The organism is Streptococcus sanguinis SK49, from assembly GCF_000212815.1.
Lineage (GTDB): Bacteria > Bacillota > Bacilli > Lactobacillales > Streptococcaceae > Streptococcus > Streptococcus sanguinis_C.
In genome coordinates, this window is sequence record NZ_GL890986.1 from 113,766 (window position 1) to 344,451 (window position 230,686).

Sequence of the window (230,686 nt, forward strand, 5' to 3'; positions counted from 1 at the left end):
TAAGTTTTCAGGTAAAGAATGGTATTGCTTAGTTCTCTTGCAAGGTATTTTCTCCATTCTCCTAAAATAGCTGATTTTCTATCTTCCAAATTATCAGTTAGAAAAGCAACTTTCCAATATTCTGGAATAGGAGCATTCAAAATAGTTGATTCATCGGTTACAAACTCCACTTTCTTTTCAGACGATAGCGTATATTTGTTTAAAAATGCAATCTTTTCATTTACCATTTTATCCATCTTCACCTCCGAATTTTTTTAAAATCAACTTATTTGTATCTCTAGTATACCACAAAGCAAATCTCCGAGCTTCTTCAGATAAAAAACCACCTCAGGAGGTGGTTTTTATACATACAAACTATTTTTCATTATATTCTTGCTAGAAAGTTTCATTAGTCTTGAACTATCTTAGTTCTTTTTCCTTTCTGCGCTTAGCCAAGGCGCTGTTAATCTTCTTGGTCTTAAGATTTGTATCCAAGTAAAGAAAGAGCCATACAAATAGATAAATCAGAATAAAATCCAGCCAGAAACGCCAGTTGGCAATTAAAAATCCCCAGTTATTGTAGACCATGAAGCAGCATACCAAGACTGCGACCGCAGCAAAATGCAGCAAAACTGAGACTGAAAAAGAGAATCGGTCTTCAAGAGTTTTTAACATTGAACTGATGAGTCCGATCAAGCCGCTCATCACCATGACACTGATGATATTACTTGTTGTGGGCGGATGTTTTTGAATAGAGAAAGCAAGGACAATCAGATAGACTGCACTCCCTGTCTGGATGCCCATCAATATAGCGTGTAGACATTTTTTTATACTCATCACTTACCTCCTAGATTCCCAGATATTCCATTAAGAGTTTGACATAGCGACGGCTGACTTCGGTTTTGATTTGATTGGTCAGCTTGGCCGTCATATTGCCAGAAAAGCTGTCAGACAATGACTCCAAATGGTCAATATTGATGACAGCATGACGGGAAACTTGGATAAAGTTCGAGCTGCTAATCCGCTGCTGAAAGCGAGTCAAGGTCTCTGTCGTCTGGTAAATACCTTCTCTACTGTAAATCATCAGAGTTGTCTGGTTGATGTCTGCTAGGATAATATCTTCAGTCCTCAACATGACCAGCTTATCATCCGACTTGATAGGCAAGACGCCACTTGGTCCTGCCTTGTACTGCTCTAAATAATCTAAGATGGCCTTGGCTTCTGCCCCTAGCTGGTCTGCCTTGACCACAACCAGCGGATCCTTGGATGAAATGGTTGGATCTGTTTCAAATTTTGCTTGCAAGAGGAAGCTCCCTATTCACATTCTATTGTAGTTTCAGCCGGCGGATGACAATCATATTTTGCACCATCCAAATAAGCGCTATTGCAACTAAAACTACTCCAACTATATAGAAAGTTTCTGTCCTTGTCAAGAGCTCCTGCCATTCAATGCGAATTCCCATTGTTTTTTCAAAAGCTGCTTGTGACTGGCTGCTATTAGTAAAAGTATCTGTTAGACTTTCTTTCATGAGAACCTGTCTGAAAAGAGATGCCATGTAGTTAGAAGGCGTAAGCTTCATCAGGTTTTGCGCCATATTCGGCAAGGTTCCAATGGGGATATAGGTACCCACTAGAAAACCAGAAGTTGCTCCGACTACTGTTGCCAATTTCCCCAGACTATCCACTGATTTGAAGCATTGAACAATCAGAGCATTTATCAGTGTGGCCAAGAGGCTGTTTAAGAGCATCAGAAGAACCAGGTAAGGAAGGATTCCCCACTCAAAGGAAATATTATCCGCTAGCGTAAAATAGCTGAGCATAAAGGCAAACATAATGACCTGCATCAAAAAGCCGATAATAACAGAACTGACAAGATAACTAAGCTGCAAGCCCCATGGTCCCAAGTCTGTGATAAAGAGGTCGTCTGTCACCTTCCGCTCACGGTCTTCGACCTGCCGGGAGAAAGCTGCCAATGTGGTCGTTAATCCTGTAACTGCCAACACGCCGCCAATCAGCCACAAGTCCATCAGCTGGCTGGAATGGTCTTTGTAATTATTTTTCAAAAAAACGATATAAAGCACAAAGGGAATAATGGCTCCGAAGAGGGACAAAATTACCCCACTGCGGTTGCGAAAATAAAGTAAAAAATTACGTTTTATCAAAGCGAGCATATTAGCGTACCTCTCTTCCTGTCAGTGCCATAAAGGCATCGTCCATAGTTCCGGGTTGGAATTCAAATTGTTCAATATAGGGACCAGCCTGAGCCAATAAGGTCAGAGCTTCTTGAGTCGTTTTAGGGTGGAGGATAAATTCCCCTTCCTTGACTTGCTCCCAAGCGCAGCCTCTTGGCAAGCTTTTCTCTAAACCTGCTACATCTTGACTTAAAATCCGTAAGACATTGCGGGCATAGTTTCCCTTAATCTGGTCTGCAGAGCCTTGGGCAATGACCTGACCATGATCTACGATATAGATCTTATCTGCATCATCAGCTTCATTGAGATAGTGGGTTGTCAAGACAATGGTCATCTGCTCTTCTTTCTGAATCTGCTTGAGCAGGCTCCAGATACTCTCCCGAGTCTGAATGTCCAGGCCTGTCGTAGGCTCATCCAGAAAGAGCAGGTCGGGACTATTGAGCAGGGCTCGCGCAATGTCCACCCGACGCTTTTGGCCGCCAGAAAGTGTCCCATAAGGCTGCTTGGCAAAAGCTGACAAGCCCAGCTGAGAGACCAAGCGCTCGATTCGACCTGCCGGCATCTCCTTATACTGCTTGGCTCTGATAGTCAGATTTTCCAAAACTGTCAACCGGGCGTCCAACACACTGTTTTGGAAAACCACACCCAGCCTAAGCTTTTCAGCATAGCAAATCTGCCCTGACGTCGGCCTCAAGAGCCCTATCAGCATCTGGATAGTCGTAGACTTGCCTGCGCCATTAGGGCCTAGAATAGCTGTAAAACTGCCTCTCTCAATCTGAATATTCAGATCATTAACTGCCACCTTATCGCCATAAACCTTGCTAAGATTTTTCGTTTCTACTAACATGATCTTTTCTCCTTTTCTTTACTTCTGAGACTATGATAGCAAGTCTTTTTTGAAAAATCTCGTCTTTTTGGACAAGCGGTAAAATGAGGGAGATGAGAGGTGAAAATCCAGACATCAAAAAATCCCCGACCAGAGGTCAGGGATTTGCTCTTAGCGGGCGACAATCTTGCGGTAGCTGCGTGAAGTCAGCAGAAAGACCAGAATATAGGTCAAGAGGAAGACTCCGCAAGTTGCAAGTGTTGTCTGAATCAAAAGAGGAAGATTGGTCACACCCAATAGAGCAACAATCAAGCGCAACATGTGAAAGACCGCTGCTACATGTAGAAAAGCAAAGATGAGAGGTAGGAAGAAAACAGTCAAAATCTGCTTGCGAATGGTACTTCTAGTCTGCTTTTCATCTAAACCAACCTTTTGCAAGATGATAAAGCCATCGCGATCTTCATATCCTTCAGAGATTTGCTTGTAGTAAATCACGAGAACAGCTCCTAGAAGGAAGATAACGGAGAGGAAGACACCGATGAAGAGCAAGGTTCCAGTAAGTTCTTGATAGCTCTTTTCTGCACTATAACGGTCACTAGCCATTGCGAAGCTACTATCTTGAGCTTGTTCCTGATCCAAAGTGTCCCTCAACCCCAGTTGGACTTGCTCGACAAACTTTTTACTGCCCTTAGTCTCTGAAGCAACTCCAATGTAGTAGTAATGTTCCACATCGAGATTAACATCTTTGCTATCATTGACCACCATATAGAGCCCCTGTTCCATGGTTACATCGTTTGGATTAGGGATTTCCCCATGCGTGAAATTCGACGATAAAAGCTGCTTAATCTTCCAGTCCTTACCATTCACTCGGAGAGGCTTGTCCTTATTTAAGGAAATATTTTTCCCGTAAACTAGGGTTTCATCGTCTGCTAAGTCTATCTTTTCCCCTGTCATTTTTTCATAATCCTGGCGATTGATGATCGTAATCGTGCCTGCAGACTTGGTCAAGATACTTGTATCCGACTCCAGCTCTCTTTGCATTGGAACTGTCACATCATTACCAGCCAGTTTCGTAATGAAGGCTGATTGGTAGAGATAGGTAGTATAGCTTGGCTTCTTCAGACCTGTGTCCTGAGCGACTTGCTGGACCTTGTCCAACAGAGCCTCCTTCTGATCGGTCGATTTCGGCAAGACGACGCTGACATTGTAATCCTTTGGATGCAAGGTAGTAATATAATCCTGACCTCCAACATAGATATTGATTGTACCAACCAGAGTCACTAAGAGCATGGTAGATAGAATGGAGATAGTTGCCAATCCTGCTGCATTTTTACGCATCCGCGAGATGAGATTGGAAACAGAAATGAAATTTTGCGTTTTGTAATAGTAGCCTTTGCGCTTTTTGAGAAATTTCAATAGTGTAATAGAACCTGCATTAAAAAGCAGATAGGTTGCGATGATAACCATAACCACAGCTATAAAGAAATTGCCGATAGCAGCGACAGGTTTGGTAACGGTCAAAGCCATATAATAAGCCACACCCATGAGCAGGAGCCCCAGCAAGGTTTGCAGAAAAAGGAAGCGTCCCTTCTTCTCGCCTGCTTTCTTTTCTTTCATTAGATTAAGAGAGCTATAGCGTAGAAGACGCGTAGAGTTGAGCAACAAAATCACCGCAAAAGCGACACCCAGACTAGCTAGAGTCATCCAGACGTTCCGCCATTGGAAGGTCGAGGCAAGAACTGCCGGCATTCCCATCAATTTCAAAAGAACTGCGTAGAGCATCTTATCTAAAGCTAGGCCAGACAAGATACCCAGACCGACTGTAACCAGATAAAAGACACAGAGTTCAAAGAAGGTCATGACTAGCAGATGCTTTTTCTCCATGCCCAACAGACTATAGACTCCCAACTCTCGGGAGCGGTTTTTCATGACGAAACTATTAGCATAGGTAATGAGGATAAGGACGGCAATCTGAATGACATGGATACCAAACTGCAAGGTCATGCGAGCTGCCGAACCGCCATAAGAGGTCTCCATATTGGGGCTATAAGCTAGTGAGACAAAACTATACAAAATCGCTGTTGCCAGTACCGTCGCCAAAGCAAATGGATAATACAAACTGCGATTTTTAACCAGATTAGACAAAGCCAGTTTACTCGTTAGTTTGAACATAATTGCCCACCTCACTTGCCATAACTGTCAGAGTGTCAGAAATCTCTTGGAACATCTGCCGCTCGGTCTTGTCACCGCGGAAGATTTGATTATAAAGAATCCCATCCTTGATAAAGAGCACCCGCTTGGCGCGGCTAGCCGCCGCCGTTGAGTGGGTCACCATGAGAATAGTTTGACCACGGGCATTGATGTCGTCAAAGACATCCAGCAGGGCTGCCGAAGATTTAGAATCCAAGGCTCCCGTCGGTTCGTCCGCCAGCAGAATCTCAGGGTCTGTGATGATGGCCCGAGCCACTGCAACCCGTTGCTTCTGACCACCGGAAATCTCATAAGGAAACTTCTCTTGGAGTTTATTAATCCCCAGCTCGTTGCAAGTCGTGACCAGCTTTTGCATCATCTCGGTAATGGGACGGCGAGAGAGGACCAGAGGCAGGAGAATATTATCCTTGACCGACAGGATGTCCAACAGATTGAAGTCCTGAAAGACAAAGCCTAATTTCTCCCGGCGGAAGCTGGAAGCCTGGCTGTTTTTGATGGTTGCCGTGTCAGTTCCGTTTAGAAAGACGCGGCCCTCTGTTGGCTTGTCCAACATAGCTAAGATGTTGAGCAGGGTGGATTTACCAGAGCCTGACTCCCCCATGATGGCGACATATTCACCTTTTTCTACTGTAAAGTGAATGTCTTTCAAGGCCTCCACTTGGCTGCCCTGAAATCGAGTTTTATAAATCTTTTTCACGTGTTGTACGTCTAATAATGTCATCTTGCTTCCTTTCTATTCAGCAGGCTCCTATTAAAGCCCTGCTTTTAGCAGTATTTATGAACTGTCTCCTAATTGATAAGTCTATTTTATCTCAATACCAACCACCCTGCCATAACCTAAGCTTACATTTTAAAGTGCAATCTTACACTTTTGTAAGATGAGATGGACTTTATTTTACCCAAAAGGCAATCAAGGCAATTAGCCAAAGGTGGGCTGGATAGAAAATATAGAAGAAATATTTGCTCCACTTGCTGCTGGATCCTCGCTCACCATTATAGAAGTGCAAGAGGGGAAGAACACTGATAAAGAGCCAGTCTGAATTATAGAGCAGCATCGATAGCGTGTCCTGCAGAGTTGGATAAATTTGAATACTCATGGCAAAGAGAACTCCCGCCCAAACTACATAGGACAAGTTTCTGAAAAAGACTTGATTTCTAAAAAGGTAGGTCAAGATCATGAAAGGAAGCAGAGCCATGCCGCCTTCGCTAAAGAGAAGCCCCGCCAGCAAGACTAATACTCCTGCCGCTATCCGCAAACCATGCTTCCTATCCTTAGCAGCTCCGCCATTTTCAGAAAAACCAAAGAAAAGACTCAGCATGAGGACCCCGCAGGCCAAGGTCAGGAAGATATTGTGACTGAGGTAGATGCCCTTTTCCTGAAAGAGAAGCGTCAGGATACAGTTTCCTGTCTGCATCAGGGCTGCCCAAAAGAAGAGCCGCATATTGTAAGCCAGACGATTGCGAGTGTGGAGAAAACCTTCCACTGCCATGAAGGCAAATGCTACTCCGACACAGCGGGTTAGGGCATGCAAGATGCCATCCCAACCATCCGGCACCAGCCCCGGTATCTGGCTGATATGGTCAAAAACCATAAGAAATGCCATGAAGAGCTTCAACTGAAAAGCATTTATACCTTTTGATTTCATTTTTCTATCTCCTTCTTATTTCTTGACTCTATGATAATAAAAAAGAAAGGCTGGTACCATAACCTAACCTTTCATTTGCTAGTTTTATTCTTACAATTTTGTCACTTTAAGAAATCTTGCAGGAGCATTCGTAAAAATAGGACAAAACCTAGTGACTTTTATGAGAACTCTCTTCTGCCTGCAACTGTTCTAAAAATCCTTTGACAGCTTGTCGGTCTGCTTCCGTTCCAGAGCCCTCTATGTTACAAATATGGCGGAGACCGTACTGCTCCACTATCTTATCCGTCGCCCCGCAAAAGGTCCGCGGATAACGCTTCTGATTGCCATTGATGACAAAGCCTTTGATTAGATGTCTGTACTTTCTGATGAAGCGCTTGGTCGTCCACGGAATCTGCCCAGCACCGCTATTTCTGCTGACTAAAATACAGGGCTCCTCCAGCTTTTTCCAGACTGACTGGCTAGGCAACCCCAGACTTTTAGCAAACTTCTTGCCCAAACCAGTCAGACTATCGTAAACCACTACTAGCAACTTTCTTCCTCCTACTCAAAGATCAATTTCTTCTCAGGAAAGGCGATGGAAACCGTCGTTCCCTGACCAACTTGAGAGTCTATAGCAATCTTGTGTCCCAGCTGGTCAGCAATTTTCTTGGACAGATAAAGACCTAAGCCTGAGGACTGCTGGGTCAAACGACCATTGTAACCTGAGAAACCACGCTCAAAAACCCGCAGCAAATCAGCATTTTGAATGCCCAGACCCGTGTCCTTGATGTAGAGTCTGTCCTCATGAAAATAAATCTCTATGCTGCCTTCTTTGGTGTATTTAAGACTATTGGATAGGACCTGCTCCAAAATCACTAGAAACCACTTTTTATCAGTGACAATCGTGTGGTCTAGATCATGAAGATTGAGTCTGAGTCCTTGCTGAATAAAGAAAAGGGCATATTTCTTGACTACTTCTCTGACCAAATCAGCCAGATTTTCCTGCTTCAGAACTAGATCATCATGGAAGCTTTCCAGACGGAGGTACTGAAGCACCAGATGAACGTAGGACTCGATCTTAAAGAGCTCCTGCTCCAGCTGAGACTTAGCTTCCTTATCCTTCAAGTCACCAATCAAAAGTGAACTGGCAGCAATAGGAGTCTTGACTTGATGAACCCACAGAGTATAGTAATCCAGCAAATCATTGTATTTTTCCTGCTCAACCAAGAGCTGATTCTTCTGTTCGTACTCCAGCTCCTCCACTCTTTCCTGCAAAAGCTTTTCTAGAGGAGTCTGAGCCTGAGCAGAGGCCTGCAGCTTCTGGCTGCGATAAGCCTTATAGGACGTCCAAGCATCTGCTCCGATAAACAAAAGAGACAGAAAAGCCAGCAAGAGCGCGACATATTCCAGCAGACTGCGGTAAGCATCAAAGACAAAGGCAAAGAGCAGAATAAAGCCTAGCAGCAGAATCAAAAGAGCTAGAAAAAATCGCCGCGAATAAAGGTAAGACTTAAGAAAGAAAAATTTATCCTGTGTGTCCATTGATGAGACCGTATCCTATTCCTTTTTTGGTTTCGATGAAATTCTTCAGTCCGTGCTCTTCAAGCTTCTTACGCAGGCGAGCCACATTGACCGATAGGGTATTGTCGTCGATGAAAAAGTCACTGTTCCAGAGTTCCTTCATCAGATCATCACGCGCTACGATACCATCTGCGTGCTCAAAGAGGACCCGCAAAATCTGAAATTCGTTCTTGGTCAAGGTCACCACTTTCCCATCAAAGACCAGATCAGTCGACTTGAGATTGAGAATGACACCCTGGTGCTCCAAGAGACTCTGGTCGTTTCCAAACTCATAGGAACGGCGCAGCAAGCCCTGAACCTTAGCCAGAAAGACATTATTGTCAAAAGGTTTGGTCACATAGTCATCTGCCCCCATATTGATAGCCATGACAATGTCCATGGACTGATCGCGAGAAGACAGAAACATGATGGGCACCGTTGAAATCTTGCGGATTTCCTGACACCAGTGATAGCCGTTAAATAAGGGCAGGCCGATATCCATCAGCACCAGATGCGGCTCCTCTCGAACAAAGACAGTCAGCACATCCATAAAGTCCTCGACTGCCACTACCTGAAAGCCCCATTGTTCCAGCATTTTCTTAATCATCTGACGGATGACTGGATCATCTTCTACTAGTAAAATCTTGTGCATCTTTCCCTCCCGATTGCTTGCTAGTAACATTATACCAAAAAATGCGCTTGCTTGTTTATCATCCTCAGTCTAAGGTAGGATTTTTCTGGAAAAGAGAAATTCTATCAGAAAAATATGCTATACTAACTAGTAGAAATTGGAGATATAACATGAGCAATATTTTTACTTACCTTGAAGAAGTGCAGCATGACAGCATTTATGATAAACCTTTTAATGAACTGGATCTGCTAGTTCTGACAGAGATGACCTACTTGCCTTTTGACCAACTAGTGCATGAAGACATGTCCCCCTACTGCGACTGCCGGCTGCTGGATTTGGCCGACCAAGTACCGCGTGACCTCTCCATGATGGTCAGCAAAAACCGACTAAAACTGCTAGATTTGGCCGCAGCCTCTACCCGCTTTAAAAATCTAAAACTGATGGGCTATGTCAATGATGTTGACCAAGATATCCAGAAGCAATTCGCTGCCTTGATTTTCAAAATCAAGCCCGATACCTATGTCCTGGTCTTTCGCGGCACAGACGACTCCATTGTCGGCTGGAAGGAAGACTTCCACATGACCTATATGGCTCAAATCCCTGCTCAGAAAATGGCCGCCCGCTATCTGCAAAACGCCTTAGAAAATCTGCCCGGTAACTTTATCCTAACCGGCCATTCCAAAGGAGGAAACCTGGCTTCTTATGCAGCCAGTCAGATGGAAGCATCGCTTCAAGATCGTATTGAAGCCATCTACAGCTATGACTCTCCCGGTCTCAATCACTCTGTCACCGAAAGCGATGGCTATCAGGCTATGGTTGAAAGGATGAAACGCTACCTGCCTCAGAACTCCATCGTTGGCATGATGCTGGAAACACCTAAGGAAGCTAGGATTGTCAAAAGCAGTGCCATTGGCGGCTTTGCCCAGCACGATACCTTTTCGTGGAAAATCAAGGGAGACTCTTTCCTATTGCTGGATACACTAGATGCAGAGAGCCTGCAGATTGACAAAACGTTTAAAAATTGGGTGAGCTCCGTTTCAGATGAAGAACTTAAAGACTTTTTCGACCTCTTTTTCGGACTGATTTTGGATGCTGGTATCCAGTCTGTCGATGAACTGTCCAATGTTGAAAACTTTAACAAAGTCCTCGATATCCTGAAAAATGCTCAATCTCTAACAGACCAAGAACGTGACATGCTGCTGCGCTTGTCCAAGCTCCTGCTGAATATGCGTGTTCAAAGCTGGAAGGATGACATTAGCATACCTAATCTTTCTGAAATTGGCAAGGATATCCGAGAAAATCTATCACGCTGGAGTAGGCAGTTGCCTTTCGGCCAGTCTGAGACTGACAAAAAGGAAGAGACTGCTACAGAAGTTCACGAGTAAAATCGCAAAAGTCCTCTTTATCTTATCCAACAGAAAACTTGGCCTTTCCATACCAAAAAAGAAACAAGCTCTTATCTTGACAGCTTGTTTTTTCTTTGTTAGAATGTAACAAACCTATTTACAACTAAATAGTGATAAAAATTAGAAAGGAAACCATCATGAAATCTATCAAAGGAATCGCCCTTATTGCTGTCAGCATAATCCTGACCATCTATGCTTGGGCTTCAGCTGGAATGACCAACTTTATCGTACCCGGTCTGGCCTTAACTACCCTTTCGCTGACCTTTTTACTTGCGACTCGGAACGCCCTTTTGGAAAAATGGTTCCATGGCATCGAAAAGATGTACGCCTATCATAAGTTTACAGCTATATTTTCCGTCGTTCTGCTTGCTCTACACAATGTTGCCATGGGCGGCAGTCTCTGGGGATCTCATTTAGCAGCTCAGCTTGGGAATGTCGGCATCTATCTCTTTGTCAGCATTGTCCTAGTGGCCTATCTCGGCAAGCACATCAAGTATGAGGCTTGGCGCTGGATTCACCGCTTTGTCTATCTGGCCTATATCTTTGGTCTCTTTCATGCTTATATGCTGATGGGCGGTCGACTCCTGACACCGACCTTGCTAGGCTTCGTAGTCGGATTCTACGCTATCATCGGTTTAGCTTCTGGCTTTTATATCATCTTCCTCTATCAAAGTTTGGCCTTTCGCCATCTGGGAAAAATCATTCAGGTCAAACGCCTAAACCACGATACCGTGGAGTTGAAGATTCAACTCAGTCAAAAACTAGATTACCAGTATGGGCAGTTTGCCTTCATCAAGATTTTCCAAGAAGGATTTGAAAAAGCGCCGCACCCTTTCTCTATCTCTGGTGGCCATGACAATATCGTCTACTTTACTATCAAGAACTCTGGCGATCACACTAAGAAACTTTATGACAAGATCCAAGAGGGAACCAAGATCACCATTGACCGAGCTTATGGTCACATGATTCTGGACCAAGGGCAGGAAAAACAAATCTGGATTGCTGGTGGGATTGGCATTACGCCCTTCATCTCCTATATCCGAGAAAATCCTAATCTGAATCGTCCAGTCAGCTTCTACTATGCTTACACTGGAGCTGAAAATGCTGTTTACCTAGACCTACTCAAAGACTACGCAGCCAAGAATCCGCAGTTTGATCTTCATTTGGTCGATAGCAAGGTCTCCGGCTATTTGGACTTCAAGAATTATCCTCTGGACGACAAAACTACGGTCTTCATGTGCGGACCTGTCAAAATGATGGAGAAACTAGCCGACGAATTTAAAAAGACCAATCCTAAAGCAGATCTGGTCTATGAAGGCTTTAAATTTAAATAAAGAAGGCAAAAAGAGGAGTTCAATCCTCTTTTTTAGTCTATTTTGATTCAGTAGATTTTGAAAAAGATAAAATTTCTATCACTCAATATCCAAAAATAGACTTTTCAAACTACAAAAATATACGGAAAAGATTAATTCCAATCAGAATAAGAAAGAGAATTGAAAATCCGATAAACAAGTATTTAAAATACTTTTCATTAAGTGGCTCGCCATAGCGACTATAGATAGAACTGTTCTATCCTACTACTTTGCCTGATATTAAAGATGTAGATTTACTTCTAAACATATTGTATCAAAATTTTCATCTATACCAAAGTCTATATAGAGTATGACTCTTACTTCAAGATTTTATCGTTTTTCGATATGTTTTTCTTGAAATACAATAAAAATTGGATTATAATAAAAATAAAAGGAAAAGAAAATCTACTGCCGGCTGATTTTCGATAGAGGTAAGCATCATGAAAAAGATTGAATTAAAAAATAATTCTTTGCTCAAAGATATCGTTACTCTTCTGAATCTTATCATAGTGGGTTATGCTGCTATTCTGGTCTTTCTTACTATCCTAAGTGTGATTTCTTACACCGGTCTTTCCGACAGGTTGGGAATGAAGCTCAATGTTCAATTTCTGCCCTCAGATGATTTTTCAAATTTGTGGAGTATTTTAGCCTTTGTTATAAATCTTCTCACAGCTTCTTTGACTATTTATCTCATCTATCTTGCTCGTAATTTCATCAAAAATTTGATTGGTGGAAAGATTTTTGATTCATCAAACACGCAACTAGCTGATAAGGCATGGAAAGTATTTCTGGCTCTGACCTTTCTTTCCGTTAAGGTTGCTGCATCAGGCAATCCCATCGCCCTCCCCTTCTCTTTTAACGCCAGTATGAGCTTTACACCTCTCTTGGGCGCTCTGATTATTTGGCTGATGATGAAGATTCTGGAAAAGGGGATTGATATAGCTGAAGAAAATGAATTTACCATCTAGGAGGCTGCTATCATGATTATTGTTAATCTTGATGTTCAGCTGGCCAAGAAAAAGATGAAACTGGGTGAATTAGCCGATATCATCGGCATTACCAACGCCAACCTTTCCATTCTCAAAACGGGCAAGGCTAAGGCTATTCGCTTTAGCACCCTCAATGCTATCTGTGAAGCCCTTGATTGCCAGCCCGGAGACATCCTAGAATTTACAGATGATGAAGAATAAAAAAACTCCCGTCCTAGCCGATTCCATTCAGCTGAGGAGGGAGTTTTGCTTTTCTATTCAATCATTTGTGTTTCGGCTAGTTTCTTATACCAGTGAGCGGATTTCTTCGGATAGCGTTCCTGGGTTTCAAAGTCTACGTAGAATAAGCCGTAGCGTTTTTCATAACCGTTAGACCAAGAAAAGACATCCATCAGAGACCAGATAAAGTAGCCCTTGACATTAGCCCCGTCCGCAATCGCATCGGATAAAACTTCCAGATGCTGCTTGACGTAGTCGATCCGAGCATCGTCGTAAACCGTATTGTCCACAAATTCATCTTTATAACCCAGACCATTTTCTGTGATATAAATCTTCTTGTAGTTGGGATAATCTTTCTTAATCCGCATGATTTGGTCATAGAGACCTTGCGGATAGATAATCCAATCCCAATCAGTTTTTGGTATATGGGTTGGAGACTCTCTGCTCCCTACTCCCTTAATCTGGTACTTAGAGCTTCCCTTTTCGCCTTTTCCGTTATGGATAATTTCTGTTTCACCGTCAAAGTCGCGCATCCAGTCACTCATATAGTAGTTGATGCCGAGGAAATCATTGAGGTCTTTAGCTGCTTCTAGAGCCGCAAAGTCTTCATCTCGCAAATCCAGCTGGCCACCATTGACCTTAAGGATGTGATTCACTCCTGCCAGAGTTACATCTGAATAGTGTCCCAGATAAGTCGCATCTAGGATAAATTTGTTATGAATAATATCTTCCAACTCTGCTGCTCTGACATCTGCTGGATTTTCTGGATCGTAAGGATATTTTGTCGGAAGTGCATGAACGACACCGATTTCACCCTTGTAGCCCTTGTCCTTATAGAGCTTAACAGCACGGGCATGGGAGACCATCATGTTGTGATGGGATTGGAAAACCTTGGCCAAGTCATACTGGATTCCTGGCGGGAATTTTCCTACTAAGTACTGACCATCGCCAATGGGACCAATTTCATTGAAAGTTGTCCAATAGCGAACTTCTGGAAATTCTTCAAAACAGAAAGCCGCATAGTCCACAAAGTGCTCAATATTTTCCCGATTGAGGAAATCGCCATTTGAATGAAGAGCCTCTGGTGTATCAAAGTGGTGAAGGGTCACAAAAGGTTCTACATGATGTTTGTGGCATTCTGCGAAAAGATTATGGTAAAATTCCACACCTTTTGGATTGACCTCGCCATAGCCTGTCGGGAAAATCCGTGACCAAGCAATGGAGATCCGAATCCCATTGACACCATACTCTTCAGCCAATTTCAGATCCACAGGGTACTTATGGTAAAAGTCACTGGCAGGTTCTGCCGTGTACCAGTAGTTATCCTCTAGGTATTTATCCCAAGCAACTGGTCCTTTTCCATCTGTGTGGGTTGCTCCCTCAGCTTGATAGGCTGCTGTTGCACCACCGAAAATAAAATCTTTAGGTAAGCTTTTTGTCATCTTATTTTCCTTTCAATAGCCTTTGAGGTGAAACAAGTGAGTAAATAGGTAAGTAACAGGGGAATTGAACTTTGCTTCACCTCAAATGAACTAACAAATTAGTTGTTGAATTGCTCCTGAACAAAGGCCAGTGCTCCTTTACCATCACGGGTTAGTTTGATGTATTGGGCGCCTTCGGTCTTAGCTAGCTTGATCCCCAATTTATCAGTTTCCGCCTTCATGTCTTCAAAGTTTGAAGCAACTTGAGGAGCCAGGATAACCAGGTCAAACTCAGGCAGCATTTCACGGTGAGCACCGTATCCACCCGCTGCTGCTTTGACAGGAACATTGTATTCAGCTGCTGCTTTATTCAAAGCGTTGGCCAGCAATCCGCTAGTACCACCGCCTGCACAGAGCACCAGAACATTGGTTTCTTCGCTAATATTGTTTTGCGCTGGAGCTTCTTCATCCACACCTGCTTTTTCAAGGATAGCGTCCGCTTTAGCAGTATTAAAGTTAGCTGCTACTTTTTCTTTAAGAGCATCATTAGATTTGCCAGAACGTTCTTCTTCTAAGATTTGTTCATCATAAACCTTGACAAATGGATAGTAAATAATCACATCCACTACGACAAGAAGAGCTGCAAGAACAAAGGACAGAAGCTGGAAGTTGGTACCCAGCACAATTCCCAGAGGTCCAGGTGTCACCCAAGGAAGGTTGGCTGAGAAGGAGTTCATGTTCAACGTATCAACAAAGAATTTGAAAATCCATACGTTTGCGATAGGAGCAAAGATAAATGGAATAAAGAAAATCGGATTCAAAACGATTGGTGCTCCAAAGAGAATAGGCTCATTGACACCAAAGAAAGTTGGGACAACAGATGCCCGTCCAATTGCACGGTTACGCTCGGACTTACAGACCCACATGAAGAGGAATGGAACGATCAAGGTCGCACCAGTACCACCCATGGTAACGATGAACATTTGAGTACCAGAAGTGATGACCTTATCCGCATGCTGGCCAGCTTGAACCAAAGCCAAGTTGGCATCAATATTGGCATAAGTAATAGCAGCAATGGCAGGCTCAACGATAGATGGACCGTGAATTCCCACAAACCAGAAGAAAGCATAAGCACCAAAGATAAGCGTGATTCCCAGATAGCCATCTGCCGCTGAGAAAAGCGGAGCAAGAAGCGTTCCAATGGATTCAGCAACAGTTACTCCCAGACTTGCTTTAACAAGCAGTTCCAAACCGTAGAGCAGAACGACTGAAACAGTAAATGGAATCAAGTCTTTAAATACTTGCGAGATATTTGGTGGAACTTCTTCTGGCATACGGATGGTAACATTATTTTTCACACAAACCTTGTAAACATTAACCGTAACAAAGGCTGCGATGAAAGCTGTCAAAAGACCTTTGGTTCCCATGAAGGCAGTTAGGAAGCCGCCTTCCTTGGCAGGCTCAGCAGCCATGAGGAGGAATCCGACCATAGAAGCCAGCATAGTAGACAAGAAGTTAATCTGGTTTGTCGCAGGCAGGTCGCGGTTGACAGAGTCTGTCAAAGCCTTTGCAGTGGTTCCACCCACAAAGAAAGCCAGAATCCCCATCGAATAGCTATAAGGGGTCATTAGGAAAGTTTCAATGTCCTTCGACCAGTGGAAACCCCAAGCATTTGGCACATAGGCAATCAAGATAAAAATAGATGAGAAGAGGATGACTGGCATACCAGCGATAAAACCATCCCGAATAGCACGGAGATAGATATTCCGAGAAATCTTCTCAAAGAAAGGCTTCCCTTTCTCAATAAGTCCGATGAGTTTGTTCATTATTTTACTCCTCTTTTGTATAGTTCAATCAAATGGTGCATCATGTCTTTTAGCAAAATGGTAGTCATTAGGTGGTCTTGGCCGTGCATCATGGTCACACTGTAAGCCAAGTCCTCACCAGCCGCTTCTTTTGTCAAGAGACTGGTCTGAGCATGGTGAGCTTCAGCGATGCAACCATTGGCTTCTTCTACCAAGGCATCTGCCTTAGCAAAATCCCCAGCCTCTGCGGCTTTCAATGCTTCCAGGAGCTTGGAGCGAGCATCACCAGCGTAGGCCACAATTTCAAAACCGAGCAATGTTACTTCTTCTCTATTCATGAGAGTTCCTCCTTGTATTCTTATGTGAAATTTTATTATTTTTTATTATAAAAGACGTTGAATATGCAGCACCAGGTAGACCCGTTCGCTGCGGTAAAGATCAATTCCCGTCTTCTGGGCAATGATGTGGTATATATCGCTTCCGACCTGATAGGCTTGAGGATAGGTCATCTGGATCTGACTTTCCATTTCCAGAAGGGAAACATTGTCATCACGGCTTCTGTCCAGATAGTCTAAAAAGTAGTTCAGGTGAATCATAAAACGGTCATAAAAATTGCTGTTTTCTGCACTTCTTTTAATGCCATTTTTCTTCAGCTCTGCTTCAACTGCAGCAAGAATATCTTTTCGCTTGCCCAAGTGACTTTGCCCCTCGGGATTGGTCTCCCCTTCAGCATTGATAAAGTGATATGCAATGCGATTGACCTCGTCGCTAGGGAAATGATCCAACAACCGCTCGCGGTATGTCGCTACTGCTTCCTGAGCAATCTGATAAGGGACAGGGTATTTGTCCGAAGCATCCGGCAGATCACTCTCCTTGTAGCGCCCCTGCTGCACAGCCTGATAAGAACAGTAGATGTGATCTGTCAGCGTGACATAGATATACTCCTGGACAGGGTAATCATACTTCTTAGAAAGGGTATCAATCACATCATAAGTCACTGTGATAAAGTCCAGTGGAACATCTTTGAGCAAGGCCACAAAGTTTTCTTTAGACTCTTCCGTTCTTAGGCGAAAAATTTTCTCAATCTTACTTTCAAGAACGATATCACCCTTCTTTTTATTAAAGGCTATACCACTGCCAATCAGAACAACCTCTTCACCATTTTCATGTTTGGCTAGAGCAACATTGTTGTTCATAGGATGTATGATTCGATACATATCTCCTCCTCTTCATTTTCTAGGGTTCTGGCAAAACAAAAAGACCACAAACAAACCGAGGCTATATCTTCCCTCAATTTATTTGCGGTCACGCCTAATCCAACTTAGTAACGCTCACCCTATTCAATTTCTGATTTCATTATAGCATATCAGTCGCAGAATGTAAACCCTTACTTTATTTATATTTCAACAAATTTTAAGCTCTTTCTTTCCAAGAGGTAGCTGTTTTTTGAAGAACCTTGTTGAGCTCATCAATATTTTCAAATCCTGTTGTACGAAGCCACTTGCGAGCTGCTTCTTCACCTTGCTCAATGTAGTCTTTGACACTGCCAGCCCAAGTCGCACGTCCGCAAAGAACGCCATTGAAGTTGGCACCTGACTCATGAGCAAACACAAGAGTTTCTTGGAAGAGTTTCGCAGATACACCAGCACTCAAGTAGATGTATGGCAGATTAGTCGCCTCATCTTGTTCCTTGAAGAAGGCAGCAGCTTGTTCTTTAGTATGCACCACTTCACCAGCACCAAAGCCTTCAACATATTTGACGTTGACTGGAACTTCCACTTTCAAGACATCAATGTTGAAACGTGGATCTGAGAAGACCTTCATGGCACCGATAACCTTGCGTGGCTTCTCTTTCGCGTATTCAGCGCTGGAAGCATCCGTAATCTTTTCATCGTAAGCTAAGATTTCAAGGAAGAAAGGAATATCTTCTGCCACACACTCAGAACCTACACGCTCGATATAAGCCTGCTTTTGCTGGTTAAGTTCTTCGGAGCTGTCTACATCATAGTAAAGGAGGAATTTAACCGCATCTGCACCTTGTTCTTTGATGCGTTTTGCTGACCAAACATCCAGACAGTCTGGCAGGCGCTTGGTACTAGAAGTATCGTAACCTGTCTTTTCATAGGCCAATAGCAAGCCAGCATTCTTGTCCAAAGCTTTCGTAGCAGGCAGTCCATACTCAGGATCCAGCAACATAGATGAGGCATAAGGAGTTAGCTCTTCTGCGACCAAAACTTTCAGTTCTTCCATTTGAGCTACTGTTGGTTCTGCTTCCTGGTGTTGAGCCATGAGACGTTTCAAAGCACCACGTTGGTCAAAAGCCAAGGCAGAAATGATGCCATGCTCATCAGAAAGTTTTTCCATGTACTTACGTTTTTGTTCTGTTAATACCATTCTTTATACCTCTTTTACTGTGATTTGATTGTATAGTCCATCGTAGTTTTCAACGTTGACATGACCAGTCATTTTTTCTTGGGCATTGAGCATGCCCAGAACATTTGCTTTTTTGAGCAGAGAGACATCATCTTCTTGATGACTCAAGGCTGAAGAGATCCCTGCAACAGTTGAGTCTCCAGAGCCAACTGGATTGACCACTTGGATTTTAGGAATATCTACTTTATAGAAAGTATTCCAGTGCTTAGCAAAAGCTCCATCTGCACCGAGTGATACGATGATCCACTCGATTCCATCAAAGAGCGGTTCTGAAAGGACAGCTTTTAACTCATCCAAATCTTTGGAAACTTCGCGACCCAACAACTGAGAAAGTTCCTCATTATTAGGTTTGATGGCAGTTGGTTTGACATCTGATTTGAGTACAGCTTCCAGAGCTGCTCCAGAGCAATCCAACACCACCTTATTGCCAGCTTGATTAGCAATTTCAACCAATTGAATATAATATTCAACAGGTAAACCAGTTGGTAGACTTCCCGAAATGCTAACCACCTCAGCTGATTCCATTAATGATTTAAAATGATGTAAAAAACCATTTGCCTCATCTGCTGTAATAGTCGGACCGGCTTCCAGGATTTCTGTTTGCTTACCTTCGTGTAAGATAGCAATACAGTTTCTCGTATCTCCCGAAATGTTATAAAAGCATTGTCTAACATTAGGATGAAGGTTTTGTGATAAGAACTCTCCATTAGTCCCACCAATCAGGCCCGTCGCAGCAACATTATCTCCAATTTCTGCCAAGACCCTGGTTACGTTGAGACCCTTTCCACCTGCAGTTTTAATGACTTCTGCAGCGCGATTAACAGTATCAATTTTCAATTCTTCTAAGGGATAGGAAATATCGATAGAAGGATTCATGGTCACTGTAAGAATCATCTAGCTACCTCTCTAATCGTGGTACTCTCCACGATCCCATTTTTCAAGAAATTCTGTAAAGAAGTTGGCATCTGTTTGATGAGCGTTGTGAGTCTCAACATGCTCAATCTTAGCAATTAATTTTTTATTTTCTTCAGTCGGCTTGTACTCCGCATGGATGAAAGCTTCAATGATATCACACATGAGGAGCTCACCAGTAATTTTTCCACCAAAACCAATAACATTTGCGTTGAGTTCTTCCTTAGCATAGAGAGCTGAAGTCATGTCACGTACCAAAGCTGAACGAACACCAGGAACTTTATTTACAGCGTTGTTGATACCGACTCCTGTACCACAGATACAAACACCAAGATCAGCTTGTCCACTAACGACTGCCTCCCCTACTTTTTTACCAAAGATTGGGTAGTGAGTACGTGTATGGTCATAAGTACCAAAATCAAGAACTTCATAGCCTTTTGATTTTAGAAAATCTGAGACTGCCATTTTTTCATTGGTAACGATATGGTCACATCCAATTGCAATTTTCATTTGATTTCTCCTTTTCTTAGCACATCTTGTTGAGCATATCAACTCGGATTTGGTGGCGACCGCCGTCATATTTTCCATTGACAAAGCCTTTGGCAATGTTCTTAGCTAGTCCTTCACCAACGATTTCAGCTCCCATTGTAATCATGCGAGAGTTGTTATGACCACGAGTCATGTAGGCAGAGCGTTCATCTGAGACTTCTGCCGCAACCATGCCTTTGATTTTGGTCGCTACCATGAATGGACCAGCTCCATAAGCGTCAATGACAATACCAAGATTCTCCTCTTGTTTATTCACCTCAGCCGCAACTGCAAGGGTCACATCAACAAAATCTTGACCTTCTTTCGTCACATCCACCACTTCAAAGTTTTCTCCGACGAGAAAATCCTTGACCACATCTTTCAGCTTGCTTCCAGCAGCATCTGCTCCAATAATAATTGCCATGAGCATTCTCCTTTGTTTGATTTTTTGCACAGAATATTGTTTACAAAAAACACTTTCTGTTTCCTATAAGCATACTATACTCCTTTAAAAGTTATTTGTCAACATATTTTTGTTTATTTTAATCAAAATATTTTTAAAGATGATTAAAATAAACAAAAAAAGCCCTAAAAAGAGCTTTTTGATAATTTTTTCATCCATTTAAAATAAACTAGGAAATAATCTTGGTATAAACTTCCAGTTCTTCCTGAGCATTTTCAGACATCTGGTCCGTGATAACAGCTGTAATATCTGCCAAAGGACAGATAGAAGTGAAATCTTCCTTGCCAATCTTTGAAGAATCAATCAGCAGGTAGGTCTCTGTCGAGCGCTCCAAAGCTAGCTTCTGGGTGTAGGCTTCTTCAAAAGAAGAAGTCATAATCTGACCATTTTTGATACCATTGCCGCTGAAAAACATCTTGGTAAAATACATCTTGTCCATGATGGCATTGGTCATCTCACCAACAAAGGCTTGAGTCGCTTCCCGCATCTCCCCACCAAGTAGAAAGACTTTGAAGGTATCCGACTTCTTCTTCAAAAGATCGTGAAAAATCGGAAGGCAGTTGGTAATCACGCGCAGATGCTGATTGCTGATTTCCTCAGCTAGCACTTCCACAGAAGTCCCAGGTCCAAGAAAAATAGTGTCGCCATCTTCAATCAGCTCCACAGCCTTCTTGGCCACAGTCCGCTTGGCCTCGATATTCTGATAAAGCTTCTCTTCATGAGGGATTTCTCTATACTTGAGGTGCTGATTACTCTTAGCCCCACCGTGAACACGAGTCAGCAGCCCTTTACTTTCCAACTCTATCAAGTCCCGCCGAACCGTCATATCAGATACCTTCATAGTCTCCACAATATCCGCAACCGTCACCGTTCCCGCTCGATCAACCAGCTTAACTATTTCGTCTTGTCTCTGATTTTTACCCATACTTTATCCTCTCTATACATTGGTTTTGTTTATTATAACTCATTTTTCTGTTTTTTTCTATATTTTTTGTTTGTTTTAAACAAAATAGAAGGTTTGTGATATGGTATCGGACATAAAAAAGCACCTCGCAATGATCTGCAAGATGCTTTTATACTACATATATTTTTAATAAAAAAGGATAGCAAAAATTGCCACCCAATTTAAAGGTAAATCTTACCCCCAAAACTTTATTATGAAATCCCATCTGCTTTTATTATCCTACTTCTTCTGATCCAAAATCGCAGTTCCCAGACTAATAACAACCAGAAAAGCTGCTAATAAAGGGTTAAGTGGAAAAAGAATGACAACTAAAAGCAGCAACAACGTAAGTGATGCAATTTTCACTGTTTTCATAATATAACTCCTAAAACTTTTTCAATAGAAATTATACACATATATATATAGTTTGTCAAGCGATTTCACAGTTTTTTTATAGTTTTTTTCTTTAGGAAAAAAATTCTCTAACTACTGCTTATAATAATATTCGTCAGCAGGTGCATTTCCTATGTTTTGACCGAATAATAATCTTGGCTTAGCTTCATCAGATTCATCACCATATGGATTTCTAAAACCGATTTTAAATAAAGCAATCATTGCTCCAGTATTACCTGCACGTATATTGAGTGTTGGAAACTTAGCATTTGAAACAGAATTTGGAGAAATAGTCTCATTTCTGCTTGTTTTTCCACCAGAAGTTATGGTTACTTCTTCACCACGCCCATTTTTCCAAACTCCAGCTAAAGATTCAAAATCACCCTTCATAATAGCTTCCACATCTAAATCATGCTGCAGAATAGAACCATCTGTATTATTCAGAGATCCATCTTCATTTTCCTCAGTAGTTCCGAAAAAATCATTTTGGTTGGCAAAAACCATTTCATGATTTGGGTTACCATCAGACATCGTAATAGTAACCAGAGGATTCTGCTTTTCTTTATACTTGAAAACACGAACTGTTATGGTAAAATCTGTATTCCCATCTGATTTTTGCATCTTGTCTGATGCAACTAAAGTTCCTCCTTCCGTCTTCCATTCAGTGGTAAACCGAGCGGATACTACTCCATCTGGAGTTCTATAGCTAATTTCCCATTTTTTCTCACTTCCAGTAAGTTGAGCCTTTTCACCGGTATTAGCAATATAATCTCCTACAATACTTATTCCACTTTCTGAATTAGTAGAATGTGCAGATGAACTGGATGTAAATGACATCACTTGTTTTTCATCAGTTCTCTTTTCCACCTTAGAACCAAAGAGGAAAAAAATCGTTACACCTATAATTATTATCATTATTGTACCAATTATATATAAAAGTTTAGTCCTGCCCCACTTATTCATTACTTGACATTCCTCCGGTTTCAAACTTTTATTATTAGTATACTCTATTTCATTCTCTTAGTAAAACAGATGAATGAAAATCTCTCACATATAGTAATCTATCCAAGCTATTATTTTGCCTTTTCTCAAAAATTTCTAAAGAAAAAACCGCTTATGCGATTTCTTCTCTCTATATATAAGATAAACTTATTTCGTATTATCAATCAACTAACAAAACCGTTTTAAAATCTCTTTTATCCAATCAAACTGCCATTTGGGACCTTTTCATCCACAGTAAGGAGAGTCAGTTGGTCACCGTGTTCAGCTGAGAGAATCATACCTTGGCTGATACGGCCCATCATTTTGCGCGGTTTGAGGTTGGCTACGATTTGGACTTTCTTGCCGACCAGTTCTTGCTCATTTGGATAGTATTTAGCAATGCCAGAAAGGATTTGGCGGTCCTCACCATCACCTGCATCCAAACGGAACTGAAGAAGCTTATCCGAGCCTTCAACTTTAAACACCTCTTTGACTTCTGCGACACGGATTTCCACCTTATCAAAGTCGTCAAACTTGATTTCCTTGCGGTTAAGTTTGAGCTCGACTTCTTCTGGATTCCATTCTTTTTCAACCGCAGGTTTGTTGCCTTCCATTTGTCCCTTGATATAAGTAATTTCTTCTTCCATATCCAGACGTGGGAAGATTGGTGTCCCTTTCTCTACAACTGTCAGACCTGCTGGGAGTTGGTCAATTGCTAGATTTTCCAGAGAAGCAGCTTGAGGCAAGCCAAGTTGACTGAGGACAGCCTTGCTCGTTTCCATCATGAAAGGCTCAATCATGTGGGCCACAACACGAAGACTGGCAGCCAAGTGGCTCATAACACTTGCAAGTTGATTGCGGAGGGCCTCATCCTTAGCCAAGACCCAAGGAGCAGTTTCATCAATGTATTTATTGGTACGAGAGATAAGCGTCCAGACTGCTTCTAGGGCGCGTGGGTAGTCTACCGCATCCATGTATTTGTAGTAGTCATCGATAGATTGAGCTGCTACCTGAGCCAGAGGTCCGTCAAAGTCTGTCACATTTTCTTCATAAGTTGGTACTTGACCGTCGAAGTACTTGTTAATCATGGAAACAGTACGGTTGAGGAGGTTCCCAAGGTCATTAGCTAACTCATAGTTGATACGACCTACATAGTCCTCAGGAGTAAAGGTTCCGTCTGAACCAACTGGAAGACTGCGCATGAGGTAATAACGCAGGGCATCCAAGCCATAGCGTTCTACCAGCATTTCAGGATAGACCACATTGCCCTTGGATTTGGACATCTTGCCATCCTTCATGACAAACCAGCCGTGAGCAATCAAGCGGTCGGGCAGCTTAATATCCAGCATCATGAGCAGGATTGGCCAGTAGATAGAATGGAAACGCAGAATGTCCTTGCCCACCATGTGGAAGACTGTTCCATTCCAGAATTTATCGTAGTTAGCATGATCATCCTGACCGTAGCCAAGTGCTGTCGCATAGTTGAGTAGTGCATCAATCCAGACATAAATAACGTGTTTAGGGTTAGATGGTACCGGCACGCCCCAAGTAAAGGTCGTCCGAGATACAGCTAGGTCTTCCAGACCTGGCTCAATGAAGTTTTTCAGCATTTCATTGAGACGTCCGTCTGGTGTGATAAAGTCTGGATGAGATTTGAAAAATTCTACCAAGCGGTCTTGGTACTTGCTGAGGCGCAGGAAGTAAGACTCTTCTGATACCCACTCCACTTCATGTCCAGATGGCGCAATTCCACCAGTTACTTTCCCATTTTCATCACGGAAGACTTCTGCCAGCTGGCTTTCTGTGAAGAATTCCTCATCTGATACAGAATACCAGCCTGAATATTCACCCAAGTAGATATCATCTCGGGCTAAGAGTCGTTCAAAGACATCGGCTACAACCTTTTCATGGTAGTCATCGGTCGTCCGGATAAACTTATCATAAGAAATATCCAGCAGTTTCCAGAGTTCCTTGACCCCAACCGCCATACCATCTACATAAGCTTGAGGACTGATACCAACTTCTTCAGCTTTTTGCTGAATCTTCTGTCCATGCTCATCAAGACCAGTCAGATAGAAAACATCGTAGCCCATGAGACGCTTGTAACGAGCTAAAACATCACAAGCAATGGTCGTATAGGCAGACCCGATGTGGAGCTTACCAGATGGGTAATAAATAGGTGTCGTAATATAAAACGATTGTTTCTCAGTCATTTTTTAATCCTTTCAAGGCTAATGAAACCTTTTTTGATAGCACTTCATTATATCATATTTTGTTAAGTTTGCGAAAAGACATTCATTTACAATAAAATCAATTAAAAAACCTAGAAAATATTCTAGGTTTAATAGGTCACAACATTCAAGTTGCCACTTTCATACTCTGCGATGAAGATATTCGAAATATCGGTGTATCCATCTTTAGCCAGTCTCTCCACCAGCCACTCTTCTGTTTTGTCAATAGACTCTAAAATATCAATCTGGACAACACCATCTGTGATAAGGGGATATTTAGGATTCTCTTCACCAGCCTGTACGATGATGAGTTGGCCGTTTTGCTCCAAAACTGCTCGCTTGACCTGCTTGAGCTGGAAAATACCTTGGCTGCGCAACTTCAAAGCTACATCTGCTGCTGAAAGACCAACAGAACGGCAGGCTTCAGGACTCAGTTCTCCATGCTTAATCAACGTTGTCGGCTTACCATCAATCAAATGCTTGACCGCACGGACATTGTTATTGAGCCACTTCAGGCTTAAAACCAAGATGGTCCACATGATGAGAATGACTGCATACTGAAGAATGTTAATGGAGCTATTGTAAATCACCCCACCGATAATACCACCAAGGACATAGTTTTGAATCTGGTCGATCGCTGAATTTGGCGCCAGATTGCCTTTTCCCGTCACATTGATGACAAAAACGAGTGAGAAAAGCCCCAGCGCTAGTTTAATTAGGATTTCAAGAAAATTCAATGTCATTTTTCAACCTCCACTATTTCGATATCTGTCGTCTTATGCAAGTCAATTTTTTCAAGCAGATATTTATCCGGCTCACTGCCGCTCATAGCCCGATAAAAGTTTTTTCCGACCTTCAAAATCGCTCCATCCGTCGCGGCTGAAGTATTGACATAGACCTCCGACTTATCTACACCCAAGTCTTCTGAAATGACCTCAATAAAATGCAGAGAGGTTTGAAACTGGTTGTTAGAGTCTTGGTCAGTCTGAAAATTGCTAATGCCAATCAAGACCATGGCCACCAAAGCCAAAACAGAAATGATGGCTAGTTCCCGGAATTTTGAATCACGCTTATTGCGATAGGCCTTAAAAGCAAAAAATCCTGTCACAAGCAGCAACAAGACAGAAAGTGCAACTGTCACCCAGTTTTGCTGACTAATCTGACTCAAAACATAATCATAAGAATAGAATTTCATGGCTTCCCCCTATTTTTTCTCGCTATATTATAGAAAAATTTTCATCTTTTTTCAAGCTTTCTTACAATCACTTTGCTATAAATCAGTTCTAAATTTTGTTATAATAAACTCAGCAAACTTCTACTAGAAAAGGAAATTTTATGAAACTCATCTCTTGGAATATTGACTCTCTCAACGCTGCATTAACCAGTGATTCTGCCCGTGCTCAGCTTTCTCAGGCTGTCCTTCAAACCTTGCAAGCAGAAAATGCAGATATTATCGCCATTCAGGAAACAAAACTGTCTGCGTCTGGCCCGACTAAAAAACACTTGGAGATTTTGACAAATCTTTTCCCAGATTATGAAAACACTTGGCGCTCCTCCCAAGAGCCGGCCCGCAAAGGCTATGCGGGAACCATGTTCCTCTACAAAAAAGAACTGACACCAACCGTAACCTTCCCAGAAATCGGCGCTCCGTCAACCATGGATGTCGAAGGCCGCATCATTACGCTGGAATTTGACGGTTTCTTTGTCACTCAAGTTTATACGCCTAATGCTGGCGATGGCCTCAAACGCTTGGATGACCGTCAAGTCTGGGATGCCAAATACGCTGAATACTTGGCAACACTAGATGAACAAAAACCAGTCCTCGCTACTGGCGACTACAATGTGGCCCACAAGGAAATTGACTTGGCCAATCCAGCCAGCAACCGCCGTTCACCAGGCTTTACTGACGAAGAGCGCGCTGGCTTCACCAACCTGCTGGCTAAAGGCTTCACCGATACCTTCCGCCACTTACACGGCGATATCCCTAACCAATACACTTGGTGGGCGCAGCGCAGCAAGACTTCTAAAATCAACAATACAGGCTGGAGAATCGACTACTGGCTGACAAGCAACCGTGTAGCTGACAAGGTGACCAAGTCTGATATGATTGACTCCGGTGCGCGCCAAGACCACACACCGATTGTCATGGAGATTGAGCTCTAAGGAGAAAACGAATGGACTATCAAGCTGTCATTCCCGAATTTGTGGTATCCAACATCGAAAAGTCGCGCCACTTCTACTGCGACTTGCTGGGATTCTCTGTCGAATATGAGCGTCCAGAGGAGAAATTTCTCTTCCTCTCACTTGAAGACTGCCAACTTATGCTAGAAGAAGGCAGCGTAGAAGAATTAGCCCAACTAACCTATCCTTTCGGGCGCGGTGTCAATATTTCCTTTGGCATTGAAGATGTCCCTCAGCTCCACCAAAAACTGCTGGAAGCAGACTACCCCATCCATCGTCCGCTGACGAAAAGAGAATTTCAAGTGGGAGATAGCTTTATTTATCCCCATGAATTTGCGATTTTGGATCCAGATGGTTATTTTTTAAGATTTAGTGAATAAGAAAGCGAAGTCATTAGACCTCGCTTTTTAAATGTCTTTAAAGTTATAAAGTTGCGGATAGTGATCGCACTCGGGATTTTTAGGGTGACAGATGGCACGTCCAAAGTAAATCATGGCCTGATGGGCTGGCAGCCAACGTTCAGGTGGAAGGACCTCCATAACTCGCTTTTCTACCTCAAGTGGCGTTGCCGACTTTTTAACGATATCATGGTGCTTGCAGATGCGCTCCACATGGGTATCGACAGCAAAGGCTGGAATACCAAAGCCCACACTCATGACTACATTGGCCGTCTTGCGACCAACACCAGCTAGACTTTCCAATTCCGCCCGCGTTTGTGGTACTTGACCGTCAAAGTCGTCCAAAAGCTGCTGGGCGCATTTCTTCAAAAACTTGGCCTTGTTACGATAAAGACCTAGGCGGGAGATGTGTTTAGCAATGTCTGCTTCACCAGCAGTAGCCATATCCTGCGGAGTTGGATAGGCTTCAAACAGAGCCGGCGTTGCCTTATTGACCGCAGCATCTGTCGTCTGAGCCGACAGCATGACCGCTACCAAAAGCTCAAAGTGATTGCGAAAATCCAGACTGGGCTTGGCATCAGGAAAAAGAGCAATAATCTCTTCGATGACATGACGAGCCCGTTTTTTTGATAAAACCATGATTCTTCTTTCTAAGATTGAGATAGATTTATTATATCATGAAAGGAAGAAGCTTCCAAAAATCATGATTGAGAAAGCAGCTGGTCTTAATACTTTACAACCCCAACTCTCCATATGCCTTTCGGTAGCCAATCTGCAAGATTTGGTTATCTTGAACCAAGAGCGGTCGTTTAATCAGCATGCCGTCTGTCGATAATAAATCAGCAGCTTCCTGAGCAGACAAATGCGGCACCTTTTCTTTGAGACCTAGCTCACGGTATTTGAGGCCGCTGGTATTGAAAAAAGCCTTGATCTCAAAATCAGAATTCTGAATCCAGTCTAGGAGTTGGTCCCGGCTAGGTGTATTTTGGACAATATCCACTGCCTCAAAATCCACTCCTAATTGATTGAGCTCAGCCTTGGCCTTGCGGCAGGTAGAGCATTTTGGGTATTCGATAAATTGTAACATTGTTTTTCCTCCGTCCCTATGATAGCCCAGCTAGCTCCTTCTTGTCAAGCCGAGACTCATTAGAAAAAGCCGACAAGCGAAAGGCTTATCGGCTGATACAGACTTATCCCCTAGGGAACTATAGTCTGTTTTTTATTATTTCTTAATCAAACGCACGCGCACAATATTATCGCTATTTTCAAATTTATCAACCAACTCCTGAATCTTGCTTTCGTCTGACTCATCCAAATCCAGCAAGGTATAAGCATAATCACCTTTAGAGCGGTTGATGATATTGTCAATATTGATATTCAAATCACTGACCGCTGTTGAAATCCGAGCCACAATATTCGGTACATTTTTGTTAATCAGGGTAATCCGATAAGGCGCTGAGAGAGCCTGACGGACATTAGGGAAATTCACAGAGTTGATAATCTCGCCCGTTTCCATGAAGCGTCGGATGGTTTTCCCAGCCATAATGGCACAGTTGAGCTCAGCTTCCTCTGTCGAGCCACCCAAATGCGGAAAGACAGTAATCTGTGGATGACGGAGCAGCTCTTCTACACCAAAGTCTGTGATATAGCGCTTGATAACACCAGCTTCTATAGCTTCAAAGAGGGCAGCATTGTCCACCAGCTCACCACGGGCAAAGTTGATGAGAGTTGTTCCCTTTTGCATAAGACCAAAAGCCTCCTGATTGAAAGTAGCGCGTGTATCCTCAGTTAGAGGCACATGGATAGTGATATAATCACTCTTCTCAAAGATTTCCTTAATGTCTGCTACCCGTTTGACATGGCTAGAGATATTCCAAGCTGTTTCAATGGATACATAAGGGTCATAACCCAGGACATTCATCCCCAGACGATAGGCATCGTTGGCAATGCGGCCGCCGATAGCTCCTAACCCTATGACTCCCAGAGTCTTCTCTGCAATCTCTGTCCCAGCAAACTGCTTCTTACCAGCTTCCACTTGCTTGGGAACATCGTCACCAGAAAGACCGTTAGCCCAACTGTTAGCTGCGATATAGTCACGAGCAGACAGGAGAATGGAAGCCAAGACCGCTTCTTTCACCGCATTGGCATTAGCTCCTGGTGTGTTGAAGACCACAATTCCCTGAGCCGTTGCCTGGTCGACAGGAATATTATTGGTTCCTGCGCCTGCCCGCGCAATGGCTTTGAGCTTGCTTGGAAATTCCTGTCCATGCAGGTTTTGACTGCGCAGGATATAAGCGTCTGGATTGTCAGACTTATCTCCGTCAATCTGAAAAGCATTGCCCAGCTCCTTAAGCCCGATTTGATTGATGTTGTTAAAGGTTTTGACACTAAAGACCATAGTTTCCCTCTCTTAAGAATTTTCTTCTTCAAATTTCTGCATAAAGGCAATCAAGTCCTTGACACCTTGAAGCGGAAAGGCATTATAGAGACTAGCTCTCATGCCGCCTACGCTGCGGTGCCCCTTGATATTCTTGAATCCCGCTGCTGCAGCCTCTTTGTTAAATTTGGCGTCCAGCTCTGAGCTAGGAGACACAAAGGGAATATTGGCTACTGAGCGCTGCTCCTTGTAACGGACTGGACTGCGATAAAAGTCAGACTGCTCAATGAAGTCGTACAAAAGGCCAGATTTTTCACGATTGCGCTTTTCCATTTCTGCTACACCACCTAGCTCCTTGACCCACTCAAAGACCAGCTTGGCCATATAGATGGCAAAAGTCGGTGGTGTATTGTAAAGAGAGCCATTGTCCGCCTGAATGCGGTAATCTAACATGCTAGATAGAACTGGTTCGTCATCCAGCAAGTCTTCTCGGATGATGACAACTGTCACGCCGGCAGGTCCGATATTCTTCTGAGCCCCAGCATAAATCAAACCAAAATCCTCTACTCGGTATTGAGCAGCCAGGATATTAGAAGACATATCCGCCACAATCGGCACGCCATTTGTTGCAGGCAGGTCATAAATAGCCGTTCCTTCGATGGTATTATTGGTTGTCAGATGCACATAAGCCGCCTGCGGATCAATCTCCTTTTCATCAAAAGAAGGAATTTCCGTGTAATTTAAATCCTCTGACGAAGCCAAAAGAATAGGCTCAAATGGAATGAACTTAGACAGCTTGACTGCTTCAGTGTAAGCTTTCTTTCCCCAAGATCCAGCCACTAGGTAGTAGGCCTTGCCGCCTTGGGCTAGATTAAGGGGAATCATACTAAACTGAGTAGAAGCTCCACCCTGCAGAAAGAGCACGCGGTAATTGTCCGGAATATCCATGAGCTCACGCAGCAAGCTCTCAGCTTCTTTGATAATATCGTCAAATTCTTTGGATCGGTGGGACAGCTCCATCACACTCATGCCACTTTGGGCATAGTCTAAAAACTCAGCCTGAGCTTTTTTCAAGACTTCCTTGGGCAATACTGCCGGTCCAGCAGAAAAATTGTAAATCGTCATATCCTACCTCCAAAATTTATTTTGTATATCATATCACAAAGTTTAGAAAATATCTATTTTATTTCAGAAATCTAGCACTTTTTTAGCCAATTCCCGAACATTGTTGAAATATAGATAAGCAAAACCAACTGTCTAATTAAGGTAACAAAAAAATCCTGAGTTTAGGTCAGGATTAAATAGTCTTACTAAAAAGCTGAGTTACGCTTTTTCCAATTTTAAAACAGACAACTGGTTGTATTGAGAAAAGTATCTGAGCTTCTATCAATTCTTATTTTCATGATACACCGCATAGAGCTCGCTCTTGTTCCTGCCGTATTTCTTAGCTATGTTCTTGATGGCATGATTTTTTTTGCTGCCGGCTTCAACTAAAAGATCAATCTCAGCTAGGATCTGCTCTTGAGATATGTCTTGAAGAGCATCTTCTTCCGCCCCAGCTACAATCAAGAGACACTCTCCTTTAGGCAGATGTTCTGCTGTATAGGCCAACAGCTCTGAAATCAGCCCTCGCTGATACTCCTCGTGAATCTTAGTCAACTCGCGCACCAGGACGACTTTGCGATCACCATAAACTGCCAGCATGTTTTCCAACGTAGCCCGAACCCGATGAGGGGATTCGTAGAAAATCTGGGTCTCAGGATAGGATTTTTTGCTAGTGAAAAATTCCTTCTGCTGGCCAGCCTTTCTAGGCAGAAAGCCATAGAAAATATGCGGTTGGGGAGCCAAGCCGCTGGCAATCAAGGCTGTTATTCCAGCGCTAGGGCCAGGAATCGGCACTACAGTAATTCCAGCTTCTAGCACTGCCTGAACCAAATCATGACCTGGATCAGAAATACTGGGCAGACCAGCATCCGAAACCTGAGCTATATCATTTCCGCTTTGAAGCATGTCTAAGAGAACTGGGATTTTCTCCTTGGCATTGTGCTCGTGAAAACTGATTTGCTTGGTCTCAATCCCAAAATGCTTAAGCAGAAGGCCCGTATTTCTCGTATCTTCAGCCGCAATCCTGTCGACCTCTTTCAGGGTATTGACCATACGGATGCTCATATCATCCAGATTGCCGATAGGAGTCGCGACCAGATAGAGTTTGCCGTAGGCAGTTTCGCCCTTAAAACTTTTTTGAACCTGCATCACTACTCCCTAAATAATAACTCATCGCAGAACATGCACTCTGCGTCATTCTCCCGGCGCTGACCATAGAAATCCGTACAGACATGAAAGCCGTCATAGTAAAGCTTACGCAGATTATCTCGGTTTTTCTTGGTCTTGGTCGGAGCTTCCTTCTCCACCTCTCCCAAGCGCTCCCTCAACTTGTCATTTTCCAGATGCAGAGCAATATTTTCCTCTACCACACTCTTGAGATTTTTCTTGACAGCCTCCACCTCAGCAAGGGTCACTAAAAGCGTCTGTGAAAAATCATCCAAGGCGTCAAATAAGTCTTTTTTATCCATTTTATACTCCTGTGCTGCCTCTTTTTACTTTCCTTTCAAAGTCATATATTCTAAAGCGTTTTGAAAAGATACGTTGGCTCGCCACATCTTCCGAGCCAGCAAAAGCTGCTCCAAGGCCTGTCGACCGCTCTCTGTTGCTATCTCTTTATAAAATAATACTTCCAAGAGCTTGAAGACCTGTTCCTGCTTTTCCTTATCATCAGCCAGCTTTGCCAGACGCGAAACCTGCAGAAATGCCTGACTGGTGCGAGTCTGAAAATCCTTGACAAAGCGCTCGCATTCGCTGACTAATTCAAAAAAGGCATTATTATGAGCCAAGCTAGCCGCTTCTGACTGAGTCTGACTATAAGCAGCTAGCAGCTCCGCTCGACTTTTAATCAAGCCATCCTGTTCCAAACTGTGCTGCAGAGCAGCTGTATTTTTCAAAAAATGATAAACCTGAGTCCGACTTCGAATCGTCGGCAGAATCAGCTGTTCATCAGCAGTCAGAAGAAAGATATAAATCTCACTCTGCGGTTCCTCAATGACTTTGAGCAAGGAATTGGCTGCATTGACGTGCATCCGATCCGCCTCGCAGATAATGAAAACCTGCCGACTACCTTCTAAACCACTTTGAGAGAAGTTTCGGACCAGCTCCCGAACCCGGTCTGTTTTGATAATGTTATTAACTGGTCGCACCACAGTTACATCAGAAAAATCTTCTTCTGCAATCAAACGGCAAGAACGACAGGACTGACAAGGCCAGACGCCTTGCTTATTCTCACAAAAGAGACTCTGGGACAGGATTTGGGCCATTTCAAAACTGCCAAAAGCTCCGGTAAACAAGTAGGCGTGACTAAGCCGCCCCTGTTCCAAAATATGCTGAAACTGCTCAAACAAGCTGGGTTGGCTTTGCTGTAACTCTTTTATCTTCATGACGGATTCCCGAATCGTTCCTGAATGATGGCCAAACTATCAGCCACTACCTTATCCAAAGGTTGGCTGGCATCTACCTTGACAAAGCGCTCAGGCTCCTTGTCAAGAATCGCCAAATAGCCCTGCCGAACCCGCTGATGCAGGTCTAAACCCTCCAGATCAAGCCGATTCACCTCTCGGCTCTCGTTTCTAGCAATCCGCGCCAGCCCTTCTTCCACATCAATATCAAAATAGAGGGTCAAATCAGGCTTGAGTCCATCTGTTGCAAACTGATTGAGCCATTCAATATCTGCCACATCCAGACCTCGTCCGTAGCCCTGATAGGCAACTGAACTATCTATAAAACGGTCCATCAAGACAAGCTTTCCTTGCGCCAAAGCTGGCAAAACCCGCTCAGTTAAGTGTTGGCGGCGGCTGGCAATGTACAGCAAGAGCTCAGTCTTAGCATCCATAGCCGTATGACTAGGTTCCAAAATCACTTCGCGGATAGCCTCAGCAATCTGGACGCCACCTGGCTCCCGCGTCGTAATAAGACCAGTTCCATAATTTTTCAAAAAAGGAAGCAAGGCTTCCAACACACTCGACTTTCCAGCCCCTTCTGGGCCTTCCAGCGAAATCAAAATACCATTTTTCATCTTTACCTTGAATCTCTAACTTCTATTTTTTGTTCTTTATAAGAAAATGCAGATAAGACTTGCCCTAAAGCTTGATATAAGCCACTGTTGAAGCATGTCCAAACAGCTGAGCAGCCTAACAAGAACCGAATTCGTCAGCTCATTATTTTCATCCTACTCTTTTTATCTATTGTTTATTTTACCAAAAAAAAAGCTAAAAGCCCATCATAAGAAAAGACTTTAAAAATTTTTTCAAAGTGTTTCATAAAGGCTAAATTTTTGGTAAAATATATTCAGAATAAATTTCTGAAAATCGATTTAGGAGGATGTTATGTTTAAATTAAAAAACGTACTGGCCATCATTTTTGGGGCTGGAATTTTTTCTTTTGGGATTCATTATTTGGTCATTCCCTTTCATTTATATGAAGGTGGCGCGACGGGTTTGACCTTGATTGCCTACTATCTATTTAAAATCCCTGTCTCGACGACCAACCTGATTATTAACATTCCTCTCTTTATTATTGCTTGGAAGCTGTTAGGCTCGCGAACCCTCTATCTCAGCATTCTGGGAACCTTCTCCGTGTCTGCTTGGCTCAAGATTTTTGAAATCCTACCTGCCTCCAAACACCTGCAAGACTATTTCCTCTCAGCTCTGGACGGGGATGTTTTACTGGCCTGTCTTGGAACAGGGATTGTTTTAGGGATTGGACTGGGCATCATCTTCAATGCTGGCGGAACGACGGGCGGTACTGACATTGTAGCCCGCATCTTTAATAAATACACTAGCATTTCCATGGGCAAACTCATGCTGACTGTTGATTTTGTGGTCATCACCTTGGTTCTCCTTGTTTTCAAAGACCTACGCATGGTGTCTTATACCCTAATGTTTGTCTTTATCACCTCGCGCGTCATTGACCTGATTGCAGAAGGAGGCTTTGCCGGCAAGGGATTCCTTATCGTTACCAGCAAACCGGCTGAACTGGCTGAAGCTATCAATAACAAGCTAGATCGTGGAGTGACCTTCCTCAAGGGTCAAGGCTTCTATAGCAAGCAGGACTTGCAGATTGTCTACTGCGTTGTATCCCGTAATGAAATGCAGCAAATGAAGAAACTCATTAACCAAGTCGATCCATTTGCCTTTACAACTATTACCGAAGCCCATGAGATTTTGGGCGAAGGCTTCACTTTAGATGCCAACAAACAACCTATTGTACGTTAAAAACCTCATCCAATGATGAGGCTTTTTTATCGCTTATAAAGCTTTTGCAGCAGTATGTGTAATCTCAGCTAGCTCAATCGCATGCTCGTCAAATTTTTTCTTGAGAAGGGCCGTATCTATATTACCAGCTAATTGTACTTCAATGACAACTTTGCCATCCTTGCGCGGGATATTGACGGTATTGGATATGTTGAGATTTTCTTCCACCAGAAGACGGATAATCTGCTCAAGAACCCCCACCTTATTCTCAGTGACAAAGCGCAGACGGACTCCTTCTTCACCATAGCCAGATACTTCTAAGAAAGCCTTGAAAATATCGCGATCTGTGATAACTCCGTAAATCTGCTCATTGTCCACGACAGGCAGGATACCAATCTTATTTTTCAGCATCAGATAGGTCGCATCTTCCAGACTGGCAAACTGAGAAATCGTGACAACATCACGAATCATAACATCACCAACCTTGGTTTTGTTGAGAAGATAGTTCATCTCATAAATAGACAGACTCGTTGCCTTAGATGGACTAGCTTCTGCAATCGTTCCTTCTGTCACCAGTCCCACTAGTTGGTCATTCTCAATCACCGGCAGACGGTGGAGTTTCTGCTCACGCATCATATCTGCTGCATGAGCAATTGTTGTATTTGGGCTAATATAAACCACCTTACGCGTCATAAAATCTTTAACTGCCATAAAAGTTCCCTCTACTTCCTATCCATAATTCTTATACTTATTATACTTTATTTTGAAGCTGATTTCAAACGCTTCCAAGGCCTTTGCCTAAGTTTTCAAAATTTAGAAAAATCTCGCGATTGGGAAAATTGAAGATAGGAAATGGCTAGCTATACTACCTTAAGCATCTAGGAGAAGAAAAAAGGTCCATTGGACCTTTTCTAAATGTTAAGTTACTACCGTAACTTTCTATCAACAACCTAAAAATGTCTCCCAGACATTTTGAAGAAAATTCGCTCTCGCGAATTCCCATCTGCAACCTGAAACAATCCACCGGGCATCTTGACGAAAACCTTGTTTTCTTTATCTGCAACTTAAAAAGGTCCAATGGACCTTTTCAAAATGTTAAGTTACTATCGTAACTTTCTATCAACAACCTAAAAATGTCTCCCAGACATTTTAAAGAAAACTCGCTGCCGCGAGTTTCCATTTGCAACCTGAAACAATCCCCCGGATTGTTTCAGCCACCTAGATATGCTTTTCGGACTTCGTCAGAAGCGAGGAGCTCTTGTCCAGTTCCGGACAGAACAATTTTGCCTGTTTCAAGGACATAACCTCGGTCAGCGATAGAGAGAGCCTTGTTTGCATTTTGCTCAATCAAAAGAACTGTAGTCCCTTGTCGCTGAATATCTTGGATAATATCGAAGATTTCCTGGATAAAGATTGGCGCCAAGCCCATAGAAGGCTCATCCAAGAGCAACAGCTTAGGCGTAGACATCAAAGCACGTCCCATAGCCAGCATCTGCTGCTCACCTCCTGAAAGGGTTGCAGCATCTTGGTTTTTACGCTCTTCCAAGCGTGGGAAACGAGAGAAGACCTTTTTGAGATTGGCTTGATTTTCTTCTCGATTTGTTTTGAGAAAGGCGCCCATTTCCAAATTCTCCAAAACGGTCAAACCCGGAAATACATGACGACCTTCTGGTACTTGCGAAAGTCCAGCTGCTACGATTTTTTGAGCAGGAACTTTTTGAATTTCATTGCCGACAAATTCAATTTTACCAGCACTTGGACGAACCAAGCCTGAAATAGTCCGGAGAATGGTCGTTTTCCCAGCGCCATTTGCACCAATCAGGGAAACAACTTCTCCTTCATTTACTTCAAAGCTGACATCACGGACAGCCTGAATCATGCCATAATGGACAGAGAGATTCTCAACTTTAAGCATGGACATTAGGCTTCACCTCCTAGATATGCTTCAATAACGCGTTTGTCATTCTTGATTTCATCAGGTGTTCCGTGCGCAATCAAGCGGCCGTATTCCAGCACATAGATGCGCTCAGTGACTTCCATTACCAGACTCATGTCATGCTCAATCAGCATGATGGTAATGTTAAATTCGTTTTTAATCCGTCGAATCAATGCAGTCAGCTCAGCTGTCTCCTGAGGGTTCATTCCCGCAGCCGGTTCATCCAAGAAAAGAATCTTAGGCTCCGTTGCCAAGGCCCGAACAATTTCCAAGCGGCGCTGCTGACCATAAGCTAAGTTCTTAGCCAAGGTTTCTGCTTCCTTGTCCAAGTCAAAAATTTTCAGCAACTCCAAAGCCTTAGCTTTGAGTTCTTCTTCGTTTTTGTAGTAGGCTGGCAAGCGGAGGAAAGAAGCCAACACATGAGCCTTATGATGATTACCAAAGGCAATCAGAACATTATCCAAAACACTAAGGTCCTTAAAGAGCCGGATGTTCTGGAAGGTCCGCCCTAGCCCTAAAGCAGCAATCTTGTAAGGAACCTTACCATTTAGCAAATGACCATCTAGTGTCACTGTTCCTTCACTAGGCTCATAAACACCGGTTAGGAGGTTGAAAAGAGTCGTTTTTCCTGCACCATTAGGGCCAATCAGACCAACCAGCTCGCCCTCGTTGAGTTCCAAGGTCACATCGCTGACAGCAGTCAGACCACCAAAGTTTTTAGTTAGATTTTTCACATCAAGAAGTGCCATTATTCTTTGACCTCCTTATTCTTTTTGAAGAGCTTAGACAAGCTCAGCTCCCAAGTTCCTAAGAGTCCGCCTGGACGGAAAATCATGACCAAGATTAAAGCCAAAGAATAGACAATCATCCGAATGCTGGATACATCCTGTAGCAACATATTGAGAACTCCCAAGACCACTGCAGCTACAATGGTTCCAGTCATAGAGCCTAGGCCACCAAAAACGACAATAATCAAGATATTGATAGTGTTGGTAAAGGAATAGTCCTTAGGAACAACTGAACCAACGAAGCCAGCTTGAAGAGAGCCAGCAATAGAAGCCGTGATAGCTCCTAAAACAAAGGCTGTCACTTTGATTCTAGTAGTGTTAACCCCGACAGACTCGGCAGCAATCTCATCCTCACGGACAGACAGAGTACTGCGGCCAATAGGACTGCGCAGGAAATTCAAGGTCAAAATAGTTGTGATAACAACAAAGACATAGACCATCTGCCAAGAAGTAAAGGGCGGAATGGATAGGATACCAGCTGCGCCATTAGTCAAAGTACCGCCATTAATAATCAGAATACGGATAATCTCTGAGACACCAAGAGTTGCAATCGCGAGATAGTCCCCTTTAAGTCGCAGGGTCGGCAAACCAACTACTAAAGCCACAATACCAGCAATGATAGCTCCAGCCAGCATAGCAATGAAGAAAGCTCCATATGTTGGCGATTTAGAGCCAATAATCGCTACAGCGTAGGCACCGATAGCCATAAAGCCAGCATGGCCAAGAGAGAATTGGCCTGAGAATCCGACGATGAGATTAAGCCCCACAGCCAGAATAATATTAATCCCAATCTGCTCTAAGATTTGAATGTAAAACGCATTGAGAACACCGGCACTAACCAATACTGTCATCAGCAAGTAGCCGATTAAGACAAGGCCAAGCCAGAAAATATTTATCTTTAAATTCTTTTTCATACCTTACACCTTCTCTTTCACATTTTTGCCAAGGATACCAGCTGGACGAATCAGAAGAATAACAATCAAAATCGCATAGACAATGGCATCGCGGAAATCAGATAGTCCAAGCGCTGTCGCAAAAGTTTCCAAAAGACCGATAACAAAGCCACCAAGCGCGGCACCAGGAATGATTCCAATACCACCGAGAACGGCCGCTACAAAGGACTTAATACCTGGAGTCATCCCCATTAAAGGCTCCAATGAATTATAATAAAGGGCAATTAGAACACCAGCAGCTCCTGCAAGAGCTGACCCCAACGCAAAGGTGAAGCTGATTGTCCGATTGACATTGATTCCCATCAGCTGAGCAGCATCACTATCTACAGATACAGCTCGCATAGCCTTACCCATCTTTGTCTTCTGCACGATAAACTGCAGAGCCACCATGAGGAAAATAGAAATTCCCAAAATCAGCAACTGAATATTTGAGATAGAAATCGGTCCTAAGTTAAAGCGTACTGTTTTAATAACCTGTGGGAAGGAACGGGTATTGGCACCGACAAAGAAAATCATGCCATACTCGAGGAGAAAAGAGACCCCAATGGCTGTAATCAAAGCCGCAATCCGAGTCGAATTTCGCAGAGGACGATAGGCTAAAAACTCAATAACCACACCAAGAATCGCTGTCCCAATCATCGCTAAAATGAGAGAAAGGAAAAAATTAAACTTCAGGATATTAATTAAGTAATAACCCATAAAGGCACCAATCATATAGATATCGCCGTGGGCAAAGTTAATCAGCTTAATAATCCCATAAACCATGGTATAACCCAAAGCCAGAAGCGCATAAACACTACCCAGGATTAGACCGTTGACTAATTGTTGGAGCATTAGACACCACTCTTTCTATAATAAAATAAGGAATGGGAGAAAAATCAGCAGACTAGGTCGTGATTTTATCATCCCACTCCCAAAATACGAATAATAGTTGATTGAGAAACGAAGAAGAATAGATTATAAAACAATACTCTTTCAAATCCGTAGATTTATAAAGAAAGAAATCATCTACTAACTTGCTCAAGCAACTAAAAATAGAAAACAAGTCAAAGACTGGGATAGCCCCAGCCTCGTAACTATTATTCCGCTTTAACTGTTTCTACAGTATCTACTTGACCGTCTTTCAAGCCAATCATCAGAGCTGTTTTCACTGGATTATGGTCTTTATCAATAGTGATTGAACCGGTCACTCCATCGAAATCTTTAAGCTTAGCCAAGTTGTCTTTGATATCTACAGAAGTTTTAGCACCTTTAGCTGCTTCTGCTGCCATATAAACAGAGTCATATGCCAGAGCTGCAAACATAGAAGGCTCTTCTTTGTACTTAGCTTTGTATGCTTCAATAAACTTCTTAGCTTTTTCTGACATTTCACCAGAAGTTGTAAAGCCAGATACATAGTAAACATTTGTAGCTGCAGCTGGAGTTGCTTGCTCAACGAACTTAGCATCACCAAAGCCATCAGGACCAACGATTGTTTGGTCAATACCCAAACCACGCGCTTGATTGACAATTTTACCAGCTTCTGTATAGTAACCTGGAACAACCAGAGCGTCAAATTCTTTGCCCTTAATCTTTGTCAAAGCAGCTTGGAAGTCTGTATCCTTAGATTGGAAAGTTTCTGTTGCTACAATCTCACCCTTGAACTCCTTCTTGAAGGCATCCGCCATTCCTTTAGCGTAGTCACTAGATTGGTCGTAGTAAAGAACGACTTTCTTAGCTTTCAAGTTATCAGTAACATACTTAGAAATGATTTTACCTTGGTAGCTATCAATGAAAGTTGCACGGTAAAGATAATCTTGCTTGTTGGTCAGATCATCCTGTGTCGCACTTGGTGTAATGATTGGCACACCTGCTTTAGCAGCATTTGCAGTAGCTGAAGCTGTCGCTCCAGAAGTCGCAGGGCCAATGATTGCATTTACCTTACTTTGGGTAACCAAGCTAGTAGTGATGGTAGATGCTTCAGCAGTTTCTGATTTGTTATCCTTATCAGTAACTTCAATCTTCTTGCCATCTACGCCACCAGCAGCGTTGATTTCATCAACGGCCAACTGAGCACCATGTTGTTCAGCTGTACCGTAGGCTGCTACTTCACCCGATTCTTCAAAGTTAAAACCAAATTTAATCGTATCGCCAATTTCTGTACCAGTTGCTGTTGAGTTGTTGTTAGATACTTCTCCACAAGCTGCGAGAAGGGCTGCACTAGCAAAAGCTACTAGGGATAGTGCAAATTTTTTCTTCATTCGGAAATCTCCTTAAGTGATTTATTTGATGATATAGTAAGAATATATCGAATTATCTGACAATTGTCAACCCTTTATAGAAATTTTATCAGATGATAACGTTTTCTTGCTCTCTATACAGGCTTCCAACAAAGTTTTGATCTAGTTCTTTTATGTGAGATATCCGAACTTGCTTAACATAGCGTTCCTTGGGCAGATTCTCCTGTAAGTTCTGGGCGTCCTCTTGATTGACATAGAGATGCAGATAACGATGCTTCTTAGAATGATAAATGATATCACCGAAGTTAGCCAGCTTTTTGGCATCTCGATTATAGTAAAGATAGACAATCAAGCCCACTCTTTCTTCTCTTTCTATCATAAAACTCCTTTCCGGTCCATGTAGTTCTTAGATGATTATAGCAAAGATAGGGCAAAAAAACTAGCCCTGAAAAGCTTTATGATTAGCTTAAAACACTTAGTGTTGACAGACTAACAAATTTAAAACATCAAAAAAAGAGCCACTTTTGGCTCCTCCTATGTTAGTTCAGATTGCTATTTTCCATGATTTCGTCAATAAAGCCGTATTCCAAGGTTTCTTGAGCGCTCATCCAGTAATCGCGTTCCGCATCCTTATGGATTTGCTCAACGGACTTGCCAGAGTTTTCGGCCAAGATTTTTTCCAAGGTATTACGAGTTCTAAGCAAGTGCTCAGCTACAATGGCCATATCCGTTTGCTGAGTGCCACTTCCAGCTCCTCCCATTGGCTGGTGAATCAGATATTCTGCATTTGGAAGCATGAAGCGTTTGCCCTTAGCACCACTGGAAGCAATGATTGTTCCCATGCTGGCAGCTACACCCATAACAATGGTCTGAACATCAGACTTGATGAAGTTCATAGTATCCACAATAGCCAGACCTGCTGAAACGGATCCCCCCGGCGTATTTACATAGAGATAAATATCTTTAGTATTGTCCTGTGCATCCAAGAAAAGGAGCTGGGCAATGACTGAATTAGCCATATTGTCCTCTACTGGGCCAGTCAGCATGATAATCCGATCTTTTAATAGCCGGGAGTAAATATCATAGGAGCGCTCCCCTCGGCTGGTTTGTTCAATAACTACAGGAATCATAGTTTTCTCTCTTTCTCTTTTTAAAATTTTCTATCAAACTAGGGAATAGAATTTCAAATTACGAGACTATTATATCCTTTTGGTCAAAAAAGGTCAAATAGAAACTTTTACTTAGTTCCGAACAGACGATCTCCTGCATCTCCCAGTCCTGGTACGATATAACCATGGTCATTGAGATGATCATCCAGAGCAGCTGTGAAAATATCAACATCTGGATGAGCTTCCTGCAAGGCTTTTACTCCTTCAGGCGCTGAAACCAAGCAGACAAATGTAATATGGCTAGCACCACGTTTCTTCAGAGAATCCACAGCCAAGATAGCAGAACCACCCGTAGCCAACATTGGATCAACAACGAAAATCTGACGTTGGTCAATATCCTCTGGCAGCTTGACCAGATATTCAACCGGCTTCAAGGTTTCCTCATCACGGTACATTCCGATATGGCCGACCTTAGCTGCTGGAACCAAGCTCAGAAGTCCATCCACCATGCCAATACCAGCCCGCAAGATTGGAACAATAGCTAATTTTTTCCCTGCAATCTGCTTTTGGACTGTTTTTGTAATTGGTGTTTCAATTTCTACATCTTCAAGTGGTAAATCGCGCAAAACCTCATATCCCATGAGCATTGCGATTTCATCAACTAATTCACGAAATGCCTTGGTAGAGGTATCTGTACGACGCAAGATAGACAGTTTATGCTGAATAAGTGGATGAGCGATAACTTCAAGTTTTCCCATGATTGGATTTCCTTCTTTCAATTTATTCTTCTTATTATATCAAAAAAAGAGTGAAAAGGCTTGCCATAAGCAAGCCTTTTCAAAGATTTTCTTTACCTTACAGCCATTCTCTATAGCGCTTGATATAAAGGTGTTTAACAAGGGTTACACTAACCATATAAAGCGCAATAATCAAGAAAAGGAAAAGGAAATAAGTGCCGTTCAGCGGAGCCGTCTTCAGAACTGACGCAAAGAGGCTGTATGGCAAGGAAGTAACAAAGAGAGCTGCTGCCATGGTCGTCACAATAACGGATAAAGCAGGACGGCTCTGCACAAATGGCAGTTTAGGTGAGCGCAGCATGTAGATGACCATGGTCTGGGTCCACATGGACTCAACGAACCAGCCTGTTTGAAAAAGAGTGATAAAGGTCTCTGCCTGTCTACTACCTGCTTGATAGCTACCTCCTGTTATCATAGGTACAATAATAAAGTAGAGCACCAGATAGGTCAAAACATCAAAAACGGATGAGATAGGACCAATCCAAGCCATAAAGCGGGTAATAGAACTGGCTGACCAGATATGAGGTCTCTTGAGAAATTCACTATCCACATTATCAAAGGGCAGAGCGATACAAGACAAGTCATAAACTAGATTGAGGACAATCAGATGAACTGGTGCCATAGGCAGAAAAGGCAGAAAGATACTGGCAAAGAGGAGAGAAAAGATATTCCCAAAATTGGAACTGACTGTCATCTTGATATACTTGGTCATATTGGCATAGACCTTGCGTCCTTCTACCAGCCCTTTCTCCAGAACCATAAGGTCCTTGTCCAGCAGAATGACATCTGCTGTTTCCTTGGCAATATCGACAGCTGTATCAACAGAAATACCCACATCTGCTACCTTCATAGAAGGTGCATCATTGATACCATCACCCATGTAGCCAACCTTGTGGCCATTAGCCTTGAGTTGGAGAATGATCCGAGCTTTTTGGTCAGGTGAGAGCTTGGCAAAAACCGTTGTATGCTCCACTGCCTGACTCAATTCTTCATCAGATAAGGCATCCACCTCTACACCTAGTAAGATATTATCTACATCTAACCCAACCTTTTCACAAACTGCCTGGGTCACCTTATCATTATCACCGGTCAAAATCTTAGTAGCAACGCCGTACTTAGCCAAGGTTTCAATAGCTGGAGCCGCAGATGACTTTGGAGGATCTAGGAAAGCCAGATAGCCCGTCAAAATCATGTTAGATTCATCCTTCACTTCATAGTCGTAATCTTCTTCTAAGTCTGACTTGTAGCTAACACCAAGCACGCGTAGCCCTTGCTCATTGAGTTGAGCCACTTCCGCAAGGATTTCCTGACGAATTTCCTCAGTCAGTTCCGTAATGCGATTCTTGTATTCTACATGGCTAGAGATAGCCAGCATTTCCTCCAAGGCCCCCTTGGTCACCATGCTGATAACATCCTCATCATCCTTGACGATGACACTCATACGACGACGCTCGAAATCAAAGGGAAGTTCATCAATTTTCTTAAAGGTTTGGTCTAGATTACGGACAATCTCATGCTTTTCTGCTTCTTTCTCCGTCCGATTGATAATAGCCCGGTCCATAAGATTTTTGAGACCAGTTTGATAGTAGGAATTGAGAAAAGCACGACGGAGCACTGCTAAGTCCAAATCTCCATGAATATCCAGCGGGTATTCTAACACAATCTCGTCTTGGGTCAATGTGCCCGTCTTATCCGTACAAAGGATATCAATAGCTCCTAGGTCTTGGATGGCATTCAGCTTCTTAATCACGACCTTTTCCTGAGCCATGATAATAGAACCTTTAGCCAAGCTCGCCGTGATAATCATAGGCAGCATTTCTGGAGTCAGGCCGACCCCAACGCTGAGGGCAAAGACACCTGCTTCCAGCCAGTCGCCATCTGTCAAACCGTTGATGAAGAACACGACCGGCACCATGACGAGCATCAGACGAATCAAGAGCCAGGAAATGCTATTCATCTCGCGCTCAAAAGAGGTCGGCTCATCGTAGGTGTTCAGTGTCTGCTCAATGGCTCCCATCATGGTCTCGTCGCCAACCACCAGCACCAGAGCTGTAGCTCTTCCGGAAATAACGTTGGTTCCCATAAAGGCCAGCGACTCTGTTTCTAAAAGGCTATCAAGTTTTTGTTCATCTGACTTGGCCAGACAGACCTTTTCTACCGCATCACTTTCACCTGTCAAACCGGACTGCTGAACAAAGAAATCACGCGAGTCCAGCAGCAAGACATCTGCAGGAATCATGTCTCCGGCACTAAGCTTGATGATGTCTCCTACAACAAGCTCATCAATCGGAAGTTCCTGCTCTGCTCCTTCACGGATAACCGTAGCCGTGTTGACAATCAGCCGAGACAGATTGCTAGCAGCGCGGTCGCTCCGCAATTCCTGAACAAAACGAATGCCTCCAGAAATCAGCACCAGAACAACAATGATGATGGAAGTCGTCGGATCTTCCTCACCAGGCTTAGCCAGCCAAACATTGGTCACTAAGGACACGAGGGCAATCACCAATAAGATGACTGTAAAGGGGTTAATGATAGACTCGTAAATTTTCTTTAGAATAGAGTCTTCCTGACCCTTTGTGATGATATTTTCACCATAGAGGTCACGATTTTCTTCGACCTGCTCTTCTGTCAGGCCGCGAAAGGAACTCTTGTAAAATACCAGAGTTTCTTTTACAGGAAGCTGCAGCGCAGCAACTAATCTTTCTTTTACTGTTTTCATTGGTTTCTCCTTGATGTATGATTGATAAATTTCATACACAGGAACCAATCACTTTATAAGGACAGAACGACACAAATCAGCGATTGGCTGTGTATGTGCGGTTCCGGATAATCGTCAATTTGCATCGCGTGTCTCCTTTCTTAATTTATAAAAACAATTAAAAGTCCCAAGATGCCTGCAAGACATCAAAGGTGGCATTCATCTTCTGTGTCCAATCTTGTAATTCTGGAAAATTTTCTTTTAAAGAAAATCCAATAACTTCTTCACGTAAATTCCACCAATCTACAAGAGCAACTACTTGGATTGTTGCAATATTTAAAGAGAGCCCTTGCTCAGTAGCCAGTTTCTCTAACAAAGACAAACTCCGTATATTTCTCTCTTCAATTTGTTGATGTCTGTCTTTCCACCAATGTTCTTTTCCATGGAAAAATTTTTCCGCAACAATCGGCATTGTATTTTCCAAAATTCCTTCAGCAATGGACAATATATTTAAAATGTGCCATTTATTCATTCCATTAGGGAAAAGTGAGACTTCCTGACCTAGTTCGTCTAAATATTGAGAAATTAAATCACTACCATATAACCATTCTCCACTGGAAGCTTGAAAAGCAGGAATTCTACCTAAAGGATTATCTTGATTGTGCGGTGAATTTCTATCAAAAGCCACCTGAACTTTCTGAATATCCACTTGCTCCTCTAAATGATGATGTAAAATTGTAACATATACTTTACGCGCAAAAGGACTGGTACTAGAATACCAAAATTTCATCACTATTCCTCCTTCTTTTTTCTTGAGAGGCAGGCAATCAACTATTTACTCTCTTGAAATATTTTCAGCAAAAAAGAATACCCTGCCAATTTCTCGGCAGGGTTGTTTGCATGTCAGGTTATTCGCTTCATTGTTTTAAGCACAGATAAAGCAGGCATTCACCGTTCAAGCTTTAACTCCATAAGGCGATGAAATGAGCTTAGTCTTGACCTTGGCGATCAGGACTGTTAACCAACGAGTAGTGTCTCCACTGCTTTGCGGTAGTCATCCGTATCCTTATGGTAGCCTCACCTACCGATTTTCCACTATTACTATACTCCTCTTTCAAAGGATTGTCAATCATTTTTTCTGGCTTGAGACAAATTTCAAAAAATTTTTGATTTATTTTGGCAATACCTCTGCAATACGGGAGCAGATTTCTTCAATCATCGTCTCTGGAGTAGCAACATTTAGGCGAGCATGACCTTTACCTTCTTGACCAAAATCACTTCCTCGATTCAGGACGACCTTTGCCTCTTCTCGCAGCAGCTGGAAGAGCTGGTCATCTGTCAGGCCATAATCTGAAAAGTCCAGCCAAATCAGATAGGTCCCTTGAGGCTTCATGACCCGTACGCGAGGTGCTTCCTTGGCAAAATAATCAACCACAAAATTCACATTCTTCTCAAGAACTTCCTTGAGCTCCATCAACCAAGACCAACCGTATCGATAGGCTGCTTCTGTCGCTAAAAATCCAAGACCAGGAATTTCATGCTGATTGTTGGCCAGCTGGCGTTTTTTAAACTGATGTCGCAAGCTAGGATTCTCAATCACTGCATAGGAATTTTTAGTCCCAGCAATATTAAAAGTCTTAGTCGCACTGGCTAAAATCAGACTAAAGTCCTTAAAGTCATGCGAGACAGTATTGAAAGACTGATGTTCATGGCCAAACAGCGTCAAATCTTGATGAATTTCGTCTGAGACCAGGAGAACGCCGTACTTTTGACAGAGGCGGCCAATTTTCTCTAACACTTCCCGTTCCCAAACTCGACCTCCAGGATTGTGCGGATTGCAAAGAACATAAATCTTGACTTCATTGTCTGCAATGTCCCGCTCTAGCTTCTCAAAGTCAATCTGAAAGAGACCATCCTGTTCTATCAGAGAATTGGTAATAAGCTGACGATTATTGAGCTTGACACTGCGGGCAAAAGGTGGGTAAACAGGAGTGTTGATTAGAACAGCATCACCTTCCTTGGTAAAGGCTTGGATAGCTGTCGAAATAGCAGGAACAACCCCCTCGATAAATACCAAAGCATCTCGATCAAAGGTATAGTCGTGCTCATCCCGCTCCCAATCTAGAACAGCATTGATTAGCTCTTCACTGGCATAGGTATAGCCATAGACCAACTGATTAGCGTAGTCATGAACAGCTTGCTGGATTTCAGGCAGGACTTCAAAATCCATATCTGCAATCCAGGCTGGCAGAACTTCTTTGTCCTTCTCCGCTTCTTTCCATTTATAAGTATGATGCCCTACACGACAGGGGGCTTTTTCAAAATTATATCTTCCCATATTATTCATTCTCCAAGGCTGCACGTAAATCGTCTACCAAATCTCGACTATCCTCAATTCCAATCGACAGGCGCAGCAAATCATCAGTTAAGCCATAAGAATGACGCACTTCCACCGGAATGTCTGCGTGAGTCTGGGTCGTCGGATAGGTAATCAAGCTCTCCACTCCTCCTAAACTTTCCGCAAAGGTAAAGACTTTCAGGCTATTTAAGAGATGAGGAATCTTCCCTTCATCCACAACTTTAAAGGAAATCATACCACCCTTACCTGGATAGAGAACCTCTTTTACCGCAGGAGATTTCTTCAAAAAATCAACCACTTCTTGCGCATTCTGAGTAGAGCGCTCCATACGGAGAGCCAGTGTCTTGAGACCGCGCAAAAGCAGATAGCTGTCAAAAGGAGACAAGACTGGTCCAGTTGTATTGAGGTTATAGAATAGCTTGTCATAAATAGCAGCATCATTAGTCATGATGGCTCCAGCCAAGACATCATTGTGCCCGCCCAGATACTTGGTCGCAGAGTGTAGAACAATATCTGCTCCATCCTCCATCGGTCTTTGGTAAATAGGACTGTAGAAGGTATTGTCCACAATGACAGCTGCTCCTCGCTCGTGAGCCGCTTTGGAAATGCGGGCAATGTCAAACTCTACCATAAGAGGATTGGTCGGTGTCTCGATATAGACAATATCTATATCCTCTGTCAGATTATTGAGTAGTTCTTCTTCTGTATTGGCATAGGTAAAGGCAAAGCGCCCTTCTGCTTCAGCTTGGGCAAACCAGCGGAAAGAGCCGCCATAGAGATCCCGAACAGCCAAAACCTTGCTGCCGACCGGAAAGGCACTAAAGGCCAGCACAATAGCCGACATACCAGAGCTAGTCGCTAGAGCATAATTTGCACTTTCGATAGCAGCCAGAGTCTCTTCCAAGCTAACCCTTGTTGGATTCTTGGTTCGAGTATAGTCATAACCTGTTGACTGACCAAACTCAGGATGCTGGTAGGTCGTTGAAAAATGCAGGGGTGTTGTTAAAGCACCGGTTGTTTCATCTTTTTTAACCCCAGCCTGAGCCAGTAGTGTATTTAATTTTACGTCCTTACTCATATTAACCTTCCAATCCTTCGCTAATATTTCACCCTCTATTGTAACATCTTTTGAAAACATTTATCTTTTTTCTTTCCAAGAGCTAGCTATAGTTTGAAACTATAATGTTGATGTTTTAGACATAATAAAGATAAAAATTAAAAAGCCATATGGCTTTTTAATAGATATGAAAGCGTCTATTTAGGATTTTGACTCTATCTTATAATTTTTCTTATAGGCATGATATTCGTCATAACTCTCTAAAGAGGGAATGTTATTTACTTCAGACTGATACTCATCAACATGCTCATGGTATTCTTCCTTAGCAACAAATGGGTTGTTTATATAAACTTTGATATGGGTATCTGAACTACTACGTAATAGACCAGAGGAAATAACCTGATTGGTTACAATGATATAACTGTCTTGTCCATGTTCAAAGTAAGTTATACGACGGTGTTCTGAGACTAGTAAAAGAGCTATAGTTAAAACTAAACTTGTTATAATCCCAGTTAAAGTTAATATTAAGTTAATAAAAAACATCCAACCTCTATTTTCCTTCCTCAGTAGTAAAAACCAAACTGGAAGAACAAAAATACAAACGAAACAAAGTATATAATCTAAGAAATAGAGTCTAATAAAAGTAAAGCCCCAGAGAATAAAACTACCGTATGCAAAAATACTCCTCTTCCCTCCTTTTGCATAATAAAGAACGAGGCCAGACTCTATCAATAGAGGAATCAGAATATAAGAAAGCATACTTTGGACAAAAACCAGTATGTATAAAAGCATTATTTCCTCCTAGAAATAACTCTTATTTCTATTTTATTGAAAGACAAAATTAAATAAAACAGCCATTTGTGTGATATTTCTTTATAGCAAAACAAGAGTTGCCAGACAACTCTTGTTAAATTTATCTAATTCCAAAGCGTCGGCGCAGACTAGCCGCTTTTGAACCGATAAAGCGATCCATAAGGCGAACTTTGAGCGCCAATCCGCCATAGACAGCGAGACCGATACCGCCAATCAGAGTGATATAGACAAAGCTGGAAATCCGACCGCTTGGATGAAGGAAGAGACCAATAAGAAGCTCTGCCACCAAGACAAAGATGGTCATCAGAACCGTCAGAATCACTGACAGGAGGCTCCGCTTAAAGAGGTTCTTAGGATTCAGACCTGTTACCTTGCGAATTTCCTGATACATGAGCAAGATTGGGATAATCAAGCCGACTGTCGTCGCAAGAAGAGGACCATAAGCTTTAAAAATATAAATCAAGGGTACTTGCAGCACCAACTTGACTCCCACTCCATAGAGGAAATAGATAATTGCCTTTCTATTTTGGAAGAGGGCTTGAATCATCGGAGCTAACACCGTATATAGACTGAGGATAATGGTCTGCAGCATAGCAAAGATGAAAAGTCCTAGTGCTAAACTATCTGGCTTGCCATAGAAAACTGTGTAGAGTGGCTCCGCTACCAAAGCAGCACCAATGGTTGCTGGCAAGATAAAGAAAATCAGCATACTAAGATTATCCTGCACCAAGCGTGCAGCCGATCGGAAATCACCTTTGACATAGTTCTCAGTCAAGAGAGGAATCCCGACACCGCCGATAGAAGTTGCCACTGCAATCAAAATCATGGTAATTTTATTAGGATTTGCTGAGAAATAGGCAAACTGAACCAGCAGCTCGGACTTGCTGTACTTGCTGATCCAGCCCATGACATGGATAAAGGTATTTTGGTCAATAATCTGAAAAAGCTGAATGGCAGATCCTGTGATAATGAAAGGAATGGCTTCTCGGATTGTATCCCAGAGGAGGGCACGGCTATTGATCTCCCCTGCATTGGCAGACTTATGAAGGATAGAAGTCAGCATCCCTGTCTTCCAGAGATAGAAGGCTAAGACAGCCATGCTAGCCAGCATACCGATAAACGCTGCAAATGTTGACTGGGTAACCGCTTCTACATAGTTGCCAGAACCGATTTTCATGATGAAAAAGGCTGTCAGCAGCATCCAGATAACCCGAATGACCTGCTCCGCAATCTGACTGATGGCATAAGGCTTGAGATTGTTAAAACCTTGGAAAAAACCTCGGATAACACTCATCGATGGGAATATCAAAACGGCCAGAGACAGACTCTGCATGACTGGAACCAAGTCTGAACCACCGCCTGACATAGAAGCGAAAACTGGTGAGAGCAGGTACATAATCACTGCAAAGACAGCTCCCAAAAGCAGCATAAACTTGAGAAACTCTCGAATGAGAGTAAAGCTATGCTCTTCCTTGTCAATGGTATTGTACTTAGCTACCTGCTTGGCCACTGCCACTGGCACGCCTGCTGTAGAAATCAGTAAAAACCAGGCATAGATATTATAACCCATAGTAAAAAGACCGTTGGCCTCAGCGCCGTGCTTGCCCATCCAGATATACCAAGGAATGATATAGATGGCCCCCAGAAGACGACTGATAAAATTGCTGGCAGTTAACCATGCAGTTCCCCGCAGCATCTGCTGCTGCTGGCTTGTTGTTTCTTGGCTCATAGAAAACCTCTTCTATTTATTCTTCTTTTATTATAAACTTTTCCTTGCCTCTTGTAAAACCCAGCCATAAGGTTTACAATAGATTTATGATTAAAATTGAAACCGTATTAAATATTTTAAAAGAAGATCATAATTTTCGTGATATTGTCAAAGACGGAGAATACTTTTTCTCCTACAGCGGCTTGACTTTCGATAGTATCAGTTATGACAGCAGGGAAGCGGATGCCTCTACCCTCTTTTTTGTCAAGGGTGAGGCTTTTAAGAAAGAATTTCTAGAAAAAGCCGTCTCAGCTGGCCTGCGCTTTTATATCAGCGAGACAGACTTTCAAGTGGGCATTCCGGTCCTCTTGGTCAACGACGTCAAGCAGGCCATGAGTCTCTTAGCTATGGAATTTTACGGTCATCCTGAGAAAAAGCTCAAACTGCTGGCCTTTACTGGCACCAAGGGCAAGACAACTACAGCTTATTTTGCCTATCAGATCCTTTCCCAAAATCATCGTCCTGCCCTGCTCTCGACTATGAACACTACTTTGGATGGAGAGACTTTCTTCAAGTCAACTCTGACTACACCAGAGAGTCTGGATCTTATCAAAATGATGGCCCAAGCCCTTGCCAACGACCGGACTCATCTCATCATGGAAGTTTCCAGTCAGGCTTATCTCAAGAAGCGGGTCTACGGCCTGACCTTTGATGTCGGTGTCTTTCTCAATATCAGTCCCGACCATATCGGCCCCATTGAGCATCCAACCTTTGAAGATTACTTCTACAATAAGCGGCTCTTGATGGACAATAGCCGAGCAGTTATCGTAAATAGCGGCATGGATCATTTCCAAATCGTGAAAGAGCAAGTCGTTTCTATGGAACATGATTTCTATGGAGCAGGCTCAAGCAATACCATAATAGATTCTCAGGCTTTCAGCTTTGAAGCTGCTGGTAAATTAGCTGGCCACTACGATATCCAGCTCATCGGCCGCTTCAATCAAGAAAATGCAGTAGCGGCTGGTCTTGCTTGTCTGCGTCTGGGTGCTAGCCTCGAAGACATCAAAAAAGGAATTGCCGCAACCCGAGTCCCAGGCCGTATGGAAGTTCTGACTCAGAAAAACGGCGCCAAGATCTTCGTTGATTATGCCCACAATGGCGTCAGCCTAAGCAACCTGCTGTCTGTGGTAGAGGAACACCAAAAGGGCAAGATTATCCTCCTCTTGGGTGCTACTGGCAACAAGGGTGAAAGTCGCCGCAAAGACTTCGGTCTCCTACTTAATCAGCATCCTGAGCTAACTGTCATCTTAACCGCGGATGACCCCAACTATGAAGATCCTCTAGCCATTTCGGAGGAAATCGCATCCTACATCTCCTATCCAGTGGACAAAATAGCCGACCGAGAAGAAGCAATCAAAAAAGCTCTCAGTCTGACAGACCGAGAGGGAGATGCCGTCATTCTGGCCGGTAAAGGAGCAGATGCTTACCAAATCGTAGAAGGAGAAAAAGTAACTTATCCAGGAGACTATGCTCTTGCTGAAAAGTATTTATAAGAAAAAAGGCGTGGATATCGCCTTTTTATTGTCGTTTTGTAAAAATTAACGCCATTTAATCAGAACGTACATCAAGCTGGAGCCAAACATATCCGCCAAGGCGTGCATGAGAAAGAAAGGTAGGAGGTTCTTGACCTTATACTTGTAAAGGAAATAGTAAAAGAGACCGTACACCACTCCGATAACCAAGGCCCACAGCATGCCCTGATAGGTATGGAAAGAAATCCGAATGATAGTAGAGTAGGCCAGCGCCCACCACTTATACTTATCCTTAACAGAGGTCATAAGCCCCAGAAAGAAGAATTCCTCATAGAAACCATTGAGAAGTCCGTATAGGATGGCCATAGGTGTCAGTTCAGCAAATTTCCGGAAGATTTCTAGAACATCTACATAAGACCAGAGAGTTGGATCAAAGTAATTGTACTCGCCGCTCAGTGTCGTTACAATGTCACCAATGAACCCTACTGCTACAAAAATAAGAGGGGTCCAAAGGAGAACCGACCAACTCAGACGGATGGGAAGCTGCTTAAAGTCAAAGCGCCGAAGCAATAGATAAAGAATGGTCAAGACCAGCATCAGTAGCTGAAAATTGAAATTGCTAGAAAAAGCCGCTCCTTCAGTGGCTGTATTGGTCACCGTTTCAGTCTCTCCTGAGCTGGCGGCAGGTGCAAAGCTAGCTAGATAAAGCTCTGTTGAGCGGTAAATAAACTGCCCAAACATGAGCAGGGTAATCACTGCAATATCAAACCACCTCAGCTCTTTCAAAGGCGTAGAGGGGCGTAGGTTTGTCAATAATTTCATCATATTTCCTTTCACCAGCTGTAAATTTATGTCATCATTTCAGGTTCTTTTTTATATTTCTATCTTAGCATGAAAAGCTTAAATTTTTATTATTTACAAATTTATAAAACTTTTTATTTTATTTTTATTAAATTGTCAGAAAACTCTTTTTTTAGAAAAATTTTTATGGTATAATAAAAGATGTAATTCTGATAGAAGAATCAGCCAGAAAGGAAGTCTATGTCCACTATCTCTGCAGCAAGTATCCAGGTCGCCTACGATCAAAAGGTTATTATTGACAGACTGGACTGCCAACTACCCGAGGGAAAGATTACGACTATTATCGGTAGCAATGGCTGCGGTAAGTCCACTCTTCTCAAGGCTTTTACTCGTATTTTGCCGACAAAATCCGGCAGCATAACTCTGGATGGACAGTCCATCGCCCTACTGCCGACCAAGGAGGTGGCGCAAAAGATTGCCTTGCTGCCCCAAACCATGGAGGCGACCGATGGCATCACTGTTTATGATCTGGTCTCTTATGGCCGCTTTCCGCATCAAACTGGCTTGGGACGGCTCAGTACAGAAGACCGGGAAAAAATCTGCTGGGCCATGGAAGCAACTCAGGTCAGCGAATTTTCGGACTGGCAGGTGGATGATTTGTCTGGAGGCCAGCGCCAGCGCGTCTGGATTGCTATGGCTCTAGCCCAAGATACAGAGACCATTTTTCTGGACGAGCCGACCACCTATCTGGATATGAATCATCAGCTGGAAATCTTGGAGTTGCTGAATGACCTCAACCAACTCAGCGGAAAAACCATTATCATGGTTCTGCATGACATCAACTTGGCTGCCCGCTTCTCCCATCAGCTGATCGCTATGAAAAATGGGCATATCCGGTATCAAAGAAGTGTTGAGCAGGTCATGACTTCGGATATTCTGAGAGACATTTTTCAGATTGAAGCCCAGATTATTCGGGATCCTATTCAGGATAAGCCACTCTGCCTCAGCTATCAGCTCGTTAAATAAGTCATGTATTCATAGATAAGTTTTCCATATCTCTTCATGAATACAGCTTCTAAACTTTTTATAGAATTGGAGGAAAAAATGAAAAAGTTTTTATCATTTGCCACCCTTACTGTCACCATCTTCCTTTTAGTTGCCTGCGGCAGCTCATCTAAATCTGAAAACTCTGCCTCTTCAGACAAGGTCGAGCTATCCAGCAAGCCCAAAATTGATGGATTTCACTACTACGGCGATATTCCTAAAAATCCAAAACGAATCGCCAGCCTCTCCTCTACCTACACTGGCTATTTGCTGCAACTTGGTTTCGACCCTGTCACTGTAACATCCTATGATGCTAAAAACCCTGTCCTCAAGGAAAAAGTCAAAAACGCCAAGGTCCTGATGCCGGAAGATTTAGAGTCTATCGCCAAGCAAAAGCCAGACCTTATCGTGGTAGATGCCAGCGACAAAAATATCGATGAACTAAAGAAAATCGCTCCAACTATTGCCATTGATTATGGAAAAAATGACTATTTAGAAATCCTGAATCGCTTTGGCCAAATCTTTGGTAAGGAAAAAGAAGCTGATCAATGGATTGCTGATTGGAAGAGCAAAACAGCTGATATCGGCAAGCAGTTAAAAGAAAAGCTGGGACAAAATGTCACTTTCACGGTTGTCGGACTATATGAAAAGGAAATCTACCTCTTCGGTAACAACTGGGGACGAGGCGGAGAAGTTATCTACAAGTCTCTGGGATTTGACGCCCCACAAAAGGTGAAGGATGAAGTATTCCCAAGTGGCTACTTGCAAGTCAGCCAAGAAACGGTGAGTGAGTATATTGGCGATTATGTCCTGGTTGCAGCTGAAGATGATAAAACGGGCAGTGCTCTTTACGAAAGCGATGTTTGGAAATCTATTCCCGCTGTCCAACAGAACCATATCTTAAAAGTGGATGCCAACGCCTTTTATTTCAACGATCCATTGACACTTGAATACGAACTCAAAACTATTCAAGATGGTCTTGAAAAAATGAACTAGACCATTCCTTGCAGGAACTCAAACTAGTGAAAAAACATTGCTAGTAAGCGATATATCTCACGACAGCTATTTGATTTTCAACTATATAAAGGACACCAGATGACACTTCATTCACTCTTCACTCAAAAAAATAGGCCAAACATCTTTTGGCTTGTTTTTTTCGCCCTCATTCTCCTGCTGATTAGCGGACTCTATCTCTACCTGCGCTTTGGCATTCCCAGCTACTCCCATCGGCAACTGATAGAAACGCTGAGCCATCCTTTCAAGGAAAGTCCAGCCCAGAACATCATCATAGATCTGCGCTTACCTAGAGGAATAGCAGCTCTGCTAGTCGGAGCTAGCTTGGCTGTTTCAGGAGCCATCATGCAGGGAATTACCCGCAATGCCATTGCTGACCCAGGACTTTTGGGGATCAACTCAGGAGCTGGCCTAGCGCTCATCTGCGGTTATGCCTTTTCTAAGAGTATACACTACAGTAGCATCCTCCTGCTCTCACTTGCAGGAGCCTGTCTAGCCAGTATTCTGGTTTTTAGCCTCTCCTACCATCCTAGAAAAGGTTTTGAGCAACTACGTCTCGTCTTATCCGGTGCCATGGTAACAACACTCCTGACTGCCATCGGACAAGGCTTGACCATTTACCTCAACCTAACCAATGCTGTCATCGGTTGGCAGGCTGGAGGGCTTCTAGGAACCAATTGGAAAATGCTGCAAATCATTGCTCCCTTTATCTTGTTAGGCCTCTTACTGGCTCAGCTATTTTCTCACCAACTAACCATTCTCAGCCTCAATGAAACAGTAGCCAAGGGCTTAGGCCAGCGAACGACTCAGGTAACCCTGCTCTTTCTAAGCCTTGTTCTACTGTTATCAGCGACAGCCGTTGCCCTAGTAGGAAGCCTGGCTCTTGTCGGACTGATTACTCCACACTTTGTCAAAACCATCAGCGGCAAGAACTACCAAAAAATCTTGCCACTGACGATGCTAACAGGAGCGCTCTTTCTACTAATTTGTGATTTTGCTGCGAGTCATATGGTCGGTCTGCCTCTTAGCTCTATTATCAGTCTCGTTACGCTGCCAGTCTTCCTGTGGCTGATGAGAAAGGGGGCCTTCTATGAGAGATAAAAAACGGATTCTTTTGGTTCTAGTAAGCCTCAGCCTCCTGACTTTCCTAATTTTCCTACTATCTCTATCATCAGGCGATCAGGAATTTAATATCGGTGAAGCTCTTCGATATCTGCTGGGGCAGGGAGATGATGGCAGCACCTTTATCATGGAGCAGATCCGCCTGCCTCGAATTCTGGTCTGCTTTCTAGCAGGAGCTTCGCTAGGGATGAGCGGTGTACTGCTGCAGACCTTTACTCGAAACCCACTTGCCGATTCAGGAACCTTGGGAATCAATGCAGGAGCTGGTGTTATCATTACTCTTGCTATCAGCAAGCTAGAAGTGACCGATCCTTTCTATATCCGCTATCTTCCCTTCATCGCGACCTTTGGCGGTATGCTGACTGTAGCCCTTATTTACCTGATTTCACATCAAAAAGGCCAAGCTATCAGCCCTGTCAAGCTCATTATCGCTGGCGTGACCTTGTCAACCATTCTGTCTTCCAGTATGATTGCCATCACCGGCCGTGTCAATCAGAACAAACTGACCTATGTAGTTAGCTGGCTAGCTGGTAAGATTACGGGTAATAACTGGGAAAGTCTAGCTATTGCCGGCCCCTTCTTGCTTTTATTCTGGCTGCTGACCTATCTGCGCTCCCACAAGCTCAATATCCTCAGTCTAAATGAAGAAACAGCTCTAGGCCTGGGGCTTCATCTAAAAAGAGAGCGGCAAATAACCCTGTTATTAGCCAGTGCTCTCGTCGCCTTTAGCCTATCTCTAGCTGGAAATATAGTCTTCATCGGTATGTTGGCTAGCCATATCAGCAAACGATTCCTGCCTAGCGATCATCGCTTACTCTTTCCAGCCGCCATGCTGCTAGGCGCCTTTATCATGACAGGGGCAGATACTGTCACAAGAACCTTCCTCATCGGAAGCTCAGTCCCGACAGGCATTTTGATTTCCATTATTGGAGCTCCCTACTTCCTCTACCTTATGTATCAGCAAAAAAAATAATCAGCCGAATAATCGACTGATTGTTTTTTTATTTATCCAAGCTGTTTTTGATACCTTCAACGGCACCTTCTACAGCTTCTTTAGCATCTTCAGCAACTTCTTTGGCTTTAGCAACTGTTTTTTCTACAAAGCCTTCTGCTTCTGTCTTATTATCTCCTGTAACTTTGCCAACGCCTTCTTTAACAGCGCCTTTAGCTTGATCGAATTTATTTTCTAGTGACATAATTTTGCCTCCGTTCTTTTTTACAGTATTTGATACCGTTTACAGTAGTATAAGTTTTTTCTTTTCAAAGGTCAAATATTCTGCTCATTCTATGAGAAAATCAGTGCAGCTGGAAAGTCAATCTCTCCTTATCAAAGCTGGCCTGTAACTCATACTTGCCTGCTTCGTTTTGCCGGATATAGCCCAAGATTACTAGGCTATCGACAAAAATGTCCCGCCGCTTCTGCATGAGCTCATCCTTGCGGACATATTTGAGAAGAAACGTAGTCATATACTTGAGTGCATACTCTGGATTGACATCGCCCAAGACAGCATAGAGGGGCTTTTGTGCTTCAGAAAGAGGATATTGGCGCTGCATCTTGTAAAAATAATTTGCCAAGGTCAGCTTATCCCGCAGAAAATCTGTCTCTTCCAGCAAAACAGCCGCATTGGTCTGATTGGAAAGCCGGGTCTCAAAGCGCAGCTCCAACAATTCCTGATAGAGGGGACTATCATCACGGATAAAGACTTCTTGATCCAAACGCAAGTCCTCCAAACTTTCCAAAAGAGGCAGGGTCAGGAAATATCGCTTGTTCTCTCGCCGGATGTAACCTGCCTTGATATAGTCCTCTATCGAGCGGTCAATATTAGCTACACCCTCAAACTCTCGCTTAATCTCACGTAGAATCACTGCCTCATGCTGATCCAAATAATCAATCAGCTCCTGAAAAAAAGGCTGGCGCGTCAAACGACTGGGATTGATGATTTTAATCATTGAGTTCTCCTTTGTAGATGAGTTTTCTTGACTGAGCCAACTGGCTAGGATTCGTCCCAGGCCGACCTATGGGAACCCCTAAGCCCAAGTCCAGATAATATTCCTGCCAAAAATCAGAAATCAGATTTTTCTCATCCCCAAACTGCATGGGAATCGTATCAAAAATCGGCAAAATGTCCGCAATATACTCCGAACAGTAAAAACCATCGGACTGAGGATAAAAGCTGACATTGTATGGCTTTCCTAGATGTGATTTGGCTCTTTTAAAGACTGCTTCTGCTTCAATAGCTGGATAGCGATACACGTCATAAACATCCTCATCCTGTAAAAAATCAGACAAGTCTTGATTGACAACACCCTTCTCCTGGGTTGCATGATAAATCTCACCATTAAAAAAGATGGCCACGTGGCTATATGAACCAGTTGCTGACCGAATGGCTGCTGCAATTTCTGAAGATCCGACCGTAAAAATCAAATCCCCATTTTGTAAATCTTGAATCTTCATTTCTCTCGCCTATCAAAAAAGGAGCCGAGACCCCTTTTTAAGTATGAGGGGAATAGCCCCATCTAGTAACTTATTTCCTCAAATGAGCTCTTTAAGCATTAAAACTTTCTGTCAGTTGAGGCACCACTTGCTTCTTACGAGAAACAGCGCCTGCTAGGAAAGCATGGTTGTTTTCAAGAACAAAGTTGAAGGCTGCTTCGACCTTATCCATATTGCTTCCGATAGCCAAAATTTCTGAGTTTGAGTTGATAATATCTGTAATCATCAAGACAAAGTCAGAGTAACCATTATCAGCGATTGCTTTTTCAATAGCCGCTTCGATTTCTACTTGACGCTCCAAAACTTCTGCAATATCAACTGTGTTGACCTGTGCCACACGGACATTGTTTCCGTTGAGCTCAAATGTTTTCGCATCGATGTCAATCAATTCTTCTGCAGACTTGCTAGCCAAGTTTGTACCTGCCTTAAGCATTGCCAAACCATACTCTTCCAAGTTGACATCAGCCAGCTCAGCCAATTCTGGTGCAATGACCTTGTCAGTCGGATGAGTTGTTGGTGATTTGAGCAAGAGAGTATCAGAGATCAAACCAGACAGCATCAATCCTGCAATTTCTTTTGGAACTTCTACGCCGTGCTCCTTGAACATACGGTAAACAATAGATGAAGCAGATCCCACTGGCTCCAAGCGCATGTAAAGTGGACTAGCTGTTTCAAAGTTAGCAACACGGTGGTGGTCCACCACGCCATAGACTTCAACTTCAGCAATATCTGCCACAGACTGCTGGAATTCATTGTGGTCTGTCAAGATGACTTGTTCAGCTCCTTCTGCCTTGGCAGATGTAATCACGCGCGGCGCAGCTACACCAAAGTAATCTAAAACAAAGGCTGTTTCTTCATTAGGCTCACCCAGAGCAACAACTTCTGTATCTAAGCCATAAGCTTCACGAGCCAAGTAAGCAAAAGCGTAAGATGAACCAATGGCATCTGAGTCAGGATTTTGGTGACCGAAAACTAAAATTTTAGACATGATAAACCTCTTCTTTTATATAAACTTATTGCATTTATTTTACCACAATTACAGGCATTTCACAAAAGCAGAAGGGCATTTTCTTAAGAAAAATGGACTGGTTAGCCCACCAGCCCATTTATTCATACTCAAAATAGATTAGCTATTATGCACCCGATTCATATACTCTGTATAGGATTCAGTCTGCATGAGTTCCTTAGCATTCTTGACCCGATCAGCTGTCGGAGGCTTAACCCCTTCCAGCTTGTAAGGGATGCCCAGCTCCCGCCATTTGAATTCTCCCATAGTATGGTAAGGTAGAATTTCAAACTTATCAACATTCTTCAGCGTCTTTACAAATTTACCTAGCTCAATCAGGTCATCATCACGGTCGGTCAATCCTGGCACCAAGACATGGCGGATCCAGACTGGCTTTCCAATGTCAGACAGGTACTTGGCACAGGCCAAGATATTCTTGTTGGTCTGGCTGGTCACGATTTTGTGCTGTTCTTCGTTAATCTCCTTGATATCAAGCAGGACTAGGTCGGTGACTGCCATAAGCTTATCAAATTTTTTCAGATAGCGAGGCGTATTTCTGAAGGGTAGGGCACAGGTATCCAATGTACAGTGGATGCCCAGTTCCTTAGCCTTGGTAAAGAGGGCAATCAGAAAATCAATCTGCAGCAAGGCCTCTCCTCCACTGACGGTGATGCCGCCTTTGTTACCCCAGAAGCCCTTATAACGGAGAGCTTCTTGCAAGACATCATCCACTGTCCGCAGCTGAGATTTGTTGGTCTCCATCTCCCATGTGTCCGGATTATGGCAATACTGGCAGCGCATGTGGCAGCCCTGCAAAAAAACAATAAAACGGATACCCGGTCCATCAACTGCACCGAAACTCTCAGTAGAGTGGACCATGCCCGTTACCTTTCCATAATCAACTGCTTCTTCAATTTTCTCTTCAACCATCGCGCAACCTCTTAACTCTGAAAACGTTTTATAACTAACTACATTATAACATGATTAAAGCAAAAATAGACTTAATTTGTCTATTTTTTAGAAAACAAACTGTTTTTCAGTTTCATTTTCAGTGTTTTACAACAGATAAAACTTTAGGCCGAAAGCTGATTAAGACTTGCTCTTAGATGCTGGCAAATAAAAAATCAGGGCAGATTCTCTATTCCACCCTGATTTCACTTTTTAAATTGATTTTAGTTAATTTCTGCTTCTATTTTTGAGAGTAAAAGCAAACATCAGCAAGGTCAATCCCAAAACTGCCCAGCCACTGTTATTTTGACCGGTCTGCGGGAGCCCCTTCTTCTTGCTGCCAGCTGTCTGACCTTGTCCAGTTTGATTGGACGATGGAGAATTGGTCTGAGAAGGAACTCCTTGATCTGCTGCTACAGAAGATTGTCCACTTGATTGAGACGGTTGGGAGCTTTCAGAAGTCGAAGCTGCAACATCCTTAGAAAAGTCCAGCTGAACCACTACTGGATCATGGTCTGAAGCTCTGCCATGTTCCTCCATGAAAGAGGCATTGATATGGACAGGCGCAAAGACTGCCTTGCCTGCCAGGTTCTTCGAAATGAAAATATTGTCCAAGCTTTGGTTGCTGCCGCGGTAGAAGTAGGAATAACGGTCAGCCGCATCATGCTCTTGCATGAGATTAATCAGTTCATTACCCGCCAGTGCTTTAGCCGTTTCGGAAAATTCAAAGTCATTGAAATCTCCAGTCAGCACAAACTTAAGGTTAGGATTTTGTCTCAGCCCTTCTTGAACAAAGCTATTTAAAATTTTAGCCTGCTCTATCCGAGCAGCCTGCGTATGCTGAACTGCTGGCTGAGCGGAGCCATAAACGGCATCATCCCCAATCTTGGACTTCAAATGATTGGCGATAACGACGATATGCTGTCCCTTGAATTCAAACTCAGCTGCCAAGGATTTACGGACCTTGGTAAAGGCAGGATTGGTCGGTTCGATTCGGGCAGGATTCTTAACCAAATGGCCACCGGAAAAGCTAGCTGCTTCGTCACTCGTGCCGGCTTCTTTTTCGACTAACTTCACCCGATTTGGATCGTAGAGAAAGGCCACGCGGATATTAGAGCCAGGCTTGCCGCCATCTTGACCGTCAAGTGGGGCAACTTCGGTGTACTTGTAAGTTTTTCCGCCCAGTTCTTTGATGCGGGCCGCTAGTTTCTCACCGCTTTTGACACCGCTGGTCGTTCCGTCATTAACGCTGCCATTCTCATCTTGAACCTCGATGAGCGTGATGATATCTGGACTGTGGATTTCATTGATAAAGGAATTGGCGATTCTAGTCACTTTTTCCTCAGGTGTTTCACCTTTTTTAGCATTGGCAGAAAAATTCTCGATATTGTAGGAAGCAATAGTCAGCTTGTCTTCACTTGGATAGATAGGAGAGACCTGTCTCTGCAAGCCACCATCCACCAAATCAGGCAGCTGAGTCGGCTCCAACTTGTAAATCTTCCCACGATAGTTCACGACTCCGACCACATCACCATTGAAATAATCCTTGGCCTTGGCAATGAATTTATTGCCAACATAGACTGGAATGGTTGCGGTATTTTGAGCGTTTGGACGAAGATTTAGGCCACCGATATTGTTTAATGGTTGGGCTTGGTAGCCTTCAGGTAAGACATAAATGTCTCCACGGTACTGCGGGCCTAAAACGCGTGGCCTCTTCACCGTCGTCAACATTCCTTCCAAACTTTCCCAGTAGTCCAGTGCTTCACTTTGAGGCTGATAATTATTAATATCGTTATCGACCGTATCCTGAGGCATATTAGCCACGATGTCAACTGGATCAGGTAAGTCAGTTTTCCCTTCCTTGGTCACCTTGGAAGCGACAAGCATGGTGACTGTCAAACTATCACTGGGCTTGTTGAAAGTTTGCCCCTGACGAACGCTGAGCTCTTCCATATAACCTTCTTTGACGCGTCCTTCAAGACTAAGTTTGTCACCGACATCGACTTTTTCTTTAGAAACAACATAAAGAGCATCAGAAGTCCTGCTATTTCCATCAGGAATCACATCTTGAACATAAAAACCATAACGGTCTGTTTTCGTCACAACTATATTGGAAACTTGAACCTCTTTGTCCTCATAGGGAGAGGCTTGTGATTCTCCCTGAATGGTTCCTACATTGGACACAACTTCTGGTCCGCTAGCCGCGGCTTGTGCTGTAGCAGGGGCTTGGTCTGCCTTTTCCACTGTCTCTGTAGAAGCTGGCCTTGACTCTCCGGGGTCTGCAGCTGGACTCTCCGCTTGACTGGCAACAGACGCACCGCTTACGGCCGGATTCTCTGTAAGAGCAGCCGCCTCTGAAGTCGACGAACTTACCGCTTCTTCTGCTCCGGCCAATTGGACAGAAAAAAGCAGGGACAGAAAAGCAGCTAGCAAAACCGCTGTGGGAAAGAGCTGCCTGTAAGAAACTTGTTTTTTCATGAACTTCTCCTTTTCTGTATAAATGTATATTATCCTATTTAATTTTTATTATAAAGAAAAGAATCAAATTTTGCAAAGGCTTTCTTAAAATTCTGTATTAGTTTCTCTTACTTCAGAAAAATACTTGCCTAGACTGGCCCAACACAGAAAAAAGAATCTGGAATTTTTTCCAGATTCTTTCAAGACTTTAGTTTTCAACTATTAAAATTGCCAAGGTTTCATATGGCTGCAGGGTCATCACATGGTCAATCTGAGTCTTGCCGTAATTGGATAGGAGAACCTGACCATTTTGATAGTCCGTCAGGATGTCCACCGTAATCGGGTCAGCATAGAAGTTGTTAAGTACTAAAAGTTTTTGTCCTTGCCACTCCCGCTCAAAGGCATAGACCTGAGGACTGTCCTCATAGGCTGGCTGATAGCTGCCCTCTGCGATGATAGGTAGTTCCTTACGCAGGGCAATCAATTTCTGATAAAAGGTAAAGATCGGTCCCTTGATTTCATTTTCCACATTTATAAAAGGGTAGGATTTGCCCGCCTTCAGCCATGGAGTTCCTGTTGTAAAACCTGCATTGACTGAATCATCCCACTGCATAGGCGTCCGAGAATTATCACGAGATTTAGCCTTGATAATCCTGAAGGCTGCTTCCGGCGATTGCCCTTCAGCAAGCAGACTCTGGTAAGCATTGAGAGACTCGACATCCACATAATCTTCCATGGAGTCATAGTCAGGATCCACCATGCCAATCTCCTCACCCATGTAGATATAAGGTGTCCCTCGCGACAGATGAATACTGGCTGCCAACATGGTTGCCCCTTCATTGCGGAAATTCTCTACATCGACAAAGCGGTTGAGAGCTCGCGGCTGATCATGGTTGTTCCAAAAGAGGGCCGACCAACCGTCGTGTTCGCTCATTTCCTTGCCCCAAGTATGGAAAAGGCGTTTTAATTCTTCAAAGTCAAAAGGCTTAAGGGTCCACTTCTGTCCAGCTTCATAGTCCACCTTGAGATGATGGAAATTAAAAGCCATAGATAGCTCCTGCCGGTCTGGTGCGGTGTAAAGGATACAGTTTTCAATCGTCGTAGCACTCATTTCGCCAACCGTCATAACGGAAGCATCCTGCCCGAAGGTCGCTTCGTTCATCATACGCAGATAGTCATGCACAATTGGCTTATCAGTATAGGCTGGCTTGCCCTCCTGCTCTGGACAGTCCGTCAGCACCTCATCTTTTCCAATGACATTTATGACATCAAAGCGGAAGCCCTTGACTCCTTTGTCCCGCCAAAAATTCACCACCTTGAAAAGCTCTTGACGAACATTGGGATTGCGCCAGTTAAGATCAGCTTGAGTCACATCATAGAGATGCAGATAATATTTGCCCGTATCGCCAAATGGCGCCCAGGCACTACCGCCAAACTTGGACAGCCAGTCCGTTGGCTCATCTCGCAGGATAAAGAAGTCCTGATAGTAGGAATCCCCAGCCAGTGCCTTTTGGAACCAATCATGCTCAATCGAGCAATGATTGAGAACCATATCCAGCATAAAGTCAATACCATGCTGCTGGCCGACCTTGACCATCTCTTCAAAATCTGCCATATCTCCAAAGATAAGGTCTACCGCAGTATAGTCAGAAATATCATAACCATTGTCCCGTTGCGGACTCGGATAGAAAGGATTGAGCCAGATCATATCCACTCCCAGCTTTTTCAGGTAAGGAAGTTTTTCAATAATCCCGCGAAAATCTCCCAAACCGTTGCCAGTTGTGTCTTTAAAAGACTTTGGATAAATTTGGTAGACAACCTTTGTTTTATCAAGTGTCATATTTTCTCCTTTTTTGAGAAAAGGGACAGATTTTAAAGCACCGTCCCTTTCTATAGGTCATTTCATTTTTCTTTAAAGTGGATTAGCTGCCATCAACTGACTTCCTCGCTCAACTGCATGAGGAAGCTGTTCAAGCTCCTCCACCTGATACTTGTCTGAGTTCGTAATGATGACTGGTGTTTCCGTTACATAGCCCGCTTTCTTGATCATGTCTATATCAAAGGAAATGAGCTTGTCGCCAACCTTGACCTTATCTCCCTGAGACACATAACCTTCAAATCCTTTGCCCTCCAGATTAACAGTGTCCATTCCGATATGCATCAGGATTTCAACACCTTCATCTGACAAGATGCCGATGGCATGCTTGGTTGGGAAGAAGACTGTTACTCTACCATTGACTGGTGAAACCAACTCACCTTGGCTAGGAACAATGACAACTCCACGCCCCATCAAACCTTGTGCAAAGACAGGATCTGTTGCCTGACTCAATTCTTTGACTTCTCCTGCCAGCGGACTAGTAATCGTTACAGGAGCTGATGAATCAGCTGCTTGCACCTCTGGAGACGACTCGGATTTGGATGGTCCGGCAAATTCTGCCTCTTCCTGGGCTGCAAATTCTGCTTGCAATTCCGGATCTTCCTCTGTCTTCGTTAAGAAGCCTGTCTTGTGGAAGAAGAAAGTCAGGAACATTGGTACAAGGATTGCTACAAGCATAACTCCTGCAAATGGAATCATATATTTTGCCTGGATAGAAAGGATACCTGGTAAACCACCAATACCAATGGCATTTGCTGTTATATTAAAGGTTACAGAAAGCAGACCCGCAATAGACGAACCAATCATTCCCGCAACAAATGGATAAACGTACTTGACATTGACCCCGAAGAGAGCAGGCTCAGTAACACCAAGGTAAGCTGAAATGGTTGCAGGCAGGGAAATTTGCGCTTCCCGCTCATCATGGCGTTTCATAAGGTAATAAGCAAATACAGCTGAACCTTGAGCAATATTAGATAGAGCAATCATTGGCCAAAGACCAGTACCACCGGCATCAGCTACCAACTGAGTATCAATGGCATTGGTCATATGGTGAAGACCTGTGATAACAAATGGAGCATAAAGGGCACCAAATACTGCGCCAAAGAGCCATTTAACTGGACCAGTTAAACCTGCAAGTACAACTGTTGAAAGCCCCTGACCGATTGTCCAACCGATAGGACCCAAGACAGTATGAGCCAGAATCAGAGCAGGAATCAATGATAAGAATGGCACAAAAATCATAGACACTACTTCTGGAATATGTTTACGCCAAAAGATTTCCAGATAAGATAGAGATAAACCTGCTAAAAGGGCCGGAATAACCTGAGCTTGGTAACCAACACGATTGACAGTGAAGAAACCGAAATCCCAAACCCAGTCCTTAGCGATTTCAGCTGCTGGTGTCGATGCTACTGAATAAGCATTGAGCAATTGTGGTGACACCAAACAGATTCCCAAGACAATCCCAAGAATTTGGCTAGTTCCCATTTTACGAGAAACAGACCAAGTGATTCCTACCGGCAGGAATTGGAAAATTGCTTCTCCCGGAAGCCACAAGAAATGGTTAATTCCAGACCAGAATTTGGATACCTCTGTGATTGTTTTCCCATCCAACATAGACCAATGCACGCCCTCAAGAACATTGCGGAAGCCAAGGATTAACCCTCCGACAATCAAAGCTGGAATGATCGGGGTGAAAATTTCCGCCAGAGTGGCCATAACCCGCTGAAGGGGGTTTTGCTTGCTCTTGGCAGCAGACTTGGCTGCTTCTTTTGATACTCCCTCAACACCTGATACAGCAGTGAAGTCATTGTAAAAGATTGGCACATCATTTCCAATGATGACTTGGAATTGCCCAGCATTTGTAAAAGTTCCCTTGACCACTGGGATTGTCTCAATGGCCTTGACATTGGCCTTTTTATCGTCGCCAAGTACAAAGCGCATCCGCGTTGCGCAATGACTAACTGCTGTGACATTCTCTTTGCCGCCGATTGCATCTAGCAGATCTTTGGCTTCCTTCTCAAATTTTCCCATTTGACTACTGGCTGAATGAGAATCCAGCACTCTCCTTATATTTTTTACGAGTTAGTTTTTCAACACATCTCTACAAATAATTGTAATCGATTTCAAAGATGTAGGCAAGTTGTTCGTTGAAAATAGCCCTCATTTTTGATAAAATTTTCTAGGTTGTATGTAAAAAAGAAAACAAGTGGAGTTTATGATGAAGAAATACAAACAATTGTTCAAACAGATTGAGAAAGATATTTTGGAGGAACGTTATGCTGTCGGAGACTTCTTGCCCAGCGAGCATCAGCTGACAGAAGACTACAAGGTCAGCCGCGACACGGTGCGCAAGGCTCTGGCTCTGTTGCAGGAAGAGGGATTGATTGAAAAAGTCCGCGGACAAGGTTCCAAAGTCATCAAGCAAGAACAGTTTGACTTTCCTGTGTCTAAGTTAACCAGCTATCAAGAAGTAGTCAGACAGAATAATATGCAGTCCAAAACCAATGTTGTCAGCTTAGAAAAGATTACCGTGGACCAGAAATTGTCCGACATCACTGGCTTCCCTCCCTACCGACTAGTTTGGCGAATCGTCCGTCAGCGCGTTGTGGACCAAGTCGCCTCTGTATTAGATATTGACTATTTAGACAAGGGCATCGTCCCTGACTTGACAAGGGAAATCGGTGAGCAATCCATTTACGCCTATTTGGAAAATGACTTAAAGCTCAATATCGCTTATGCCAAAAAGGAATTTACCATTGACCACACCAATGACCGAGACAAGATTCTCATGGACCTAGGCAAGGACCAGCAGGTTGTCTCTGTCAAGTCTCAGGTCTATCTGGCAGACGGCCGCCAGTTTCAATATACTGAGAGCCGGCACAAGCTAGACAAATTTCGCTTTGTGGATTTTGCTAAGCGTCAGAAAGAATAACCTTGATTTCCATCCAGACCACAAAACCACCTCTGCCTGCCAGCTGGCAGAGGTGGTTTCTTTTATGAGTAGTCTAAGGCTGCTTTGTTTTGGAGCGACAAAGAGCCTCAAAATTCTTTTTAATTGTTTTAGGAGATTTATATGAAAAAATTAGTTAAGGGCTTCTGCTGCTTTTTAAACGTTACTGATTCTTATTACTTCCTTTCTTACTTTTGCGCCTGTGGGAATGTCAATACTTGCTTATCATATAGGGTAACTTTAGATGTCATTGGACTGTCCTCATTTCTATTTTGATGCTATTAGTATAATCCCAGAAACTTAAGACAGACTTATAAAAAACTTGAAGGAAACTTAAAAGGCTGAGTTTATTTCTCAGCCTTTTCTGCTTCTTCAACAATTTCTGAAATTTCAACCTTTACCTTCGTAACACGACCATTTTTAACCTTGTCATTGGTTAAAATAAGTTGCTTATTCTGACTTTCGACTTCGTAGCTAATGCGTTCTTTCGGGTCTGGAATAGTCCCTACACAAGTCAAGTAATAACCAGCTATCGTATCCACATCGTCGCTTTCAATTTCAACTTCAAAGTATTCATTAAAGTCATTGAGGGTCATGGTTCCTAATACGATGTAGGTATTCTCACCAATTTCATGAACTTCGATCTCAGCCTTGTCAGTCTCATCGTCAATCTCACCGACAATCTCCTCCAAGAGGTCTTCCAGTGTGACCAGACCAGCCATTCCGCCATACTCATCCAAGAGAATTGCCATTTGGTTTTGCGTATTGCGCAGCTCCTTAAGCAAATCATCGACAAACATGGTTTCCGGCACAAAGAGCGGCTCCTGCAGGATCTTGCGCAGAACGATATTGTCAAAACCATTGATGAATCCTTCATTAAGCAGTCGCTTGGTATGAATCAGACCGATGACATTGTCCTTATCCCCATCATAGACAGGAATCCGCGAGAAGCTCTGTTTGAGAATGCTTTCGATAATTTCTTTGGTATCGTCCTGAATGTCCACCATAAAGGCATCCGTCCGCGGCACCATCAGTTCACGCGCCATCAGCTCATCCAGAGAGAAAATCCCCTGCAGCATCTCAATCTCATCTGCATCCAAGGTCTCCTCACTATTGGTCAGCATATATTCAATCTCATCCCGAGTCATCTTTTCGTCTGCATCATCAAACTTCATCGGGGTTATCCGACTCAGTAGATTAGTCGATGCTGACAGCAACCAAACGAAGGGACTGACAATCTTGCCAAGAAAAATAATAACCGGAGCAGCCCGCACAGCTAGATTATCTTTCAGGTTCATGGCAATGCGCTTGGGATAAAGCTCACCCAAAACAATAGAAATATAGGTCAATAGGACCAGAGCCAAGAAAGTTCCGATAGCACGTGCAGTCTCGGAATTTCCCATCCAAGAAGAGAACAATTTTCCCAGATTATCCGCAAAGCTGGCCCCAGACAGGATATTGATAACAGTAATCCCAACCTGGATGGTTGATAAGAAGTTATTGGGGCTTTCTAAGACAGCTAAGAGCCGGATATACTTGAGGTCGCCCTCTTCAGCCTTTTGCTCCACACGCGCCCGATTGAGCGATACCATTGCCATCTCAGCAGCTGAGAAAAAGGCATTTAACAAAGTCAATATAAACAGTAGTAAGGCTTGCCATAACATATTCTGACTGCCAGGGTCTTCCATTGATTCTTTCTCCTCGAAATGTATAAGTAAATCTGATTATATCATATTTTTAAATTTAGTGCACAGGAAATGAAAATAAGACGGGAGGCCCTTCTTCCGTCTTATTTTCTGGTATCGAGACTCTGGGATTAATCGATTACCAAACTCATCCTTATTTATTAATAATCCCAAACTCTTCGTTCTTCTTCTGCTGCTGGGCTTCCTTGTGATTGTCATAGAGATTAGCCAAGAACTTGGCGATTTCCTTGAGGATAGAATAGGTCGGGATTGCCACAATCATCCCCAACACACCATAGATATTGCTGGATAAGAGCAAGAGCACCATGATGGTAATAGGATGGACCTTCATCACACCGCCAACGATACGGGGATAGAGGATATTGCCATCGACCTGCTGGATAATCAGCATGTAAATCAAGGCCGCCACCATCTTCTGAGGATCCGTAAAGGCATAAGTAATGACCATGGGAATCAAGCCGATACTCGGTCCTACATAAGGAATCAGATTAGCCAGACTGGAGAAAATAGCAAAGACCAAAGCGTACTTGAGCCCAATCACGCTATAGCCAATATAGGCCAGAGCACCGATAATCAGGGCATCGATTGAAATTCCGCTGATATAGCGGGCAACAGTAGCATTGAGATTAGTTAGCAAGCTGGAGATATTGAGCTTATCTCGCTTGAGGACTGTCCGCTCCAGCATGGGTAAAAGCTTATGGCCGTCCATGAGGAAGTAAACCAAGAAAATCGGCGTCATAATCAAAATCATCAGCGTATTGACAACTGCTGACAGAACGCTGCCCAGACTGTTGGTTACACTGTTAAGGATATTTTGCAGAATATCCACATAAGACAGATTGAGCTGCTGGATGGTGGACTGGATATTCAGATTTCGAAAGAGCGGATTTTTAGATAATTGATTAACAAAACTTTGAATTTCCCAATAAAGTCCTTGCGTTGAATTAATCAAGCTGCTCAGCTGATTAATCAAAATCGGCAAGAGATAAATAACACCCAAAGCAATCAAACCAAATAAAAGGCTGAGCGTAATCAGAATCCCAATCATTCGGTTGATTTTGAGCTTTTCCTGAAGAAATTTCACCAGAGGATTCGTAATATAGTAAAGAAATCCTCCTACAAGAAAGGGAATCAAGATTGTATTCACAACGCTAACAATCGGGGTTATCATATCCCCCATTTGGCGCCAGATAAAGAAAATAATCGTTAGCAAAAGGACCTCACTGGTCCAAAACATCAGCTTACTTTTATGAAACATTTGACTCCTCCTATCAGTTATTTTACCATAAATTTTGTTATAATAAAGGAGATTTAACGAAAGAAAGAGTAAAAATGGAAAAGATTATCGAACTGGAAAATGTAAGCTTGGCTAAACAAGGCCGGACCATCTTAAAAGATCTCAACTGGCAGGTGAAAAAGGGGGAGCATTGGGCCATCCTCGGTCTCAACGGTTCTGGAAAGTCTACTCTTCTGCGCTTGCTCATGGCTGAGCATTGGAAGACTCAGGGCAAGGTAACGGTTCTGGATACGGAATTTGGTGCCGGCGACATTCCTCAGCTGCGAACTAGGATTGGAGTAGTTGGCTCCTTCATTGCTGAGCGTCTGCCCAGCCATCTCACTGCCGAAGAAATCGTCCTGACAGGCAAGTATAAAAGCAGTATTCTCTACGCTCCTTACGGGCAAACTGAGCTGAACCAAGCTAGGGAAATGCTGGCTTCCATTGGCGGGCAAGATTTGATTGGCCGAAGCTACATCAGTCTGTCTCAAGGGGAAAAGCAGCTCTTGCTGATTGCACGCAGTCTCATGGAAAAGCCGGAATTGCTTATCTTAGATGAAGCGACCAGCGGTCTGGATCTCTTTGCCCGCGAGCGCCTGCTGGAACAGATCGGTAAGATTACACAGATGGACCAGGCTCCAACCATCCTCTATGTCACCCACCATGTAGAGGAAATAACTGCTGCTATGGATCATGTCCTGCTCCTAAAAGAAGGTGAAATCATAGCCCAAGGTCCCAAAGAAGACATTTTTCAAAAAGAGGTCATGGATCGATTTTATCCCCAGCCAGTCGAGCTGATTGAGCTGGGAGAAGACCGCTATTTCGTCAAGGTGGAGGTCAGGTCCTCATGAAGCAATTTTCTAATACCATCTTCAATCTGGGCTATTTTCTGATTCTGACCATGACTGCGATTGCTTTGCTTTTCCTGTCTGGGCAGATTCTGCTGTCCCACACTTACATCCCTTTGAGGATTGCAGAAGGAGTCCAATTCGTCAGTAATCCTTGGTATTTCTACCCTATCCTCCTGCTCTTTCTCCTCAGCCTCTTTTTAATCCGGCCCTTGTTGGAAAAGGTTCAGACCAAGCATCTTTTTTGGATTTTGTCCCTCATCTTTATAGTAGCAGCGATTTTTCTGATAACGGCCTACGATGGCCGCATCCGAGCTGACGCCAAACACGTTTTCAATGCAGCCCTAGCCTTTAACCGAGGAGATTACAGCTCGCTGACAACCATCGGAAGCTACATGTACCGTAATCCCCATCAGTTAGGACTGATGACTCTGGAGCGACTTTATGCTTTTATTTCTCCGACGACTCAATTTGCCTTTAGCATGAATGTCGTCTGGACTTTACTCAGTCATTTCTTGATTTACAAGATTACTGCCCTGCTCAATGCCAGAGAAATGATTCAGAAATACACGATTCTACTGACCTTTCTCTTTTTACCACAGCTCTTTTTCATCCTCTTTGTCTACGGTACCATTCCCGGGCTCTTCTTCTGTCTGCTCAGTCTCTATGCTTTTATCAAGCTGGATCAGAAAGGAAACCTGCTCTATGCCTTGCTGGGAGCGGCCAGTATCAGTCTGGCCTGCCTCCTGCGCAACAACTACATCATCTTTGCCATCATGCTGATTGGAGTCTGCTTCCTGTCCATCTTTTATAAATGGTCTTGGAAGAAACCCTTAGCTATCATCCTGATTTTAGCCGGTATCGTCCTTTCAAACAAGGGTCTGACGGCCTACTATGAGCAGCTGATTGGGGGCAAGATTGGTGTCGGTACCCCAAAAATCGCCTACATCACTATGGGCCTGCGGGATGATCCCAATCGGCAGACCTTGGGAGGCTGGTACGATGCCTACAATACCAAGATTCTCAAGCGCAACAAATATGATGAAAATTTGGCTACAGAAATGGCCACTCGGGATTTGAAGGATATTTTGATTCACTTCAGTAAGCATCCTGCTTATGCGCTCAAATTCTTCTACGAAAAGGTCAAGTCGACTTGGACTGAGCCGACTTTTCAGTCTATTTGGACTGGGCCTCAGATTGAGCGCCAGCAATATATGAAACCAGCTGTCCTGCGCAGCATTTATGAGGAAAGAAGAGGTTATCAGATTATTAATTTCCTGCTCTTAACCCTGCTAGCCAGCATCTATCTGCTCTCCTGCTTCTTTATCCTGCATAAATTTTTCGTCGCCGAGGAAAAGCTGACGCCTTTTGACCTCTATCCCTTCATCTTTCTATTGGGGGGCGGCCTCTTCCACTTCTTCTGGGAAACCAAGAGCCAGTATGTCTATATCTATGTCCTACTTCTCATCCCTTCCGCCGCTCAATCCTTAGTCGACCTGAACGATTGGTGGAAGAACAAAGGAAAAGGGAAATCAACAGACCAGCTTGAGAAAAAACTATAAAACTTGAACACTTGACAAGAATTCCTTATAATTTTATAGGATTGTTAAGTGACACAAAGTTGAATTTGTAATTAAAATTTTTTGTATTTTGCGAAGGGAGGATAGTGATTTATGTTTTCAATATTAGGTGCAGTATTATTTGGAATTATAGCAATTATGACAGTTCTTGTTGCTTGCGGTCTGCCTTTGGGCGAATATACAATGGGTGGACAACATAAAATCTTACCTAAGAAATTTAGACTTGCGGCAGTCATTTCGGTAGCTATTCAAATTTTTGCCATGATCATTATTTTGCAAGCCGGAGGTTTTATTCCCTTGTGGCTGTCTTTTAAGGTTACTAAATATATTTGTTTCTTCTTTGCCGCTTACCTATCCTTGAATACGATTATGAACATGATTTCAAAAAGTAAGAAAGAAAAATATGTTATGACTCCGATTTCACTTATAGCCGGAATATGTTTTTGGATAACAGCATTTCAGATGTAGCATGTGAAATGAAGATCATCTACAGTGCGCCAAATTGGAATTTGTAGAGGTGAGAAAAATGTAATGGCAACATATTCAACTTAAATCGAAATAGTATAAAATTACGAGGAGATTATAAGATGAACAATTATATAAAATTAAATGAAGATAGATGGAATAATGTAAAAAATGACTATACTGAGCCATTGACACATGAAGAATTAGAAGAAGTTAGAAAACATCCAATTTCTGTTGCATTAACTGTCGGGAAAAAAGTTCCAAAAGAATGGTTTGAAAAAGCAAACGGAAAAAAGATATTAGGTTTAGCTTGTGGTGGTGGACAGCAGGGACCAGTTTTTGCTATAAAGGGTTATGATGTAACCATAATGGATTTTTCTAAATCACAATTACAAAGAGATGAGTTGGTTGCTAAAAGAGAAGGCTTGAAATCAATACAGTTCAAGGCGATATGACAAAACCATTTCCATTTGAAAATGAAACTTTTGATATTATTTTTAATCCGGTTTCAAATGCATATATAGAAGATTTAGAAAACATGTATAAAGAAGCCTCTCGAGTATTGAAAAAAGGTGGACTGTTAATGGTCGGATTTATGAACCCTTGGATATACATGTATGATACTGACATTGTATGGGACAAACCTGATGAGGAATTACTTTTAAAGTTTTCAATACCTTTTAATTCAAAAGAGCTTGAAGAGGAAGGCAAGATATCCATAAATCCAGAATATGGATATGAATTTAGCCATACCTTAGAAACTCAGATTAGAGGACAACTCAAAAATGGTCTAGCTATGATAGATTTTTATGAATCGTGTGACAAAAGACATAGATTATCACGTTATGGAAATGACTATATAGCTACACTCTGCATTAAACTATAATATTATAGAACATGCTTCAGGAGAATAGCCCATTTTATTTTCCTTAAGGGTTAAAATCTAAAAATCCCAGTTTGTCTAATTGAATAAAAGAATTTTTTAAAACAGTAAATCACAAAGGTTTACTGTTTTTTTGCTCATTTTGAGAAATCATAACCACCCGTGAAAACGAGTGGCTTGTACACCGGCTATAAGCCGTTTCCCTCTAGCGACGTCTAAAGACGTTCGCTGAACTTCTTTTAGGTTAATGCTATGATTACTTGACTAATGCCCGTAAAAACAGGCTTTTATCTTATTCTAAAACTGCCATCTGAGAACGGTTTGACACTTAACTTATCAAAGACAAGGTCATTTTTTCCAAATCACGTATATTAGAAACTATCTTTTCATTTAGGCCAACGATATTCACATAGTCCCCTCTCCCCCAAAACTTTCGATTGTCATAATATAACCCCTCTTGTTTTTCAATCTGAACAGGAGGGGTTGTTTTGAATGGAAATGAATAAGACTTAGTTTTGTGTTATTATCATTTTCATCACTTCATTTTAATCGTAATCAGCATACCTCCACCAAGCTATTGTTGCGATAAGACCCAGAATACTTACCCCAAATAAACTGACAATGCTCCCAAAATTCAATAGTGCTTTTCCTGCAATACCACTTGCGAGTGCAGGAATCGCCCATGGAATGTATTTCCCAAAGTTAAGAGCAGAACCAAGCTGAGAAAAAATAATAGTAAAAATGATAAATGCCAATGGAGACAAATATCCCCGGCCTAAACAAGCAAAAAAGGCCACTGGAGTAGAGAGTACGATCGTAAGAGTAGTACAAAAAACAAAAGTAAGTATACCTTTGAAAATCACCGTTAAGCTCCCACCCTCAAGTCCAATCAGATTGCCAGCTAATAATCCTAATAAAAGAGCAAAAATTGATAGAATATAGCTCCATAGAGCGATAACGATAAACTTGGATAATACGATTATATCTCTTTTCATCGGGAGCGCTAATAGGTCTATCATCGTTTTATCAGAATATTCTCTACCAAAAACCCAAGATGCTGTAAATCCAAAAATGAGCAATCCCCCAACAGAAATGACTTGTGATATGGTCATTAAGTATGACGACCAATCTGTTATCCTCATCATTTCCATTTTTGCAGAAATCAAACCAAGATTTTTGAAATTCTCTGGATATTTCATCATAGTTGCAAACAAGCCAACAATAAAAGGAACTAAACAGATAGAACAAGCAGTTACGATGGAAAGTTTTGATTTTATTAACTTTCTCCATTCAATTAAAATACAGGAACTAAGCTTTTTCATTCGAAACACCTCCATTATAGTCATTCAGTATTCTTAAAAAATAATGCTCCAAATCTTCTTTTTCAACAGCCAGCGATTTGGGTGGATAACCTGTATGAACCAGCAATGTAGCAATTTTTTCCGGATATTCCACAGATTTTCTATCAGTTAATTCCAAGAAATTGATATTATTTTCTGTGTCTGATTGAATGTTTGCATGATAGCCATGGTTAGATAATACTTCTTTCATGGCCTTATTATTAGATCCACTTACTAGTAACCTCTTTTCTAAGTACTGCTCTAATTCATTGCTTTCAACTTCCCTTATAAGTCTGCCCTCATGTACAATAACTATCCTAGTAGCAATTTTAGATATTTCTTCCAGATTATGACTTGAAATAAGAACAGTTGTGCCTAGATTATTCGCCAATTCCTTTAATAGTTCTCTCACTTCAATAACTCCAAAAGGGTCTAATCCATTTGTTGGCTCATCAAGAATTAGAATTTTGGGTTTATGAATAATCGCTTTTGCAATTCCTAAACGCGCAACATTTCCTAAAGAAAGATACTTCTCCTGTTTATGTTCATATTGCTTTAGTTTTAATTTTTCAATTACCCAGTCAATATTATCTTTATTAACCCCTCTTAATTTACCAACGATTTCTAAATTTTCTCTCACCGTTAAATCCGGATAAGAATAAGGCGTCTCAATAATATAACCTATTTCGTTTCGAAGTTCTAAATTACTCAGATCTAACTTTTTTCCTTGGACATAACATTCTCCTGATGTAGATTTTATCAATCCTAGCATCATTCTCATCGTCGTGGTTTTCCCTGCACCATTCAGTCCTAAAAAACCTACTATTTCACCAGGTTTTATTGAAAGATTCAAGTTGTCGACAACATTTTTTGTTCCATATCTTTTAGAAAGCTTTGCGGTTCTAATTGCTTCTTTCACCATTACCTATCCTCCTTAGTAATTTGTTCCACAACTCCTTGTATAACTAACTTCAATGCGATATCAAATTGTTCTTCACCGATTTCCTCAATGTGTAGAATAGTCATAGCAATCGTTCTAAATAAAGCAGAGACGATTTCTACCGATACATTTTCTCTAATGTTGATTCGAGATACAATTTCTTTAACCATCCTATCGTCTATCAGATGATGATTTGTTATCGCCTCTTTCGGCAATTTTCTTATGAGTAATTCCATTTCATGATTTTTAAATATGGTATACATAAATGAATAGCGAAAATCTTGATAAAAATCATAAAGTAACTCTACCAGACGATTTGTATCTATCTTGGTTTCCATACCTAATTGTTCTGTCAGGCGATTCATAACATCTATTTGATATTCTTCTAAGACCATAAAAAATAACATTTCTTTTGAGGAATAAAAATTATAAAAAGAACCTTTGGAAATATCTACCATTGCTGCCATTTGGTCAACTGTGGTTTTCTTAACCCCATATCTTTGAAGACATTCCTTTGCAACTTTATGTAATTTCTTTCTAATAACTTCTTTTTCTTCGCTAGTAAAAGCAGTAGCCATAACTTCCTCCTAAAAACTCTGTGACGTTTTTTGGTTTTACAGTCATAGCTTATCATATAAACTAAAAAATGTCAAAGTCTTATATCTTCTATGTAAGAAAATATAAGATTTTAAATTTACACACACCTTAATTCTCTTCATTTAGACCTAATTATTCGATTTTAACGATTTAAAAAATAAGGATACAGTACTGAAAGCTCCTATTATCTATCTGGCTTTTCTCTCTGTATCCTTATTATATCTCAAGTTCCTTCTCTCAATTTCTCAATCATGACCAAGAAAGGCGGATTGTTAATCTGATTGATGGTCTTGTAGAGGGCAACGGTGAAGTCCTGCTGAGGCAGCTGACTAACGAAGTCTAATACCGCATCTTTTTCAACTTCGCCACCTTCATGCCCATAGTAAATCATGATCGCTGCACGGCCGCCCTTTTCTAAGCCTTGACAGACTTTTTTCAAAGCTTCCAGCGTCGTATCAGGCCGGGTAATAACAGACTTGTCCGCCGAAGGCAGGTAGCCAAGATTAAAAATTGCGGCCTTGAAATGGTCTGTATATTGGTCCATAGTTTCATGACCAGCCAAGATTAGCTGAGCATTGTCCAAGTCTGCTTCTGCCAAGCGCTGGCGGGTCTTTTCCACAGCCTGCTCCTGAATGTCAAAAGCATAGACCTGCTTGGCCAACTTAGCCAGAAAGAGGGTGTCATGTCCGTTGCCCATAGTAGCATCCACCACGATATCTTCCTTGGTCACCACTTCTGCCAAAAAGGCATGGGCCATCTGTAAGGGTCTTAACATACGAATCTCTGCTCCTTTGCTTTACAGCCTTGCTTGCTGCCACGACGACGCATTTCTGCCTCGATGGCATTGAGAACTTCCCATTTATTGAGGCTCCACATAGGGCCAATCAACATATCTCGCGGAGCATCGCCTGTGATACGATGGATGACGATATGCTCAGGGATAATCTCCAGTTGGTCGCAGATGATGGAGACATACTCATCCTGACTGAGCAGCTGCAACCGCCCCTCATGATAATCCCGCTGCATGCGGGTATTAGTCATCAAGTGAAGCAAGTGAAGTTTAATTCCCTGAATGTCATTGTCTGTCACACAGCGACGGACATTCTCCAGCATCATCTCATGGGTTTCGCCCGGCAGACCATTGATCAAGTGAGAGACAATCTCCGCCTTGGGAGCCAGCTTACGAACTCGCTGGACCGTCTCCACATAGAGCTCATAAGAATGGGCACGATTGATGAGGTCCGAGGTCTCCTCATAGGTAGTCTGAAGGCCCAGCTCTACAGTCACATGCATACGCTCAGACAGGTCAGCCAAGTAGGCAATGGTCTCATCAGGCAAACAGTCCGGTCGAGTCCCGATATTGAGTCCAACGACACCTGGCTCGTTAATGGCTTGTTCATAGCGCTCACGAATCACTTCAAGCTTCTCATGAGTATTAGTGAAGTTCTGAAAATAGACCAGATACTTGCGAACATCTGGCCACTTGCGGTGCATGAAGTCAATTTCCTTGAAAAACTGCTCGCGAATGGGCGCATCCGGCGCCACAATGGCATCGCCCGAGCCTGAAACGGTACAGAAGGTACAGCCTCCATGCGCTACCGTACCATCCCGATTGGGACAGTCAAAGCCCGCATCAATAGGCACCTTAAAAGTTTTTTCACCAAAAAGTTTTCGATAATAATCATTCAAAGCATTGTAAGATTTCATACCTTTCATTCTACCACAAAAAAGAGTTTAGAAACAAAAATTCCCTCTTTCACAAAGAAAGAAGGAAATCACCGATTCCACAAATAGACTTTCAAATCCACACAGCCATTGGCCTTAAAGTCCACTCCCTCTGCCCAAAGCAAGTGTTTCTGGTCTTCCCAGCCTGGTGCGAGGCGTCCTGCCGCATTGACTACCCGATGGCAAGGATGCTTGCCGCCATAAAGCTCAGACTGACTGAGAATCTTTCCCACCAAGCGAGCGTTTTTAGGCCGCCCAATCAAACGGGCAATCTGGCCATAGGTCACCACGCGCCCAGAGGGAATGCTATCTACTAATGCCAAAACAGCATCGATGAGTTCTTGATTTGAATTGGACATGCTAGCCTCCTAATCTAGTTTGCTCCTATCTTAAAGAAAGAGACTTTCTTTGTCAAGACAAAAAGGCTGGCAAAGCCAACCTTCCTCATCTCTATTTATTTCTGTTTTCCCTTGAAACGCCACTGAAAGCGTAGCTTGTCATAAAAGGGAAATTCGATATTAAGAATGGCAAATCCCATCAAAGCTCCTCCGATTACATCTGTCGGATAGTGCACTCCCAGATAGACTCTGGAGGCCATAACAGTGAAAATATAGAGTAGGAGCAAAGCTTGTACCAAACGCTTAATATGCTGGTTCTGAACCCGTTGCTGGACAATGATAATCAAGGTCCCAAGAACAATGGCTGTCGCCATGGAATGCCCGCTCGGGAAAGAATAACCTCCTTCTTCAACCAGATGTGTGATAGAGGGCCTGCTTCTTTGGTAAACAAATTTGATCAACTTGATTAAAATTCCATGTAAGACCAAATTTCCTGCTAGTAAAGCGGCTTCTAATTTCCATTTTTTATACAGGAAAAAAAGGACAAGAGCTGAAACCCAGATGATAATCCCCATCGGATCAATCACACTGGTTACAAGTTTGAAAAAAGTTGTCAAAGCTACAGGTAAATCTCCCCGCAACCAGGTCTGAATGGGGTTATCAAAATGAGTCAGCTGGTCAGGATAAAACTTGACCATATAACCGAGTATAACGAAAAGTAAAAGGGCAAAAGTGCCCTTTGTTAGATAAGATTGTTTATTTTTCATAGCGTTTTAGAACGGGCTGCAAGAGTGTGTAAATTAGCCAAAAGACGACAGCCCAGATCACTCCTTCTAAGATGTTAAAAGGGACAATCATAGTCAGCAGATACTTGGATATCCCATATGTTTTATAAATATCAAAACCAGCAAATCTCGCAAAGAGAGGAATTGCATAAATGACATTTAAAACGATCATAGTGACAGTTAGACCAAGTGTTGCTACCAGAGAAGCCTTCACATAGTCAGACAAGTTTTTCCTTTTTTTCCATAAGAGTGCAAAAGCAGAAACAAAAACAGTTACCGCCAATATATTCATGGGGAGACCAATAAGAGTGCCTATACCATGATTATTCAAAGCTAGCTTTAAGGCCGAGCGAATCAAGAGTACAGCCATTGAGCTTTTGAAATCCAAGACCACCAAAGCCAGTAAAATCGGAATAATTGAAAAATCCAACTTTAAGAACTCGGTTATCAAAGGAATCTCATAAAGCATGAGTAGAAATGAAAGTGCAGATAAAACTGCTACAATCGCCAATTTACGAGTATTTGTCATCACAGGTTCCTCCAATTTATAAAAATTAGAGAAGCTGGAAAGGCTACCGAAAAAAGCTTGTCAGCTAATGATTATTTAGTATAAGGCTCAGCCCTTAAATAAAGATTAAATGGCAAAATAAATTCAATGCCCTTCGTCTTCTCCCATCCAGACTATACTGTCGGTTGTGGAATTTCACCACATCAGCTTGCGCTCGCGGACTTGATTTGGCATTGAAAAAAACATTTCCAGTCCAAAAATTACCGCCGGTCGGGAATCTCACCCTGCCCTGAAGACATCATTATCATAACAAAAAAAGCCTGCCAGAGCAAGCAATTTGATTGATGTAATTAAGATTGTTTCAACAATAGTATTCTATCTATTAGGAAAATTTACTGCTTAGATACATTCATTCCGCTACTTCAGCTTATCCGCTTCATACTCATGTACCAAATCTAAGCCAGCAAAATTCTGCTGGCGCAGGGCTTCATAGACAATCATGCAAACTGTATTTGAAACATTGAGGCTGCGGACATGCTGGTCATTCATGGGAATACGCAGGGCCTTTTCTGGATGACGACGCATAAATTCCTCTGGCAATCCCTTGTCCTCACGACCAAACATAAAATAGTGCGAACCTTTTGCAGCAAAATTTTCCTCAGAATAGACCTTCTCCGCAAACTTAGAAATCAGATAAAGGTGGCCATCCATCTGCTCCATAAAATCGTCTAAACTCTCATAATAGGTGATGTCCAGCTTATCCCAATAGTCCAGCCCCGCCCGCTTCATCTTGCGATCATCAATGGGAAAGCCCATGGGCTTGATGATGTGAAGCGGCGAATTAGTCGCGGCGCAAGTACGGGCAATATTGCCGGTATTCTGCGGAATCTGAGGCTCAAAAAGAACGATATGATTTTTCATAATAAGAATATTTTTCCTAGTATTTTTCTTTAGATAAAAAAATAGCCACACTGCCCGGAGTCAAGCTCAGCAAACAGCGTGGTTAAGGCTTCATTAACTTACATCACAACAGGTTTGAGGTAAACCAATGAAGGTACTCATTTAGTATAACACTTTCAGCCTACAAGTCAATAAAAAATGCTCAAAAAGTTGTACTTTTTTTAAAAAATATCACAGGAAGATACCATTTTGGTAAAAAATATTCGGAATTCTATAAATAAGCAAGCTATTCTGTATTTTATAGATGAAATTTAAATGAAAAAAGAGTATGATAGATACATACTTTGGAGGAATCTAAACTTATGAAAATTATTGTTGTCGGCGGCGGGAAGGTCGGAACGGCCCTCTGTCGCTCCTTAGTGGCTGAAAAACATGATGTTATCTTGATTGAGCAGGATGAGGCTGTTCTCAACCAGATTACCAAGCGCTATGACATTATTGGTATTGCTGGCAATGGAGCTAACTTCAAAATCTTAGAACAAGCGGATGTTAGTCACTGTGACATCTTCATCTCTATGACTGAGCATGATGAAGTCAACATGGTCTCAGCTGTTCTGGCCAAACGTATGGGGGCTAAGGAAACCGTCGTTCGGGTGCGTAATCCTGAATATTCCAACCCTTACTTTAAGGAGAAGAACATCCTAGGCTTCTCGCTGGTGGTCAATCCTGAGCTCCTAACTGCTCGCTACATCGCTAATATCATTGACTTCCCTAACGCCCTGTCAGTAGAGCACTTTGCCAATGGCCGAGTGGCACTGATGGAGTTCAAACTCAAGGAAGACAGCAATCTCTGCCAGATGAGTATTTCCCAATTCCGCAAGAAATTTGGAAATATCATCGTCTGTGCCATTGAGAGAAAAGGGCACTTGGAGATCCCTGACGGTGACTTCACTCTGGATGCCGGCGACAAGATTTATGTCACAGGTAACCGTCTGGACATCGTTCAATTCCACAATATGGTACGTCCTAGAGTGGTTAAGAGCCTGATGATTATCGGGGCTGGCAAGATCGCTTATTACCTGCTCAATATTCTCAAGAATAGTAAAATCGAGCTCAAAGTCATTGAATCTAACCATGAACGGGCAACCTTTTTCAGTCAGGAATTTCCTGATCTCTATGTCGTCCATGGAGATGGTACTGCCAAGGATATCCTACTGGAGGAACGCGCCAATAACTTTGATGCCATCGCTACCCTGACTGGTGTAGATGAAGAAAATATCATTACTTCCATGTTTCTTAATAATCTGGGTGTACAGAAAAACATCACCAAGGTCAACCGGACTAGTTTGTTGGAAATCATTGATAACCAAGACTTTGCCAGCATCGTGACACCTAAAGGTATTGCAGTTGATACAGTTATGCACTTTATCCGAGGTCGCTACAATGCTCAGTTCTCTAACCTAGAAGCTCTGCACCATGTAGCCAACGGCCAAATCGAGACCCTGCAGTTCCAAATCAAGGAAGAAAATAAGATGACTGGTATTCCTCTATCTCAGCTTCATCTGAAGAAAGATGTCCTGATTGCGGCCATTATCCGCCAAGGTAAAGCTATCTTCCCTACAGGCGATGACAATCTGCAAGTTGGAGATAAAATTGTCGTGACCACTCTGCTGCAAAACATCACGCAGATTTACGATCTGTTAGCGAGGTAGACCCATGAATAGATCTATGATTCGCTACCTGCTGGCAAAATTACTGCTGATTGAGGCGGCTCTGCTGATTGTACCCATTATCGTCGCTCTAATCTACGGTGAGCCTTTAAAAGTCTTTCTCTCTATCGGGGCGACCATGGCTATCCTGCTAGTTTTAGGTGGCATAGGCTCTTATTTCAAGCCCAAGGACCTGCATATCTATGCGAAGGAAGGGGTACTGATTGTAGCCCTTTGCTGGATTCTCTGGTCCTTCTTCGGAGCCCTGCCCTTTGTCTTCTCTGGTCAGATACCAGACATCATCGATGCTTTCTTTGAGGTCAGCTCCGGCTTTACAACCACGGGAGCGACTATCCTCAACGATGTCGGCGTTCTCTCTCATTCTCTGCTCTTCTGGCGCAGTTTTACTCACTTAATCGGAGGAATGGGAGTACTGGTCTTTGCCCTAGCTATTATGGACAATGCTAAAAATGGTCACTTGGAGGTCATGAAAGCAGAAGTTCCGGGTCCAGTCTTTGGCAAGGTTGTGTCCAAGCTCAAGAGTACGGCCCAGATCCTCTATATCATCTATCTGGCTCTCTTTGCTATCTTTGCTCTGCTTTATTTCCTAGCGGGTATGCCTCTCTTTGACAGCCTTGTGATTGCCATGGGAACAGCTGGTACAGGAGGATTCACCGTATACAATGACGGTATCGCCCACTACAACAGCTCACTGATTACTTATCTGGTCAGCTTTGGGGTCTTGGCTTTTGGGGTCAACTTCAACCTCTATTATTATCTGCTGATTCGCAAGTTTAAGGCCTGCTTTGGTGATGAAGAGCTTAGGGGCTATCTCTGGATTGTCTTTCTTTCCACTGCCTTGATTGCCTTTAATGTCTTCCATCTCTACCAAGGCTTTGCTAAGAGCGTGGAGATTTCCTTCTTCCAGGTCTCCAATATCATCACAACGACTGGATTCGGCTATGGTGATACGGTCAAGTGGCCCCTCTTTTCTCAGGTCATCCTACTCCTGCTCATGTGTATCGGGGGCTCGGCTGGATCAACCGCTGGGGGATTCAAGGTTATTCGGGGGATTATCATTTCCCGCATTGCAAAAAATCAAATCCTCTCTACCCTATCACCCAATCGGGTCCTAACCATGCATGTTAATGGTGCTGTCTTAGATAAGGATACCCAGCACAAGGTCCTCAAATATTTAGCAACCTATGTTTTGATCGTGCTGGCGCTGGTTTTCATCGTCAGCCTGGATAACAACAATCTCATGACAGTTGTCAGTGGTGTTCTATCCTGCTTCAACAATATCGGTCCTATGATTGGGACGACGGATACTTTTTCTATCTTCAGTCCTTTTTCTAAGCTATTGCTGTCCTTTGCCATGATTGGCGGACGTTTGGAAATTTACCCAATTCTCCTGCTCTTCTTGCCTAAGACTTGGTCTAGAAGGTAGGAAACACTCTGAAATTATAGATAAAAAAAGTCACACTAGCTAAATAGCTAGTGTGACTTTTTGCTTGTAGCGTTTCTTTTCAGACTGAAATGGTCTGGTACAGGATCCTCTCCTGACTGAGACCAAGGATGACAGCGGAGAATTCGCGCCAAACCCATCAAAACTCCCTTAGCACCATGCCTCTGGATAGCCTCTATCATGTAGTTAGAGCAGGTGGGCCGAAAGCGGCAAGATGGAGGAAAAGCGGGCGATATGAAGCGCTGATAAAAGCGGACAGGAGCAATAAGCAGTTTCTTTATCATTTCTTGGTCTTGGTTACAGCCAGTGTATGTAGCTGGCTGACTTCTTTTTTACTGAGCTTACGATACTCACCAGGCTTGATGTCCGTCAGGTCCAAATGACCAAAGCGAGTCCGTGAAAGCTTATCCACTTGCAGTCCGACAGCTTGGAACATCTTCTTAACCTGATGGTTACGGCCTTCATGGATGGTCAGCTGAACGACCGAGCGATTTTTCGCCGGATCAACCTTAATAATCTCATAAACTGCTGGCTTGGTTTTGCGCCCCTCGATTTCAATACCTCGAGTCAGAGGACGAAGAACTTCTTTATTAGCCAATCCTTTGACACGCGCCACATAGACCTTGTCAATCTCATTTCGGGGATGAATCATCTCGTCGGTAAAGTCTCCGTCATTGGTCAGAATGAGAATGCCAGAAGTATCCCAGTCCAAACGACCGACCGGATAAATCCGCTCCTTGACCTGAGGCAAAAGATCCACGACCGTCTTACGTCCCTTCTCATCACTGACAGAGGAAATGACCCCGCGCGGCTTATTGAGGAGATAATAAACCTTCTCCTCATTGTAGATAGGTTGGTCTTCTACTTCCACACGGTCGCCAGACTTGACGTTCGTCGCCAGCTCTCGCACCACTTGGCCGTTTATACTGACCTTCCCCTGCCTAATTAGCTCTTCTGCTTTTCGACGGCTGGCTATCCCAGCATGAGCGATGTATTTATTGATTCTCATCGATATCTGTCCTTTCAATAAAGAGCTGGCTTTCTTCAGCAACTAGCTCCGTTTCTTCGACAATCGGCAGCTCATCTAAGTGATTGATCCCCATATAGTCTAAGAAATAATCCGTTGTCACATAGAGATTTGGCCGGCCAATGACTTCCTTTTTGCCATCCTCTCGAACCAGTTCAAAAGCCAAGAGCTTGGCCAAAGCACCGCTGGAATTAACCCCGCGGATGTCATCTATTTCTACCCTTGTAATCGGCTGCTTATAGGCAATGATAGACAAGGTCTCCAGTGCTGCCCGCGACAAACTTTGATTGATTGGCGCCCGTGAATAGGCCCGCAGAATCTCAGCAAACTCTGGCTTTGTGACCAGCTTATATGTCTTTGAGGTTTCCAGCAGGGTCAGGCTAGAGTCTGGATTGGCTTCATATTGCTCAGCCAACTTCTCCAAACTCTGAATAACCCCGGTCGGCGGCAAAGAAAGGATTTCTGCCAACTGATGAACCTTGAGTCCATCTTCTCCCGCCACAAAAAGCAGGGCTTCAATCTCTGCTAACTTACTCATTTCCTCTTCCTACTAAATAAATATTTCCAAAATTTTCTTCCTGAATGACTTGCACTTCCTGCACCTTGACCAATTCCAATGTCGCCAGAAAGAGAGTGATAACTTCATTCATGTCCTTGGTCTCTGCAAAAATCTCCTGCAGAACCAGACGGCTCTTACCAGCACAACGCTGACGCACCACTTCCATCATGTCCTCAATCTTGTACTCGTCTCGCACAATGGTTGTATGGCTCTTAGAAAACTCCTCTTGCTTCTTGGCGATAACCTTAGAAAAAGCCAAGAAAAGATCAATCGTTGACTTGTCATGCAGGAGCTCAGCATCCTCGTAAACCAGCTCTAGCTTAGGCTTAGAATAATAAAGCGCTCGGTCATCATGCTGGAGCGACATTTTCTCACCTAAGAGCTTGAACCTGCGGTATTCCTCAATCTGGCTCAAGAGGTCTTGCTCCAAATCATCTTCCAGCTCAGCATTATCCGCCACCTTAGGCAGGAGCTTGCGGCTCTTAATCAGCATGAGCTGGCTTGCCATGACCATATACTCGCCCGTCACTTCCAGCTTCATGGCCTGCAAGGTGGCCACATAAGCCAGATACTGCTCGATGACCTCCGTAATGGGCACATCATAAATATCCACCTGGTACTTAGATACGAGGTGGAGCAGCAGGTCAAGCGGGCCTTCAAAATCTTTTAGTTTGATATCCATTTTTATCTGTATTTTTCTAGTGTAATCATGGTTTTCAAGCCCAAATCTTGGGCAATATCATAGAGACCAATCCCCTTCTCACGCTGGCGCAAAATAAACTGCTCACGCAAGCTTTGGGCAGATAGACTGGCTTGTCCCTGCTCAATCAAGAAGGCCTCTAGCTGACGGAAGCCCCATTGACGAGAATAGGATTTGCCGTTTTTCTCAAATAAATACGTCCCCGTCAGATAGTCTTCTAACTCACCCGTCAAGCTCTCAGGAATCTTGATGACCCGCTTCTGACCGGCCTTTTCAATCTTCAAAACCTGAAAGTCAAGATTGACATCTGCCACTCTGACCTGCAGAATCTCACTGGGCAGCAAGCCCATTTCCAAAATAAGAAGAGCCATCAGACGCCCCCTGGGAACGCTTGATTCCTGCCAAAAAGCAGACAGGTCTAATAGTTCATTTTCCTGCTCCTTCGATATGGAGACCTTGGGCAGGACCAAGCGGTGAAACTCCTCAATGAGCTGCTGCTGATAAAGGAAGTAGAGAAATTGATTGACTGCTGAGAGCTTCCGCTTCTGAACAGCTGCCTTAAAATCCTTGATAGAGGCCTGATAAATCCGCAGATTGGTCTCGGTAATCCGACCATGCACTTCCTCGATAAACTGCTCCAAATCATAAGAATAGGCAATTTTAGAATTTTCTGAGATGTCTTTTTGATTTAAAAACGGTCTAATGTATTCTTTCATTTTTTGCGAATTTCGTACTTTTTACTAAAGCCGTGCAACAAAGAATTGACAGCTTTCAAAATGGACTTTCTAGTAATAATTCCGTAAAAATGTTGATCCTCGCCTACAACCGGCAGGAATGACTCGTCGACCAGCTTATGAAGCACATCTGATACAGTATAATCTGGCCCAACTGTCAAGTCGTCCATTTTGGTCATGTGGACGATGTCTGTCATCATGAATTCCTCTTCTGGCAAATCATGACGCATGCGATAGGACATGATGTCTGTCAGGGAAATCGTGCCAACAAACTTTTTATCTGCTGTCACGACTGGTACACGTGAGTAGGTCATCTGGCTCAATAGTAGGATAGCATGATCCACATTATGGGTGTCAACCATAACCGCCAGATTTTCCCCAGGCGTCAAAAAAGTTTCTTCATGTTGCAGCAGATAGTCTTCAAATTCCTTAGCAATCATCGGCTAAACTCCTTGGACAAGCTTGGAAAAAGTTCATGATTTCGCGTATAGTAATCAACTTTAAAGCGGTCATCATCAATCTCTACCTTAGCGTAGAGGCGTTCGTTGATCAGGCCACGTGGCTGGCTGATGGAGCCCGGATTCAGAAAGAGCGTTTTGCCTTCCATTCGAGCATCTGGGATATGCAGGTGACCATAAAGGCAGATGTCTGCATTAATCTCTTGCGCCCACAAATCCAGCTTTTGAAAAGAAAAGTTAATATGGAAGAGATGCCCGTGGGTCTGGGCAATAATGGTCCCCGCCAAATCCGTCACCAAGCGTTCTGGATAGCCGTCGTAAAAGTCCATATTGCCTGCCACAACCTGAATCCCTTGCCATACCTCATCATCAGAAGGAAGCTCAGAGTCTCCGTTATGGAAAATCGCATCTACCTTCCCAATATAATGATTCCTAATTTCTTCTACAATAGCACGGTCGCCATGAGAATCACTCATGACTATAATGGTTTGCTTTGCCATGCTGGAAATACCTCCACTAATTTCTTAACTGCCTGAGCCCGATGGGATTGCGCATTTTTTTCTTCCATCGTCAGCTCAGCAGACGTTTTTCCTGTTTCTCCCACTAAGAACAAGGGATCATAGCCAAAGCCATTTTCCCCTTTTGGCTCATGGGCAATGTAGCCCGGCCAATCCGCTTCAACTACCAGAGACTCCCTATCAGGACTAGCCACCACAAGGGTCGTATGAAAATGGGCCGAGCGGTCCTTGACATCAAAAACCATAGCCAACTCATGCAGGAGCTTGATGTTGTTTTCATCGTCTGTCGCGCCTACTCCAGCGAAGCGAGCCGACCAGACTCCAGGCAAGCCGCCTAAAACATCGACCTGCAGACCTGAGTCGTCAGCTAGCACCATTTTACCGGTCAGCTTACTGATTGTCTCTGCCTTGAGCCGTGCATTTTCCTCAAAGGTGGTTCCGGTCTCTTCTACTTCTGGCAAGTCAGGATAATCATTGAGATTTTCAACCTTGTAGCCCAGCTTATCAAAGAGTTTGCGAAACTCTGCTGTCTTTCCTTCGTTGCGAGTCGCAATCAAGATGGTATCTCCGACAGCCATCTCGGTCTCCTGCCCCTGACCAAAAAAGTCGGTCATCTTAACTCCATCCTTAGACAGGAAGAAGACCTTGCGCAGCAAGTCCTTTTCTGTAATCAGAATAGCCCCCTTATGACTGGTCGCCTTAAAATCCCGCTTCTGGCGGTCGTTAATCATATTGAGGACAAACTGGATATAGGACATGGGCGAGCCATATTTGACCACAACTGAGGTAAAGGCGTTGTATTCCTCATCCAAATCCCGCTCAATCAGCTCGCTCAACTCAGCATCAATATGCTCCAAGAGCCTGTATGGGATATCGTTGAAATGATAGCCGGCCTTGCGAAAGCGGGTCCATTCTCCAATATACCAATTGTTCTCGTCAATGTATTCATAAATTTTATTTGTCATAAGCTTACATGCTCCACATTCACTTTCAGGCCCAGCCAGCTTTCTGCAATCTCCGAAAAGCTCTTGGCATTGGCAGTTGTGTAAAATTGGTGATTGAGCTCCTGTTTTTCCCGACTGCGGTTGATTTCAAAGTAATTGAGCAGTACAGAAATATCCCGTACGCACTCTGCCCCGCTGTCAATCAGCTTCACATTTGGTCCCATCCTATTTTGAATAATAGGCCGGAGCAAGGGATAGTGGGTACAGCCCAAGACAAGGGTATCTACCCGACCAGCTAAAGGCTGCAGGGTTTCATAGACAACTTTTTTAGTAAGACTGGAATGAAGTTCATTGGACTCTACCAAAGGTACAAACTTAGGGCAGGCCAAGCTTTCCACCTGCATCTCCGGCGAGAGCGCTTCAATCTTCTGACGATAGATATCAGAAGAAACTGTCATTGGCGTTCCAATAACACCGATGCGGCCGCTGGCAGTTGACTTAATAGCTGCACTAGCCCCTGGCAGAATCACGCCCAGTACGGGAATATCCAGCTTTTCCTTCACTTCTTCCCAGACAACAGCAGTCGCTGTATTGCAGGCAATGACAATCATCTTAACATCCTTGGTCAGGAGGAAGTTGACCAATTGCCAGGTATAAGCGCGAATCTGCTCAGCAGGCCTTGGACCGTAAGGAGCCCGCGCCGAATCTCCGATATAAATGACCTCTTCGTGGGGGAGCTGCCGCATGAGCTCACGGACTACAGTCAAACCGCCCACTCCTGAGTCTAAAAAACCGATTGGTCGATTATCCATAAGGTCTTCTTTCTAAAACAAGGGACTGGAAGCCGATTCCAAATCCCCATTTTTTTTTGATTTTCTCTACTGGTATTAAAAGCCAGTCACTAGAAAATTATTTTTTCTTTTTGCTCTTAGCAAGCGCAGCTTTCTGCTGGCTGATAATTTGACGATAAACTTGCTGTACTTTCGCTTCATTTGGCCGTTGGCCGCTAGCGCTAAGCAAGGTCCGAACTGCTTCTACATTCAGACGCGGATTTTCTGCAAATTCCTTCTCAACTTGCCGACGAAGCAGATACATACCCAAGATTACGCCTAAGGCAAATGCCACCATAATCAAGAAAATTGCTAAAACTAAATTCATATCGAGAACTCCTCTATTTCCATTTTTACATTGCTCTTCATTATATCAAATTTTCTCTATTTTTCAAAATCAAAGCCATATAGTGTCGCAAAATAATCTTCTGGTTTTTCGGCTCTGCGAATCATGCGAACATTGCCATCTTGCTCCAAGAGAATTTCGCTGGAGCGGAGCTTGGCATTGTATTGATACCCCATAGAGAAACCATGGGCACCCGTATCGTGAATCACCAGTGTATCGCCAATTTGGCTGACGGGCAGCGGGCGATTAATAGCAAATTTGTCGTTATTCTCACAGAGGCTGCCGACAACATCCACAATTTCTGTCTCACTCTCAGGTCGATCCATATTAGTAATGTGGTGGTAAGAACCGTACATTGCAGGACGCAGCAGATTGACCGCTGAGGCGTCCACTCCCAGATAGGTTCGGTAGGTCTGCTTCTTATGGGTAACCTTGGTGACCAGAAGGCCATAAGGCGCCAGCATAAAGCGGCCCAGCTCCGTATAAATCTTGACCTGTCCTAGGCCAGCCGGAGTTAGAATAGCTTCATAGGCCTGACGAACTCCTTGACCGATGACCGCAATGTCATTTTCCTCACCTTCAGGCTGATAATTAATGCCGACACCGCCAGATAGATTGATAAAGTCCAGCTCAACTCCTGTCTCAGCCACTACTTCTACAGCCAACTCAAAAAGCTGACGGGCCAGTTCAGGATAGTAGTCATTGCTGACAGTATTTGAGGCCAAGAAGGCATGAATGCCAAACTTCTCAGCCCCAAACTCCTTGAGCTCTTTGAAAGCTTGAATCAGCTGGTCCTTAGTCATACCAAACTTGGCTTCTTCTGGATTATCCATAATGCTGGTTCCCAGCTCAAAGACACCGCCAGGGTTGTAACGGCAGGAAATAACCTTGGGAATACCAGCGGCTTCCTTTAGAAAAGCCACATCTTCATAGGCATCCAGATTGATAGTCGCTCCCAAGTCACGCGCAAACTGAAATTCCTCAGCTGGTGTGTTATTGGACGAAAACATGATATCCTGTCCAGCAAAGCCCAGCTTTTGGCTCATGAGCAGCTCAACATAGCTGGCACAATCCACCCCACAACCTTCTTCTTTGAGGATTTTTAAAATAGCAGGATTGGGAGTGGCCTTGACGGCAAAATATTCTTTAAAACCTGGATTCCAAGAAAAGGCCTCATGCAGGGCACGCGCTCTTTCCCGAATTCCCTTCTCATCATAAAGATGGAAAGGTGTTGGAAACTGCGCCGTAATCTCAGCTAGCTTTTCACGACTGACAAAAGGAGTTTTCATACTATTCTCGCTTTCTATTTACTGGGTTTATTATACCATAAATCCATAGGAGAAACAAAAAGCACTGGGCAAGCGCCCAATGCTTTAGTCTTATTTAGTCTAATTATTTGTTTCTTCCAAAAATACGCAGCAAGCTGAGGAAGAGATTAATGAAGTCCAGATACAGATGCAGAGCCAGAGAAATAGCCCAGCCATTTCCTGGATTTCCATTGGTCTGCTCATAGACATAGCGAATCTTCTGATTGTCCCAAGCGATGAGTCCTGAGAAAATAAGGACACCAACGATACTGATGATAAAGTCCAAGCCACTGCTTCTCAAGAAGATATTAAGGACGCTAGCAGCGATAATACCAATCAAACCGGCCATACAAGCTCTGCCCATTCCGGAAAGATCCTTCTTGGTCACCTTGCCGATGAACCCCATGGCAAAGAACATAACGGTCGTTGTCAGAAAGGCTAAGAGAACAGTTGACTGAAGATACAGCGCCATGATAATACTTAAGGTAAAACCATTGATGGCTGAATAAGCTAAAAACATAGGCAACGCCGCTGGGCTATTGCTCCGAGCAGTTCCAGAAGCTACCAACACAAAGATAAACTCAACTGCAATAGCCGCATAGAAAATCCAAGTGGAGCCTGTCAGAACAGAGATAATAATGTCCTGAAAGAAGTTCAGCATCAAGAGGGATACGATTGCTGAGATTCCGATACCGACACCAACGATAGAATAAATCTTAGCATAGAAAGAATTAATATCTGATTGATCTTGAATAATAGAATGATTCATAGTTACTCCTTTTATAATAAAACATTTACGGTTTCAGCATCTTTCGATGAAAGAGCTTGTGATTACCGCTCTTGCGTCTCCAAGGTGCAGTCGCTTCCTTGACTGCCCAATATTTATCCACCATCGTCACAATATAAGACTCCTTATAGCGCGGCGGAGCAATGGTCGCCCCCCACATGTGCTTGATGATAATGTCCTCTTCGACCTTATTGAGCTTGGTAATCTTACGAGCATTGCGAACTGCCAACCTCGGATGGACCCAAGCATGACTCTTCTTAAACTTGGTCACACGCCAGTCATAGTAGAATAAGTCATGAAGCAGGGCACCGCGTGCCGTGCTGCGGGCATTCCAACCAAATTTTTTGGCAATTCTGTAACTAGTATAACTTACATTGATGGAATGTTCAAGTCTATTGGAATGAATATGATGGGGAATTTCTTTCAAGCGCTGCACACTGGGCTTTTCAATCAAGTGCCCAACATAGGCCATAAACTCCTCGTCCTGTTTGTAAGGCATAGAATCACCTCCCTTGCCAACTATTATATCTCTTTTTCTGATTTTTAGCTTAAATGAAAGATTAAAATACCAGCAGCGACCGCAACATTGAGACTTTCTGCTTGCCCCTTCATGGAAATATGGACCAGAACATCAGCTGCTGCCGTCATTTCTGGACTAATCCCCTGCCCTTCATTGCCCATGACTAGGACAAAGCTATCTTTACTGTCCACCTCTCTGTAATCAATAGATGTTGACGACAAGGTCGAAGCCAGAATTAGCAGACTGGAAGACTGAGCCAGCCTAATAAAATCAGCCGTATCCATTCGATAAACTGGCAGATGAAAATGGCTCCCCTGCATAGAGCGCAGCGTTTTTAGGTTATAGATGTCTGCTGACGAGCTAGAGATGAAGACTCCATCAAAGCAAGCTGCATCAGCTGTCCGAATGATGGTACCGACATTACCTGGATCCTGAACGTCCTCCAAGAAAAGATAGCGCCCACTTAACTCCGCAGGTATTTCTTTCCTTTCAAAAGCCACTTCCGCGACAATCCCCTGTGGTGTCTTACTATCAGCCAAATCTGCTAAAATCTCTGGACTGACAAAAATCACTTGAGAAAAATCAGCTAATCGCTCTGCGTATTCCGCTAAAGCAAAAATCCGAATCAGCTCTGCCCCGCTGCTGATAGCTTCCTCAAATAAATGCCAGCCCTCGATCAAATAAGAATCCTTGCGGTATTTTTTGTGATGAAGTTTTTTAGCTTTTTTTACCACATTATTGGCTTTTGAGGTTATAATATTCATAAGAACATTATACCACAATTTAGCAGACTTGCACTCATACTGAGGGCTTAAATCCCTTGGTCCGTTCACTAAAGGAGGATGGCATGCAGAAAGTAAAAATGATAGCCCAAGGACGAGTACAAGGAGTCGGATTCCGCTGGGGAGTCTATTCTCTAGCACTGGAAATCGGAGGTATTACCGGCCGGGTCTGGAACAACGACGACGGTACTGTTGGCATTCTGGCTCAGGCTGATGACCCAGCTCTGATGGCCAAATTTATCCAAGAAATCCGCAAGGGACCGACGCCTTTTTCTAAGGTCAGTTATTTGGATGTGACCATGGCTAATTTCGACTCCTATCCTGACTTTAAAATTTCAAATTAGGTCTGCAGAACTATTGTATATTTTGCAAAAAAACAGTAGAATAGATAGGTATTATTTTTTAGAAACAAAGGATATGAACTCGTGAAACATTTCAAACGCTTTTTATTCTCCGGTATGGGACTGGCTGCGCTTATTTTCCTGTCCGGCTGTGTGGGCCGCGACAAGGCCGGTAATCCTTCTGGTCTGATCTGGGACGTGATTGGTCAGCCTATGGCGGATGGTATCCAATTTTTCGCCAAGAATTCAGGTCTGGGTTATGGTCTGGCGATTATCATCGTTACGCTCATCGTGCGGATTATCATTCTGCCGCTAGGAATCTATCAGTCTTGGAAGGCAACGCTTCAGTCTGAAAAGATGAACTACTTCAAGCCGATTTTTGCCCCAATCCAAGAGCGAATCAAAAATGCCGAAACTCAGGAAGAGAAAATGCAGGCTCAGCAAGAACTGATAGCCGCTCAAAAAGAAAATGGACTCAGCATGTTTGGCGGTATAGGCTGTCTGCCTCTGCTCATCCAAATGCCTTTCTTCTCAGCCCTCTTCTTTGCAGCCCAGTATACTCAAGGAGTTGCAGGCAGTTCCTTCCTCTGGATTAAAGACCTGGCCAAAAGCGACTGGGCTTTGACCGCTATTGTAGGTATCCTCTACTATATCCAGTCAGTGCTCTCTCTGCATGGTATTGAAGATGAAACTCAAAGAAACAGCATGAAACAGGCTTCTTATATGAGTCCTATCATGATTGTTGCTTTCTCATTCCTCTCTCCTGCCGCAGTCACTCTCTACTGGGTAGTCGGTGGATTTATCCAAATCATCCAGCAATTTATCATCAACTACATCATTCGACCTCGCCTGAGAAAACAGGTAGCAGAGGAATTTGAAAAAAATCCTCCTAAAGGCTTGAAAAAAGCGAGCCGGGCTAAAGATGTTACTCCAAAAGCTCAGCCGGCTATTGAGCAAAAGAACAAAAAGAAAAAGAACCGCAATGCTGGTAAGCAACGGTCAAGATAAAGAATCAGCGTAACCGATACAAAAAACTCAGCAAACAAAGCAATAAATGATGAACGAGGTGACTCTATCACAGTAAAACAGTAAAGCCAATCAATTCTTTCTTATATGAAACCCAAATCCTGCCCTTGAAAATCCGCACCAGACTTTCTGCCATGGATAAGCCAATCCCGTAGCCAGGCTGCTTCTGATTGTGCGATTCGTCTTCACGATAAAAACGGTCAAAGAAACGACTGTAATCAACATTTTTGCCGTCCGCGTAACTATTGGCTACCGTCAGCCGGGCTCGTTTCCCGCGCTTGGCCTTGGTCAAGGTGACAAAAATTTGCCCATCTTCGTCACAATACTTGCAGGCATTGTCAATCAGTATACTAACCAATTCATAAAGTTCATCTTCAGTTGCCTTGACATGGATATCTTCCTGCAGCTTGATCTCGTACTTCTTACCTGCCTTCTCGATGACAGACTTGAAGTTTCCTGCTACTTTTTTAACAACTTCTGAAAAATTCACATCTACCAAAGTAACATCTGGCTGCTCTTCCAGACGGGCCAGAACGACCATTTGATTGATTAGATTACTGAGACGCTTGACCTGGTCCTTGGTGCTTTCTGTCCATTCATTTTCGCCAGTCATCAGCTCTTGCAGCTCCGTATTGGCTGAAATGATTGCCAATGGTGTCTTCAGTTCATGCCCCGCATTAGTGATAAAACGCTTCTGATTTTCATAGTTTTTGATATAGGGGCGGATGGCAAAGTTGGAAAATCCAGACACGACCAAGACAAAGAAAATAAAGCTATAGAAGCACAACTGGATAGACAGCCAGAAAAAGTCATTACGGCTTTCGAGATAATTGGTCGAATCTAAGACCACCAGTAAATAGCGCTTGGTCTTGGAATCCTGCGTTATCTGGTAAGAATAAAATTGACTGCCTACCTTAAAAACTCCACTGCTACGACTGTCCTTAATCACTTTGTTAGCGTAGCTAAGCGCCTGCTCCTTAGATAGATTGGAAAGATGGTCTAAGTTGGTGGAGTAAAGTGTTTTGTCTTCCTTATAGACCACACTGAAATAGCGGTATTGGTAGATGGTATCAATGGTGATACGGTCGTTTTGCAAGCTCTCTGCTGTTTCTTCTACGCTGGGAAAATCTCCATTATTGGCAGATAGAATATTGAGAACGGCTTGGATTTCTCCGTTGGTCTGCAGAAAGCGAACGGAGTTTAAGACAGCAATCATGGTCAGCAAAATACAGACAATAGCCGCCGAAGCCAGCAGAATGAACCGAATTTTAAGCTTCCGAAACATAGCTATCTCCTTCCAGCGGCACCAGAGTGAAACTACCGCCTTCCTCACCCAAGATAGCAAGATCAGCATGAATAGCCTTCAGCTTCTGACGCAAATAGGAAATATAAATCCAGACGAAGCCTTCATCCAAATCCTCATCCTCGTCTTTGGACCAAACATGACGGAAGATTTCCTGAGTGGAAAGACTCTTCTGGGCATTGAGCATAAGAAATTCCATCATTTTAGATTCCTTACCGGCTAGGCGAATAGAATTGGAGCTAATGAGTTCATGCTCTCCGACATTAAGGCTCGTTTGGCCAATCTGCAGCAAATTGGGGGTAAAAGTCGCTACCCGTCTGGACATGGACCGTAGGCGAGCCAGAAGCTCTTTCAGAGAGAAGGGCTTGGTCAGATAATCATCTGCACCGGCATCCAGCCCTGTGACCTTGTCATCCACCTCTGACATAGCTGTCAGCATTATGACGTGGGTCGTATTGCCGGTTTGGCGGATTTCTTTCAATGCTTCAATGCCTGTCTTGACCGGCATCATGATATCCAGAATCATCAAATCATAGGCATTTTCCTTGGCTAAGTCCACAGCCTCCTGCCCATCAAAGGCTGTATCAACCTGATAGCCTTCACGGGTCATCGCTGTTTCCAAGACGCGGGACAGCTGCTGCTCATCTTCAGCTAATAAAATCTTCATCATCTCACTCACTTTCTCGAATCAAATTGCGGATGGTCTGCATGGTCACATCACAGGAAGCCAGCTCATCTGCACAGCGTTTCAGCTCGCGGACAATCCGCTTGCTGTCTTTAATCTCATGCTTGTACTTCATCTGATGCTCTAAGCTGGCCCAAGAGTCCATAGCAATGGTCCGAAGCTGGATTTCTACAAAATAGCGACCAGGGTTTTGACCATGACAGTCCTCATAAGGAGTCTCCACCTCTAATATCAAGTGGTAGGAGCGATACCCATTAGGCTTGGCAGCTCGGATATAGTCCTTTCCCAGAACAATCTCACAGCCCTCCAGCTGACGAAGCACTTCAATGGTCTGATAGATGTCCTCGATAAAACCGCAAACAATCCGAATCCCAATCGCATCACGAATTTCTTTCAGGGCTGACTCTGGCACCCTAGGCAGATTCTTGCGTTGACATTTCTCTTCCATACTGGCTGCCTGCTTAACTCGTGCATTAAAATGCTCAAAAAGCTTCTGCCCTGTTTCCTGCTTGACTCGATCATTTGCCTCTTGAATATGTTGGCTAAGATCATCTAAAATCTTGGGCAGGTAGACGCCGTATTTCCCATAAATATCTTGCTCTTGCATACAGTTCTCCTACTTTTCTAGCTTATTCTCATTATAGCATAACCATCTGTCTTTTCTCTATTTTTCCCCTGCTCTTCTTATCTAGCCTACACTCTCTGTCTTAAAAGAAACGAAAAAAGAACCAGTCTTCTAGCCAGTTCCTTTTGGTATTTATTAAACGGTTTTTTCAACCTTGAGAATTTTAACATCGTAACTGCCAACCGGTGTTTCGACTGTTGCAGTATCACCTGTTTTCTTGCCAATCAGAGCTTGACCAATCGGGCTTTCATTGGATACCTTACCTGCGAAAGCATCTGCACCAGCAGAACCAACGATAATGTAGACTTCCTCTTCGCTTTCGCCTACTTCTTGAATGGTAACTGTTTTGCCGATAGCTACCTCGTCCTTGGCTACAGCGTCACTGTTTACAATCTCAGCGTAGCGGATCTTGGTTTCCAGACTAGAAATCTGTCCTTCCACAAAAGCCTGTTCGTCCTTTGCAGCTTCGTATTCACTGTTTTCTGACAAATCGCCGTAGGAGCGGGCAATCTTAATACGTTCTACCACTTCTGGACGACGCACCAATTTCAATTCTTCTAATTCTTTTTCTAGTTTTTCCTTTTCCTCTAGGGTCATAGGATAAGTTTTTTCAGCCATTTTTTCTCTTTTCTTTTATTTTCTTTTATTTTAAAACTAAAACAAGAGGCTGAGACAAGTCTGTATCAGTCCCTTTTTTATATAGCAGGACTGAGAAAGCTAGAACTAAATGCACTAGCTTTTTCTCGTCTGCAATGATAGCAGTCTAATTAGAACTGCTGCTGGATTGAGTGAGCTTGCTATTGACATGCTCCTCAACATTTTTGGCGTGTTCCTCATAAGTATTGGCGAAGTAAACAGCGCCTGTTTCAACATTTGCCACAAAGTAGAGGTAGTCCGTCTTACTTGGGTTAATGGTAGCTTCCAAAGCTGACAGGCTCGGACTATCAACTGGCCCAGGCATAAGCCCTTCTTTTTTATAGACATTGAAAGGCGAGTCAATATTGGTATCAATCTCAGCGTCCTCTTTCAGAGTCGTTTTCTTTCCTAGCTTGCCTTGAGCATAAAGGATAGCAATATTACTCTGAAGCGGCATCGCTTGATTGAGACGATTGTAAAAGACGCTAGCAATATCTTTACGGTCCTGGTCTGTTGAACCTTCTTTTTCCACCAGAGAAGCAAGTGTCAGAACTTCATTAACCGTTAGGTTCTTCGCTTCGATAGTAGAGTAGTAAGAAGACAGATTGGTATTCATTGCGCCCAACATCTGGTCAATCAAGCTTTCCAGATCCGCATCCTCACCATAGTTATAAGTGGCAGGGAAGAGGTAACCTTCTAAGCGGTACTTGACTCCACTGTCCTTGCTTGGCAATGTCCCCAGCAGCTGTGGATATTTAGCCGCCATCTTGGAAATGAAAGCTTCATCCTGCACCTTAGCTAGGAAATCGTCCTTACTAAAAGGTGTCTTACTAGTCTTCTTAGAAGTTGCAGCTGCATTAACCGTCACAGCCTCTGCAATCTGCTCCAGTGTATATCCTTCAGGAATAGTAACCTTACCAACAACTGGTGGTTGCGGCGTTTCTGTTCCACCTTCCTGAAGCTGCCGAGCAATGGTATCTAGATCCATACTCTTCTGGAGATTGTAATAGCCGGACTGGTAATTGTTAAAGCTTTTAATCTTAGAATACAGACTAAAAACTTGGGCATTTTTAATCAGCCCCTTTTTCTCAAGGATTTCTCCAATCTGCTTAGAGCTAGAGCCTTCTGGTACTTCAACCGTCACATATTCTGTTGCGTTTGCATCAACAGGTTTAAGAGCTGAAGATACATAAGTATAGCCGACAACTCCTGTAACCACAAGTCCCAGCAGGACAATCAGTAGAACCGTTGTCATAATTCTGCGAGCTAATGTGTTTTGACGTTTTTTCTTGACCGTGTTGTTGGCTCGATTAGCCCGAGATAAAACCTCATTGGGCTTCTTATCTTCCTCATCCACTCGGCCATAGACCTGAGGGTGAGCCTTTTCATTCTCTGACGTTTTATATGTTACATCAACTGAAGCGGGAGTAGTTTCAAAATCCTCATCAAATAATATTTTAGATTGTCTATCTGAATCTTTTACAGATTCAGCTTTGAAATCTTTTTCACTTTCTGGAGTAAGATTATTTTCACCACTTGCTTCCGCTAAATCTCGTAGAATCTGCTCTCTAAAGCTCAGATTCTTCTCTTTGTCTTGTGATTTTTCAGTCAAAAATTTGACCTCCTTCATCATAATCCCTAACATTATATCTTAAAAGTCAGATAAATGCAATAAGAGTAGGATTTTCTAGCTTATTATTGGTTTTTTTACAGTTTGAGACTAGGATTTTCCCAGACCATATCAAACCAAGTAGCACCTGCGTAAGTTGATTTTGACAAACCTTCATTTACAAAGGCATGCTTCTCGTAGTAAGCGATTAGGTAATCATGACAGGTCAAATTGATGCCATGGCGTTCATCTGCTATAGCAATCTCTTTCATAGCTTCCAATAGCATGTGACCGATCCCCATCCCCTGAGCATCCTTCGAGATAGAGAGGCTGGTCAGAGAGATAAAGCCACCGTCCAGATGACCATAATCTTCAATCTCCTCTGTAAAGGAAATATCATTTAAATAACGTTCTGGATGTACAGGTCCCTCCAGATAGCCCAAAATCTTACCGTCCTTTTCCGCCACCAAAAAAGTCGAAGATAGGGTTTGGATATGTGCTTCTATACTTTCGCGGCTAACAGCCTCCTCTGGACCGAAATTTTCCAATTCGATAGCATAAATGGCGTCTAAGTCAGCCATTTGAGCTTGACGGATAATCATCACTTCTCCTTAAAATTGGGATTTTCCCACACCATATCAGACCAGACAGCTCCACCATGAGTTGAATCAGAAATCCCTTCATGGACGAAACCATTCATCTCATAATAAGGTATCAGCTCATCATGACAAGTTAGGCTAATGCCCTGTCGATTTTGCTGAACAGCTATCTCCTTGAGAGCTGCAAGCAACAAGGTTCCGACCCCCTGTCTCTGAAAATCCGGATGGACGGACAGTCTTTGGACAGCAATAAAGCCACCTTCTGGAGGATTAGCACCCACCTTGCTAAAGAGATCATCTGTCAGATATCGCGCCTGAATAGCTGGTCCAACAATATAGCCCGCCAGCTGACCATGCAGCTCTGCTAGCAAAAAAGTATCTGGAATCTTCTCAATCCGCTCTTTGAGAACTTCTGAACTGGCTGCTTCTGCTGCTGGAAAATTCAGATGCTCGATTGCAAGAATTTCCTCCCAGTCGCTCAAGTCAGCCTGTCTGATTCGAATTGGTGCTTCCATCAAGTCTCCTCCTACTGAACGTTGCTGGTCAGATTGGACAGGAGACGTTCAAAGGAATATTCATAGGTCTGGATGTCACCAGCTCCCATAAAGACGTAGACTGCATTATCGTGGTCAAGAAGCGGAGAAACATTATCCACGTCAATGACCTTGGCCCGCTTCACAATCTTTTCAGCCAAATCTTCGACCTTGACATCGCCATTGTCCACCTCACGTGCAGATCCGTAAATCTGAGCTAAATAGACTGAGTCAGCCTGATTGAGGGCTTCCGCAAATTCGTCCAAGAGAGCAATGGTCCGAGTGAAGGTATGCGGCTGGAAGATCGCCACGATTTCCTTGCTTGGATACTTCTGACGAGCTGCATCCAGAGTCGCGATAATTTCCGTTGGATGGTGAGCAAAGTCATCAATAATAACTGTTTCGTTAACAATCTTTTCAGTAAAGCGGCGCTTAACCCCGCCAAAGGTCTTGAGATGTTCCCGTACTAGATTCAGATCAAGACCTGCAGTATACAAGAGGCCGATTACTGCTGTCGCATTCATAATGTTGTGGCGGCCAAAGCTTGGAATCTGGAACTCACCCAGCTCTTGCCCGCGGAAAGAAACTTTAAAGCCTGAACCGCTGGTGGAACGCAAGAGGTCGTGAGCGACAAAGTCATTGCCCTCTTCCTTGAAGCCATAGTAGTAAATCGGAGCCTTGGACGTAATCTGGCGCAGCTGCTCATCTTCTCCATAAATGAAAAGCCCTTTGGTAATCTGCTTGGCATAGTCATTGAAAGCGTTAAAGACATCTTCTAGGCTCGTGAAATAATCCGGATGGTCAAAGTCGATATTGGTAATGATTGAATATTCCGGATGATAGGGCATGAAATGACGCTCGTACTCGTCTGACTCAAAGACAAAATACTTGGCATTGGCAGAACCACGGCCTGTACCGTCCCCAATCAGATAGCTAGTATCCGTGATATTAGACAGAACGTGGGAAAGAATACCCGTTGTAGAAGTCTTCCCATGGGCACCAGCCACTCCCAAGCTAACAAAGTCACGCATGAAGCTGCCTAAAAACTCATGGTAGCGTTTATAGCTGATACCGTTTGCGTCTGCATAGGCAATTTCTACATTGTTATCTGGACGAAAGGCATTGCCGGCAATGATTTCGAAGTCTGGCTGGATATTCTTTTCATCAAAAGGCAGGATGGAAATGCCAGCCTGCTCCAGACCGCGCTGAGTGAAATAATATTTATCAACATCACTGCCCTGAACCTTATGGCCCATCTGGTGCAGCATCAAAGCCAAAGCGCTCATACCAGAGCCCTTAATCCCGATAAAATGATAGGTTTTCGTCATGATTACTCCTTAAGATACAAGGCCATAAAAGCAAGTCCAAAGAGGAAAATCTCCGCAGATCCTCATCAGCCCGCAAGGATTTCCTTTCTTTACAAACTTTTAGGCACCACCAAAACACCAAAGAAGCCGGACCAATCAGTAAGTCCCAGCTTCCATCATCGGTCTTCTTCAACCGATGATGGATGTTATATGCAGATAGATTTTACATTTACATAATCAAACAGCAATTTCCTTTATACACCAGAAAATTGCAGGCAGAAAAGGATCAAGCAAGCCAGCTTTATTCGCTGTCCAAGCCTGTCAAATTCAGCTCTTGAGCCTTGGAATGTTTCAACTGCTCCTCCTTAGCCCTATCCTGATTATAGATCTGACTGGTTTTTAAAAAATCATAATTGTTCTTCTTAGGCTTTTCTTCCGGCTCCTGTGGCTGAGGGCTGCTATACTCAGGCTGAATATCTGCCAAAATATAGTTTTCCTGCCGAAGCCTGTCGCCAAACTTCGTAAATTCGCCCGATGTACTCTTTTGAAAAGGGGCTGTTGGCTTCGGTCTTTCCGTATTAGAAGCTGTCGGAAGCTTTCTATTGCGGACCTTAGTCGGAAGGTCGCTGGTCAGATAAGACGCTGAGCGCTTTTTTTTCAAATCTGCCCGAGCTTCCTCGCGTGCCTGCTCAGCATAACGAATGGCCGGATCTTTCTTATCAATCGGCTTTTTAAAATCTTTGAAAGCAGACTGCTTTTGCAGCGGTCTTCTGATAGCCTGACTGGCAGCGATGGGAGCATGCCTGCTGGAGTCCACGATCGGCATCCATTCCAAATAATTACGGTCTGTATAGTCTCCGGTAATGTTGCTAATGAGATCCAGTTCGTCATAAAGATTCATATGCGGCATTTCTGTCAGCATGATTTCATCATCTGACACCAGAGGAAATTGTTTATCAGTCATATCTTTTTCCTTTCAACCCTTCATTATTATAAACTATTCAGGCTATTTTTCAAGCTATTCTGCCGAAATTCCTAGAATTTCTCGAATTTCCTCCACAGAGAGACTGGATTTGGCTTCTGCTCCGTCAAGAATAGTCGAAACCAGATTGCGCTTGCTCTCCTGCAGCTCCTGTATTTTCTCCTCAATCGTACCCCGTGTAATCATCCGATAGACTTCGACATTGCGCTCCTGACCGATACGGTGGGCACGGCCAATGGCCTGGGCCTCAACCGCTGGATTCCACCAGAGATCGACCAAGATGACTGTGTCTGCACCAGTCAGATTGAGACCGACACCTCCAGCCTTTAGAGAAATCAGAAAGGCTGATCGCTGGCCGTCATTGAAGGCAGTTGTCATGTCCTGACGCTCCTTGGCTGGAGTAGAGCCTGTAATCTTAAAGGACTCCATGCCCATCTTGTCCAGCTCACTCTCGATAATATCCAGCATACCACGAAATTGTGAAAATATGAGGACACGACGATTACCATCTTGTATCTGTTCAAGTAATTCCCGCAAACTTTCCAGCTTACCGCTCTCGCCCTCGTAATCTTCCATAAACAGCTTCGGAGTATCACAGATCTGACGGAGACGCATAAGACCTGACAGAATCTCTATCTTGCTGCGGTTGATTTCATCTTCTGTCGCATGGATAATTCTGTCCTGCATTTGTTTGAGCAGAGCCAGATAAATAGTCTTCTGGCTATCTGCCAATTCATTGCGATAGGCAACTTCAATCAAATCAGGCAGTTCCTGCAGCACATCTTCTTTCTTGCGCCGCATGACAAATGGTTTGATATAGCGAGCGACTTTCTCAGCCGGCAGTTTTAAAAATTCCTTTTTGCTTGGCAAAAGTCCTGGCATGACAATCTGGAAAATAGACCAAAGTTCTCCCAGATTATTCTCAATCGGCGTCCCAGAAAGGGCATAGGTATGCTCCACTTCAAAATCCCGCAAATACTGGGCAATCTTGGTCTGGTCATTCTTCATGACCTGAGCCTCATCCAAAATCAGATACTGGAAGTGGTTATCCTTGTATTCTTCCACATCCTGCCTGAAAGAAGCATAGCTGGTAATGGTAATCTGATGCTTCTGCGCAATCAGCTCATCACGAACATTTTTCAGACCATACACCACCGCCACATCCAAATGCGGAGCAAATTTAGCGAACTCATCGCTCCAGTTGTAAATCAGGCTGGATGGCGCCAAGATTAAGACTTTCTTAGAGTCATCTATACGCGAACTCAGAAAAGAAATCGTCTGCAGGGTCTTTCCCAGCCCCATATCGTCAGCCAAGATGCCACCGAAGCCATACTTATCCAGCATGGATAGCCACTTGACACCCGTCTCTTGATAATCCCGAAGGTCAGCCTTGACTTGCAGCTTGGGAAGAGGAAATTCCTCAGGGTGAGTCAGGTCAAAGGCTAGCTGCTGCACATCTTTTGAAAACTGTACTCTATCCTTGCCCTTGAAAAACTCTGCCAGTTGGTAAGCTGCCAGACTGCTGGTCTGAATGAAGCCATTTTTAGTCCGCTTACTCCGCAGCTGCTGCAAAGTCCGACTCATCTCCTTGGTCTCTTCATCGAAAATCAAGACTTGCCCAGACTTACTGATAAAGAAGTCCTGCTCCTTAAAGAGCGAATCAAGAACTGCGTCAATCTCTGACTGCGCAATGCCAGCAAAATCGAAACCAACATCTAAGAGGCCGCCCTTCATCTTGACAGAGATCCTTGGACTTTCTGTCTGTGCCAGTGCCTCTAACTCTTCTGTCATGCTAACACGGCCCAAAGCCTCAAAATTGGGAATGACTTCTGAGAAGAAATGATAAATTTCTTCCGGCTTCAGAGGCGGCCGCTGGCTGTAAAAGTCTGCCACAAAACCTGCCTGCAGCATTTGCTTAAAGACTTGCTGCTCATGCTCAAAATTACCCGCAAAAGGCAGACGTTCCAAATCTTTGCGAGTCGTCACTTTCCTGTCTCCATAGTCAAAGACAGTGTCCAAAATCAGACGCTTGTCAGGACCGATGTCAAAGTCAAACTTGGCTGTAAAGTCATGAATCATCATACTTTCAGGTGCTTCTACCCGACCAACCTTTTTAAACTCAGACAAACTGGAAGCCAGCTTCGTTCTCTCTGACAAGTCGAATTGCAGGCGCTTCAACCGATCATGCTCTATAGGCAACTCCCGTAAAGCCTTCATCAGTCTAATCTGCTGGGGATTTAGCTGGTAGAAAGTATCTCCATAAAAGATAAACTGGCCATCATAAAGCATCTTATAATTTTTCTCAGCAATGACTAGCTCAAAATGCTCTTCATGCTCTTCCACTTGGAAAGTAAAAACTTCTGCCTCTTCATGTAAATCTTGGAAAAAGACTTCACTGTAGTCATAGAGGCTGTACTCTAAGCGGAAAGAAGACAGATTCATCAGGAAGATAACTCCCTCTTCAAAGATACTAGCCGGGAAGAAAAGATTGCGCCCAGCATTTGGGAAAATCAAAGAAGAATCTTGCCCCTGATAGTCAGACACTAGTCCCTGCAGGAAAACGAGCAAATCTTGACTGGCTTCATCAAAATCCTCCAAATGAATAGCCTCATAGTAACTCTTACCAATCTGATAATGCCCGCCCTTTTCCAAGGTCCGAAGGAAGGAAAGAACGTCTCGGACAACATAAGAGCGCTCGTCCGGCAAGCGACTGATCCGAAGACTCCAAAGAAACTGTCCAGTATAAGAATCCTCCTGTCCCGTAGCCGAAAGCTCATAACACACTTGTTTTTCGGATATTTTCGGCAATATCTCATCCAAAAACAAACTCCCGAAAGAAACTAACTTTTGTGTTTCCTGGCTAGTTATCTCTTCTTCTTCCAAACTCTTTAGTACATCTTTCCCAGATGGAGCATTTTTCAGATAATACTCCAAGGCTGCCAGATGGGCACAATATTTTTTCTTCTGGAAAAAGTCACAATAACAAAAAACGATATCATCATCTAAGCTATAGCGCAGATTATAGTCGGCTACACGAGCAAATAAAATAGAATTGCTGACCTCAAGGACTATCACCTTATTGTTTTCAACCAGGGCAATTCCTTCTGTCCGAATCTTACCAGGAATTAATTTTGCCATCATTACCACCTTACATTTATCTCATCATTATACCATACTTTCGATATAAAAAATAAAAGTAAGCATTTATACTTACTTTTATTCTCAACTATAAATATAATTTAAAATCAATATTTTACAATCCCTACTTCCGCTTCCTTGCAATCAAGTGAATTGGGGTCCCTTCAAAGACAAAAGCCTTGCGGATTTGATTTTCCAGGAAACGCAGGTAAGAGAAGTGCATGAGTTCTTCTTCGTTGACAAAGATGACAAAGGTTGGCGGTTTGGTCGCTACCTGAGTCGCATAAAAAATCTTGAGACGTTTTCCCTTGTCAGTCGGTGTCGGATTAATGGCGATGGCATCCATGATAACGTCATTAAGCACTGCTGACGGAATACGCGTGTTTTGGCTTTGACTAATCTGCTTAATCATATCCGGCAGCTTATGGAGACGCTGCTTGGTTAGGGCAGAGACAAAGATAATCGGCGCATAAGACAGATACTGGAACTGGTCACGAATATCTTCTTCCCAGTCTTTCATGGTATGGTTGTCTTTTTCCAGTGTGTCCCACTTATTGACAACGATGATTATTCCTTTTCCTGCTTCATGGGCAAAGCCAGCGATTCGCTTGTCGTACTCACGAATTCCTTCTTCAGCATTCAGCACCATCAGAACGACATCTGAGCGGTCAATGGCCCGCATAGCCCGCATGACAGAGTATTTCTCCGTATTTTCATAGACCTTGCCTGACTTGCGCATACCAGCCGTGTCGATCATGGTAAATTCCTGACCTTCACTGTCCGTAAAGACCGTATCAATAGCGTCACGCGTAGTACCGGCAACAGGACTGGCAATAACCCTATCCTCACCTAGGATGGCATTGATCAAGCTAGACTTGCCGACATTAGGCCGGCCAATCAGACTAAACTTAATCATATCAGGATTTTCTGCCACTTCTTCATTTGGAAGATTTTCAACGATGGCGTCAAGAACATCTCCAGTACCAATCCCGTGGACTGAAGAAACTGGGAATGGATCGCCCAAGCCCAGCGCATAGAAATCAAAAATCTCATTGCGCATTTCGGGATTATCCACCTTATTGACTGCTAGAATAATCGGCTTATGGGTCTTATAGAGCATGCGAGCCACATACTCGTCCGCATCCGTGATACCTTCCTTGCCAGACACGACAAAAACGATAACATCCGCTTCGTCCATGGCGATCTCAGCCTGGTGTTTGATTTGCTCCATAAAAGGCGCGTCAACATCGTCAATTCCGCCCGTATCAATAATACTAAACTTACGGTTGAGCCAGTTTGCGGTCGCATAAATTCGGTCGCGTGTCACCCCTTCGACATCTTCCACAATGGAAATCCGCTCACCGGCAATCCGATTGAAGAGCGTTGATTTGCCGACATTAGGCCGGCCGACAATGGCAATAGTTGGTAAGGCCATGTTTTTCCTCTTTCATTCTTTAGGACAGAGCCAAACTCCGTCCTATTTTTCTAATTTCTTTTCTTTGAACAATTGGTCAATAGCCTGATTTGGCTCCTGACCAAATTGAGCAGCTAGGCGCTGACTCCAGGTTTCCTTAGCTCGCTCGCCAGCATATTCAGTCTGAACGCGGTCATAGGCTTGGATAGTTGAACGATCCTGTTCACGATATTCTTCCTCAAAGACCACTGCTTCATAAGGCAGGCGCGGTTTGACTGCATGGTTCTGGTTGGGATTTCCCAGAGCAAGCCCAAAGACTGGATAAGTGTAGTCCGGCAACTTGAAAAGCTCTGCTATTTGACTAGCAGCATAACGAACCAGTCCAATGATTACTCCGCCATAACCCAAACTTTCAGCTGCTAACAGGGTATTTTGTCCAGCTAAAGCAGCATCTACTGAGCTAATAAGGAGATTCTCCGGCCCCTTAGGATAAAAGTCTTCCGTATGCATGTGAACGCCCTTTTGGGCACGATTGAGGTCGCCAACAAAAAGCAGGAAGGCCGAAGACTGCCTAATGGCTTCTTGGGGCACCAAGTCAAAGAGGGCTTCTTTTTTCTCTTTGCTTCGCACTACAATGATCGAATAGGACTGAAAATTCTTCCAGCTGGACGCAGCCCGCCCAGCATCAATGATGGCACGTAGTTCCTTCTCCGAAATCTGCTCCTCCGTAAAGCGGCGAACAGACGTATGAGATTTCATTAAGTTAATCGTTTCATTCATCGGCGGTTCTCTCCTTCTAGGCGTACCTCCTGAGCCAGAAACTTAATCCGCTCCATAACCCGCTTAGCCTGCCAAGTCTCATCGCCATTCTTAGAGCTGGCAAAGTGACGCTCTAAATCCGCAAAACTAAAGTTAGAAGTAAAGAAAGTTGGCAGATTTTCCTGCATGCGGTGCTGGAGAATGACCTGCAAAATCTCATCCCTCATCCAGGGGCTAGACTGCTCTGCACCGATATCGTCCAAAATCAGCACTTGAGCTGTCTTGACCTGGTCAATCTTCTCCTTGACCAAGCCGGAACTGATCGCATTCTTAACATCCAAAACAAAGCTTGGATAGTGAAGGAGTGTCGTTGAAACACTGCGTTTTTCTGACAAATCATGCGCCAGAGCAGCCATCATGTAGCTTTTTCCGACTCCAAAATCCCCGTAGAGATAAACAGCCTTCTGATAATTCGGAAACTCAGCAACGAAGTTGGTCAACAGTTCAAAAGCCTTGTAGCGGCCAACATCGTCCAGATCCACCTGAGCCAGACTAGCCTCCTTGAGACTGGCTGGTAAACTGATGAGATTGAGACGGCTTCTAATAGCCTCCTGTCTCTCCTGCTCAATCAACTCAGGCGTCTCTTCATAGGCAACATCCGCATAGCCTTCATTTTTCACCAAGATTGGCTTATAGCCCTTAGCAATATAGGTCTCATCCCCCAGCAAAAAGCGGTTGCGCTCCGTAATATACTGGTTAAACTTGGAGACACTGCGCTGAATCTCAGCTTGGGTCAGCTTTTCCTGCTGGATAAAGGCTGCCACATCTGGATCGGCCATAATCTGCTTAACCAGCTCCTGATAGTCAAACTGCCGCACCCTATTCATATGAGGCATATTCTGTCTTATTTTCTCCATTTATTCGCCTCCTCCTTCAAGTTTGGCTAAGAGCCGACGTTTCTGCTCTTCTAGCTCGGCCTGCTTCTCTGCGCTCGTTTCATTTTTATAATCCGGCTGACTCCAGTCAGGTACGTTGCTCTTGGTAGAGCCTTGTCCAGATTTAGCTGGACGGTTCTGGGGCTGCTGGTTGCGCTCACGGATTTTCAAGACTGCTTCCTCAGCTGTCGTCACCTTTTGATAAGAAAAATCATTAGCTACCTTGAGGGCATACTTTTCATTGAGATTGGCTGAATCCACCTTATTAAAGGTCAAGAGCAAGATTACGTTGATAACCTCGTCCAAAAGGCCTAATTCAGCTAAATCCAGCAAAAGCTTTCTCTCCGTCCGCGTAATAGCAGCCTGACGAGTTTTCTTAATTTCTGCCAGGAATACCATTGGTGATGTTCGCTTCGCTTCTTGGATAATAGATTGCTCCTGCTTAGAAAACTGACCTTCTGCTGGCTTCTGAGCTAGCTTTTGCTTCATCCGCTTGGTAGAAATGACCTGAGAAACAGCAGTTTCTCTAGCCAAAACGTAGGTCTCATACCAAGTCCACTTTTTCTGCTCAGCAATTGCAAACAATTCTAGCACATCTTCCTTTTCATTGGCAAAACGAAGATTGTCCTGAGCCATCCGTTGCTTGAAATACTCCAAGTCAAAATCATTGGCTTTTCGCACTGCCCTTGCTTGCTCATCTTCCATACCAAACACCTGCATAAAAGGCTTGATCAATTTATCTCCGCTAGGATTTTCTGGTCGCAGGGCATCAGCAGCAGCTTCGCCGATTTTCTTTTCCAAGAGCCGACTGTACACATTATGGCTGAAAAATTCCTCCGCAGTTAAGGTTGGGTGGAGTTGAACCAGATAATAGTCATCTGTTTGATAAAGATCCACTAGCTTAATCGTCGCCAAACGCTCAAAACTTTCTTCTAAAATATTAAGTCCAAAATCTAAATGATTGAGAATCTGACTGAAGAGATGCTGCTTTTGCCCATTATCACCAAAAGACAGCAGATAAAGATAAAGCGTTACCGCTTCTCTCCCCAAAATCGGCAAATAGAGCTTGGTCAAGATAGCAATATCTGAACTGACTGCATTATTGCGCAAGAAAGAAAACTGATGGTTTGGTTTCATTTATTTGTCCTTTTTCTTCTTGGACCCCTTAGTAATCTGCTTGAGCAGGCTTTCTAGCTCTCCCACATCCTTGAAACTCCGGTAAACACTGGCGAAACGAACGTAGGTGATTTCATCCAGCTCTGCCAGTTCATCCATGACTAAGGATCCAATATATTCACTATTGATTTCATTATCGCTCTGACTGCGGACCTTTTGCTCAATTCGGTTGACAATCTCCTCTATTTCGTCACTAGATACTGGTCGCTTTTGAGCGGAGCGAATAATACCGTTAAAAATCTTATCCCGAGAAAATTGCTCGCGTGTCCCGTCCTTTTTGACAACCACTAGGGTTCTCTCTTCGACGCGCTCGTATGTCGTGAAACGATGCTGACATTCTTCACATTCACGACGGCGACGGATTGTATTTCCATCTTCTGCCTGTCTGCTATCAACTACACTTGATTTATTCCCACCACATTTCGGACAACGCATACCATTTCCTCCTAGAATCCTAATACTTCATTATAACACGTTTTCAAGAATAACAAAAGACAGCCGTTTGGGGTGTAAAATTTCACCATTTTGCCCTAAAAATGTGTTTATCAAAAATAAAAAGCGAGACAAATCTGTTGCATTCTCAGTCTTGCCTCATCTTTTTACTATTATAATGCCACTTGCACTTCTAAACCAAAGTGGTCACTGACAACAGGGGTTTCTTTCCCGTCAAAGACGACAGCGGAACGCTCAACGTCCATCCCTTGACTAGTGAAAACATAATCAATCTTCAGAGCGTGCTTATTATCATCCCAACCTGCGATAGTCCCTTCTACAGTTGCCTCTCCGCTAGCTTCTTTTGCAGCAGTATGACTATCCTGCAGCTTCAGTGGACTGGCTAAGATGGTCTGGTAACCTTGCTGGCCGACTGGATTGTTGAAATCGCCCATGAGGACCAGAGGAGTTTTAACCTTGAGAAGCTCTGCTTCAAGCTTAGCCCATTCCCCCTGAAAGCCTTTGTCCCACCAAGACAGATGGCAGGAGGCAATTGTCAGCAATTGACCTTCCACCTCAGTCTCTGCTAGCAAGACTTTACGGGTATGGTAATCCCTAGGATCATTAGCCTCTGATACCAGAACTTCTCTAGGAGCAATAGGTTTTCTAGATAGGATTGCCACTCCTTCGTTGTAAATATCAAACCCAATATGATTATAGGCCCAGGACCAATGATAGTCCAATCCTGCCTCAGCCAATTTTTCTACCAAACAAAGGGCAAAGTGGTCTTGATGAATCTCAATTGCGCCCTCAACCGCCTGATAGAAAGGAGCCTGAACAACCTGTTCAGACTCCGTTAATTGATTGACTTCCTGCAGGCAAATGACATCATATTTTTCTTGAAGAATGCGTTCTGCAAGCTGATTAAGCTTAGTTTCTTGCTCTTCTTCCATCCAACTATGAGTATTTAATGTCAGGAATTTTGCCATGATTTCTCTTTTCTATTTTACAATTCAACCTTAGCAACAACTGTCTTAGCAGATGCTTGACCAAGTTTTTCTACTGTTACAGACTTGATAGCTGCTGCATTTGTGAAGACTACGATTGTTGAAGTTTCACGTCCAGCTTCTTTGATTGCTTCCAAGTCAGCTGTGACTAAAAGATCTCCAGCTGCAACTTTTTGACCTTCTGAAACATGAACTTCGAACGGTTTACCTTCAAGGCTAACAGTTTCCAAACCAATATGTACCAAGACTTCCAGGCCGTTATCTGTCACAAGACCGATAGCATGCTTGCTAGGGAAGACGCTAGTTACTTTACCAGCAACTGGTGAATAAATCTTACCATTTTGTGGCTCAACTGCAAATCCATCACCCATCATTTTTTGTGAGAATACTGGATCTTTAACATCTGCCAAGTCAATGACTTGACCGTCTGCAACAGTTTCAACTTCCTCAGTCACACCTTTGTAAGTAACTTCGGTAGCTGCTGATTCTGCTTTTTGGCTAGGAAGTGTTTCAGGAATCACTTCACCAGAATCCAACAAGTCTTGAATATCAGATTTGAGAACGTCAGCTTTTGGTCCGTAGATAGCCTGAACGCCTTGGCCTTTCATAACCAAGCCCATAGCGCCTTCAGCTTTCCACTGTTCTTCTGTTCCAACTTTTTCAGCATCTTTGACAGTCACACGCAGACGAGTCATACATGCATCTACATCTACGATATTAGCACGACCACCCAGAAGGTTGATAACATTTACTGCTTGAGAAGCTTCAGCAACTTTACCACCAGTTGACTCTGATGAAGAAGCTTCATCTGAACCATCTGCTGTTTCATAGTTACCGTTACGTCCCGGAGTTGCATAGTTGAACTTCTTGATCATGAAGTTAGAAATGAAGTACATTACAACACCAAAGAGGATAGTTACCCAAATGAAGTTGATGATATCCCCACCAAGACCAGCACTAACAGACATAGGGGTACGGGTCAAGAACTCAATTGAACCAAAAGAATGAACACGCAAATCAACAATATCAGCCATAGCAAAAGCTGCCCCTTGTACAAATGCGTAAATGATATACAGCGGTGTCGCTACAAACATAAACATGTACTCGATTGGTTCAGTAACCCCTGTCAAGAAGGTTGCCAAAGCAGTCGCAATCATCATACCTTTGTATTTGTGTTTCTTATCTTTGTCCACATTGCGGTAGATGGCAACTACTACACCCATCAGGATACCGAATGAACCAATCATCTGACCTACTTTGAAACGAGCCGGTGTGTAAGCGGCAAGAAGGTCTTGATATTTAGCTGGATTACTTCCTTTCAGACTAATCAAGTCCTGAACCCAAGCCAACCAAAGTGGATCCTGACCAGGAATTACTTTACCAATTTCTTTTCCTGTTTGGATTATGTAGGTACCACCCAGTTCAGTATAGTTCATTGGAATAGTCAACATATGGTGCAAACCAAATGGAAGCAAGAGACGTTCTAGCGTACCATAGATAAACGGTGCTAAAATTGGCGGTGCATTTGTAATCCAAATACCAAAGGCATTAATTCCCGCCTGAATAAACGGCCAAAATACACCAAGAATTAAAGCAATAATAGTTGAGTTTAAGATGACAACAAAAGGAACAAATCTTTTCCCATTAAAGAATGATAAGGCATCTGGAAGTTTCCGGAAATTATAATATTTATTGTAAGCTACCGCTCCGACAAAACCAGCAATAATTCCGACAAAGACTCCCATTTTAAGAGCAGGAGCTCCTAGAATTAACTCAAAGTAATCAGACACTTTCAGAGAAAGATTTAATGATTTAATACCGAAACTCAGCGTGTGCACTGTAGCATTAGGTTTAGATAGCATTTCGCTGGTAACCCCAAATAGAACACCAGTAATTCGGTTAATCAAAATGAAGGACAAACCAGCCGCAAAGGCACCTCCAGCTCGTTCTTTAGCCCAGTTTCCACCGATAGCTAGAGCAAATAAGATATGAAGATTACCGATAACACCCCAACCAATTTGTTCCATTACGCCACCAATAGTGACTAAGATTCCCCAATCTTGGTTAATCATAGGAACTGTCTTACCGATACTAATCATCAGTCCTGCTGCCGGCATAACAGCAACGACCACCATCAAAGCTTTACCGAATTTTTGCCAAAATTCAAAGCTAAAAATGTTCTTGAATGAATCTTTCATCATTCAGACCTCCTTATATTTTTTGCAAACCACTCCTTTTTATGAAATCGTTTGCATATCGTTACATCTATTATAGCACGAATTTTTATTTTGTAAAGGCTTTTATAAAAATTTTTTCTCTTTTTTAAAATACATAAAGCTGATATTCCTTTTGTAAGTGGCATTTTCTATACTACAGCATCAACGAAAACGATTGCATAGTTTTCTAACAAAGAAAAAACCTTCAGTATGAAAGTAAACATTTCATACTGAAGGAGTCAAACTGCATCATCTAAATTAGATAAGTTAGAATTAATCCGTTTGTGTTCCTTGAGAAACTACACTTGTATCTGCTGTTGTAGTTTGAATAGATGTATTTGTAGTTCCAACTGTCGTATCTGTTGTTGGATAAGAATAATTTTGGTAAGCTCCATTATAAGCAGGCTGACTATAAGAAGACTCGTAGCTACTGTAGCTTTCAGTGTTGCTAGGTGTACTACTATTTGTACTTCTCAGACTATTACCACCCATAAAATCCTCATATAGTACTGCGTTTGTCTTAAGGGACTTAACTGTTTCCAACCCTAGAGCTTTCCTTATTAAATTTTGCATTTCCAATAGATGATCAGACGTCACTAATTGATAGCTTCCACCATCAGGTAAAGTCGCATCTTCTCCACGCAACTGCTCAGATTGAATGTTCTTAAATGCATCTTGATAGCCTAGCAGTTGAGGAATGCTTTTTGAATCAAGCGCGATATTTGTCTGCATGTTGCTGCTGATAGCTTTTAAAATAGCCTGATAATGGCTGACACTGTTGAGACTGAGAACTTTTTCAACCACTTTCTTAATTACTTCACGTTGACGCTTCTGGCGGCCATAGTCACCCTCTGGATCCTGATAGCGCATGCGAGCATAGACCAACGCCTGATCACCATTGATGGTTTGCTTGCCTGGCTCAACCTTAGCAGTATACTCAGGCTCATTCTCTTCAATAGAAATTGGAAAGTCAAAGGTATTATTGACCTCAATGCCACCTACAGCATCTACTAATTGAACCAAGCCCTGCATATTGATCATCATATAGCGGTCAATATGGATGTTCATCAAGCCCTCAATGGTTGAAATAGCTAACTCAGATCCACCATTCGCATAGGCCGCATTCAGCTTAGCTTCAACTGTCTGACCATTCTCATCAATCTGAGTCAGAATATCTCTCTCCAAGCTCATCATGACTGTTTTTTTAGTTTTTGGGTTGACACTCATGAGAATCATGGTATCGCTATTCCCGACCCAAGTATCCTCGCGAGAACCGCTTCCTGTATCCACTCCCATCAGCAAGATAGTCATGGGCTTAGTCGCAGAAATGACATCTGTCTCATTTCCCAACCCCTTATAAGTCTTGGATAGTTCATCTGTTGACTGACCATAAATCGTCCATGCATAAGTACCGATACCAGCTGTCGTTACGACAAGGAGGCTGAGAAACATCATTATAATCTTTTTAAACATATTATTTTTAGTCTATCAGTTTACCCATCAGGTAAACATCAAGAAATATCCCTTCTTTTAAATAGGCTCCTCTTCTTTGTAAGCCTTCAATTTCAAATCCTAAATCTTTATAGAGGTGAACTGCTCGTTCATTTCTAACCTGAACGCTCAATTCCAAACGTCTAATAACTTGAGAATCTTCTGCCCAAGTCAATGCCTCTTCCAGCAATATGCGTCCCAGTCCTTGGTTCCAAAAAGCTTTCTTCACTACAACAAAGACTTGACCAATATGGCGAATTCGCTCATGGAAATCAGCTGTGATGCTGACAAGGCCAGCAATCTCACCATTTAAAAGCGCCAACAGATAAAGCTGATTACTAGAAGCAGCCTGATGCTCAATGAATAAAGCCATCTCCTCTTGATTCATCAAGATTCCAGCCTCATCCAGCGTCATATAATCCGACTCAGACCCGACCTGATTGAGGAAGGCAATCAGATCAGCAGCATCTGTTTTTTTCCCTTCTCGCAAGCACAATTCATATTCAGTCATTCTGCAGTCCCTCAAGCAACTCTTGGGCTCGTGTTCCTTTGGCTTCAAAAACCAATTCACGCCCGTCTTCCTTTTTCAAGAGGCTTAATTTGAGATAGTCTTCAGGCAGATTTTCTCCCAGCAGCTCCCCCCACTCAATGACTGTCACACCCTCTCCGAAGAGAAAGTCATCCAAATCTATGGAGTCTGGATCGTCTCCGATGCGGTAGACATCCAGATGATAGAGTGGCAAGCGCCCCTCGTATTCCCGAACAATGGTATAGGTTGGACTTTTAATCATCTGACTGATGCCCAACCCTAGAGCCAGACCCTTAGTAAAGGTTGTCTTCCCTGCTCCTAAATCTCCCGTTAAAACCAGTACGTCCCCTGCCTGAAGCGATTTGCCCAGGCGCTGACCCCACTGGATTAATTCTTCCTCATTATGACTAAACATTCTCTTATTATACCAGAAAAAATTTTTTTCTGCTTAATTTTGCAAAAGAAAAATCAGCCGCAAAAAGCTGATTTTTTATAACAAAAACATAACCTATCCAAACTTCACTAGACATGAGGATTTCCAGCAATGTTTAGACCTAATTTAAAGCCAGATTTACAAAATTTAAAATAAAGAGAAGATCCAAAATCCAAATCATAGAATGCACATCCTTTGCTTGACCTTTGAAGATTTTAACCAAGGTGTAAGTGATAAATCCAGCTGCTATCCCATGAGTGATAGAATAGGCAAATCCCATAAAAATAGAAGTAAAGAAAGCTGGAATGGCTTCTGTCATATCATCCCAATGGATATTTTTCAGACTAGCCAACATCATAATCCCAACAATTATCAGAATCGGTGCAGTTGCAGCGTTGGGAACAATGGCTAAAAGCGGGCTAAAGAAGCTTGAGACCGCAAAGCAAATAGCTACGACCAAGGCGGTCAGACCTGTTCGGCCTCCAGCTCCGATACCAGCTGCAGACTCCACATAAGTCGTCACATTAGAAGTTCCAGCAATGGCGCCAATAGAGGTTCCGATGAGGTCCGAGTAAAGCGCCTTATCCAAACCTTCTGATTCATGGTTTTCCCCAGAAGTCGCCACAATCCCGACCTTTTCACCAGTCCCAATCAAGGTACCAATGGTATCAAAAATATCTGTCAAGGAGAAAGCCAGAATGGCCATACACGTCTGGGGCCAGCGAGCTGAATCTGCTAAAAGGGCACCCAGACCTTTCGGACCTACTGCCACCCCAAAAATCTGTCCCAGTTCATTAACAGCAGTACCAATGTTATTCTGCCCAAAGTCAATAGCTGACAAATCAACCAAGCCAACCAGAATAGCTACAACTGTCGTTACTAGGATGGATAGGATAACCCCACCCTTGATGTTTTTCACAATAAAGAAAATTGTGATGGCCAAACCGACCAAGGCTACGAGGACCGCTGGATTGTTAAAGTCTACCAGACCTGGAGTTGCTGCTGAATTAGCCGTAATAGCCGCTGCAGCCTTATCTGCTCCCTTGCCAGCTACTGTATAATTGCCCGGATCGATTGAAAACTTGAGCAAGCCAGCATTTTTAATACCTACATAGGCCAGAAAGACTCCGATCCCTGCTGAAATAGCTGCTCGCAAGGAGCCTGGAATCGACTCAATAATCATCTTACGCACCTTGGTCAGAGTGATAATGAGCGAAATAATCCCGCAGATAAAGACCATAGCCAAGGCTTCCTGCCAAGTGTAGCCCAAGGCAAAGACGACCGTAAAAGTGAAAAAGGCATTCAACCCCATACCCGGCGCCTGCGCATAAGGCAGGTTGGCAAAGAAGGCCATCATCAAGGTGCCGGCAACAGCCCCGATAATCGTAGCTAGAAAAACACCCTGCTTGGGCATACCTGTCTGAGCCAGCATGGCCGGATTGACAAATAAAATGTAGGACATGGCAAAGAAAGTCGTCAGACCCGCCAAAACTTCTGTCCGGACATCTGTCCCTTTTTCGGTCAGTTTGAAAAATTTATCCATTTTTCAATAAATCTCCTTTTGAGTAAAATTTCTAATATCTAGTTCAAAAACAAAGAAAAACAGATTTAAATCTGTTTATTTGCGAACGATATTTTAAATTATAATAAAAAACATTCACTTTTTCAAGATGAACGTCTCGCTTTTCTTATTTTTTATTATCTCTCATCAGAAATACCAAACTCATAAACTGCAAAAAAGTAAAACCAAGAATGAAAGGCAGTCGATCAGGCTGCAAAGTTTGCAAGAGCTTCTGTAGAACCATCTGAGGATGAAGCAATAAATCCCAGCTATTAAGGCGATCATAACGTCCTATATAGATAGCCAGACTGGATACAGCAGACAGAGCTGCCGTCAGCAATAGTTCTAAATACCAGTTAAGCTTCCAGCCTTCCTTGATAACATACCAGCTCTCCATACCACAGAAAATCCCGAATAAAATACTGGAAACAAAAGCTAAAAAGAGCAGAAAAACACTTGGCTTACTCAGAACATCTGCCACCCAAGTCATATGAATCAAATCGGTAATCATATAGAAAGTGTTGGGGAAGAAAAGCAACCACAGCAGGAAAAGGAGAGGATAGATCCATTTCTGCTTCTTGAATAAAAGTGTCAAGACAGCTGCATCATAGCTGATTAAGGCCAAGGTCATATTCCAGATGAGATAGGTCGGACCGCCATTTAGAGATTGGATATAGATAAAAAAGGCAATCATCAGAAAAAGAGCATGAATCATGATCGGTTTACGCATACGAAAAGCTCCTCCTTGGTGTGTCATAATTGTGACTGATTAGAGCACCATTATAACATAAGTCGTGTTATTTACACTGAATTCTGTTATAATAGTCTGTATTATCACTGAAAAGAGACTCACATGACAAAAAAAGTAATCGCTGTGGACTTGGACGGAACCTTGCTTGATTCTAACAGCAATTTGTCTGACTTCACCAAAGAAACCATCAAAAAAATTTCCCAAAAGGGCCACAAGGTCATTATCACAACAGGCCGGCCCTACCGCATGGCTTTGAAATATTATAAAGAATTAGAGCTCAATACGCCCATGATCAACTTCAATGGCTCTTTGACTCACATTCCAGAAAAGAAATGGGACTTTGAAAAATCGCTGACGCTGGATAAGTCCTTTCTGCTGGATATGGTTAAGCGTAGGGATGAGATTGAAGCGGATTTCATTGCTGGCGAATACCGGAATAAATTCTATATCACCAATCCCAATGAAGAAATTGCTGATCCCAAGCTATTTGGCATCGATGCTTTCAAGCCTGAAAATCAGTTTCAAGCCAACTTAGTAACGGAGAATCCTAACGCCATTCTCCTGCAGACACGTGCAGCTGACAAATATGCTCTGGCAGAGGAAATGAATGCTTTTTATCAGCATGAACTTGCTATCAACTCTTGGGGCGGGCCGCTCAACATTCTCGAGTGTGCTCCCAAAGGGGTCAACAAAGCCTTCGCCCTTCAGTACCTGCTTAATGTTCTCAATGTGGATCGCAAAAATCTGATTGCCTTTGGCGATGAGCAAAACGATACTGAGATGCTGTCCTTTGCTGGCACTGGCTATGCCATGAAAAATGCCAATACTGACCTGCTACCCTACGCCGACCAGCAATTATCTTTGACTAACGACCAAGATGGCGTCGCCCACGAGCTCAACAAACTCTTTTTATAAAAGTAGACAATTAGACAAACTCTGTTCGAGAGTTTGTCTTTTCTTTTTTGTCTTCTCTCAACCTCAATCATGCTCAAAAGCTTTAAAAATAGAAGCTTATCCGCCGTATCATAGTTTTAAAGGTTACTTTCGCTCATATTTGTAAGCGTTTGCTATTTGTTCGAGTTTGTGATATAATTAACATAATCAAAAACTAAATAACAGGAGGAAACTACTTATGAAAGCAGTTGTTGTAAATCCAGAGGGAACCAATGTCCAACTCGTCGAAAATAAGGAACTTCGTCCTCTTGAAACAGGGGAAGCTCTCGTTGATATCGAATACTGCGGTGTTTGCCATACTGATTTGCACGTCGCGCATGGTGACTTTGGTAAGGTACCGGGCCGCGTTCTCGGACACGAAGGTATCGGTATTGTCAAAGAAATTGCTCCAGATGTAAAAAGCCTCAAGGTCGGAGATCGCGTCAGTGTCGCTTGGTTCTTTGAAGGCTGCGGCGCTTGTGAATACTGTACAACTGGTCGCGAAACCCTTTGCCGTACAGTAAAAAATGCTGGTTATTCTGTTGACGGTGGGATGGCAGAGCAATGTATTGTAACAGCTGACTACGCTGTCAAAGTCCCTGAAGGACTGGATCCTGCACAAGCTTCTTCTATCACTTGTGCCGGCGTGACTACCTACAAGGCTATCAAAGAAGCTCAGCTCCAACCAGGCCAATGGACAGTTATCTTTGGAGCAGGTGGATTGGGTAACCTAGCGGTTCAATATGCCAAGAAAGTCTTTAATGCCCATGTTGTCGCTGTTGATATCAACAATGACAAGCTAGCTTTGGCCAAAGAAGTCGGTGCTGATATCGTCATCAACGGCCATGAAGTTGAAGATGTCGCTGCTCTTATCCAAGAAAAAACTGGCGGTGCGCATTCTGCCGTAGTAACAGCCGTTTCTAAAGTCGCCTTCAACCAAGCGGTTGATTCTGTTCGTGCTGGCGGTCGTGTAGTTGCCGTTGGATTGCCATCTGAAATGATGGACCTCAGCATTGTCAAAACCGTTTTAGATGGTATCCAAGTCATCGGTTCCCTCGTTGGTACTCGCAAGGACTTGGAAGAAGCCTTCCAGTTTGGTGCTGAAGGATTAGTGGCTCCCGTCGTTCAAAAACGTCCTGTTTCAGATGCAGTGGATGTCTTTGATGAAATGGAAGCGGGTACCATTCAGGGACGTATGGTACTTGACTTCACACACTAATGTTTTAAAGCATGTCAGTCCCAACATTTACCTAACTCTTGGAAACGTATGATGGGCAGACTTGATATTATTTAGAAACTTTTGCCATTATAGAGGGAGACTAAAGACATAAGATGCGATTTTTTGTCTTTGGTCCTCCTCTTTCTTTTTTGATAAACAAACACTTTCTCAAACACGATTCTTTTCTTTCATTTCAAAAGTCTCTTTCATATTATTTCAACATTTTTTCATATATTAATCTGTTGTTTTTTTGTTTTCCTAATTTATTAAAACATTTCTATAGCTAAGGTTTTCTTATACCTATATTTATCAGGGTTCCAGCAAATACTGACATTTTTGAAAGAAAAAGTCGTTTTTAGGAACAAACGCTTGCATTTTTCATGAAAACGTTTTATAATAAACTTGCCTTAAAGTTTTCTTAAAACTTAAGTCAAACATTTTATAAGGAGGAATGTCAATAATGAGTATCGGAATCATTATTGCTAGCCACGGTGAATTTGCTGCTGGTATTCATCAATCAGGTTCTATGATTTTCGGTGAGCAGGAAAAAGTACAAGTTGTAACTTTCATGCCCAACGAAGGACCAGATGATCTCTATGCAAAGTTCAATGACGCTGTGGCTTCGTTTGATGCGGACGATGAAGTGTTGGTCTTGGCTGACCTTTGGAGTGGCTCTCCATTCAACCAAGCTAGCCGTGTCATGGGTGAAAATCCAGACCGCAAGTTCGCTATCATTACAGGCTTGAACCTGCCTATGCTGATTCAAGCTTATACAGAAAGGATGATGGATGCCAATGCCGGCGTTGAGGCTGTAGTGGCCAATATCATCAAAGAAGCCAAGGAAGGAGTCAAAGCTCTGCCTGAAGAGCTGAACCCTGCTGCTGAAGAAGCAAATGCTCCTGCTGCAGCTGCTCCAGTTGCCCAAGCAGCAATCCCTGAAGGGACTGTAATCGGTGACGGCAAGCTCAAAATCAACCTTGCCCGGATCGACACACGTTTGCTGCACGGTCAGGTAGCAACAGCTTGGACGCCAGATTCAAAAGCAGATCGTATTATCGTTGCTTCTGACTCAGTAGCTCAAGATGAACTTCGTAAAGAATTGATTAAGCAAGCTGCACCAGGTAATGTCAAAGCCAATGTTGTCCCAATCGACAAATTGATTGCTGTTTCAAAAGACCCTCGCTTTGGCAATACTCATGCCTTGATTCTGTTTGAAACTCCTCAAGATGCCCTGCGTGCTATTGAAGGCGGTGTGCCAATCAAGACCCTTAATGTTGGTTCCATGGCTCACTCAACTGGTAAAACGATGGTCAACAACGTACTGTCAATGGACAAGGAAGACGTTGCTACTTATGAAAAGCTGCGTGACCTTGGCGTTGAATTTGACGTACGTAAAGTACCAAATGACTCTAAAAAAGATTTGTTTGATTTGATTAAGAAAGCCAACGTGCAGTAGAATCAAACGTTTTGCTTCTATTAATTTACGAAAGGATTTAGAACATGTCTATTATTTCTATGGTTTTAGTAGTCTTTGTTGCCTTCTTAGCCGGTCTAGAAGGTATCTTGGACCAATTCCAATTCCACCAACCGCTGGTTGCTTGTACCTTGATTGGACTGGTAACTGGTAATTTGGCTGCCGGTGTTATGCTGGGTGGCTCTCTCCAGCTGATTGCTCTTGGCTGGGCTAATATCGGAGCTGCTGTGGCACCTGATGCCGCCCTCGCTTCTGTTGCCGCTGCCATCATCATGGTACTGGGTGGAGACTTCTCAAGCAAAGGAATCGCTGTAGCACAAGGTGTTGCTATTCCGCTTGCTGTTGCTGGTCTCTTCTTGACTATGATTGTCCGCACTTTGTCAGTCGGTTTGGTTCACGGTGCAGATGCTGCTGCGAAAAAAGGAGACATTAAAGGAGTTGAACGCGCTCACTTTATCGCTCTCTTCATGCAAGGAGCACGTATTGCTATCCCTGCAGCACTTCTTTTGATGATTCCTGCTGAGTCTGTTAAATCTGCTCTTGAAGCTATGCCAGCTTGGCTATCAGAAGGTATGCAAATCGGTGGTGGTATGGTCGTAGCCGTTGGTTATGCCATGGTTATCAACATGATGGCAACTCGTGAAGTATGGCCATTCTTCGCTATTGGTTTCGCTTTAGCTGCTGTCAGCGAACTCACTCTGATTGCCCTCGGTGCAATTGGTGTCGCTATTGCCCTCATCTATCTTGCCTTGTCTAAAAAAGGCGGAAATGGTGGCGGTGGAGCAACAGCTTCATCTAATGATCCAATCGGCGACATCCTAGAAGACTACTAAGAAAGGGGACACACTATCATGACAGAATTAAATACTGTAAAACCTGATGAGTCAGGAAAATTGACTCTTTCAAAGGCTGACCGTCAAAAAGTTTGGTGGCGTTCTACTTTCTTGCAAGGCTCTTGGAACTACGAACGTATGCAAAACTTGGGCTGGGCTTATTCACTGATTCCAGCTATTAAGAAGCTTTATACTAAAAAAGAAGATCAAGCTGCTGCTCTTGAGCGTCACTTGGAATTCTTCAACACTCACCCATATGTAGCAGCTCCAATCATCGGAGTTACACTTGCGCTTGAAGAAGAAAAAGCAAATGGTGCAGCAATTGACGATGCGGCTATCCAAGGGGTTAAAATCGGTATGATGGGACCTCTGGCTGGTATCGGAGACCCTGTCTTCTGGTTCACAGTTCGTCCTATCCTTGGAGCACTTGGTGCATCTCTTGCTTTGACTGGAAATATCATTGGGCCACTTATCTTCTTCTTAGCTTGGAATGCTATCCGGATGGCTTTCCTCTGGTACACACAAGAATTAGGCTACAAGGCTGGTTCTGAAATTACTAAAGACATGTCTGGTGGTATCCTTCAGGACATTACCAAAGGTGCTTCAATTCTAGGTATGTTTATCTTGGCTGTTCTGGTTGAGCGCTGGGTATCTATTAAGTTTGTCTTTAATGTTTCATCTGTTAAGCTAGATGATAAAGCATATATCCATTGGGACAAATTGTCTAGTGGCTATAAGGGTATCCAAGAAGCCTTTGCTCAAGTAGGTCAAGGACTATCTCAAACCCCTGAAAAAGTTACAACTTTCCAACAAAACTTGGATTCCTTGATTCCTGGTTTGATGGGACTGCTTCTAACTTTCGCTTGTATGTGGTTGCTTAAGAAAAAAGTATCCCCTATCACTATCATCATCGCCCTCTTCGTAGTTGGTGTACTAGCTCACGTTGCTGGTTTGATGTAATCAAAAAGAAGGTTTCGGCCTTCTTTTTATTGTGGTATAATAGCTATATTATTTAAAAGGGAGTTACTCTATGGCACAGTCACAAAACAAAACAATTGAGTTTAATACCACTGGCGTTTCCTATCTTGGATTAGGCGGAAAGGTTGGGAAATTTTTAATCGGCGAGACAGCTCTGGAGTTTTATGCGGATGCCAATGTAGAAGATTATATTCAGCTGCCTTGGACTAGCATCACTACTATCGGTGCTAATGTTTCTGGCAAAAGAGTCAGCCGCCACTTTGAAATCTGGACTGACAAGGGAAAGTTTCTCTTTGCCTCCAAAGACTCTGGTAAGATTCTCAAAATTGCGCGAGAACATATCGGCAACGACAAAGTTGTGAGATTGCCGACTCTGTTACAGAAAATTACTGGAATCTTTAAGAAGAAAAAATAGGGTTGAAAAAGTTTCAACCTTATTTTTTATATTTTCGACTAAGACAAAAGCTATTTGTATCAGCAAAATGGAGCTAGCACAAAAAATTGGAAAGTGAAACAATCTGAGAATGCACTATTTCAGCCCCTTGAAATGATAGGGGGTAAGCTGACATTATCAATGCAAGACCGCATCATTAGATCTTCAAAAAGGATAAACATCAGCTAAATTTTTCTCGAAAGTCCATGTCTTGACACCTTCAACATCACGGACATCTAGTTGTTTAAATCCGCTCTTTTTGTAAAAACGACAGTTGCTTTCTGTATGAGTAATCAAAGTAAGCCGCTGGCATTTCTCTTCTTTTGCAAGCAACTCAAGTCCTTTTGAGATAAAAAGACCACCAACTCCCTGCCCTTGATAATCAGGCAGCACACCCAGTAGTTCAAGATAAAGAGTTGAAACACTCCTTTTCTTAGCTTCTTTACTGCCCTCCCCAAAGACTTTTTGAAAAGCTAAAAGCTGAGGAATATATTTCCACATCCTCCATGCTCCTGCCCGCAAAAAGGAAAGCATACCGACAGGATGATTACCGAGCTTATGAATGGTAGCGACCGCCATAAGACACCCGTCCACTTCAGCAAGCAGACAAATATGATGACGCATCGCTGCCTTAACCATAACTGCATGCAATCTATTTAGAAAATCAATATAAGACTGGCTGCTGCCAAAGAGAGGACGAAATTTTTCTCTGTAGATCTCATGCTCAGCAAAAGCAGAAGTTAAAACTGAGACTGCAGCAGCAAGATCCCTTTCATCTGCTTTTCTAAAACGAATCATGATAACTACCTCTTCAAATCTTTTCTGCTAATTTTTCTAAAAAAGCTTGACGTTTTTCAGCTGTAGACTGAGAAATATTCCCGAAATTCAACCAACGGCGCTGTCTAGCACCGATAGACTTAAAGGTATGGCCCAACATGGCTTTCTTGACGACATCACCACAGAAATACTTAAGATAGAAGGTCGGTGCTGCAGAGGTAGTAATAGCTAACACCTCTTTAATATTGGTCAAACGACCAACTAACTGGCGAGTTTTGCTCTCCTCGTAAATCTTATTTTTCAAAAAAACCTTATCTTCAAAGCCCTTGACAATAGCTGGCATATCCGCCCACCAGATAGGAAAAATCATGATAAGGCGGTCACAGGACGCAAGAGCTTCCTGATATTTTAAAACTAGTGGGTCTAATGCCTGCCCCTTATTAAAAAGCGCTAGCTCTTCCTTGGTATAGACAGGATTAAAACCATCCTCATAGAGATCGATCAGTTCATAGGTCTGACCTTTCTTCTCCAACAAGTCCTGAACCTGCTCTAAAATAGCATGGCTAAAGCTTTTATCATAGGGATGTGCATAAACAATGAGATTTTTAATCATGTTTGTAACCTCCTAGTAAATCATTGAACATTGAGCGATAGACTTCCTCATCAAAAGGCTCCAAGCCTTTGGCAATAAAATGACCATAGCCTGTGATGAAGGTGTCCAGCTTGAGCAAAAGAATCTTTTTCTCTTTCTGACTCTCAATAGGCAGCTGATCCAGATAAACCACTGTCTTATTCCCGATTTCCAGAAGCTCACCTTTCCGGTAAGCCTCTGTCGCTACAGGGCTGAAAAAGAGAAAATCCATTATCTGACTGTTGGTCTTGTATTCCGATAAAAGAAAGAGTCCTATCTGCCAAATGCAATCCAGAGGATCAGAGACTCCATCTAGATACTGCTCCTCTAAACGCTTAAGCTGCTTCTGGTTTTCCAAAAGACAGACCTGATAGTAAAGTTCCTCCTTATTCTCAAAAGCCTTGTAGAAAGCACCAGTCGTAACCCCCAGCAGAGATGCCAGTTTCCTTAGGGGGATATTCTGATAGCCATACTCTCTGATAAGCTGGCTTGCCTTTTCAATCATACGGTCACGCGTTGTTTGTTTTACCATAAGAACTCCTTTAGATAACTATGTTACCTTTATCTAAAGATAACATAGTTATCTTTTTCTGTCAAGATTTTTCCCATCCTGGGATTTACATTTTCCGGAAAATCCTGTATAATAGTCGAAACGGATAAGTACTATTGGGCACTTTTCAGAAAGTCTGCGGTGGCTGTGAGCAGATAAGGAGAAAATAGGAAATTCTACCGTTAGTTTAAAAATGAATAATTAAGCAAGTGCACTTTTGTGAAGTTGGATGGAACCGCGGCTCTGTCGCTCCAACAGTTTCATAAAGTGCTTTTTATTTTTGGAGGTACCTATGTTAGATTTAAAACGCATCCGTACAGACTTTGATTCTGTCGCTGAAAAATTAGCTACGCGAGGTGTTGACGCTGCTACCCTTAACCAAATGAAAACCATTGACAAAGAACGCCGGGATTTATTGGTAAAGGTCGAAGAACTCAAAGCAGAGCGCAATACTGTTTCTGCTGAGATTGCTCAAGCTAAACGCAACAAAGAAAATGCAGATGACAAGATTGCTGCCATGCAAAAACTCTCTGCTGAAGTCAAGAACTTAGACGCAACCTTGGCTGAACTGGATGCTAAGTTGACTGAATTCACTACTACTCTACCTAACATTCCACACGAAAGTGTTCCTGTCGGAGCAGATGAGGACGAAAACGTCGAAGTACGTCGCTGGGGTACACCGCGCCAATTTGACTTTGAAGCTAAAGCTCACTGGGATTTGGGTGAAGATCTGGATATCTTAGACTGGGAGCGCGGGGCAAAAGTTACTGGTGCTCGCTTCCTCTTCTATAAGGGCTTGGGAGCAAGACTTGAGCGTGCTATCTATAACTTCATGCTGGATGAGCACGGCAAAGAAGGCTACACAGAAGTCATCACTCCCTACATAGTCAACCATGATTCCATGTTTGGGACTGGGCAGTATCCTAAGTTCAAAGAAGATACCTTTGAGCTAAGCGATACCAACTTCGTTCTGATTCCGACTGCTGAAGTTCCACTGACCAACTACTATCGAGACGAAATTTTAGATGGAAAAGAATTGCCAATCTACTTCACTGCTATGAGCCCATCATTCCGCTCTGAAGCTGGCTCTGCTGGTCGTGACACGCGCGGTCTGATTCGTCTGCACCAATTCCACAAGGTTGAAATGGTGAAATTTGCTAAGCCAGAAGAATCTTATCAAGAGCTGGAAAAGATGACTGCCAACGCTGAAAACATCCTGAAAAAGCTGAATTTACCTTACCGAGTTGTAGCACTCTGTACTGGAGATATGGGCTTCTCAGCTGCTAAAACCTACGACTTGGAAGTTTGGATTCCTGCTCAGAACACCTACCGTGAAATCTCTAGTTGCTCTAACACAGAAGATTTCCAAGCCCGTCGAGCTCAAATTCGCTACCGTGACGAAGCAGATGGCAAGGTCAAACTCCTCCATACTCTCAACGGTTCTGGACTGGCTGTCGGACGCACAGTGGCAGCTATCTTAGAAAATTACCAAAACGAAGATGGCTCTGTGACTATTCCAGAAGTCCTGCGTCCATACATGGGTGGATTAGAAGTCATTGCACCAAGATAAAAAGCAGATTATCCTGACACTTTGCATGTATCATTAGGTCTAAGTTCAGACTTATTTTGCTAAAATTAAAAAAATCCGAGTTCAACTCAGAGAAAATCAAAAACAGATTTTCAAAGAGTATCATCTCGGATTTTTTGTTATCTTTCTGGCTCGCAATGAGACTGTATAGTAAAAACAAACATAGAGGACGATTGCGAAAGCTAGCAGAGCTTCTGCATGACTTAGCCAAACAAGCCAGGTCCAACCTAGAAAATCAAGTCCCAGTTTCAGGGCAAAAGCTGTATTGACAAGAGGAAAGGTCAAGGCTGACCAGCTAAGCTGAGGCCCCAGTCGGAAAATACGAGGTAAAAGGCATAGGACCAAGAGATAAAAGGCCTGCGATAAGAGGAGCAGCAAGGCAACAAACCAACCTTCAGCATCAGAACCGGCCAAACGGATATAGCTTCCCAGCAGGAGCGAGAATGGTGCACAGTAAATGGCCCACTGCGGCTTTAAAGCATCAGGCAACCTTTGTGACCACATAGCTCTGTAAAATAAGGGATAGAGAATCAAACTCAGTAGCAGAGCAAAAAACCAAGCTACATAGCCTAAAAGCGGCTGATGAACTACACCCTGAGTCAAGCTTGCCATGGCTAATCCAACATATAGGACCGTCCAGCTTGGGGTCAAAGATAATCCCTCGGTCTTAAGCACATACTTCCAAGTAAAGATAGCTATTAGAAAAATATGCAGCAGCAAGGCTATATACCAAAGAAACTGGCTCAACAAAAATAAGCCAAGCTTGCTTAGGTAAGAAGCTAAGAGCATACTGGCCATAGGATAAGTCGCAAAGCTCGATAAGAAAGGGGCCTTTTGCAAATCCTGCCGATAGTCCGAAAATAACAGCACTAAAGCCAGTGTCAGATAAAGCCAAAGTATCAAAGCCAGACCATTCAAGAAGTGGAAAAAGATAGAATGGTAGTTCAGTAACAGATTAGCTAAGCCAAATAGGCCAAGAATCAACCCAGATAAGAGAATGGGCGGTCGTTTGCTGTTCACGAAGCAACTCCTTTTATAGTAATGCCATGAAGTCCCTTTTCAATGCCAATCAGACGTTTGTTTGCTATCATTTCTATGAAACTTCTAAAATATGCCGCAGCTGGACTGCACTCGGTGAGACAATGGGAAGAAAAGCTCCTTCGTTCCAACGGCGGATAAATCCAGAAGTCGAATTACTCAAGTATCCTCTGCCTCCACTAGCCTGCAACTCCAAGAGCAGACTTTGAGCCACTACATCAACTATATCAATTCGCAGCTGGAAGAGCTCCTTAGGGTGCTCAACAAAATAGCCAGACTGGAGAAGACCTCTATAGAGCTGATCCTGGATTTCAGTCAGAGCAGCCACTTGCTCCTCCCACTCCTCTCTCAAAATAGATCGGACTGACAGATTGGCTTCGACCTCTGCCAAAGACTTCTCTGCTAGGCCAAGAGCCAAACCAAACTGATAACCTAGAAAAGCTGGGCGATTTTCTGCCAAAAAGGCCTGGGCATCTTGTGCAAGAATCCATTCCTCTTGCAAAGGCACATGGTTAAATGTCAGGGCAGCTGTATTTCCCCCTTGCAAAGATACAAACTCTAGATCCGCTGAACGAGAGAAATTCTCCGCGTCAGACGGCACAGCTAGAACCAGCGGCTGGCGGCCCCCATCTTCGAAACCAGCAACAAATATGCTGAGGAAGCGATCCTCGCGAGCATTGGTTACCCAAGGCAGACGTCCCTTGAGATAAAGCTTCCCGTCTTCTTCTACAATAGAGACATTTAACTCTTCTAAGTCCGACAGGAATTTAACAGCATTGGACAGGGCTGTCGCACCTGCATATTCCCCTGACAGGAGCCCTTCCAAATAGTGGTCTCTAAAGTAGGGATTAGGAGATTTTAAAATGTTATCAATAAAGGTCCTTTGCCCCCAAGAGATAAAGGAAGCGGTCAAAGAATGGTGAGCCAGCTCCTTGAGCACTTCAATCACATCCGTATCATTGCCACCTCGGCCTCCCAGCTCTTCTGGAACGCCAACCCGAAAGGCTCCTTCAGCAGCGATACGCTCAATCAGTTGATTGCCAGCTGCACAGGATTCTTTGTCAATTTGGTCAGCGTGATCATCCAACCAATTGATAAACTCTTCTGAAAAAAATGTCATTTGCCACCTCCTCAAAGACTAGGCATAAGGCTGCAATTCCGGATTAATTGGCGTATTGGCCAGATTATTGGCATAATTGCAAAGAGTCGCAAGGCTGACACCTAGAATCACATCCAGAGCATTCTCATGCGTATAGCCCGCTTCTAGGAAATCTGCCAAAGCCTCATCTCCGACCCGTCCCTTGGTATTGATGACTGCAATGGTAAATTTAGCAAGTGTATCTAGCTTCGGATCTGTATCAATCGGAGTACGATTGCGCAGAGCCTCTAAAAGATCATCATTCATTTGAATCTGCTTGATTGAAAAGGCTGTATGACCCGCTACACAGAAAGCACAGCCATTAGTAACTGCAGCCGTTATCTGCACTACTTCACGCTCAGTCGGTGTCAGGCTGTTACGGCGATTGATAGCTCCAACCGTCCGATAAGTTTCCAAAGCAGTTGGTGCATTGGCCAAAAGACCGATAAGATTAGGGATATAGCCACCGTTATCTTTTTGAACAGTTTCCAGGACTTCTTTTACCTCAACTGGTGCGGACTCAATCGTGTGGATAGTAAATTCTGACATATGAAACCTCATTTCTTTTAATTAGAAACTATCTTAACATAGGACCAATGGCTTGTATAATATATATTTTATATAAGTCCTATAAAGAGAATATAATGCGATTTTTCAAACCAAAATATATTACCCTTGTAAGATAGCTCCACATCAATTTCAAACAAGAAGCCGAAACGAGAAAAAGAAGCCTTTTGGCTTCTATTTTTTAATATTTCCTGAATCTCTGATAGCGATTTTCCAGTAATTGCTCCAAAGGAAGCTGAGACAGACTATCCAACTCAGTAGCAATTTCTTCTTTCACTGCAGCCAGTAATTCATGGTTGTTAAAGCCTCTTTCAGGAATGACATTATCTACCACTTCCATCTGCAAGAGCTCATGTGAAGTAATTTTCATCAGCTCTGCCGCTTCCATAGCGCGACTGCCGTCTTTCCAGAGGATGGAAGCAAAGCCTTCCGGACTGAGAACTGCATACATAGAGTTTTCCAGCATCCAGACCTTATCTGCTACAGCCAAAGCCAAGGCTCCGCCTGAGCCACCTTCACCAATGATGATGGCAATAATCGGTACTTTGAGATTGCTCATTTCCATCAAGTTACGGGCAATAGCTTCCCCTTGGCCACGCTCCTCAGCACCGACACCAGGATAAGCACCTGCCGTATTGATAAAGGTTACCACAGGACGGCCAAATTTTTCCGCCTGCTTCATGAGGCGTAGGGCCTTGCGGTAGCCTTCTGGATGCGGCTGTCCAAAATTACGGCGCAGATTGTCTTGCAAATTGCGACCCTTTTGAATACCGACCACCGTCACAGGCTGACCCTTTAGCGTCCCGATACCGCCTATCACTGCACCGTCATCTCGAAAAGAGCGATCTCCATGCAGCTCGACGAAGTTATCAAAAACTCCTTGTGCAAAATCCAGCGCAGTCAAACGAGCCTGATCACGCGCTTCTTTAATAATCCGAGTGATTTTTGTCATGCTTGACCTCCATGGAATGCTAATAAGGTTGCAAGTGTATCTCTCATATCACCACGCTTGACGATGGCATCCACAAAACCATGCTCCATGAGAAATTCGGCCTTTTGAAAATCATCTGGCAGCTTCTCACGAACCGTGGACTCAATAACTCGACGTCCGGCAAATCCAACTAGAGCCTGTGTTTCAGCCAGAATAATATCGCCTTCCATGGCAAAAGAGGCTGTTACACCACCAGTTGTCGGATCTGTCAAGACGGTCAGATAGAAGAGACCTGCTGCAGAGTGCCGCTGTACAGCAGCAGAGACCTTAGCCATCTGCATCAAGCTCATAATGCCCTCTTGCATGCGGGCACCACCAGAAGCCGTAAACAGAACGACTGGCAATTTATGCTCTGTCGCATACTCAAAGAGACGGGTAATCTTTTCACCCACAACTGTCCCCATAGAAGCCATGATAAAGTTCGAATCCATGATTCCAAGAGCAGTTTTATGCCCCTTGATACTAGCCGTCCCAGTCAGAACCGCCTCATCCAACCCTGTCTTCTCACGGGTAAGTGCTAATTTCTCCTGATAGTTAGGAAAGTTCAGAGGATCCTTGGTTTCAATTCCAGTGAACATCTCCTCAAAACTGTTCTCATCCACAGTTAGATTTAAGCGCTCATGAGCAGAAATACGGAAATTATAGCCACAGTTAGGACACACACTGTCATTTCCAAGATCTTTTTGGTAAATGGTATGCTTACAACCTGGGCATTTCGAAAAGAGTTCGTCTGGTACCTCAGGCTTTGCTTGAGGCTTTTCCCGACTCGCTCGATTAGGATTGATACGGATATATTTATCCTTCTTTGAAAACAAAGCCATCGTTTACGTCTTCTCCTTTTCAAGATTTTATACTCAGGCACATCAAACAGCAAGAGCCGCCGTCTTTTTAGTTTACAGAGCAGCTCTTACATGTCTCATCTATTGTTTCTCTTGATAAGCCGGAAGGAACTTCTCCATGAGAAAAGCTGTGTCATAATCACCAGCAATTACATTGGGATCTGAGATTAAGTCCAATTGGAAGCCACTATTGGTCACAACACCGTCAATTTCTAATTCATAGAGTGCACGTTGCATCTTCATCAGAGCATCAAAGCGATTTTCCCCGTGAACAATTATCTTCGCAATCATGCTATCGTAATAAGGCGGGATGGTATAGCCAGGATAAACGGCTGAATCCACGCGCAGACCCACTCCACCGCTTGGCAGATAAACATTTGAAATCTTACCAGGACTCGGTGCAAAGTTAAAGGCTGGATTTTCAGCATTAATCCGACACTCAATCGCATGCCCTCGGATTTCAACATCATCCTGACTGAAGGACAGCTCCTGACCGTTTGCTATCTTAATCTGCTCTTTTACAATATCCACACCGGTAACAAACTCGGTGACTGGATGCTCAACCTGCACCCGAGTGTTCATCTCCATAAAGTAGAATTCGCCCTTGGCTTCATCAAGCAGAAACTCAATCGTTCCAGCATTTTCATAGCCGACAGACTGAGCAGCCCGAACAGCTGCTTCACCAATCTGCTGACGCAAGGTTTTCCCAATCGCCACAGATGGGCTTTCTTCCAGCACTTTTTGATTATTACGCTGCAAAGAGCAATCCCGCTCGCCCAAGTGAACCACATGCCCCTGCTGATCTGCCAAGATCTGCACTTCAATATGGCGCGCTGGATAGATGACTCGCTCCATATACATGGCACCATTCCCAAAGGCTGCTTTGGCTTCGCTAGATGCAGACTCAAAGGCCGCTACTAAATCCTCAGCCTTTTCAACCTTACGAATGCCCTTGCCGCCGCCGCCAGCAGAAGCTTTAAGCATGACTGGATAACCAATCTTTTCGGCGACTTCCAAAGCTTCTTCAGAGGTATGAACTTCTCCATCAGAACCTGGGATAACTGGCACTTTCGCCTTAATCATCTGAGCCCGAGCATTAATCTTGTCCCCCATCATGTCCATAACAGCACCTGAAGGCCCAATAAACTTAATGCCGACTTCTTCGCACATGGTCGCAAATTTAGAGTTTTCGCTCAAAAAACCAAAACCAGGATGAATGGCTTCTGCACCTGTCAGAACAGCAGCAGACAGGACAGCGTTCATATTTAGATAAGAATCAGTTGACTTGGCTGGACCGATACAGACAGCCTCATCAGCCAGTAGGGTATGGAGTGCTTCCTTGTCAGCTGTTGAATAAACAGCTACCGTATCAATTCCCAACTCGCGAGCTGCACGAATGATTCTGACCGCAATTTCCCCACGGTTAGCAATTAAAATTTTACGAAACATGGTGAAAGCTCCTTTTATCTACTGGCCAATCGCAAAGGTCAAGGTACCGCTGGCTGCAAGTTTTCCATCAACTTCTGCTTTCGCCTCTACAACTGCAATGGTTCCGCGGCGCTTGACAAACTTAGCTGTCATAATCAGCTGATCACCTGGTACAACTTGCTTTTTGAACTTGACCTTGTCCATGCCAGCATAGAAGACCAGTTTGCCCTTATTTTCTTCTTTGGACAATTCCAGCACGCCGGCTGTTTGAGCCAGAGCTTCCATGATTAAGACACCTGGCATAACAGGATATTGAGGAAAATGCCCGTTAAAGAAAGGCTCATTGACTGTCACATTTTTCAGAGCAACAATCTCATCTTCGCTAACTTCCAAAACTCGGTCTACCAAAAGCATCGGATAGCGGTGCGGAAGTGCTTCTTTTATTGCATTGATATCAATCATTTGATGCGTACCAGCCCTTTCCCAAATTCAACCATTTCTTCATTCTGAACCAGAATTTCTGTAACCAGGCCATCTTTAGGTGCTGGAACTTCATTCATGACCTTCATTGCTTCAATAATCATCAGGGTTTGACCTTTTTTAACTTGGTCTCCAACAGATACAAACGGCGGCTTGTCTGGACCAGCTGCTAAGTAAGCCACACCAACCAAAGGGCTTTCCACAACATCACCTTCAGCAGCAGGTGCCGGAGCTTCTGAAGCTATTTCTGGCTCTGCAGACGGAGCTGCTTGAGGAGTTGGCTCAATCACAGGCGCACTTGCAGCCTGCAAAGGTGCAGCAATTGGAGCAGCACTGGCTGTTGGAACTGGAGCCTGACCTTCATTCTTACTAAAAGTCAGCTCATCGCTCTGATTTTTGTAAGAAAACTCACGCAGACTAGACTGGTCAAACTGCGCCATTAAATCTTTAATTTCGTTGATATTCATAGGTTTTTAAGCCTCCCAGCGTTTAAAGGCAAGAACTGCATTGTGGCCGCCAAAGCCAAATGTATTGGAAATCGCATAAGGGATTTCCTGTTCCTTACCTTGACCGTAAATAACGTTGGCTTCAATATAGTCTGGCAACTCTGTTGTACCAGCTGTTTTTGGCACATAGCTATGACGCATTGCTTCAATCGTCGCAATAGCCTCAACCGCGCCCGCTGCACCGAGCAAATGTCCTGTAAAGGATTTAGTAGAAGATACCGCTACATCTTTACCAAAGACAGAAACAATGGCTCCGCTTTCGCCTTTTTCATTAGCAGGAGTTGATGTACCATGAGCATTGACATAAGCTACATCTTTCGGCTCAATTTCAGCTTCTTCAACCGCCTGTTTGATAGCCTTGATAGCGCCCAAACCTTCTGGATGCGGAGAAGTCATATGGTAAGCGTCACAAGTATGACCGTATCCTACCACCTCAGCCAAGATAGTCGCTCCGCGTTTCTCAGCATGTTCCAAACTTTCCAGAACCAGCATACCAGAACCTTCACCCATGACAAAGCCATTGCGATCCTTATCAAAAGGAATAGAAGCACGCTTAGGATCTTCTGTGGTAGAAAGAGCTGTCAGAGCTTGGAAACCAGCAATCGCAAATGGTGTAATAGAAGCTTCTGAACCACCGACCAGCATTACATCTTGATAGCCAAATTTAATTGAGCGGAAAGCTTCACCAATCGCATCGTTTGCTGAGGCACAGGCCGTATTGACAGATTTACAGATACCATTGGCTCCAAAGCGCATCGCTACATTTCCTGCCCCCATATTTGGTAGGGCTTTTGGCAAGGTCAAAGGTTTGATACGTTTAGGACCTTTTTCATGCAAGCGAACAACTTGCTCTTCAATTTCCTGAATCCCACCGATACCTGAAGCCACAATGACACCAAAGCGATCCTTATCCAACGCATCTACATCTAAGTGAGCATTGTTGACCGCTTCTTGAGAAGCATAAATCGCATAAAGTGTGTAATTATCATAACGGTTGGTATCCTTTTTGACAAAATATTTATCAAATGGAAAATCCTTAATTTCTGCCGCATTGTGAACACTGTATTCACTATGATCAAATTTAGTAATTGGACCGATTCCAATATTGCCTTCTTTTAAATTATTCCAGAATTCTTCTGGAGTATTCCCGATAGGTGAAGTTAAACCGTATCCTGTTACAACAACTCGATTAAGTTTCATATTGAGCTCCTTTTTTTAGATGAATCAACTGATTTTCTACTCGTTAATATTCAAAAACTGTGACTTACTGCATAGTAAAGCCGCCATCAATCGTGATGACTTGACCCGTCAGATATTCTTGACCTGCCAAGAAGAGAGCAACATCTGCTACTTCTTCTGGAGTACCAAAACGCTTCATCGGAATGAGCGCCAGAGACGCTTCCTTAATTTTTTCTGGGAGCACATCTGTCATATCAGATGCGATAAAGCCAGGGGCAATGCAGTTCACACGGATATTACGCGCTGCCACTTCACGGGCTACTGACTTAGAAAAACCAATCAGACCAGCCTTGGAAGCTGCATAGTTTGCCTGACCGATATTTCCAGCCAAACCAACGACACTCGATAGGTTGATTATAGCACCCTGACGAGCTTTTGTCATCGGTTTCAGGACTGATTGTGTCATATTGAACGTTCCAGTCAAGTTCACTTTCAGCACCTGCTCAAAATCTTCTTCCGTCATTTTCAGCATGAGCTTATCACGGGTAATACCAGCATTATTGACCAATACATCAACAGACCCCAGAGCCGCAACAGCTTCTTCCACTATCCGCTGAGCATCCGCAGATTTAGACACATCCCCAATAACAGCCACGACTTTACCAGAATAGCCGGCAAATTCAGCCAAAATATCATCAGAAATCCCGCTTAGTCCGTTTAAAATAACATTGGCTCCGAAACTGGCAAATTTATGCGCAATTGCCAGCCCAATCCCACGAGCGGACCCTGTAATTAACACATTCTTGTTTTGTAATTCCATGATGATTCCTCATTATTTTTCTAGAAGAGCATTCAAACTTTCTACATCTTCAACTTGGCGTACATCCGCAGACCTATCAATTTTCTTAATAAAACCAGACAGAACTTTGCCAGGACCGATTTCGATAAATTCAGTCACACCAGCTTCCTGCATTTTAGCAATGCTGTCATAAAAGCGTACTGGCTCCATTACCTGACGAGTCAAAAGCTCTTTGACTCTTTCTTTTTCCATCACAGTTGCTTCAGTATTTCCGACTAATGGCCATACAAAATCTGAAAATTCAACTGTTTCCAAGACTTCTGCCAATCGTTCGCTGGCTGGCTTTAAAAGCGCTGTATGGAAAGGTCCGGATACATTGAGAGGAATTAAGCGCTTGACACCGGCATCTTTCAAAAGCTCCACAGCCTTATCCACTGCTGCCACTTCTCCTCCGATAACAATCTGACTTGGCGTATTATAGTTAGCTGGTGAGACTACACCAATAGCGCTTGCTTCCTGACAGACTGCTTCAATGAGAGAAACTTCTGCATTTAAGACTGCGACCATTTTCCCGGAGCCAGCTGGAGCTGCCTCTTCCATGAAGCTACCGCGCTTAGCGACCAAGCCCACTGCCGTCTTAAAATCAAGGGCACCAGCAGCTACCAAAGCAGAATATTCTCCAAGCGAGAGCCCTGCTACCATATCAGGCTCGATTCCCTTATCAGCCAAGAGCCGATAAATAGCTACTGAAGTTGTTAAAATAGCCGGTTGCGTGTAGCGAGTTTGATTGAGCTTTTCTTCATCTTGATCGATCAAAGCTCGGACATCATAGCCTAGAACTTGGCTAGCTTCATCGAAAGTTGACCGCACAAGCTCATACTGATCATAAAGCTCGCGCCCCATTCCAAGGTACTGCGCTCCCTGACCGGCAAAGAGAAAGGCTCTTTTAGTCATTTCTAGTTACTCCTGCCCAACGTTTTGCTTCCTGCTGAATCTTCTCAGCAGCACCATAGTAGATATCTTTGAGGATCTCTTCGACTGTTTCTTCCTTACTGATTAAACCAGCAATTTGACCAGACATGACGGAACCATTTTCCACATCTCCTCGAACAACTGCATTGGCCAAAGCACCAGCTCCAAGATTTTCAAAAACAGTCAAATCTGGATTTTCTTGCTTGAAGGCTTCTTTTTCTGCCTTTTCAAAATCACGCGTCAGCTTATTCTTGATAGCGCGAACCGCATGACCGAAATGCTGGGCAGAGATAGTCGTATCAATATCGCGAGCCTTCAAAATCATGTTCTTGTAGTTCTGATGAGCATTGGATTCCTTAGCAACGACAAAGCGAGTCCCGACCTGAACGGCCTCCGCTCCCAGCATAAAGCCAGCCGCAGCCCCAGAACCATCTGCAATACCACCGGCAGCAATAACCGGAATGCTAACTGCTTCTGCAACCTGACGAACCAAGGACATGGTAGTCAATTTCCCGATGTGGCCGCCGGCTTCCATACCTTCTGCAATGACTGCATCCGCACCGATTTTTTCCATCCGCTTAGCCAAGGCCACGCTTGGAACTACAGGGATAACTGTAATTCCTGCTTCATGGAAACGAGCCATGCGCTTGCTTGGATTACCCGCACCAGTGGTTACTACTTTTACTCCCTCTTCAATGACGAGATCAACAATGTCGTCCGCAAAAGGAGACAGTAGCATGATGTTAACCCCGAAAGGACGGTCTGTTAAAGACTTAATCTTGTCAATATTAGCCTTTACCACTTCCTTAGGTGCATTTCCGCCACCGATGATACCAAGACCACCAGCTTTTGAAACTGCGCCAGCCAAGTCACCGTCAGCAACCCAGGCCATTCCGCCTTGGAAAATAGGATAATCAATGTTCAATAATTCTGTAATACGTGTTTGCATAATACCTTCCTTTTATCATTGCTTAAGTAATAGCTTGATCTCAAACTACCACACGCTAGATGTATTTTCTTTACTTTGACAGTCAAACTATTACCTAAACAAGAGAGAATATCTTTCGATACTCTCAGTTACTTGCTTATTTAGTTTTTTCTTCTACATAAGCAACCAAATCACCAACTGTGTTCAAACCTTCTTCAGTTTCGATTTGGATGTCAAATGCATCTTCAATTTCTGAAATCACTTGGAACAAGTCCAATGAATCTGCTTCAAGATCATCAAAAGTTGACTCAAGAGTAACTTCTGATGGCTCTTTACCAAGTTCTTCAACGATAATTTCTTGTACTTTTTCAAATACTGCCATGGATAGACTCCTTTAAAAATAAAATATTTTTTATCATGTGTTTCCACTTGATTAACTAAATTGTAACAATAAGCGTGCCCCATGTCAAACCTCCACCAAAACCTGACATCAAAATTGTCTGATTTCCGTTCAGTTTGATCAGTCCTTGCTCCACACACTCAGATAATAAAATCGGGATGCTAGCAGCGCTAGTATTGCCGTATTCCATCATATTGGCTGGAAGTTTCTCCCGCGCAACACCAAGCTTCTTAGCCATTTTATCCAAAATACGGATATTGGCCTGATGCAGCAACAGAAAATCCAAATCTTCCGCTGAAAGCTGACTGCTTTCAATGGTTTCCCTGATAGAACGAGCAACATCACGAATAGCAAAGTCGAAAATAGCTCTACCGTCCATTGTCAGATAAGGCTGATTCTCACCCTTTTCAGAAAAAGGTGAAGACAAACCGATTTTTCCGCAGGTCAGACTACCTCCGCGAGATCCGTCTGTAAACTGACTTTCTGCCAAAAAATGCTGTTCTGAAGCGCTTTCCAACAGGACACCGCCAGCACCATCTCCAAAGAGAACCGCTGTTGAACGATCCGACCAATCTACCGTCTTAGAGAGAGTCTCACTTCCTATGACTAGACCTTTTTGATAACGGTCTGAAGAAATAAATTTTTCCCCAGTAGACAGGGCGAAGATAAAGCCACTGCAGGCCGCCGTCAGATCAAAGGCAAATGCATTCTTAGCACCAATATTGGCCTGTACTCTCGCAGCCGTTGAAGGCATTAAAGAATCCGGCGTAATGGTGGCAACAATGATAAAGTCCAGGTCTTGAGCAGAAATTCCTGACTTTTGCAGCAAATTCTCTGCTACTTTTGTAGCTAAATCACTGGTCGTTTCATCTGACGATAAATGGCGGTTTTTAATCCCAGTTCGACTTGAAATCCACTCATCACTGGTATCCATAATCTTGGCCAGATCATCATTGCTGACAACCTGACGGGGAGCATAATGAGCCACTTGGCTAATCTTAGCATAGTTCATTATTTCAAATCCTCTAGGAAACTATATAAATTTTGCAGGCCCTTTTGCATCACTTGTCTCTCTTCTGGACTCATCCCATCCACTACCTGCATGACCATGCGGTTGTGGAATCGCTTATGAAGACGATACAAAAGCCGCCCATTCTTTGTCAAATTCAGATGCACCACACGACGGTCAACTTCCGACCGACGCCGCTCAATATAACCCTTGCGTTCCAGATTATTCAAACTAGTCGTAACAGTTCCCAAAGTAACCATCAATTCTCGTGATATATCACTTGGAGTAGCATTTGGGGTTGTACCGATGACATCTATCGTATGCATTTCCTTAATGGAGACATCGTTGAAGCGACTGCTTCTTAGGCTCGATTCTTCAATAACCAAGACATTATTGAAAATAGACGTTAAGTAATCATTTACTAACTGAAAATTCAAAACCAACCCTCCTTAAGAAAATACTTTGACAATCAAATTTTATCAGATAGAAAAGCAATTTGCAAGCTTTTTTGAAAATTAATTTGATTTTCAAATATTTTTGTAAACAACTCACAAATTAAGCAAACTTGAACCACTACATTATTTACCAGTAAAGTTTGGACGACGTTTCTCAGAGTAAGCCCGAACCCCTTCTTTAAAATCTTCTGTAAAAGCCAGCGATTTCTGTAGTTCCAACTCTAGCTCAGCATACTCAGACCAGCCGCTGAACAGACTCTTCCAGACCATTTCTTTCATAGCTCTGTAAGAATTTAGAGAGCCACGTTTCAGCTTCTTCAGCAACTGTTCCGTTGTTTTTTCCAATTTCTCTGTTTCACAGACTTTATAAAGCAAGCCGTAATCCAGAGCTTTCTCTGCAGTCAGAGCTTCCCCAGTCATAACCAGATGGGTCGCCCGAGTTACCCCGATAGCACGAGTCAGTAAGAAAAGACCACCAGCATCTGGCGCCAGACCAACACCGACAAAGGCCTGAATGAAACGGGATTTTTCAGTGGCAATACAGAAATCTGCTGCAACGACCATATTAGCAGCCGCACCAGCAACAGGGCCATCAACACTCATGATAACCGGCTTAGGCAGACGCTTCATAGCAAAGGAAATATCATTCACCAGTTCTGCGATTTTCACCAAGGATTGGACGTCATCATCACTGACAGCTCTCTGCATCTCAGCCAAATCCCCACCCACTGAAAAAACCTTACCATTAGCATTGATAACTAAAAATTTGACGGAGTCATCCTTAGCAGCAAGTTCAATAGCCTCTAAAATTTCCTCACACATAGGAATATTAAAGCCATTTGAAACTTCAGGGCGATTAAAAGTAATCGTTGCTACCTCATCTGCTACATGATAGAGAATTCCATTAAATGTCATTTCAGCTCCATTCCCGACCCGATTTCAAATCAGCCGTTTTGTTTTATTCTTAAATAATTTGATATTCAAATTATAAACAACTTATATTTTATCATAAAATATAAAAGAAAGGAAATAAAAAATGGGAAAAATTAGATGGTCTTCAAATTTAAAGTGTAAAAGCAATATTATGGATAAAAATAGTATAAAAACAGTGTTTGAATAATTTTCAGAATTTTGTTATAATTTTTAAAATAAGATAGGAGAATCTATGAAAGTTGTAAAATTTGGCGGAAGTTCACTGGCTTCTGCGACTCAATTAGAAAAAGTTTTGAATATTGTCAAATCTGATCCTGAACGTCGATTTGTTGTAGTATCAGCGCCAGGAAAACGCCACGATAACGATATCAAAGTAACCGATGCTCTGATTAAATACTACCGAGAGTACATAGCAGGAAATGATGTCACACCAAATCAACAGTGGATTATCAATCGCTATGCAGATATGGTGGCAGAACTAGGTTTGAAACCAAAAGTTCTGGAGAAAATTTCCAAAAGCATCACAAGCCTTGCAACTTTACCAATTGAAGATAATGCATTTCTTTATGATACTTTTCTTGCAGCAGGAGAAAACAACAACGCCAAATTAATTGCAGCTTATTTCAGTCAAAATGGCGTTCCAGCTAGCTACGTACATCCAAGAGAAGCGGGACTCGTCGTTTCCAGTGAACCTGGCAATGCAAGAATTCTTCCTTTCAGCTATGATAAGATTGAAGAGCTCAACAATTCTGATGAAGTTCTAGTTATTCCTGGTTTCTTTGGTGTAACTCAAGATGGCCAAATCTGTACTTTCTCTCGCGGGGGGTCTGATATTACGGGCTCTATCATTGCTGCGGGTGTCAAAGCAGACATTTATGAAAACTTTACTGATGTTGATGGCATCTTTGCTGCCCATCCCGGCATTGTCCACAAACCACATTCCATTCCTGAGCTAACCTATCGGGAAATGCGTGAATTGGCCTACGCTGGCTTTACAGTTCTCCATGATGAAGCTCTGCTTCCAGCTTACCGCGGCAAAATCCCGCTGGTTATTAAAAATACCAACAATCCAGAACATCCAGGTACTCAAATTGTCCATAAACACAGCAAGGACCATCTACCAGTCGTTGGAATTGCTGGAGATGCAGGCTTTGTCAGCATTAACATGTCTAAGTACCTGATGAACAGAGAAATTGGCTTTGGTAGACGCGTCCTTCAAATTCTCGAAGACCTGAATATTGGTTGGGAGCACATGCCTACAGGAATTGATGACCTTTCCATTATCTTGCGCGAGCGCGAATTAACTCCTATCAAAGAGGAAGAAATCCTTCGCCAGCTTATCCAAAAAGCAGAGGTTGATCATGCAGAAATTGAACACGACCTTTCCATTATCATGATTGTTGGCGAAAAAATGAAAAGTCATATTGGTGTAACAGCCACTGCAACCAAAGCTCTTTCAGAAAATAACATCAACATTCAAATGATATCCCAAGGCTCAAGCGAAGTATCCATCATGTTTGTTGTTGAAAAAAATCAAGAAAAAGCTGCCATTCGTGCACTTTACAGTGCATTTTTCGAAGAAAAATCTCAATGATCCCATTCGAATAATACAAGTATATTTAACCTTAATCAATAAAAAAGAAAAGCCTAAAGAGGCTTTTCTTTCTTATTGTTTTGCTTTCTTATACTTTTCGAGTTCAGCTTTATTAGCCCAGACATAGTGTCCTGGACGAATCTCTGCCATTTCTGGTTTATCAACTGAATAATCGTGCTGTTCAGGATCATAGACCTTCAACACTTTTTTACGCTCCAAGATTGGGTCTGGAATTGGAACAGCTGAGAGCAGGGATTGTGTATAAGGATGGACAGGATGGTTGAACAATTCCTCTGTCTCTGCCACTTCTACAATGACACCTTTGTAAATCACGGCGATACGATCAGAAATAAAACGAACTACCGAAAGGTCATGGGCAATAAACAGGTAGGTCAAGCCAAGCTCTTTTTGAAATTTTTTCAAAAGATTCAAAACCTGAGCCCGAACAGATACGTCCAAGGCAGAAATCGGCTCATCTGCAATTACGAAGTCTGGTTGCATGACCAAAGCACGAGCAATCCCGATCCGTTGACGCTGTCCACCAGAGAATTCGTGAGGATAGCGAGTTAAATGCTCAGCCAACAAGCCAACTTCATTGATGATATCTTTGACTTTTCTTTGACGGTCTTCTTCACTATCAAACAAATGGTAATTATAGAGACCCTCAGATATGATATAGTCAACCGTTGCACGTTCATTCAGACTGGCAGCTGGGTCTTGGAAAATCATCTGAATCTTGCGAATCAAGTCCGCTTCTTCTGCTTTTGACTTTTTACCATTAATCTTTTTGCCTTCATAGAAGATATCTCCTGCACTGGTATCATTAAGACCGATAATAGCTCGACCAATAGTAGTCTTACCAGAGCCTGATTCTCCTACAAGAGAGAAAGTTTCTCCCTTGTTGATGAAGAAATTTGCATTTTTAACTGCTACAAATTTCTTACTTCCTTCACCGAAGGAAATTTCTAAATCTTTAATTTCAACTAATTTTTCAGTCATTTCCTTCCTCCTAAGCTTCTAATTGATTGAAGCCCATTTTTGAACGAATTTTTTCATGTAGGTTTTCGATAATCTCTGGTTTATCAACCTTAGGCGCATCTTCGTGCAGGAGCCAAGTCTTTGCCCAATGAGTATCTGAGACCTTGAAAGCCGGTGCTTCTTCTTCAAAGTCAATAGACATGGCATAGTCAGAACGCAAAGCAAAGGCATCCCCTTTGATTGGTGAATAAAGTGACGGCGGAGTTCCAGGAATCGAGTAAAGCGCACCATTCGCATCTGCCAACTGAGGCAAGCTGGATAGCAAACTCCATGTATAAGGATGTTTTGGCTCGTAGAAGATTTCTTCAACTGTACCGTATTCTACAATTTCACCGGCATACATAACCGCAACCTTATCTGCAATACTAGCCACAACACCAAGGTCGTGCGTAATAAAGATGGTTGTGAAATGATATTCTTGCTGCAAGGATTTGAGCAAATCAATAATCTGCGCTTGAATCGTTACATCAAGGGCTGTTGTCGGCTCATCACAGATAAGAATATCAGGACGGCAAGCCAAGGCAATAGCAATAACAATCCGCTGACGCATACCACCTGAATATTGGAAAGGATATTCTTCGAAACGTTTTTCCGCATCTGGAATTCCGACCTTACTCATATAATCGATGGCCATTTTCTTAGCTTCTTTAGCTGATTTTCCTTGGTGCTTGATAATGACTTCTGTAATCTGGCTTCCAATCGTATTAATGGGATCCAAGCTCGTCATCGGATCTTGGAAGATAGTCGCAATTTTTGCACCGCGAATCGGCTCCCAATCCTTATTACTACGAAGAGTTGTCAAATCTTTGCCACGGTAGTCAATGGTTCCTTGAGCTACACGGCCATTTTCTTCTAGCATTCCAGTAAAGGTCTTGGTCAATACAGACTTACCTGAACCAGATTCACCAACAATAGCCAGTACTTCACCTTCAATCAAGTCCAGAGAGACTCCGCGAATGGCTGTTAAAACTCGGTCGCGAACATCAAATTCCACGACAATATCGCGAGCAGTCAATATTACATTTTCATTCTTTGTCATATTTACTCCTATCTATGTGTACGTGGATCGCTGGCGTCAGCTAAGTTTTGACCAACTACGAAGAAGGTAAGGGATACCAAAATCAGAGTTGTAAGTGGAATCCAAAAGAGGTAGGCATTCGTCGTCACGTTTTGTGAATAATCTGAAATCAAGCGTCCCAAACTTGGCACTGTTACAGGAAGCCCTAATCCAAAGAAGGACAGAAAGGCTTCGTAAGAGATGAAGCTTGGCAACATCTGTGAAGTGGTGGTCACAATAACAGATACCAACTGAGGCATAATGTTCTTCGTAACAATCTTGAGGGTCGGTGTACCAAGAGTACGAGAGGCAAGGTTGTATTCCAAATCTCGATAGCGCATAATCTGCACACGGATAGTGTAAGCAATACCAACCCAACCAGTAATCGTCATGGCAAAAATAAGATTCCAGAAACCAGCACCGATAGAGTAGGTCAAGACAATGACAATCAAGAGGGCTGGGATATTTGAAATGATATTGTAGATTTCCATCATGACACGGTCAACTGTTTTGGAAATTCCCCAGATGCCGCCAATGATAACTCCGATAGCCAGATTAATAACCGTCGCAATAATCGAAATAAGAATAGAGTTACGAGCACCAAACCAAACACCATCAAAGAGAGACTTACCATTACTATCCGTTCCAAACCAGTACTGACCACTCGGCTTGATGTAACGCATGCTAAAGTCGTTTACCTTGCTCACGTCATTAAAGTCGAAGTTTGAAAACATAGGATAAATGAAGCTCATGAGAATAATGGCAATCAGAATCCCCAGCATGGTAATAGTTGATTTCTTTTTCAGAAATTGACGCATGACTGATTTCCAGTAAGAATAGGCTGGAGCATCAATCGTTTCAGAGGCAAAATCGTCACGTTTGACAAATTGGAATTTGCTTTTATCAATTGTAGCCATTATTTACCTCCTTTTGATGTTAACTTAATACGTGGGTCCAGTACGGTCATCAGAATGTCACCCAGCAAGAGAGCAAAGATAGACAGACATGTGAAGATGAATACAAGACCAACAACCATAGAGTTATTGGATGCCTTAACAGAATCAATCAGCATCTTACCCATACCAGGGAAAGCAAAGACAGTTTCTGTCAGAGTCGCACCTGCAATAACACCAACGATAGAAGCTGGGATACTAGATACCAGCGGCACCATAGCGTTTTTAAAGATGTGCTTGTTAGAAATTTCTTTTTCAGAGAGTCCCTTAGCACGCGCAAAGCGGACAAAGTCCTGAGACTGCAAGTCAATCATATACCGGCGAATCCAAACAGCTGTCCAAGGAGCACTCAAAAGCCCTAGAATAACAGCTGGAAGGACATAAGAACGCCAATCTCCCGCTCCCAAGATTGGGAAGGAGTCTGGAAGACCAACAGCAGACCCCGCCAAACGAACGATGTAGACCAAGGCGATGGTTGGCAGTGACATCATAAAGGTCAAACCCGCTGTAGAAATGCTATCAAACCATGTATTCTTGAGTCGAGCCATGTAGGATCCGAGTGGAATAGCAATCAGATAAGACAGAGCCACACCAATTAAACCAATAATGGCTGAGCTGGTAATCATGGACGGATTTTGATAGTTGCTTTGAGTCGCTGTATAGGCATCTCCCTTACCAAACTTAGCAATGTCCTGTGAATCGGCTTTGCTTGGCGTCTTATAGGTACGAGAGTAAATGTTAACAGACGATGTCTTTTTGCCTGTTGGGAATTGAACTTCAGAAGACTTAGTTTGTCCTTGCCCTTGTGTAATAACCTGCAGTACAGGGATATTAGCATAGGTTGGATAAGAATTCCCTAAATTAAAGGTAATAAAGTTCTGATGAACAAATGGGAACTGACCATTAAAGTAAAGCAAATACTTATGCTTGGTACCTGAACCTACAAGAGACCAGCCGACAGAAGGATCATTTTCAAACCGGATATAACGCTCTAGGTTTGGATTTTCCTCATCTTGGATAACATTTGGATGGTCAATTTGAATCAAATTAGCATAGAACTCGAAGACACGTTCATACACAGGTACTTCACGCACAGCGTAGAATTCTCCGCTCAGTGGGAATTTCTTCAATTTCCAACCATTACCAAGTTTATCAACATACTTCTGATAAATCTTCTCGTTTGCTTCAGTAGCTTCTGTGGTAACAGAAGAATCTTCCTTGCTGGCCTTCTCCTGCAGTTCCTTGGTATCATAATAGTCAATGTAACCCATCCGCTCAAAGATGGTGTTTTCGTAGTTAGTCTTTTTATCTTTATTCGTCGCTATTTTATTATAGTTGGGATCCTGCTTGAAAATCAACCTTCTTGGCACCATAGTATAGATAATGGCATAAGTCAGGGTCGTCACCAAGAAAATCGACACAATTGAGCGTAAGATACGCATAAAAATATATTTTTTCATTTATCGTTTCCTTTAAATTCCAAAAGAACTTTCTCCTCTATTAGAGAAAGTTCTCTTAGCAAGCTTATTTCACGTGGTCTGCTAATTCTTCTTGAGCTTTTTTATTAGATTCCGCACGTTCTTTATTCCATTTTTCCTGAGCACTATTATAATCTTTTGTCGTTACAGGCTCATCCTGCAATTTCATATACTTATAACTTGCTGCTTCACGCGCCTTAGCACCAGACCAAGCAAACGGTGCTGAGAAAGGTACTACCTTAGTCAAGGTTGGACGACCTGTTCTAGAAGTTACCGGAATCAACAAAGCACTATCAGTCAGCCAAGCCTGAGCAGCCGCATATTTTTCATAACGCTTGTTCAAATCTTGCTTTTCTGCACCAGCTTCGTCAACCAGCTTGGTATATTCATCCAAACCAACTTGTTTCGCTGCGGCATTATCTGTGCCATCAAATCCTAAGAAGGTCTTGGTATTTTCACCACCAGGTTTGATGATATCAAGATAAGTAGATGGATCTTGATAGTCCGGAGTCCAGCCGACATTGTCTGAAATATCCCAGTCTTCTTCAGCAGCAGAAGGAGCAAACAAGGTAATGTTAGTCACTTCATCCTTAGACAATTGGTGAACATCAATCACAACATTATCTGTTCCCAAAGTCTTTTCAATAGACTGCTTGAGGGATTGAACACGTTGTACTTTAGAAGTAGCTGTTTGATCAACCGGAATGTCCAGATGGATTGGAAATTCTACGCCATCGGCTTTCAAAGCTTCTTTTGCTTTAGCAAATTCAGCCTTTGCTTTGTTCTCGTTATAGAGACCATCTTGACCATCTGAGAAGTCAACATCTTTCCATTCGTCACCATAAGTTACTACTTTTTCCTTAACTAAGTCACCGAAGGACTTGTCACCAGCCTGCACAAATGTAGGTGGGATGTAAAGGTTACGAAGAAGTTTGTCTGCCCCGTCCTTACCATTAATCTGAGATGCATAGGACTCACGATTGAAAGCAAAGGTCAAAGCCTGACGGAAGTCTTTGTTAAGCAAGGCTTTCTTAGTTGAAGTCTTTTGAGCTTCTGATGTCTTAGCCGTATGATTATAAGACTGGCGATCAATGTTAGTACCTACTAAGAAAGTTGAGGCATCTTGAGGTGTATAGACGATATTATCTTTAAAGTCTTTTTCAACCTTTTCATAAGTCGCACTAGTTGGGAAAAGTCTGGCTGTTGTCAATGCGCCTTGGCTGAACTGATCAGCTAGTTTCCCTTGATCTTGTCCATCATAGAAAGAGAGTTTCACTGCATCTACATGAACATTTTCTTTGTCCCAATAATTAGGATTCTTCTCAAATTGGATTTCCGATTTTGAAGTCAATGATTTGAGCAAGAAAGGTCCGTTGTAAAGCAAGCTTGTTGGATCAGTTGCTTGAGCGAACTTATCTCCTTGGTTTTTCAAAAAGTCTTTGTTTACTGGGTAGAGAATTCCCATTGTAGTCTTAGAATTCCAGAAACTTTCTGGCTCATTAAGAGTATACTCAACGGTATGATCATCGACTGCTTTGATCCCTACTTCTGAGAAATCAATCTTCCCAGAAATATAGTCCTTAAGCCCTTTGACAGAATCCTGAACCAAGTAGATTGTTTCAGATTTATTGTCTGCCGCATACTTAAGACCTGTAACAAAGTCTTCTGCTGTAACATCTGCGTACTCTTCACCTTCGGAAGTATACCACTTAGCGTCTTTGCGAAGCTTATAAGTATAGGTTTTCCCATCTGGTGATACAGTCCATTTTTCTGCCATTGAAGGAACTAAGTTTCCATATTGGTCGTTTTCTAAAAGACCGTCAATGACATTGGCAGTCAAGTCTGTTGTAGCAGCCTTGCTTGAAGTGAGATAGTTCAAGTTTTCAGGATCTGTCTCGTAGATATAATTAAAGGTGTTAGAAGAGTCTGAGCTGCCTGACTTTGTGTTTGGCTTAGAGCCTGAGCAAGCTGCAAGAAAGCCAGCCGCAAGAAGAGTAACTCCTGCTAACGCAAGGACTTTGCTTTGTTTCATATGGGTTTCTCCATCTTTTAGATTTTTAGATTTAATTAAGATTATAGCATAGATAGTACTAAAAGTAAAATAAATTTTCAGAATATTAAGTTAGCTCACTAACACCCTCATATGTTTATGTAATCAGGTTTCCCGCATGTCTGTCATCTAGGATTAGACAACCTTAGTCTCGCCTATTCCGCCTCTAAAATCATCAAAAATCCCACTGTTGCTACAATGGGATTTTCTTGCTTTATTTGATATGTTCTGCGAGTTCTGCTTGAGCTTTTTTATTAGATTCTTCCTTTTCTTTAGCCCATTTTTCACGCGCTTTTTCATATTCTTTAGTCGTTATTGCTTTATCTTGGATTTCAACATATTTAAAGCTATATTCACCCTTGTTTCCAGTCCAAGCAAATGGTCCTGAGAATGGAACAACCTTACGGACACTTGGTGTTGCACCAGATGACCAAGCTGGCATCAACAGAGCACTGTCTGTCAGCCAAGCCTGAGCTGCAGCATATTTTTCGTAACGTTTGTTAATATCCTCGTTTTCCGCAGCTGCGTCTTCCAAGAGCTTGTCATACTCTTCAAAGCCGGCCTCTTTAGCTGCTGCATTATCTGTTCCAGGGTCAAAACCAAAGTAGCTGTCAACATTCTCACCAGTCTTAGAGCCAGTGATTTCCAGATAAGAAGATGGATCGTTATAATCTGGACTCCAGCCAAGATTATTATTCAAATCCCAGTCTTCTTGAGATGCCGAGGTCGCAAAGTAGGTGATGTTATTCAACTCATCATCTGTCATCTGCTGAATATCAATCACCACATTGTCAGAGCCAAGATTAGCTTCGATAGACTGCTTCAGTGACTGAACACTCTTAACGCCATTGGTATCTGCTGAGCTGACCGGAATATCCAGATGAATAGGGAATTCCACTCCTTCTGCCTGCAGCGCTTCTTTAGCTTTGGCAAATTCAGCCTTAGCTTTTTCTGGGTTATAAAGACCATCCTGAGCGTCGTCTAATTTAACTCCCTTCCACTCATCACCGTAGCTAGCCAGATTTTCTTCTACAATGCTGCCGAACTCTTTACCATTAGCTTGAACAAAAGTTGGCGGAACAAAGGTATTACGAAGCTGCTTGTCTGCTGCTTCTTCGCCATTGGTTTGGGCAGAATAGGCAGTCCGGTCAAAGGCAAAAAGCAAAGCCTGACGAAAATCTTTATTGAGCAGTGCTTTCTTAGTGGAAGATTTCTGTGCATCCGTTGTCTTAGAAGTATGCTCGTAAGACTGACGATCAATATTAGTTGTAACAAAGAAGGTTCCTGAGCCTTGAGGCGTGTAGACGATATTGTCGCCATACTGTTTCTTCACACTGGCAAAGTTTGAGCTGTTTGGGAAAAGACGAGCAATGGTGTAGTTGCCATCAGAAAAGCCACGCACCAGAGATTCTGTATCTTGACCATCATAGTAAGAGAATTTTACAGTATCAATTTTCACCTTTTCCTTATCCCAATAGTTAGGATTCTTCTCTAAGCTAATTTGAGATTTCGAGGTGATAGATTTCAAGATAAACGGACCGTTATAGAGAACACTGGTTGGATCTGTCCCCTGAGCAAATTTGTCACCCTTTGATTTCAGAAATTCTTCATTGATTGGGAAAAGAATCCCCATGGTTGTCTTAGAATTCCAGAAACTTTCTGGCTGATTCAAAGTATACTGAACAGTAGAATCATCCACCGCCTTAACACCAACTTGGGAGAAGTCAGTTATTTTACCATTGACATAGTCGTCCAAGCCTTTAATGGATTTTTGAACGATATAGAGACCATCAGACTTGCTGTCTGCGGCATGCTTCAGACTGGTCACAAAGTCCTTAGCAGTCACATCTGCATACTCTTCACCATCAGAAGTATACCATTTCACTCCCTCACGAAGCTTATAAGTATAGGTCAGACCATCTTTTGAAACGGTCCAATCTTCTGCTAGAGAAGGCACTAAGTTACCATACTTATCGCTTTCCAGCAAACCATCCACTACATTAGCCATAATCTCATTGGTTGCCCGCTTATTAGACACAGTGTAATCCAGCGTATCTGGATCTGCGGTATAAACATAGCTATAGTTTTTCCCAGATGAATTGGAGCCACCAAACGAACAGGCAACCAAAATTCCTGCAGAGAGAATGACAAGCCCAGCAGCTGCAGCTAACTTAGATGTTTTCATAAACTTCCTCCAGTTTTCATTAAGATTACTTTCATTATAGCACTTCTGCGACAGGATGTAAACGCTTCAATGTAATAGAGGGCGATATAAAAAGAGAGAACAAAAATGTTCTCTCAACTAAATAACTTAATTCAGGACATCCACAAAAAGTCAAACTTTTGCTGTTCAAAATCTTATTTGATATGTTTTTCTAGCTCTTCTTGGGCTTTTTTATTGGATGCTTCTTTTTCTTTTTCCCATTTCTTAAGAGCTGCTTCATAGTCTTTGGCTGTCACAATATCATTTTGGAGTTCCATGTTCTTAAAGACATAGACATCCCCTTTGATTCCGACATAAGAGTAAGACTTGGTAAATGGAACAACCTTCTGAACAACTGGTGAACCACCCGCAGAAACACTAGGAATAACAATGGAGCTATCTGTCAGCCAAGCCTGAGCTGCTGCGTATTTGGTATAACGAGCGTCGGTATCTTGTTTTTCCTTATCTGCCTCATCCAATAACTCTTTGTATTCGTTCAAGCCGACTTTATTAACGATATCTTGATTTTTCCCTTTTTCTAAGCCTATATTATCCAGCATATCACCAGTTTCTGGGTTGAAAATATTCAAATAGGTAGATGGATCTTGGTAGTCTGCTGACCAGCCAGACATGTTGAGATCGTAGTCCTTCTGAGCGGCTGTTTCTGCAAAGTAGGCCGAATTATCATAATCATCTGTGGACATTTGCTGAACATCAATAACGACATTTTCTTGACCAAGCGCTGCTTCAACAGACTGTTTGAAAGAGTTGGTTCGCTGTACTAAGACTTTGTCAGTCTGATCCACAGGAACATCAATATGGATAGGGAATTCAACACCTTCTGCTTGCAAGGCTTCCTTAGCCTTAGCAAACTCTGCCTTGGCCTTGTCAGCATTGTAGATGGTATCTTGGGCATCTGTCAGCTTGACACCGCTCCACTCATCGCCATAAGTAGGAAGTTTGCTCTCTACTTCATCTGAAAAGTCTTTGCCATCAACCTGCACGAAACTAGGAGGAACTAGCAAGCTACGGATGAGTTTAGTCGCTCCATCTTTACCATTCATCTGAGCTCCGAAAGATGTCCGATCAAAGGCAAAGTTGATTGCCTGACGGAAGTCTTTGTTTTGAATAGCCGCTGTAGTCGATGCCTTCTGAGCATCTGTGGTCTTAGACGAATGATTATAAGCCTTACGATTCAGATTGAAGCTAAAGAAATAGCTGGTTGAGTTCTGTGGTGTGTAGATAATATTATCTTTGTACTGCTTTTCAACAGAAGCGTAGTTAGAACTTGTCGGATAAAGCCGTGCTTGAGAATAGGCTCCGTCTGAGAAGTTGCGGATCAAGGATTCCTGATCTGAGCCATCAAAATAAGTCAGTTTTATATTTTCAACCTTGACATTGTCCTTATCCCAGTAGTTCTGGTTTTTAGCATATTCAATGACAGACTTAGAGGTAAAAGACTTCAGAATATAAGGACCATTATAAAGAATAGAGGAAGGTTTTACAGTACCAAAATCTTTTCCTTTTGATTCCAAGAATTCTTTGTTAATCGGAAAGAGAATCCCCATAGTCGTCTTAGAATTCCAATAACTTTCTGGCTGGTTAAGAGTGTACTCGACCGTATAGTCATCGACAGCCTTGACGCCAACCGTTGAAAAGTCATTTGACTCACCCTTGACATAGGCATCCAAGCCTTTGATAGAGCTTTGGACAATTGGAAGGGCTTCTGATTTTTCATCTGCTGCATGCTTCAAACCAGTGACAAAGTCTTGAGCTTTTACCTCTGAGTATTCTTCACCGTCTGATGTATACCATTTAGCATCTTTACGAAGCTTATAGGTATAGGTCAGACCATCCTTTGAAACAGTCCAGTCTTCCGCAATAGATGGAACCAGATTACCATACTTGTCATTTTCCAAAAGACCATCGACCAGATTTGAAGCCACATCAGAAGTCGTTGCCCGATTGGAGTTTACATAATCCAAGGTATCAGGATCAGCAATATAAACATAAGAATATGTATTGCTGGCACTAGAGCTTCCACAAGCAGCTAGAATCAGTGTTGACACGACTGTCAGTCCAGTAATGGCCAACCATTTAGATTTTTTCATGAGCATTCTCCTTCGCAATTTATATTGTATTATTATACAATATTTTTTTATAAAAACAAATGCTTTATGTAGAAAAATAATAATTTTCTATTTTTCAGCTTGTATATCTGTATTATTTCAAATATTTTTCTATTTTGTGAGATTTTTTCGAGAGATATTTTTTATAAAAAATCTCTTTAAGGGGATTACTCTACTTTTCTTTACATTTATTTTGTAATCTTTTATTATCCTTGATTTATAAAAGAAAAGAGAATTTTATGATACAATGGTTATATCTTGTTTTAGGGGAAAGAAATGAAACGATTATTCCTATGTTTACTAGTTTTGGTCGGAATGACCGCCAGCAAGGTTGCAGCAGATGATTTCAACATTGCCGCTAAGAGCGCAATGGCTGTGGACGCTACTTCCGGAAAGATTCTCTACGAAAAAGATGCTAATACTCCAATTGAAGTCGGCTCCATCACCAATCTTTTGACCGTCTATCTGGTCTATGAAGCCATTGACAGAGGAGACCTGACTGCCGATACTTATGTTGATATTTCAGACTACGCCTACAATTTGACAGCTAATCCAAATATCAGTAATGTCCCTTTGGAAGCCAAACGTTACAAAGTCAAAGACTTGATTGCCGCTTCCTTGATGTCCAGCTCCAACAGTGCCACGATTGCCTTGGCTGAGAAGCTTGGAGGCAGCGAAGAAAATTTCGTCCAAATGATGAAAGCCAAGCTCAAAGAATGGGGTATCACAGATGCTACTATTGTAAACTCCACAGGGCTGAATACTCTTCTTCTGGAATACGCAACTGAAGAAACAGAGTATAGTGCCTCAGCTAGCACAACTAAAAAAAGCAAGGACACTGAAAACAAATTCAGCGCCTACGACTTGGCTGTTATCAGCCGGCATCTGATTATGGACTTCCCTCAAGTGACAGACATCACGTCCAAGTCTACAGCCAAAATCGCGGGGACGAGTCTGGAAAATTATAACTTCATGCTGGAAAACCAGTCCAACTTCCGCTCAGGTGTAGACGGACTCAAAGCCGGCAGTTCAGATAAGGGGGGCTCTTCCTTTGTTGCGACGACTACTGAAAATGGTATCCGCATGATTACTGTTGTGCTGGACGTTGAGCAAACTGACGGCGACCCCTACGCACGCTTTGTAGCCACAGCATCTTTGATGAACTATGTTTCGCAAAACTTCACCCAGACGACCATTGTGGCTGAGGGGGAGGCCTACAATAAAAGCAAGTCAACAGTTATTGACGGCAAGCAAAAGACCGTTCCAGCCGTCGCCAGCAAGGATTTCACCATCATTGAGCGCATCGCCAATCAGGCTGAGCACAAGGTGGAATTTTCTACCAACGAAAAAGGCTTCCAAGCTCCACTAAAAAAAAACACTGAGCTTGGCACCCTGACCTATACCGACCCTGAACCGATTGGCCAAGGCTATCTGGAAAACAAAGCACCTTCTGTCACAATGGTGGCAGGCCAAGAGGTGGAAAAAAGTATTTTCTTCAAGGTCTGGTGGAATAACTTCGTCCGCTATGTCAACGAGAAATTATAAAGAACAACCGCGAATCAAATGATTCGCGGCTGTTTTGTATATTTTCTAAATGTTGGACTAGAGCTAGCAAACATCTTTGAATATTAACTCACAATGCGTGTCTTCAAGCAGTGATTCAAAATTTTGCTTAGACGAAGCTTTACCCAACTGATCCTTCCATTTCATAACTGATCAAGCGGTTAAGCTCAACAGCATACTCCATAGGCAGTTCTTTGGTGAAAGGCTCAACAAAGCCCATGACAATCATTTCGGTGGCTTCGGATTCGGACAAGCCACGGCTCATGAGATAGTAGAGTTGTTCTTCTGAAATCTTAGAAACCTTGGCTTCATGCTCCAGAGCCACCTGAGAGTTATGAATTTCATTAAAGGGAATGGTATCTGATGCCGAAATATCATCCATGATAATCGTATCACACTCAATATGGCTAACGGACTTCTGTGAATTCTTTCCAAAGGTCACTTGACCGCGGTAATCCACTTTACCTCCGCCCTTAGCAATAGACTTAGACACGATAGATGAGCTGGTATGCGGAGCATTGTGAATCATCTTAGCACCTGTATCTTGGTGCTGATTGGTATTGGCAAAGGCAATAGAAAGCATGGTTCCACGCGCTCCAGGCCCATCCAGATAGACAGACGGATACTTCATGGTTGTTTTTGCACCTAGGTTCCCGTCAATCCACTCAACCGTCGCATCTTTCATGGCCCTCGCCCGCTTGGTCACGAGGTTGTAGACATTATCGGACCAGTTTTGAATAGTGGTGTAGCGCATATAGGCCCCATCAAGGGCAAAAATTTCAACAATCGCAGCATGCAAGCTATTGCTGGAATAAGTCGGAGCTGTACATCCTTCAACATAATGGACGCTAGCGCCCTCATCAACGATAATCAAAGTCCGCTCAAACTGACCAGAATTTTCATTGTTAATCCGGAAATAAGTCTGCAAAGGAACATCTACCTTGACGCCTTTTGGCACATAGATAAAGGTACCACCTGACCAGACGGCGGAGTTGAGAGCTGCTAGCTTGTTATCTGTCGGAGGAACCAGCTTAGCAAAATACTGCTTGAAGAGCTCTGGATATTCCTTTAGAGCTGAGTCGGTATCCGTGAAGACGATTCCTAGCTTTTGGAACTCTTCCTTCATATTGTGGTAGACCACTTCGGACTCATACTGGGCCGCCGCACCAGCGAGATAAGCTCTCTCCGCTTCTGGGATCCCAATCTTCTCAAAGGTTTCCTTAATCTTCTCAGGCACTTCATCCCAGCTTCTAGCAGGCTTATCAGAGGCCTTTTGGTAATAAATCAAGTCATCAAAATTAATTTCCGACAAATCCGGTCCCCAAGTCTGCATCGGCATCTTCTTGAAAGCCTCGTAGGATTTGAGGCGGAAATCCAGCATCCACTCTGGTTCATCCTTGGCTGCAGAAAGCTCACGAATGACCGCTTCATTCAGCCCTTTCCCTGTCGAGAGAACAGGTTCAACATCGTCATGGAAACCAAACTTGTATTCACCGAGATCAATCGGTTTTGGTTCTACTCTTTCTTCTGACATAATTTCCTTTCACATTCTTACTTTTTATCTTCTTCAATTGCTCGCTTGAGGGCATTCCAACCCAAGGTCGCACACTTAATTCGCTGCGGGAATTTGGCAACGCCTGCTAAAAAGGCTCCATCTCCCAATTCTTTCTGGCGACTATCTTCTTGGCCCTGAACCATCTGCGAGAAAACTTCTGCTAATTCCAGGGCCTGCTCTTTTGTCTTGCCTAGAACCGCATCAGTCATCATGCTGGCCGAAGCCGTTGAGATGGTACAGCCGGAATTAACAAAGGCAATATCTTCAATCTGATTTTCAGCATTAAACTTCACAGACAAGCTGATAACATCACCACATGTCGGATTATTGAGAACTACCTGCTCCACATCTTCCAGTTTCCCATGATGATGGGGGTGAGCAGAGTGGTCGGTCACAACCGCCTTGTAAAGACTGTCTAACTTAGAAAGCGCCATTGAAAAACTCCTTTGTCTTTTCTAAAGCATCTACCAGCTTGTCACAATCTGCATATGTATTATAGATATAAAAGCTAGCTCGCACAGTCGCCGGTACCTGCAGATAGCTAAGCAGAGGCTGAGCACAATGGTGACCCGCCCGAACAGCTACTCCTTCGTAGTCTAGAGCCGTCGCGACATCATGCGGATGGAGACCATCCAGGTTAAAGGCAATCACACCTGATCGCTGGGCCAAATCCTGAGAGCCATAAATGGTCAAGCCTTCCACTGCCTGTAGCTTAGGAAATACATAGGCAATCAGGTCCTGCTCATGCTGAGCAATAGCATCCATACCCAAGTCTTCCAAATAATCAATGGCCGCCGCAAGACCGATTGCTCCTGCCATATTCGGAGTGCCGGCCTCAAACTTCCAGGGTAGTTCCTTCCAGGTCGCTTCCTGCTCATAGACGAAATCAATCATTTCGCCGCCGAACTCGACTGGCGAGATCTGCTCTAGCAATTCTTCCTTGCCATAGAGAACCCCGATACCAGTTGGGCCTGCCATCTTATGCCCCGAAAAGGCGAAGAAGTCCGCATCCAAATCCTGCACATTAACCTTCATGTGCGGAATGGATTGAGCACCATCTACCACCAAAAGCGCCCCTTGCTGATGAACCAGCTGGGCAATTTCCTTGATGGGATTGATGACACCGAGGACGTTAGAAGCATGAGCCAGAGAGACAAACTTGGTCCGCTCGTTGAGCTTGGCACGGAAATCTTCCATATCTAGAGCACCGTCCTTGAGATAGACATAGACTAACTTGGCTCCCGTCTTTCTACAAGCCTCCTGCCAAGGAATGACATTGGAATGATGCTCCATGATAGAAATCATCACTTCATCATCAGGCTGCAGCCTTTCAGCCGCAAACTGAGCCACCCAGTTGAGTCCCGTCGTGGTTCCTCGCGTAAAGAGGACTTCTCTGCTAGAAGCTGCATTGATAAAAGCACGAACTCTTTCTCTGGCTGCTTCATAAGCTGCTGTCGCCCGCTCGGCTAGCGTATGCACACCGCGGTGGACGTTGGCATTGTCTCTAAGATAGTAGTTTTCAATCGCTGCCAGCACCTGCTTGGGTTTCTGGGTTGTCGCCGCATTGTCCAAATAAACCAAAGGCTCATCATTGACAATTTGGTCCAAAATGGGAAAATCTTGCTTGATTGCTTCTGCATTAAATCCAGACATGAAGACTCCTATCTAACTAATACGGGACAAGGCCCAGCTTTTTATCTTTTTGCGAGAATAATATCGATATTTTCAATCATTTCATCACGGACTTCCTTAACAGGGATTTCCACAATCACTGAGCCCAAGAAGCCACGCACGACCAAGCGTTCAGCCGTCATCTTATCAAGACCCCGACTCATGAGGTAATACATATCCTCCGGATCAACCTGACCGATAGAAGCCGCGTGACCAGCTGTCACATCGTTTTCATCAATCAAGAGGATGGGGTTAGCATCTGAGCGCGCTTGATCAGACAGCATGAGAACCCGGCTTTCCTGCTGGGCATCTGCTCCCTTGGCACCTTTGATAATATGACCGATACCATTGAAGGTCAGGGTTCCTTTTTCTAGGATAACCCCGTGCTGCAGGATATTTCCGATAGAGTTGCAGCCATAATTAGTTACGCGGGTATCAATCCCCTGAACCTGCTTACCGCTTGAGAGAGCCACCACCTTCATATCCGCATGGCTACCCTTGCCATAGAGGTCACTATCAAAGTCAGCCACGACATTGCCTTCGTTCATAACGCCGATAGCCCAATCAATCATGGCATCATTATCCAGCTTGCCACGACGACTGATATAAGCCGTTACATTTTCGCCCAAGCGATCAATAGCTGAAAACTTAATCTGAGCTCCAGCCTGAGCAATAACTTCGACAGTGATATTGGCTGTTACTGGAACAGAGCCCTCGCCGTAAGTTTCCAAGCGTTCCAAGTAGTTAACCTTGGAATGCTTGCCCGCGATAATCAAAATATGCTTGTTAAAAGGAACATCGCTTTCGCTGTCCTGATAAAAAATTCCTTCAATTGGCTGATCAATCTCAACATTGTCCGGCACATAAAGAACGGAACCGCTGTTGAAATAGGCAGTGTGGTAAGCTGCCAATTTGTCCTCGTCATACTTAACTGCGGACATAAAATGCTTCTCTACCAGCTCTGGAATCTCTTCTAAGGCAGTGTGGAAATCAGTGAAAACCACACCTTGCGCTGCCAAGTCAGCTGGCAATTGCTCCAGAACAGTATGAGTTCCCAACTGAACAAGTTTGAGATTGTCATCTAGAGCTGTAAAGTCTGGAACACTTGTCAGCGGCTCGCTCTCTGAAATACGGCCGTCACCCAGATTCCAGCGATGAAATTTAACCCGCTCAATACGCGGCAATTCTAACTGGTCAATTTTATCAAAGGCCTGCTGGCGCAGTTGAAAGAGCCAGTCTGGCTCTGCATGTAGCTGTGAAAATTCTTGAATCAATTCTTTAGTCATGTCATTCTCCTATCTTTTATCAAAGTCAAAAGAATGTTTGACTAGGCTTCTTCAGTATAGGTGAAGCCCAACTCTTCAGCCAATTTAGCATAGCCTTCTTTCTCCAAGCGAACCGCCAATTCTGGACCGCCAGAAAGAACGACTTTACCATCCATCATGACATGAACCACATCTGGAGTGATATAGTTGAGCAGGCGTTGGTAGTGGGTGATAATCATAGCACCAAAGCCTTCACCGCGCATAGCATTAACTCCTTTGGACACGACCTTAAGAGCATCGATATCGAGACCTGAGTCAATCTCATCCAAGAGTGCAAAAGTCGGCTCTAGCATGAGCAACTGCAGGATTTCATTGCGCTTCTTTTCACCACCAGAGAAACCTTCATTAAGGTAACGCTCAGCCATTTCTTCTTTCATGTTGAGCAGTTCCATCTTTTCATCCAGCTTCATGATAAAGTCACGGACAGAGATTTTTTCCTCATCTTCTTTGCCAGCATTCATAGCTGCACGTAGAAACTCTGCATTAGTAATACCAGGAATTTCACTAGGGTACTGCATAGCCAGGAAGAGTCCCATGCGAGCACGCTCATCCACTTCTAACTCTAAGATATTGACTCCATCAAAAAGCACCTCTCCTTGAGTCACTTCGTAGTTAGGATTGCCCATGATGGCTGCAGACAAGGTGGACTTCCCTGTTCCATTTGGACCCATGATGGCTGCAACCTCTCCTGTTTTCAGAGTGAGATTCACCCCTTTGAGAATTTTTTTCCCTTCAATTTCAACATGAAGATCTTTAATTTCTAAGACAGACATTTCTTTTTCCTTCCTTTGCTTAGCTGATTTACATACTTTAGTATACCAAAAAAAAGCCCAAAAGGCTTTTATTTTGTTTAGAGCTATTCTTATTTATTCCTCTTTTGACGCCATTTCCGCCGAACTTCCTCTCGGTAGGAGGAATTCCCAATAAAGCGGAGAATATTGAGCAAAGGAGTACGATTAGGCCCCAAAACTCCAACCAGCTCAGCAAAGAGCTCAACACCCAGAAGTAAGCCAATCATCAAGAGAACGCCACCAATTCGACTGGAAACATTCAACAAGAGTGAAATCATGGCAAAGACCAGCGAAATCCCATAGATAACCAGCACTGTTCCTCGGTGAGTCAATCCCAAGGACAAGAGTCTGTGATGGAGATGGTGCTTGTCAGGTGTGTAGAATTTCTGGCCAGACAGAGTACGGCGGATAATCGCTAGAAAAGTATCCGTAATCGGCACCCCTAAGATAATCATAGGAGTCACCACCGCAACAGCTGTCGCATTTTTCAGCCCTTGCAAGGACAAGACGGCAATCATAAAGCCGATGAAGAGAGCCCCCGTATCACCAAGATAGATGATAGCTGGGTGGTAATTGTAAGGGAAAAAACCTGCAATTGACAAGACCAAAACGAAAATAGTCAAGGTCAGAAAGAGATTGTGCTGGGGCAAAAAGAAGTAAGAAACAATCCCCATCGTCACTAGCGAGATGATGGACACCCCACTCACCAGACCATCCAAACCATCAATCAAATTAACTGCATTGGTGATAGAAATAATCCACACCACTGTCAAAATATAGGACAGCCAAGGCTCAAAATGCAGGAAAGGTCCGCCAAAAGGAAGCTTAAAATCATCCAATCGGAAATCTGTCAGCCACCAGATTAGACTGGCTGCTAGAACAATCCCACCCATTTTCAGCATAGGTGACAGCTCTTTGATATCATCGACCAGCCCTGTAAAGGCAATAATCAAACCACCTAGTACAACCGGCCAAACATAATCAAAATAGGTCTGTCCAAAAAAATCTACAGCAACAATTTGCGGCATCAAGAGCAGAGTAGAGATAGAAAAGGCCGCTACAATCGCCAGCCCGCCACTGCTAGGCATGGGCTTTTTATTGATACGACGAGCATTGGGATAATCTACCGCCCCAATCTTAAAGGCTAGGAGCCGAACTAAGGGTGTCAGAATCACCCCGATAAAAAAAGTTCCCAGCAATACCAAGATAAACTTTAACGGAAAAGTAATCATAGGCATTCAACCTTCTGCAGGCCGGAGACGGCATCTGTCACCAAAAGAAGATGTCCGTGCTCCTGCAGCACTGCCCGAGTGATATCTGAGTCATCTGCGAATTCACGCATCTTGGCCAAGAGCCAAGCTGGATAGCGCTCTGGGAAGCCCTCAACATCTACTAAAATCGTCAAATAATAAGCTGAATCATACTTATAAAGCTCTGATAAGTCAATCTTATAGTCCACCGTCTGGGCAAAAGCCGCAGCAGCATTAATATCTTCAAAGCGCAGGATATAGTAAATGTAACGCTCTGCATTTTCTGCTGACTGCTCATCAGCCGCCTCCTGAGAAAGCTGCTCCCTTTCCTCTGCTTCAGCTGTTTCCAAAGATTGGACTGCTTCTATGTCTTCCTTACTTTTTTCAAAAATGCTCTTTTCCAGTGTCTTGAGGAATTCATCTGGAGACATATGAGACAGCTCATCCATGTCTGGCAGATCTGCCAAATCCTCAAAACTCAGATTCTTATCCAACTTAGACTTGGTAACAAAAACATCCACCTTATCTGGCTTAGGCGTCACACGGAAACTCAGCATACCGCTGTCCAAAAAATTATCCGGCATTTCCAACTCATCTAAGATAGTATAGAAAAACTCTTCCGTCTTTTCTTGGGGGACCAAGAAATCGGCCATTTCCATGCCGCGCTCTTCCAAATCTTCCAGCTGAATCGTGATTTTTATGGTCGAATCACTAATCTGTTTCATTTCCATATCTCTACCTCATACACTTCTAGTCCTACTATTATACTAAAAAATCCCCCGTATTTCAAAAAATAGCTAGTATTGGTCTGAAAATGGAAGTTGCAAGAAAAAAACTCTCAGAAAATTCCGAGAGCTTCTTATTTCACTACATGAGAGAGTCAGGGAAACATTAAATTTTCCCCTTTTATCCCATCAAAGCTTTGATGGCTGCATAAACCAGAAGCACGCCGCCTAGGCCAATCCGATATTTCCCAAAAATTGTAAAGTCATGCTTTTTGACGTAGTCTGTCAGGAAACGAATCACGACTAGACTGACACCGAAGGCCACTCCCATGGCAACTAAAAGCAAGAAGATTTGCCCAAATCCCAGACTGTTCCCATTCTTGATGAACTTGAGAATTTTCCAGCCGCTAGCGCCAAACATAATGGGAATCCCCAGGTAGAAAGTGAACTCTGTCACGACAGAACGACTGACACCATTCAGGAGACCGCCGACAATGGTGGCACCAGAACGGCTAGTCCCAGGGAAGAGAGCTAGAATCTGAAAGAGACCAATTTGCAAGGCAGTTTTGTAAGGAAGAGAAGCTAAATCTGTCACAGCAGGCTCCTCATGCTCGCGCCTTTCCAGATAGATAAAGGCCGCCCCATAGACAATCAGCATCACTGATACAGATACTAGATTGTAGAAATGCGCTTCAAACCAATCATCCAAGAATAAGCCGATAACAGCAGCCGGCAAGGCTGCCACGACGACCTTAGCCCAAAGCTGCCAGGTCTTTTGAACCTGACGTGCTGACTTGCCCGGTTTAAAAGGGTTTAACTTGTCAAAATAGATAACGACAACCGCCAAAATAGCTCCCAGCTGGATAACGACATTAAACATTTCCATAAAGGCTGGACTTTGATTCTTAAACTGGATAAAGTCTTGAATCAAAATCAGGTGGCCTGTACTAGAAATCGGCAGCCATTCTGTGATTCCTTCGATGATTCCGTAAATAATAGAGATAAAAATTTCAATGATAAACATAGAATACTCCTGAAACAAGGGTTTACTCAAGGAAAGTCATATATAAATTCCCAAAGAGTATTAGGTCTTATTATATCACAATTTCAAGGCTAGGAAAAGCCAGTACTAAGACTTTTCCGGATAGGCAAGGGCTTGTCTATTAGAAAGCTCCACCGCCTCCGCCGCCTCCGCCACCGGAGAACCCACCACCTGAACTTCCGCCAGAAGAGACAGAGAAATTGCTGGCTGTGGTGGCTACATGGCCGTAGTTTGAGAAACTGTGCATGCTGCTATAGAAGGCATAGTGCAGGTTAGCCTGAACATAGCTGTCCATAGATGGATTTTCCAAGTGAATCTGACGCAGAGCCATGACACGGCTGACACGATCTGCATAGCCAAAGAGGGTCGCATAGACCAAGAGACGGTTCCACAAGATAATGCCTTCGATTTCCGTCTTGTCCAGATGGGCAATATCTCGCAGCATATTTGAAAAACTTCTCCACAGATAGTAATCATGCGTGCCTTCATCATTCAGGACGCCATCTCGCCAATAAAGCTGTGCCTTGCTAGCAAAAATGCAAATCATAACAAGTCCCACCAGTGCTAAGGGAATATATATCCAGATAAGACTTTCAAAAGCGGCCATATAGACAAACAAAACTCCAAGAGAGAACAGCAAAACAGCACTAGCTAGAATGATGGCAGTAATCAGCAATCTCTTTTCCTGAACTTTAAGAGGCCGGTAGTGGCCAAAGAGACCCAAACGCTTGCCCTCAGAACGCACTTCTTTAGATAAGGAGCGCAAACTGTTAGTAAATAAGGACTTGATATTGCTACCTATGTTACGGATATAGGACTCATCCGCAGAAGACTTGTGCTTATAAATATCTTCTGAAATTTGATAGGCTGAAAAGAGATCTTTGACTTTTGCTTGGGATTGCTTGTTAAAAGCCATGCCCAGAAAACGTCTCTCAAAGTCTGCCAACCCATCATAAGTCGCAATTTGCAGAACAGGATTTTCAGCATCTCCCTGCAGTAGGAGATTGCCCCTATCCAGCAAGTCTAACAAAGTCGCCTGGACCATATTTTCAAAGTTCAGCACTGCCTTGCCGCCCCTAGTCGGGTCGACATCCTCCATGTCCACCGCGTAAATATTTTCCGCCAAGACAAGAGGAGACAAGTCCTGAGGAGCCTCATATAGACGGGCATTCTTGGGATAAGACTGCTTAGGCTTGATCTTCTGGGCAAAGACAAAATAAAGGATAGCAGCTACAAGGATGGCACATAGGAGCAGCAAAGGCATATAAATTTCTCCTAGCTGCCGGTAAAAGACCGTCTTGCGGGCAATCTTTTCTTCTTGAGCTTTAAAGGTTGGCAAGTAGTCGCTCTCGTCTTCATTCTGGGACACAAGAGAGACCGCTTGTCGATCCCAATAGCCGTGGAGCTCGACATTATCGCCCGAGCCAATTCCATTGAGTTTGACCAGATAGTCGGTGCCATCCTTATCCACGAAAGGCTGGGTTCCAAAGTAGCCACTATGAGCAAAAAGCTCGCTCTTATCTGGATTGCTCAAGCCAGAAACTGTCAAAACGACTTCCCCTATACCCTGGTCCCAGTCGCTGATAGGAGTCCAGTTGAGCTCAGCAATATCCCTGTGAAGAAAAAGGAGATTTCTCAGCTGCCAAGTTACAGTGACAACAACTCTGTCACCGTCGTTTCCGGAGTTATAGATTTTGACTTCATAGCCATCTCCCAAGTCTTTGACTTGGGGGTTAATATCCATATCTACCTCACCATTCGTCAGAACCGAGACCGTCGGATTCCCATCAATGGCAAAGCCATTAGGCATCTTTCCAGCAGAGCCCAGCGACACAATTTGACCATTATAGTCGTCATTAAACTTGTAGGTCACTTTCTCTGTGTAGGTAGCTGTATTGTCCTCACGCAAGGCCAGATCGCCTTGATAGGATTCAATATCATAGTCAACAGCCGAGACAACCCGACCAAAACAAAGGCAGGAAAATAAAACTAACAGGAGATAAAAATATCGTTTCATACTCAACCTCTCTTTACAGATATTTTGTTCTATTATATCATTTTTATCAAGTAAGGGCTTACTAGGATTGAAAAGAACGGTAATTTTCGATAGAATAGGAAGAACTATTATTAGATAAGCAGGAGAAACCCATGAAGAAATTATTACTCACTTTATTTACAGCCCTCCTGGTCGCCTTCGGAACAGCCCAAGTTATCCAAGCCGATGACTATCTGAGAATCGGTATGGAAGCAGCCTACGCCCCCTTCAACTGGACTCAAGATGACGATTCCAACGGTGCTGTAAAAATCGAAGGCACCAACCAATATGCCAACGGATACGATGTACAGATTGCCAAAAAAATTGCTCAAGAGATGGGCAAGGAACCTCTGGTTGTCAAGACTTCTTGGAATGGCTTGATTCCTGCTCTGACCTCCGGCAAAATTGACATGATTATTGCGGGTATGAGTCCAACTGCCGAGCGGAAAAAGGAAATTGCCTTTTCCAACAGTTACTACACCAGCGAACCAGTTCTCCTAGTTCGTAAAGATGGAAAATATGCATCTGCTAAGACTCTAGAAGACTTCAAAGACGCTAAAGTCACTTCCCAGCAAGGAGTTTATCTCTACAATCTCATTGACCAACTGCCTGGTGCCAAAAAAGAAACAGCTATGGGCGATTTTGCTCAGATGCGTCAAGCCTTAGAATCCGGTGTTATTGATGGCTATATCTCTGAGCGGCCAGAAGCCTTGACTGCCGAGACTGCCAACTCCAACTTCAAAATGATCCAATTTGAGAAAGGCTTTGAAGTCGGCGAAGAAGATGCTTCCATTGCCATTGGGATGCGCAAGGATGACAATCGTATCGAGCAAGCCAATGCAGCAATCGCTAAGATTACTACCAATGACCAAGTCAAGCTGATGGATGAGATGATTCAGAAACAGCCTGTTGATACGGATAGTGAAACAACGAATGAATCATTCTTCAGTCAAGTTGCTAAGATTCTGGCTGAAAACTGGCCTCAATTCCTACGCGGAGCTGGTTTGACCTTGCTCATTTCGATAACAGGAACCATTGCAGGCCTCATCATCGGACTGCTGATTGGCGTTTATCGGACGGCACCAGCTTCTAAGAATAAACTCCTAGCATCACTGCAAAAAATCTTCGGCTGGTTCTTAAATATCTATATTGAGATTTTCCGCGGAACTCCCATGATTGTTCAGTCCATGGTTATCTACTACGGAACAGCCCAGGCTTTCGGAATCTCTATCGACCGAACTATCGCGGCCATTTTCATCGTCTCCATCAACACCGGAGCTTATATGAGTGAGATTGTCCGCGGTGGTATCTTTGCCGTTGATAAGGGGCAATTCGAGGCCGCAACAGCACTGGGTATGACCCACGGCCAGACTATGCGCAAGATTGTTCTGCCTCAGGTCGTCCGCAATATTCTGCCCGCAACCGGTAATGAATTTGTCATCAACATCAAGGATACATCCGTGTTGAACGTTATCTCGGTAGTTGAGCTTTATTTCTCTGGAAATACCATCGCTACCCAGACTTACCAGTACTTCCAAACCTTTACTATCATCGCTGTAATCTACTTTGTCCTGACATTCAGCGTGACACGCATCCTGCGCTATGTTGAAAAACGCTTTGACACAGACAACTACACGACAGGTGCCAATCAAATGCAGACAGGAGAAGTAAAATCATGACAGAAACTATTTTAGAAATTAAAAACCTCAAAAAGTCATACGGTGAAAACCAAGTCCTCAAGGACATCTCCCTCACCGTTCATAAAGGAGAAGTGATTTCCATCATCGGCAGTTCCGGCAGCGGAAAGTCAACCTTCCTGCGCTCCATTAACCTTCTGGAAACACCAACTGGCGGACAGATTTTCTATCGCGGCAAGAATGTCCTGGACGAGAATTACGACTTGACCCATTACCGTGAAAAGCTGGGCATGGTCTTTCAGTCTTTCAATCTCTTCGAGAATCTTAATGTCCTAGAAAATACCATCGTCGCTCAGACAACTGTCCTGAAAAAAGAACGGTCAGAAGCCGAGAAAATTGCCAAAGAAAACCTCAACAAGGTTGGCATGGGCGAGCAATACTGGCAGGCCAAGCCTAAGCAACTCTCAGGAGGTCAGAAGCAGCGGGTCGCTATTGCCCGCGCCCTCTCCATGAATCCTGATGCCATCCTCTTTGACGAGCCGACTTCAGCCCTCGACCCTGAAATGGTTGGTGAAGTTCTGAAAATCATGAAAGAACTGGCTCAGGAAGGACTGACTATGATAGTCGTAACCCACGAAATGGAATTTGCCCGTGATGTCTCCAGCCGAGTTATTTTTATGGATAAGGGCATCATCGCTGAAGCTGGCAGCCCGCAGGATATCTTCACCAATCCCAAAGAAGAAAGAACCAAAGAATTCCTGCAACGCTTCCTCAGCTAAATTATTTATTTTCAAAAGCAAAAAGGAATCTGGATCCAAGTCCAGATTCCTTTTTTTATTTAATGAGCAATATCGGTTGCACAATTTTGAAGTTTAGTCTTCAAATTTTTCATGGTTTTTGTCGTAGAAATCAATCAAGCCAAGAGCTGTTTCAAAAGAGATATTTTTCACTTTTGCACGTCCTTGAGCAAGAGCAATGATAGACATTTCACGTGCATTTGTTTCTTTACTAATACGGTAACCGGTGATCTTCTTATCACGTACCCAACTAACAACAGTTTCTACTTTCTCAAAATTAGATTTAGCCATTTCTTACTCCTCTCTATCTAGTTATAGTATTAACTATAATTGTTTTTTAACAGTTTGTCAACTTAAACAGACTACTTTCAAAAAAAATAAATAATTCAGAATTTTCTTTACTTAGCTTTGAGAGCTGAAAGTATCTGAGTTCGAATACTTTCAACACCTTCTGGATTTGCTGGAAGGAAGATGGTATTACTACCCGAACTATCTGCAAAATTATTCAGCGTATCCAGGTACTGGTTGGTCAAAAGAATAGACATAATCTGCTCTTCTGTCAACTCAATATTGGCACCCTTCAATTCCTTGATCGAGTCTGCCAAACCATCCACAATGGCCTTCCGTTGCTCGGCAATACCAACACCATGCAGGCGGTCTTTCTCAGCTTCCGCAGAAGCAGCGGTCACAATCTTAATCTTATCCGCTTCGGCCAATTCCTGAGCAGCCACGCGCTTACGCTGCGCCGCATTGATTTCGTTCATAGACTGTTTAACTTCTGCATCTGGTTCAACCTTAGTGATTAATGTTTTAACAATAATATAGCCATAAGTCGACATTTCTTCTGCCACCTGCTTTTGGACTTCTAGGGCAATTTCGTCCTTCTTTTCAAAGAGCTCGTCCAAGGTCAGTTTTGGAACTGAGGAACGAAGGGCATCTTCAATATAGGACTTAATCTGAGCTTCTGGCCGCATAAGCTTGTAATAAGCGTCAATCACGTTGTTTTCATTTACACGATATTGAGTCGCAACGTTCATAGTTACGAAAACATTATCCTGTGTCTTAGTCTCAACGATAATTTCGCTCTGCAACAAACGTAGCTGAACACGAGCCGCTATCTTGTCAATTCCTAATGGAAGACGAAAATTGATGCCGCTGCTGCTAGTTTTATGATAACGTCCAAACCGTTCAATGATTGCTACAGATTGTTGACGAACCACATAAACCGCACTAAGTATTAAGAATATAAATATTATAAGCAATATGATAAAGAAGAGTGGAATAAAAAGCATGTTCAAGTCCTCCTTGATTCACTACAATATATTCTACCATATCTAATTTGTAGTTTCAAACAAAAACATAAAAATTAGGCTAAAATATTTTTATAATTAGACCAGCATATTATAGAGTGTTTCATTTCCGTTCAAATTGATAAAGGATGGATCGAACTGCTCAATACGGTTAATCAAAGAAGCATAATCATGCTTATCTGCCAGTGAAATACCAATCAAAACCGGCCCCGTTCCCTTGCTTGCCCGCTTGATATATTCAAAACGAGTAATATCGTCATTAGGCCCCAAAATATCATTCACAAATTCCCTCAGGGCACCCGGACGCTGCGGGAAATTAACCACGAAATAGTGCTTGATACCATCATAAATAAGTGCCCGTTCTTCCATCTCTGGCATACGGTTGATGTCATTATTACCACCTGAGATAATGCAGCAGATAGTCTTCCCCTTGATATACTCGCTCAGCACTTCCAAAGCAGCAACACTTGCCGCACCAGCTGGCTCTGCGACAATCCCTTGCTTAGAATATAGGTCAATGATGGTCTCTGAAATAAGCCCTTCATCTACACCAATAAGATTTTGAACATTCTTTTGTGTAACCTCATAGGTTGACGCACCGACCTTCTGAACTGCGATACCGTCAGCAAATTTGTCGATTTCTTTAAGCTTGACCGGACCTCCAGCTTCAAAAGCTGCTTTCATACTACGGGCACCGTTGGCTTCCACACCAATAACTTCGATAGTTGGCTGACTTTCTTTGATATAGGTTGAGACTCCTGATATCAGGCCGCCGCCGCCAACTGGTACCAAAACTGCATGAAAATCGATAGCTTCTCTCTTGGCCTCGTCTAAGATTTCATAAGCCACTGTTCCTTGACCAGCTTGGACATCTTCATTATCAAAAGGATCGATAAAGGTGCGGTTTTCAGCCTTAGTATAGTCAAGCGCTGCCTTAGCCGAAGCATCAAAGGTATCTCCAACCAGCTTGATATCCACAAATTCACCGCCAAAGAAGCGGACTTGGCCAATCTTCTGCTGAGGAGTCGTGATGGGCATAAAAATAGTTGCTGGAATTTTCATTTCCTTACAAGTATAGGCCACTCCTTGGGCGTGATTCCCCGCAGAAGCACAGACAACTCCACGCTGGCGCTCCTCTTCATTAAGTTGAGAAATGGCATAATAAGCCCCACGAAGTTTAAAAGAGCGCACCCGCTGCATATTTTCCTTCTTCAGGTAAATCTTGGCCTGGTACTTCTCCGACAAATAGTGGTCGTAGTCAAGCGGAGTATTGACAACCACATCTTTTAACACTTTATGAGCATGAGTGATATCTTTTGCTCTGAGCATATTTTTTCCTTCCCTATTCTTCCAGTTTATTCTCTATCAAGCAAAACAAGGGGCTGGGAATTCGCATTCCTACCCCTAATTTCTTATATGCTCTTTATCTTAATTGTAAATCTTGAAAGCATCGTCGTCGTTTTTACCAACGAATGGCATTGCTTTACGCAATTCTGCACCGACCTTTTCAATCTCCAGATTCGCAGCTTGCTCACGGTAAGCAGTGAGTTTTGGACGACCAGCTTTATAGTCATCAACGAAGTCATTAGCAAATTTACCGTTTTGGATATCTGCCAAAACAGCCTTCATATTTTCTTTGACTTGCTCAGTAATGACGCGCGGACCAGATACATAGTCACCGTATTCAGCTGTATTTGAGATAGATTGACGCATTTTCTTGAATCCACCTTCATAGATCAAGTCAACGATCAATTTCATTTCATGAAGAACCTCAAAGTAAGCCAATTCTGGCGCATAGCCTGCTTCTGTCAAGACTTCAAAACCTGCTTCGATAAGGGCAGTCAAACCACCACAAAGGACAGCTTGTTCACCAAAAAGATCTTCTTCAGTTTCTTCTTTGTAAGTTGTTTCAAGCAAACCAACACGAGCCGCACCAACACCTTTACACCAGTCCATGGCTATGTTTTTGGCATTACCAGTTGCATCTTGGTAAACTGCATACAGAGCTGGTACACCAAAACCTTCTTCGAAAGTACGACGAACCAAGTGACCAGGACCTTTCGGTGCACACATGAAGACATCTACATCGGCAGGAACTTTGATAAATTCAAAATGGATGTTGAAACCATGAGCAAATCCAACTGCGTTTCCAGCTTCCAAGTTTGGAGCGATTTCTGCTTCATAAAGGTCTTGTTGGATTTCATCTGGAGCCAAAATCATGATGACATCAGCTAATTTAGCTGCTTCTGCTACTGTATAAGTATCAAAGCCATCTTCTTTAGCCTTGTCAAATGACTTACCAGGACGAACACCGATAATCACATCGTGGCCTGTATCGCGCAAGTTTTGCGCATGAGCATGACCTTGTGATCCATAGCCGATCACGGCAATTTTCTTACCCTCAAGTGCTGCTACTTTTACATCTTTTTCGTATTCCATTGTTACTGCCATAAGTTTTACTCTCTTTTCTATTTTTATTGCCTGTTAGGCGGTTTTAACAAATTAAAGGTTTGATTTAATCTCGGGTAAAGCCTGTTGCTCCAGTCCGAGCAATATTTTTGATACCATATGGGCGAATGACTCGAAGTAGAGCCTCGCTCTTCTCCGCATCACCAGTCATCTGAACGGTAATGGAGCTAGGTGCTACATCCACAACTGTTGCCCGGAATGGCTGGATAATAGACAGAATCTCTGCTCGCTTATCAGCTGGAGCCGAGACCTTAACCAGAATCACTTCACGCTCCAAGTGAGGACGGTCTGTGATATCTCGAACCCGAATCACATCAATCTGACGATTGAGCTGCTTGATAATCTGCTCAACCTCTGCCAACGAAGCCACATCAATGATGATGGTGATACGGGAGACTTCTGGATTTTCTGTCGTTCCGACTGAGATACTCTCAATATTAACCTGACGTCTGGAAAGAACACCCGTGAAGCGGTTCAGAACACCCGAACGGTTTTGGAGTTTAGCTGTCAACATTCTACGCATGGAACTTCACCCCCAACATCTCATGATTGCTCTTGCCAGCCGGCACCATTGGAAGAACGTGCTCCTTGCGAGAGATATCCACCTCGATAAACATCGGTATATCTTCCTTTAAGGCTTCCAAATCCTGGACAATGGTCTCCGGATCGTCAAATTTATAGGATTTAACACCATAAGCCTGAGCCATGAGCTGGAAATCTGGCAACGTTTCAAAGACAGACTCAGAGGTACGACCGTCATAGAAAGCTTCCTGCCACTGGCGCACCATGCCTAACGAATGATTGTTAAGCATGATGACCTTAATCGGAATCTTATAGATATTGAGAATAGCCATCTCTTGGTTTGTCATCTGATAGCCACCATCTCCGACAAAGAGCACCACTTCCTTATCCGGATTAGCAATTTTAGCTCCAATCGCTGCAGGTACACCGAAGCCCATAGTTCCTAGACCACCAGACGTTACCAGTTGACGCTCGTTTTTATACGGATAATATTGGGCAGCCCACATTTGGTGCTGACCGACGTCTGTTACGACGATGGCATCACCCTTGGTCAGCTCACCCACGCGCTCAATGACAGCTTGAGGTTGTACGACACGTTCTTTCTTATCATATGAGCGAACCCGTTCCTTATCTTGCGTTACTTTTTCAATCCACTTGCTGGTATTATTATGCACCTGCTCTTCATTCAGCAGCATCTGTAGTGCTTTCTTAGCATCCCCTACGATAGGAATATCTACGCTAATAATTTTTCCAATTTCTGCTGGATCGATATCAATATGTGCTACTTTAGCGTTCTTGGCAAAGGTTTTCGGATTACCGGTTAGACGGTCATCAAAGCGGCAGCCGATACTAATCATAAAGTCGGCCTCAGTCATGGCAATATTGGCCGCAAAAGAACCGTGCATTCCACCCATACCTAAAAACAAAGGATGATCTATCGCAATAGTCCCCTGACCCAACAAGGTAGTGACTACTGGAATCTGATACCGTTCCGCCAAAGCAACCAGCTCTGCTGCTGCCTCGGCATAACTAATACCGCCTCCTGAAAGAAGAACCGGCTTTTTAGCCTTAGAAATCTGCTTGATAATCTTCTTAATCTGCAATTCATTAGGCTCAATAGTCGGCTGATAACTCGGCAGATGTAACTTGCTATCATAGATAAAGTCTGTTTCCAGAGCGGAGACATCCTTAGGCAAATCAATAACGACTGGCCCAGGACGACCTGTCGTCGCGATGTGAATAGCTTCTGTAATAATACGCGGAATTTCTGCCGTCTCCCGAACCTGATAATTGTACTTGGTAATAGGAGTCGTAATCCCAACAATATCCGCTTCCTGAAAAGCATCTTTACCGATTCCAGCCTTGGCCACCTGACCAGTAAAGACTAAAAGGGGGACGCTATCACTCATGGCATCAGCAATACCGGTAATGGCATTAGTCGCTCCCGGACCGCTAGTCACAACTGCTACTCCGATTTTCCCAGTAGACTTAGCATAGCCTTCTGCCTCGTGAACACAGCCTTGCTCATGACGGCCTAGAATATGACGGATGCCTTCAAAACTATAGATAGCATCATAAAGCGGCAGTACAGCGCCGCCGGGATAGCCAAAAATCGTATCAACGCCAAGATTTTTCAAGGTTTCTAAAACAAGCTCTGAACCTGTCTTAGAAGTTTCCAATTTGATTTTCTCCATTCTTCCCCTTTCATTATTTACAATTTTCTAAAAATTCAAAAAGCTTTCTACTATGATAACATTTTTGAAAAAAATTGCAAGCAGCTAGTTAATTTTTTTCTTGATTTTTTATCTAAATCCGAATGTTTTTTCTAATACAAGATAAAAAGTCAGAACTATATTTATAGTCCCGACACTTCGTTAGAATATTCATCACACAAATATTCACTTTAGCTAAAAACTATCTTATCTCACCTTTTCTCCAAAGCTGAATCTTCTAGCTATAGCCAGCCTTTCTCTTGTCCGATTCGGACTGCTTCTGTTCGATTTTCAGCGTCTAGCTTGGTCAAAATAGCAGACATATAGTTACGAACCGTTCCATTTGACAGGTAGAGTTTTTCAGCAATTTCTTTATTGGACAGGCCAGTCGCCGCAGCTTGCAGGACTAGCCTCTCCTGCTGAGAGAGAGGGTTCCTACTGGTCATTAGCACCTCCATCAATTCCGGCGAATATTCCTTTTGCCCATCTAGAACAGTGTGGATGGTCTTCATCAAATCCGCAATGCTACGCTCTTTAAGCACATAAGCATCCACATCTGCCTTAACAGCTCTCTCAAAATAGCCCGGTCGCTTGAAGGTTGTGACGATGATGACCTTGATGTTGGGTCGATTGGCCTTGACCCATTCGAGAACGTCTAGGCCGGTCTGATGGGGCATTTCCACGTCCAAAATAGCTACATCAACAGTTTCTGAGCTAAGACAGTCAATAGCCTTCTGCCCATCTGCGGCCTGATAGACTTCTTCGACATCTGGCTGCAGCTGCAAGAGCTGAGCTAAGGCATCTCTCAGCATACTTTGATCTTCTGCTAACAAAAGTTTCATGCTTCCTTCCCTCCGTATGGCAATTCAATCCGAATCCATGTTGGATCTTGGCTGCTAAGAATCTCAAGCCTTCCTGATAAGGCAGACAATCGCTCTCGAATACTATGCAACTCCCGACCAGTCAGCTTTTGAAAACCACAACCATCATCCTGAATGTCTAAAATAAGCCTTTCATCTTTCTTTACCAAAGAAAAATTGCTCTTTTTAGCCTTGGCATGTTTAATGATATTGGTCGCTGCCTCCAGTAAGATCATACTAATCGTTGACTGCTGACTCGGTGGGATACTGGCAACATTGAGCTGGTTATCTATCTCGACCTGAATACCGCTCATCTCCAGCATGGCACGAATGGTCACTAGTTCCTCGTCCAACGTCCGATTCTTTAGATCATTAATAATCCGCCGAACATCAGCCATGGACTTCTTACTAATCTCTTGCACTTCCTGCAGTTCTTTTGCTGCCTTGTCGTAAGCTTCCATCTGCAAAAACTGCTGAGCCAGCTCCGCTTTGACACTGAGCATAGCAAAGGTATGTCCTAGACTATCATGTAAGTCACGGCCAATCCGATTGCGCTCATTTTCTGCTAGAAAGAGATTCAGCTGGGCATTTTGTTTGGTCTTTTCTTCCTTGATTCGCTCGGTCGTCTGAATCCGATGGAGACCAAAGGTCAAGCCATCTGAAAAGAGAAAAGTGACAATAAAGAAAAGTAGTTCTGCTGGACCAACATGACCCATCAAATAATTAGTCAGCACAATAGCAGGCTGCAAATCAATAAAGGTCCAAAAACGCCAGGATTTAAACGAGACATCATCCAGCTCATAAATCAGCAGATTAGATAGATAAAAAATATACCAGGTAAATCCTGTATTTAACCAGACAGAACCATAGTATATGTAAACAACCAAGAAGCACCAAGAAAAAAACTGAGTAAGGCGATGGTTACTTAGCAAAACCGCATAGTAAGCCGCAACAAAAATAGCTGTCCCAAGCAAGAGGAAAAGCGGGTATTCCCCGCTGATTACTCCCGCCACTGGAAAGATGATAAAGACCAGCGCAATATGAAACATATAGTGGACTTGTTTAAGCTTTTCCCACATGCTTTTATTTTACCTCAATTCGCTTTTTGAGCTGCAGCACAAGAATGCTGACTAAAACCGTATAAATCAGAACAATCAAAGCTGCCTTGCCATTGAACTGATGGTGTTCTAGATAAGAAGACACGACCTGCATCAGTTGATAACTTGGCGTCAGCTTACCGATTGGTTGGAGCCATTTTGGAAACATAGTCAGAGGGAACCATAGACCGCCCAGAACAGCCAGTGCCATATAGACGATATTTCCCACTACAGACATGAGCTGAGCACTTGGCAAGAGACTGACCAATACACCCATGGCAATAAAGACAACACTTCCTACCAGAAGGATCAAGGCAATAAGAAGCCAGTCCACCATTGGCAGATTAACCCCGCGAACAAAATGCCCAATCGAGAAGACTACGATTATGGAAAGCATAAAAGTCAACAAAGTACTGCAAAGCTTTGATATATAATATTTTACCATAGAAATCGGCGAGTGCTGAATCATTTTTTGCCAGTTATTGTTTTTATCAGACTGCAAAGTGCTTGGAATGCTAAAGAAGGCACTAGACATGATACTAAAAAGGGTCATAGAGAAGAGATATCCTCGAAGCACACGCTCAGGCGTATCACTTCCAGACATCATTCCTGAGAAAATCAGGTAAAAGACGCTGGGCAGACCAATAGACAAGAGATAATAAGCAGCCTGCCGCTTCATTAAAATCAACTCAATCTTCATAAGACTTGCCATATTTTTCATGATTACTCTCCTATTCTTGTGTCGTTTCAAAAATACTATCCAAGAGGGTACGGTTACGTACTTCAATCTCTTCGATTGTACAGCCGTGTTCCTGCAGGACTTGCCAAACTTGACCAGCATCTCTGGTAGCAAAAGATAAAGCCTTTTGCTTGATTTCTAAATCAGTCACATTATCCAGCTTTTCAAGCACAGACTGATAAGTCAGTGGCAAGGTAAAGTGTTTTTCCTGCTCCTCACTGCGCATGGCATAAGGCGTCGTGTCCCGAATCAACTCGCCCTTGTGCAGCACCAAAATCCGATCTGCCGTATGCTCGACTTCTTCGATATAGTGAGAGGAATAAACAATGGTCACTCCCTGCTGCTTGAGCTGATTAACAATTTCCCAGAAATGCTGACGAGTGGAGGTGTCCATAGCTGAAGTCGGTTCGTCCAAGAACAGAATCTTAGGACGGCCAATCAGACTTAGAACAAAAGAGAAGAGACGCTTTTGTCCACCAGATAGCTTACTGGCCATCTGATTCTTTTGCTTGTCTGTAAATTGTAATAAATCATCAATTTCTTGATTGGATAAACTATTTGGATAAATTGCTTGGAAGAACGTCAAGAGTTCCTTGACCTTCAAATCCTCCACCACTGTATTTTCCTGTGGTAAAATCGCTACAGACTGCTTGAGATGATTGTCAGTTGGTTTGAGCCCCTGAATCCTTGCTTCACCTGCTGTCAGAAACTTATCGCCCAGCAAACAATCCATGAGAGTCGTTTTCCCTGCTCCGTTGGGACCAATCAAGGCCACACAGTCACCTTGGGAGATTTCAAACGAAATATCCTTTAAAATTTCCTTACCATGAATGCTTTTTGAAAGATTCTTTACTTCAATCAGTTCCATTTTTCTCCTCCTTTGATTTGATAAGCCTCATATGCATCTTTCCTTTATTTTTCCAAAGCCGGAAGAATAATAAAGACCAAATGCTATTTGAATTCTTACAGCAACCTTTTATCATGTTGTTAACTATATTATAAGGCAAAGAAATTTTTCCTACTAGTTTATTTTGTCACCGACTGACATGACAAATGTCACTTTCTCACATAAAAAAAACGAGTTACCTCGTTTTTATTCTATTCTTCTTTCAGACCATTCATTTTCAGTCCTAAAATAACTCTTTCCGGTGTAAAATCTTTAAAGTCTCCTAAGCCCAACTCTTTTTTACTTGAAATTTTATCTATTTGTTCCTTTGTAAGCTTTTGAAAATCCATCTCAACATTTGTTTGAAACTTTCTCTCCGCTGTTACAGAGTAGACTAATTTAAAACCATCGATTGCTAGTAATTCAGCAATCTGAGGATCTTGTTTTATTCCTTCTTGAATACGAGTTGTCATTTCTTCAGGAGATAACTCAGCGTATGATAATGCTATATCTTGCGGTAAGTCTGTCTGCATTTCCATGTGCAAACTAAGAATCTTTTTCCCTTGATAGGTTACCGTATCACGATGATGAACCCCTTGAACATCTCCTACTAAGGTTTTACTTGTTATCTCAACTTCTCCAGAAGATTTTGATGACGAATCAATTTGCAGGCTAGACTGCTTTACAGACTCACTATCAGAACGATGTTCTGCCATAGAACATCCTGTCAATAGGAATAAAGCCGTTGAAAATATTATTAATAATTTTCTCATTATACACCTTTTTCTATAATTATATACCATAGTATAGCATAATACCATAAATTTGTCTAAATATTTTTTTAAAAAAAACAAAAAAGGCTGCAGGAAAGCTTCCTTTGCCTTTTTTTATTATAAAATTTAAAAGTCAAATCCAAGAATCGTTAGACTATAGTATTATTCAACACTAAAAATATATGGATAAACCGGCTGACTGCCCTGATGAATTTCTACTTCGACATCCTCGAATTGTTCCATCAAATCTTGAGCAAGACTGCTAGCCAACTCTTCGCTGCCATCTTCACCGATATAGATAGAGACAATCTCGCTGTCTTCATTGAGCATCTTGCTGAACGTTTCTTTCAAAGTTGCCAGCATATCTGGATTAGAAACAACAATCTTACCATCCACCATACCGAGGTTGTCATTCTCATGAATTTCCAAGCCATCAATCGTCGTATCGCGAACCGCAGTCGTCACGCTGCCGCTGACTACTTCTGCCAAGGCTGCAGTCATACGCTCTTGGTTTTCCTCGATAGTCTTGCCGCCATCAAAAGCTAGGAGACTGGTCAAACCTTGAGGAATCGTGCGAGTCTCAATAACAGCTGCAGGCTGTTCAATCACTTCTGCTGCTGATTGGGCTGCCATGAAGATGTTTTTATTATTTGGCAAGATAATAATATTACGAGCATTGACTTGCTCCACAGCTTTGATAAAGTCTTCCGTTGATGGGTTCATAGTTTGCCCGCCAGAGATGATATAGTCAACTCCCTGAGCCTTAAAGATTTCAGCCAGACCATCACCAGCCACTACAGCGATAATCGCAAACTCTTTTTCTTGAGCCGGCTTAGCTGAGCGCTCTTCCTTTTCAACCTGCGCTTCGTGCTGGTTGCGCATATTGTCAACCTTGACCTTGACCAGACTACCATACTTGAGACCTTCCTGCATAACCAGTCCTGGATCTTCGGTATGGACATGGACTTTGACAATTTCATCATCGTTGACTACCAGCAGGGAATCTCCCAAATCGTTGAGGTAGTTGCGGAACTCATCATAATCAAAGTCTTTTACATAGGTTGGTCCTTTCTTGAGAGCCACCATGATTTCTGTACAATAGCCGAAAGTAATGTCTTCTGTTGCCACATGGCCAGCTACAGACTTATGATGCTCAGCATTGATCATCTCAGACATGGTCGCAGGTGTCGCCACAAAGTCCTCAGATGCGATATATTCGCCTGTAAGTGCAGACAAGAATCCTTCATAGATAAAGACAAGCCCTTGACCGCCAGAGTCCACAACACCGACTTCTTTCAGAACCGGCAGCATATCAGGTGTCTTAGCCAGAGCAGCTTTTGCTCCTTCAAGAGCCGCTTTCATAACTTCTACAGCGTCATTAGTGACTTCAGCTTTCTTCTTGGCACCAATAGCCGCACCGCGAGAAACAGTCAAAATCGTTCCCTCAACCGGCTTCATAACTGCCTTGTAAGCCACTTCTACACCAGACTGAAAGGCCAGAGCAAGATCTTCACCAGTCAGCTCTTCATGCTCTTTCACACTTTGAGAAAAACCGCGGAAAAGCTGGGAGGTGATAACGCCTGAGTTACCACGCGCACCCATCAAAAGACCTTTCGCAAAGATACCTGCCGCTTCGCCAACTGTTGAAGCAGACTTGTCTGCCACTTCCTTAGCACCATTTTCAATGGTCATGCCCATGTTGGTACCTGTATCTCCGTCTGGAACTGGGAAGACATTCAAAGAATTTACATATTCAGCCTGTTTATTTAAGCGAGTAGATGCTGCCTGCACCATTTCTTGGAATAAACTAGTAGTAATATTTGCCACGATTATTCTCCTACGACTTTAATATTTTGGATATAAACATTCACTGCATGGGCAGTAATTCCGAGCTTGTTTTCCAAACTGAATTTAACACGCTCTTGGATGTTTTTGGAAACTTCGCTGATTTTGACTCCATAGCTTAACACAGTGTAGACATCAACTGCGATATCACCTTCATCAGTCGCTTTCACAACCACGCCCTTAGCATAGTTTTCTTTTCCTAAAAGGGCTTGAAAATTATCCTTGATTGCATTTTTGCTGGCCATGCCAACTACACCAAAAATTTCAGTCGCTGCACCACCGACGATTGTCGCAATCACATCATCAGTCAGCTCAATTTGACCATCTTTTGTATTAATTTTCACAGTCATAATTTGTACCTCAAAAGTATTTTATAGTTTATTCTACCATATTTTATACAGGGTGTAAAAGAGGAAGGGTCTAAATCAACTGTCTAGGCGGAAATTTCAAAGCAAAAAAAGGATGGAAAATTCCATCCTTTTGAAATAAAGATTAAACGCGTTCAACTTTACCTGATTTAAGGGCACGAGCTGAAGCCCAAACTTTTTTAGGTTTACCGTCAATCAAAACAGTAACTTTTTGAAGATTTGGTTTAACAGCGCGTTTTGTTTGGTTCATCGCGTGAGAGCGGTTGTTTCCTGATACAGTCTTACGACCAGTAAAGTAACATACTTTAGCCATTATCGTGTTTCCTCCTATTAGATCTAATATTACGGATGTGCTAGCACCACATACCTTCCTATATTACCAAAAAACTTGACGTTTGACAAGTACATTTGTCCAAACTTTCGAAATTAATCCGTTTTCCTAAACATAGCTAATCTTCAAAGAGCCGAAAGATACATCGCCTCTGACATAGAGAGTTTTTCTCTTTTCATTGACATTGCGAGGATTATAGACAGAGGCAAAGGCATTATCTACATCCAGCTCTACACGCCAGTCACTGGGCACATAAAGCATCACACTGCCAAAAGATAGATCCACTTCAAAAGTTGCTGAGTCCCCTTCGATAGTCGCATTATCAAAATAAACCGATGCACTTCCAAAAGCACAGTCTAACTTTTCATAGGTGAAGTTATCTGAGTTGATATAGCGCGTGCCACTGCCAAAAGCAATATCATCTTTTGAGGAAGAAGAGGCAGCCGAGAAGATACGCCCCTTAAAAATGCGCTGGGGCTTGAAAATCATATTGAGACCAATACAAGCCAGAATACCACCCAAAACCAAGGTTCCTGTTGAAATAGCTAAAAAGTGGTAAACGGCATTGGCAATAATCAGCGCAATAACTGCCATGATAAGCCCAGTACCAAAGTCTCTTTCTAAGAAATTTTCCAAGGCGAAATAGGCGAACATTGCAACTACTAGCATGGGCCAAATATTAAAATTGAAGGCAGGAATCCCAAAATTCCCCTGCAGCAGAACCCAAGCTGCCAAGACTAGAAAGCCGATTCCAAAAATTGTTTTTTTCATGATAATTACCTCACTTCACTTAACTTTTCTTTTACTAACTGATAATAATGCCTAGACACATGCACCTGTTTATGGGTATTGTAAAACTGGACAGTGCTCGTTCCTGAAAAGGACTTATCCAAAGCATAGATTGCCTTGATATTGGCAATGGTGGACTTAGAAATCCGACAGAAATAACGGGGCAGAATCTCTTCTAACTCATAGAGCTTTAGCTTGACCTCATAAGCATCATTGCGGGCATGGGCAAAAATCTTGCTGCCGTCCGTCTCGAAAAAGAGAATGTCCGCTAAATCAAGAAAGTACTCACTGCTTTCCTTATAGAAAAGAATGGATGGAGTCGCCGTTTCTTCCAGAGCTTCCTGGATACGCTGAATCCGCTCATCCAGCCGCGAAACTTTTATCACCATTTCTGTTTCATCCAAACTCTGATCTAATTCAATCCGAATGTTCATAGACTCTCCTTTCCATCTGCTTATCTTTATTATAACAAGAAACTCCCGAGAAACAAGGCCTTTTCAGTAAGTGGTCAATTTTGACCGGTAAGTGGTTTATAAGAGATGATAGAAAGTATATTTACCCCAGACAACAAAAATTTCTAGCATAAGCAAAGAAAAAAGAAGCCTTTAAGCTTCCAAATTAAGATGCCGATTGCAGGGATCGAACCTGTGACCTACGCGTTACGAGTGCGTTGCTCTACCAACTGAGCTAAATCGGCGCCTTTTCCCTTTTATTTTAGCATCTTGAGCTTTTTTGTCAAGGGAAAATTTCACAATTTTTTAACCCAAATCAAACAAGGGTTGCTTTTATCCCAAAGTTCAGGAAAGATTTCTAACTTTTTAAAGCCCTGAGCATGATAGAAAGCATTAGTCCTGTCGTAAGTAGGATAATGACCTGGTGCTACCGTTTTTACTTGCAGATAGGATGCTTTTTGACGAGCAGATTTTTCTAAAACTTCTAGAAGTTGACTGCCAATTCCCGCTCTATGATAGAATTTTTTAACAGCTAGGCAGTCAATCTCAGCACAATCTTCACTAGAGTATGATAAGCTTACAAAGCCAGCCAAATCACTCTCCTGATAGGCAGCCCAAACTTGCAAATCCTTAGCTCCTTCAATGTAAGCTTGTGTACTTTCAGATATTCCAAACCATTCTGGTAAATCCTTTAAAACTTCGCTAACCGCTATCATCTTTTGTTTTTCTTCCTTCACTTCTTCAATTACTATCATCTTCAAATCCTTTCTTGTTTTAAGCTTTAGGACTAAACATATTTTCTATCTTACGATCCTGCACTTTCGTAGGCGTCTAAGCCCCTGTCCCAGAGTTTGAGCGAAATGAAAAAGAAAACAAGGGAAACTAGAATCAAACCTCCGATATTAAAGAGTCCATTCTTTTCCTGCAAGAAATAGCTAGCTGGATAGTAGGCCGTAAAGGCGAAAGGCACAATAAAACTAATCAACCAACGGATAAGCGAATGGTAAATCGAAATCGGGTACTTGGCAAAATCATTGAACATATAGAAAATGTAGATCATAGCGCCTGATTGCTTGGTCCAAAAAGCAATACTAGCTGTCGCTATTTTTAAGGAAGTATAAATCAAGGTCGCAAAAGGAATACAGACTAGGAAAAGCAGGAATTTGGGAAAGGTCCAGCTAATACTGGTGACCGTTGTTGCCAGAAGGATTCCACCAACCAAAAGTTCGCCCAAGGCATCAATCTGAAAGGTTTCAACTAGGATGTGAAAGAGTGGATTGATAGGACGAGTCAGGTATTTGTCAAACTCTCCCTTGCGCACCAAGCGTTGCCCCAGTGCCCAGAGATTGTCAAAAAAGAGATGGTCCAATCCCTTGGGAATTAAGGAAAATCCATAGATAAAGGCAATTTCTTGAAAGGTCCAGCCCTCTAAGGAAGGAATATGTTGAAAGAGTACGTTTAGAAACAAGAGGTTCAAGCCTTGGGTCAGGAAGACACCTAAAACACCAACCACAAAATCAACCTTATATTCCATGATTTGCTTGATGTATTGTCTGATAAAAATCAGATGCATGCGCTGATATTTTTTCATACTAACCTCCTTGAATGGTGATAAATGACTGGACTCTTTTCCAAATCAACTGAGACAAGCCCACCATCACTAAAAGCCAAAACAACTGCAAGAAAAGAGCCTGAAGAATCTGACTAGTATCGTATTTCCCAACAATGATCATGACCGGAGTATAAATCAAGGATGAAAAAGGCAAAAAGGACAGAATATCTGAAACAATCTTAGGAAAGAAAGCCAAGGGAATCAAACTCCCCGACATAAAGGCAATCAGAGAATTCTTGAGCAGATTAGAGCCCCATAGATTTTTAAAAACAAAAGCTGAAAATCCAAAACAGATATTAAAGAAGAAATTGATCAGGTAGGCTAGCGTTAAGCTAAAGAGATAAATGACAGTTAATCCCAGCACTTCTAAAATGCCTTGCCCAGATAAGATTTTCATCAAAACAATGACACTTAAAAATGGGAGGCCGACAGAGACAAAAATCAACCACTTGGAACCAAGCTCGGTGAAGAGATAAGAGGCCGCAAAGTGCACTGGTCTCAGCAAGCGCATGATAATGGAGCCGTCCTTGACCTCCTCTCCAATCATAAAGGAAGAATCCGACTTGGTCAAAAGGTTAGTCACAAAACTCATGATGATGTAGAAGGTGATATCCGCCATACTGAAGCCCTGAATCAAAGACTCTTGCGACGAATCAAAGACTGCCTTCCAGAGATAGAAAGCGACAAAAGCACCCATGACATCGCCAATTCGATAGAGAATAAAGTTGACTCGATAGGTAATCAACTCCTGAATTCCTGCATTGATAAAGGGTTTATAACGTCTCCACAATTTGACCATCTTAGAGCTCCTTTCGGTAGAAGCGACGGATAATATCCTCAATATCCGTATCCACCATCTTCAAATCACGGATCTCAAAATCAGACAGGGTTTGCTTGATAATATCAGCTGACTGGTAGCGTGAACTATCGTATTGAATGTTGAGGCTATTTCCTTGTCTTTCAATAGTGATATCAGGCAAGCCTTCATAGTGAGAGACAAGATGACTTTGCCCTGGCACCAGTTCAAAGGAAAGTGTCTTCATCTTACCAAAGGTTTCCTTGAGCTGGCTAACCGTTCCATCAAAAATCTCATGCCCCTTGTCAATCATAAAAATCCGATCGCAAAGTTGCTCAATATCACTTAAGTCGTGAGTGGTCAAGAGAATAGTTGTTTCTTCCTCCTGATTGATTTGGGTAATGGCCCGACGAATGTTGTCCTTGACCGAAACATCCAAACCAATGGTCGGCTCATCTAAAAAGAGAACCTTGGGATTGTGGAGCAAGGAAGCCGCAATGTCCGCCCGCATCCGTTGACCAAGTGAAAGAGTCCGCACGGGATCCTTGATAAAGTCCTTCAAATCCAAGACTTCATTCAAAAAGTCCATACGTTTGTGAAAGAGCGCGTCTGGCACATCGTAAATCTCTTTCAAGACCGTGTAAGTCTCTTGCAGAGCCAAATCCCACCACAACTGGGTTCTTTGCCCGAAGACCACTCCAATATCCTTGACATAGTCTTGGCGATTATCCTGCGGAATCTTGCCATTGATTCGACACAAACCAGAAGTGGGCTTCAAAATCCCGGTCAGAATTTTGATGGTTGTTGACTTCCCAGCACCATTGGCCCCGATGAAACCTAAAATCTGCCCTTTTGGAACCTCAAAGGTTAAATCCTTGACCGCTTCAAAGGTCTGCTTTTCGGGATGAATAAAGGAGCGCAAAGCTCCTTTCAAACCTGGTTCCTTAACTGTCTTCACAAAATTTTTCTGAAGATGCTCTACTTCTATCATTGCCATACGTTTCTCAATATCCTATCATTCAATTCATGTTACAGACCATTTCCCCACCTAACTCAGGAAAAACAGAATCTTATCTCCTCACTATACTACCACTTTTACTATCAAACTAACATAGGAAATTCAAAAATAATTATCATATTTTATCACACACCAAAAAACCCACCCTTACGGGCAGGTTTCTGTTTTGTATTGTTCAGCTAGATTATGCTTTACCTTCTCATTTCAATTCTTTAGCCAAGATACTCATGTTTTCTTCTAGATTCTCTAGGTAGTTTTTATCATTTTGAGGATCTGCTTCCAAAGGATTGAGAGTTTTTAGCCTGACACCTGTTGACTTGACGAGCGTTTCTGCCACTTTCGACGATGCATTGCTTTCGGTAAAAATCGTTTTAACTTTATAGGTTTTCACAAATTCTTGAATTTCAGTAAGCTGCCTTGCATTTGGCTCTTGTTCAGGAGAAATCCCTGCAATACCTAGCTGCTGCAAACCAAACCGCTTTGCTAAATACGAGAACGCAGTATGTTGAGTGACGAAAGTCTTTTGCTTAGCCTTTTCAAAGATTGGTTGGTATTTTTTGGTCAATTCTTGAGCTTTAGAAATGAATTTCTTAGCATTTTTTTGATATATTTCCTTGTGTTCTTTATCGAGTTCAGATAGCTTATCCGCAATAATCTGCGCTTCTTCACCAGCTTTTTCAGGATCTAGCCATGTATGAGGATCATAAAGAGTTTTTTCATCGATTCCTTCGCTAGCTTCCACGTCTTCCAAACCCGGTACACGTTCCAGGGGCATTCCTTCGGAAGCTTCAAGTACTTTCACCTTAGATTTTTGCAAATTTGGATCCAAGCTCCCCGCCCACGACTCTAAGGTATGTGAATGATAGACAAAAACATCCGCATCATAGATAGCAGCTACATCATTAGCCGATGGTTCAAATGAATGGATCCCTGTACTAGATTGAATCATGCGAACATCATTCAAATCACCAGATACTTCTTTAACCATGGCATAAACCGGATAAAAACTGGTCACAATCTTCAAACCTTTAGCTTGTTGTTCTTCTTTCTGAGTACACGCTCCCAGCATCAAAGCTAGTATACTCAGCACTAGTAATACTGCAGTTCTTTTTTTCATACAATACTCCTTCACCTCAGCTAATCAGTTACTTCTGTACTTGACACAGAAGCTGAAGAAGCAGATTGCAGCAAGGCTAGCAATTTTTCTACTTCTGCCATGATGTTATTATTATCCATAGTCCCTAAATTAAGATTATTTCGCAATCCTGTTAAGGTCTCAGTTGCATTGGATTTCAAACTTGGATCCGTCGTCTTTTCAAGTAAGTCTTCCGCCTCTTGCAACTTAGCTTCTACTTTAGCAGTTTCAACTTGAGGTACTTCTGGCTCAGTTGGTGTTTCCTCTTCAACTTCTTCTTGAGGTTTCTCTGGGCTAACAGCATCCTCCTTGTCATCTTTTTTACCTAAAACATGATCACTTGCATTCCCCCATCCATCGCTAGACTGTGGTCGCTCATCTGGATGTTCAACATAATACTTGATAGTTGCAAATAAATCCTCTAATGTATAGCCATTAGGAGCTCGGTAAGTCTTATCATCGAACCAAGCAAATTTGATGTTGTGGTAGTGATCCTTATGAGGGATAATCAGATTACCATTTTTAACTGCTACAGTATGCTCAACATTGTAAGGTAGACGAACGAGCGGTATCCGTTTCTCTCCTTGAACACGTTCATAAATCGCAGCTGCACTTTCTCCACTTGGATTGGCTTTGGAATCATCTGTTGGTGCAGGTGGAAGAAGACCTTTTTCTTTAGTATACGCCTGAGCAGCTGCTTTTTCTTTAGCTGAAAGACTATCTTTTCCTATCCAGTGACTGTGTCCCATATGAGGGGTTACATAAGCATCTCCTTCGTCGCTGATAATATCCCGGGCATCAAAGATATATCCATCAGATGTCGTATATTTGTCAGCCAGCTGGGCTACTCGAACTTCGGTTTCAGTATACTCAATCTGTGAATTTGCTTTGCCGAGACGTTCTGGATGATTGATAGGCGCAAGAAATGCTAATAAGTCATCAATTAATTGCACCTTATCACTTGTCTCATCATTTAAACGCTTGACTAAATCATCCAAGACTTGAAAATCTGACAAACGTCCCTTATTTTCTAGTAATTGCTGATGGGTCTGACTCAGAAGACCATATACTTTATCGTAAAATTCTTGATTTTTCGGTTCAACTGATTCTTTCTTAGCTTGCAGGACATGAGATATGCTTTTCTGCTTCGCCAATTTATTTTCAATCGCTGTAATAATCTCTTTAGGCAAGTCTTTAGCTAAAAGATAGCGGGACACTCCTTTATCCTCTAGCACATAACCGCCAGCTATTTTCCTAACGACCTGCTGGATTAAATCCTTATCCAATGAATCCGCATGTTCCAAATTTAACTTTGGAGGAAGAATCGGTTTTAAAGCTGGTTGAGATGGAGTTGGTATAGGTCTATAAGGTGTCAATCCTAACATAGGTTTATTAGGCTGACTTATAAGAGGAATTGTCCGAGCAAGCTTTTCTTCCAATGCCGACATTTGTGTATAAGGAATAAAGTGATAATGATTACCATGCGGCACTGCTACTCCATTTTGTGTTCGACTAGTAATTTGTGCTGGATCAAAGATCAAGCCATCTGATTCAACATGACGATGACTAAGTGGAAGATTATAAAGTTGCTGAAGGAGACTCTTAACATCTTCTCCTTGACTCGGTTGATAGTTGTTTGAAATTTGAGTAAAAGTAGGTTGTGTCTGTATCCAGCCACTGCTTCCATTATTATACGAACGGCTGACTACAGTACTAGCTACTTTTCCTCTACCTGATAGGTAAGCTTGAGCTGCAGCTAGCTCACTAGGCGACAAATCACTCTTTGGGATATAGTGAAAATGATCACCATGAGGTACAATATACGCATCTCCCGTATCCTCAATAATGTCTGAAGCATTAAAAACATAGCCATCATCTGTTGTATAACGGCCTTGAGCTCTAGCTGTTGCTACTTCATTGCTTATTTTCGTAACATTATGACCATGTTCCTGTTTTTGACGATTAATCTCTTCCTTACTGCGAATATTATCCGCACGAGCTATATCTTTCAGATAAACATAATATTGTCCATTAACCTTGATAACATATCCACCCTTGACTTCATTGACAATATCCTCAGTCCTAAGTTGATAGTTGGGATCTTTCATCAAAAGATCTTCGCTGAAAATCGCATCATATGGAACTTTCCCATTATAATAATGATAGTGATCACCATGAGAAGTGACATAACCCTGATCAGTAATTTTGATAACAATCTGCTCCGCGTTAATCCCCTCTTTTTTGCTTACTTCGTCAGGCGTTAACTCCTCAGACTTTTGAACACCTTGCTTACCATCAATATAGCTAACTCGATTGGATTTTTTAATCGAACTGTTTGCCTGATAATAACCTAACTGATGAGCAAAAAGACCCACAGTAGCAATGACAACAATTCCTGTTAAGTATTTCTTATTTTTTTCCATTGAATATCACTTTCTTTTTTGATTACATAGAATTCGCTAAAACCTATCACAATTTACAATTAACTCATAATATACCCCCAAAGAAATCATCTAAATATTTTTTCTATAAAATATAGAAGAAACCCAATTTTTAACAACTTACCAAACTAATTAACCAGTTAATTAACTGGTTAATATTTTACTCCTCATCATCTAGTCTGTCAAGATTATTTTATTAGATTGTAAGAAAAATATTATTTATTCTTTACTTGTCCAATTATCATAATACAAAAAAGCTTATCCTTTCGGATAAACTTTTTTAAAAATATATCAAGCTTCTTATGCTTTACCTTCTGAACCGAATACGTCGATACGTTCTTCAACTGATGCTTGGATGGCTTTTACACCGTCAGCCAAGAATTTACGTGGGTCGAAGAGTTTCTTCTTGTCGTATTCTGCTTCGTTTGCTTCGTAGTCGCGAGCAAATTTACGAGTTGCGTTAGCGAATGCGATTTGGCATTCAGTGTTAACGTTAACTTTGGCAACACCAAGTTTGATAGCTGCTTGGATTTGGTCATCAGGAATACCTGAACCACCATGCAATACGATTGGGAAGCCTGGAAGAGCTTCTGTCAATTTCTTCAAGTGGTCAAGGTCAAGACCTTCCCAGTTTGCTGGGTAAGGGCCGTGGATGTTACCGATACCTGCTGCCAAGAAGTCGATTCCAGTTTCAACCATTGCTTTAGCGTCTTCGATTGGAGCCAATTCACCTTTACCGATGATACCGTCTTCTTCACCACCGATAGTACCAACTTCAGCTTCTACTGAGATACCTTTAGCGTGTGCTTTTTCAACAACGTCTTTAGCCAATTTAAGGTTTTCTTCTACTGGAAGGTGTGAACCATCAAACATGATAGAAGTGTAACCAACTTCGATACACTCAAGTGCATCTTCGTAGTGACCATGGTCCAAGTGAATCGCAACTGGTACAGTGATGCCCATTGATTCTACAAGGTTAGCGATCAAGTTACGAGCAACTTTGTAGCCACCCATGTATTTAGCAGCACCCATTGAAGTTTGGATAAGCACTGGTGCTTTCTTTGCTTCTGCCGCACGCAGGATAGCTTGAGTCCACTCAAGGTTGTTTGTGTTGAATCCACCAACTGCGTAACCATTGTCACGAGCTGCTTGGACAAATTTTTCTGCTGAAACGATTGCCATTCTTATCAGGCCTCCTCTTATTTTTTGTGGTTAAACCACTTACATTGTTTATTTTATCACTTTTTCACTAAAATTGCTAGTTTTTCCTGAAATTTTAAAGAATTGCAGGGAGACGCTTAGCCTTTTTAAGCGTACCTATCGCAAAAAGAAAAAGCTGACCGAAGCCAGCTTACTTGATGCGGAGAGAGGGACTTGAACCCTCACGACCTAAAGCGGTCACAGGATCCTTAGTCCTGCGCGTCTGCCAATTCCGCCATCCCCGCGATTGAGTACCTTACTAGTATAACAGGACAGCTAAGGCTTGTCAAGAAAATTTTTGACTTTATTTCAAAAAATCAACTTTCTACTCAATCAACAAAATTGGGAAATCTAAGCGAAAATGAAGCTAAGGACGGAACACAGAAAACTCAGTGCTGCTGAGTCGCAACAAAGACAGCCACCGTTTGGTCGGGATCGTATTTTTCAAAGTCAATAGTGTAGTCTCGATGAAGCTCACCTGTTTCTTCTGCCTGCCAAATCCTCTGCCAAGCATGAAGAATTGCTTGCGGATCCTCCTTATCAGCCTCAAATACTTGATAGGTCTGCTCGGATGTATCAAAATCATATACTTCCCCATCTGTCAAACGACAGATAGAGAGACTGTAGTCTCCTTTGTAATCACTGGCATAGTCATGATAGACGGCATAGACTGGTTCCCCTTGGGCAAAAGCTTCTTTCACCGCTTCCTCTTGTTCCTGCCAGAGAGCCTGGATTTTTTCTATACAGTGCTCATCTTGAAAATTATTAGTACGAATACTAGCTAAAATGTTTAGAAACATCTTCTTCCCTCCTTTTGTTTTCATTATAACATTTCTCTAGAAAAGTCGCTTAGGTCAGACAAAACTAGTCTATCTCTCCTGACTCTTTTCTACCGCTGCGGTGACAAAAGCCGTATAAAGACCTTCAGGTCGATTCGGTCGGCTGGAAAGCTCTGGGTGATACTGACAGGCCACGAAGAATTTATTTTCTGGGATTTCCACTATTTCGACCAAGCGATTGTCTGGTGAAACTCCTGAAAATGTAAATCCGGCCGCCTCAAACTGCTCGCGAAAATCATTGTTAAACTCATAGCGATGACGGTGACGGCGCTGCACGACTTCTTGATAGTCGTAAGCCGCTGCTGCCTTAGAGCCAGGCTTAAGCTTAGAAGGATAGAGCCCCAGCCTCAGCGTTCCACCCAAGTCTTCGACATCAATCTGATCACGCATGAGATCAATAATCGGAAATGCTGTGTCTGGATTGAGCTCTGCTGAGTTGGCATCTGCCAGCCCTAGGACGTGACGGGCGAATTCGACACAGGTTAGCTGCATACCCAAGCAAATGCCCAGCATAGGCACATCCTGCTCACGCGCATAGCGGATTGCCTGAACCTTACCCTCAGTTCCTCTCTGACCAAAGCCACCCGGAACGATAATCCCATCCGCATTTCCAAGAAGCTCTGCGGCGTTTTCAGCCGTTACCTGATTCGCATCAATCCAGTCAATCTTAACTTCCGCATCATTGGCATAGCCGGCATGCTTGAGCGCTTCAACAACTGAAATATAGGCATCTGGCAACTCAACATACTTACCGACTAGAGCAATACGGACCTGCTTTTCCAGACTCATCACTTTCTCTACCATGGCTGACCATTCAGTCATATCCGCTGCCGGCACATCCAGCTTCAGATGATCACAGACGATTTGGTCCATCTTTTGCGCCTGCAAATTGAGAGGAATTTGGTAAAGATGCTCCACATCTAGCGACTCAATGACCGCCTCCGGCGCCACATCACAGAATTGAGCCAGCTTATTTTTGATATTTTGTCCAGCCGGCTTCTCTGTACGGATGACCAGCATATTAGGCTGAATCCCCAGACCGCGCAGCTCTTTGACAGAATGCTGAGTCGGCTTGGTCTTCATTTCGCCAGCCGCCTTGAGATAGGGCAGGAGGGTCGTATGGATATACATGACATTGTCTGCTCCGACGTCCGACTTCATCTGGCGCAAAGCTTCTAAAAAAGGAAGAGACTCGATGTCGCCCACTGTGCCACCGACCTCTGTGATAATCACATCCGAGTCCGTCGTCCGCGCTGCCCGCTTGATCTTGTCCTTGAGAGCATCCGTAATATGCGGAATGACTTGAACCGTCGCCCCCAGATACTCGCCTTTACGCTCCTTGCGTAGGACTTCGCTGTAGATTTTACCAGTGGTGACATTGGAGTATTTATTGAGATTGATGTCAATAAAACGCTCATAATGCCCCAGATCCAGATCCGTCTCGGCTCCATCATCTGTGACAAACACTTCCCCATGCTGGTAAGGGCTCATGGTACCGGGATCAATATTGATATAAGGGTCAAATTTCTGAATTGTAACCTTGAGACCGCGATTCTTCAAAAGCCGACCCAAGCTGGCTGCCACAATCCCTTTCCCGATAGAAGAAACCACACCGCCGGTGACAAAAATATATTTAGTTGACATACGTGCTCCTTTTCATAAAACTATTCATTCCAGCAACCACGTCGTTGCTGGAAACTTATCTAGAGGAGAATTTTCCATAATCTGTCTGAAAAAGAAAAATAGCTCCCTGAACACAGGAAGCTCTGACCTCTAAAAGAGGTGCCCGAACAGTATCATATCGCAAACCTAAAAAATTGTCAAATGATTTCATTTGGTTTTCATCCATTTTCACCAATACTGATGACATGTGTTTCGAATTCTACATCAGGCATGCACTCTGCTAAATCGTGTCGGATTCGTTCCAAGGCTTCCAGACGCATTTCGACAGAGGTATTGGCATTCCCCTGAATGATGAAAATGGCATCCTTGGTCTCTTCATCAAACTTATAATACTCACTGTCACGAACATCCAGCCAAGCCAAAATGCCTTTGGCATCCCGATAGACATAGTCCGTCTTGGCAACATGCTTCTCCTTGGACAAAATAGGCAGAAAAACATCTTCCTTTTGGCTTACAGTGAATTCTATCTGACCATCAATCTTATCAAAATCATGCCCACCAATAGCCAGTAGAGAATGCAGGGCTTCGACATTATAAATATCAATAATGCTATTAATATGAGGGAGCGAGCCTCGGTGCTGGATATTGCGAATCAGAGCAGGAACCGTCGGAGGATTTTTCTTGACACTGCGACCTACGCGCTGGAGTATTTCTATATAACCTTGAACCACTGGCGACTCAAGCACCTCATCCAAGTCGCAAGCCAGAGCCCAGTCTTCCATTCCCTTTTTCTTTTTTAGAAATGAGGGTGACAGTTCTGCATGAGGATTGACATTCTTGGCAATCCCGATAACGACACTCTTAATGCCTAAATCACCCAGACTCTTATCAATGACAAATTTCATAGCAGCATACCTCCATCTTTTCTTTGTTAAATTTTATTAGTATTCTACACCTTCCGAACTTATATTTCAAGGAATATTAAAAGAAACAAAGGATTTCGCCCCTTGTTTCTTTTGGTTGATTTATTCTTCCTCTTCGGTCTCCGTGTCTTCGTCAGAGTAGTCGTCATCTTCTTCGTTGAGTTCGACTTCTTCACCAAGATCATCCGGAGCGATTTCGTTGATTTCAGCATCATAAGCTTCCACTTCATTCTTCTCATCGTCTGGATTTTCCTCATCGTATGAGAGAGCTGGATCTGCTTCGTAGCCGTCCTCATCTTCTGGATCGTCATCGCTGTAGTCAATGGCATCCTCGTCGCCATCCATAAAGGCATTGACGCGTTTCTTCTTACGTTTCTTAGGTGCATCGTCCTCATCAGTCTCTTCCAAGGCGATGATCTCTTCATCCACTTCGTCGATGGCATACCATGAACGCAGACCCCATTTATTATCCCCCAGCGGAATAAAGCTGCCGTCTACATTGAGTTCTGTGTAGAATAAAGGCAGAGCATCACGAATCTCACTGTTTGATTTTCCCAGATAGTTTTGAATTTCATTGACCAGATCATTAAAATACATCTCATGGTCGCGGCCGCGGGCTTCCAAAATGGCACGCGCCACTTCAATCATAGAAAGCTCACTTTTTTCCTGTCCAGCAAATACTTCTAATTCCAAAGTTGATCTCCTTTAAGATTAAGTAAAGGCTTGTCGCCCTCTTGCAATTTTTCGCTACTTTCTATTGTACGATAAATTTCTATTTTCGTCAAAAGAAAATCCAGGAAAAATCACGGAACAAGTACAAAAAGAAACTAGTGCATCTGTACACTAGTTTCAAATAATCTCATTTTGAATGATGAAGCTTATTTCACTTTCGCAGTGCTAGTAATCAATTCAACAGCTTTCTTGATAGCAATGTCGTGTTTTAGCATATCTTCTGACAGCAATTGACGAACACGTTCTACTTCCATGTTGTAGTCTGAAGCCAATGAAGTTACTTCTGCTTCGATTTCTTCTGAGCTAGCTTCAAAACCTTCTGCCTTAGCAACTGCTTCTACGACAAGGTTTGTCTTAGTGCGTGACTCAGCATCTGCTTCGTATTGCTTGTGCAGATCTTCCTGAGTAGTTCCAGTGATTTGGAAGTACATGTCAGGTGAGATTCCTTGGCGTTGCATGTTGCCCAAGAATTCATTAACAGCGCGGTGTACTTCTTCGTGGACCATTTCAGCTGGCAAGTCAACGATTTCAGCGTTTGCTACTGCTTGATCAATAGCTGCTGCTTCTACCGCATCCTTATAAGCTGTTTCCTTAGCTTCTGACAATTCTTTGCGGTACTTTTCTTTCAGCTCGTCAAGAGTTTCAACTTCTTCGTCGATGTCTTTTGCAAGTTCGTCGTCCAATGCTGGAACTTCTTTTTCTTTAACTTCGTGAATAGTTGTCACAAACTTAGCTTCCTTGCCTGCCAAGTCTTCTGCTTGGTAGTCTTCTGGGAAGGTTACGACAACGTCCACTGTTTCACCTGCACTGTGGCCAACCAACTGCTCTTCAAATCCTGGGATGAATTGACCGCTACCCAGTCCAAGTGAGAAGTTATCGCCCTTGCCGCCGTCAAATTCAACTCCGTCAACAGATCCAACAAAGTCAATCACAACTGTATCACCGTCAGCTGCTGGACCTTCTTTAAGAACCAACTCAGCCAAGTTGTTACGCTCACGCTCAATGCGCTCATCTACTTCAGCGTCAGTCACTTCTTTAGTAGCTTCAACAGTTACTTCTAAGTCTTTGTAAGCACCCAGCTTAACTTCTGGCTTAGTGACTACTTCAGCTTTGATGACCCAGTCTTGACCTTTTTCCATAGACTCGACATCAAACTGAGGCTGAGCAACTACTTCGATACCTGCTTCTTTGACAGCCGCTTCGTATGCTTCTGGAAGAAGAGCGTTCAAAGCATCTTGGTAGAGGGCTTCTTCACCAAAACGTTGGTTGAAGATAGCACGTGGAAGGCGACCTTTACGGAAACCTGGTACAGCAATATCTTTTTTTACTGAGTTAAATACACGGTCCAAGGCTGGCTTGATTTTCTCTTGACTGATGCTAAAAGTCAAAAGGCCGCGATTTGTTTCTTTGTTTTCAAATGATACAGACATTCTGTCATTTCTCCTTAAAATTTATTGAATACAACCCATTATAGCATAATTAGAGTTTTTTTCAAAATTATTTTTCCTTTTATCCCTTCCTGATCTTATCCTCTGTATAGGCCGCTCTAGCGCCGCCAATTAGCTTGGGACGACTGGCTAAAGCTGTGACATGGGCAGCTCCCAATTCCTTGAGAATCGGTCGGATAGGAATCTGCACATGCTTGACATGCATGCCGATAGCAGTATCGCCAATATCCAGCCCTGCCTGAGCGACAATGAACTCTACCTCGACAGGATCTTTCATGTATTGGAAAGCCGCTAGCTGACCGCTGCCTCCAGCATGAAGAGTAGGCAGAACATTGACTATCTCCAAATCCTTCTTGTTCGCCAAGGCTCTTTCGACTACGAGGGCGCGATTGAGATGCTCACATCCCTGAACTGCTAGAAAGATACCTTCCTCTTCTAAGATATCCAGTATGGTTTTGACAATGACCTGTCCGACTTCCAGACTGGAATTCTGACCGATATGGCCTCCGACAACCTCACTAGAGGATAAACCCAAAACAAAAATATCCCCCTCGACCAAGGCAGCCTTGTCCAAAACATCTAGAACAATCTGACGAGTGTCTGCTCCAATCTTAGCTAAGTCCATGTCTCACCTCGTTTATTTCACTGCGACTGCCTTTTTCAAACTCTCCGGGAAAGCTTTGTAAAGAGCAAATCCAACTGCTAAACCAAATGCATTCTGCATAAAATTACTTGAGATTTCGGCTAGGGCAGCCCCGACACCATTCATGATACTACCAAAGAGGGCATAGCCACCAACCATAGCCGCTGCGGCCAAGACCAGACCAAGATAGCGACTCTTGCCCTCAAAGCCAGCAAAGAACCCCTGAAGTCCGTGGCAAATCAGACTGAAAATCATCCACTGAGGATAGCCAGCAATCATATCAATCAAAAAGCCTGAAAGACTTCCAACAATAGCTGCTTCCTTGCGACCAAAGTAGAAAGCTGTAAAATAAATCCCTGCATCCAGCAGTGTCAAAAATCCTGTCGGAGTTGGGATTTTTAAAAAATTCCCCAAAACCACAGATAGAGCTGTGATGAAAGCTAAGATAATTAATTTTTTAACTTGATGATTTCTCATACTGAACTACCCCATATTGATCTGAGCTCTGAATCGCTCGGTAAACAAAATCTTTAGACAATTGAACTGCTGCAAGTGGAGACTTGCCGATAAGCAGCTGACTGGCAATGCTGGAAGCAAATGTGCAGCCCGCTCCGGTATTGTTGCTGGCCAGCACTGGCGATTCCATGACCTCAAAATCTTGACCGTCATAGTAAACATCCACCGCCCGCTCCTTGCTCAAGCGATTGCCGCCCTTAATCACCACATGCTTGGCCCCCAAATCATAGAGTTCCTTGGCTGCAGCCTGCATATCCTCCAGACTTTTGATTTCTTTTTGGGTCAATAGCTGAGCTTCTGCCAGATTTGGCGTGATGATGCTGACATAAGGGAAAAACTTAATGATTTCCTCTCTCAGCGCACTGACTTCCAAGTCATGATTTTCCTTGCAGACCAGAACAGGATCCAGGACTACTGGTATATCCGCATGCTGCTTGACAAAAGCCAAAGCCTGCTCTGCTATTTGCAGATTGGGCAAAAGTCCTATCTTAATAGCAGAAAAAGGAACATCCTTGAGACTGGCCAACTGCTGGGCAAAAACCTCTTCCTCAACTGGAATGACCTCAAATCCCTTATCAGTCATAGCTGTCAGGCAAGTCACAGCTACGAAGCCATGCAGGCCATTGACTGTATAGGTAGCCAAATCAGCGTGCAGTCCTCCGCCGCTGAAAATATCATTGCCCGAAAGGGCTAAAATCAACTTATTCTTCATAACGAATCTCCTTTAGATAGAGGCCGTTTGGACCGGCTGTTGGCCCTGCCAGATGGCGATCTTTCTCCGCTAAAATCCTCTGAATTTGCTCCACCGGCATGCGCTTATTGCCAATCTTGAGCAAGGTACCGACCATATTGCGGATCTGCTTGTAGAGAAAGCCATTGCCTGAAAAAGTAAAGACCAGAAATTTACGCTCTGCATCATAACGAACCTTAGCCTCGGTGATGGTCCGAACCTTGTCTTCCACACTGGTCCCCGAAGCAGTAAAGCCTGTAAAATCATGCGTCCCCTCTAACTGAGCAATTGCTTCTTCTATCAGACTCAGCTCCAAAGGATAAGGATAATGCGTAGCATAATGGCGCATCATAGGATTTTTAGGTCGGCCGATGTCCACCAAAAATTCATAGGTCTTGCTGTGCTTATTGTAGCGAGAATGAAAATCATCCGATACCTGCTCCACCCTGATAAAATCAATATCTTCCGGCGTCTGAGTATCTAAGGCAAAACGCAATTTCTCTTCATCCCGCTCTTCTGGTAAATCAAAATGCAGCACCTGGCCCAGAGCATGGACACCGCTGTCGGTCCGGCCCGCTCCATGAATCACCACAGGCTGGCCTTTATTGATACGGGTCAGGGTCTTTTCAATCTCTTCCTGAACGCTTCTGGCATGGGGCTGTCGCTGAAAGCCAGCAAAGCCATAGCCATCATAGGAAATAATCGCTTTATAACGTGTCATGTGTTTATTTTAGCAGGAAAAAAAGCCCCCAGCAAGCCCTAAAAGCAGGAACTGTCCGGGGACAGATTTTTCGAAAAATATTGTATAAGAAATAGGGATAATCTGCACTTTGACTTGCCATTATGCAACAAAACAACCCATCTGAATCAGACTGTCAGTGACGACACAAACAGAACTAATTCAAATGGGTTATTGATCACATATTGCTAAAGGTCATTATTTGCAGCTACTCATGTAGGCAATTAAACACTTTTTCTTAGGAACCCCAAATGGAGTTTTCATCCATAAAGCTGTTGGTATTCTTGAGCAACTGCGTAAAGACAGCATACTTGAAGTCCTTGGTTGCACGTTCATCGACACGAGACTTCTTCAGATCCTTGTCAACAGCTTCTGCAAAGCCAGCTTTCAGCTCTTCATAAGTACTATAGACTTTTCCGTTGACAGTCACTGGCTTAATACCTGAGGTTTGTGCTTTATCCACAACTTTTCTGAAGTAAGCTTTCTTGAAGGCTTCCATAGTTTCAAATTCACCTCCAGAAATTTGCTTGATGATAAAGTTATCGCTCAAACCAGTCACCCCTTGCTCATTGGCTGTCTTACGGTGTTTATTAGAAGCATAGCTTACAAAGCCTTTTTCATAACCATAGTAACCCCAGATTCTGAAGGTATTATGCTTGAACATCAAGGCACCTGGCGCTCCAGTACTGTTTTGACCGCCGCCATAGATACCTGTCATAAAGTCAATAGCAATGTAACTAGAGTCGTAGTCAGCAGGGTTATAAATTCGATTGTCCACCGCACGGTTAGACAGCAAGCCTTGGTCAACCAAGTCCTCTACAGATGAAACTGACATGGCCGCTTTCTCTTCTGCCGTCAACTCTCTCACGACATCATATTGAGTCCGAGCATCTACAACCTTCGGCTCAACCTTCTTGAACCATTTAGCAGCTGCTGCATTTCCTTTATCCACAACTGCTTGACCTTCAAGGTAATCCAGCAGCATGAGAGTATCATTATAGCCCTTCATATAGTGGTCGATGTCTGCTCGGTTCTTGAAGAGACTTGGCGAGCTATTGAAAATGAGACTACCATTATTTGGACGATCAAAGGCCATATTGAGACCCAGAGCACCCCAGCCTGGCTGATCAGGAACAGGCGATTGGAGCAGACCTTGGGCATAGCCTTCTGGTCCAATCCCTTGTCGTCTGCCATGTCCGCCCAGATAAATATCTCTGTCATTGACGTGGGTAAGCTCGTGCGTGAAGACGGACACACCGTATTCTGTCAAGAGATCAAAGGCCTCGAAGTTCACACGGATTGAACCAGCAGCGTGGGCACCATAGCCATTTGACTTGTACCAGCCACCAGCTCTGCCGCCAACTAGATTAAAGAACTCGCGGGATGGTGCATAAGGATTGCCCTTGTTATCATTTCCGTTGACATCAATCCAGCCACGTCCTTCCACATCGAAACCATCCCATACAGCCGTTACATTTTGCTTGACCATTCTGGACTTGATATCATCTGCGAGCAGTTTGTACCAAGTGTCTACGTGATTTCGATGCTGGGTCGCTACTTCCTTGATGCGCGCATTAAATCGTTCATCAGACCATGACCGGCGCTTGTCTCTGTTGACAAAGGCCATCGTGCTATAGTTTGACAGAATGGCTAAGCGCGTATTCTTCAAGGTTAGCAGCGGAAGGATATAATTGCTGAAATATTCAGAGTTGAGATTGTCAAAGACGCGATACTTAGCAGACTTGATCTCCTCTACTTCTGACTGGCGCTCTTCAAACTGAATAAAGCCTCGAGTTGCATCCTTGAACCAAGAATCCATGTCCGCAAAGTCAGTCAGCAGGCGACGGTTGTAATCCAAGTAAGCCACCAAATCACTAGACTTGGACTCAGCCTTCAACTGACGCGCAAACATATTGACATTGTCTGCCCCTTTCAGTTGATTTTCTGTCGAACGTCCAATCTTAATCAAGCGATCCAGCAATGGTACTTTTTCACCATAGAAGTCTGGTTTGAAGAGTACCAGCTCCTTGAGGTTATAGTCGCCAAACTTGAGATCGTAATAACGGTTGAGGTAGGTCAGACCGAGCATGATAGCCGTCTTATTCTCTTCGATTTTAGCTTTCAGAGCTTCATTGGCTGCCGGATTATCAGCATGGAATCTTGTCCACTCATTGGCCAAGAGCTTACCAAGCATATCCCGCAAGTTGGCTTTCACTTCAGCCAGAGATTCATCCAGGAAGAGGCGCTTCACTTTGTTGACCTTGTCATTATCATTAGGCAGACCAACAGAATGATAGACTTCATCACTGTATAGTTCAAAGCTCTTCAAGCTCTCAGTCAGCTGAGTCAGCAAGTCTTCTTTGACAGCCGTTGAGTGATTTGGAGTATAGACTGTACCAAGCTCTGCAATCTGATATTCCGGCAGAGCCGTCTCTTCAAATCGTGCTTGATTTTGAAGATTGTAGATGATCTTGCTTCCGTCTGCAAAATGGACTAAGATCTTATCTGCATCCGTTCCGCCAGCAACAAACTGGTTACCCTTCAGAGCTTGAACTGCCAAGACTTTCTTAGTCAGCAGATCGCCTGCCTTACCAGCATCCACCAGCTTATTGGCTTCATGAATCAAGAACTCTTGATTGTAGAAAGGCATAAAGCGCTCGAGGTTCTGATAAAGCTGTTCATTTTCTACTTTGTAACCTGGCTTGTCTTGATAAGTACTTGTTCTCAGAATAGCAGCATTTAGTTTCTCAGTCGTTACTTCATTTGCGCTGCTTTGCTCAAGAGCCGTAATCTGATAGCTCTTGACTTTTTGCTCCGCTTCAGCTTCTGTCAAGCGGCGGAACTTAGCATCTTTACCTATCTTGGTTCCAGAGCTTTGTCCCTGAACACCAAAGAGGTTTTGGAGTTTTTGCCCCATCCAAGCATCGGTAATCTCATTATCTGAGCTAAAGAGCTCTTTACCGTTCACTACTGTGGCATAGCTGACTGTGTCATTGATAGTTCCATACGGCCAAATGGAAGCAGCGATACCAGCCGCATTTCTTGAGCCTGCATCCTCTAACTTACCTTTGGCAACGGACTGAGTTAGCTTGCCCCAATTACCCCAGCCTGCACCTGAATAGTTGGTGAAGTTTTGAGCGACCAGCATACCTGCATTTTGGCCACTCTTGACCCAAATATCTGCTTCGACATAAGCTCGGCTTACCAAGGACATGGCGTTGGTGCCTGCGATACCGGCTGTGACAGAGTTTCCACCCTTGGACTTAATACGGCCCTTAAAGGAGACATTTTCAACTCGAGATTGGCCTTCTATATTGTTAACCAGACCGGCTATATGGTCTCTTCCTTCCAAGTAGCCTTGGACATTGACGTTTTCGATTACTCCTTTATTCTTCAAGCGAGCAGCAATTGTCGCAATAGTATCGCCCGCTTGCGAATCTGGATAAACCATATTGACTCGCTTAAAGTCAATATCCTTGACCGTTCCGCCAGTAATCGTATCAAATAGAGGATGCGCTAAGTCTAAAATCGCATGGCGCTCACCATTTTGACCACCAATCAGCTGGCCTTTGAACTCACCTGGTAGGTAAGACTTGCTGTTGGCTGGTTTGTCAATCAGCTTGGCACTGATACTACGGCCCAAAATAAAGGTTCCAGAAGGATCTTCCTTGATACCGTCCAAAAGATCTTGGAAGTCATAGTAGACATTTCCTTCACGCTTCTTGGCCTTTTCCAGATAGAAATCAAAGCTGTTTTGAAGACCAGTTGCGCTTCTTTGCAGCAAGTCTGGCAGCTGAGCCTGGATCTTAAAGACAGGCTGGTTATCAACGACCACTTCCTCGATAGAGGTAACTGGCAGGACAGTGTCCTTGAACTGGTCGGATGTAAAGTGCAGATAATATTGGTCCAGATTTGCTGGGTTTTCAGCCAAAGTAGGCATCAATTTTGTCTGGCCATTCTCAACCTTCATCAAGGAGACATTAGTGATGGACTTGAGTTCCACCTTCTTTAGGTCAAGCTGGACTGTCTCTTGAGCTAATTCCTGACTTTCCGAGCCATTTCCTAAATCATAGGACAGGATCGTCTCAATCTTATACGGTGTATAGTAGTCCAAACCACTGAAGCTAGCAGTCAACTGGCCTGCCGTCAAGTTCTGCTCTGCTATCAGCTGGCCACCTTTCTTCAGACGAACATGAGCACTAGTAAAGGCTTGATCCCTATCCGTCAGCTGGTATTGAATCTGAACTGATTTCTGCAATTCATCCTTCTTAACTGCTGAAACAGTCAGATTTGGCGCTGCTTTAAGGGCCAATAAGTCTGCTAAAGCCTGCTTGAGTTGGTTGACACCCGCATCTACTTCATCTTGACCCGACGAAGTTTGATAAACCGTCGTAGCCATATTCTTAATTGCTTGCAGCTGCTGGTAGGATTGATTAGTGTAAACTGCAGGATCTACAGCCGCTGCTAAAGCTAGCTGCTTGCTCAATTCTTCTTTATTGATGCGAGCCTTGCTACCTCGAGTGACCACTGTATCAACTGCTTCATGCAAGATTCTTTCAGTTGTTTGTGGCTCTGATATGCGATTACCGTCCAAGACTTCATAGCTGGTTACAATTTCTTTTTGTCCTGGTGTTCCATCTACAGTTGTCTCTTCATCAAGATACTTGCTATCATCTGTCTTGTTGACAACTTGAGGTTCAATCGTTTCTAGCTTGATATCTGTATGTAGACTAGGCTGTTCTGGCTGAACTGTTGACTCACCATTAACGCCACCTGTGTATTCTGGCAAAGCTGGCTCAACTGGAGCCACGTCACTAACTGTAGCTACTGGAGCATCATAGACTGGATTGTCTGCTTGAACTGTCGATTCACCGTTAACGCCGCCTGTGTATTCTGGGAGGGCTGGCTCAACTGGGGCTGTATCATCAACTGTAGCTACTGGAGCATCATAGACTGGATTGTCTGCTTGAACTAGCGATTCGCCGTTAACGCCGCCTGTATATTCTGGCAATGCTGGCTCAACCGGGGCTGTGTCTCCAACTGTACCAACTGGGGCAGTATAGACTGGAGTTTCCGCTTGAACTAGCGACTCACCATTAACTCCGCCTGTGTATTCTGGGAGGGCTGGCTCGACTGAGGCAGTGTCTCCAACTGTACCAACTGGGGCAGTATAGACTGGAGTTTCCGCTTGAACTAGCGACTCACCGTTCACAGCACCGCTGTACTCTGGCAAGGCGGGCTCTTGTAAACTTTCCCCTTTTGCCGTTTCTATAGTTGGATTTGACGGCTGAGGAGCTGGACTAGGATTTGGAGTTGGAAGATTTCCTATCTGGCCAGAATCACTTTCATCAGGATTCAACTGATACTGCAACCCTGCCTGAGCAGCTCGATCAATAGAATCAGAATCCTCTTTTGCAGCTTCTGACACTTCTGCTTGCGCTTGAGCCTCTTGACCAGCTGGCAAAGAGGTTGTCTTGGTCTCTGTCAAAGTACGCAAATCAGAAGCGGTAAAGTAACCGATATAGTTATAACCTGCAATAGTCACATCCACTTCAGAAACTGCTGACGAAACCGAAACTTGACGGTTATAGGAAAGCAGTTCCCGATTTTCTAGCGCAAACGCTTGAGGAGACTGTAATAGAGTCTGTCCCAAGCTACCTAGCAAAAGCACTCCTAGTAATTTTCCAGATTTCTTTCGTGAGAATACCAAGACAGCCAAAATAGCCGTTCCCGCAAATAAGCCGAGAAGCGGCTGACCATTATTTCCTGTACGCGGCAAGATAGCTTGCCCATCTTGCTTCCGATAAATCAGGTAATAATTTTCCCCTGTTTGCAGATTTTCAGGCAGACCTTTCTTAATCAGACCTTTTTCCTGCTCTGTTAGCTCTTGCTCTTCAACATAAGTATAGTGAGCAGTCGCACCGCCTCCTACTTCATCTGCAGCAACTGTCGAACTGGACAAAGAGCTCCCAAAAATCAGAGCTGCAATGGCAACTGAGCCCACACCAACAGACAATTTGCGAATCGAATATTTCTGAATTCGCTCCTGCACTTTTTCAAAACGTTTCACTTTATAAATCCCCTTTTTCCTAAAATGTATAAAGCTAATCTCCCATTATCTTCCTAACCAACTCCCCTGTAGACTAAAAAGATGCGTTTTATACATATAGTATTATCATATATCTTTTAGGAAATTTTTACAATAGATTTTGCTTAAAAAAACAATTAATTTTTGTAAAAGTAAATAGAGAAAATCTCTTTACGCTTTTTATTGTGAGTTTCTTTTAATTAAATGGCTGATCAGAGCTGCTCTCTTCCTTGACTACATTTGCCCAATAGCTTTCTAGAAAACACAAAAAGAACAGCTTTAGGCTGCTCCTTTTTATATGATTATAAATCTTCCAAGGCATCTTTCATTTTGTCGAAGAAGCCTTTTTTCTTAGGATTGACCGAGATATTGCCAGCTTCCGCAAATTCTTTGAGGGCTGCTTTTTGACGGTCGTTGAGGCCAGTCGGCGTCACAACATTGACAGTTACATACTGGTCACCCATGCTTCCACCACGCAGACTCGGTGCTCCCTTACCACGCAGACGGAAACGCTTGCCAGTCTGTGTTCCTTCTGGGATATTCAGCTCAACATCCCCGTGAACAGTTGGAATATCCACACTGTCACCAAGAGCTGCTTGGACAAAGTTGAGATTGAGCTTGTAGTAAATGGTAGAGCCATCTCGCTCAAACTTATCACTCGGCTCAACTTGGACCACGACGTAAAGATCTCCATAAGGACCGCCATTAAAGCCTGCTTCACCTTGACCAGACAGACGGACCTGCTGACCAGTTTCCACACCAGCTGGGATTTTCACCTTAACGCTGTGAGCCTGTTTTTCATGACCCGTTCCGTGACAGGTTTCACAAGGACTTTTGATTTCTTTTCCTCGGCCATGACAGACATCACAGGTCACTTGCCGACGCATCATGCCAAGCGGTGTCTGGGTATCAACATTGATGACACCTGAGCCATGGCAGCGACCACAGGTAACAGGGCTAGTTCCTGGCTTAGCACCAGACCCGTCACAGGTACGACAAGTCGCTTCGCGGTTATACTTGATTTCCTTCTCAGCTCCGAAAATCGCTTCTTCAAAGCGGAGATTCACACGATACTGAAGATCATCCCCTTGGCGCGGAGCATTAGGATTACGCGAAGCACCGCCACCAAAGAAGCTAGAGAAGATGTCTTCGAAACCGCCAAAGCCGGAGCCATCAAAGCCACCGAAGCCGCCTGCACCACCGCCAAAGCCACCATTAGCTCCCGCTGCACCGTATTGATCATAGGCTGCCCGCTTTTGCTCGTCGCTCAGCGTTTCATAAGCCTCTTGGACTTCTTTATATTTGTCCTCCGCCCCAGCTTCCTTATTAATATCGGGGTGGTACTTTTTAGATAATTTCCGATAGGCTCTCTTGATCTCATCCTGAGAAGCATTCTTAGAGACACCTAGACGGTCATAATATTCTGTATTGTTCATATAAGATACCAAGACCGTAAAATTCGACTGAAAAATAGGAAATCAGGCGACGGAGCGATGCCCCTCGGCTGATTTCTCTTTTTTCCGAAAATTTAGGTCGGGTTCAGTTCCTTTCTTTAAATTTTAGAAAATATTGATCAGAGGGTATTTTCAAATTCATGCTTCATTTCAGCAAACTCTTCTTCTGATAAAGTGAATATCAAGTCCTCTTCCGAATATTGATTCCGTTCTTTAAAATAGTTGTCAGCATTATCTACCAAACCTAGACTAAGAAGCACTTTTCTCGCAAACGCTTGATGTGCAAAGCCAACAGCCGTAATGATGTTCTTATTTTGCAGGACCGCTTTAGCTTTGAAATTCTCCCGTGGAAGAAATTCAAAATAGTCAAAGAAGTTTTGCCAAATCCCACCAGTAAATTTAGTGTCCTTCAATAAACCTGCTTTCGCCAATAAAATGGGCGCTGAGGAAATAGCTGCAATTAAAACTTCTTGCTGCTTCAAACTTCTTAGGAAAGAAATCAATTTTTCATCATGCAGAGTAGGAACAATATCTATCATTCCTGGCAAAATGACACAAGAATAGTCTTCGATAACTACTTCATCCAGTGTTCCAGTAGGTTGACAGGCTAATCCTTCTTCCGATCTTATAACATTTCTATCTGTAGCAACATAATCAACCTCAACACCAAAAGATAGAGCTAAAGTACTGGTCAGACCAACTACTTCATAAAGTGAAAAATTAGGATAAATTAAACAGAGCACTTTCTTCATAAGCGTCACCCTCTAGTTTAGCGAAAAACAGAGGCTGGGTTGCAACCTCTGGATTTCTTCCTATCATTACGACGTGAAATTTTCAAAACAATATTTTTTGAAAAATTTTTGACGCGGTAGCTGATTGGATTTTAGGTTCGTCTTTTAGACTCCCAAAAATCCTAATCATCCTCGCGGGGGTTCGACTACGAACTAAAAACTTTCAATTTTTAGTTCTGTCTCACCGCCTATTTCTCAGTAAACTCTCCGTCTACAACATCGTCGTCTGCTTTAGTTGAGCCTGCGTTTTCAGCTCCTTCCGCTCCTGCTTGGGCTTGTTGAGCCGCAGCAGCTTGTTCATAGAGTTTCACTGCCAACGCTTGAGCTTTTTCGTTGAGAGCTTCCAATTTCGCTTTCATGTCGTCCAAGTTATTATCTTCTTGCGCTTTCTTAAGTTCATCAAGAGCAGCTTGGGCAGCGTCACGCTCTGCGTCGAAGCCTTTACCTTCTGTTTCCTTGATAGTCTTTTCAGTCGCAAAGATAGCTTGGTCAACTTCGTTACGAAGGTCAACTTCTTCTTTACGTTTCTTATCTGCTTCAGCATTCGCTTCTGCATCCTTCATCATGCGGTCGATTTCTTCGTCAGTCAGGCCGCTGTTAGATTGGATGACAATGTGTTGTTCTTTTTGAGTTCCAAGGTCTTTAGCTTTAACAGATACGATACCGTTCTTGTCAATGTCAAATGTTACTTCGATTTGAGGGATTCCACGAGGAGCAGCTGGGATATCTGTCAATTGGAAACGTCCAAGAGTCTTGTTATCTGCTGCCATTGGGCGTTCACCTTGAAGAACATGGATATCAACGGCTGGTTGGTTGTCCGCTGCTGTAGAGAAGACTTGTGATTTAGAAGTTGGAATTGTTGTGTTGCGGTCAATCAGCTTAGTGAAGACGCCACCCATTGTTTCGATACCAAGTGACAATGGTGTTACGTCAAGAAGGACAACGTCTTTGACATCACCAGTGATGACACCACCTTGGATAGCAGCACCCATAGCAACTACTTCATCAGGGTTCACTGATTTGTTTGGCTCTTTACCAGTTTCAGCCTTAACAGCTTCCACAACTGCAGGAATACGAGTTGAACCACCAACCAAGATTACTTCGTCGATTTCTGACAAGCTCAAACCTGCGTCAGAAAGAGCACGGCGAACTGGTTCTTTAGTTCGCTCTACCAGGTCACGAGTCAAATCGTCGAATTTAGCACGAGTCAGAGTCATTTCCAAGTGGAGAGGTCCAGCATCCCCAGCTGTGATAAACGGCAAGCTGATTTGAGTAGAAGTCACACCTGAAAGGTCTTTCTTGGCCTTTTCAGCTGCATCTTTCAAGCGCTGAAGCGCCATCTTGTCATTTGACAAGTCGATGCCGTTCTCTTTCTTGAACTCAGCCACCATGTGGTCGATAATCTTTTGGTCAAAGTCGTCACCACCGAGTTTGTTGTCACCAGCAGTTGCCAATACATCAAAGACACCATCACCCAACTCAAGGATTGAAACGTCAAAGGTACCGCCACCCAAGTCAAAGACCAAGATCTTTTCTTCTTTATCTTGTTTGTCAAGACCATAAGCAAGGGCTGCTGCAGTCGGTTCGTTGACGATACGTTCTACTTCAAGACCTGCGATTTTACCAGCGTCTTTAGTCGCTTGACGTTGTGCATCGTTAAAGTAAGCCGGTACTGTGATAACCGCTTTGCTTACTTTTTCACCAAGGTACTCTTCTGCATAACCTTTCAAGTACTGCAGAATCATAGCTGAGATTTCTTGCGGAGTGTATTCTTTACCGTTAGCAGCTACTTTTTCAGATGTTCCCATTTTTGATTTGATGGAAATGATTGTATCTGGGTTTGTCACTGCTTGACGTTTTGCCGCATCACCAACGATGATTTCACCATTTTTGAATGACACTACAGATGGTGTTGTACGATTTCCTTCTGGGTTTGCAATGATTTTGCTTTCAGTTCCTTCAAGAACTGCAACTGCTGAGTTTGTTGTACCTAAGTCAATACCGATAATTTTAGACATATTTTTACCTCTTTTTACTTTAATTTTATTTTCAATACTCTTTGGTTCGTTCGCTCATTAAAAGCAAAGTTGAACGAATGTTTTCTTCCTTCATAGTTTATTGTCGTTTCGGACAAGATTTTTCAAGTTTTCTAGCCTAGTTATAGACCACTACCATAGCCGGTCTTAGGATACGGTCATGAAGTTTGTAGCCTTTTTGGAAGACCTGCGCTATAGTGTCAGCTGGGTGCTCATCATCAGCTGGAACTGTTTGAATGGCCATATGATAGTTATGGTCAAAAGCTCCGTCAGCTGGAATTTCTTCGATGCCCTCTTCTTTGAGAGCATGAATCAAGCTTTCCTGCACCATTTCCAGCCCCTTTTTGACATCATCTGTCAGACCTTCAACGGCAAGCGCGCGCTCCAGATTATCTATCGAAGGCAAAATAGCTTTTGCCAAGTCCTGGCTGCGGTATCTTTGCAGCTGCTGGCGTTCTTCATTTGCTCGGCGCTGGATGTTCTGCATTTCTGCATGAGCGCGGAGATATTTGTTTTCAAAATCTTCTGCCCGCTCATTAGCTAGTTCTAACTCTGATTTTTCAGGGCTTACTGATTCAGCTTGTTCAGCTGTTTCTACAGCTTCCTCTTTTACTTCCACATCTTCTGGATGTTCTTCTTGTTTATGCTTTGCCACAAGGCACCTCCTTTTTAGGAATATTTATACTATATTTAATGGACTTCGTAGTGATTGCTGCTCAAATAGCGATAGAAGTCTGTCAATTTCATGGTCAGAACGCGATTGACGACATTCATCTGACTGACTAGCCGCTGGTAGTCAAGATTGACCGGACCGACAACTGCCAGCACTCCGAAGCCTCGATAAGGAATCAGGAATTTGCTGGAAATTAGTGTCAAATCAGCCAAACAGCTTTCTCTACTGTCTGCCACTCGCACACTTTGCATCTGATCTTCAGCCAAACTATCGCGAATTTCAAATGCTACTTTCTGCGGGTCATCAAAAAACTGATAAGCTGACAGATCTGAAAATTCCAAGAGCTGAACCTTGCCAGACAGAATCACATTTTCCTTGAAAATATCACCAAAGATATGCTCAAAGAGCTGGATGACATTGTCTGTCGTAGTGAAATAGCGTTGGATAATCTGCGGAATTTCCGTCCGAATCTTGTAATGGATGTCCAGTACTGTCTGTCCCAAGAACCGCTCCCTTACTAGGCCTTTAAGCCTATCCAGGTCTTCTCTTAGGAAGTTTCGCGGAATCATAAACTGACTGGTAATGGTATTGGACTCATCCAAGGTGAAGACCGCCAGAGCCGTGTGCTGACTGAGCACTACGATGTCAAAAGCTGTCAGGCGCTGCCGACTGGGTTCTACATCCAGTGCAACAACCGTACATCCACTGAGCTTGGTCAAAAGGTCTGCTGCCTGTTGAAGAATGTCCTCCAAGTTGAAAAACTCATGGTCAAAGGCCTTGATAACCTCATAAAGTTCATTCTCAGCGAGACGATCAAAGGACAGAGAATGCTTGACGAAGTACTGAAAACCAGCCACGCTAGGCTTACGGCCGCTAGACGTATGCGCCTTTTCCAGAAGCCCCTGCTTTTCCAAAGCCGCCATATCGTTTCGGATAGTAGCACTACTGGAATTGATAGAATCCTGCAGGGCTTTGGATCCGACCGGCTCGTGGGTCTTGGTAAAGATATCAATAATCAAATTCAAAATCTCATTTTGACGCTCCGTGACCACGGCATCACCTCCAATCAAGATTCTGCTGTTGATTAGCACTCAGCCACCTCGAGTGCTAACTCATGATTCTATTATACACTCTTCTACTCCAAAGTCAAGACAAAAACTCAAAAAATTAGCACTCTTTTTACAAGAGTGCTAAAAATCGGTCTAGCGACCTAGATTAGTCGTCCAAGATTTGTAAACGGCGCATCAAATAGAAAGAAATTCCTGCAAAAAGAAGCAACCAAACTAGAAAAGCCAAAAATTCTCCACTCCACAAGTGAAAATGAGACCAATCTCTCATATAGCTAGTAAAGAGACCCATAAAGCTATAACGCAGCACCTTAAATAAATCTTCGCTCATATTTGAAAACATAGGAATAAATGCTGCCAAGAGCATAGCCGGAACGCTAAGAGATTGTGCCATGACCTGATTTTTACAAAGCAAGCCAACCATTAAAAAGAAGAAAATTAAGACCAGCATGGTCAACAAGAGAACCAAACTATAGCTGAATACATGATTAGAAAGCTTAGCTCCCACCAAAAGTGGGGTAATGACGATATAAAAAATTCCAATAATCGCTGGCCAGATTAAGGCGGAGAGAATGTATTTACCCGCTGTCACACCAGCCAAGCGCAAACTTTGCAAATTACGTTTTTCTCTTTCCTCAGCTAGGATGATGATGATAGGTGTCCCAACAGACATGGCTAGAGAGAAAGGCAGAGAGATTGTAAGCAACATAGTAGCTAGTTTATCCGCTCCAATTTCCTTACCCGCTCCATTCAGTGAAAAAATAAATTTATAGAGAAAAATGAGGAAAATTGGCATGAAAACCTGCAATAGAATACTTTTATTAGCTAGCGTCACTTGACCTCTCAGCCAAATCATACCTTTTAATTTATTAGACATTTAAGGTACCTCCTGTCAAAGTGATGAAAACATCTTCCAAAGTTGGTTCGCAGGAATGAATACTGATAACATTGGACAAATCCAAGCCTCCTTGCAGTTCCTCAAAAGGCACTGTCTTAGTCGTCAAATCTAGATATTCTAAACGAACCTTCTTATCTGTATTATACTTTTGGATTATCTCATGCGGACTGCCTACTTCAACTAATTTTCCTTTACTTAGCAAGGCCAAGCGATCACACAAGAGGGTAGCTTCCTGCATATCATGAGTCGTCAGAAAAATAGTTGTCCCCTGCGCTTTTAGTTCCAGCAGCAATTCGTGAATGGTGCGAGAGGTTGACGGATCCAAACCACTGGTTGGCTCATCCAAAAAGAGCAGTTTAGGTCGATTAATCAAGGCACGCACCAGTAACATGCGCTGCTTCATACCCGTAGATAGTTTTTCAGCCACCTTGTTGCGACTATCATAAAGCCCCACTTTTCGGAGAAGTTCATCGACTTCTGTCATATTAACACCAAAGAGCATAGCATAAGCCTTGAGATTTTTATAAAGTGACATCTTTTCATAAAAACCGCTGCCATCGCTGACAATCCCAATCTGCTCCAGGATTTCTACCTTTAAATCCTCAACCGGTGCAGACAGCACATGAGCTGTCCCAGCATCTGCAGACAACTGACCAGTCAAAATATTGATAGTCGTGGTTTTACCAGATCCAGAAGGCCCTAGAAAGCCAAAAATCTCTCCCTCTTGGATGGAAAAATCAATTCCTGCTAAGGCTTCTTGTTCCTTGAACTTCTTTTTCAAGCCTTGCACTTCAATAATGGTCTTTTTCATTGTTTTCCTCGCTTTCACAACAGTATTTAACAAAACTGCAATCAATCTTTCAGTTCCTGCCTCATTTTCCAAAAACGCAAGGCAATATGGACCAATTGACAGAACAGAATGAGCAATATGACACAATCTATTGCTAAGATTGATTTGAATAATAGACTTGCTTTCAAACTCTTCTGGAAAATATCTAGAATGAGATAGGTAGTGACACACAAAACCATGATGGCTGGCAAAAAACGCCATACAAGCAAACGCTTGACCATTTCTAGCTTAGACCATGCGTCATTATAGATTTCAAGATCACTGTCTGCATCAATCTGAGAAACCGGCTTTCGGAAATAAGAAAATTGATTAAAGTTTGTAATATGCTCCCAGCCACAATCCTCAAACAGTTGATAATAGGATTCCTGCTCCGCCTTCTTCATAGGGTGAAAATCTAATTGATAGGCCACGTCCTGAGGCGGACAGGACTCAAATGTATAACGAACCGCAACAAGAAAGGGAGAATAACTTACTTTTTCCAATTTCCAGCCTTGGCTATGCATTTTTTTAAAATAAGCTGCTTCTCTGTCATAGTCTGCAATGGTAAAGATTTTATAGACAATCTTCTTTTCCATCAAACTTCCTCCTTACTATTGCGGTAAAGGCGCTCAATCCGCTGGATTTCCAACTCTAAAATCTGTCTTCCAAGCTCCGTGATAGAATAGAGTTTTCTCTTTTCTTCCTCACGAACAAAGGCAATCAGACCATCTTTCTCCATCTTTGCCAAGGTTCCGTACATGGTTCCCGGACTGATAGATAGTTGTCCTTCTGTCAGCTCCTTAACTTTTTGAGTAATACTGTAGCCATGCCTTTCTTTCTGAAGACAGAAGAGGATATAAAAACCTGTCTCTGTCATTGGTACATAGACTCTCCTAAGCTTTTCTGTCAATCCACTCATCTTTTTATCTCACTTTCACCTCGATATATCGAACCTTGATATAAAAAATTATATCGCAGTTCGATATAGTTGTCAAGGGTTTATAAATATTTTTACAGAAAGTGATTCATTTTTATCTTTCAATACTTGTAGCTGATTTGATCAGAAGTTAAAAGGATTAGAGACCTGCATTCTGATAAATCAGCATAAAAAAGCCAGGAAAACCTGACTTACTTGTTTATTTTCCTGCTGCCTTAAGCAGGGCGATATATTCTTCCAGAACCAGATTATGCTTCTGCATATACTGGGCATTCTCCACACCGACATAGCGGTAATGCCAATTCTCAAAATCAACTCCAGTAATATCACTCTTGCCATCTGGATAGCGAAGGACAAAGCCATACTGCGGAGCTAGTTGGGCAATCTTAGCTGCCAATTCATCCTCCTGGCCTTCTGGAGCACTCATATCAATAGCCAAGCCCGTTTGATGCTCACTGGCTCCTGGAAGCTGCACCTGCTTCAGCACGATGCTGACTGCTTCTTCATTCGACAAGCCTTTGGCGACTTCCCCAGCAACTTTTTCGTTATAGAGTTCCTCCTGCTCTGCTCGGCTGCGATAGCCAGAGATTAAAGTTTCTTCAGGAGCTATCGCCTGGGCTGCTGCTAGAAATTGCCGAGTATTTTCAGCAATGCGGCTGTCGACCTGTACCTCTCCGATCTGAGTCAGATCAGGTGTCTTTTCTTCTTGCTGGTTGTCACGATTGACCAATATCAAATTCCAGTCAGTAGAAGAAACCTTGGGCAAATCAGACTGCGAACTCTCTGAGCTAGAAGAGCCCTTCGTAGCAGAACTGCTAGACGAACCCGAAAACTGAATCTTTGCAAGCAGATCTTGTAACAAGGACGGACGGAAATAAATCGCCGTTCCTCCAGCTGCCAGACACAAGACGATTAACAGCAAAAGTGTCAACCCAATCTTCTTAGACTTCGATTTTCTCTTTTCTTTGCGATGTTTAGCGCGCTTCAACTTCTTCCTCCATTACTTTGGCACCGGCCTCTCGATAAGACATGTCTCCGACGCAAGCTACTGTGAATTTACCGTCTTCATAGTCTACAACCGTCACACTGCCATTGTCCAAACCATGAGGCCGAGTTCGATTGATTAGATAGACAAAGGTTCCGATGGTCATGCCGTGGCTGACTACAAGAGCATTGCCACCACCAGCAGCTTCCAGCTCCTCAGCTATGGCTGAAAAGCCTTCCCAGATTCGGCCGCTGAGCTTTTCCCAGTTTTCTGCCCAGCCTGCTGTATCGACTTCTACAAGGCCTTCTGCCAACTCAGCATAGCTAAGCTGATGAACATGCTCAATATTGAAAACCCGGGGCATCACACCCATAAAGAGCTCTCCATCATAACCACCATCAAAACTGCCAAAGCACCATTCGCGAATCCGTTTGTCAAAGGTATAAGGAATCTGTTCTGTCAAACCCAGCTCCTCTAGAATAATGCCCATGGTCTGAATAGTCCGGCCACTGTCGCTGGAACGGGCCAATTTGAAATCAAGCCCAGCTTCTCTCAAGCCAATGCCCAACTCATGAATGCCACGTTCCCCAACTTCAGTCAATGGGGTATCAGACCAGCCTTGGGCCCGGCCGATAGTATTAAACATGGTTTTGCCATGACGAACCAAGTATAATCTTGTTTTTGCCATTTCATCTCCTCCGTTGTTCTTTTCATATTATACCATTTTATGAAGAAATTGGCTCCATCTGGCTTTCAAAGCAAAAAGCAGGAGTCTCAAAACTCCTGCTCATTCTTGATTTTCTCGATCCAATATGGCTGCACCAACCTGACGATAAGACACATCACCCAAGGCCTGGATGCTAAAGCGACCATCTTCATACTCCAGCACTGTGACACTGCCATTTTCGACATTAGGATTTTTCGTGATATTCTCATCAACCAGATAAGCCAGGGTACCAATGGTCATACTGTGGCTGACGACCAGAGCATTCCCGCCACCAGAGGACTCCACCTCTCTAGCAATGGCTTCAAAGCCTTCTAAAATTCGACCGCTAAGCTTGTCCCAAGGTTCAGCCCAGCCAGCCGAATCCACTTCTACCAAGCCATTCGCCAAATCAGGCCAACTGAGTTCCTTGTAATTATCCGCTTAAGAACTCGTGGGATAACGCCATGAAAGAGCTCACCCCCATAGGCACCATCAAAACTTCCGAAACACCACTCCCGGATGCGCTTGTCATAGCGATAGGGAATCTGGCCAGTCAGGCCCAGCTCCTCTAGGATAATGCCCATGGTCTGAATAGTTCGGCCGCTATCACTGGAAAAAGCCCTGACAAAAGGCAAACCCGACTCTCTCAATCCGATACCCAGCTCACGAATACCGCGCTCACCTTTGGCAGTCAGCGGGGTATCAGACCAGCCCTGAGCCCGGCCGATTGTGTTAAACATGGTTTTCCCATGTCGAATGATAAATAATTTTGTTTCTGCCATCTTTTCTCCTTGTTTAATCGAAAAGGCCTGTCTGCACAGACCTGATTTTCTTATTAGTTTTTAAAGCTGTGAATAGGCGCTGGAATCTGACCGCCCCGCGCGATAAAGTCAGCTGACGAAGCCTGGTTGACCTTCATGACCGGAGCTGTTCCCAAGAGCCCGCCAAATTCAATCATATCGCCTTCCTTGCCTTTCGGAATAATCCGCACAGCTGTTGTCTTCTGATTGATGACACCAATCGCCGCTTCATCCGCAATCATGGCTGCGATGGTTTCAGCCGGTGTCGCCTCTGGAATAGCAATCATATCCAAACCTACCGAGCAGATAGCTGTCATAGCTTCTAGCTTTTCTAGATTGAGCGAGCCATTTTGGACAGCCGCAATCATGCCCTCGTCTTCTGACACAGGGATGAAAGCACCAGACAAACCACCAACCTGATTGCAGGCCATGACACCGCCTTTTTTGACTTGGTCATTAAGCAAAGCAAGCGCCGCTGTCGTGCCATGAGTACCGACTGTTTCCAAGCCCATTTCTTCTAAGACACGAGCCACTGAGTCCCCGACTGCTGGCGTCGGAGCTAGACTCAAGTCAACAATCCCGAACTTGACGCCCAGACGCTCGCTGGCCATCTGACCGACTAACTGACCAATACGGGTGATTTTGAAAGCTGTTTTCTTGACTGTTTCAGCTACCACATCAAAGCTCTCACCACGGACCTTTTCCAAGGCTCGCTTGACAACACCAGGCCCAGAAACACCGACATTGATGACCACATCTGCTTCACCAACACCATGGAAGGCGCCTGCCATAAAAGGATTGTCCTCTACTGCATTAGCAAAGACGACCAGCTTGGCCGCCCCCATGTCAGAAAGCTGGGCTGTTTCCTTGATAATCCGCCCCATATCCGCAACTGCCGTCATATTGATGCCAGTTTTGGTTGAGCCGATATTGACAGAGGAGCAGACCTTGTCCGTCTCAGCCAAAGCACGTGGAATGGAATTAATGAGGATTTCATCGCCTTTTTGATAGCCCTTTTGAACCAAGGCCGAGAAGCCACCGATAAAGTCAACACCAATTTCCTTGGCCGCCTTGTCTAAAGCCTTGGCCAAAGGCACATAGTCACTACTGTCTGTCGCTGCCCCAATCAGAGAAATCGGAGTCACAGATACCCGCTTATTGACGATGGGAATCCCGAGCTCGGCAGCAATTTCATCCCCAACTGCTACCAGGTCTTTCGCTTTGGTCGAGATTTTTTGGTAAATCTTTTCCGCCGCTCGATTAATATCTGTGTCAATGCAATCTAAGAGTGAAATGCCCATGGTGATGGTCCGAATATCAAAATTCTGCTCCTCAATCATGGCAATGGTTTCTGTTACTTGTCTAATATCCATCCTTCACTCCTTAGATATTGTACATGGCATCAAAAATGGCTGCGCTTTGAATGTTGATTTTAACGTTGAGCTCTTGACCGAAAGCTTCAAACTTATTGCGAAGAGCCGTAAAATCTTGCTTTTCATCGCTGGACACCAAGGCCATCATGGTGAAATATTCCTCCAAAACGGTTTGGGAAATATCATCAATATTCAGCCCCAGCTCCGCAATCTTAGTGGAAACTCCGGCTACAATCCCTGTTTTATCTTTTCCGACAACGGTAATAATTGCTTTCATGCTTGGCTCCAATCATTTTTAGTTTGTCTCATTGTAGCATAAATTCGAGGATTTTGTATACTATTTCAGAAAATAAAGGCAGAAGGTTCGGATATTGCAAATAGCACTTGAAACAAGGAAAATTCTCATATGCGCAGTAACTTACTGAATTACCAAGCTTTCTTTTCCTTTAGGGTTCTTGCTTTTAAGACAAAGACTTAAAAATCACACCTCCCAATTGATGCAAGGTGTGATTTCAGTAATAAGTGCTGCTATTTTTCCAAATAGGCATGAAGCGAACAGGTAGGAAAGACCAACTCACCCGCTATCCCCCAAGGGAGCTATAGATACATCTATTATCCTTACAAAGAAAAATCAATCTTTAATAGAAGCATCCAAAAAAATGCGATCTTTTATAATCTTATTATAAAGTATAATCTCACAGCTTTTAAATTGGCTTCATAACAACTCACAAAAAATACTTCAGCAAGGAATTTCTTTCTAAATATCCCCCTTAAACCACAATACTTGCTTAGTTATTTTGCTTTTTAGCTTTTTTCTTATAGAGAGCATCTAATTGCTCCTCATAATCCCAACGAAGTTTTGAGCGTTCTTCACCGATATCATCGATTTGCTCAAGAACATCTTTTCGAAACAACTCTGCATTAGTATCCATTTGAAAAATATCGGAATACGCCTCCACAGGCAGTTCTCCGTTTGCTATTCGGTAAACTTCATCTTTTAATTGCTCTGTCGTATGAAGGACATAAGACAAATTGTCTTCTAAATATTCCTCTTTTTTCTTTAATTCCCTCATCTTTTTATCAAACTGTTCATCCAGTCTATAAATTTCTGCATTCATCTTTATCACCTATAACTAACTTTTGATTGGACTTGTTAATTCTGGTTTTGGCATTTGGGATAGATAGTCTTTAGCTGCATTTGCTGCTTGACCTTCTAGCCCATCCGTGATATTCGTGTTATATGTGTTTTTGGCATAATCTTGCAGTTCTTGTGCTTTGGTATCTAACGTTTGTTGAAGCGCCTCTCTCTTGGCCTTGGCAGCTACTACAGAGACTGTAACGGCCGCTTTTATAGCTAGTCTTTGTTGGCTCTTCAATATTTCTATTATAATATTTTCACTTATTTTTTCTGCCATAATTATCCTTTACTTTTATCGTTTAAACTTGAGTACAATCAAGAGAAGGCTGCAAAAATATCTGCAGCGCCTTGAGCATCTACTTGCTCCAGATTTTGTGCACACTGAATCATACTTTGAGAGAAATTAGTTATCTTAGTTTCAAATTCTTTTAAATGACTGATATTTGACTCGTTAATCCCTGAATCCCACAAGTTTTCAAAGGACAGTTCTGACATTAGTCCCTCTATCTCCGAATCAGACAATAAAAAACCCAAAATCTTAATAGCACTTCTACTATACTCAATAAATCCCTTAAGATTCGATTCGGCATCAGCCAAGGCAGTTTTCACTTCAGATATCTTTTGTTCAATATCTGAACCAGCCAATTCTACAGCAGTATACAACAGCTGGCTCCTCAGCAAAATACGATCTTCGTAACTACCTGCACGCTTGATTCTCTCGTGTAAGTTATTCGGATTATTAAGATCGAGATTCTTTCGATCCCAAGCCAAGGACTCCTTCTTTGCATCCTTGATGATTTTTTCATATTCCTTTTCATAATTTTTATATGTAGCTTTGAGTTTATCTATGTTATTAGCAATATTCCATGCTTCTTCCAAGCTCAACCCCAATTTTTCTTTTATCACAAGTACACTTTTTAAAATCTCTGATAGGTCTCCGCTCTTAATACTATCTTGTAGTTGTCCCGCTAATCTACTAAACTCACCCGGACTCATGGTTACTAATTTTTCAATCGCTTTTTCTGGAACATATTTTTTTATATTTTCAATGCTCTTTTTGTTTAATTCCGCAAGTTTATGACCTGCTTTCCATAATTCAGGATGATAGTCTTCAGAAACCTCCAAGAGATTTCCCTTACTATCTATCTGATAAGCGCCAAAGTCATGGGAGGAGTGTTTATCCATCATACTTGTATATTCGATCGGAACTACCACTCTGACATCACCAAGTTGCTGATCCCAAGGTTTATCACGATTGAGCATACTAACAGGATCAAAGGGATTAACATAATAAATTGTTTTAGCATCTAATTGTGGGATTTTATCGCCATAACCTGCTTTTTCCAGACTTTTAGTAGGATCCGGACCATCAAAAAGAACAATCTGACCAACCTTATTCAACTCTTTCTCATTAAGTCCTGCAACCCCTTGTATCGAAGTCATCGTCCCCAATGAATGAGCTGTTATATCCATCTTGGCATCTGGTGCTGCATATTGATTTAGTTCCGCAATTTTGGCCTTCATGCCTTCAGTAGCATGCTTGGCTTGTGGAACAATCGCGTCTGTCAGTGCAAAAGCTGCATCATTGTAAACCCAGTCTTGGAAGTTGAAATCGCTAGGGTTGTAAGTCTGCAAGTATCCACCCCAGTCCTTTTGTGCCTCATCTATATCAATTCCGAAACCATCACTCCCACGAACAGCAAAATAGGTCTGTTTGGTATTTTGGTTGATCGTATCTGTATCCGTGACATAATAAGCGTGGTATCCAGTTTCTTCATCCTCTAACAACTTTTTATTATCCGGTTGAAGATAAACCTTGCCACCATTTGGCAGATCCGTACCCCCGCCATGAGTTACTTTACCTTCCGAATCTTTTCCATCTGTAGAGAAATTAAATTCAACGGATTTCCCTGAATCAAGTGTTTTTTGAATTTTCGGATCCAATTGTTCATATGGAAACTTATTTGGTCTATCTCTGTAAGCTGATTCTGCTAATGAAGCATATAGATTATCAAAACTTTTTAAATTCCAATTACTCAAATAATCTTCCCCCTATTCTAATGTCGGATCCTATATACATCTCATCTAAATTTAATGTATTGTCCTCATTAATTGGGATATCTACTCCCCAACTCGATTCTTCAATATTATTTATACCTCCATAAACATTCATATAATATTCAGGAGTTGTCAGTCCACCATCACTCCATTGTGTATGATCCCAATCAATCTGAACGGATTCAACTTTCGGACTTTGTGCTTTTACCAAATCTATAATTTCTTGCTCATGCTTTTTTAGATAAGCGAGCTGTTTTTGTTTGATGGCTTCTTTATCATCTTTGATAGCCTTTTTTGAAGAAGTAACTTCCTTATCTTGTTTATTACTTTCTTTTTGAGTCATGGCGCATCCTCCTAAACTTACTAATACCACTATTGATGTAACTGTTACAAGTATGATTTTCGTTCGTTTCTTCATAGTGCCTCCTTGTATTGATTTGTTAATATTATACCGCTAATTTATTCTTCTAACAATACCAAGAAAGTTAAAATTTTTCTTTTTAAAACTTTTGGCTGTTGCCTTCTTGGATGGTCAACAAATATGTATTCATGACATTGATTTGCCTAAATCAAGTATTATCCATCTTTCCAAATCTAATTGTTCATATGGAAACTTATTGGGTCTATCTCTGTAAGCTGATTCTGCTAATGAAGCATATAGATTATCAAAACTTTTTAAATTCCAATTACTCAAATAATCTTCCCCCTATGTTAATGTCGGATCCTATATACATCTCATCCATATTTAATGTATTGTCATCATTAATTGGGATATCTACTCCCCAACCTGATTCTTCAATATTATTGATTCGCCCAAAAACATTAATATAATACTCGGGATTTGTAAGACCGCCATCACTCCATTGCGTCTGATCCCAATCAATCTGAACGGATTCAACTTTCTGACTTTGAGCTTTTACCAAATCTATAATTTCTTGCTCATGCTTTTTTAGATAAGCGAGCTGTTTTTGATTGACAGCTTCCTTGTCATCTGCAATATCTTTTTTTGTAGAAGTGACTTTCTTATCTTGTTTATTACTTTCTTTTTGGGTCATGGCACATCCTCCCAGACTTATGAGCGCTACTATTGATGTAACTGTTGCAATTATGATTTTCGTTTGTTTCTTCATAGTATCTCCTTGGAATGTTTAATTAATTATCAAGATCTAAATTTCAATTAGGAAAAAAGATTACCTCTTATTCTTAATTGATTACTAAGGAACATCTCATCCATATTTAATGTCCCATCATCATTTATTGGAATTAATATTCCCCAACTTGAACTTTCAGTATTATTGAAACTTCCATAAATTTGCAGCATTTTTCCCCCACCTTGAGGAGTACCATTACTCGCTTCACTCCATCTAACACCATCCCAATCAATCTGAACGGATTCGACTTTTGGACTTTGAGCTTTTACCAAATCTATAATTTCTTGCTCATGTTCTTTGAGATAGGTGAGTTCTTTTTGTTTGATGGCTTCTTTATCATCTTTGATAGCCTTTTTTGAAGAAGCAACTTTCTGATCTCCTTTATTACTTCCTTTTTGATTCATAGCGCATCCTCCTATACTTACTAGTGCTACTATTGAAACAACTGTCGCAATTATGATTTTCGTTTGTTTAGTCATAACGTCCCCTTAAATTTTTTGATATCACACTAATTTCTCTAAAACAACTGGTAACATCCATACTAATTTTTCAGTCACTCAAAACTCAATATTACACATCTAGTGTACTATATAAATTTTTAAAAATCTATAAATTACTAAATCTTAGCATGCTATTTTCTTAGACTTATTTTACAAATCATAGCCCCCATCTAGGGAGCACATACGCAAGACAGGTGGTTTATTTTTCTTGTACCTTGGAGAGCGAGAGAGGCTGAAAGCCACATAACTACTTTTCTATCTTCAATATCTTTGTCCCCTCTTCATTACAACTAATATTACTCTGCTAACATTACTTCAATTTCTATCGAAGAACTTGTTCTAAAAGCTTTAAAACAAAGAGATAAACAAAATCATTAAATTGACTCTTTTAATTTCTTATATGATATAATTATTTTAAAAATCATATTAGTGAGAAATATTATGTCAAAGACAAAAGGTAATAAAAAAGAAATTCTTCTAAAGTAAAATATATCCTAGGAAGCGGAGCTTTAATTTTAGCTTCTACAGTGATTCTGCCTAAAGTTTTGAAAAAAACTACAAATTATTTGTATAAAAAGCAAGTAAAAATAACTAATCGTCGAAAAATAAATTTTGATTGTAAAGACAAATTGGTTAAAAAATCTGAATATAAAAAGGTAGAAGAACATGCAAATTAATACTGACAATATTGCGCAACAATGTCTCAATGCTATTAACGATAGAATTCACAATTTAAAAAGATTAAACATCATCGTAATTGGGAAATCAGGCGTCGGTAAAAGCACACTAATCAACAGTTTGTTTAGAGGTAATTTTGCCGATACTGGACTAGGCCGACCAGTAACTCAGGAAATTCGCAAAATTGAAAAAAATGGATATCCTTTGGCTATCTATGATACACCCGGCTTTGAATTGTCATATACCCAACAGGAGAGTGTCAAAGATGAAGTCATTAAACTAATTAACAACGGTTACTCTTCTAATGATATCAATGAGGTCATTCACTGCATTTGGTATTGTATTAATGTCGGTTCCAACCGTACCTTTGATAGCTCGGAAGTGGAATGGCTCAGAGAGTTTTCCGAGAAAAATAAACAGTCTAAGGTCCCAATCATCGTTGTCCTTACTCAATCTGTACCTAAGAAGAAAGCACTAGAAATGAAAGCTCATGTTGAGCAGGAGAACTTAGATGTCTGTAAAGTTGTGCCAATTTTAGCTCAGGATATGGATTTTGATGAGGAATATGTCGCTAAAGCTTTTGGATTAGATACTTTGATTGATGTAATGTCTGAAGTCTTGCCAACTGAACTACAGGATACACTGCAAAATATCCAAAAAGTATCTCTGGAATCTAAAAAAAAACATGCTAGGGCAGTCATTGCAACTGCAGTAGCAGCAAGTTTTGGTGAAGGTTTCGCACCAGTTCCATTTGCAGATGCCTTCATGCTTGTGCCGACTCAGATAAGCATGATTACTGGCATTACTGTAATTTTTGGGCTTGATATCAATAAAACCTTTCTAACCGCCTTTGTATCCTCAACTTTAGGATCTGGGGGAGCAACATTCCTTGGAAAAACAATTGTTTCTAATATCCTCAAATTTATTCCCGGAGTAGGAACGGCAGTTGGCGGAACTATTTCCGGAACTACTGCCGGATTAATTACAACAGCTTTGGGCGAGGCTTACCTATTTTTAATGGAACAAATATTTAAAGGAGAAATAAGCAAAGAAGCACTAGGTACTCCTGCCGGACAAAAACAAATGACAAAACTTTTTAAAGAACAATTATCTAAAAAAAGATAATACCCCAAGATTTTGAATCTTGGGGTATTTTTAGGTTAAATTCCTTTTTACATCAAAAAAGACATCCAAGAGAAAATTCTTGAATGTCTGTAAAGGTTGATAGTATCGGATTGATTAACGTTTTGAGAATTGTGATGCTTTACGAGCTTTCTTAAGACCTGGTTTCTTACGTTCTACCATACGAGCATCACGAGTAAGAAGGCCTGCGCGTTTCAATGAATCGCGGAAGTCTGGGTCTACTTGAAGAAGGGCACGAGCGATACCGTGACGGATAGCTCCTGATTGACCAGCGTAGCCACCACCATCAACGTTTACAAAAACGTCGTATTGACCAACAGTTGAAGTAACTGCGAATGGTTGGTTGATAACCAAGCGAAGGTCAGCGTGTGGGATGTACTCTTCAACATCTTTTTTGTTTACAGTGATTTTACCAGTTCCTGGAACAAGGCGAACGCGTGCAACAGCGTTTTTACGACGTCCAGTACCTGCATATTGTGCTTGTGACATAGCTTATTTGTTCCTTTCCTTAGATAAGTCCTGAAATATCAAGAACTTCTGGTTGTTGTGCAGCGTGAGTGTGCTCAGCGCCTACAAATACTTTCAGCTTCATACCTTGAGCGCGGCCAAGAGTATTGTGCGGAAGCATACCTTTAACTGATTTTTCGATCAAACGAACAGCATTCTTAGAGCGAAGCTCACCTGCTGAGATTTGTTTCAATCCACCTGGGTACATTGAGTGAGTGTAGTAGATCTTATCAGTCGCTTTTTTACCAGTCAATTTTACTTTTTCAGCGTTGATAACGATTACGAAGTCACCAGTATCAGTGTGTGGTGTAAAGGTTGGTTTGTTTTTTCCGCGAAGTACGCTTGCTACAACAGCAGAAAGGCGTCCAAGAGGGACATCAGTAGCGTCCACTACATACCATTTGCGTTCAACTTCACCTGGCTTAGCCATGTATGTTGTTTTGTTCATGATTTCTCCTATGAATATCGTTTTTGTTTACAGGGCGGATGTTCCGGTCCGCGAGTTATTTGAAAGGTTCCGGGGCCTTACAAATGGGGTAAACAATACCGCCTACTATCATATCAAAAATAGTAGGCAAAAGCAATAGATTTGAAGCAATTATTTATGAAATAGCGATTTCATTCTTTCTTAATCTTGAATGTCTTGGGCAATACTAAAGAGTCCCAAAGTTCCAGGACCAGTATGGGTAGAAATGACAGGTCCCAGAGGCATGAGGAGAACTTCCTCCACTTGGTCGCTTTCCAGCAGCTGGGCTTTTAAACTCTCAGCAATCTCTTCGGCACCTGCATAGGCGATGACCACCCGCGGGTCAGCAACTCCCTCCAGAGTCATGCGGACCACTTCGGCCTGAGCCTTCTTCTTTCCGCGAACCTTAGCGACCGAGTCCAGAGTTCCATCTCCCTTGACAGCGATAATCGGCTTGATATTGACCAAGCTCCCCATAAGCGCAGCAGTTTTGGAAATCCGACCGCCCCGCATGAGGTGATTGAGGTCATCAACCAGAAAATAGGTCTTGACCTTAGGCACCAAGCTCTCAATCAAGTCCGCAGTCTGCTCCAAGGTCTGGCCTGCCGCTCTAGTCTCTGCTGCCTTCATGACTAAAAGTCCTTCACCCATGGAAGCCGCCTTGGTATCAATGATGCGAATCAGCGCATCTGGAAAATCTTCCAAGACTATCTCCCGTGCCATGACTGCACTCTGATAAGTACCCGATAGGGCCGAAGCAAAGGCTACATAGAGAACTGGTGTCCCTTCCTTGGCATAGCTGCGAAAGACATCTTCAAACTGGCCGACATTAATCTGGCTGGTAGTCGGCTTGCTGCCGGACTCCATCTTATCCAGAAGTTCTTGGCTGGTCAGCTTACCAGCGCCAACTGTCTCATAAGTTTGACCATCCAGCTGAATGGTCAGGCCTAGGACCTGCACATCATTTTCCTGGGTCCAGTTTTCTGGCAAGTCTGCTGTTGAATCGGTTAAAATTTTAAAGGTCATCTTTTTTCTCCATCATTTTTTGTAAATCTCGCAAAGATTGGCTGTCCATCGGTCGCAAGGGCGGTCTTTGCAGGTTGATTTGTCCGCTCAGCTTATTGAGGTCTGATTTGGTAACAGCTACTCGCTTCTCTAGCTCTCTAGCGGACACTCTCAAAGCTCCTTGGGCAAAGACAGTCCACTGCTCATTGAGATCGCTGGTCGCAACCGACACCTGATTTTTGGGTGTATTGAGCTCAGCTGCCAAGCGCTCGATATAGTCATCTGCCGTTTCCTCCTCCTCGGTGAAAACGACCGTTACATTAAACTCCTCATAGGTCTGCCGAACTCCCGGCATATACTGGGCATCAAAGACGCAGATAACTTCCAGTCCTTCAAAGCTGGCATAATTGCTGAGCTTCTGGAGCAGAATCGTTCGCGCGGCATCTAGTTCTCCGCGGTTAAAGTAAGGACGAGTCTCCCGCCAAAAGGCCGTCATATTGTAGCCGTCCACCAGTAAGATTTTTCTTTTCATAGGCGATTGCGAAAGACTTCATACATGAGAATTGCCGCTGCGACACTGGCATTGAGGCTCTGGACATGCCCATTCATGGGAATGGAAATCATCTCGTCCACCTGCTTTTTGATATTGCTGGAAATTCCCTTACCTTCGTTACCGATGATGAGGGCCAGCTTGCCTGCTGTATTCCACTTATGAGAAGGTGTCCCCTGCATATCCGTCCCGAAAATCCAGAAACCAGCTTCCTTGAGCTTATCCAGAGTCTGGCTGAGATTGGTCACACGGGCAATGGGAATATGCTCAATGGCACCCGTTGAGGTCTTGGCTACGACTGGTGTCACACCGACTGCCCTGTGCTTGGGAATGATGACTCCAGTCACATTGGTCGCGTCAGCCGTCCGCAAGATAGAGCCTAGATTATGCGGATCAGTCAGACCATCCAAAATCAGCAAGAGAGGATTGTCTTCCTGCTCTGCTTTTTTCAACAGAGCCTCGAAGTCAGTATAGGCAAACTCGGCCACTCGCAGAACAAAGCCCTGGTGAACAGCCCCGTCAGTCATTTCCTGCAGGGTCTTCTTAGGCGTCCATGAGATGGAAACCTTCTTTTCCGCTGCTAAATCTTTGATTTTGTCGACCTTTTTACCACGCAGGTCGTCTTGAATGTAGAGTTTATTTCCAGTGTTAGCCGCGAGAGCCTCTGTCACCGCATGCACACCGTAGACAATATCGTTTTTTTCCATAGGACTAGTATAACACAAAGGCGAACAAATGGCGGCAGGATTTACTCAGGCGAGACAGAATTCTGCTCTGATAAAAAGCAATCAGCAGCTTCCAAAATTCCCTACCAGTCATGCTATAATAGAAAGAAGTCTAAAAAAGGAAACCCTTACTCATGTCTCTCCTCCAACGCACCATCAAGCTAGTATTAGCTACCTGTCTCGCTGCTTGGCTGGCTGACTTTTTAGGTCTGGCCTACTCAACTTCAGCCGGAATTATTGCCATCCTCAGCGTGACTGATACCCGCCGCAGCACTGCTAAGCTAGCTGGTAATCGCTTTTTATCTACCCTGCTGGCTCTGGCTATCGGAAGCCTGGCTTTTCACTTTCTAGGTTTTCATCTCGGAACATTGGCCATCTATATCGCAATCTATGTGCCTCTGGCCTTTCGACTTGGCTGGGAAATTGGTATTACCCCCAGCACCGTCCTGGTCACCCATCTGCTCTTAGAAAAATCCACCTCCTGGTCACTCCTTGGAAATGAGC

Annotated in this window: 229 protein-coding genes, 2 tRNA genes, 3 pseudogenes and 2 riboswitches (2 of these 236 only partly in view); of the genes and pseudogenes, 35 read left to right on the plus strand and 199 right to left on the minus strand. The window is 43.0% G+C overall.

What is annotated here, in order from left to right; translation table 11 throughout:
• From HMPREF9380_RS02785 to HMPREF9380_RS02735, 11 genes are all read right to left on the minus strand, one after another.
• Positions 1-236, minus strand: partial view of a hypothetical protein gene (locus HMPREF9380_RS02785; RefSeq protein WP_004192989.1) — the start only. Its footprint begins 475 nt before the window's first position; only the first 236 of its 711 coding nucleotides appear in the window; its start codon is at positions 234-236; the stop codon falls past the left edge of the window.
• A 163-nt stretch (positions 237-399) separates the two neighbouring features.
• Entirely contained in the window at positions 400-816 is a 417-nt protein-coding gene (locus HMPREF9380_RS02780) for a DUF3021 domain-containing protein (protein ID WP_004192991.1), read from the minus strand.
• A 10-nt stretch (positions 817-826) separates the two neighbouring features.
• Complete coding sequence (locus HMPREF9380_RS02775) at positions 827-1,282, minus strand: LytTR family DNA-binding domain-containing protein (protein ID WP_002905056.1); 456 nt, start codon at positions 1,280-1,282, stop codon at positions 827-829.
• A gap of 22 nt (positions 1,283-1,304) precedes the next feature.
• Positions 1,305-2,150 (minus strand): ABC transporter permease, encoded by an 846-nt coding sequence (locus HMPREF9380_RS02770; RefSeq protein WP_004192992.1) that lies wholly within the window; start codon positions 2,148-2,150, stop codon positions 1,305-1,307.
• A gap of 1 nt (position 2,151) precedes the next feature.
• Positions 2,152-3,018, minus strand: coding sequence for an ABC transporter ATP-binding protein (locus HMPREF9380_RS02765; RefSeq protein ID WP_004192995.1), 867 nt, complete (start codon positions 3,016-3,018; stop codon positions 2,152-2,154).
• Positions 3,019-3,168: 150 nt separating this feature from the next.
• Positions 3,169-5,169 carry an ABC transporter permease gene (locus HMPREF9380_RS02760; RefSeq protein ID WP_004192997.1) on the minus strand — a complete coding sequence of 667 codons (2,001 nt, stop codon included), beginning with the start codon at positions 5,167-5,169 and terminating at the stop codon, positions 3,169-3,171.
• Positions 5,150-5,929, minus strand: coding sequence for an ABC transporter ATP-binding protein (locus HMPREF9380_RS02755; protein WP_004192999.1), 780 nt, complete (start codon positions 5,927-5,929; stop codon positions 5,150-5,152). Before HMPREF9380_RS02755 ends, HMPREF9380_RS02760 begins: the two co-directional genes overlap by 20 nt.
• A 169-nt stretch (positions 5,930-6,098) precedes the next feature.
• A complete protein-coding gene (locus tag HMPREF9380_RS02750; protein ID WP_004193002.1) occupies positions 6,099-6,854 on the minus strand; it encodes a TraX family protein in 756 nt (251 codons plus the stop codon).
• Between the two features lie 148 nt (positions 6,855-7,002).
• Positions 7,003-7,383 carry a class Ib ribonucleoside-diphosphate reductase assembly flavoprotein NrdI gene (locus tag HMPREF9380_RS02745; protein ID WP_004193004.1) on the minus strand — a complete coding sequence of 127 codons (381 nt, stop codon included), beginning with the start codon at positions 7,381-7,383 and terminating at the stop codon, positions 7,003-7,005.
• Positions 7,384-7,394: 11 nt separating this feature from the next.
• A complete protein-coding gene (locus HMPREF9380_RS02740; protein WP_004193007.1) occupies positions 7,395-8,375 on the minus strand; it encodes a sensor histidine kinase in 981 nt (326 codons plus the stop codon).
• Positions 8,359-9,045: a response regulator transcription factor gene (locus tag HMPREF9380_RS02735; RefSeq protein ID WP_023916543.1), complete on the minus strand. Its 687-nt coding sequence runs from the start codon at positions 9,043-9,045 to the stop codon at positions 8,359-8,361. The genes HMPREF9380_RS02740 and HMPREF9380_RS02735 overlap by 17 nt, the downstream gene beginning before the upstream one ends.
• Positions 9,046-9,086: 41 nt before the next feature.
• Between HMPREF9380_RS02735 and HMPREF9380_RS02730 the strand changes: the two genes are divergently transcribed.
• The 4 genes from HMPREF9380_RS02730 to HMPREF9380_RS02715 all read left to right on the plus strand — a co-directional run bounded on the left by HMPREF9380_RS02730 (position 9,087) and on the right by HMPREF9380_RS02715 (position 12,972).
• Complete coding sequence (locus tag HMPREF9380_RS02730; RefSeq protein ID WP_004193010.1) at positions 9,087-10,409, plus strand: DUF2974 domain-containing protein; 1,323 nt, start codon at positions 9,087-9,089, stop codon at positions 10,407-10,409.
• A 158-nt stretch (positions 10,410-10,567) separates the two neighbouring features.
• On the plus strand, positions 10,568-11,764 hold the full coding sequence (locus tag HMPREF9380_RS02725) for a ferredoxin reductase family protein (protein ID WP_032907657.1): 1,197 nt from the start codon (positions 10,568-10,570) through the stop codon (positions 11,762-11,764).
• 458 nt (positions 11,765-12,222) lie between these two features.
• Positions 12,223-12,750: a DUF2975 domain-containing protein gene (locus HMPREF9380_RS02720; protein ID WP_004193014.1), complete on the plus strand. Its 528-nt coding sequence runs from the start codon at positions 12,223-12,225 to the stop codon at positions 12,748-12,750.
• A gap of 12 nt (positions 12,751-12,762) precedes the next feature.
• Positions 12,763-12,972 (plus strand): helix-turn-helix domain-containing protein, encoded by a 210-nt coding sequence (locus HMPREF9380_RS02715; RefSeq protein ID WP_004193015.1) that lies wholly within the window; start codon positions 12,763-12,765, stop codon positions 12,970-12,972.
• A 53-nt stretch (positions 12,973-13,025) separates the two neighbouring features.
• Here the strand turns inward: HMPREF9380_RS02715 and lacG are convergent, their stop codons facing one another.
• The 14 genes from lacG to HMPREF9380_RS02650 form a co-directional block, all read right to left on the minus strand.
• The gene (lacG, locus tag HMPREF9380_RS02710) at positions 13,026-14,432 is read right to left on the minus strand and encodes a 6-phospho-beta-galactosidase (protein WP_004193017.1); all 1,407 of its coding nucleotides are present in this window, start codon (positions 14,430-14,432) and stop codon (positions 13,026-13,028) included.
• A 98-nt stretch (positions 14,433-14,530) separates the two neighbouring features.
• On the minus strand, positions 14,531-16,237 hold the full coding sequence (locus HMPREF9380_RS02705) for a lactose-specific PTS transporter subunit EIIC (RefSeq protein ID WP_004193019.1): 1,707 nt from the start codon (positions 16,235-16,237) through the stop codon (positions 14,531-14,533).
• Positions 16,237-16,554 (minus strand): PTS lactose/cellobiose transporter subunit IIA, encoded by a 318-nt coding sequence (locus HMPREF9380_RS02700; protein ID WP_002894735.1) that lies wholly within the window; start codon positions 16,552-16,554, stop codon positions 16,237-16,239. Before HMPREF9380_RS02700 ends, HMPREF9380_RS02705 begins: the two co-directional genes overlap by 1 nt.
• Before the next feature lie 45 nt (positions 16,555-16,599).
• Positions 16,600-17,433: a PRD domain-containing protein gene (locus HMPREF9380_RS02695; protein WP_004193021.1), complete on the minus strand. Its 834-nt coding sequence runs from the start codon at positions 17,431-17,433 to the stop codon at positions 16,600-16,602.
• A gap of 196 nt (positions 17,434-17,629) precedes the next feature.
• On the minus strand, positions 17,630-18,610 hold the full coding sequence (gene lacD / locus HMPREF9380_RS02690; RefSeq protein WP_004193024.1) for a tagatose-bisphosphate aldolase: 981 nt from the start codon (positions 18,608-18,610) through the stop codon (positions 17,630-17,632).
• 3 nt (positions 18,611-18,613) lie between these two features.
• Positions 18,614-19,543: a tagatose-6-phosphate kinase gene (locus HMPREF9380_RS02685; RefSeq protein ID WP_004193026.1), complete on the minus strand. Its 930-nt coding sequence runs from the start codon at positions 19,541-19,543 to the stop codon at positions 18,614-18,616.
• Between the two features lie 12 nt (positions 19,544-19,555).
• Positions 19,556-20,071 (minus strand): galactose-6-phosphate isomerase subunit LacB, encoded by a 516-nt coding sequence (lacB, locus tag HMPREF9380_RS02680; protein ID WP_002894723.1) that lies wholly within the window; start codon positions 20,069-20,071, stop codon positions 19,556-19,558.
• Positions 20,072-20,087: 16 nt separating this feature from the next.
• Positions 20,088-20,513, minus strand: coding sequence for a galactose-6-phosphate isomerase subunit LacA (gene lacA / locus HMPREF9380_RS02675; RefSeq protein WP_009659075.1), 426 nt, complete (start codon positions 20,511-20,513; stop codon positions 20,088-20,090).
• A gap of 208 nt (positions 20,514-20,721) precedes the next feature.
• Complete coding sequence (locus tag HMPREF9380_RS02670; RefSeq protein WP_004193029.1) at positions 20,722-21,477, minus strand: DeoR/GlpR family DNA-binding transcription regulator; 756 nt, start codon at positions 21,475-21,477, stop codon at positions 20,722-20,724.
• A 258-nt stretch (positions 21,478-21,735) separates the two neighbouring features.
• Positions 21,736-21,870 carry a hypothetical protein gene (locus HMPREF9380_RS12120; RefSeq protein WP_004193031.1) on the minus strand — a complete coding sequence of 45 codons (135 nt, stop codon included), beginning with the start codon at positions 21,868-21,870 and terminating at the stop codon, positions 21,736-21,738.
• A gap of 111 nt (positions 21,871-21,981) precedes the next feature.
• The gene (locus HMPREF9380_RS02665) at positions 21,982-22,851 is read right to left on the minus strand and encodes a DUF6287 domain-containing protein (protein ID WP_004193033.1); all 870 of its coding nucleotides are present in this window, start codon (positions 22,849-22,851) and stop codon (positions 21,982-21,984) included.
• Between the two features lie 233 nt (positions 22,852-23,084).
• Positions 23,085-25,082 carry a methionine--tRNA ligase gene (metG, locus tag HMPREF9380_RS02660; RefSeq protein WP_004193034.1) on the minus strand — a complete coding sequence of 666 codons (1,998 nt, stop codon included), beginning with the start codon at positions 25,080-25,082 and terminating at the stop codon, positions 23,085-23,087.
• A 128-nt stretch (positions 25,083-25,210) separates the two neighbouring features.
• Positions 25,211-25,843: a DUF421 domain-containing protein gene (locus HMPREF9380_RS02655; RefSeq protein ID WP_002916954.1), complete on the minus strand. Its 633-nt coding sequence runs from the start codon at positions 25,841-25,843 to the stop codon at positions 25,211-25,213.
• Positions 25,840-26,295, minus strand: coding sequence for a DUF3290 family protein (locus HMPREF9380_RS02650; protein ID WP_002897090.1), 456 nt, complete (start codon positions 26,293-26,295; stop codon positions 25,840-25,842). The genes HMPREF9380_RS02655 and HMPREF9380_RS02650 overlap by 4 nt, the downstream gene beginning before the upstream one ends.
• Before the next feature lie 140 nt (positions 26,296-26,435).
• Between HMPREF9380_RS02650 and HMPREF9380_RS02645 the strand changes: the two genes are divergently transcribed.
• Both HMPREF9380_RS02645 and HMPREF9380_RS02640 read left to right on the plus strand, forming a co-directional pair.
• Positions 26,436-27,263 carry an exodeoxyribonuclease III gene (locus tag HMPREF9380_RS02645; RefSeq protein ID WP_004193039.1) on the plus strand — a complete coding sequence of 276 codons (828 nt, stop codon included), beginning with the start codon at positions 26,436-26,438 and terminating at the stop codon, positions 27,261-27,263.
• Positions 27,264-27,274: 11 nt separating this feature from the next.
• A complete protein-coding gene (locus tag HMPREF9380_RS02640) occupies positions 27,275-27,661 on the plus strand; it encodes a bleomycin resistance protein (RefSeq protein WP_004193042.1) in 387 nt (128 codons plus the stop codon).
• Between the two features lie 27 nt (positions 27,662-27,688).
• Here HMPREF9380_RS02640 and nth read toward each other — a convergent pair whose 3' ends face one another.
• The 8 genes from nth to tmk all read right to left on the minus strand — a co-directional run bounded on the left by nth (position 27,689) and on the right by tmk (position 34,179).
• The gene (gene nth, locus HMPREF9380_RS02635; RefSeq protein WP_004193044.1) at positions 27,689-28,318 is read right to left on the minus strand and encodes an endonuclease III; all 630 of its coding nucleotides are present in this window, start codon (positions 28,316-28,318) and stop codon (positions 27,689-27,691) included.
• Positions 28,319-28,412: 94 nt separating this feature from the next.
• Positions 28,413-28,766 carry an arsenate reductase family protein gene (locus HMPREF9380_RS02630; RefSeq protein WP_004193046.1) on the minus strand — a complete coding sequence of 118 codons (354 nt, stop codon included), beginning with the start codon at positions 28,764-28,766 and terminating at the stop codon, positions 28,413-28,415.
• A gap of 135 nt (positions 28,767-28,901) precedes the next feature.
• Complete coding sequence (locus HMPREF9380_RS02625; protein WP_004193048.1) at positions 28,902-30,077, minus strand: 3-phosphoglycerate dehydrogenase family protein; 1,176 nt, start codon at positions 30,075-30,077, stop codon at positions 28,902-28,904.
• 12 nt (positions 30,078-30,089) lie between these two features.
• Positions 30,090-31,181: a 3-phosphoserine/phosphohydroxythreonine transaminase gene (gene serC / locus HMPREF9380_RS02620; protein WP_004193050.1), complete on the minus strand. Its 1,092-nt coding sequence runs from the start codon at positions 31,179-31,181 to the stop codon at positions 30,090-30,092.
• Between the two features lie 261 nt (positions 31,182-31,442).
• Positions 31,443-32,309, minus strand: coding sequence for a 16S rRNA (cytidine(1402)-2'-O)-methyltransferase (gene rsmI / locus HMPREF9380_RS02615; protein WP_004193052.1), 867 nt, complete (start codon positions 32,307-32,309; stop codon positions 31,443-31,445).
• 2 nt (positions 32,310-32,311) lie between these two features.
• Positions 32,312-32,629: a DNA replication initiation control protein YabA gene (gene yabA, locus HMPREF9380_RS02610; protein WP_002894690.1), complete on the minus strand. Its 318-nt coding sequence runs from the start codon at positions 32,627-32,629 to the stop codon at positions 32,312-32,314.
• Between the two features lie 24 nt (positions 32,630-32,653).
• On the minus strand, positions 32,654-33,544 hold the full coding sequence (locus HMPREF9380_RS02605) for a DNA polymerase III subunit delta' (protein ID WP_004193054.1): 891 nt from the start codon (positions 33,542-33,544) through the stop codon (positions 32,654-32,656).
• Positions 33,541-34,179: a dTMP kinase gene (tmk, locus tag HMPREF9380_RS02600; RefSeq protein WP_004193056.1), complete on the minus strand. Its 639-nt coding sequence runs from the start codon at positions 34,177-34,179 to the stop codon at positions 33,541-33,543. Before tmk ends, HMPREF9380_RS02605 begins: the two co-directional genes overlap by 4 nt.
• 310 nt (positions 34,180-34,489) lie before the next feature.
• On the opposite strand from tmk, the gene HMPREF9380_RS02595 reads away from it, so the two are divergent.
• The gene (locus HMPREF9380_RS02595; RefSeq protein ID WP_002923623.1) at positions 34,490-35,377 is read left to right on the plus strand and encodes a YitT family protein; all 888 of its coding nucleotides are present in this window, start codon (positions 34,490-34,492) and stop codon (positions 35,375-35,377) included.
• Between the two features lie 33 nt (positions 35,378-35,410).
• On the opposite strand, the gene HMPREF9380_RS02590 is transcribed toward HMPREF9380_RS02595, so the two are convergent.
• From HMPREF9380_RS02590 to HMPREF9380_RS02520, 15 genes are all read right to left on the minus strand, one after another.
• The gene (locus tag HMPREF9380_RS02590) at positions 35,411-36,067 is read right to left on the minus strand and encodes a CBS domain-containing protein (RefSeq protein ID WP_004193060.1); all 657 of its coding nucleotides are present in this window, start codon (positions 36,065-36,067) and stop codon (positions 35,411-35,413) included.
• Positions 36,068-36,566: 499 nt separating this feature from the next.
• Positions 36,567-37,277, minus strand: a complete 711-nt coding sequence (locus tag HMPREF9380_RS02585) for an ABC transporter ATP-binding protein (RefSeq protein ID WP_002894681.1) — start codon at positions 37,275-37,277, stop codon at positions 36,567-36,569.
• Positions 37,277-38,041, minus strand: a complete 765-nt coding sequence (locus HMPREF9380_RS02580) for an ABC transporter ATP-binding protein (protein WP_002899800.1) — start codon at positions 38,039-38,041, stop codon at positions 37,277-37,279. The genes HMPREF9380_RS02585 and HMPREF9380_RS02580 overlap by 1 nt, the downstream gene beginning before the upstream one ends.
• Positions 38,041-38,994 (minus strand): branched-chain amino acid ABC transporter permease, encoded by a 954-nt coding sequence (locus HMPREF9380_RS02575; RefSeq protein WP_002914606.1) that lies wholly within the window; start codon positions 38,992-38,994, stop codon positions 38,041-38,043. Before HMPREF9380_RS02575 ends, HMPREF9380_RS02580 begins: the two co-directional genes overlap by 1 nt.
• A 3-nt stretch (positions 38,995-38,997) precedes the next feature.
• Entirely contained in the window at positions 38,998-39,867 is an 870-nt protein-coding gene (locus HMPREF9380_RS02570) for a branched-chain amino acid ABC transporter permease (protein WP_002897070.1), read from the minus strand.
• Between the two features lie 245 nt (positions 39,868-40,112).
• On the minus strand, positions 40,113-41,273 hold the full coding sequence (locus HMPREF9380_RS02565; RefSeq protein ID WP_002894677.1) for an ABC transporter substrate-binding protein: 1,161 nt from the start codon (positions 41,271-41,273) through the stop codon (positions 40,113-40,115).
• 88 nt (positions 41,274-41,361) lie between these two features.
• The gene (locus HMPREF9380_RS02560; protein WP_002894676.1) at positions 41,362-41,631 is read right to left on the minus strand and encodes a YlbG family protein; all 270 of its coding nucleotides are present in this window, start codon (positions 41,629-41,631) and stop codon (positions 41,362-41,364) included.
• A gap of 160 nt (positions 41,632-41,791) precedes the next feature.
• Positions 41,792-42,409: an ATP-dependent Clp protease proteolytic subunit gene (locus tag HMPREF9380_RS02555; RefSeq protein ID WP_223312420.1), complete on the minus strand. Its 618-nt coding sequence runs from the start codon at positions 42,407-42,409 to the stop codon at positions 41,792-41,794.
• An 80-nt stretch (positions 42,410-42,489) separates the two neighbouring features.
• Entirely contained in the window at positions 42,490-43,119 is a 630-nt protein-coding gene (upp, locus tag HMPREF9380_RS02550; RefSeq protein WP_002894672.1) for a uracil phosphoribosyltransferase, read from the minus strand.
• Between the two features lie 97 nt (positions 43,120-43,216).
• Complete coding sequence (gene mgtA, locus HMPREF9380_RS02545; RefSeq protein ID WP_032907662.1) at positions 43,217-45,877, minus strand: magnesium-translocating P-type ATPase; 2,661 nt, start codon at positions 45,875-45,877, stop codon at positions 43,217-43,219.
• A 157-nt stretch (positions 45,878-46,034) separates the two neighbouring features.
• The gene (locus HMPREF9380_RS02540) at positions 46,035-46,646 is read right to left on the minus strand and encodes a glutathione S-transferase family protein (RefSeq protein WP_004193069.1); all 612 of its coding nucleotides are present in this window, start codon (positions 46,644-46,646) and stop codon (positions 46,035-46,037) included.
• 150 nt (positions 46,647-46,796) lie between these two features.
• Positions 46,797-46,952: riboswitch (M-box (ykoK) riboswitch) on the minus strand.
• A gap of 75 nt (positions 46,953-47,027) precedes the next feature.
• Positions 47,028-48,203, minus strand: coding sequence for a MalY/PatB family protein (locus HMPREF9380_RS02535; RefSeq protein ID WP_004193072.1), 1,176 nt, complete (start codon positions 48,201-48,203; stop codon positions 47,028-47,030).
• Positions 48,196-49,353: a cystathionine gamma-synthase gene (locus HMPREF9380_RS02530; RefSeq protein WP_004193074.1), complete on the minus strand. Its 1,158-nt coding sequence runs from the start codon at positions 49,351-49,353 to the stop codon at positions 48,196-48,198. The genes HMPREF9380_RS02535 and HMPREF9380_RS02530 overlap by 8 nt, the downstream gene beginning before the upstream one ends.
• 120 nt (positions 49,354-49,473) lie before the next feature.
• Positions 49,474-50,064 (minus strand): hypothetical protein, encoded by a 591-nt coding sequence (locus HMPREF9380_RS02525; protein WP_004193076.1) that lies wholly within the window; start codon positions 50,062-50,064, stop codon positions 49,474-49,476.
• A gap of 121 nt (positions 50,065-50,185) precedes the next feature.
• Positions 50,186-51,814 (minus strand): putative polysaccharide biosynthesis protein, encoded by a 1,629-nt coding sequence (locus tag HMPREF9380_RS02520; RefSeq protein WP_004193080.1) that lies wholly within the window; start codon positions 51,812-51,814, stop codon positions 50,186-50,188.
• Between the two features lie 86 nt (positions 51,815-51,900).
• Between HMPREF9380_RS02520 and HMPREF9380_RS02515 the strand changes: the two genes are divergently transcribed.
• The gene (locus HMPREF9380_RS02515; protein ID WP_004193083.1) at positions 51,901-53,346 is read left to right on the plus strand and encodes a UDP-N-acetylmuramoyl-L-alanyl-D-glutamate--L-lysine ligase; all 1,446 of its coding nucleotides are present in this window, start codon (positions 51,901-51,903) and stop codon (positions 53,344-53,346) included.
• 45 nt (positions 53,347-53,391) lie between these two features.
• Here HMPREF9380_RS02515 and HMPREF9380_RS02510 read toward each other — a convergent pair whose 3' ends face one another.
• Complete coding sequence (locus HMPREF9380_RS02510; RefSeq protein ID WP_032907670.1) at positions 53,392-54,147, minus strand: CPBP family intramembrane glutamic endopeptidase; 756 nt, start codon at positions 54,145-54,147, stop codon at positions 53,392-53,394.
• Between the two features lie 219 nt (positions 54,148-54,366).
• On the opposite strand from HMPREF9380_RS02510, the gene HMPREF9380_RS02505 reads away from it, so the two are divergent.
• From HMPREF9380_RS02505 to HMPREF9380_RS02490, 4 genes are all read left to right on the plus strand, one after another.
• Positions 54,367-55,152 (plus strand): ABC transporter ATP-binding protein, encoded by a 786-nt coding sequence (locus tag HMPREF9380_RS02505; RefSeq protein WP_004193087.1) that lies wholly within the window; start codon positions 54,367-54,369, stop codon positions 55,150-55,152.
• Between the two features lie 78 nt (positions 55,153-55,230).
• Complete coding sequence (locus tag HMPREF9380_RS02500) at positions 55,231-56,166, plus strand: iron-hydroxamate ABC transporter substrate-binding protein (RefSeq protein WP_032907673.1); 936 nt, start codon at positions 55,231-55,233, stop codon at positions 56,164-56,166.
• 99 nt (positions 56,167-56,265) lie between these two features.
• Positions 56,266-57,285 carry a FecCD family ABC transporter permease gene (locus HMPREF9380_RS02495; RefSeq protein WP_004193090.1) on the plus strand — a complete coding sequence of 340 codons (1,020 nt, stop codon included), beginning with the start codon at positions 56,266-56,268 and terminating at the stop codon, positions 57,283-57,285.
• On the plus strand, positions 57,275-58,279 hold the full coding sequence (locus HMPREF9380_RS02490; RefSeq protein ID WP_004193092.1) for a FecCD family ABC transporter permease: 1,005 nt from the start codon (positions 57,275-57,277) through the stop codon (positions 58,277-58,279). The genes HMPREF9380_RS02495 and HMPREF9380_RS02490 overlap by 11 nt, the downstream gene beginning before the upstream one ends.
• A gap of 28 nt (positions 58,280-58,307) precedes the next feature.
• Here the strand turns inward: HMPREF9380_RS02490 and HMPREF9380_RS02485 are convergent, their stop codons facing one another.
• From HMPREF9380_RS02485 to treP, 8 genes are all read right to left on the minus strand, one after another.
• Positions 58,308-58,502 (minus strand): CsbD family protein, encoded by a 195-nt coding sequence (locus HMPREF9380_RS02485; protein WP_002894655.1) that lies wholly within the window; start codon positions 58,500-58,502, stop codon positions 58,308-58,310.
• Positions 58,503-58,602: 100 nt separating this feature from the next.
• Positions 58,603-59,256, minus strand: coding sequence for a DUF1803 domain-containing protein (locus HMPREF9380_RS02480; RefSeq protein WP_004193094.1), 654 nt, complete (start codon positions 59,254-59,256; stop codon positions 58,603-58,605).
• Complete coding sequence (locus HMPREF9380_RS02475; RefSeq protein ID WP_004193096.1) at positions 59,249-59,761, minus strand: YiiX/YebB-like N1pC/P60 family cysteine hydrolase; 513 nt, start codon at positions 59,759-59,761, stop codon at positions 59,249-59,251. Before HMPREF9380_RS02475 ends, HMPREF9380_RS02480 begins: the two co-directional genes overlap by 8 nt.
• Positions 59,762-59,852: 91 nt before the next feature.
• A complete protein-coding gene (locus HMPREF9380_RS02470) occupies positions 59,853-60,788 on the minus strand; it encodes a manganese-dependent inorganic pyrophosphatase (RefSeq protein WP_004193098.1) in 936 nt (311 codons plus the stop codon).
• Positions 60,789-60,926: 138 nt separating this feature from the next.
• Complete coding sequence (gene pflA, locus HMPREF9380_RS02465; RefSeq protein ID WP_002905907.1) at positions 60,927-61,736, minus strand: pyruvate formate-lyase-activating protein; 810 nt, start codon at positions 61,734-61,736, stop codon at positions 60,927-60,929.
• A 246-nt stretch (positions 61,737-61,982) separates the two neighbouring features.
• Entirely contained in the window at positions 61,983-64,232 is a 2,250-nt protein-coding gene (locus tag HMPREF9380_RS02460) for an endonuclease/exonuclease/phosphatase family protein (RefSeq protein WP_004193102.1), read from the minus strand.
• 187 nt (positions 64,233-64,419) lie between these two features.
• Entirely contained in the window at positions 64,420-66,051 is a 1,632-nt protein-coding gene (gene treC / locus HMPREF9380_RS02455; protein WP_004193104.1) for an alpha,alpha-phosphotrehalase, read from the minus strand.
• Positions 66,052-66,123: 72 nt separating this feature from the next.
• On the minus strand, positions 66,124-68,121 hold the full coding sequence (treP, locus tag HMPREF9380_RS02450) for a PTS system trehalose-specific EIIBC component (RefSeq protein WP_004193106.1): 1,998 nt from the start codon (positions 68,119-68,121) through the stop codon (positions 66,124-66,126).
• 187 nt (positions 68,122-68,308) lie between these two features.
• Here treP and treR point away from each other — a divergent pair, with 187 nt between their 5' ends.
• Entirely contained in the window at positions 68,309-69,022 is a 714-nt protein-coding gene (gene treR / locus HMPREF9380_RS02445) for a trehalose operon repressor (RefSeq protein WP_032907676.1), read from the plus strand.
• A gap of 365 nt (positions 69,023-69,387) precedes the next feature.
• On the opposite strand, the gene HMPREF9380_RS02440 is transcribed toward treR, so the two are convergent.
• On the minus strand, positions 69,388-70,728 hold the full coding sequence (locus tag HMPREF9380_RS02440) for a hemolysin family protein (protein WP_004193110.1): 1,341 nt from the start codon (positions 70,726-70,728) through the stop codon (positions 69,388-69,390).
• A 151-nt stretch (positions 70,729-70,879) separates the two neighbouring features.
• Positions 70,880-72,004 (minus strand): AI-2E family transporter, encoded by a 1,125-nt coding sequence (locus HMPREF9380_RS02435; RefSeq protein ID WP_002897049.1) that lies wholly within the window; start codon positions 72,002-72,004, stop codon positions 70,880-70,882.
• Between the two features lie 74 nt (positions 72,005-72,078).
• Between HMPREF9380_RS02435 and HMPREF9380_RS02430 the strand changes: the two genes are divergently transcribed.
• The 4 genes and pseudogenes from HMPREF9380_RS02430 (at position 72,079) to HMPREF9380_RS0111105 (ending at position 75,801) form a co-directional block, all read left to right on the plus strand.
• Positions 72,079-72,873: an ABC transporter ATP-binding protein gene (locus HMPREF9380_RS02430; protein WP_004193112.1), complete on the plus strand. Its 795-nt coding sequence runs from the start codon at positions 72,079-72,081 to the stop codon at positions 72,871-72,873.
• Entirely contained in the window at positions 72,870-74,432 is a 1,563-nt protein-coding gene (locus tag HMPREF9380_RS02425; RefSeq protein WP_004193114.1) for an ArnT family glycosyltransferase, read from the plus strand. Before HMPREF9380_RS02430 ends, HMPREF9380_RS02425 begins: the two co-directional genes overlap by 4 nt.
• 111 nt (positions 74,433-74,543) lie before the next feature.
• Complete coding sequence (locus tag HMPREF9380_RS02420; RefSeq protein ID WP_004193116.1) at positions 74,544-74,918, plus strand: hypothetical protein; 375 nt, start codon at positions 74,544-74,546, stop codon at positions 74,916-74,918.
• 119 nt (positions 74,919-75,037) lie between these two features.
• Positions 75,038-75,801, plus strand: a pseudogene (locus tag HMPREF9380_RS0111105) (class I SAM-dependent methyltransferase).
• 542 nt (positions 75,802-76,343) lie between these two features.
• Here HMPREF9380_RS0111105 and HMPREF9380_RS02415 read toward each other — a convergent pair.
• The 9 genes from HMPREF9380_RS02415 to HMPREF9380_RS02375 form a co-directional block, all read right to left on the minus strand.
• Positions 76,344-77,120, minus strand: coding sequence for an ABC transporter permease (locus HMPREF9380_RS02415; protein WP_004193122.1), 777 nt, complete (start codon positions 77,118-77,120; stop codon positions 76,344-76,346).
• On the minus strand, positions 77,107-78,060 hold the full coding sequence (locus HMPREF9380_RS02410; RefSeq protein ID WP_004193124.1) for an ABC transporter ATP-binding protein: 954 nt from the start codon (positions 78,058-78,060) through the stop codon (positions 77,107-77,109). Before HMPREF9380_RS02410 ends, HMPREF9380_RS02415 begins: the two co-directional genes overlap by 14 nt.
• A complete protein-coding gene (locus tag HMPREF9380_RS02405) occupies positions 78,060-78,656 on the minus strand; it encodes a TetR/AcrR family transcriptional regulator (RefSeq protein WP_004193125.1) in 597 nt (198 codons plus the stop codon). Before HMPREF9380_RS02405 ends, HMPREF9380_RS02410 begins: the two co-directional genes overlap by 1 nt.
• 242 nt (positions 78,657-78,898) lie before the next feature.
• Positions 78,899-79,450 (minus strand): tRNA 5-(aminomethyl)-2-thiouridylate-methyltransferase MnmM, encoded by a 552-nt coding sequence (gene mnmM / locus HMPREF9380_RS02400; protein ID WP_004193127.1) that lies wholly within the window; start codon positions 79,448-79,450, stop codon positions 78,899-78,901.
• Entirely contained in the window at positions 79,444-80,391 is a 948-nt protein-coding gene (gene mnmL / locus HMPREF9380_RS02395) for a tRNA modification radical SAM protein MnmL/YtqA (RefSeq protein WP_004193129.1), read from the minus strand. The genes mnmM and mnmL overlap by 7 nt, the downstream gene beginning before the upstream one ends.
• Before the next feature lie 59 nt (positions 80,392-80,450).
• On the minus strand, positions 80,451-80,759 hold the full coding sequence (locus HMPREF9380_RS02390) for an MGMT family protein (RefSeq protein WP_004193131.1): 309 nt from the start codon (positions 80,757-80,759) through the stop codon (positions 80,451-80,453).
• A 95-nt stretch (positions 80,760-80,854) separates the two neighbouring features.
• Positions 80,855-81,505, minus strand: a complete 651-nt coding sequence (locus HMPREF9380_RS02385) for a phosphatase PAP2 family protein (protein WP_004193133.1) — start codon at positions 81,503-81,505, stop codon at positions 80,855-80,857.
• Complete coding sequence (locus HMPREF9380_RS02380; protein ID WP_004193136.1) at positions 81,495-82,052, minus strand: ECF transporter S component; 558 nt, start codon at positions 82,050-82,052, stop codon at positions 81,495-81,497. The genes HMPREF9380_RS02385 and HMPREF9380_RS02380 overlap by 11 nt, the downstream gene beginning before the upstream one ends.
• Before the next feature lie 131 nt (positions 82,053-82,183).
• Positions 82,184-82,332, minus strand: a riboswitch (FMN riboswitch).
• Positions 82,333-82,448: 116 nt separating this feature from the next.
• On the minus strand, positions 82,449-82,952 hold the full coding sequence (locus HMPREF9380_RS02375) for a tRNA (cytidine(34)-2'-O)-methyltransferase (protein WP_032907681.1): 504 nt from the start codon (positions 82,950-82,952) through the stop codon (positions 82,449-82,451).
• Positions 82,953-83,293: 341 nt separating this feature from the next.
• Between HMPREF9380_RS02375 and trkA the strand changes: the two genes are divergently transcribed.
• A complete protein-coding gene (gene trkA, locus HMPREF9380_RS02370) occupies positions 83,294-84,643 on the plus strand; it encodes a Trk system potassium transporter TrkA (protein WP_004193141.1) in 1,350 nt (449 codons plus the stop codon).
• Positions 84,644-84,647: 4 nt separating this feature from the next.
• The gene (locus tag HMPREF9380_RS02365; protein WP_002913134.1) at positions 84,648-86,087 is read left to right on the plus strand and encodes a TrkH family potassium uptake protein; all 1,440 of its coding nucleotides are present in this window, start codon (positions 84,648-84,650) and stop codon (positions 86,085-86,087) included.
• A 47-nt stretch (positions 86,088-86,134) separates the two neighbouring features.
• On the opposite strand, the gene yidD is transcribed toward HMPREF9380_RS02365, so the two are convergent.
• From yidD to HMPREF9380_RS02300, 14 genes are all read right to left on the minus strand, one after another.
• Positions 86,135-86,389, minus strand: a complete 255-nt coding sequence (yidD, locus tag HMPREF9380_RS11580; RefSeq protein WP_080560693.1) for a membrane protein insertion efficiency factor YidD — start codon at positions 86,387-86,389, stop codon at positions 86,135-86,137.
• The gene (locus HMPREF9380_RS02360; protein WP_004193147.1) at positions 86,386-87,114 is read right to left on the minus strand and encodes a pseudouridine synthase; all 729 of its coding nucleotides are present in this window, start codon (positions 87,112-87,114) and stop codon (positions 86,386-86,388) included. The genes yidD and HMPREF9380_RS02360 overlap by 4 nt, the downstream gene beginning before the upstream one ends.
• Positions 87,101-87,670 (minus strand): SMC-Scp complex subunit ScpB, encoded by a 570-nt coding sequence (gene scpB, locus HMPREF9380_RS02355; protein WP_002894610.1) that lies wholly within the window; start codon positions 87,668-87,670, stop codon positions 87,101-87,103. The genes HMPREF9380_RS02360 and scpB overlap by 14 nt, the downstream gene beginning before the upstream one ends.
• Positions 87,663-88,373: a segregation/condensation protein A gene (locus tag HMPREF9380_RS02350; RefSeq protein WP_004193150.1), complete on the minus strand. Its 711-nt coding sequence runs from the start codon at positions 88,371-88,373 to the stop codon at positions 87,663-87,665. Before HMPREF9380_RS02350 ends, scpB begins: the two co-directional genes overlap by 8 nt.
• A 2-nt stretch (positions 88,374-88,375) precedes the next feature.
• The gene (gene xerD / locus HMPREF9380_RS02345) at positions 88,376-89,107 is read right to left on the minus strand and encodes a site-specific tyrosine recombinase XerD (RefSeq protein WP_002905144.1); all 732 of its coding nucleotides are present in this window, start codon (positions 89,105-89,107) and stop codon (positions 88,376-88,378) included.
• Complete coding sequence (cbpB, locus tag HMPREF9380_RS02340; protein ID WP_004193155.1) at positions 89,104-89,565, minus strand: cyclic-di-AMP-binding protein CbpB; 462 nt, start codon at positions 89,563-89,565, stop codon at positions 89,104-89,106. Before cbpB ends, xerD begins: the two co-directional genes overlap by 4 nt.
• Complete coding sequence (locus HMPREF9380_RS02335; RefSeq protein WP_004193162.1) at positions 89,562-90,083, minus strand: metallophosphoesterase; 522 nt, start codon at positions 90,081-90,083, stop codon at positions 89,562-89,564. Before HMPREF9380_RS02335 ends, cbpB begins: the two co-directional genes overlap by 4 nt.
• Positions 90,062-91,066 carry a nucleoside-triphosphate diphosphatase gene (locus tag HMPREF9380_RS02330; RefSeq protein WP_004193164.1) on the minus strand — a complete coding sequence of 335 codons (1,005 nt, stop codon included), beginning with the start codon at positions 91,064-91,066 and terminating at the stop codon, positions 90,062-90,064. The genes HMPREF9380_RS02335 and HMPREF9380_RS02330 overlap by 22 nt, the downstream gene beginning before the upstream one ends.
• On the minus strand, positions 91,063-91,857 hold the full coding sequence (gene racE, locus HMPREF9380_RS02325; RefSeq protein WP_002899734.1) for a glutamate racemase: 795 nt from the start codon (positions 91,855-91,857) through the stop codon (positions 91,063-91,065). Before racE ends, HMPREF9380_RS02330 begins: the two co-directional genes overlap by 4 nt.
• A gap of 97 nt (positions 91,858-91,954) precedes the next feature.
• Positions 91,955-92,203 (minus strand): YneF family protein, encoded by a 249-nt coding sequence (locus HMPREF9380_RS02320; protein ID WP_004193166.1) that lies wholly within the window; start codon positions 92,201-92,203, stop codon positions 91,955-91,957.
• A 56-nt stretch (positions 92,204-92,259) separates the two neighbouring features.
• Positions 92,260-93,510, minus strand: coding sequence for a diaminopimelate decarboxylase (locus HMPREF9380_RS02315; protein ID WP_004193169.1), 1,251 nt, complete (start codon positions 93,508-93,510; stop codon positions 92,260-92,262).
• 103 nt (positions 93,511-93,613) lie between these two features.
• Positions 93,614-94,297, minus strand: a complete 684-nt coding sequence (locus tag HMPREF9380_RS02310) for a Bax inhibitor-1/YccA family protein (RefSeq protein WP_004193171.1) — start codon at positions 94,295-94,297, stop codon at positions 93,614-93,616.
• 25 nt (positions 94,298-94,322) lie between these two features.
• The gene (locus HMPREF9380_RS02305; protein ID WP_004193174.1) at positions 94,323-94,814 is read right to left on the minus strand and encodes an HD domain-containing protein; all 492 of its coding nucleotides are present in this window, start codon (positions 94,812-94,814) and stop codon (positions 94,323-94,325) included.
• 44 nt (positions 94,815-94,858) lie between these two features.
• On the minus strand, positions 94,859-95,599 hold the full coding sequence (locus tag HMPREF9380_RS02300; RefSeq protein ID WP_004193176.1) for a TrmH family RNA methyltransferase: 741 nt from the start codon (positions 95,597-95,599) through the stop codon (positions 94,859-94,861).
• An 83-nt stretch (positions 95,600-95,682) separates the two neighbouring features.
• Here HMPREF9380_RS02300 and HMPREF9380_RS02295 point away from each other — a divergent pair, with 83 nt between their 5' ends.
• Positions 95,683-95,961 carry an acylphosphatase gene (locus tag HMPREF9380_RS02295; protein WP_002897016.1) on the plus strand — a complete coding sequence of 93 codons (279 nt, stop codon included), beginning with the start codon at positions 95,683-95,685 and terminating at the stop codon, positions 95,959-95,961.
• 81 nt (positions 95,962-96,042) lie between these two features.
• Positions 96,043-96,966: a membrane protein insertase YidC gene (gene yidC, locus HMPREF9380_RS02290; RefSeq protein ID WP_032907685.1), complete on the plus strand. Its 924-nt coding sequence runs from the start codon at positions 96,043-96,045 to the stop codon at positions 96,964-96,966.
• 67 nt (positions 96,967-97,033) lie between these two features.
• On the opposite strand, the gene HMPREF9380_RS02285 is transcribed toward yidC, so the two are convergent.
• From HMPREF9380_RS02285 to HMPREF9380_RS02180, 22 genes are all read right to left on the minus strand, one after another.
• Positions 97,034-98,269, minus strand: a complete 1,236-nt coding sequence (locus HMPREF9380_RS02285) for a sensor histidine kinase (RefSeq protein ID WP_004193183.1) — start codon at positions 98,267-98,269, stop codon at positions 97,034-97,036.
• Complete coding sequence (locus HMPREF9380_RS02280; protein ID WP_032907827.1) at positions 98,253-98,954, minus strand: response regulator transcription factor; 702 nt, start codon at positions 98,952-98,954, stop codon at positions 98,253-98,255. Before HMPREF9380_RS02280 ends, HMPREF9380_RS02285 begins: the two co-directional genes overlap by 17 nt.
• A gap of 4 nt (positions 98,955-98,958) precedes the next feature.
• Positions 98,959-99,579: a GTP pyrophosphokinase gene (locus HMPREF9380_RS02275; protein ID WP_004193186.1), complete on the minus strand. Its 621-nt coding sequence runs from the start codon at positions 99,577-99,579 to the stop codon at positions 98,959-98,961.
• A gap of 153 nt (positions 99,580-99,732) precedes the next feature.
• Positions 99,733-100,215: a transcription elongation factor GreA gene (gene greA, locus HMPREF9380_RS02270; protein ID WP_002894584.1), complete on the minus strand. Its 483-nt coding sequence runs from the start codon at positions 100,213-100,215 to the stop codon at positions 99,733-99,735.
• Between the two features lie 145 nt (positions 100,216-100,360).
• Positions 100,361-101,878, minus strand: coding sequence for an endolytic transglycosylase MltG (mltG, locus tag HMPREF9380_RS02265; protein WP_004193187.1), 1,518 nt, complete (start codon positions 101,876-101,878; stop codon positions 100,361-100,363).
• A 62-nt stretch (positions 101,879-101,940) separates the two neighbouring features.
• Positions 101,941-102,444: a GNAT family N-acetyltransferase gene (locus HMPREF9380_RS02260; protein ID WP_004193189.1), complete on the minus strand. Its 504-nt coding sequence runs from the start codon at positions 102,442-102,444 to the stop codon at positions 101,941-101,943.
• Positions 102,444-102,956, minus strand: coding sequence for a GNAT family N-acetyltransferase (locus HMPREF9380_RS02255; RefSeq protein WP_004193191.1), 513 nt, complete (start codon positions 102,954-102,956; stop codon positions 102,444-102,446). Before HMPREF9380_RS02255 ends, HMPREF9380_RS02260 begins: the two co-directional genes overlap by 1 nt.
• Before the next feature lie 11 nt (positions 102,957-102,967).
• Positions 102,968-104,302 carry a UDP-N-acetylmuramate--L-alanine ligase gene (gene murC, locus HMPREF9380_RS02250; RefSeq protein ID WP_004193194.1) on the minus strand — a complete coding sequence of 445 codons (1,335 nt, stop codon included), beginning with the start codon at positions 104,300-104,302 and terminating at the stop codon, positions 102,968-102,970.
• A gap of 280 nt (positions 104,303-104,582) precedes the next feature.
• Positions 104,583-105,245 carry a hypothetical protein gene (locus tag HMPREF9380_RS02245; RefSeq protein WP_004193197.1) on the minus strand — a complete coding sequence of 221 codons (663 nt, stop codon included), beginning with the start codon at positions 105,243-105,245 and terminating at the stop codon, positions 104,583-104,585.
• A 54-nt stretch (positions 105,246-105,299) separates the two neighbouring features.
• Complete coding sequence (locus tag HMPREF9380_RS02240; RefSeq protein WP_032907686.1) at positions 105,300-108,401, minus strand: DEAD/DEAH box helicase; 3,102 nt, start codon at positions 108,399-108,401, stop codon at positions 105,300-105,302.
• 124 nt (positions 108,402-108,525) lie between these two features.
• Positions 108,526-109,836: a ribosome biogenesis GTPase Der gene (gene der, locus HMPREF9380_RS02235; RefSeq protein WP_004193201.1), complete on the minus strand. Its 1,311-nt coding sequence runs from the start codon at positions 109,834-109,836 to the stop codon at positions 108,526-108,528.
• A 42-nt stretch (positions 109,837-109,878) separates the two neighbouring features.
• Positions 109,879-110,595, minus strand: a complete 717-nt coding sequence (locus tag HMPREF9380_RS02230; RefSeq protein WP_004193203.1) for an NADPH-dependent oxidoreductase — start codon at positions 110,593-110,595, stop codon at positions 109,879-109,881.
• Positions 110,592-111,491 (minus strand): primosomal protein DnaI, encoded by a 900-nt coding sequence (gene dnaI, locus HMPREF9380_RS02225; RefSeq protein ID WP_004193206.1) that lies wholly within the window; start codon positions 111,489-111,491, stop codon positions 110,592-110,594. The genes HMPREF9380_RS02230 and dnaI overlap by 4 nt, the downstream gene beginning before the upstream one ends.
• On the minus strand, positions 111,492-112,646 hold the full coding sequence (locus HMPREF9380_RS02220) for a replication initiation and membrane attachment family protein (protein ID WP_004193218.1): 1,155 nt from the start codon (positions 112,644-112,646) through the stop codon (positions 111,492-111,494).
• Complete coding sequence (gene nrdR, locus HMPREF9380_RS02215) at positions 112,647-113,120, minus strand: transcriptional regulator NrdR (RefSeq protein WP_002894570.1); 474 nt, start codon at positions 113,118-113,120, stop codon at positions 112,647-112,649.
• 170 nt (positions 113,121-113,290) lie between these two features.
• A complete protein-coding gene (locus HMPREF9380_RS02210; RefSeq protein WP_004193221.1) occupies positions 113,291-114,106 on the minus strand; it encodes an endonuclease/exonuclease/phosphatase family protein in 816 nt (271 codons plus the stop codon).
• A 17-nt stretch (positions 114,107-114,123) separates the two neighbouring features.
• Complete coding sequence (locus HMPREF9380_RS02205; RefSeq protein WP_004193223.1) at positions 114,124-116,325, minus strand: PTS transporter subunit IIBC; 2,202 nt, start codon at positions 116,323-116,325, stop codon at positions 114,124-114,126.
• A 288-nt stretch (positions 116,326-116,613) separates the two neighbouring features.
• Entirely contained in the window at positions 116,614-117,813 is a 1,200-nt protein-coding gene (lytR, locus tag HMPREF9380_RS02200) for a glycopolymer--peptidoglycan transferase LytR (RefSeq protein WP_004193227.1), read from the minus strand.
• 7 nt (positions 117,814-117,820) lie between these two features.
• Complete coding sequence (locus HMPREF9380_RS02195) at positions 117,821-118,342, minus strand: GNAT family N-acetyltransferase (protein ID WP_004193230.1); 522 nt, start codon at positions 118,340-118,342, stop codon at positions 117,821-117,823.
• On the minus strand, positions 118,335-118,775 hold the full coding sequence (gene tsaE / locus HMPREF9380_RS02190) for a tRNA (adenosine(37)-N6)-threonylcarbamoyltransferase complex ATPase subunit type 1 TsaE (protein ID WP_004193233.1): 441 nt from the start codon (positions 118,773-118,775) through the stop codon (positions 118,335-118,337). Before tsaE ends, HMPREF9380_RS02195 begins: the two co-directional genes overlap by 8 nt.
• A 139-nt stretch (positions 118,776-118,914) precedes the next feature.
• Positions 118,915-120,336 (minus strand): NCS2 family permease, encoded by a 1,422-nt coding sequence (locus HMPREF9380_RS02185; RefSeq protein WP_002905253.1) that lies wholly within the window; start codon positions 120,334-120,336, stop codon positions 118,915-118,917.
• A 145-nt stretch (positions 120,337-120,481) separates the two neighbouring features.
• Positions 120,482-121,111 carry a DUF1361 domain-containing protein gene (locus HMPREF9380_RS02180; RefSeq protein WP_004193236.1) on the minus strand — a complete coding sequence of 210 codons (630 nt, stop codon included), beginning with the start codon at positions 121,109-121,111 and terminating at the stop codon, positions 120,482-120,484.
• 96 nt (positions 121,112-121,207) lie between these two features.
• Between HMPREF9380_RS02180 and HMPREF9380_RS02175 the strand changes: the two genes are divergently transcribed.
• The 6 genes from HMPREF9380_RS02175 (at position 121,208) to HMPREF9380_RS02150 (ending at position 126,957) form a co-directional block, all read left to right on the plus strand.
• Positions 121,208-122,020 carry a Cof-type HAD-IIB family hydrolase gene (locus HMPREF9380_RS02175; RefSeq protein ID WP_002908111.1) on the plus strand — a complete coding sequence of 271 codons (813 nt, stop codon included), beginning with the start codon at positions 121,208-121,210 and terminating at the stop codon, positions 122,018-122,020.
• A gap of 217 nt (positions 122,021-122,237) precedes the next feature.
• Positions 122,238-123,257 carry an alcohol dehydrogenase AdhP gene (adhP, locus tag HMPREF9380_RS02170; protein WP_004193240.1) on the plus strand — a complete coding sequence of 340 codons (1,020 nt, stop codon included), beginning with the start codon at positions 122,238-122,240 and terminating at the stop codon, positions 123,255-123,257.
• A gap of 460 nt (positions 123,258-123,717) precedes the next feature.
• Positions 123,718-124,713: a PTS sugar transporter subunit IIB gene (locus HMPREF9380_RS02165; RefSeq protein WP_004189840.1), complete on the plus strand. Its 996-nt coding sequence runs from the start codon at positions 123,718-123,720 to the stop codon at positions 124,711-124,713.
• A 44-nt stretch (positions 124,714-124,757) separates the two neighbouring features.
• The gene (locus HMPREF9380_RS02160) at positions 124,758-125,564 is read left to right on the plus strand and encodes a PTS mannose/fructose/sorbose transporter subunit IIC (protein ID WP_002893578.1); all 807 of its coding nucleotides are present in this window, start codon (positions 124,758-124,760) and stop codon (positions 125,562-125,564) included.
• An 18-nt stretch (positions 125,565-125,582) separates the two neighbouring features.
• Entirely contained in the window at positions 125,583-126,524 is a 942-nt protein-coding gene (locus tag HMPREF9380_RS02155) for a PTS system mannose/fructose/sorbose family transporter subunit IID (RefSeq protein ID WP_002893579.1), read from the plus strand.
• A gap of 70 nt (positions 126,525-126,594) precedes the next feature.
• On the plus strand, positions 126,595-126,957 hold the full coding sequence (locus HMPREF9380_RS02150) for a DUF956 family protein (protein ID WP_004193244.1): 363 nt from the start codon (positions 126,595-126,597) through the stop codon (positions 126,955-126,957).
• A gap of 183 nt (positions 126,958-127,140) precedes the next feature.
• On the opposite strand, the gene HMPREF9380_RS02145 is transcribed toward HMPREF9380_RS02150, so the two are convergent.
• The 3 genes from HMPREF9380_RS02145 to HMPREF9380_RS02135 are packed head-to-tail and all read right to left on the minus strand — an operon-like array spanning position 127,141 to position 128,915.
• Complete coding sequence (locus tag HMPREF9380_RS02145; protein ID WP_004193247.1) at positions 127,141-127,773, minus strand: GNAT family N-acetyltransferase; 633 nt, start codon at positions 127,771-127,773, stop codon at positions 127,141-127,143.
• A gap of 13 nt (positions 127,774-127,786) precedes the next feature.
• Complete coding sequence (locus HMPREF9380_RS02140; protein WP_004193250.1) at positions 127,787-128,365, minus strand: NAD(P)H-dependent oxidoreductase; 579 nt, start codon at positions 128,363-128,365, stop codon at positions 127,787-127,789.
• Positions 128,358-128,915, minus strand: a complete 558-nt coding sequence (locus tag HMPREF9380_RS02135) for a TetR/AcrR family transcriptional regulator (RefSeq protein ID WP_004193252.1) — start codon at positions 128,913-128,915, stop codon at positions 128,358-128,360. The genes HMPREF9380_RS02140 and HMPREF9380_RS02135 overlap by 8 nt, the downstream gene beginning before the upstream one ends.
• Positions 128,916-129,225: 310 nt before the next feature.
• On the opposite strand from HMPREF9380_RS02135, the gene serS reads away from it, so the two are divergent.
• Complete coding sequence (serS, locus tag HMPREF9380_RS02130) at positions 129,226-130,503, plus strand: serine--tRNA ligase (RefSeq protein ID WP_004193254.1); 1,278 nt, start codon at positions 129,226-129,228, stop codon at positions 130,501-130,503.
• Between the two features lie 120 nt (positions 130,504-130,623).
• Here the strand turns inward: serS and HMPREF9380_RS02125 are convergent, their stop codons facing one another.
• The 16 genes from HMPREF9380_RS02125 to HMPREF9380_RS02050 form a co-directional block, all read right to left on the minus strand.
• Entirely contained in the window at positions 130,624-131,541 is a 918-nt protein-coding gene (locus HMPREF9380_RS02125) for a TDT family transporter (RefSeq protein ID WP_004193256.1), read from the minus strand.
• 73 nt (positions 131,542-131,614) lie between these two features.
• Positions 131,615-132,679, minus strand: coding sequence for an acyl-CoA dehydrogenase family protein (locus tag HMPREF9380_RS02120; RefSeq protein WP_004193261.1), 1,065 nt, complete (start codon positions 132,677-132,679; stop codon positions 131,615-131,617).
• An 18-nt stretch (positions 132,680-132,697) separates the two neighbouring features.
• Positions 132,698-133,246 carry a carboxymuconolactone decarboxylase family protein gene (locus tag HMPREF9380_RS02115; protein ID WP_032907690.1) on the minus strand — a complete coding sequence of 183 codons (549 nt, stop codon included), beginning with the start codon at positions 133,244-133,246 and terminating at the stop codon, positions 132,698-132,700.
• A 199-nt stretch (positions 133,247-133,445) separates the two neighbouring features.
• Positions 133,446-134,216, minus strand: coding sequence for an acetyl-CoA carboxylase carboxyl transferase subunit alpha (locus tag HMPREF9380_RS02110; protein WP_004193268.1), 771 nt, complete (start codon positions 134,214-134,216; stop codon positions 133,446-133,448).
• Positions 134,213-135,076, minus strand: a complete 864-nt coding sequence (accD, locus tag HMPREF9380_RS02105; protein WP_002901174.1) for an acetyl-CoA carboxylase, carboxyltransferase subunit beta — start codon at positions 135,074-135,076, stop codon at positions 134,213-134,215. The genes HMPREF9380_RS02110 and accD overlap by 4 nt, the downstream gene beginning before the upstream one ends.
• A 99-nt stretch (positions 135,077-135,175) precedes the next feature.
• A complete protein-coding gene (locus HMPREF9380_RS02100; protein ID WP_002893598.1) occupies positions 135,176-136,543 on the minus strand; it encodes an acetyl-CoA carboxylase biotin carboxylase subunit in 1,368 nt (455 codons plus the stop codon).
• An 18-nt stretch (positions 136,544-136,561) separates the two neighbouring features.
• Positions 136,562-136,984 carry a 3-hydroxyacyl-ACP dehydratase FabZ gene (gene fabZ / locus HMPREF9380_RS02095; RefSeq protein WP_002896886.1) on the minus strand — a complete coding sequence of 141 codons (423 nt, stop codon included), beginning with the start codon at positions 136,982-136,984 and terminating at the stop codon, positions 136,562-136,564.
• Positions 136,981-137,469, minus strand: coding sequence for an acetyl-CoA carboxylase biotin carboxyl carrier protein (accB, locus tag HMPREF9380_RS02090; protein ID WP_002893601.1), 489 nt, complete (start codon positions 137,467-137,469; stop codon positions 136,981-136,983). Before accB ends, fabZ begins: the two co-directional genes overlap by 4 nt.
• A gap of 6 nt (positions 137,470-137,475) precedes the next feature.
• The gene (gene fabF / locus HMPREF9380_RS02085) at positions 137,476-138,708 is read right to left on the minus strand and encodes a beta-ketoacyl-ACP synthase II (protein ID WP_002922205.1); all 1,233 of its coding nucleotides are present in this window, start codon (positions 138,706-138,708) and stop codon (positions 137,476-137,478) included.
• A gap of 64 nt (positions 138,709-138,772) precedes the next feature.
• Positions 138,773-139,507: a 3-oxoacyl-[acyl-carrier-protein] reductase gene (fabG, locus tag HMPREF9380_RS02080; RefSeq protein ID WP_004193274.1), complete on the minus strand. Its 735-nt coding sequence runs from the start codon at positions 139,505-139,507 to the stop codon at positions 138,773-138,775.
• A 12-nt stretch (positions 139,508-139,519) separates the two neighbouring features.
• Positions 139,520-140,440, minus strand: a complete 921-nt coding sequence (gene fabD / locus HMPREF9380_RS02075) for an ACP S-malonyltransferase (protein WP_004193279.1) — start codon at positions 140,438-140,440, stop codon at positions 139,520-139,522.
• On the minus strand, positions 140,433-141,407 hold the full coding sequence (gene fabK / locus HMPREF9380_RS02070; RefSeq protein WP_004193281.1) for an enoyl-[acyl-carrier-protein] reductase FabK: 975 nt from the start codon (positions 141,405-141,407) through the stop codon (positions 140,433-140,435). Before fabK ends, fabD begins: the two co-directional genes overlap by 8 nt.
• Before the next feature lie 136 nt (positions 141,408-141,543).
• Entirely contained in the window at positions 141,544-141,768 is a 225-nt protein-coding gene (locus HMPREF9380_RS02065) for an acyl carrier protein (RefSeq protein WP_002893611.1), read from the minus strand.
• 55 nt (positions 141,769-141,823) lie between these two features.
• Positions 141,824-142,798, minus strand: a complete 975-nt coding sequence (locus HMPREF9380_RS02060) for a beta-ketoacyl-ACP synthase III (RefSeq protein ID WP_004193283.1) — start codon at positions 142,796-142,798, stop codon at positions 141,824-141,826.
• Entirely contained in the window at positions 142,798-143,232 is a 435-nt protein-coding gene (gene fabT, locus HMPREF9380_RS02055) for a fatty acid biosynthesis transcriptional regulator FabT (protein WP_002901186.1), read from the minus strand. The genes HMPREF9380_RS02060 and fabT overlap by 1 nt, the downstream gene beginning before the upstream one ends.
• Positions 143,233-143,373: 141 nt before the next feature.
• Positions 143,374-144,165: an enoyl-CoA hydratase gene (locus HMPREF9380_RS02050; RefSeq protein ID WP_004193287.1), complete on the minus strand. Its 792-nt coding sequence runs from the start codon at positions 144,163-144,165 to the stop codon at positions 143,374-143,376.
• A gap of 250 nt (positions 144,166-144,415) precedes the next feature.
• Between HMPREF9380_RS02050 and HMPREF9380_RS02045 the strand changes: the two genes are divergently transcribed.
• A complete protein-coding gene (locus tag HMPREF9380_RS02045; protein WP_004193289.1) occupies positions 144,416-145,777 on the plus strand; it encodes an aspartate kinase in 1,362 nt (453 codons plus the stop codon).
• Positions 145,778-145,849: 72 nt separating this feature from the next.
• Here the strand turns inward: HMPREF9380_RS02045 and HMPREF9380_RS02040 are convergent, their stop codons facing one another.
• From HMPREF9380_RS02040 to HMPREF9380_RS02010, 7 genes are all read right to left on the minus strand, one after another.
• Entirely contained in the window at positions 145,850-146,776 is a 927-nt protein-coding gene (locus HMPREF9380_RS02040; RefSeq protein ID WP_004193290.1) for an ATP-binding cassette domain-containing protein, read from the minus strand.
• 10 nt (positions 146,777-146,786) lie between these two features.
• Positions 146,787-147,854 carry an ABC transporter ATP-binding protein gene (locus HMPREF9380_RS02035; RefSeq protein ID WP_002902455.1) on the minus strand — a complete coding sequence of 356 codons (1,068 nt, stop codon included), beginning with the start codon at positions 147,852-147,854 and terminating at the stop codon, positions 146,787-146,789.
• Positions 147,855-147,862: 8 nt separating this feature from the next.
• On the minus strand, positions 147,863-148,789 hold the full coding sequence (oppC, locus tag HMPREF9380_RS02030; RefSeq protein WP_002908085.1) for an oligopeptide ABC transporter permease OppC: 927 nt from the start codon (positions 148,787-148,789) through the stop codon (positions 147,863-147,865).
• Positions 148,789-150,285 (minus strand): ABC transporter permease, encoded by a 1,497-nt coding sequence (locus HMPREF9380_RS02025; RefSeq protein ID WP_004193293.1) that lies wholly within the window; start codon positions 150,283-150,285, stop codon positions 148,789-148,791. The genes oppC and HMPREF9380_RS02025 overlap by 1 nt, the downstream gene beginning before the upstream one ends.
• 64 nt (positions 150,286-150,349) lie before the next feature.
• Positions 150,350-152,335: a peptide ABC transporter substrate-binding protein gene (locus HMPREF9380_RS02020; protein ID WP_004193295.1), complete on the minus strand. Its 1,986-nt coding sequence runs from the start codon at positions 152,333-152,335 to the stop codon at positions 150,350-150,352.
• A gap of 232 nt (positions 152,336-152,567) precedes the next feature.
• Positions 152,568-154,538 carry a peptide ABC transporter substrate-binding protein gene (locus tag HMPREF9380_RS02015; RefSeq protein ID WP_004193296.1) on the minus strand — a complete coding sequence of 657 codons (1,971 nt, stop codon included), beginning with the start codon at positions 154,536-154,538 and terminating at the stop codon, positions 152,568-152,570.
• A 173-nt stretch (positions 154,539-154,711) separates the two neighbouring features.
• Positions 154,712-156,667: a peptide ABC transporter substrate-binding protein gene (locus tag HMPREF9380_RS02010; protein WP_032907692.1), complete on the minus strand. Its 1,956-nt coding sequence runs from the start codon at positions 156,665-156,667 to the stop codon at positions 154,712-154,714.
• Between the two features lie 294 nt (positions 156,668-156,961).
• On the opposite strand from HMPREF9380_RS02010, the gene pbp3 reads away from it, so the two are divergent.
• Positions 156,962-158,230, plus strand: a complete 1,269-nt coding sequence (pbp3, locus tag HMPREF9380_RS02005) for a D-alanyl-D-alanine carboxypeptidase PBP3 (RefSeq protein WP_032907693.1) — start codon at positions 156,962-156,964, stop codon at positions 158,228-158,230.
• Positions 158,231-158,369: 139 nt separating this feature from the next.
• On the opposite strand, the gene sufB is transcribed toward pbp3, so the two are convergent.
• From sufB to HMPREF9380_RS01960, 9 genes are all read right to left on the minus strand, one after another.
• Entirely contained in the window at positions 158,370-159,782 is a 1,413-nt protein-coding gene (gene sufB, locus HMPREF9380_RS02000) for a Fe-S cluster assembly protein SufB (RefSeq protein ID WP_002893631.1), read from the minus strand.
• Between the two features lie 17 nt (positions 159,783-159,799).
• The gene (sufU, locus tag HMPREF9380_RS01995; RefSeq protein ID WP_002902442.1) at positions 159,800-160,237 is read right to left on the minus strand and encodes a Fe-S cluster assembly sulfur transfer protein SufU; all 438 of its coding nucleotides are present in this window, start codon (positions 160,235-160,237) and stop codon (positions 159,800-159,802) included.
• The gene (locus tag HMPREF9380_RS01990) at positions 160,224-161,456 is read right to left on the minus strand and encodes a cysteine desulfurase (RefSeq protein WP_004193304.1); all 1,233 of its coding nucleotides are present in this window, start codon (positions 161,454-161,456) and stop codon (positions 160,224-160,226) included. Before HMPREF9380_RS01990 ends, sufU begins: the two co-directional genes overlap by 14 nt.
• A gap of 41 nt (positions 161,457-161,497) precedes the next feature.
• Positions 161,498-162,760, minus strand: a complete 1,263-nt coding sequence (gene sufD / locus HMPREF9380_RS01985) for a Fe-S cluster assembly protein SufD (protein ID WP_004193306.1) — start codon at positions 162,758-162,760, stop codon at positions 161,498-161,500.
• Positions 162,761-162,801: 41 nt separating this feature from the next.
• Positions 162,802-163,572, minus strand: coding sequence for a Fe-S cluster assembly ATPase SufC (gene sufC, locus HMPREF9380_RS01980; RefSeq protein ID WP_002893635.1), 771 nt, complete (start codon positions 163,570-163,572; stop codon positions 162,802-162,804).
• Positions 163,573-163,661: 89 nt separating this feature from the next.
• Positions 163,662-164,828, minus strand: a complete 1,167-nt coding sequence (locus tag HMPREF9380_RS01975; protein WP_002908854.1) for a glycosyltransferase family 4 protein — start codon at positions 164,826-164,828, stop codon at positions 163,662-163,664.
• On the minus strand, positions 164,819-165,571 hold the full coding sequence (gene mecA / locus HMPREF9380_RS01970) for an adaptor protein MecA (protein WP_004193310.1): 753 nt from the start codon (positions 165,569-165,571) through the stop codon (positions 164,819-164,821). Before mecA ends, HMPREF9380_RS01975 begins: the two co-directional genes overlap by 10 nt.
• A 175-nt stretch (positions 165,572-165,746) precedes the next feature.
• Complete coding sequence (locus HMPREF9380_RS01965; RefSeq protein WP_002902429.1) at positions 165,747-166,589, minus strand: undecaprenyl-diphosphate phosphatase; 843 nt, start codon at positions 166,587-166,589, stop codon at positions 165,747-165,749.
• A gap of 139 nt (positions 166,590-166,728) precedes the next feature.
• On the minus strand, positions 166,729-168,624 hold the full coding sequence (locus HMPREF9380_RS01960) for a DUF2207 domain-containing protein (protein WP_004193313.1): 1,896 nt from the start codon (positions 168,622-168,624) through the stop codon (positions 166,729-166,731).
• Positions 168,625-168,755: 131 nt separating this feature from the next.
• Here HMPREF9380_RS01960 and HMPREF9380_RS01955 point away from each other — a divergent pair, with 131 nt between their 5' ends.
• A complete protein-coding gene (locus HMPREF9380_RS01955; protein WP_004193315.1) occupies positions 168,756-170,321 on the plus strand; it encodes an ABC transporter substrate-binding protein/permease in 1,566 nt (521 codons plus the stop codon).
• A complete protein-coding gene (locus HMPREF9380_RS01950; protein WP_004193317.1) occupies positions 170,318-171,058 on the plus strand; it encodes an amino acid ABC transporter ATP-binding protein in 741 nt (246 codons plus the stop codon). The genes HMPREF9380_RS01955 and HMPREF9380_RS01950 overlap by 4 nt, the downstream gene beginning before the upstream one ends.
• A 93-nt stretch (positions 171,059-171,151) precedes the next feature.
• Here HMPREF9380_RS01950 and HMPREF9380_RS01945 read toward each other — a convergent pair whose 3' ends face one another.
• The 55 genes and pseudogenes from HMPREF9380_RS01945 to HMPREF9380_RS01680 all read right to left on the minus strand — a co-directional run bounded on the left by HMPREF9380_RS01945 (position 171,152) and on the right by HMPREF9380_RS01680 (position 225,087).
• Entirely contained in the window at positions 171,152-171,367 is a 216-nt protein-coding gene (locus HMPREF9380_RS01945) for a capsule biosynthesis transcriptional regulator (protein ID WP_004193318.1), read from the minus strand.
• A 107-nt stretch (positions 171,368-171,474) separates the two neighbouring features.
• Positions 171,475-172,368, minus strand: a complete 894-nt coding sequence (locus HMPREF9380_RS01940; protein ID WP_004193320.1) for an SPFH domain-containing protein — start codon at positions 172,366-172,368, stop codon at positions 171,475-171,477.
• Positions 172,369-172,464: 96 nt separating this feature from the next.
• Positions 172,465-173,715: a threonine ammonia-lyase IlvA gene (ilvA, locus tag HMPREF9380_RS01935; protein ID WP_004193322.1), complete on the minus strand. Its 1,251-nt coding sequence runs from the start codon at positions 173,713-173,715 to the stop codon at positions 172,465-172,467.
• Between the two features lie 99 nt (positions 173,716-173,814).
• Positions 173,815-174,837 carry a ketol-acid reductoisomerase gene (ilvC, locus tag HMPREF9380_RS01930; protein ID WP_004193324.1) on the minus strand — a complete coding sequence of 341 codons (1,023 nt, stop codon included), beginning with the start codon at positions 174,835-174,837 and terminating at the stop codon, positions 173,815-173,817.
• Positions 174,838-174,901: 64 nt separating this feature from the next.
• Positions 174,902-175,378, minus strand: a complete 477-nt coding sequence (gene ilvN / locus HMPREF9380_RS01925; protein ID WP_002898887.1) for an acetolactate synthase small subunit — start codon at positions 175,376-175,378, stop codon at positions 174,902-174,904.
• Positions 175,371-177,071, minus strand: coding sequence for an acetolactate synthase large subunit (locus HMPREF9380_RS01920; protein WP_004193326.1), 1,701 nt, complete (start codon positions 177,069-177,071; stop codon positions 175,371-175,373). Before HMPREF9380_RS01920 ends, ilvN begins: the two co-directional genes overlap by 8 nt.
• 260 nt (positions 177,072-177,331) lie before the next feature.
• Positions 177,332-177,931, minus strand: a complete 600-nt coding sequence (locus HMPREF9380_RS01915) for a response regulator transcription factor (RefSeq protein ID WP_002922250.1) — start codon at positions 177,929-177,931, stop codon at positions 177,332-177,334.
• Positions 177,928-179,028, minus strand: coding sequence for a sensor histidine kinase (locus tag HMPREF9380_RS01910; RefSeq protein ID WP_004193329.1), 1,101 nt, complete (start codon positions 179,026-179,028; stop codon positions 177,928-177,930). The genes HMPREF9380_RS01915 and HMPREF9380_RS01910 overlap by 4 nt, the downstream gene beginning before the upstream one ends.
• A gap of 4 nt (positions 179,029-179,032) precedes the next feature.
• Positions 179,033-179,767: an ABC transporter permease gene (locus HMPREF9380_RS01905; RefSeq protein ID WP_004193330.1), complete on the minus strand. Its 735-nt coding sequence runs from the start codon at positions 179,765-179,767 to the stop codon at positions 179,033-179,035.
• A gap of 10 nt (positions 179,768-179,777) precedes the next feature.
• A complete protein-coding gene (locus HMPREF9380_RS01900) occupies positions 179,778-180,653 on the minus strand; it encodes an ABC transporter ATP-binding protein (RefSeq protein ID WP_004193333.1) in 876 nt (291 codons plus the stop codon).
• Between the two features lie 230 nt (positions 180,654-180,883).
• Positions 180,884-181,492: an SP0191 family lipoprotein gene (locus HMPREF9380_RS01895; protein WP_328270650.1), complete on the minus strand. Its 609-nt coding sequence runs from the start codon at positions 181,490-181,492 to the stop codon at positions 180,884-180,886.
• Between the two features lie 114 nt (positions 181,493-181,606).
• Entirely contained in the window at positions 181,607-183,271 is a 1,665-nt protein-coding gene (locus tag HMPREF9380_RS01890) for a DAK2 domain-containing protein (protein WP_004193336.1), read from the minus strand.
• A 2-nt stretch (positions 183,272-183,273) separates the two neighbouring features.
• Entirely contained in the window at positions 183,274-183,639 is a 366-nt protein-coding gene (locus HMPREF9380_RS01885) for an Asp23/Gls24 family envelope stress response protein (protein ID WP_002893676.1), read from the minus strand.
• Between the two features lie 142 nt (positions 183,640-183,781).
• Positions 183,782-183,970 carry a 50S ribosomal protein L28 gene (gene rpmB, locus HMPREF9380_RS01880; RefSeq protein ID WP_001140948.1) on the minus strand — a complete coding sequence of 63 codons (189 nt, stop codon included), beginning with the start codon at positions 183,968-183,970 and terminating at the stop codon, positions 183,782-183,784.
• 126 nt (positions 183,971-184,096) lie between these two features.
• The gene (locus tag HMPREF9380_RS01875) at positions 184,097-184,759 is read right to left on the minus strand and encodes a LiaF transmembrane domain-containing protein (protein ID WP_004193338.1); all 663 of its coding nucleotides are present in this window, start codon (positions 184,757-184,759) and stop codon (positions 184,097-184,099) included.
• Positions 184,760-184,764: 5 nt separating this feature from the next.
• Positions 184,765-185,211, minus strand: a complete 447-nt coding sequence (locus HMPREF9380_RS01870; RefSeq protein ID WP_002893678.1) for a LytTR family DNA-binding domain-containing protein — start codon at positions 185,209-185,211, stop codon at positions 184,765-184,767.
• A 190-nt stretch (positions 185,212-185,401) separates the two neighbouring features.
• Positions 185,402-185,474 (minus strand) — tRNA-Thr (locus HMPREF9380_RS01865).
• Between the two features lie 51 nt (positions 185,475-185,525).
• On the minus strand, positions 185,526-185,984 hold the full coding sequence (locus HMPREF9380_RS01860) for a GNAT family N-acetyltransferase (RefSeq protein WP_004193340.1): 459 nt from the start codon (positions 185,982-185,984) through the stop codon (positions 185,526-185,528).
• Between the two features lie 50 nt (positions 185,985-186,034).
• Positions 186,035-186,820 (minus strand): ABC transporter permease, encoded by a 786-nt coding sequence (locus tag HMPREF9380_RS01855; protein WP_004193341.1) that lies wholly within the window; start codon positions 186,818-186,820, stop codon positions 186,035-186,037.
• Position 186,821: 1 nt separating this feature from the next.
• Positions 186,822-187,640 carry an ABC transporter permease gene (locus HMPREF9380_RS01850; protein ID WP_004193342.1) on the minus strand — a complete coding sequence of 273 codons (819 nt, stop codon included), beginning with the start codon at positions 187,638-187,640 and terminating at the stop codon, positions 186,822-186,824.
• A 1-nt stretch (position 187,641) separates the two neighbouring features.
• Positions 187,642-188,634, minus strand: coding sequence for an ABC transporter ATP-binding protein (locus HMPREF9380_RS01845; protein ID WP_004193343.1), 993 nt, complete (start codon positions 188,632-188,634; stop codon positions 187,642-187,644).
• A 220-nt stretch (positions 188,635-188,854) separates the two neighbouring features.
• The gene (locus HMPREF9380_RS01840; protein ID WP_004193344.1) at positions 188,855-189,772 is read right to left on the minus strand and encodes a metal ABC transporter solute-binding protein, Zn/Mn family; all 918 of its coding nucleotides are present in this window, start codon (positions 189,770-189,772) and stop codon (positions 188,855-188,857) included.
• 20 nt (positions 189,773-189,792) lie between these two features.
• Positions 189,793-192,213 (minus strand): pneumococcal-type histidine triad protein, encoded by a 2,421-nt coding sequence (locus tag HMPREF9380_RS01835; protein WP_004193345.1) that lies wholly within the window; start codon positions 192,211-192,213, stop codon positions 189,793-189,795.
• Positions 192,214-192,531: 318 nt separating this feature from the next.
• On the minus strand, positions 192,532-193,413 hold the full coding sequence (locus HMPREF9380_RS01830; protein ID WP_002893690.1) for a class II fructose-bisphosphate aldolase: 882 nt from the start codon (positions 193,411-193,413) through the stop codon (positions 192,532-192,534).
• A gap of 177 nt (positions 193,414-193,590) precedes the next feature.
• Positions 193,591-193,676: transfer RNA gene (locus tag HMPREF9380_RS01825), tRNA-Leu, on the minus strand.
• Positions 193,677-193,820: 144 nt separating this feature from the next.
• Positions 193,821-194,231: a GyrI-like domain-containing protein gene (locus HMPREF9380_RS01820; RefSeq protein ID WP_032907697.1), complete on the minus strand. Its 411-nt coding sequence runs from the start codon at positions 194,229-194,231 to the stop codon at positions 193,821-193,823.
• A gap of 69 nt (positions 194,232-194,300) precedes the next feature.
• The gene (locus tag HMPREF9380_RS01815; protein ID WP_004193347.1) at positions 194,301-195,914 is read right to left on the minus strand and encodes a CTP synthase; all 1,614 of its coding nucleotides are present in this window, start codon (positions 195,912-195,914) and stop codon (positions 194,301-194,303) included.
• Between the two features lie 197 nt (positions 195,915-196,111).
• The gene (locus tag HMPREF9380_RS01810; protein ID WP_004193349.1) at positions 196,112-196,798 is read right to left on the minus strand and encodes a B3/B4 domain-containing protein; all 687 of its coding nucleotides are present in this window, start codon (positions 196,796-196,798) and stop codon (positions 196,112-196,114) included.
• A 120-nt stretch (positions 196,799-196,918) separates the two neighbouring features.
• Positions 196,919-197,509, minus strand: coding sequence for a DNA-directed RNA polymerase subunit delta (gene rpoE, locus HMPREF9380_RS01805; RefSeq protein ID WP_004193350.1), 591 nt, complete (start codon positions 197,507-197,509; stop codon positions 196,919-196,921).
• Between the two features lie 185 nt (positions 197,510-197,694).
• The gene (tig, locus tag HMPREF9380_RS01800; RefSeq protein ID WP_004193351.1) at positions 197,695-198,978 is read right to left on the minus strand and encodes a trigger factor; all 1,284 of its coding nucleotides are present in this window, start codon (positions 198,976-198,978) and stop codon (positions 197,695-197,697) included.
• A gap of 79 nt (positions 198,979-199,057) precedes the next feature.
• Entirely contained in the window at positions 199,058-199,621 is a 564-nt protein-coding gene (locus tag HMPREF9380_RS01795; protein ID WP_004193352.1) for a TIGR01440 family protein, read from the minus strand.
• A 12-nt stretch (positions 199,622-199,633) separates the two neighbouring features.
• Positions 199,634-200,116 carry an ECF transporter S component gene (locus HMPREF9380_RS01790; protein WP_004193353.1) on the minus strand — a complete coding sequence of 161 codons (483 nt, stop codon included), beginning with the start codon at positions 200,114-200,116 and terminating at the stop codon, positions 199,634-199,636.
• Entirely contained in the window at positions 200,097-200,867 is a 771-nt protein-coding gene (locus tag HMPREF9380_RS01785; protein WP_004193354.1) for a bifunctional hydroxymethylpyrimidine kinase/phosphomethylpyrimidine kinase, read from the minus strand. Before HMPREF9380_RS01785 ends, HMPREF9380_RS01790 begins: the two co-directional genes overlap by 20 nt.
• Positions 200,857-201,606, minus strand: a complete 750-nt coding sequence (gene truA, locus HMPREF9380_RS01780; RefSeq protein ID WP_004193355.1) for a tRNA pseudouridine(38-40) synthase TruA — start codon at positions 201,604-201,606, stop codon at positions 200,857-200,859. The genes HMPREF9380_RS01785 and truA overlap by 11 nt, the downstream gene beginning before the upstream one ends.
• Positions 201,607-201,862: 256 nt before the next feature.
• Positions 201,863-207,694: a ZmpA/ZmpB/ZmpC family metallo-endopeptidase gene (locus HMPREF9380_RS01775; RefSeq protein WP_004193356.1), complete on the minus strand. Its 5,832-nt coding sequence runs from the start codon at positions 207,692-207,694 to the stop codon at positions 201,863-201,865.
• 320 nt (positions 207,695-208,014) lie between these two features.
• A complete protein-coding gene (gene dnaJ, locus HMPREF9380_RS01770; RefSeq protein ID WP_002905343.1) occupies positions 208,015-209,148 on the minus strand; it encodes a molecular chaperone DnaJ in 1,134 nt (377 codons plus the stop codon).
• Positions 209,149-209,285: 137 nt separating this feature from the next.
• On the minus strand, positions 209,286-209,918 hold the full coding sequence (locus HMPREF9380_RS01765; RefSeq protein ID WP_004193357.1) for a DJ-1/PfpI family protein: 633 nt from the start codon (positions 209,916-209,918) through the stop codon (positions 209,286-209,288).
• A 227-nt stretch (positions 209,919-210,145) separates the two neighbouring features.
• Positions 210,146-211,975 (minus strand): molecular chaperone DnaK, encoded by a 1,830-nt coding sequence (gene dnaK / locus HMPREF9380_RS01760; RefSeq protein ID WP_002905346.1) that lies wholly within the window; start codon positions 211,973-211,975, stop codon positions 210,146-210,148.
• 136 nt (positions 211,976-212,111) lie between these two features.
• On the minus strand, positions 212,112-212,648 hold the full coding sequence (gene grpE / locus HMPREF9380_RS01755) for a nucleotide exchange factor GrpE (protein ID WP_002908021.1): 537 nt from the start codon (positions 212,646-212,648) through the stop codon (positions 212,112-212,114).
• A gap of 35 nt (positions 212,649-212,683) precedes the next feature.
• On the minus strand, positions 212,684-213,718 hold the full coding sequence (gene hrcA, locus HMPREF9380_RS01750; protein WP_032907828.1) for a heat-inducible transcriptional repressor HrcA: 1,035 nt from the start codon (positions 213,716-213,718) through the stop codon (positions 212,684-212,686).
• A 163-nt stretch (positions 213,719-213,881) separates the two neighbouring features.
• Complete coding sequence (locus tag HMPREF9380_RS01745) at positions 213,882-214,610, minus strand: ABC transporter permease (RefSeq protein WP_004193359.1); 729 nt, start codon at positions 214,608-214,610, stop codon at positions 213,882-213,884.
• Positions 214,603-215,442 (minus strand): ABC transporter ATP-binding protein, encoded by an 840-nt coding sequence (locus HMPREF9380_RS01740; RefSeq protein WP_032907701.1) that lies wholly within the window; start codon positions 215,440-215,442, stop codon positions 214,603-214,605. The genes HMPREF9380_RS01745 and HMPREF9380_RS01740 overlap by 8 nt, the downstream gene beginning before the upstream one ends.
• Positions 215,443-215,483: 41 nt before the next feature.
• Positions 215,484-216,056, minus strand: a complete 573-nt coding sequence (locus HMPREF9380_RS01735; protein ID WP_004193363.1) for a DUF2812 domain-containing protein — start codon at positions 216,054-216,056, stop codon at positions 215,484-215,486.
• On the minus strand, positions 216,056-216,379 hold the full coding sequence (locus HMPREF9380_RS01730; protein WP_002908738.1) for a PadR family transcriptional regulator: 324 nt from the start codon (positions 216,377-216,379) through the stop codon (positions 216,056-216,058). The genes HMPREF9380_RS01735 and HMPREF9380_RS01730 overlap by 1 nt, the downstream gene beginning before the upstream one ends.
• 217 nt (positions 216,380-216,596) lie before the next feature.
• Complete coding sequence (locus HMPREF9380_RS01725; RefSeq protein ID WP_002893723.1) at positions 216,597-217,385, minus strand: M15 family metallopeptidase; 789 nt, start codon at positions 217,383-217,385, stop codon at positions 216,597-216,599.
• Positions 217,372-218,070: a histidine phosphatase family protein gene (locus HMPREF9380_RS01720; protein WP_004193366.1), complete on the minus strand. Its 699-nt coding sequence runs from the start codon at positions 218,068-218,070 to the stop codon at positions 217,372-217,374. The genes HMPREF9380_RS01725 and HMPREF9380_RS01720 overlap by 14 nt, the downstream gene beginning before the upstream one ends.
• Before the next feature lie 99 nt (positions 218,071-218,169).
• Positions 218,170-218,870, minus strand: a pseudogene (locus HMPREF9380_RS0111110) (histidine phosphatase family protein).
• A gap of 53 nt (positions 218,871-218,923) precedes the next feature.
• A complete protein-coding gene (locus HMPREF9380_RS01715; RefSeq protein ID WP_004193372.1) occupies positions 218,924-220,261 on the minus strand; it encodes a PFL family protein in 1,338 nt (445 codons plus the stop codon).
• A gap of 10 nt (positions 220,262-220,271) precedes the next feature.
• The gene (locus tag HMPREF9380_RS01710) at positions 220,272-220,538 is read right to left on the minus strand and encodes an ACT domain-containing protein (RefSeq protein ID WP_004193374.1); all 267 of its coding nucleotides are present in this window, start codon (positions 220,536-220,538) and stop codon (positions 220,272-220,274) included.
• 511 nt (positions 220,539-221,049) lie between these two features.
• Positions 221,050-221,379: a hypothetical protein gene (locus tag HMPREF9380_RS01705; protein ID WP_004193376.1), complete on the minus strand. Its 330-nt coding sequence runs from the start codon at positions 221,377-221,379 to the stop codon at positions 221,050-221,052.
• Positions 221,380-221,394: 15 nt separating this feature from the next.
• A complete protein-coding gene (locus tag HMPREF9380_RS01700) occupies positions 221,395-221,676 on the minus strand; it encodes a hypothetical protein (RefSeq protein WP_004193378.1) in 282 nt (93 codons plus the stop codon).
• Between the two features lie 38 nt (positions 221,677-221,714).
• Positions 221,715-223,439, minus strand: a complete 1,725-nt coding sequence (locus HMPREF9380_RS01695; protein WP_004193380.1) for a hypothetical protein — start codon at positions 223,437-223,439, stop codon at positions 221,715-221,717.
• Entirely contained in the window at positions 223,432-223,875 is a 444-nt protein-coding gene (locus tag HMPREF9380_RS01690) for a hypothetical protein (RefSeq protein WP_004193382.1), read from the minus strand. The genes HMPREF9380_RS01695 and HMPREF9380_RS01690 overlap by 8 nt, the downstream gene beginning before the upstream one ends.
• Positions 223,876-224,143: 268 nt before the next feature.
• Positions 224,144-224,587, minus strand: coding sequence for a hypothetical protein (locus tag HMPREF9380_RS01685; RefSeq protein WP_004193384.1), 444 nt, complete (start codon positions 224,585-224,587; stop codon positions 224,144-224,146).
• Between the two features lie 47 nt (positions 224,588-224,634).
• Positions 224,635-225,087 carry a hypothetical protein gene (locus HMPREF9380_RS01680; RefSeq protein ID WP_004193386.1) on the minus strand — a complete coding sequence of 151 codons (453 nt, stop codon included), beginning with the start codon at positions 225,085-225,087 and terminating at the stop codon, positions 224,635-224,637.
• Between the two features lie 462 nt (positions 225,088-225,549).
• Here HMPREF9380_RS01680 and HMPREF9380_RS12170 point away from each other — a divergent pair.
• Both HMPREF9380_RS12170 and HMPREF9380_RS01675 read left to right on the plus strand, forming a co-directional pair.
• Positions 225,550-225,785 (plus strand): annotated as a pseudogene (locus tag HMPREF9380_RS12170) (hypothetical protein).
• Positions 225,775-226,911, plus strand: coding sequence for a YcjF family protein (locus HMPREF9380_RS01675; protein WP_004193390.1), 1,137 nt, complete (start codon positions 225,775-225,777; stop codon positions 226,909-226,911). Before HMPREF9380_RS12170 ends, HMPREF9380_RS01675 begins: the two are co-directional and overlap by 11 nt.
• Before the next feature lie 114 nt (positions 226,912-227,025).
• On the opposite strand, the gene rpsI is transcribed toward HMPREF9380_RS01675, so the two are convergent.
• From rpsI to rlmB, 5 genes are all read right to left on the minus strand, one after another.
• Entirely contained in the window at positions 227,026-227,418 is a 393-nt protein-coding gene (gene rpsI, locus HMPREF9380_RS01670) for a 30S ribosomal protein S9 (protein ID WP_002902303.1), read from the minus strand.
• A gap of 19 nt (positions 227,419-227,437) precedes the next feature.
• Positions 227,438-227,884, minus strand: coding sequence for a 50S ribosomal protein L13 (gene rplM, locus HMPREF9380_RS01665; protein WP_002893769.1), 447 nt, complete (start codon positions 227,882-227,884; stop codon positions 227,438-227,440).
• Between the two features lie 180 nt (positions 227,885-228,064).
• Complete coding sequence (locus HMPREF9380_RS01660) at positions 228,065-228,928, minus strand: DegV family protein (RefSeq protein ID WP_004193395.1); 864 nt, start codon at positions 228,926-228,928, stop codon at positions 228,065-228,067.
• Positions 228,918-229,439 (minus strand): NYN domain-containing protein, encoded by a 522-nt coding sequence (locus HMPREF9380_RS01655; RefSeq protein ID WP_002902298.1) that lies wholly within the window; start codon positions 229,437-229,439, stop codon positions 228,918-228,920. The genes HMPREF9380_RS01660 and HMPREF9380_RS01655 overlap by 11 nt, the downstream gene beginning before the upstream one ends.
• Positions 229,436-230,164: a 23S rRNA (guanosine(2251)-2'-O)-methyltransferase RlmB gene (gene rlmB, locus HMPREF9380_RS01650; RefSeq protein ID WP_004193397.1), complete on the minus strand. Its 729-nt coding sequence runs from the start codon at positions 230,162-230,164 to the stop codon at positions 229,436-229,438. The genes HMPREF9380_RS01655 and rlmB overlap by 4 nt, the downstream gene beginning before the upstream one ends.
• Before the next feature lie 152 nt (positions 230,165-230,316).
• Between rlmB and HMPREF9380_RS01645 the strand changes: the two genes are divergently transcribed.
• Positions 230,317-230,686, plus strand: partial view of an aromatic acid exporter family protein gene (locus tag HMPREF9380_RS01645; protein ID WP_004193398.1) — the 5' portion only. Its footprint extends 587 nt past the window's final position; 370 of the gene's 957 nt are visible here — the first part of the coding sequence; the start codon lies at positions 230,317-230,319; its stop codon lies off the right edge, out of view.

Excerpts from the sequence above, each read along its gene's own strand:
- HMPREF9380_RS02780 (WP_004192991.1), bottom strand. The coding sequence starts at position 816 with ATGAGTATAAAAAAATGTCTACACGCTATATTGATGGGCATCCAGACA.
- HMPREF9380_RS02770 (WP_004192992.1), bottom strand. The coding sequence starts at position 2,150 with ATGCTCGCTTTGATAAAACGTAATTTTTTACTTTATTTTCGCAACCGC.
- HMPREF9380_RS02765 (WP_004192995.1), bottom strand. The coding sequence starts at position 3,018 with ATGTTAGTAGAAACGAAAAATCTTAGCAAGGTTTATGGCGATAAGGTG.
- HMPREF9380_RS02760 (WP_004192997.1), bottom strand. The coding sequence starts at position 5,169 with ATGTTCAAACTAACGAGTAAACTGGCTTTGTCTAATCTGGTTAAAAAT.
- HMPREF9380_RS02755 (WP_004192999.1), bottom strand. The coding sequence starts at position 5,929 with ATGACATTATTAGACGTACAACACGTGAAAAAGATTTATAAAACTCGA.
- HMPREF9380_RS02750 (WP_004193002.1), bottom strand. The coding sequence starts at position 6,854 with ATGAAATCAAAAGGTATAAATGCTTTTCAGTTGAAGCTCTTCATGGCA.
- HMPREF9380_RS02740 (WP_004193007.1), bottom strand. The coding sequence starts at position 8,375 with ATGGACACACAGGATAAATTTTTCTTTCTTAAGTCTTACCTTTATTCG.
- HMPREF9380_RS02735 (WP_023916543.1), bottom strand. The coding sequence starts at position 9,045 with ATGCACAAGATTTTACTAGTAGAAGATGATCCAGTCATCCGTCAGATG.
- HMPREF9380_RS02730 (WP_004193010.1), top strand. The coding sequence starts at position 9,087 with ATGCGCTTGCTTGTTTATCATCCTCAGTCTAAGGTAGGATTTTTCTGG.
- HMPREF9380_RS02725 (WP_032907657.1), top strand. The coding sequence starts at position 10,568 with ATGAAATCTATCAAAGGAATCGCCCTTATTGCTGTCAGCATAATCCTG.
- HMPREF9380_RS02720 (WP_004193014.1), top strand. The coding sequence starts at position 12,223 with ATGAAAAAGATTGAATTAAAAAATAATTCTTTGCTCAAAGATATCGTT.
- HMPREF9380_RS02715 (WP_004193015.1), top strand. The coding sequence starts at position 12,763 with ATGATTATTGTTAATCTTGATGTTCAGCTGGCCAAGAAAAAGATGAAA.
- lacG (WP_004193017.1), bottom strand. The coding sequence starts at position 14,432 with ATGACAAAAAGCTTACCTAAAGATTTTATTTTCGGTGGTGCAACAGCA.
- HMPREF9380_RS02705 (WP_004193019.1), bottom strand. The coding sequence starts at position 16,237 with ATGAACAAACTCATCGGACTTATTGAGAAAGGGAAGCCTTTCTTTGAG.
- HMPREF9380_RS02700 (WP_002894735.1), bottom strand. The coding sequence starts at position 16,554 with ATGAATAGAGAAGAAGTAACATTGCTCGGTTTTGAAATTGTGGCCTAC.
- HMPREF9380_RS02695 (WP_004193021.1), bottom strand. The coding sequence starts at position 17,433 with ATGTATCGAATCATACATCCTATGAACAACAATGTTGCTCTAGCCAAA.
- lacD (WP_004193024.1), bottom strand. The coding sequence starts at position 18,610 with ATGGTATTAACAGAACAAAAACGTAAGTACATGGAAAAACTTTCTGAT.
- HMPREF9380_RS02685 (WP_004193026.1), bottom strand. The coding sequence starts at position 19,543 with ATGATTCTTACAGTGACCATGAATCCTTCTATCGATATTTCCTATCCC.
- lacB (WP_002894723.1), bottom strand. The coding sequence starts at position 20,071 with ATGAAAATTGCAATTGGATGTGACCATATCGTTACCAATGAAAAAATG.
- lacA (WP_009659075.1), bottom strand. The coding sequence starts at position 20,513 with ATGGCAATTATTATTGGAGCAGATGCTGCTGGAAGCAAGCTGAAAGAT.
- HMPREF9380_RS02670 (WP_004193029.1), bottom strand. The coding sequence starts at position 21,477 with ATGGGTAAAAATCAGAGACAAGACGAAATAGTTAAGCTGGTTGATCGA.
- HMPREF9380_RS12120 (WP_004193031.1), bottom strand. The coding sequence starts at position 21,870 with ATGAAAACAGTGAAAATTGCATCACTTACGTTGTTGCTGCTTTTAGTT.
- HMPREF9380_RS02665 (WP_004193033.1), bottom strand. The coding sequence starts at position 22,851 with ATGAATAAGTGGGGCAGGACTAAACTTTTATATATAATTGGTACAATA.
- metG (WP_004193034.1), bottom strand. The coding sequence starts at position 25,082 with ATGACTGAGAAACAATCGTTTTATATTACGACACCTATTTATTACCCA.
- HMPREF9380_RS02655 (WP_002916954.1), bottom strand. The coding sequence starts at position 25,843 with ATGACATTGAATTTTCTTGAAATCCTAATTAAACTAGCGCTGGGGCTT.
- HMPREF9380_RS02650 (WP_002897090.1), bottom strand. The coding sequence starts at position 26,295 with ATGAAATTCTATTCTTATGATTATGTTTTGAGTCAGATTAGTCAGCAA.
- HMPREF9380_RS02645 (WP_004193039.1), top strand. The coding sequence starts at position 26,436 with ATGAAACTCATCTCTTGGAATATTGACTCTCTCAACGCTGCATTAACC.
- HMPREF9380_RS02640 (WP_004193042.1), top strand. The coding sequence starts at position 27,275 with ATGGACTATCAAGCTGTCATTCCCGAATTTGTGGTATCCAACATCGAA.
- nth (WP_004193044.1), bottom strand. The coding sequence starts at position 28,318 with ATGGTTTTATCAAAAAAACGGGCTCGTCATGTCATCGAAGAGATTATT.
- HMPREF9380_RS02630 (WP_004193046.1), bottom strand. The coding sequence starts at position 28,766 with ATGTTACAATTTATCGAATACCCAAAATGCTCTACCTGCCGCAAGGCC.
- HMPREF9380_RS02625 (WP_004193048.1), bottom strand. The coding sequence starts at position 30,077 with ATGGTCTTTAGTGTCAAAACCTTTAACAACATCAATCAAATCGGGCTT.
- serC (WP_004193050.1), bottom strand. The coding sequence starts at position 31,181 with ATGACGATTTACAATTTTTCTGCTGGACCGGCAGTATTGCCCAAGGAA.
- rsmI (WP_004193052.1), bottom strand. The coding sequence starts at position 32,309 with ATGCAGGTTCAAAAAAGTTTTAAGGGCGAAACTGCCTACGGCAAACTC.
- yabA (WP_002894690.1), bottom strand. The coding sequence starts at position 32,629 with ATGGATAAAAAAGACTTATTTGACGCCTTGGATGATTTTTCACAGACG.
- HMPREF9380_RS02605 (WP_004193054.1), bottom strand. The coding sequence starts at position 33,544 with ATGAAGATAAAAGAGTTACAGCAAAGCCAACCCAGCTTGTTTGAGCAG.
- tmk (WP_004193056.1), bottom strand. The coding sequence starts at position 34,179 with ATGAAAAATGGTATTTTGATTTCGCTGGAAGGCCCAGAAGGGGCTGGA.
- HMPREF9380_RS02595 (WP_002923623.1), top strand. The coding sequence starts at position 34,490 with ATGTTTAAATTAAAAAACGTACTGGCCATCATTTTTGGGGCTGGAATT.
- HMPREF9380_RS02590 (WP_004193060.1), bottom strand. The coding sequence starts at position 36,067 with ATGGCAGTTAAAGATTTTATGACGCGTAAGGTGGTTTATATTAGCCCA.
- HMPREF9380_RS02585 (WP_002894681.1), bottom strand. The coding sequence starts at position 37,277 with ATGTCCATGCTTAAAGTTGAGAATCTCTCTGTCCATTATGGCATGATT.
- HMPREF9380_RS02580 (WP_002899800.1), bottom strand. The coding sequence starts at position 38,041 with ATGGCACTTCTTGATGTGAAAAATCTAACTAAAAACTTTGGTGGTCTG.
- HMPREF9380_RS02575 (WP_002914606.1), bottom strand. The coding sequence starts at position 38,994 with ATGAAAAAGAATTTAAAGATAAATATTTTCTGGCTTGGCCTTGTCTTA.
- HMPREF9380_RS02570 (WP_002897070.1), bottom strand. The coding sequence starts at position 39,867 with ATGCTCCAACAATTAGTCAACGGTCTAATCCTGGGTAGTGTTTATGCG.
- HMPREF9380_RS02565 (WP_002894677.1), bottom strand. The coding sequence starts at position 41,273 with ATGAAGAAAAAATTTGCACTATCCCTAGTAGCTTTTGCTAGTGCAGCC.
- HMPREF9380_RS02560 (WP_002894676.1), bottom strand. The coding sequence starts at position 41,631 with ATGATAGAAAGAGAAGAAAGAGTGGGCTTGATTGTCTATCTTTACTAT.
- upp (WP_002894672.1), bottom strand. The coding sequence starts at position 43,119 with ATGGGAAAACTTGAAGTTATCGCTCATCCACTTATTCAGCATAAACTG.
- mgtA (WP_032907662.1), bottom strand. The coding sequence starts at position 45,877 with ATGAAAACAGTAAAAGAAAGATTAGTTGCTGCGCTGCAGCTTCCTGTA.
- HMPREF9380_RS02540 (WP_004193069.1), bottom strand. The coding sequence starts at position 46,646 with ATGAAATTTTGGTATTCTAGTACCAGTCCTTTTGCGCGTAAAGTATAT.
- HMPREF9380_RS02535 (WP_004193072.1), bottom strand. The coding sequence starts at position 48,203 with ATGAATAATATGGGAAGATATAATTTTGAAAAAGCCCCCTGTCGTGTA.
- HMPREF9380_RS02530 (WP_004193074.1), bottom strand. The coding sequence starts at position 49,353 with ATGTTTTCAAAAGATGTTACAATAGAGGGTGAAATATTAGCGAAGGAT.
- HMPREF9380_RS02525 (WP_004193076.1), bottom strand. The coding sequence starts at position 50,064 with ATGCTTTTATACATACTGGTTTTTGTCCAAAGTATGCTTTCTTATATT.
- HMPREF9380_RS02520 (WP_004193080.1), bottom strand. The coding sequence starts at position 51,814 with ATGAGCCAAGAAACAACAAGCCAGCAGCAGCAGATGCTGCGGGGAACT.
- HMPREF9380_RS02515 (WP_004193083.1), top strand. The coding sequence starts at position 51,901 with ATGATTAAAATTGAAACCGTATTAAATATTTTAAAAGAAGATCATAAT.
- HMPREF9380_RS02510 (WP_032907670.1), bottom strand. The coding sequence starts at position 54,147 with ATGAAATTATTGACAAACCTACGCCCCTCTACGCCTTTGAAAGAGCTG.
- HMPREF9380_RS02505 (WP_004193087.1), top strand. The coding sequence starts at position 54,367 with ATGTCCACTATCTCTGCAGCAAGTATCCAGGTCGCCTACGATCAAAAG.
- HMPREF9380_RS02500 (WP_032907673.1), top strand. The coding sequence starts at position 55,231 with ATGAAAAAGTTTTTATCATTTGCCACCCTTACTGTCACCATCTTCCTT.
- HMPREF9380_RS02495 (WP_004193090.1), top strand. The coding sequence starts at position 56,266 with ATGACACTTCATTCACTCTTCACTCAAAAAAATAGGCCAAACATCTTT.
- HMPREF9380_RS02490 (WP_004193092.1), top strand. The coding sequence starts at position 57,275 with ATGAGAGATAAAAAACGGATTCTTTTGGTTCTAGTAAGCCTCAGCCTC.
- HMPREF9380_RS02485 (WP_002894655.1), bottom strand. The coding sequence starts at position 58,502 with ATGTCACTAGAAAATAAATTCGATCAAGCTAAAGGCGCTGTTAAAGAA.
- HMPREF9380_RS02480 (WP_004193094.1), bottom strand. The coding sequence starts at position 59,256 with ATGATTAAAATCATCAATCCCAGTCGTTTGACGCGCCAGCCTTTTTTT.
- HMPREF9380_RS02475 (WP_004193096.1), bottom strand. The coding sequence starts at position 59,761 with ATGAAGATTCAAGATTTACAAAATGGGGATTTGATTTTTACGGTCGGA.
- HMPREF9380_RS02470 (WP_004193098.1), bottom strand. The coding sequence starts at position 60,788 with ATGTCTAAAATTTTAGTTTTCGGTCACCAAAATCCTGACTCAGATGCC.
- pflA (WP_002905907.1), bottom strand. The coding sequence starts at position 61,736 with ATGGTTGAAGAGAAAATTGAAGAAGCAGTTGATTATGGAAAGGTAACG.
- HMPREF9380_RS02460 (WP_004193102.1), bottom strand. The coding sequence starts at position 64,232 with ATGAAAAAACAAGTTTCTTACAGGCAGCTCTTTCCCACAGCGGTTTTG.
- treC (WP_004193104.1), bottom strand. The coding sequence starts at position 66,051 with ATGACACTTGATAAAACAAAGGTTGTCTACCAAATTTATCCAAAGTCT.
- treP (WP_004193106.1), bottom strand. The coding sequence starts at position 68,121 with ATGGGAAAATTTGAGAAGGAAGCCAAAGATCTGCTAGATGCAATCGGC.
- treR (WP_032907676.1), top strand. The coding sequence starts at position 68,309 with ATGAAGAAATACAAACAATTGTTCAAACAGATTGAGAAAGATATTTTG.
- HMPREF9380_RS02440 (WP_004193110.1), bottom strand. The coding sequence starts at position 70,728 with ATGGAAGACCCTGGCAGTCAGAATATGTTATGGCAAGCCTTACTACTG.
- HMPREF9380_RS02435 (WP_002897049.1), bottom strand. The coding sequence starts at position 72,004 with ATGTTTCATAAAAGTAAGCTGATGTTTTGGACCAGTGAGGTCCTTTTG.
- HMPREF9380_RS02430 (WP_004193112.1), top strand. The coding sequence starts at position 72,079 with ATGGAAAAGATTATCGAACTGGAAAATGTAAGCTTGGCTAAACAAGGC.
- HMPREF9380_RS02425 (WP_004193114.1), top strand. The coding sequence starts at position 72,870 with ATGAAGCAATTTTCTAATACCATCTTCAATCTGGGCTATTTTCTGATT.
- HMPREF9380_RS02420 (WP_004193116.1), top strand. The coding sequence starts at position 74,544 with ATGTTTTCAATATTAGGTGCAGTATTATTTGGAATTATAGCAATTATG.
- HMPREF9380_RS02415 (WP_004193122.1), bottom strand. The coding sequence starts at position 77,120 with ATGAAAAAGCTTAGTTCCTGTATTTTAATTGAATGGAGAAAGTTAATA.
- HMPREF9380_RS02410 (WP_004193124.1), bottom strand. The coding sequence starts at position 78,060 with ATGGTGAAAGAAGCAATTAGAACCGCAAAGCTTTCTAAAAGATATGGA.
- HMPREF9380_RS02405 (WP_004193125.1), bottom strand. The coding sequence starts at position 78,656 with ATGGCTACTGCTTTTACTAGCGAAGAAAAAGAAGTTATTAGAAAGAAA.
- mnmM (WP_004193127.1), bottom strand. The coding sequence starts at position 79,450 with ATGTTAAGACCCTTACAGATGGCCCATGCCTTTTTGGCAGAAGTGGTG.
- mnmL (WP_004193129.1), bottom strand. The coding sequence starts at position 80,391 with ATGAAAGGTATGAAATCTTACAATGCTTTGAATGATTATTATCGAAAA.
- HMPREF9380_RS02390 (WP_004193131.1), bottom strand. The coding sequence starts at position 80,759 with ATGTCCAATTCAAATCAAGAACTCATCGATGCTGTTTTGGCATTAGTA.
- HMPREF9380_RS02385 (WP_004193133.1), bottom strand. The coding sequence starts at position 81,505 with ATGAAAAATAAACAATCTTATCTAACAAAGGGCACTTTTGCCCTTTTA.
- HMPREF9380_RS02380 (WP_004193136.1), bottom strand. The coding sequence starts at position 82,052 with ATGACAAATACTCGTAAATTGGCGATTGTAGCAGTTTTATCTGCACTT.
- HMPREF9380_RS02375 (WP_032907681.1), bottom strand. The coding sequence starts at position 82,952 with ATGAAAAATCATATCGTTCTTTTTGAGCCTCAGATTCCGCAGAATACC.
- trkA (WP_004193141.1), top strand. The coding sequence starts at position 83,294 with ATGAAAATTATTGTTGTCGGCGGCGGGAAGGTCGGAACGGCCCTCTGT.
- HMPREF9380_RS02365 (WP_002913134.1), top strand. The coding sequence starts at position 84,648 with ATGAATAGATCTATGATTCGCTACCTGCTGGCAAAATTACTGCTGATT.
- yidD (WP_080560693.1), bottom strand. The coding sequence starts at position 86,389 with ATGATAAAGAAACTGCTTATTGCTCCTGTCCGCTTTTATCAGCGCTTC.
- HMPREF9380_RS02360 (WP_004193147.1), bottom strand. The coding sequence starts at position 87,114 with ATGAGAATCAATAAATACATCGCTCATGCTGGGATAGCCAGCCGTCGA.
- scpB (WP_002894610.1), bottom strand. The coding sequence starts at position 87,670 with ATGAGTAAGTTAGCAGAGATTGAAGCCCTGCTTTTTGTGGCGGGAGAA.
- HMPREF9380_RS02350 (WP_004193150.1), bottom strand. The coding sequence starts at position 88,373 with ATGGATATCAAACTAAAAGATTTTGAAGGCCCGCTTGACCTGCTGCTC.
- xerD (WP_002905144.1), bottom strand. The coding sequence starts at position 89,107 with ATGAAAGAATACATTAGACCGTTTTTAAATCAAAAAGACATCTCAGAA.
- cbpB (WP_004193155.1), bottom strand. The coding sequence starts at position 89,565 with ATGATTGCTAAGGAATTTGAAGACTATCTGCTGCAACATGAAGAAACT.
- HMPREF9380_RS02335 (WP_004193162.1), bottom strand. The coding sequence starts at position 90,083 with ATGGCAAAGCAAACCATTATAGTCATGAGTGATTCTCATGGCGACCGT.
- HMPREF9380_RS02330 (WP_004193164.1), bottom strand. The coding sequence starts at position 91,066 with ATGACAAATAAAATTTATGAATACATTGACGAGAACAATTGGTATATT.
- racE (WP_002899734.1), bottom strand. The coding sequence starts at position 91,857 with ATGGATAATCGACCAATCGGTTTTTTAGACTCAGGAGTGGGCGGTTTG.
- HMPREF9380_RS02320 (WP_004193166.1), bottom strand. The coding sequence starts at position 92,203 with ATGAATTTAGTTTTAGCAATTTTCTTGATTATGGTGGCATTTGCCTTA.
- HMPREF9380_RS02315 (WP_004193169.1), bottom strand. The coding sequence starts at position 93,510 with ATGAAAACTCCTTTTGTCAGTCGTGAAAAGCTAGCTGAGATTACGGCG.
- HMPREF9380_RS02310 (WP_004193171.1), bottom strand. The coding sequence starts at position 94,297 with ATGAATCATTCTATTATTCAAGATCAATCAGATATTAATTCTTTCTAT.
- HMPREF9380_RS02305 (WP_004193174.1), bottom strand. The coding sequence starts at position 94,814 with ATGCCTTACAAACAGGACGAGGAGTTTATGGCCTATGTTGGGCACTTG.
- HMPREF9380_RS02300 (WP_004193176.1), bottom strand. The coding sequence starts at position 95,599 with ATGAATATTATAACCTCAAAAGCCAATAATGTGGTAAAAAAAGCTAAA.
- HMPREF9380_RS02295 (WP_002897016.1), top strand. The coding sequence starts at position 95,683 with ATGCAGAAAGTAAAAATGATAGCCCAAGGACGAGTACAAGGAGTCGGA.
- HMPREF9380_RS02285 (WP_004193183.1), bottom strand. The coding sequence starts at position 98,269 with ATGTTTCGGAAGCTTAAAATTCGGTTCATTCTGCTGGCTTCGGCGGCT.
- HMPREF9380_RS02280 (WP_032907827.1), bottom strand. The coding sequence starts at position 98,954 with ATGAAGATTTTATTAGCTGAAGATGAGCAGCAGCTGTCCCGCGTCTTG.
- HMPREF9380_RS02275 (WP_004193186.1), bottom strand. The coding sequence starts at position 99,579 with ATGCAAGAGCAAGATATTTATGGGAAATACGGCGTCTACCTGCCCAAG.
- greA (WP_002894584.1), bottom strand. The coding sequence starts at position 100,215 with ATGGCTGAAAAAACTTATCCTATGACCCTAGAGGAAAAGGAAAAACTA.
- mltG (WP_004193187.1), bottom strand. The coding sequence starts at position 101,878 with ATGTTAGGGATTATGATGAAGGAGGTCAAATTTTTGACTGAAAAATCA.
- HMPREF9380_RS02260 (WP_004193189.1), bottom strand. The coding sequence starts at position 102,444 with ATGATTATCCGTCAAGCTCAAATGGCTGACTTAGACGCCATTTATGCT.
- HMPREF9380_RS02255 (WP_004193191.1), bottom strand. The coding sequence starts at position 102,956 with ATGGAAGCACCAATTCGAATCAGACAGGCTGACTTGAGCGACTGGGAG.
- murC (WP_004193194.1), bottom strand. The coding sequence starts at position 104,302 with ATGACGAAAACCTATCATTTTATCGGGATTAAGGGCTCTGGTATGAGC.
- HMPREF9380_RS02245 (WP_004193197.1), bottom strand. The coding sequence starts at position 105,245 with ATGACTGATAAACAATTTCCTCTGGTGTCAGATGATGAAATCATGCTG.
- HMPREF9380_RS02240 (WP_032907686.1), bottom strand. The coding sequence starts at position 108,401 with ATGGCAAAATTAATTCCTGGTAAGATTCGGACAGAAGGAATTGCCCTG.
- der (WP_004193201.1), bottom strand. The coding sequence starts at position 109,836 with ATGGCCTTACCAACTATTGCCATTGTCGGCCGGCCTAATGTCGGCAAA.
- HMPREF9380_RS02230 (WP_004193203.1), bottom strand. The coding sequence starts at position 110,595 with ATGAATGAAACGATTAACTTAATGAAATCTCATACGTCTGTTCGCCGC.
- dnaI (WP_004193206.1), bottom strand. The coding sequence starts at position 111,491 with ATGGAGAAAATAAGACAGAATATGCCTCATATGAATAGGGTGCGGCAG.
- HMPREF9380_RS02220 (WP_004193218.1), bottom strand. The coding sequence starts at position 112,646 with ATGAAACCAAACCATCAGTTTTCTTTCTTGCGCAATAATGCAGTCAGT.
- nrdR (WP_002894570.1), bottom strand. The coding sequence starts at position 113,120 with ATGCGTTGTCCGAAATGTGGTGGGAATAAATCAAGTGTAGTTGATAGC.
- HMPREF9380_RS02210 (WP_004193221.1), bottom strand. The coding sequence starts at position 114,106 with ATGGCAAAATTCCTGACATTAAATACTCATAGTTGGATGGAAGAAGAG.
- HMPREF9380_RS02205 (WP_004193223.1), bottom strand. The coding sequence starts at position 116,325 with ATGATGAAAGATTCATTCAAGAACATTTTTAGCTTTGAATTTTGGCAA.
- lytR (WP_004193227.1), bottom strand. The coding sequence starts at position 117,813 with ATGTTTAAAAAGATTATAATGATGTTTCTCAGCCTCCTTGTCGTAACG.
- HMPREF9380_RS02195 (WP_004193230.1), bottom strand. The coding sequence starts at position 118,342 with ATGACTGAATATGAATTGTGCTTGCGAGAAGGGAAAAAAACAGATGCT.
- tsaE (WP_004193233.1), bottom strand. The coding sequence starts at position 118,775 with ATGTTTAGTCATAATGAGGAAGAATTAATCCAGTGGGGTCAGCGCCTG.
- HMPREF9380_RS02185 (WP_002905253.1), bottom strand. The coding sequence starts at position 120,336 with ATGGATAAATTTTTCAAACTGACCGAAAAAGGGACAGATGTCCGGACA.
- HMPREF9380_RS02180 (WP_004193236.1), bottom strand. The coding sequence starts at position 121,111 with ATGACACACCAAGGAGGAGCTTTTCGTATGCGTAAACCGATCATGATT.
- HMPREF9380_RS02175 (WP_002908111.1), top strand. The coding sequence starts at position 121,208 with ATGACAAAAAAAGTAATCGCTGTGGACTTGGACGGAACCTTGCTTGAT.
- adhP (WP_004193240.1), top strand. The coding sequence starts at position 122,238 with ATGAAAGCAGTTGTTGTAAATCCAGAGGGAACCAATGTCCAACTCGTC.
- HMPREF9380_RS02165 (WP_004189840.1), top strand. The coding sequence starts at position 123,718 with ATGAGTATCGGAATCATTATTGCTAGCCACGGTGAATTTGCTGCTGGT.
- HMPREF9380_RS02160 (WP_002893578.1), top strand. The coding sequence starts at position 124,758 with ATGTCTATTATTTCTATGGTTTTAGTAGTCTTTGTTGCCTTCTTAGCC.
- HMPREF9380_RS02155 (WP_002893579.1), top strand. The coding sequence starts at position 125,583 with ATGACAGAATTAAATACTGTAAAACCTGATGAGTCAGGAAAATTGACT.
- HMPREF9380_RS02150 (WP_004193244.1), top strand. The coding sequence starts at position 126,595 with ATGGCACAGTCACAAAACAAAACAATTGAGTTTAATACCACTGGCGTT.
- HMPREF9380_RS02145 (WP_004193247.1), bottom strand. The coding sequence starts at position 127,773 with ATGATTCGTTTTAGAAAAGCAGATGAAAGGGATCTTGCTGCTGCAGTC.
- HMPREF9380_RS02140 (WP_004193250.1), bottom strand. The coding sequence starts at position 128,365 with ATGATTAAAAATCTCATTGTTTATGCACATCCCTATGATAAAAGCTTT.
- HMPREF9380_RS02135 (WP_004193252.1), bottom strand. The coding sequence starts at position 128,915 with ATGGTAAAACAAACAACGCGTGACCGTATGATTGAAAAGGCAAGCCAG.
- serS (WP_004193254.1), top strand. The coding sequence starts at position 129,226 with ATGTTAGATTTAAAACGCATCCGTACAGACTTTGATTCTGTCGCTGAA.
- HMPREF9380_RS02120 (WP_004193261.1), bottom strand. The coding sequence starts at position 132,679 with ATGACATTTTTTTCAGAAGAGTTTATCAATTGGTTGGATGATCACGCT.
- HMPREF9380_RS02115 (WP_032907690.1), bottom strand. The coding sequence starts at position 133,246 with ATGTCAGAATTTACTATCCACACGATTGAGTCCGCACCAGTTGAGGTA.
- HMPREF9380_RS02110 (WP_004193268.1), bottom strand. The coding sequence starts at position 134,216 with ATGACAAAAATCACTCGGATTATTAAAGAAGCGCGTGATCAGGCTCGT.
- accD (WP_002901174.1), bottom strand. The coding sequence starts at position 135,076 with ATGGCTTTGTTTTCAAAGAAGGATAAATATATCCGTATCAATCCTAAT.
- HMPREF9380_RS02100 (WP_002893598.1), bottom strand. The coding sequence starts at position 136,543 with ATGTTTCGTAAAATTTTAATTGCTAACCGTGGGGAAATTGCGGTCAGA.
- fabZ (WP_002896886.1), bottom strand. The coding sequence starts at position 136,984 with ATGATTGATATCAATGCAATAAAAGAAGCACTTCCGCACCGCTATCCG.
- accB (WP_002893601.1), bottom strand. The coding sequence starts at position 137,469 with ATGAATATCAACGAAATTAAAGATTTAATGGCGCAGTTTGACCAGTCT.
- fabF (WP_002922205.1), bottom strand. The coding sequence starts at position 138,708 with ATGAAACTTAATCGAGTTGTTGTAACAGGATACGGTTTAACTTCACCT.
- fabG (WP_004193274.1), bottom strand. The coding sequence starts at position 139,507 with ATGGAATTACAAAACAAGAATGTGTTAATTACAGGGTCCGCTCGTGGG.
- fabD (WP_004193279.1), bottom strand. The coding sequence starts at position 140,440 with ATGACTAAAAGAGCCTTTCTCTTTGCCGGTCAGGGAGCGCAGTACCTT.
- fabK (WP_004193281.1), bottom strand. The coding sequence starts at position 141,407 with ATGCAAACACGTATTACAGAATTATTGAACATTGATTATCCTATTTTC.
- HMPREF9380_RS02065 (WP_002893611.1), bottom strand. The coding sequence starts at position 141,768 with ATGGCAGTATTTGAAAAAGTACAAGAAATTATCGTTGAAGAACTTGGT.
- HMPREF9380_RS02060 (WP_004193283.1), bottom strand. The coding sequence starts at position 142,798 with ATGAACTATGCTAAGATTAGCCAAGTGGCTCATTATGCTCCCCGTCAG.
- HMPREF9380_RS02050 (WP_004193287.1), bottom strand. The coding sequence starts at position 144,165 with ATGACATTTAATGGAATTCTCTATCATGTAGCAGATGAGGTAGCAACG.
- HMPREF9380_RS02045 (WP_004193289.1), top strand. The coding sequence starts at position 144,416 with ATGAAAGTTGTAAAATTTGGCGGAAGTTCACTGGCTTCTGCGACTCAA.
- HMPREF9380_RS02040 (WP_004193290.1), bottom strand. The coding sequence starts at position 146,776 with ATGACTGAAAAATTAGTTGAAATTAAAGATTTAGAAATTTCCTTCGGT.
- HMPREF9380_RS02035 (WP_002902455.1), bottom strand. The coding sequence starts at position 147,854 with ATGACAAAGAATGAAAATGTAATATTGACTGCTCGCGATATTGTCGTG.
- oppC (WP_002908085.1), bottom strand. The coding sequence starts at position 148,789 with ATGGCTACAATTGATAAAAGCAAATTCCAATTTGTCAAACGTGACGAT.
- HMPREF9380_RS02025 (WP_004193293.1), bottom strand. The coding sequence starts at position 150,285 with ATGAAAAAATATATTTTTATGCGTATCTTACGCTCAATTGTGTCGATT.
- HMPREF9380_RS02020 (WP_004193295.1), bottom strand. The coding sequence starts at position 152,335 with ATGAAACAAAGCAAAGTCCTTGCGTTAGCAGGAGTTACTCTTCTTGCG.
- HMPREF9380_RS02015 (WP_004193296.1), bottom strand. The coding sequence starts at position 154,538 with ATGAAAACATCTAAGTTAGCTGCAGCTGCTGGGCTTGTCATTCTCTCT.
- HMPREF9380_RS02010 (WP_032907692.1), bottom strand. The coding sequence starts at position 156,667 with ATGAAAAAATCTAAATGGTTGGCCATTACTGGACTGACAGTCGTGTCA.
- pbp3 (WP_032907693.1), top strand. The coding sequence starts at position 156,962 with ATGAAACGATTATTCCTATGTTTACTAGTTTTGGTCGGAATGACCGCC.
- sufB (WP_002893631.1), bottom strand. The coding sequence starts at position 159,782 with ATGTCAGAAGAAAGAGTAGAACCAAAACCGATTGATCTCGGTGAATAC.
- sufU (WP_002902442.1), bottom strand. The coding sequence starts at position 160,237 with ATGGCGCTTTCTAAGTTAGACAGTCTTTACAAGGCGGTTGTGACCGAC.
- HMPREF9380_RS01990 (WP_004193304.1), bottom strand. The coding sequence starts at position 161,456 with ATGTCTGGATTTAATGCAGAAGCAATCAAGCAAGATTTTCCCATTTTG.
- sufD (WP_004193306.1), bottom strand. The coding sequence starts at position 162,760 with ATGACTAAAGAATTGATTCAAGAATTTTCACAGCTACATGCAGAGCCA.
- sufC (WP_002893635.1), bottom strand. The coding sequence starts at position 163,572 with ATGTCTGTCTTAGAAATTAAAGATCTTCATGTTGAAATTGAAGGGAAA.
- HMPREF9380_RS01975 (WP_002908854.1), bottom strand. The coding sequence starts at position 164,828 with ATGCCTATGATTACTTTTCCGTTAAAGTTTATCTTGGTATTGCTGGGA.
- mecA (WP_004193310.1), bottom strand. The coding sequence starts at position 165,571 with ATGGAAATGAAACAGATTAGTGATTCGACCATAAAAATCACGATTCAG.
- HMPREF9380_RS01965 (WP_002902429.1), bottom strand. The coding sequence starts at position 166,589 with ATGTTTATCATTGAAATTTTTATCTCTATTATTTACGGAATCATCGAA.
- HMPREF9380_RS01960 (WP_004193313.1), bottom strand. The coding sequence starts at position 168,624 with ATGAAACGATATTTTTATCTCCTGTTAGTTTTATTTTCCTGCCTTTGT.
- HMPREF9380_RS01955 (WP_004193315.1), top strand. The coding sequence starts at position 168,756 with ATGAAGAAATTATTACTCACTTTATTTACAGCCCTCCTGGTCGCCTTC.
- HMPREF9380_RS01950 (WP_004193317.1), top strand. The coding sequence starts at position 170,318 with ATGACAGAAACTATTTTAGAAATTAAAAACCTCAAAAAGTCATACGGT.
- HMPREF9380_RS01945 (WP_004193318.1), bottom strand. The coding sequence starts at position 171,367 with ATGGCTAAATCTAATTTTGAGAAAGTAGAAACTGTTGTTAGTTGGGTA.
- HMPREF9380_RS01940 (WP_004193320.1), bottom strand. The coding sequence starts at position 172,368 with ATGCTTTTTATTCCACTCTTCTTTATCATATTGCTTATAATATTTATA.
- ilvA (WP_004193322.1), bottom strand. The coding sequence starts at position 173,715 with ATGCTCAGAGCAAAAGATATCACTCATGCTCATAAAGTGTTAAAAGAT.
- ilvC (WP_004193324.1), bottom strand. The coding sequence starts at position 174,837 with ATGGCAGTAACAATGGAATACGAAAAAGATGTAAAAGTAGCAGCACTT.
- ilvN (WP_002898887.1), bottom strand. The coding sequence starts at position 175,378 with ATGCGTAGAATGTTGACAGCTAAACTCCAAAACCGTTCGGGTGTTCTG.
- HMPREF9380_RS01920 (WP_004193326.1), bottom strand. The coding sequence starts at position 177,071 with ATGGAGAAAATCAAATTGGAAACTTCTAAGACAGGTTCAGAGCTTGTT.
- HMPREF9380_RS01915 (WP_002922250.1), bottom strand. The coding sequence starts at position 177,931 with ATGAAACTTTTGTTAGCAGAAGATCAAAGTATGCTGAGAGATGCCTTA.
- HMPREF9380_RS01910 (WP_004193329.1), bottom strand. The coding sequence starts at position 179,028 with ATGTGGGAAAAGCTTAAACAAGTCCACTATATGTTTCATATTGCGCTG.
- HMPREF9380_RS01905 (WP_004193330.1), bottom strand. The coding sequence starts at position 179,767 with ATGAAAAATATGGCAAGTCTTATGAAGATTGAGTTGATTTTAATGAAG.
- HMPREF9380_RS01900 (WP_004193333.1), bottom strand. The coding sequence starts at position 180,653 with ATGGAACTGATTGAAGTAAAGAATCTTTCAAAAAGCATTCATGGTAAG.
- HMPREF9380_RS01895 (WP_328270650.1), bottom strand. The coding sequence starts at position 181,492 with ATGGTATTATGCTATACTATGGTATATAATTATAGAAAAAGGTGTATA.
- HMPREF9380_RS01885 (WP_002893676.1), bottom strand. The coding sequence starts at position 183,639 with ATGACTGTGAAAATTAATACAAAAGATGGTCAAATTGAGCTGACTGAT.
- rpmB (WP_001140948.1), bottom strand. The coding sequence starts at position 183,970 with ATGGCTAAAGTATGTTACTTTACTGGTCGTAAGACTGTATCAGGAAAC.
- HMPREF9380_RS01875 (WP_004193338.1), bottom strand. The coding sequence starts at position 184,759 with ATGAAAAAAACAATTTTTGGAATCGGCTTTCTAGTCTTGGCAGCTTGG.
- HMPREF9380_RS01870 (WP_002893678.1), bottom strand. The coding sequence starts at position 185,211 with ATGAACATTCGGATTGAATTAGATCAGAGTTTGGATGAAACAGAAATG.
- HMPREF9380_RS01860 (WP_004193340.1), bottom strand. The coding sequence starts at position 185,984 with ATGATAGTAATTGAAGAAGTGAAGGAAGAAAAACAAAAGATGATAGCG.
- HMPREF9380_RS01855 (WP_004193341.1), bottom strand. The coding sequence starts at position 186,820 with ATGAAAAAATATCAGCGCATGCATCTGATTTTTATCAGACAATACATC.
- HMPREF9380_RS01850 (WP_004193342.1), bottom strand. The coding sequence starts at position 187,640 with ATGGTCAAATTGTGGAGACGTTATAAACCCTTTATCAATGCAGGAATT.
- HMPREF9380_RS01845 (WP_004193343.1), bottom strand. The coding sequence starts at position 188,634 with ATGGCAATGATAGAAGTAGAGCATCTTCAGAAAAATTTTGTGAAGACA.
- HMPREF9380_RS01840 (WP_004193344.1), bottom strand. The coding sequence starts at position 189,772 with ATGAAAAAAAGAACTGCAGTATTACTAGTGCTGAGTATACTAGCTTTG.
- HMPREF9380_RS01835 (WP_004193345.1), bottom strand. The coding sequence starts at position 192,213 with ATGGAAAAAAATAAGAAATACTTAACAGGAATTGTTGTCATTGCTACT.
- HMPREF9380_RS01830 (WP_002893690.1), bottom strand. The coding sequence starts at position 193,413 with ATGGCAATCGTTTCAGCAGAAAAATTTGTCCAAGCAGCTCGTGACAAT.
- HMPREF9380_RS01820 (WP_032907697.1), bottom strand. The coding sequence starts at position 194,231 with ATGTTTCTAAACATTTTAGCTAGTATTCGTACTAATAATTTTCAAGAT.
- HMPREF9380_RS01815 (WP_004193347.1), bottom strand. The coding sequence starts at position 195,914 with ATGTCAACTAAATATATTTTTGTCACCGGCGGTGTGGTTTCTTCTATC.
- HMPREF9380_RS01810 (WP_004193349.1), bottom strand. The coding sequence starts at position 196,798 with ATGAAATTTGTCATTGATAAGAGTCTGGGTGATTTAGGCATTAAGAGT.
- tig (WP_004193351.1), bottom strand. The coding sequence starts at position 198,978 with ATGTCTGTATCATTTGAAAACAAAGAAACAAATCGCGGCCTTTTGACT.
- HMPREF9380_RS01795 (WP_004193352.1), bottom strand. The coding sequence starts at position 199,621 with ATGGACTTAGCTAAGATTGGAGCAGACACTCGTCAGATTGTTCTAGAT.
- HMPREF9380_RS01790 (WP_004193353.1), bottom strand. The coding sequence starts at position 200,116 with ATGAGAAATCATCAAGTTAAAAAATTAATTATCTTAGCTTTCATCACA.
- HMPREF9380_RS01785 (WP_004193354.1), bottom strand. The coding sequence starts at position 200,867 with ATGAAGAATAAGTTGATTTTAGCCCTTTCGGGCAATGATATTTTCAGC.
- truA (WP_004193355.1), bottom strand. The coding sequence starts at position 201,606 with ATGACACGTTATAAAGCGATTATTTCCTATGATGGCTATGGCTTTGCT.
- dnaJ (WP_002905343.1), bottom strand. The coding sequence starts at position 209,148 with ATGAACAATACAGAATATTATGACCGTCTAGGTGTCTCTAAGAATGCT.
- HMPREF9380_RS01765 (WP_004193357.1), bottom strand. The coding sequence starts at position 209,918 with ATGAAGAAAGTGCTCTGTTTAATTTATCCTAATTTTTCACTTTATGAA.
- dnaK (WP_002905346.1), bottom strand. The coding sequence starts at position 211,975 with ATGTCTAAAATTATCGGTATTGACTTAGGTACAACAAACTCAGCAGTT.
- HMPREF9380_RS01745 (WP_004193359.1), bottom strand. The coding sequence starts at position 214,610 with ATGTCTAATAAATTAAAAGGTATGATTTGGCTGAGAGGTCAAGTGACG.
- HMPREF9380_RS01740 (WP_032907701.1), bottom strand. The coding sequence starts at position 215,442 with ATGAAAAAGACCATTATTGAAGTGCAAGGCTTGAAAAAGAAGTTCAAG.
- HMPREF9380_RS01735 (WP_004193363.1), bottom strand. The coding sequence starts at position 216,056 with ATGGAAAAGAAGATTGTCTATAAAATCTTTACCATTGCAGACTATGAC.
- HMPREF9380_RS01730 (WP_002908738.1), bottom strand. The coding sequence starts at position 216,379 with ATGAGTGGATTGACAGAAAAGCTTAGGAGAGTCTATGTACCAATGACA.
- HMPREF9380_RS01720 (WP_004193366.1), bottom strand. The coding sequence starts at position 218,070 with ATGGCAAAAACAAGATTATACTTGGTTCGTCATGGCAAAACCATGTTT.
- HMPREF9380_RS01715 (WP_004193372.1), bottom strand. The coding sequence starts at position 220,261 with ATGGATATTAGACAAGTAACAGAAACCATTGCCATGATTGAGGAGCAG.
- HMPREF9380_RS01710 (WP_004193374.1), bottom strand. The coding sequence starts at position 220,538 with ATGAAAGCAATTATTACCGTTGTCGGAAAAGATAAAACAGGGATTGTA.
- HMPREF9380_RS01705 (WP_004193376.1), bottom strand. The coding sequence starts at position 221,379 with ATGAATGCAGAAATTTATAGACTGGATGAACAGTTTGATAAAAAGATG.
- HMPREF9380_RS01700 (WP_004193378.1), bottom strand. The coding sequence starts at position 221,676 with ATGGCAGAAAAAATAAGTGAAAATATTATAATAGAAATATTGAAGAGC.
- HMPREF9380_RS01690 (WP_004193382.1), bottom strand. The coding sequence starts at position 223,875 with ATGAAGAAACGAACGAAAATCATACTTGTAACAGTTACATCAATAGTG.
- HMPREF9380_RS01685 (WP_004193384.1), bottom strand. The coding sequence starts at position 224,587 with ATGAAGAAACAAACGAAAATCATAATTGCAACAGTTACATCAATAGTA.
- HMPREF9380_RS01680 (WP_004193386.1), bottom strand. The coding sequence starts at position 225,087 with ATGACTAAACAAACGAAAATCATAATTGCGACAGTTGTTTCAATAGTA.
- HMPREF9380_RS01675 (WP_004193390.1), top strand. The coding sequence starts at position 225,775 with ATGCAAATTAATACTGACAATATTGCGCAACAATGTCTCAATGCTATT.
- rpsI (WP_002902303.1), bottom strand. The coding sequence starts at position 227,418 with ATGTCACAAGCACAATATGCAGGTACTGGACGTCGTAAAAACGCTGTT.
- rplM (WP_002893769.1), bottom strand. The coding sequence starts at position 227,884 with ATGAACAAAACAACATACATGGCTAAGCCAGGTGAAGTTGAACGCAAA.
- HMPREF9380_RS01660 (WP_004193395.1), bottom strand. The coding sequence starts at position 228,928 with ATGACCTTTAAAATTTTAACCGATTCAACAGCAGACTTGCCAGAAAAC.
- HMPREF9380_RS01655 (WP_002902298.1), bottom strand. The coding sequence starts at position 229,439 with ATGAAAAGAAAAATCTTACTGGTGGACGGCTACAATATGACGGCCTTT.
- rlmB (WP_004193397.1), bottom strand. The coding sequence starts at position 230,164 with ATGGAAAAAAACGATATTGTCTACGGTGTGCATGCGGTGACAGAGGCT.